Consider the following 230,686-nt stretch of genomic DNA (forward strand, 5'->3'; position numbering starts at 1 on the left):
TAACCTGTAAGATCCATACCGATCTGATCTGCGACCTCTCTGATCTTTGCCTCGTCACCCACAAGTATAGCATCTGCGATTCCCTTCTCCTTTGCTGCCTTTACAGCCTCAAGAATAGGCGCATCCTGTGCTACTGCAACTGAAACTGTCTTTCTGCTGCACTGTGAAACCTTTGCCAATAAATCATCAAAACTTTTACTCATCTTTCGCACCTCACGTGATATTTATTATTTATACAAGTCCATTTTGTATGTTATCACTTATAAATCTAAAGGTCAACCACATTGTCCCATGTTATTATTACTGTCATTTTGATTCTCCGGTAAATTTTTTCCTGTAAAATACGATTCCCGCAACCGAAACTACGGCAAAGCACATAAGCAGTATGACCTTCGAAACAGGATCCCGATCTCCGGTGTCCGGCGTATCAGGAGTGTTTGGCGTGTCGGGTGATGGATGTTCTTTTATTTTCTGATTTGTTATGATCACCGGATCATCCATGGTATATTCATTTTTTGATGTGTCTATCTGAATTTTTTTATCTGCTTTTTCGTAACCCTCCGGGGCAGCTAACTCCTCTATGCTATACGTGCCTCTGGCAAGTCCGTAAAATACAGCCTGTCCATTTTCTTCCGATTCAGCTTTTGCGATCAGAGCACCCCGGTCATCATATATGCCAAACACAGCCCCGGCAAGCGGACTGCCATCCTCCTGATCCGTCTTGAGTATATGCACCATGCCATAGTGATTTTGGACATTTATCACCGGTGGCTCATCTGCACTCTCCGGCACGCTCACCGGTATGGAATTTACCCCCGGGTCAGCAATATAACCCTTGGGAGTTCTGGTCTCCTTTATATAATACTCTCCCGGCTCGAGTCCGGTGAATTCTACACTGCCGGCTTTGTCAGTCTTTTTTGTCATGAGCTTTTCATGATCAGATGCCCTGTACAATGTGAACTCCGCATCCGCAAGAGGTGTCTCCAGAATATCATCCGTCTTGTGGACACTTATGCTCCCTCTGATCTTCTCTTTTTCTTTTGTATAAACTGTCTGTGAAGCAAGGTTCACATCCTCATGTGAAGCTACGACCTCTCCCTCATAATCCTCATCCGTAAGCACCTCATAGCAGACAAGAGCCGAACCACTTATGCTGTCAGTCGAAAACCTGAAATTCACATCCACAGTCATCTCCTCTGCATATGCGGTAAAACATTTCTCTGACGTTGATCCATCTGCCCCAAGCGGTCTGCCCGACTCCTGTGAGACAACGCTTCCGCTCAGTTTGTATCTGTGCCCGATATCCAGCCCTTTCATACTCACCGTGTCCGTGATATCTGCAGTTTCCGCATCCGGATCAATGAACTTCGATCCGTCTTCACTGTTCTTCGCCACAGATTCTATCTCCGGCATCCTCTCATCAACTATGTCCCCAAGATCAAACACGCACTCATCTGAATCTATTTTGAATTTTATCGGAGCAATGCTCTTATACTTTCCCTTATTTGCATCACAACGAAGCTCTGTCAATGTGTACTCTCCGTACGGCAGTGACCCTTTGGTCTTGTCCGGCTTTCCATCCCCAAACCAGATATCATCCGCAGAACTGGAGTATTCGCCATTGGCATCAGTTGTTATCTCCGCAGACTGGGTGCCATCGGAGTTCTCGACGAGGAATCTCACATTTGCGATCGCTGTCCCATCCTCGGCATCCACTTTTTTGAATTTGAAGTCACCTCTTACGACATGGTTCCCGACCACAAGCTCGTAGCCATTTACCAGACGAACAGTGTCGCCATCCTGTTCTATTCTGTCCAGATATATTCCATCTGAACTATCCTTTATAATATTGCCATCCTTTGCGCTTTTAAATATTGAATTCACAAGCGTGTACCCTTCTGGGGCTTTTGTCTCCTGAACCGTGATTGTTCCCGTCTGCAAAACCACATCCTCAAGGCCACACTTACCGCTGTCATCCGTCTTAAGCGTCCAGCTCTGATCCGGCTTCTCTGGGAGCTCGTCCACGGAATTATAAAAATTCCTGTAATAATTGACTGTAAACTCAGCCCCTGACAAGACAGCATCTCCCTGAGATTTATCTCCCGTCTCCGCATCCTGTTTGTATATGCTCAGATCAATCTTGCCTGAGATCACCTTGTCCCAAGTCTCCCAGCTTATTTCAAGCTCTGTGGATGTACTGACCTCCTTGCCATCCACGGACAGAAATTCTCCTTCTTCGTTTATAACGAGCTGTGCCACAGCACTGTTTCTCTCATAGTTGTACGGAGCCCTTTCCTCATATATCCTGTATGTTCCGAACGGCATATCTGTGATCTCATAGGTTCCAAGTCCGCCATATTCTGACATCACAACTATACCATGTCCATTCTCATCAGTCTCTATCTGAGCCACCAGAGTGCGCAGACTCTGTGTGCCATTTTTCACTTCCATCTCAATATTGTACAGAGCTTCTCCCACACCGGCGCCGGAATCTCTGTCGGTCTTGTGCAGACTGAACTTTCCAAGAACAGGCTTCTCTCCCGTCCATTCAATATCCATAGAAATACTGCTTGAAGCTACCGTTCCAAATAACAACTGCTGGTCATCATCTACCTGAGTGGAATCTACAGTATACACTGTAACTCCGGGGATCCCTTTACCAGACTTTACTGTGCCCGTTCCCTTATGAGCCTTCTCAGCACTGAAAAAGAATCTGTCGCCTCCCATTATAGTTACCTTACCTGTCTTGTGGATGGTGAACTCCTTTTCTCCGCTTTTCCTGATATGGAGCCATGTATCCGCCGGTACCGAGATCCTCACTCCATTCTCAGCATCTGCCTTACACCTCATTATCCTGGTTCTTCTTCTCTTCTCACCAGTCTTCTTGTCCACATAACCGGTATAATCCTTAAGACTTACATAATTACCGTAATTCTCTTTGCTTCCATCATCTATTATCTCTATATCTGCCTGATCTCCCTGAAGGATGATCTCATCTCGCTTTGTCTCCGATATGTATTTATAGAATTCGTCTATAACGTCAAAATACTGTCCATGTCTTATATAATTCAAAGTCAGTGTCATGATGAGCTGTCTGTGATCTGCGGACACCCCCTTAAAACCAGACCACGCATATTCACTTCCCGGTCCATACAGAAACGCTTTCTGAAGCAGTCTGTCATTTGTCACGGAAAATGCCACCTTGTCCGTGCTCTTAACTTCATTTTTCTTATGATCGCCGCAGTATGCCCTGTACTCTACACCGTCCTTATGCACCGTGTAATGCCTCGTGTATGGCATCCCATTGTAAAACACCACATCGCCGCTTAGGATGCAGTCCACATCTTCATAACTTATCTCATATCCGGCCATAGCCGCAATTCCATCCGTTGAGGTGGCCATAACATCAGTATGCCTGCTTTTCTCCCCGGCATACAGTTCGTCAGCACTTGACCTTGTACTGAACCTATGATAAAAAAACACACCGGCCACACATACGGCCAGAAGAACAGCCAGCAGAATCTTATATACATACAATCTTTTCATAATCTCTTCCTTTCTGTTTGAGTTTCAGCCCATTCATAACCGTATCCGGTAAGAGCCGTCTTCATGAATCTGTTTAGCTGTTTTATGTGCACAAAAAAAAGCTTACGTGCATTAAAAAGCACGCAAGCTTCATTGTCAATAGAATGGCAAACATTCCTCAACAAAGCGAATTTCCACTGAAAATCACCCGTTTTTTACATGGTCTGTATATTTTGATCCCATTTGTAAATTGGAATTTAACCCTCTGGATAATTAAGTCTGCTGTCATCTATATCATACAGAACCTGTGACAGGAATTTCTCTGCAAGATAGTTCGCCATACCGAGATTCATATCCAGGTAATTGCCGCACTCTCTTGGATTTGCTCCAGGGATCGGATCGTGATAATGTCTTATGAATTCGAACATTGATATCATAAGCTCCACTATATCCTTCGACTCATAATCACCTGCGAGTATGAGATAAAATCCCGTCCTGCAGCCCATAGGTCCAAAGTATATGACCCTATCCTTATACTCTTCATTATTTCTCAAGAATGTCGCACCGAGATGCTCTATAGTATGAACCTCCGCAGTGTTCATAACCGGCTCATAATTCGGCTTTGTCATCCTTATGTCAAATGTTGTGAGGATCTGATCCCCAGCCTTATCCTTTCTCGACACATAAATGCCCGGATTCAGGAGAAGATGATTTATCTGAAAACTTGCTATCTTATCCATGTCTACTTCACCTCATATCTCTTTATTATCTCTGTCATCATGTTTACACTGTTCTCTATAGCCTTTGCCGCAAATGTAGGATAATCCATCTCTGCACTGTCATCAGCCTTGTCCGATATGGCCCGGACAACAAGGTACGGAACCTTATTCAGCACTGCAACATGTCCTATGGCCGCGCCCTCCATCTCTGCACATCTTCCACCAAATGTCTCCACAAGCCATTTCTTCTTGTCCTTGCTCCAGATAAACTGATCGCCGCTCACCACTCTTCCAGTGAACACCTTGACTCCTATATTTGCTGCATCCACTGAGTCCTGTGCTATCTTAAGCAGCTCATCGCTGGTCTTGAACACGCTCAGCTCTGTATCAGGGATCACACCCGGCTCATATCCAAGGGCGGATACATCCATATCATGCTCCACGGTATCCGTAGCCAGAACGATGTCTCCTATATCTATGTCAGCATCCAGTGATCCGGCTATTCCGGTGTTGATGATAGCTGACACTCCATACATGTCGATCAGCGACTGGGTACACATGGCCGCATTGACCTTGCCGACACCGCACTTTACGACCACGACATCCGTTCCTTCTATCTGTCCTTTGTAGAAGCTCATGCCACACTTGTCTGTGACCTGGAGCCCATCTATCATCTCTTTCAGTCTTGCGACTTCCCCGTCCATCGCACCTATGATTCCAAGCATCTCTTATACCTCCATTATCCATTGCTACCTGTCAACTATACTACAACATTCGGAATATGTATATCCTCTTCATAAAAGGAACCTGTCTCCTAAAGCTCCTGAACAGCACCCGAAGTTCTCCCATACGCTGTACATATTCGTCCCCGGACACCTCGCCGCCATAGCTTATGCCTTCCATATATGCCGCAAGGTCCTCAGTCTCCGCCGGATCTGCGCCCTTACAGAAATATTCAAGCTGCTGCCTGTGATTTCCCGCCTTCGAAAAATCATCCGACGCAAGTCTTGCATAATCACACATATACCTATAGTAAGCTATCACATTTCCAGTCTTATCTCTCCTGTGATAACCCACAAAACGAACTATCTTCCTGACTGCTATACGCCCCACAAACAAGAGCACTGCAAATGCTATACATCCCGCCAGAACATATATTATCCACACGGCATTTCCAAGTGAAAATGCTGTGCCGGTCGTATCTGTTCCGGTATCTCCGCGGTCATCACCTACTAGCCATCTTCCAAATCTGGACCAGAAATCATCCTGGGTCTCATCCTCATCTTCACTCGACGGAGGTGTCAGCTCCACGACCTGCCATCTGCCACGTATGAACGCCTCTATCCACGCATGAGCTCCGCCATCGTCCACATCCACCTGAACAACAGCCGTTCTTCCAAGCTCTGATGAGCCTGAATAATAATCATCGTAACTGAACTGTTCTTCATCGAGCATTGTTCCGTCAAGGATCTCGGTGTAATCCACGGCATACCCCTCCACATATCTTGTGGGTATCCCCATGTATCTCAGGATCAGCGCCCCCGCAGTGGCATAATTGGCACACAGGCCCTTCTTCGTAGTATCAAGGAAATAATTGACATAATCCTCATCCCTCGGCGTGGCTCCCGGATGCAGTGTGTACGGATAATTCTCCAGGAAGTATATATACACCTTCTGCAGCACATTATCCACACTGTCTTTTTCCGTGATTCCTGCGCTCTCACAGAATCTTCGTATTGAATCCATATTCTCCTCTGGAATCTCAAGATACTTGTCATCCACCGACGACATAACCGGCTCAGCCAGAGCGGATGGACTGTACTCCACACTGTACAATGAATCGCCCTCTTTGTAAGTATTCATGGCTTCTATATCAGTGTAGTAAGGGTAATATTTTAGATCTCCGGCGCCATCTATGATCTGTATATCCATTCGTCCTCTGGCATGTCCTTCAGAATTGACCGGTGACGGATAGTCGCCATCCTTATCTCTGTCCCAATGATCCCAGCTATACTCATCACCAACGAACGCTTTCAGATAGATCCTGTTTGTGCTATATGGTGCAAATGTGATTATCAGATCCGTCTGTCCATCAAGTGTGACATCCGACACGCCTCCAAGCTTTCCATTTGCCAGTCCTCCGGTATTCGCCGAATTCCTTAGGGATTCAAATCCATACATGATGAGATTTCCAAGTGGGCCTTCGATCTTGTTCTTCGCCGAACTATCACGATACCTGTACAGATAAGTCTGCTGCGGCTTGACAAGAATAACCGCACTTCCCACCAATATACATACAGCCGCCACACCGGCCGCAAGCTGCAGAGACGCCCTGTCACTATGCCTGTAACTGAATCTTCGCTTCTTCTCATCATATTCAAACGCACTGTCCTTGTCAGTTATACGGAAGTGACCATTTCCCTTAAGGCAGATAACTCCCAAAAGTCCTGTGGATACCATGAACATGTAAATAACATCCGGCTCAAGCCTGAAAAACAATGGTAATATAAACACAGGAAGTGAAAACCACACTGCCCAGAACACACTCATATTCGTGTTAAGGAAAATGTTGAGGATTATTATCTCTACACAGCCTATAGCGATGGCTGCCACAGGAACAGTGAGCGCCCTGTTGGACAAAGTCTCGGAGAATACCTTAACCTCCTGGGCTCCATAATAATCAGTCACATGATCCAGAAACTCATTTACGATAGCATAAAATCCACTGTTTATATAACGTCTGAGGAGCATGATGAACAGGACAAAAGCGACAAGAAATATGACATATCCAACATCTCTCACCCACACCTTGCCTGATTTGAACAGACCACAGAAGTACATGGCCAGCAGCGCATACGCCAGAAATATAACGGGAACACCGTACGCCATATCTATACACGACAAAAAGCCGCACATTGAACCGCCTATGATAAATATCTCCAGCAGGCATTTTGCAGCAATACCTCTGCTGTCCGATTTTCTTCTGCGCAGCTTTCTTTTTCTGTAATCCGCGCCTTCTCTGCCTCCATCTGTGATCTCCGGATCGTTGAGCAGCCTTACACCTTCACAGAATTCTACCGTTTTCCTGTCTTCAGTTTTCTTTTTTCTACCAAAGATTCTACCCAATTATGTATCCTTTCACACGATCTCCATATGTAAACACTACATTGCCATCCGCTCTCATATCGCCGGAAACAACTATGATCCTTCTGTCAGAATCCAGATTCTTCTCAAGCATCGATAACCCATAGCCAAAATCTGCATACGCCTGCTCATAAAAGATCTTCTCCATCCATTCAGCGAGATCATCCCTGCTGTCTATCGAAGTCCTGACTATATCGCCCTGCGCGCCGCTCCAGTAATAGAATGTAAACGGCAGTTGTTCATCCAACAGACTTACAGCCATGCCGTAGGCGGATTTCAGTACATCATTCAATATATGTGTCTCATCATCGGCAAGCTCTACCAATATCATGAGCTGGCTTGACGACATGCTCTCTCTGTCCTTTACCATCAGCACGTCTTTTTTTGCTGACAGCTTCCAATGTATATTCTGAAGCTTATCCCCCAGCTGGTATTCTCTCACATCCACAACCTCGGAGAAATCATGACCTTTTTTCCGGCTCTCCTCAGCCTCGTTCATCCCCTGTGAAACCGCGGTCATATCCGCCTCCACATCAACCTTTCCGGAAGGGAAAACCTTGTACTCTTTTACCGAGTTGCATTTGCTCTTTATCCTCACAAATCCAAGCCAGTCAGTAACGCATATTCTGTCCGCTTTCACCTCCAGTGCACCTACATACGACTGGGCGATCTGGTAGTCCACCACATTCGCACTGCGCGAATATGCAGGTATGCACAGCGTATGCCTGCCATTTGTATGGAAAAGATCATTCTCCATGCTTATCTCTATCTCTGTGTTCATATTCGGAATAATGCTGCTGTTGTCGAGCACAACCGATACGAGAAATGGCGAGTCCACCGTAAGGTTCTGTTCCCCGCCGCCAAATTTTACAGTCAAATGCCTTGAAATCACAAAGGCGCATACTATTGACACGACCGGCAGAACTATCATCAGTATCATAACTATGAAATTAAAATATGAATGTACAAAAAGAAGGATCAACAGATTTATAACAAACACGAGAATGTATTTGAATACATGCCATGCGTACTTCATCCGCTGATCCTCCTTTACTTATATCTCTTATGTTCTCCGTTCTAAGTCCTTGGAACCTTAACCTGACTTCTCACTTCATCCAGAGCCTCTGCGACAGTCATTCCATTAGCTCTGGCACGGGCTGCAAGCTTTACCCTGTGCCCAAGCACGTCGTTGAACACCTCTGCTATATCTCCCGGCACAACATATTCTCTTCCATAGAGCACCGCCATTGCTCTGCCCATCCGCAGAAGTGCATTTGCGCCTCGCGGACTTGCTCCCATCGAGAAGAGCTCACTCTCCCTGGTAGCCTCAACCAGAGTCACTATGTAATCAAATATTGAATCATGCACACTCAAAGTTCTCGCCTTATCCTGAAGACCTATCAGTTCATCTCTCGTCACTATTCTCTCTACACTGTCCATAGGTACAAATTCCTGACCTTTAAGTATCTGCACCGCAGCCTCGTGGGATGGGTATCCCATGGAAAGTCTCACCATGAATCTGTCAAGCTGGGACTCCGGAAGCATCTGCGTTCCCGACGAACCAACCGGATTCTGGGTTGCAATGACCGTGAAAGGCTGTGGAAGTTTCCTTGTAACAGCATCGACTGTCACATGTTTTTCCTCCATGCTCTCAAGGAGTGCCGACTGAGTCTTAGGCGATGTTCGGTTTATCTCATCCGCAAGGAACAGATTACAGAACGCTGAACCCTCTCTGTACTCAAACTCACCGCTTTTTGCATTGTACATGGAAAATCCCATTATGTCACTCGGCAGAACATCCGGTGTAAACTGGACTCTGTTATATTTCATATCCAGAGTTCTGGCAAATGCCGTTGCAAGAGTGGTCTTGCCCACACCCGGGATATCCTCAAGCAGTATATGTCCACCCGCAAGTATGGCAGCATAGACCTTGATTATTATATCTCTTTTTCCCTTTACGGCCTTCTCTACCTCATCAACGACCCGGTTCTCTATATCTGTCATACGCCGTCCTTTCTCTTAGCCCTGGTTAACTCTCTTCACCTCTGATATGAACTTATCCTGTGGCAATGGTCTTGAGAAATAATAGCCCTGAATGTAATCCACTCCAAGATTGCTGAACTCCCTGAGGGATTCCTCCGTCTCCACGCCTTCCACTACGATCTTCATATTCATATCCTTAACCATGCTTATGGTGTTCTTGACAACCTTCATCATCTTGTCATCTGTGTCTATATCCGCAAATGTCTTGTCCAGCTTAACTATCGCAAACGGCATGGATGCTATCCTCTTCATATTGGAATAACCTGTTCCAAAATCGTCAAGTGAGAATGCAATACCATAATCTTTGAGACTGTTGATATTGTCCATCATTGTCGTCTGAGCATAGGCAGCCGCAGTCTCAGTAATCTCAAGATTTATCTGCTCATTGCTGACTCCGTAACGCTCCATCACTGCCCGTACGTCTTCTGATAACTCACTGCTCATGCACTGGATGACCGACAGATTCACCTCAACATATTCCAGTCCGAGATTCTTGAATTTCTCTCCAGCTATGAAACGGCACACCTCTTCAAGAACGAACTTACCTATCTTATGGATCATTCCATTCTCCTCCGCAGCAGGGATAAATATCTCCGGCGAAATGTATCCATACACATCATCATTTAATCTCAGAAGTGCCTCAGCACTGTTATATTTTCCAGAATCTATGCTGTATATCGGCTGATAGTAAACCTCAAACCTGTTCTCGGCAAATGCCTTATCAAGTATCATGTCCATGTCCCGCATCAGATCATATCTTTCCTTGTTATAGATATCTCTGGCATAGAGAACACGGCCTGTATACTCGTGCTCAGCAAGCTCACCGCCAAACCGCATCACACTGTCAACATCCTCTATATCCTGAGGACATCTAGTGATACATATTATCGGCAATAGATTTATAAACATATCATTATACTTATATCCCTTCTTCAGCTTCTCGTTTATCCGCTCCGCAAAATTCTCAGCCTGATCCTTGATACGCTGGTTCATGACACATCTGAACATTCCGGTTCCCAGATAATACCACTCAACATCATATCCGTATGGTCTGCTCCACTCTAAAAAGTCTTCAGAGATCTCCCTGAGCAGCTTATGATATTCCTCAACTCCCAGAATCCCGCGAAGAGTCTTGTCATTCTCCATAGTTATCATAACTACCGTTATATCAAGGCCATTATCCAGAGAATTTCTCACGTCGTCCATGTATCTTGTGATCTTGTTCAGGCCCGTGGCACTGCTTATAACCTGCTCCGGACTCTGTATCAGCAACGCAACGAACAGTAATCCAATCGCATTTGCAAACATCTCAATCGGAATATCCGGGTTAAACATCTGAAATACGGCCGCAACAACAACCAATGGGAATATCGCTATGGTTGATACAAATCTTCCTCTTGTAAGTCTCCTGTGGTATCTCGTAACAACCATGAAGCCCAGAATCATATAAAATATTCCGGCAACATACAGAAATGTCATGAAAAACTCTCTTCTGTACTCTCCCTGTCCGCCTATACTGAATACACACGGAGTGAAAAAATTAACTCCGAGCATGATTATGCACAGCAACGTTGGAAGTACCAGTATGAAACTCTTCACTTTACCTCTGAATATGTGTATGGCATCCACTATGTTCATCACATAAGTGGCATACATAGCCGATGAAACGACATGGAAAAAGAGATATCCCGTATGGAATATGTATTGGGTGACTACATGCCTTTCACCCATATTGTCAAATGCGATGGCGCCTATATCAAACGCTGTGGCAACCATTGCAATGGTCAGAACAAATTGAAACTGCCTGTTTAATTTGCCTCTGGTCATCTTCTTCATGATGACTGAGACCATGATAAGAGTAAACACGCAGAATGCCGCGTAATCAAAGTATAGTACTTTGCTCATATTATCCTCCTATGTACAACTCCTCCACCTATAGAATAATATAACAAATATTTCTAGGTCTTTCAACGCATTATATCCGGGCGGTCTGTTATCACTGCATCTACGCCCAGTCTGCACATACGTCTCATCCAGTGTGGATCATTCACAGTCCACACATATACCGGTATGTGCTTGCGCTTCATTCTCTTCACAAATTCCTTCGTGCATAGAAGATAATTCGGCGATATAAAATCCGCTTTACACCGTCTCATTCTTCTCTCAGGAAAATACTCATTCAATCTGACACCGAGCTTAGCCTTTTTCTTACCGACAAGCAGTCCGGTCTTTATCCTCGGGTCTATGGCCTTCACATTGTACGACACTTTGTCCTTGAAGGATTTTATCGAGAACTCACCGTATCCAAATCTCCCCTTGACAAGATCTATGACACGCCTCTCGTATCCGCTCTCCTTTAATTCTATATCAAGACATATCTTTCCGCTGCAGAGTTTCAGGACTTCGTCAAGCGTAGGCACTCTGTAGCCTTCTTTTGATGCAATATCGTTGATCCTGTTGTATGTCATATCTCCTATCTTTCTGCCGTCTATAGTTCCATCATGAAATACTATGAGTATATTATCACTGGTTTTCCTCACATCGAACTCCGCCATATCCGCCTTCAGATCTATAGCTATCTGAAACGCTTCAAGTGTATTCTCATGAGGCGCAAGGGCACTCGCTCCTCTGTGTGCTATCACCATAGTCTCTCTATTCATGCAAATATACATCTCCATTCTGATCAATATCTAAATCATATATATCATCTATCGGTATCTCGGTTCTGTCTTCCATAACTATCTTTTTCCCATATACGTCAACATTGCGTATATATCCCGACACATGTTCGTATCTTCCACCGGCTTTTCTGTCATCCTTTACAAAATACTCTATACTCACACATTTTTTGTCTGCATTATGCATTATATTCAACAGTTTCTGATCAAGAACCATTTTCTGACTCTCATCCAGCTCCAACTTCTCATCGGTGAGCCTTGCAGTCTCCGCTATGGCTGCTCCATGTCCTGTGAGTGCGGCAAATGGGGCAAACTGTGCTGCTCTGTCATGGATAGACATATGCGGATGAACAGAGGACACGTGATGTGGAAGCTGTATTATGTCATCGTAATTATCTTCCATAAGCCCCTCCTAAGCCTTGTGACCGCCTATCTGTCCGTTCCTCTCTATCGTCGTACCGCCCTCCTCAAGATTCATTCCCTTAAGGACTGCATTTTTGCCAAATTTCTTCTTGAGCTCTATCATCGCTTTCTGCATGCTCTGCTCCCGCTTCATATCCTGCTGCTTTTTCTCCGTCTCTGCTGCCCCGTCTCCAAAATCATCAAACAGACTGAGCTGCCTTGATGACTGTTTCTCATGTGCCGCAGTATTCGATATGATATTGTTCGCCGTGACATATATCCTTCTGACATACAATAAAGGATCTACGATCTCTTCAAACAATCCGGTCACCGCATCCATGATGACCTGTGTAGATGATGTATACTCTCCAAGATTCACCGTTCCATGGGCACTTTTCGGTATCTTCCTCCCATACATATCTGTCTGTATCTCTCCGGAAAATTTCGCTCCCGCGGCGTTCTTTTTGAGATTATCTATATCATACCCCACTGTTATGACCATCTGATCTGTCTTGACATTTTTATCCACAAGATCCAGCACGAGCAGATCCGTCATCTCACGGATAATAAGTCTGGCTTTTTCATATTCGTATGGGCATGACAACACCTGTCCTGAACCTATGCTGTTCCTCTCCGGCTTATAAGCCTTGATATCTGCAATGGTACAAGGCTCCCAGCCCCATGCATGATCTATGAGCAGCTCTGCATTTATACCAAATAATCTGTACAGCAGATCTTCGTTGTAATACTCATCGTCATGTCCCAGTGAGCATCTGGCGATATCACCCATTGTATAAAGTCCATGACTCTCAAGTTTTCTCGCATATCCTTTTCCCACTCTCCAAAAATCTGTGAGCGGTCTGTGATTCCACAGCTTCTGTCTGTACGACATTTCATCAAGACTTGCTATCCTGACTCCATCCTTATCCGGGGCTATATGCTTTGCCTCAACATCCATCGCTATCTTACACAGGTAGAGGTTCGTTCCTATCCCTGCTGTTGCTGTTATACCGGTCTGTGCAAGCACATCCTGTATGATCGTCATGGCAAGATCGTGCGGACTCATCTTATATATCCCAAGATAATCCGTCACATCCATGAACACCTCATCTATGGAATACACATGCATATCCTCTGGTGCTACATACTTCAGATAGATGTTATATATATCCGTACTATACTTCATGTAATATGCCATACGTGGCGGAGCGGCTATATACGAAACCGCAAATTCATTATGCTCCGCAAGCTCATTGGAATCGCAGCTCTCCCCGGAAAAGTTTCCACCGGGTGAAAGTGTTCTCCTGCTGGCATTGACCTCCTTAAGCCTCTGCACCACCTCGAACAGTCTGGCTCTTCCAGGTATACCATAGCTCTTCAGCGACGGGGAAACAGCAAGGCATATAGTCTTCTCTGTTCTCGACGCATCTGCCACAACCAGATTGGTGGTCAGCGGATCAAGTCCGCGCTCAACACATTCAACCGATGCAAAGAAGGATTTCAGATCTATCGCAATATACGTTCTATCTTTCTTATCCCTATCCACAGCCAATCCCCCTGTCACTTCATGCTCAGTCTTAATCTTCTCTTTCTGATGCTTATGTGCCTTGGGTCACATACTATACAGCAGCCGTCTCAGCACCCTTCCCGCCGGCCCGTGTATGCCCCAGCACTTTCCTCGATACGAGTATGTATGCGATTATCATCGCCGTACCTGTTATTATCCATGAAACTATATACACGTTCAAAAGCATGCCAAAAGAATGATATCGCGCAAACACCGTATATATCCATATGATCCTGAACACTACTGAACCCACAACTGTTATAATAGCCGGCAGCATGGATCTGCCAAGGCCTCTGAGTGCCGCAGCTGTCATCTCATATGTTCCTGTCATCGCCTCAAGGAGCATGACATGCTTCATTCTTATAAGTGCATACTTTATAACCTCTGTATCTGTTGTATAAAATCTCACAAGAAAATCCCCTGAAAGCATCATGACACTGCTGAACACAGCCGTCATAAGCATGCCCTCTAACATGGCAATCCTGAGAGCTTTTCTGCATCTCTCCTTCTCACCTGCACCATAATTCTGGCTCACAAATGTCACTGCTGCCTGTGCGTATGCGGATATGACAAAATATGCAAAATATTCAAAATTAAGACCCGTGGATGAGCCTGCCACAGCATCAGGACCAAAGCTGTTGATTCCGCCCTGTATCAGCACATTTGACAATGAGAAAACTGCCGTCTGTATCGCTGATGGAGCTCCTATCCTGAGTATCTTTCCCAGGCACACTTTATCTATTCGTATATTCTTTATATCGAGTCTGAGTGGACCTTCCTCATGCATCAATATATACATGACTATTCCCGTACTGACAACATTTGATATGACCGTTGCCATGCCGACGCCTGCCACTCCAAGTTTACACACACACACGAAGAACAGGTTGAGTACAACATTGAGTACGCCTGAAACTATCAGGCAGTAAAGCGGACGCCTTGTATCACCTATAGCTCTGAGCACAGCCGCTCCAAAATTATACAGTATGATAAAAGGCATACCTACGAAATAAATTCTAAGGTACAGCGCAGCCTGGTCAAGCACCTTGGCAGGAGTATCAATAGCCTCAAGTATAGGTCTTGCCACAAACATTCCAGCCACAAGCATAGCTATTCCGCATATAAGGGCGAACTTCACGCTGGTATGGACACATTTGCTTATTGAATCCTTCTTATTCTGGCCTATATAATGCGCCACAAGAACATTCACACCGACAGAAAGTCCCACAAATACATTCACAAATAGAGCAACGACTGCAGCATTACTTCCAACTGCTGCCAGTGCATCACTTCCCGCAAATCTTCCTGCCACAGCTACATCTGCCGAATTGAAAAGCTGCTGCAGTATACTGCTGGCCGCCAGCGGCATGGCAAATATAAGCATCTTAAGCGCCAGCGAACCGTTTAACATATCCATCTCATGTGATTTTTTTCTATGATCGGTGTTCTTTTCTGTATTCATTTCTATGTTTTTTTCTGTACTCTTTTCTGCTCTCATTCTGATGTCCGTCTCTTTTCCGTCATTGTGTTTCATTCTGATATGATCTCCGTTTTCTTATCTAGTGGGCACCCTCATACTTCTGAAGATAGTTGAAAAGTGCTCCTATGAGATTGGAATCGTTGCCAAATTTGCACAGTCCAACCTGCATCTCATTATAGATCACTGAAAATTTTGCAAGCTTATCCACGTACTTCTTCACGCCCTGTATGAACCTCGGTTCCGCACTGATTCCACCTCCAAGGAGTATGATGTCCGGTGCAAGAATGACATGTATATTCATGCAGTGCTTCGCGATGTTCAGATACCAGTCCTCAAGTACACCTATGACAGCCTCATCGCCTTCAGCTTCCCACTCATATATCATCTCGCCAGTCACATCATCCTCCTTCATGCCCCTGGCTGCCGCAACATCTCTTCTGAGAGCTCCAACCGACGCCTGCATCGTCCACATAATGTTGTCCGGAAGCTTTACATGATTCTTTGTATTCTTGAGATTCGCCTCAAGCGGTACAAGTTTGTCTATATTGTCCCTGTTCACATCCTCGAACAGGTACGACATCTCGCCGGCAACCATACCTCTGCCGTGAAGTATCTTTCTGTCTATGACTATTCCTCCACCGACACCTGTGCCAAATACCAATACAACTGCGCTGCTATAGTCCTTTGCATTTCCCTGCCATATCTCCGACAATGCGGCACATTTGCCATCGTTCTCAAGAGCCACCTTAAGTCCATCGCATCTCTCGCTTACAAGCTCGCCTACATGTGCTTTGTCAAGGTAAGGCAAGGCTCCGCCGGCATAACATATTCCGTTGTCCACGTCCACCTGTCCAGGAAGTGATATTGCTATTCCTTGTATATCATATCTTTCCTTATATCCATCATATATCGACTGAATTGCATCAAGGAATGCATCCAGCCCCTGTTGTATGTTCTCCAGTCCATTTCCAAATCTTCCAGGTGTAGGGAATTTATTCTTCTCCATTATCTCAGCTTCTCTGTCCATCACACAGTGTTTTATAAATGTTCCGCCTACGTCTATCACAATGTACATATCTTCTCCTCCATACCGAATAGGTTTTATTACTATATATTTTTCTTCAAGCTAAAAAATAGCAGTCTCAAATGTATATACAGTATATATTATACTATATCGAACATACATTCGAAAACCACTATTTTTATGTTAGCATATTTTTTTGTTATCAACAACTACTTTTGTAGCATAACAACAAGTTGTGTACGCCACAGGGACGTTCCTTCTGTAACGAGGAGTGTCCCTGATTACTACTTTTCTTTAGGCAGGATAATATTAAGCAGAATTGCAACCATTGCCGCAGGAACAATTCCTGAGCCTCCAAAAACAAGCTGGAGCAGCTGAGGGGCATTTGCTAGAATACCAGGATTGGCTCCCATTCCATAGCCTACGCCCAGTGCTACTGAAACTATAGACAGGTTGCGTGCGCTTAATGGTTCCTTTGTTATGAGCTGAATACCACTGATAACTATCGAAGAGAACATCATAACCGCAGCTCCGCCAAGCACTGACTGAGGCATGATCGATACCAGTGCTGCAAGTTTAGGGCAAAGGCCACATAATATCAGAAATATCGCTCCTGTTGCAAGCGCAAATCTGTTGACGACCTTAGTCATAGCTACAAGTCCCACATTCTGGCTGAATGATGTATTTGGAAGTACTCCAAACACCGCTGCAAGAGATGAACCCAGACCGTCACACATCACACCACCTGAAAGCTCCTTGTCTGTGGCTTCCCTTCCAAGACCACCTTCCATAACACCTGATATATCGCCTACAGTCTCCACCGCTGTAACAATAAACATTATGAGCACCGGAAGGATTGCGCGCACATCAAACACCGGTTTTACAGGCATGAGCTGTGGAATCGCAAACCAGGAAGCATCTTTCACCTTGTCCCAGTTCAGCACCCAGGCTTTGGTATATTCCACACCGTCAGCAGTTATACCTGTTCTCGGAAGAACAAGTCCCATTATGATCGCCGCGATATAACCTGCGATTATTCCAAAAAGAATAGATGACGAGCTTAAAAATCCTTTTGTCCAGTGCTTAAAGAAAAGGATGACCACAAGGACAAATAATGCAAGCAGAAGGTTCTCCATGGAGCCAAAGTCTGCGGCATTATTTCCACCTCCAAATGAATTTATTCCCACCGATATAAGGCTGAGTCCAATGGATAAAACCACTGTACCTGTTACAACAGCCGGGAAAAACCTGCGCAGAGGCTTCAGGAAAAAGCCAAGCACAGTCTCAAACAAGCCACCGATAATAGATGCACCCATAATCGCACCATACGCAAGCACTCCACCGCCCATGGTTGCCGCCACACTGTTGAATACACCTATAAAACCTGAAGATGTACCCATAATGATCGGTACCTTTCCTCCAACAGGCCCTATTGAGAAAAGCTGTATCAGGGTGACAACTCCCGCGATAAGCATTGCATTCTGAAGCAGTGAAAGCTGAAGATCAGCAAATTCACCGCCGACCAGTCCGCATGCTCCTGTGATAATTAATAATGGTGTCAAATTTCCGACAAACATTGCAAGGACATGCTGAAGTCCAAGAGGTATCGCCTGGGAAAGAGGCATCCTTCCATCAAGCTGGAATGCTGTTTCTGAAAGTTTAAACTTATTTTTCATCTGTTGTTTTCTCCTGTATATTTTATTTTCATATTACAGATTCTGTTATTCTGCTTATGTTATCTCCAATTACTCTTCCGTCATGGACATAAGAATCTTCTCCGGTGTGATCGGCAGTTCTCTGTGCCATACACCTGTCGCCCTGTATATGGCATGTGCAATAGCCGGTGCCGGAGTGTTGATAACTATTTCTCCTATCGATTTGGCTCCAAAAGGACCTGTAGGCTCATAGCTGTTTTCAAATTCCACTCTCAAATGTCCCATATCCAGACGGGTTGGTATCTTGTATTGCATGAAACTCGACTCTATCGGGCATCCCTTCGCATTGTAGGTGATGTTCTCAAACAGAGTATGTCCTATTCCCTGGACTATGCCTCCCTCTGCCTGAACACGTGCCAGTGCCGGGTTTATGGCTATGCCACAATCCACGACTGCAGCATAATCCAGTATCTTCACTTCACCCGTATATCTGTCAAGTTCTATCTCAACCATTCCGACCATGTATGGAGGAGGTGAAACCGGAGATGAATGAGAGGCTGTAGCTACAGCGGCAATATCATTTGCGACCTGATCCTTCACACTTATATCAGCCAAAGAAACACTTTGATCCGTTCCTGTCCGATATGCCCTGCCATTATCGAAATACATTTCATCCTGTTCACATCCAAGCATTCCTGCTGCAATTGCGCACAGCTTCTTCTTCAGTTCATCACAGGCAAGCTCCACAGCCTTTCCTGTTACATACGTAGTGGATGAAGCATATGAGCCGGAATCATATGGTGAAGCATCTGTGTCTGCTCCAAATACCGCCACATCATCAACCGAGCAGTCCATACACTCCGCAACCATCTGTGCAAGGATAGTATCACATCCGGTTCCCATATCTGCAGCACCGATTATCAGGTTAAATGTACCATCATCCGCAAGCTTGACCGTTGCAGATCCCACATCCACATTCGATATGCAAGAACCCTGCATGGCCATTGCCACTCCTGCAGCCCTGACTTTTCCGTTTCCCATGTCCCTGACTGGGTATTTATCATCCCAGTTAAATATCTCCTTGCATCTGGCCATACATCTGTCAAGAGCACACGCATTTGCCGTTTCACCATAATACGCAGGCATCTTCATTCCCTCGCGCAGCATATTCTGCTCACGGATCACAGTCGGATCTATCCCCAGTTTCTCCGCAAGTTCATTCACCGCAGACTCAAGTGCGAAGATTCCCTGCGTAGCTCCATATCCTCTGTATGCACCAGCCGCCATGGTGTTCGTATATACAACATCATATCCAAACCTATATGCCTCAAGACCTCCCGTATATAACGGGATGGACTTATGCCCGCTAAGTCCGACTGTTGTAGGTCCATGCTCCCCATACGCTCCTGTGTTGGACAGCGTATACAGATCAAGTCCCCTTATATGTCCATCGCGGTCTGCTCCCAGACGAACACTCACCTCCATCTCATGGCGCGGCGAGCCTGCGATCTGACTTTCCTGTCTCGTAAATATGATCTTGGCCGCACGTCCTGTCTTCATGGTCACAAATGCAGGATACACCTCACTTACAGCTGTCTGCTTTGCTCCAAATCCGCCTCCTATACGTGGTTTTTCCACTCTGATCCTGCTCTTTGGAATGCCAAGCGCTCTTGACAGAATACGACGTACATGAAACACGATCTGTGTAGAAGAAATTACATGAAGCCTTCCATAACGGTCAAGGTGTGTATACGTTCGAAAAGTCTCCATCATAGCCTGGTTAAAGGCTCTCATATGATATCTGTTCTCCAGTACCTCATCACAGTCAGCTATAACAGCATCAACATCGCCATCACCGCCTATATCGCTTGCTATCAGGTTGCGTTTCGGATCTCCTCCTACCTGAACCGGTGGGAACCAGTCGTCCTCAGGATGAACCAATATATCATTATCCTTTGCCTTGCGGAAATCCAGAACAGGTTCTAAGATTTTATATTTTACCTTTATGAGTTTCATAGCCTTGATTGCTGACTTTTCATCCTCAGCTGCTATGATTGCAACCACATCGCCCACACACCTCACATGGCGGTCCATAATAAGTCTGTCATACGGTGACGGCTCAGGATATGTCTGTCCTGCTATTGCAAACCGGCTATTTGGCACATCCTGCCATGTGTAAATATCTACTATTCCAGGTATTTTTTTTGCTATGGAGACATTTATATCCTCCACAATAGCATTCGCATGTGGACTGCGAAGCAGTTTCACAACAAGTGCATCACCGGGAGTGATATCATCCACATATACCGGTTTGCCAAGAAGTAACTGCATAGAATCTTTTTTTCTAACGGATTTATTAACTACATTATATTTTTTATGTTCCATGATTTCACCCCTTTACCGTCTGTCATCTGCAGAAATTCTACTGTCTAAGTAATTTCGGATTCCTCTCAGTTGTCCCTCATATCCGGAACATCTGCACAAATTTCCGGCAAGATATGCCCTGATCTCATCATCCGATGGATCAGGATTTTCTCTGAGAAGAGCTATTGTATTCATCACAAAACCCGGGTTGCAGAAACCACATTGATCAGCACCCTGATCAGCAATGAACCCGGCAAATTCTGCTGCCTCATCCTGAAGGCCCTCAAGGGTCTGCACCTCGTGTCCATCTGCCCTGGCAGCAAGCATCGAACAGGAAAGGACAGGAGTCTGATCCATAAGCACTGTACACAGACCACAATTTGACGTCTCACAGCCGCGTTTCACACTATAACAGCCATGATCACGCAAAAAATCTATAAGGAGCATATCAGGAGCTATATTTCCCGAGACGAATTTCCCATTTAATTTAACTTTTATTTCCACTGCTGCTCCTCCTCAATCTTTTTCAATAATCTCTGTCCAAGCACACGTATCAGACGGCTTCTGTATTCTGCGCCAGCACGATGATTGCTTCCAACCGGGATCTTGTCAGAAACCCAACTGGCAAATGCTTTCTCTGTATCATCAGAAAGTCCCCCTGTGAGCAAGCCTTCTTCATCCAGAACAAGCATCGCCCTTCCAGGCCTTGCTCCCACAGCCAAACGGTATTCTCCATCCACGCATGATGCCGAACATGCAATGACAGGAAAATCTGTTCTCTGATTGCGGACTGATGCATAAGCAAAAACTCCGGGAGTTTTCCTGATGATCAGATGTACAATCACGTCCCTGTCCTGTTTCATGCCAACAAATTCCCTGAGAGGAATCATACCACCATGATAAAGCTCTACAAATGCATCCATAGCTAAAAAAACTGTCAGAATGTCTGAAAACCCGAAACGTCCCCATATGCTTCCGCCAATCGTTGCGAGATTCCGAAACTGAACTCCCACAATATCCTTCACCGCTTCGCATACTGCACCATGTGTATATTTGTTTAATCCGTCATGCAGCTCTATCTGACGGAGTGATGTCATTGCACCAATAATGAATTCGTCTTCTTTTTCTTCAATCTTATCAAGTCCCAGATCACACATATCTATGGCTGTCTGTATCAGGCGATCCTGCATTTTTGTCCAGAGCATTCCTCCGATAATACAGCTTCCCTTTTTCTGATTCAGTTCATATGCCTCATCAATACTTTGTGCGCGTACATAATTCTGTATTGTTACCATAAAAGCTCCTTTTAACATATAAACACAATTTTTCAAAATATATTATATTAAAACAGCTTGTCTTTGAAAAGATGCTTTGTTACAATACCGTTGTATTATTTCAAGAATAACGAAAGGAACATTGAATTCATGAAAACAACTTTTAAAAAGCAACTATCTATCATCCTTATCTGTACTATGCTGGCAGTACTTACAGCCTGTGGTACAGACAGTGCTACGACAACACAGAGTACTACGGAAAGCACCACAGTTGCTTCAGTATCCGAATCAGCTTCCAGTGAAGAAGTATCATCTGAAGAATTATCTTCTGAAGAGTCTTCCACTGAAGCAGATGCTGAACAGACTGTATACCCTGTAACAGTTACTGACCAGGCCGGCCGTGAAGTTACAATTGAAAAAGAGCCATCTTCTATCGTGAGCGGCTACTATATTTCTTCAAGCCTTCTGATCGCTCTTGGTCTCAAGGATAAGGTTGTCGGTATTGAGGCAAAAGCAGACAAGCGCCCTATTTATAAGCTTGCTGCACCAGAACTGACAGAGCTGCCAAATGTTGGAACTGCCAAAGAGTTCAACCTTGAGACATGCGCTGCTCTTTCCCCTGATCTGGTTATTCTGCCAATGAAGCTGAAGGATGCAGCTCAGAGCCTGACAGACCTCGGTATCGCAGTACTGCTCGTCAATCCTGAAAGTCAGGATCTTCTGACAGAAATGATCAACACCATAGCTACGGCAACTAACACCAACTCAGAGGCTGCAAAGCTGCTCGCATATATAGATTCTCAGAAGGATATGCTTACTTCAGCTCTGTCTGGCGTAGAACCTGAAAGTGTATACCTTGCCGGCAACTCATCATTCCTGTCTACTGCCGGTCCTTCTATGTATCAGTCAAGCATCATAGAGCTTGCCGGTGGAAAAAATGCAGCTGATTCTATCACAGACACCTACTGGGCCGAGATAAGCTATGAGCAGCTTCTTGCATGGGATCCTTCTTATATAATAATCGCATCGGATGCCGAATATACAGTAGATGACATAATGAACGATCCAAACCTTGCAGAATGCACTGCTGTAAAAAACAGCCACGTATATGCTATTCCTGGAGACATGGAAGCATTGGATAGCCCGGTACCTGCAGGAATCCTGGCATCTGTATGGCTTGCAGGGATCCTTCATCCTGATCAGGTATCAGCTGACACATATACAACTGAAATGACAAATTATTATGAAACATTCTATGGAATCAACAACTAATAACAAGCGTAAAAATAAAAACAAAGCAACAATAACTATTATACTGGGAGCTGTCATTCTGGCAGCTCTCAGTATATTTTCTTTTTTTGTCGGAAGATATCCTCTTACACTGAATGGATTGCTGCAAGGCGATGACATGCAGTGGCGTGTATTTCTCACGCTTCGCGCAAGCCGCGGAATCATCGGCTGTATAGGGGGATTTGTTCTCGGCATAGCAGGATTTGTATATCAGACTGTCTTTAAGAACCCATTGGCTTCTCCAGACATCATAGGTGTATCCTCAGGTGCAAGCGCAGGTGCCGCATTTGGCATTCTGTTTTTGTCCGGAACAATGTCTGTAACCATATCTGCTTTTGCCGGAGCCATATGCTGTGTGATACTGGTTCTGATTCTGTCATCGCTGACATATGAACGTGATGGAAAAAGCATAGTACTGGCAGGCATAGCAGTACACAGTCTTGCCCAGACCGCTCTTGTGTGTCTGAAACTGACTGCCGACCCTGAAAAACAATTAGCATCAATTGAATACTGGATCATGGGAAGTCTTAATGGCATAAGCATATATTCCATTGGCTCAAACGTAATACTATGTGCGGTCTGCCTGCTGATAATGTTCCTGTTGTACAGACAGATCATAATGCTCTCCCTTGATGACGCAGAGGGCAAAATGCTTGGTGTGAATGTTAACCAGATACGAATGCTGGTTCTTTTGATCGCAACCCTGGCAACTTCAAGTGTGATCAGCATGACAGGACTTATCAGCTTTATCTCTCTGCTTGCTCCGCACGGAGCCAGAATGCTGCTCAAAAATAACCGCTTATCAACTATGCTTCTGAGTGGTCTTATAGGTGGATGCCTTCTCACTTTCGGTGATATACTTGCCCGCAGTGTATGTTCCACAGAACTACCGGTCAGTATATTCACAAGTATCATAGGAGCACCATTTCTTATCTATCTATGCATAAGGAGGAAACCTGTAAAATGAGTACATTAAACATATGCGATCTGTCAGCCGGCTACCACCACATCAGCCGCACAAGCACCACAGATGTGCAAAATGTGATAAATAATATCAGCTTTTCTGCAGAAGAAGGTTCAATTGTTGGTATACTTGGCGAGAATGGCTGTGGCAAAACAACCCTTATCAAAGCAATCGCCAATTTGATTCCGCATAGTGGCTGCTGCGAGTTAGATAATCTCCAGCTGGAACATATGCCTCACAAAAAACTAGCACAGCTATGTGGATATATTCCTCAAAAAAGCGGCATATCCATAGACATATCTCTCTTAGATGTTGTCATGATGGGATTTAACCCAGAGCTTAAGCTGCTTCAGCCCCCTACTGAGGCCATGAAGGAAAAAGCTTATAAAGTTCTTGCAATGGTCGGACTTGATTCACGGATAAACGATAATTTTCAGACATTGAGCGAGGGTCAAAAACAGCTTGCCCTGCTGGCACGTACATTTGTGGCAAAACGGAAGCTTTTACTCCTGGACGAACCGGAAAGTGCACTGGACTTCAGGCTGCGTTACCAGATTATGAACCTTCTGTGCAGCTATGTTGAACGAAACCACGCGGTGTCCCTGGTAACGCTTCACGATTCATCACTTGCATTAAATTACTGCAACACTCTTCTGGTTTTATCGGAATCCAAACTGATTGGTGAAGTATATCCCGATAAAACACCCATTGAGGAAATGGAAATGCTTCTGTCCAAAGTTTATGGTACAATCAGTATCAGAGAACTTCGCAACCGTCAGGGAAAGCGCCAGCTTGTCATGATGAAGGAGGATGATATGCATTGAGAGCTGCTATTAAAATAACATTTTTTGATGATAATGATGAGAAATTCTTTGGTGAAGGTCCATACCGCCTTCTTTTGGCTATAGAAAAAAACGGTTCTCTCCGCTCAGCATCCCAGTCCATGGGTCTTGCCTACAGCAAAGCATTCCGCATGATAAAAAACGCTGAAGAGGCGCTGGGATTTTCACTTACAAACCGCACAACAGGCGGCAGGTCAGGTGGAGGGAGCACGATAACACCAGAGGGAAAGGAATGGCTGAAAAAATATGAACAATATAGAGAAGCCTGTATTCAGGCCGGAAGCAAATTGTATATGGAGATCTTTTCTGACTAGCAAAAAGAAACATATCGTTATTACCGGTGACAGGAAAAGTGGCAAATCAACACTTCTCTCTTCACTTTTCGACAGACAAATGCCCGGAATTACATCATGGGCCGTCCCAAAAGAAGGCGTGTACATGAAAAATAACTCTAGCGGTGAAGTTGTACGTATCGGCAAATTCTGCTCTGATGCCACAGGTTGCGAGAACCTCATGCAACCCATTAAAGATGCCTTTAACAGCACATGTATTGCATTTTTAGAAAGCCTAGCAGACACAACAGCACCATGGATTACTGTAGACGAAATTGGATATCTTGAAAACACATCATACGATTATCAAAAAGCTTTCGAAAGGCTCATGAATAAAAAGCGGATCATTATGGTTGTTCGAAAACAGGATCTCTCATTTCTGAACCGGCTGTGCAGCCATAAGGATGTGTTCCTTGTTGACCTTGACAGACCATTTGGCAATTCCGGATGTATCATCATGGCTTCAGGGCAGGGAAAACGCTTTGGCAGCAATAAGCTCATGGCTGAATATCACGGACAGCCGCTCATAAAGTGGATACTTGATATAACAAAAGATTTGTTTTCCAGGCGACTCGTTGTCACCATACACCAGGATATTGAAAAGCTTTGCACAGAATATAGTATACCGGTAATCCTTCACTCCTCACCATATCGGAATGATATGATCCGTCTTGGTCTGGATACAATTGGTTCCTATATTGACCGCTGTGCTTTTATTCCTTCCGATCAGCCACTCATAAAGACGGAATCTATAGCATCACTATTATTATGTGCAAAAAATGAGACATCATATATATGGAGAACGTGTTATGACAAAACTCCAGGATCACCTGTGATATTTCCAAAAGAATATTTTGATGAGCTTATGTCTCTCCCACAGGGAAAAGGCGGGAATGTCGTTGTCCACAGTCACGAATCTCAGGTAATGCAGCTACCCGTCACCAACAAAACTGAATTGATGGACATTGACACACCAGCAGATATGGCGCGGCTGTAGGGACGTTCCTTCTGTCACCAAGAGTGTCCCTCTGTCTTATTCGTTACAGGGGGACACTCTTGGTGACAGAAGGAACGTCCCTGATTATTCTTGGATTTGACTCAAATCAAATGCACCGTTCTCAATCAACTTCAAAATTGTGTCTACCAAGTTGTTTTTTACAGTTTCACTTTCATTTTCAACGCCAGAATACTCTACATAAATAGTGTTCTCTCCCATATCAAAGGTTGCATAATATATTACGGTTTTGATACCTTGACTATTTGACTTTGTTACGAAATATCCTGCATTGATATCAACGCCGTCTACACTTGAAGTGATTGTATTTCCATCAATGATAGTATCTAATAGATTTACACCCTGTTTAGATACTACCATTCTTGTATCACCAATTTTTCCCTCAAGACCCAGAATATTATGATTGTCAGCATCAAAGTAAGCATCTGCGGTAACAGGCAAGTCTGCAAAAAGCATTTCAATCTCAGCATCGCTCAAGGGCCTTGTTGTTACATTTAAGTTAATTGAAGATTGTGATAAGTCATTTTTAACAAAAGTAATTGTTTCTCCACCATCCAGCGTGGCAATATCGTTTTTTGTACCAAACAGATTGCTTTGAAAAACTCCCACTCCAATCACAGCAACGAGTACGAAGCAAGCAGCAACAGACACCCATTTTTGCCGATTAGTTATTTTACTTGTTTTTTTCATAGGTTCAGCCTCCTTAATATACTGATTATCGACATTTCCCAATGCCCTTAAAAGTTTCTTTTCTTTCATACAGAGATACCTTCTTTCTCTAACAATTTTTTAAGTTCGTTCCTTGAACGAAATAATGACATCTTGATTTTGCTCTCGCTCATATCATATTCCGTTGCAATTTCTTTAATGGGCGATAAGTACCAATATCTTCTCATAAAGATTTTTCGCTGTTCTAATGACAGGGAAGAAAGAAAGCGGTTGAGAATATCCGTTAGAGCAATTTCTTCAACAATGTTTTCTGTACTATCCAACGATGGTATGCACTCTTGTATTTCATCAAGAATCAATGGCATTTGCCCGCCATTACGTTTCTTTGCATTGAGCAGTTCGTACCTGTCCAAAGATAAGTTGCGAGTAATCTTCCCTAAAAAAGTTTTTAGGACAGATGGACGGTTAGGCGGTATGCTGTTCCAAGCTCTTAAATAAGTATCATTTACACATTCCTCGCTGTCTTCGTCATTGTGAAGAATATTAAAGGCTATGTATCTGCAATACTTTCCGTATTTTTTTGAAGTTTCGGATATAGCAGCTTCGGAGCGCTCCCAATATAAATCTAATATCTGCTTATCATCCATAGGCTTCTCCTCCTCCTTTGTATTAAGGCCTTTCACTCTAATAGACGGGGAAAATGTGTCAAGCGTCACTTAAATTCAAAAGATATTTATTCAAAGATTAGCTTTCATTTTTTGAAAGAATATAATAAAACAGCAAAAGACATACACCAACAAGTCTCTTAATATTCAATGCGGAAAATTACAATTCATACAATCTTTTTGAAATCAATTTTATCCCTCATTTTTTCATGCTTTTCCTTTGGCTTAGATAAGGGAACACAATACTTATGTTCATTACAAATAACAAGCACTCCAAGAAAAGGTCGCTCGTCCTTACCAATCTGAGGAGATACCGATAAAACTCTGTCATCTATATTATGTAAGTTTCTGATGTATTTCATATCAATACGATATACTTCTAATGGTGCTTGAATCATTCATTTCTTCTTTAAAATATTTCAAGGACTATGTTTCCATAGTCCTTGAATGTAGTGTCACCGTAGCAACCCTAACGCTTTTTGAACGTCCACTTATCGGCAGGACCCTCCTTCAATATTATTGAACCAAATGCCATTCTTTTGTCAATGAATTTCTAAAAATTCATAATCTTTTTATATTTAGCACAAATCATTTTTCAGCCTCGTAGAGCGAAATACACCCACCGCACAAATCTTCGATTTGTACTCTGTGTATTTCGACTAATTATTCTTTTGAATGCCTTCTTTTATCTTATAAATACGTATCTTCCAAATCAAATATTGTACTATCCAAACTACAACAAATATTGCAACAAAAATAGCAAAATAGCTTAATACACCTTTAACAGAATGCTCCATCCATTCGCAAATATATGCAACTGTCATCATAAGTACAGATACAATTCCAAAATAAATGCTTGTTTGTTTTAATAAACTCCACTTATCTATTTCCCAGATAACAGATGCTCCTGCAAATCCTGCTCCAAGAACGGCACTTAAAACAGTCTGTATGATAATCGCTGTTACCTCATTGCCAAATCGTTCAATCAAACTCGGAACACATGAATAGTAACTACCATCACCGATTGCAAGTGAAATTCCAATTGTAATCAAATAACTAATTACAATTCCACCCAATAATCCAACAAATATTCTAGAAAATAATTCTTTTTTCATTTTTAGTCACCTCATAATCCTAATACTTTTTTGATCTTTGAAACATATCTTCTGGAAACATAACTTACAGTCCCATTCGATAATTCCATACAAATTGTTCCTACAAAGCTTAAATCAAGGCTTTTAACCTTCTTAAGATTCACAATTTCTGAATTTGATATCCTTACAAACTTACTGTTATCCAATCTTTCTTCCGCTTCATATAGTCTCAATCTAATTTGATACGTACCATTGTCTGTTTGGGTAAAAACTTTACTGTCTTCTGCGTAAATCTTTACTATGTGATCCGGATCTAATAGTTCGACCTTATCCTCTCTGATACCGGAAATAATTGTTGGAGCATCATCTAATCTGCTTACAAAATCAACAACTCTGTTAACTTCTTCCGTCATCTGTGCTGTTGTAATCATAATTTCAGGTTCTTTAGCTTCCGCATCGATATTAATATTCAGTTTCATGATTTTCCTCCTTTCTTGCTTTGTAGTATATCTGGATTAGGATTATTATCTATACTTTATCAATAGGTGGTAATTTTTTCTACCTAACTGGTCAAAAACAATGTTTTCGCAGTTGATTCCTTCCCTTGTTTTTTCCCTTATGAGGGTTCATAAACAAGGGTAAAACGATATAACACAATACAAGATGTGACGGGGAGGACACCCACGAAAATTTTAGTATTTTCAAGGGTTTGCCGAGATTTCTATAACCAAATATAACAGTTATTAAATCCCTTAAAATACCTCAAGTGAGACTTCAAATTTATCGCTCTGATTTTTAATACATGTAGGGACGTTCCTTCTGTCACCAAGAGTGTCCCCCTGTCTTATTCGTTACAGGGGGACACTCTTGGTGACAGAAGGAACGTCCCCGATTTCCCCGATTTCCGGTCAATTTCATCTAAAGTGTCCATTAGCGGATCCGGCATATTGAATCCTTATTTTTCTTGTGATAACTTTTCCCACAGCGTATCAGAACATCAGGAGGAGTAAATTATGCCAAGAAAATATTATCCATTAACACCTTCACAAAAGATACATTTCAAACCAATTATTGAATTTGGCACTCAGCAAGTCGCAAATATAAGCATTTGTATGACTCTGCAGGCGCCGCTAGATTTCGGTTTGCTGAAAAAATGCATACAGCTGGAGTACGAAAGATACGAATGCCTGCGAATCCGTTTTACAAAAGTTGACCAAAATGGAGAGGTACGGCAATATGTTGTTTCTCACGATGACAGAGATATTGATTACGAAAACCTTTCATGGCTTTCCGGTGATGACGCTTATCACCGCATGGAAGAATGGTCCAGAATTCCGTTTGACGTGGACAATGTTCCAATGAATGTGATAAAAATGATCTCGCTTCCGGGTGGCTACAATGGGCTGTACATCAAAATCGATCACAGACTCATGGATTCATGTGGAGCTATCGTCATGGTGAATGACATCATGGAACTGTACTGTCATTACAAATTTGGCACGCCTTATCCCGAGGACATGGCAAGTTTTACTGACATGGTCGAACGTGATCTTAAAAAAAGCACAGACGAGAAACGTGTCTCAAAAGACCGCATGTACTGGCAAAATGTGCTGGAGGAAAATGGAGAACCTATTTACTCCGATATACAGGGACAACGGATACTTCAGGAAAGCAGACGCCTTCACAATGACAAGTCACTCCGCGCTGCAGATCAGGAGATTAACAACCTGTCTGTCGCTACAAAGAACTATCATCTGGATGCTGAGCCAACCCAGAATCTTCTGGATTTTTGTATGAACAATCACATATCCATGACCAACCTCATTCTCATGGGAATACGAACTTATCTCTCCAAGGCAAATGGCGGACAGACTGACATCTCCATAAGGAATTATGTTTCAAGACGTTCCACACATGCCGAGTGGGTATCAGGTGGCTCTCGCGCAATGGCATACCCTTGCAGAACCATCATTGATCCGGACACAGAGTTTCTGGATGCAGTTTTCATGATTCAGGATGTTCAGAATCATGTATACCGACACTGCAATTATGACCCGGAACTTTTGTCTGACCAGATGAAAGAAATGTTCCACACTCCTCCACACACTACTTATGAGAGCGTGGGGCTTACTTACCAGCCTCTTCCTATCAGGCTTAAAAATCCGCATCTCGAAGACATTTCCGTAAGGAGCATGTGGATTCCAAATGGTACATCAAAACAAAAGATCTATCTCACCGTCATGCACAGTGCAAATGATCTGGGCCTGAATTTCTATTTCAGATACCAGACCGCAAGCCTCTCCGAACAGGACATTGAACTGTTCTACTACTACCTTATGAAGATAATCTTCAAAGGCATTGCCGAGCCAGAAATGACTGTGGGCGAAATCATCGAATGCATCTAACTATTTTTTGGGGACGGAGGTTCCTGCCCCTCCTTCGTGGGGACGGAGGTTCCTGCCCCTCCTTCGTGGGGACGGAGGTGCCTGACCCCATTTGATTAATTCAAGAAGGAGATTTTTAATATGAATAACAATATAACATTTTTAAACATTGTTGCCGAATACTGCAATACACCAGCTGATGAGATCACTAATGATATGCGATTCATAGAAGATTTGGGCTTTAGCTCCCTTGATTTCATGACTTTTCTCGGCGACCTTGAAGATACATTTGACGTGGAAATCGATGAAGATGAGATCATCAATATTCACACTATAGAAGACGCCATCAAGTACCTTGACAACCTGACAAGCTCCTCTGCATCGGTTTAACATTAAAAATCTGGGACGACGGAGTATGTCCCATTTTGCCTCACATAAAAGAAATGGAGATATGATATATGGAAGAAAATATTCTGGAAATTGTTGAAAAAAGCTGTCGGATACATAGAGATGTAATAGCTGTTAAATATCTGTCTCACAGAGAGATTGTTGAAAAGAGCTACGGAGATATGTGGGATGACATTCGCAAAACTGCTGTCATTTTACGGAATAATGGACTCTGCGGAACACATATTGCACTGGTGGGAAGCAGCTCTTATGAATGGATCTGCGCCTACATGGCTATACTTTTCATGGGAAATACGGCTGTACCGCTGGATGCAAACCTGTCTGCTCCGGAATTACATGAACTTCTGAATCGATCAGAATCAACTGCATTATTCTGCGGAGCATCCAGAAAGGATGTGATAACAGAACTGACAGACGATTGTCCCGAAATGAATATTGTATTCACCATGGAAAAGAAAGTCGATATAGAGCATCTGGAGGGTGCAGATTCAAATCCACAATTAACAATTTTGTCATTTGAACAGCTCCTCAGCGAAATTACCATACCGGATGACTTTGCATTTGCCGATCAGGATAAGGATAAAATGTGTACGCTTATGTATACCTCTGGAACAACAGGCAAAAGCAAAGGCGTCATGCTGTCTCAATTCAATCTCGCACAAAATGTTGAAAATGTATATATAAATCTGGAACCTGGTGTAACTATTCTGAGCGTTCTTCCTATACATCACGCCTTCTGCCTGACAATGGAATGGATGAAGGGCATTTCACTGGGCGCCACTATCTGCATCAATGACTCGTTGCTCCACATGCTGAAAAACATGAAACGGTTCCAGCCCGTTGGCATGCTGATGGTTCCTCTCATGGTAGAAACCATTTACAAAAAACTCAAAGATGTCAACCCTCTCCTTCCTAAAAAGCTGGTTGCAAAGGAAGCATTTGGCGGTAAACTGGAATATATATTCTGCGGAGGGGCATATCTGGATCCTATGTATGTTACCGAATTCAAAAAATACGGAATAGACATACTCCAGGGATACGGCATGACTGAATGCTCCCCTGTAATTTGCTCCAACAATCACAGATACAACAGACCCGGATCCGTTGGCAAACTCCTGGACAACTGTGCTGTTCGTTTTGTCGATGAGGAAATTCAGGTAAAAGGCACAAGCGTCATGTCCGGATACTACGACATGCCAGACGAGACCGCAGAAGCTTTTCAAGACGGCTGGCTCTGCACCGGAGATCTTGGTTATCTCGACTCCGATGGTTTCATGTATATAACTGGAAGAAAAAAGAACCTCATCATTCTGGCAAATGGCGAAAACATTTCCCCTGAGGAACTGGAAGGAAAGCTTTCTGTGGAACCTCTTATTTCAGAAATAGTCATTACCGGCGACGGCAACCATCTCACTGCTCACATATATCCAGATCAGGATTTTGTAGATAAGAAACATATGGATGCAGCCAGGACTTCTGAAAAATTGCAAAAAATCATTGATACCTTCAACAAAAACCAGCCAACATACAAAAGAATCTCTGCACTGGATATAAGAAAAGAGCCATTTGAAAAGAGTTCGACTAAAAAGATCAAAAGAAATCTCGTATAACAATAGACTCACACGCATTATTGTTGTAACATTGCTGTATTAGATAGTGACAAAACTGCAGCACCAAGCCAGGCAGCAGATAAAGGAGACAGCCATGATCAACTCAACCGATCCCCGATATGATAGAACTGAAAGTGACCTTCTAGATGCATTCAAGATACTTGCAGGTCAAAAGGCTCTGAACAAAATAAGCGTGTCCGAGATAACCAAACTCACAGGTGTGACCAGAAGCACATTTTACAACCACTATGAAGACATGCCTGCTTTCATCAATGCCATGGAAGACCGCATCGTCGATGAAATATTTCAGATCATGAATAGCTTCAAACCAGAAGGCAATCTTGAGATCTGCCACCAGTTCTTCAGGTCTCTATGCGAATACATGAAAGCAAATAAATTTCTCATGATCATCATTGCCACACCTGAGGCTTATGATTTCGTGGAAAAGGCACTGACAATGTTCCATAGATACGTGCGATTAATTCTGGAAAAATCCAGCAAGACCGGCCTGGCCCAGGAGAAATACTCATACGCCGTAGCATACGCAATAGGCGGCGTGGTTGGTATCCTGCACAAGTTTGCGGTGGATAACTGTCAGGAAAGCAGCGACAAGGTGTCTGCTTTCCTGACAGAAGCGTTTCTGGATGGTATGAGACCGTATTTGGGGGTGTAGGCACATCTCTTCATCTAGTGGTGTTAGGGACGTTTCTTTTGTCACAAAGAGTGTCACCTGTATCGAAGAGTGTCCCCCTGTCATAAGGAACTCACCTGTCTTAATCGTGACACGGGGACACTCCTCGTTACAAAAGGAACGTCCCCTCTATTACAATAAAACAAAGAGCTGCGCTTCTTTAATGAAACGCAGCTCTTATGCTTATATTTTTATTATAAAGACGAAATGCACTGTGAATATGCCCCAATATTTAGTCAACAACACATTCCACAACAGCACAAGGCGGAATATTCAGCTTTAAAACATTATCCTTGATGACTGCCGTAAGCTCGGTAATGCTCACCCTGTCGGGACAGTCGAAGTCGTTATAGCTGTGCGCCTCGTTTGTAAGTATCCTGCACGAAACCGATGATGCTTTAAATCCGAAAATGCTGCATTCAACAGCAGCCTCTTCCGTAAGCGAACAGTTTGCGGCGGTAACGGTCATACTCTTTTCGTTCACCGATGCGGAAACCGAGATCATCGGAGTATTTTTGCCTTCCGACATATTTTCGTTCTGCGTATAGCAGTAAACTGCCTCGTTGTTTTGGTGTGTTTTAAAAAGGTCGAAAACGTGATATGTAGGCGTTTTTATCATCTTATCGTCCTCTGTAAGAATGACCGATTGGAGAACATTCACCGCCTGTGCAAGGTTTGCCATTACAACACGGTCGCTGTGTCTGTTAAAAACATTCAGCTCTATTGCAGCAACGATAGCATCACGCATAGTATTCTGCTGATATAAAAATCCCGGGTTCGTACCCTCTTCTACCTTATGCCAACAGCCCCACTCGCCTATTACAAGTCCTATTTTCTTTTCGGGATCATAGCGATTCATTATCTCCGAATGTCTTGTGATAAGCTCATCGGAAAAGTTCGCTGCAGCGATAGTTTTATAATAAAGCTCATCGTCAAAATCGGTGGCTGATTCCATTTCGGGCCATACGGGCATCGTATAATAATGCAGGTCGATAGCATCAACATTATTGCTGTCAAGATTTTTCATCATGACTTCTGTCCAGTTATAGTCGGCAGAGCTTGGACCGCAGGCTATTCTGTAAAGTCTGTTTCCCGAATAATTGCGGCAAAACGTCTGATACCTTTTATAAACGTCGGCGTAATATTCGGGACGCATATTTCCTCCGCAGCCCCAGTTTTCATTGCCAACACCGAGGTATTCGAGTTTCCACGGCTCGGCTCTGCCATTCTTCTTTCTCTGCTCTGTGAGAGGCGATTCCACATCTGAGGTCATATATTCTATCCATTCGGACATTTCACGAACACTGCCACTGCCAACATTGCCGTTTATATAAGGCTTGCAGCCAACAAGCTCACAGAAGCGCATAAATTCGTGTGTACCGAAAGAATTATCCTCCGTAACTCCGCCCCAGTTCGTGTTCACGATCTTTCGGCGCAAGGCTTTTTCACCGATACCGTCCTGCCAGTGATATTCTTCCGCAAAGCAGCCGCCGGGCCAGCGGAAAACGGGAGCTTTTATATTTCTGAACGCCTCGATGATATCATTCCTTATTCCGTCAGTATTCGGAATAGGTGAATTTTCACCCACATATATACCGTTGTAGATACATCTTCCGAGATGCTCGGAAAAATGTCCGTATATCTCGGGAGAGATATGTCCGAGCCTGTCGTCTGCATTTATTACTATTGATATTTTTTTCATATTATACCTCCGCCGCATACTGAATTATTATATTATCATATATACGTCATTGACTTTGGTATTGCAATGACTTATAACATTATTATACTAACCGTTCGTACTTTGAGGTGATGATATGATAAGTATAAACACAGTCTGTCAGAACGTAAGACACAAAGGGAATTTTGAAATATGCAGACCGGATGGTTCGGGAGATGATCTTCTTGTTATCTTCAAGACCTCCGCTGTTCTGATACAAAACGGTGAAGAAATAACCGTTTCTCCCGACAGTCTCATTTTATACAGCAAGGGAACAATGCAACATTACAAAACTCTATGCGGAAGTTATGTTAATCACTTTGTCCATTTTGATATGGACGATACCGAGCTTATGAATGGGATAAAAACTGACACGCTTATCACCTCGGCGGATATTCCTGCAATTGAAGAGCTGCTTACGATATTATGCCGTGAAAATGTAGCCGGTTCGACCAACAGGAAACAGTACGAAAATATGCTTATGCAGATGATACTTATGAAAATATCCGAAAGCAGCATAAATCCTGACAGCGATAAAAGCCGCATTTCCGCTCTTGAAATGCTCCGCACCGATATTTACAGCAATGCAGGGAGCTACAGCAATATATATCAGCTTGCTGAAAAAATGAATCTAAGTCCGTCATATCTTCAGGCAATATACAAACGGAAATTCGGGATAAGCTGCTATGAAGATATTTTATCCGCAAAGATCAAGACAGGACAATATTATCTTTCGACCACCGATATGACCGTTAAGGAAATATCCGACCTCTGTGGATACGGAAATGAGATATGCTTTATGAAGATATTCAAAAAAAGAACAGGGATCACACCGAGTGAGTACAGGAAAATTTCCAAGAATGATAATTTGAAAAACAACTTTATATGGTAACTACCATTTACATCACCTCTATTTTTATTTGAGTAAACTGTGCACTTGTTTTCCCATGAAAACAGCTTCGAATTCATACATCTACAAATATGCTTCAGCAGGGCGTACTACATATTTCATTTTTATCTGTTGCTATCAGCATGACTCACCCTCGGCTCCTAATCTTGGGCTCCCGCAATTGCTTCGAGAATTATCCTGGCTCGTATGGGGATGTTGCCACCTATATGGCGAAATATGTTAGTCTGATATGCCTGTCCTATTTACTTGTCAAAGGTACATATCAAAGAGGTTTTCTCACCCCTTCATCTACGTAGCCGATGGCAAGTGGCATCTCGCACCCCGAAAGCCAAAAAATAAGCTGGTGTATTGCAACATACATCAGCTTATTTTAATGAATTCAATCCCTATCTGTTTCACATAGTAATATTTTTTTAGATTTTAAAATTTTAAGAACGATTTTTTGACCCCAATTTATGTCTTATTTTGACCCCAAGCTGCTCCAAAATCAGCCTAAATTATCAGCTATATAGTGCTGTACCCCAATTTTATATCTTATGTATTCCCCAACTAATTCCGTTTTAAAAAACACCATCTGAATTTTGAAAAAGCTCCAATTAATAGCCACAAAGTATTAAAATATAGAAAATCACATCATTTTTGCATACATTTATCATTGATATGTAGCACCTTTTGCTTAAAATACATTTTCTGTATAGGAGATTCCCCCGTGTCTTAATCGTGACACGGGGACACTCCTCGTTACAAAAGGAACGTCCCCTATGCTACTCCCACTTATACGGTGTGAGCTGATAAACGTAATAAGAAATACTATTTGTATTTTACTATGCCCCACAAATGGCTATTTTACAGGATTTTCTATATTCTTATCGTCATTTTTCGAAATAAAACCACCATAAAATCTCCATTTTTCTTTTGAAAATATTTCCTTATACTACTAATACATTTTCAAGAATTCTCCAGGTTCTATTGCCTTCACTTCCGAGGCCGAATAATCAGACACATTTCTTGTGACGATGTACTCCGCACCAAAGCTCTTTGCACATTCCATCTGCAGGCAGTCCTCAAAATCGGAAAAATCTTCATTTTCAAGACCTGACAATAGTTTCGTTTTATCTATCCCTTCTACATCAAACAACGTACATATGCTTGATAATATGTCCCGCCTCTCCTTTACTGTGTAATTCTTTCTTAAAATGAAAAACATATTTGGAATTGAATGTGCCGCAATGCATGCCCTGGCATTCCCATTTGTGCATAATTCAACAATTGTCCTTGCATCATCTGCAAATGGTTCACGTTCAAGGAGATAATCAAGCAATATATTTGTATCAATCAAAATTCTACTTACCATATTTCTCATCCCTATAAGAAGCTAATTCTGCTGCATCATCAACAACCGTCCCCTTTTTTCGTAACTGCTCAAGTCTTGCAAACGCTTCTTTCCTTTCATCATTAGAATTATCGTATAATCCATTAACTCCCTGCATAATCTGGATTACAAAAATCAACTTGTCTTCTGGTATTTTCTCCAACTCCATCATTGCGCTCTGTCTTAATGCTGTCATAGGTCATACCTCCTTCAATTTTATATTAATACGCTCACAGCATTACATATAAATCAACCATCATAAGTTATATTATGTAATAACTGCTAAGCCATCATAGTCTGTATATATTCCGCTTATATTTCTATTATATTTTATGATCTTATCCATTTCAAGTAACCACATATTTTTTACAAACATTATCACACCTTTTATACTTTCTATCAATATCCGACCTATTACCGACACAAACCACACAAAAAAAATAAGCTGACATATATTATAATATATCAACTTATTTTTAAATTATTATACAACCTTAGGATCACCCTTAAACTCTATTATATCAGCAGTCTCCATCATCTTTTCTAAGTATATCTTCTCGGCTATATTATCCCCATCTTCTTCTATTGAATCATATAGACTCGATATCTTATCCATCTCGCTAACCAAATATTTAGGCATAACTGCTGTATATAGATCCATGGTCATCTGGAGAGTAGCATGTCCAAGATAAGCTTGAACTGTCTTTGGCTGTATACCGGCCTCAAAACACCGAGTAGCAAATGTATGTCTAAAACAATGCGCAGAAAACAGCTCCATTTCAGTCAATGTATCACGCATAAGATTAATCTCGTTTACTATTTTCTTAATAGCGTCACATACAATCTGAGAATTTAAAGGAGTATTGAATTTAGTAGTAAACAAAAAATCCTTGAATTCTTTCTTCACCTTTTTGCTCTTAGGGGCCTTATCAGAGACCACTATCTTTTGCACGTATTGTCTTTTCAACGCCAGTTCACATTGCCTATTGATCGGTATTATTCTTTTACTGGCAGCCGTCTTAGGGTCCTCTATATGGAATTCTTTCTTTGAATCAGAATCATATTGCTGATACACTAAAGTCCGGTTTATAGATATTACTTTTTTATTCATGTCAATATCAGACCACTTCAGTCCAGCAACTCTTCCCAATAAATTTATATGAGGCTTCTGGCATAATGGTGGAAGCCTAACACCATAAATTAACAACACCATATTGAAAAAACACTTGTGTCCTTTAATGTATTAACTGCGAAGAAAAACACAAAAGGAGTATTCACAAGTGGCTTCAGTTAATACATTATGCAAAAGTGTCCTTAATGTCAAGAACACAGTTATAAAAAATTGTAATCTTTACTCTGATAAGAATGGAGTTAAACATATTCGTATCCAAGCAAGACCTAATAAATGGCACGAGAACGACTGCCCATTCTGCCATAAATCATGCCCTGTTTATGATAAACATTCCAGTAGTATAATGCCGAGATATTACGAAGATAACTCGTAGAAAATGCAAAGTCCAGTCGCAAGTTTAGACACGATATTGCTCTTAACAGTCGTATAAAATCAACATTTGCAGGGATTTATCAAATTCCGACATACCGTCTTAGAAAATGAATAATCCCTCGCAATTCATTATGAACTACGAGGGACTGCTTACTGACTGTTAAAGCGGTAGCCGATCTCACGAACACTATCTATGGAAAAGTGAGAGTTTGTATCACAAAGTTTTTTACGAAGATTCCGAATGTGAAAGCCTACGGTATCCTTTTCATTGCCTGCTGATATTTCGCCCCACACCTTATCATAAATCTGCTCGTATGTAAGAACACGACCTTTATTGGCTGCGAGCAAGCAGAGTATATCGTACTCTTTGACGGTCAGTTCAATTTCCTGACCGTTATTGATAACTCTGCGCCGGCTCAAATTGATTTCTAAGCCGGAAAGGGATAATGTCGGCTCATATGAAATCTCTAATTTTTCAAAATCAGGGTGCTGTTTTACAAAAGCCAGCATATCGTCAAAGGCTGTTGAGTCTTGTGCTTTGAACTCCATTATTACGATTCGTCCGATATTATCACCCCCCTTGGTTAGTTTTTTTGTCTTGGACAACATAAGATTTATTGCGTGAGATAATACGATTCATCAATCGTTTTCAGAATAAAATTCACATCGTCATAACGAGAGGAATCGGACTGAGAGCCTAAACTGCATATCAAAAACTCTTTTCCGTGCTGCTGATAAAGCACAATCAAGTTATAGTCGTCAGACAGAGAGCCAGTCTTAATTCCGCATACATTTTCGTTGTAATATTCGGATGTCGGATCAAGGAAGGCGTTTGTATTCTGCCATATTTGTGTACTGCCATCAGGCAGTGTTGCCGTATAAGTGTTTTGAGATACAATTTCTCTAAACCACGAGTATTCCAACAACCGATATACTACTTCTTTCAAATCTAAAGTGGTGGTAAGTGCCTCCATATCAAAACCACTCGGATCATATAAAACTGTGTCTAAGTACCCCTGCTGTTGCAAATGCAGGTTTAAGTTCTCCATGAAAATCCTCACACGCTCTTGACAGCTTTCTGCTTGCGGCGAAAGTAATCCTCCACAATAATCAGCAACCACATAAGCTGCGTCATTCCCTGACGGTACTAACATTGCCGCAAATAGATTGTGTAAAAAGTATTCTTTTTCCTTGATTTGAGCAACAGACGAGCCAGGTTTCGTGAGTGAAATAGCACCATAGTCTGCAACAACGATACTATCAAGGTCTGCTAAAGTTGACGCATACTCAATAACAAACAGCTTGGCTAAACTTGCAGGAATTTGTGGCTCGTTCTCGTTTTTTGAAACAAATATTTCATCATCAGAACAATCCACCAAAATCAGCGATTTTGCATTATAAGAGTCAGGAAAATCTTCTTTGTAGAGAAAACCATTTATTTTATTCTTTACCTCTCTGAAATTTTCCGGCTGCATTGCCCACGGCACAAACATTATACCTATGCCGATACAAACTACAAGCAAAAACAAAAATACTCCAAATCGTTTTTTCTTACGGCGTTTTCTCTGCATATATGTGCTCACCTCCCAACACCAAAACTCCTATGTGCCATTTTTAATCGGCATAATTTGCCTGAATACACTCTGTAAATCCAGACGGATCTCCCAACTTAGCTTTATCAATATTATCACGAAGATATTTGCGTGTGGCGTCATCACAGCGATCTGTTCCCATATAAGGCATATCAAAGGCTTTTTCGAGTTCAGCTAAGGCTTTTGCCGCCCTTTCCGAATCCGTATTGTAAGTATCAAGCCATTCCTGCATCCAAGAATATTCCCAAAGGTTAGATGCTCTTGTATCGCCATATCCTATCTGAAAAGACGCTCCCGTATCTTCGCCTTCCAAAGCATCAGGCGGCGTAAAGCCCTCCGGCCAATTCAAACTCTCAATGGTCGTTAGGTATTCTTCTTCAATGGTAGCAAAGTCCGTGAAACCTCTTGTGTTTGTGTCGGAGTCCGAAGAAGTGGAGCAGCCTGCCAGCATAATCACCAGCAAAGAAATCATAACACACAATAACAGTCTGTACGGTCTTTCGGATTTTGAGATTGTTCGTTTCATTTTGTTTCCTCCTTGAATTGAGTTTTATTATCTAAGAGCCAATGCAGGCTCTAATTTTGCTGCTTTCAATGCTGGTAATAATCCGCCCAATAATGCTGTAAGCACAGACACAGCAACTGCAACAACAGCAACGCTGATTGGATAACTCGGTGTTCCCACCGGGGAATCCACAGGGAGCAACGCTCCAATACAATGCACCAAAATCAGCGAAATCAAAATAGCTGCAAAGCAAACGAATATTGATAAAATCAACTGTGAGCCTAAAACCAATGCCACAATATTTGTTCGTGAAGCACCTATCGCTCTGCGGATCAGCAACTCATGTGTGCGCTGTTCCAATGAAGATAGTCCGATATTGATCTGCCCTAATACGGAAACAAACAGCAACAAAAGCGAAGTAACCAAAAGCCCTAATTGCAGTATGGACAATACCGAATCATAGGTATCTCCAATATCACTCCGCCCAGCACTTTCCCAGTAACCGCCAATGGTATCAGTCAAAATGTCGCCAAGGGCAGAATGTATCTGTTCGATTGTCAGTCCTGTTGTGGGATGCCAATACACATTTGCATTTTGTACTTGCCACATTGCTGGTGCGAAATTGAGGATCGCCGCAGAATCCGCATAGATAGTCGGAAAATCCCTGCCATCGTTTACTACTCCGACAATATTGAATGGGGTTAACGAAAGTGTGCTTTTTACATTTCCTGCAGCATAGGGCGAATCATTAAAATAGTTTTTAGCTTCTTTGTTTATGACCACTTCAAGCGATCCGCCCTCACTCGAAGGCTCTAACCATCTACCGGATGTCATTGGAAGATTATAGACTTGACTATATGCCTCCGTGGTGCAAACTAAATCAAAAGCCATCAGGTTTTGGTAAACATCATTCGGCGGTATTGGCGTTAAATCTTTCATTGGTGCAAATCGAATATCTTCTCCCATAGAAAAAGTAACAGCGGCTACATCATCAATGGCTTCAAATCTCTGGAATAATTGTTCCATTTTATTTCTATCGTGAAAATCGGATTCCGTTATCACGAATGAGTAAGTAGGTGACCAGCCATATACCTGTGCGTTTACGGAAATCAAATACTCCCGTCCAAGCGTACCAACTAATACCGATCCAAGCATTGCGATAATGCCTACAAGCATTGAAACACTTGTCAGAATACTTCTAAGTGGAGACAGACGAAGGTCTTTAAGTATCATTTTTAGCACAAGTTATCCTCCCTCCATCCATTTCAAAAATCGTATCACAGGTATCTGCAATATCAGGATCGTGCGTAACCAACAGCAGCATAATTCCATTTTCTTTTACGACGCTGTGCAACAGTTCCATAATCTGCGTTCCCGTCTTTTTATCCAACGCTCCCGTAGGCTCATCACATAAAATGGCTTCCGGAGATACTGCAAGCGCCCTTGCGATTGCAACTCTTTGTTGTTCACCGCCGGACAAATTGATTGGGTAATCATTTTCCTTGCTTTCTAAGCCGACACTTTTTAGCAAGCCTGTAATTATCTCGTGACGCTGTTTGGCGGTAAACGACTTTTTGGCATAGAGTAGGGGTAATTCGATATTTTCCCATACCCGCAAGTGCTTAATCAGAGAGTAGTTCTGAAATACAAATCCGATATTATTGGCTCGCAGTATAGACAGATCACGGTCTTTCAAAGCAGAAATAGATATACCATCATAAAGGTACTCGCCCTCATATTCCCGATTTAACAAGCCAATAATGGATATAAGGCTTGTTTTGCCTGAGCCGGACTTTCCGACAATGGCATAACTGCGCCCTCGTTGCAATTCCATATTAGCGTTGGTTACTGTTGTCAGCATATCGCCATTATTCAATTTGACGCTTGCTTTCAAATCCTTTATTTTGATTAAAGTCTTTTCGGAAATTCCTTTCATTTTATCAAATCCCCCTCGGATCAAGGTTTGGCGGAGTAGCAGAAACTACATCGCCCTCCTCTAAGCCGGACAGTATTTCTATATTGGCTCCGTCTGTCACACCCAATGTCACTTTTGTTTCCACTCTTTCTCCATTCGGAGTAATTACAGTAACCAATCCCGTCCCTTGTCTACCCGCTATTACCGACAGCGGCAATATAAGGACATCATTTCTCGTTGTCGCCGTTATGACTACCGTTGCACTTTGCCCCGATTTCACATCGACTGTTTGACTGATCAAGCATTGCAGAATGCCCTCTTGCGGCACGATTCCCGTAAACGCATTTTCATCTGCGGCAGGCGACACCACGGCAATCATATCGGTTGGTCCTACACCATCATATACTTGAAATTTTGCTTTCAACTCTGCATACTCCGGTAAGGTACTCAAAAAATTATCTGCCTCTACATTGAGGGCAAATCCTGTATAATGCACTATCGCTACGGGATAATTACTCGGTACGCTTTCATTGGATGGGGCAATAGAGGTAATTGTACCATCCACCGGAGATTTCAATTCTTTGCCGTTCACAGTTCCAATAATTTGCCCGGCAGTGATTTTTTCTTCTAATTCTACCGCTGTATTAAATATGCCATTTTCGGGTGAGAAAATAATAAACGGTACTGCCGGAACAATAGTCGTTTGCGTTGAAACGGTTGGAGTAATTGTCCCTCGTACAACTGATACCGTTTTTTCTGCGGATGTTGCGCTATCTGTAAGATTGTTTTCGTCTGTCTGCCCAATTGCAGAGCAGGCAGATAGCGTAAATACAAGAAACAAAATAGAACATAGCAGCATTTGTTTTCTTAGCAACTTCATCATTCCTCCTTATGCTGTATCACAAAAAATACGAGCCTCTATCTTGATACTTTTATTGTACCAAAACAGAAGCCCGTATTTTCTTGATTGCTCGTAAGATATTCCTCTTTTTTTCTATGCAAATTCTTACAATTTTCCTACGCCAACGGCAAAGTAATTGAAAACTTGTTTTGATCCTCTTGGCTCTCTGCAACGATTGTACCATTGTGTAGTTCAACAATCTGCTTTGCAATCGCCAAACCTAATCCAGCTCCTCCACTGCTTGTACTTCTCGCTGCGTCAAGCCGATAAAACTGCTCGAAAATCCTGTTTAACTTTTCTTCCGGCAGAGTATCGCCGTGGTTACAAAAAATAATGCTGACCGTATCTTCCTGACATTGTGCGCTGATCGTGATATCCGTATTTTCAAAACTGTAGATAACCGCATTTCTCAAAAGGTTATCAAAAACACGCTGAATTTTGTCTGCGTCACATCGAAGCATTATATCATCATCAACACAAAGATTACATTGCAAATTCTTTGATTTGAGCATAGGCTTAAATTCATATACAAGTTGCTCCAGCAGGCGAGTTAAATTGATTTTCGTGTATTGTAATGTAATATCGTATATATTGAATCGTGTTATCTCGAAAAACTCGTTAATCAGATCCTCTAACCGTTCTGCCTTACCAAGAGTGATTGAAAGGTACTTTTCTCGAAGTTCCTTTGAGATTTGCGACTCATCACGCAGTAAAGTAAGATACCCGATTACAGAAGAAAGCGGTGTTTTCAAATCGTGTGCAAGATACATAATCAGGTCATTTTTTCGCTGCTCATTTTCTTTTGCAAGCCTTGCATTACTTTCAGCCTCTTGTTTTAACTGATTGATGTTAGCGGCGATTTCACTCAACTCCGGGGACATTTCAATGTAACTGACATTCTGATCGAACATTTTTCCTGTCGCAGCCTGTACCTCGTACACATAGGCGACTACTTTTTTCAAAAGTAGGTATGTCATGTATATAATACAGCCACCCCACACGATTACAGCCACTATATAAAGATATACTGTTCTGTAATACAAGTAATAATACAAAACATACTTGCGGAGAATTTCCTCTGCCATAATTCCTAAAAGAAAAGTACCGCCAAAAATAAGCACAGAGCAAATCGCACATTGAATTACATACCCTTTGAACAAGGTAGAGAGCAGATAGTTTTTTTCTTTTTTATTCAATTTCATACCCTACCCCCCAAACAGTTTTAATGAACTTCGGATTTTTTGAAGGTTCATTCAATTTTTCCCGAAGCCGCCCAATGTGCGCCATTACCGTATTGTTACTGTTGCGAAGATACTTTTCTTTCCACACGGCTTCAAATAATTCCTCCGAGGCGACAACTTTACCCTGATGTTCGCACAGATACCACAGAATAGAAAACTCCAACGGAGTCAAGGCTATTTCTTTGCCATACAAGTAGCACTTGTGGCTGACTCTGTTTATCAGTAGACCTCTGATGTCATACTCGTCTTTTTCTTCGGATTGGCTCAAATTAGGACTGTTATAGCTCTGATAACGCCTTAATTGCGTCTTTACTCTTGCCACAACCTCTAAAGGATTAAACGGTTTCGTTATATAATCATCCGCACCAATCGTAAGCCCCATAATCTTGTCGCTATCCTCAATTTTGGCGGTAAGCATAATAATAGGGAAGTAAAACTTTTCCCGAATTTTTTGGCAAAGTCGAAAACCATCAATATCCGGCAGCATAATATCAAGTATCGCTAAATCAATCTGCGACTGTTTGATACATTTCATCGCCTCTAACCCATTATAACATTTATATACTGAATAACCATCGTTACTCAAATACACTTCAAGCAGATCAACGATTTCTTTTTCGTCATCCACAATTAAAATCTTCTTGTTCATTGATCCTACACCTCATTTTCGGGTACGGCTTCCATTATGTCGCCAAAATCACACTCTAAGTATTCGCATATATTCAACAGCACGGGAAGGGTAACATTTTCATTTTTTCCGAGTTTCGCAAATGTACTTTTGCTTGCCCCGACCGCTTCTCGTAATTGACTCTTTTTCATTCCCTTGTCAATCAGAAGTTTCCAAAGTTTGTTGTACCGTACTTTCATTTCCGCACCTCCACCCAAATATAGTTTGTATTATAGCACTTTGAGAGTGAAATCGCAATTATTAAGTCTGTATTTTGAGACTTTTAGTTTTCAAACCGGCACAATATCTTTCTGATATGTAATCCAACCGCCTGCAAAATGCAGGCGGCTTGTGTATTTTAATAGGCAGGTGCGCCGTAGCCAAGAATCTCGTAATAACCGATAGAATACTCATTGACTCGGCAACTGTCGCCGGAGTTGCCCTCGACCGTATAAACCTTGCCGTTTTCGACCTTTTGAACAATACCCGTATGGTCGGATAATCCATCCTGACCACTTTCGTCTGCCCAATCGAAGAAAATAATCATTCCGGGGGCAGGCTCGGCGCTGCCATCCAGCCATTGTCCACGATCCTTAAACCATTGTACTCCGTTGACACAGCCTGCATATTTTGGGATAACTCCAGCGTCGATATAGCCGCACTCGTTGGCACACCAAGATACAAAGCAAGCACACCATTCTACACGGGAGTTAAAACCGTACCACGACCAATACGGCTGACCGCCCACATTGCCAACCAGAGAGAGTGCAACGGTCACGATCTGTCCGTCGCCGCCTGTAATGCCGTAAAGCACCTGTGACCAAAGGTAATTGTTTTCATCTGCAAGCAGTTCAGCGAGGTAGCCTTTCTGTTCTTCGTTAAAACCATATTGCGCCGCCATTTCCTCGGCAGTCTTGTGGCTGACGGTAATATACAGATAGGTTTGTGTGACCGTGCTTTCAGTTTCCACGATATTACCGTGTCCGTCATCGGTTTCGGTAATAACTGTTTCGGTCTTGCTCTCTGTTCGGGAAGATATTTGATTCATATCTGCCGACTTCTGTGCTTCGTTCTGTGCAATCCCGGCTACATTCCTCATTTTTGTATAGAGAAACGCATTTTTATAGAGAGCCAGTCTTACTATCGTTTTTTTTCAAGTGGTTTATTGAATGGGCTATAGAACACTATGATGATATTGAATCATTTATAAGAGATGAAAACGATAAATATTTGCAGTTAAGAGAAAGAAGGGAACTGATTTATCAGGAGAGATTGAACAGCAATGGAAATATTCTTTCAATTGCATATCGCATATTTTGGCAGTTTTGTCTGGACAATGGGTGGAAGGATATGCCATTTGATGAAGATTCTTTCGACAGGCTTATGGAGAACCTTATCTATGAACAAATTGAGAGCTTGGAGCTAGATGGGAAGGAAAGCAGAGACTACGTTGCAGAGCTATATTTTAGAGTATATAGTGCACTTACCATCAATGAAAGGAGCTCATTATGAACGACCAACTTTTAACTATCAATGATTTATGCACAGAACTCGGTATTGGCAAAAATACCGCATATAAACTCACTACACAGACACACCAAATTAAATCAGCCAAGATAGGGCAACGAATACTTATCACTCGAAATGCGTTAGATGAATACATATCAAACAAGATTGACGGAAAGAAAAATTCTTCATAAAAATCAGTCCATAGCCTTCTTCGGTTATGGACTGCGAATGCCCCTTATCTTTCTGTGACTACTATGCCCCCCTAAACATAATTTGCATATACAAAAAAAGAATGCCTATGTGATAATGTACTCACATAAGCATTCTTCAATATGTTACCCCATACATAAATTGGATTTTATACTCTTGTTGCCCCTGACACCGAATAATAAATAGTTTTTTCAATTATGAAATAAAACAATGAGATTGAAATAATATAAATCATCTGTCTTAAACCAAATCTATATTACTGCTATTTATTTTACCAGTTGATGAATGGCCTTTACAATCGTAAGGCCATAATCCACAAGAAAATTTTTCTGTGCTTCTGAATATGCCTTTCTCTCCTCTATTGCCTCATCTGTGCAATGTCTAAAACACTGCATTTTATTTCTATAACTCTTTACTATTGAATCATCAATGAATCCACAGCATACATTTTCGTATTCTGGTGTGCTATATTTTCCATCTTGTTTCAACAAGTTTTCGATAAGATTTGCAATCTCCGCAATTTTCTCATCTATATGCATGCTGCTAAAAGATGCCTGCCTAGTAGAAATTTCAATAAATTTTTGATTTATAGAATCGTTTACCTCAATGCTGCAATTGTTTTTCTTGAACGTCATTTCTTCTACAAATGCTCTTCTAGCAGCATAACGAATGTCTCCTTTATCATCTCTACCCAACGCTATAATTTTTCCTCCAATATCGTCACGTGTGAATTTCTCTGGTTCAACAGGAGGTCTTGCCAATATCCTAGGGAACTCTTTTATTTCATAACCTAGCATATTCAAATAATATGTTATTAAATAAAACCAACATTTATCTTCAACTGAAAAATAAAGATCTAGCTGACATAATTCTCTAAATTTAGTTATTGCATCTTCAACATCATAAATTTCAAATTGATAATTCTGGGTTTCTCTTACTCCGTAAAAAACATTATATGAATAGTTTACCTTTTTCACAAAATCCAGAAAACGATAATGATAATCTGATGCCTTCACATTACTTAAATAATACTCTCTTAAATCCATAAAAATACTCCATAAAAAAAGTTTTAGTATCTACAATTTGCATCCCTTCTCATTTTTATAAATTCTTCTGCAAATGATTTCGCTGTTTGTCTATTATGATCAACATCCCAATGCTCCTTATTATAGTTTGCAGCAGTCGTCCAATTGAAAGTTCCGTGCATTGCAACCTCCAAATCAATCACACAAAATTTCCTATGCATTATATTTTTATATTTTTCTGACATCACATCTACTCGATATACCTCAAAGTAGTCTTCCAAAACGAATGAAGGTTTATCTTTGTTGATCATGTTATTATCAATAATTATTTTTACATCCAACCCATCGTTCCTTTTTTTTAATAATTCATCGAATATTTTTTTATTGGTAAACCATGCCATTGCAATCCATATTAAAAATTTAGCCTGACGAATCTCATCAATTATTCGATTTTGTATATCATCAAAAAGTATCTCTTGGCTTATTTCTTCTGAGGCACTATTCAGTACTCCAGGCTTTAATATCAATCCCCAGTACTCGTTATCATCGTTCGGTTCATAAACCTGTCTACACAAACCATCAACAAAATTCTCATATTTTCTCAGGACTGTTAATTTATCAGGAACTACACTAATAATAATGTATTCCTTGCGATGATTAGGCAAATGATATGTAAAACCCCATTCTTTTTGAAATGAAACAGAAGCAACTTTAAGAGCCTCTATTACCTCGTCCTTATACTCATACTCACTCATCTTAGCTGTCGCTATTAATAAATCTTTATACTGCTGTTCTGTCATAACTCCCCCTCTATATCGTATATATTGCAACGTAAATGTATATAATATTATAACATCAATGTATTAACATATACAAATTCTTTGTATATGTTAATACATTTGTACAGCAGATCCCTCATATCTATTTCTCAAGATCTAAGTATAAATTCTTCTACATCTTCTCTAAATACCAGCCATCGTCCACTAACGAAGTGCCCTTCCAGAACTCCATCATGAATCATCTGCAGTATCTTTGTTCTCCCACAATGCAACACCCTCATTACATCTTTTATAGTTAATACATCAGGTTCGTTCTGTAACATATTTTCACTCCTTCCTTTGTTAATGGAATGTTCGTGTAAAAAAACAAATTACTGTCTATATGTGCTCATATTAGAATATATCTGTTCACCTATGATTTCCTATCTTCCATCTCCTTTGCCCATTTATAAAAAAGAGTTTTAGTCACCCCTAATCTCTTCATTGCCTCAACAGCTGTAATGTTCTTTGTCTTCCACAACTTCATAACATCATCATAATTTTCAGGTTTTGCAACACTATGCCTACCAAGATGCTTGCCTTTCTTTTTTGCAGCCTCTATTCCAGCTCTTTGCCTTTTCCTTATCGTAATCCTCTCCTGCTCTGCAATACTGCCAAGAACCTCTATGAGAATGTTGTTTATCATATCCCTGATCCACTCCTGTCCCTCAGGGAAATCTATCATCGTTGTTGGCAGATCAAGGATTCTCAGATCTATGCCACTATCTTTAAACCACTTTACCTCCGACAAAATATCCTGTTTGCTCCTGCTGAGTCTGTCCAAGGAAACCACATACAATGAGTCTCCCCTGCGAAGTCCCATTGGACCTTTAAGAGCCTGATACCCTTCACGTTCAAGATTCTTTCCAGACTTCTTATCTACTATAATATTCGTATCTTCTACATATTCCTTCAGTGCTATTATCTGTCTGTCAAGATTCTGCGAATTTGAACTCACACGGGCATATCCATACTTTCTGCCTGTCATAATAACCTACCTCCATATACCATGTCCTCAAAGGTGTACCTTTCAGAACACATAATAATCATCACATATATGTGTTCTGAAAGGTCAAATACCAATAAACGGACATATCCTGTAAATACAACCACCTTTTCGGACACTAGCTTGCCTTCTTCAGCTGTCTATCTATCAATTGCTCAATGAGACTCGATACTTCATCCCATGTATCCACATGTATATATTCGTCATCCAGATATATCGAATACAAGCACTTAAAAATTCCACATTTGCACTGTACCAATGCTGTTATCTGATCATCCGGCAATTCATCTACATAAATCAGATACTCATATACGCACTCTGTAAAATATATCTCATCACATACCTCATAAATATCTTTTCTCTGCTTTGAAATCATCCTGTATTTAAAGAAATCATGTTCATGTTCTATTTGCAACATGAGACGATTTTCTCTTTCAGTAAATAGCTGTCTTTTCAACGAATCACCTCTATGCTGCTATAAATATTTCTTCTGTGTTTCTGTCATATTTATATACGTGATTGGATAGAACGTCCTGAGGGAGAAGAGTTTTATTCACATCGACCACATCAGCACAAAGCTCCTGGGGACTTTTTGTTCCATCACAAATCGGCAATAACAAGCATTCATTCACACTGCTCGGAATTATATAAATATCCTTTTCCATGTAAGCTGCAAAGTCTTTTATTTTATTTTTCATCAGCAACTGGTTAGCTCCATAAATCAGATGTTTATTTGTCATAATATAATATGTTTCATCTTTCTCTGTATCTTCTTTGTAATCTGCATCATACCTATCTCTAAACAGATCCCATATGCTGATAATACACCCCTCATCACAAATCTCCATATTGATCATCGCCTGCTGATAAAGCTCCTGCTCTGTAATTTTCCATTTTGCCATTTGTGAATTGCATACTCTTGTACAGAGAATGCTGACATCCTTATTCTTATCAGAAGTCATGTCGATATAATAAATCAGAGAAAGGTCTAAAAATTCCCTATGTGGAACATTTAACAACAGTTCCCCATTTCGCTCTGTATTTATCAATCTAACACGTATTCTGGTACATGCACGGTCATAATCAGAAAGAACAGAAATATCAAAATCATCATCACCCATCTTCTCCTCATTTTTCTGTACCACCTTTCTTACAACATCTCCTATCTCCATGATCCCAATCTTATATTTCTCATAATACTTGTCTATATAAACACATGGAGACAATTGTCTATTTTCTCTGTGTATGGTAATGGCATCGAACTTAACACCGTTGTTTTTAATCTGAATAGAAGTCTGAACATTTTCATGACCATATATCCTTTCAAGTTTCCCTACTATCTCATCTATAAACTGCTCTTTATTTAATTTGACCATAGTTACATATCCTTTCCTCAAAAATAAAAAAGCCCTGCCCGGTTTACTCAACCAGACAAGGCCATGATTTGTATTTTATTGCTTACGCTACATCTAACAGCTCATTCTTGACCGTAGACATATCCAAAGATATTTCCTTCTTGATTGTTTCATCAAACGATAAAGCCCTCTGAAAATCTGTCTTTATCGGAGCATACTTTAACGCCTGCTTTATCACAGTTTTCTTAGCCATATCCTCATAATTTGATTTCCAAGGGGAATAACTGCTGTCGTACGCTTTACTATATGTCTTTGCATATAAATCCATTTCAGCCCTAGACATGACCGCCATACCATATCCGCCATTCACAGTTTTAAATATTCCATAGAAATATTTAACTTCGCCTCTGTCCGAATATGCCGGACGATGAACAAGAACCGGTTCCAACCCATACTGATATGCAAACTCATCATTTTCATACACAGTCTGAGCCTGTATCGTCTGCATCTGACCGCTTCTATATGCCAATTCAATCAATCCTTTGTATCCAATCTGGAACTGACACTCCAAGGTTCCATGATTCTTATACGGAATAAGATACGCCTGCCCAAGCGGAGTGTTTGGCTCAAGTCCTAACTGCGCCGCATTCATAAGCGCTGCCAGAAACGACATGGGAGTACACTGATTCAATGCAGGTGTGGTATTAAGTGCAGACAATGCTATACGCGTAAATCTCTCTGGGGTCATTACAGCTGGCAGTGCTTTCTTTATCTCCGGCATCATTGCCTTGACCATATCCGGTATTGTCATGCTCTTTGTAAGTTTAACTTCTTCATCCTTTTTCGCTGGGACTTTTGACGCCTGTTCAGCAAGTTCCTGCTTAAGATCTATATTATTTGCCATATACTCATCCTCCTTCATGCTGCACGTTTTATCATAAATCTTCTGCTTGCAGTGTTATTGCAATATTTGTTATACATAACCGGGTCATCTTCTTTGAACTTCTTAGCATCAAATCTGCTCTGCTCAATGTTCGACAATGAAATCTTATAATCTGCTTCAACCGCAATAGTAGCATCCTGCATTTCAATCTTGATTCTCTGATCTATCGCTGCTTTTTCCTGCTCCAGTTTCTTTATCAGTGAATCAAGTTCCATTCTTCTATCAAGAACAGCCTTATAGCCATGAAGTTCGACCTGCTTATTCCTATCACCTTTGAAGTACATCTTTGATATAGTCTCAGAACAGCTATCTGTTCCATCTGGATCAGGCATTACTCTTGCAAGCACATTATTATTCCAAAAATTCTCTTCAATCGTGATCAGATATTTAATAAGCTCTTCATCCCGATCTATTTTTCTTACAAGAAATTTCTGTCCAAATATCAAAACCGCAACATACCAGCAATCATATCCACTTACAGCGAGATAATGCTGAACCTGCATCTGATAATGTAATGGTATATTCCCATCATCCCATTTGTCAGATGAATACGGAGACACTGTCTTACACTCAAGGCCTGCTCTACTACCAACAATCAGCCTGTCAAAATCTGCAAGCATAAATGGATATCCCTCATTCTGATAAATAGCATTTGCTTTTCTAATTTTTAAGCCTGTCTCCTCAGTAAATCTCTGTGCAACATATTCTTCAAGGTCTCTTCCCTGTCTCATTGATTCATTATCTGTCTGCTCAATATCTTCAGATATCTTGTTCTGATATATCTGGAATGCTGATGAATAGGGATTCAATCCACATATAGCACCAGCATCCGTTCCCGTAATTCCTTTCTTTCTGTATCTTAGCCATTCTTCTTTTGGCAGATCCAGTGTTGAAATTAATCGTCGCATCCTATACCTCCATCATCGTAGTTCACGCTGCTCCACCATGTACATTCTTCATCCTCTTCCTGCGCTATATCATATTCTGTATTCTTCATATGCTCTCTTACCACCATGTAATAATCCTCATTCTGAGCACAGTCCTTATATATAGATTCCAAAATATTTGTGCTCTGATTTACAAGATTCATAAGCAGCATGTCCGAAAATTCATCTGCCGAAGAGATAAGTATTTCATATATACATGAACATATTTCCAACTTTGAGTTTTCCCTGGACTCTTTATCACCGTACAACTTCTTGTACTGCTGCAGCTCAGCGTAGATCTTTTTTATAAATTTATCCTTTATTCCCATACGTCATCACAATCCCAAATACCATTTCTTCCATCTATTGTATATACGCACTCCGTTTTACCTGACTTATGCCATATAAGCAGTCCTGAAACAAGTGCCATAACTGTTCCTGCAGTTATCGCTCCAATTATCTTAATATTCATAATCTACCTCCATATTTTTATGCTGCTAAAAGCTGATAAGCCTTATCTATCATAGGATTTCCTTCATATGTTTTCATGAAAAGATTTTCATTATAGTTCTTTGACCTTCTTATCGGATTAGCATGAGTAGCAAAATCTGATACCGCATTGATAAATCTATATGCGTTATTTCCAAGATGTGTAAGGTCTGGGGCATCATAATACCTCATTCTCATATCATCACGAAGCTTTTTTATATTTCTTGTAGTAACAGAACTTGAATTCTGATCTATCGGCAACAGCATTTCTATGTATTCTTTTACCTGTTGATCTGTTATCCTCTGTCTACGCATTCTCTCAAATTCATTACCAAGAGCCTCCATATATTCATCTGCCATAAACAAAGTCTGTTTTGCCTCATCAATCTTACCCTTTATATCACCTGTATGGACCATACTGAAACATCTGTTTGCGGTGCTTAATGCCAGATTCAATGTATTATTACAAACAACTCTCACTGGTGTTATTGCAACCTTCACAGCTCCCGAACCATCATGAGTATTACTAAACACAAGATATGGTGTTATTCGCTCTCCAGACATGATGTACTCCCTCGGAAGCCTTGCCAGAATCCATACTTTCTTCCCTCCCTGAAGAGATCCGGCCGTCTCGTACTTTACACCCTCTCCCAGCAGATTATCAGTAAACGCAAAAGCTTCTGTATTCTGAACAACCTTATACCTGTCTGTAACAACCCCAAGCACAGTATTATCGGACTCTCTTACATTTGCCTTATACCCATCAACCAGTCCTGAATTTGTATACAATGATTTCTGCACTACTCTCCAATCAAGTCCGGCAAGTCTTAATGCATCCTCTGATGATGGAGCCTCCTCTACTACAACACCAAGGCCATGCCATGGTTTTTCCCTTACACTAAACATCGTTTCTACATTTGCTGCCATATTATTTTTTTCTCCTTTCACCTTTGTTTTCTTCTCTATTCTTTCCATTTCTGTCTCGTAGTTCATTCCAAATAACAATCACTGTAGACAGTATCGAAATAATAATCTTCTGCATGTAACTCTTTTCTCCTTATGATTATTCCTCGTCATCATCGCTATCCAATTTCATTGCTTCATCAATGAGCCGGAGCACTTCATCATCAACACATTCAAATACCGCAAGGACATCCTCTGTGATCGGTGGGACTCCCGGACATTCCAAAAGCTGACACAGACTTCTCATTCCATTAATCAACTGACCTGCCTGTTCTAATAAATCTCTACGCTGCATTTTCACACTCTCACCCCCTTCCCGAAAATGAGCATAGAAAAAGAGAGATGAAAAACACAACTTCATCTCTCTTAAAATTAAATATGTAGTTATCTAAGACTTTCCACTGAGTACCGTTTCCTGCAGAAACACAACCACTCCGTGAAGTACAGCAAGCCCTATAGCTGCTATCGTATGCCTGTTTATATCACATCATCCTCCTTCCTGTTTTCTATGATTTATAGTTATCATATAGATGATATATAAACAGGAGGCGAAATGTTACGGATGAATTATTCACATAAAACATCTAAGCTTTGTAAAACAAAAGCCACATCCTCTGTATTTTGATTTATTTCTTCTTTATTTACCGTATTAATGCTATTTTCGCTGTCTGATTTCAAAACTAGTTTTATCTGACACATTTTATATAATAATCCTACCAACATGACAAGATTTTCGGTCAATAGCCTCTCAGATTCTGTAAACTCACTCCACTCTATCTTGCCATCTATACTTACTATCTCATTAAGAATTTTAATTCTCTTTTCGTATTCATCATTAACCTTTTTCAGGTTATTTTCAAATACCCTAGCTGATGCACACAAAGAATCAAGATAGGAAATTATTTTGTTGGACTCTTTTTCCGTCTTTTTTGCCTGTCTATATGCTTCATCCGCTTTGCCAGATAATTTTGAACCTGTAACATTGAATATGACTCCCCCTACAAGTAAACCCACACCCAATGTTGCACTTCCAAGAACTGCTGTACCAAGTGCCATGCCGCCACCTCCGGCAGCAACAGCCCCACCTCCAAGTGCTGCAAGAGTCGCATTAGTGGCAGCAACTCCACTTAACGATGCAATAGCTGTTCCAGTCGAAGCTGTTCCAAGTGCCATCACCGCTGTTGTTGTTGCTCCTGCAGCTGCAAATCCACCAGCAGTTCCGATGGCAGCTCCACCAAGTCCCCCCATCAGTATTCCTGCACCAGTAGATACTTTTTTCAATTCCTCACCCTGATATTCTGGAAGTTTTATCCCCTCTTTTTGATATGTTTTAAATACAGGACGTCCTTGAATCTTTTCGATCAAATCAGTAAATTCTCCGAAACCATGAAGTATTGCTAACTCCTTTTTACCGATTCTATCCATCATTGTAGTAGTTTCTCTATCGCTTCTCTTCAAATTTGAAATAGCATGCTTTTGTTTTTTTTCCGCCATCTTCATGGTATCATTTGCTTTCTTCATCTTGACTCCGCCACGAACACCAGAGCCAATACCTCCAATTGCTGCTGCAGCCGCTAAACCGCCAATAATTAATGGTAATGGCATAACTCTTGATCCTCCTTTACTATTTCATATACTCTGAAATTCAAATAATAACATTTCTCTCCAGTAGATACATTCTTAAAAAACAACTCTAAATAATCCAAATTTCTGCACAGGCAACCAAGTACAGAATATAAAAATGTCATTCAAACACCAAATGATTTGAACGGTGATTCATGAACTCATCAAAATCACCATCCCATGCTTTTTCTATTTCTAACTGCTTAAAAGATAAAATCAATGCCATATTAAGAGTCTCCTCATTTGATGTCTTCTCTATCAAACTACAATATTCTGTATAACTTTCAACCTCTCGCTTATATGCCTCAACATCTGTTTTTTCCAATTCTGCAAGATAAAGAAGAATTGCATCATTTACACGCTTGAATGCCTCCAATTCCTTCTGCAATACCTCTTTTATCCCCAGTCTGATACATATTTCCTTTAAAACAAGTGACACAAACCTAAACCACGCTATCAAGTTCAGTCTCGTGAACATAGCCAGGAAATTACCACCTGATCTAATTGCCGCATCGGCACCATCTATTACACACAAAGTTCCATTTCCAAGAAGAAGCATCACTCTAAGATCTGCATGTTGACTCGTAGGAATACATTCCTTAAATGGTTTTTCATATTGAAAATGTCTTCGCAGTGCCCATATGAGCCTAATGCTTAGATCCATGATAATCATAGGAACTGCCGTTGCCAAACCAAATCTAAAATCATATCCTTCCTGAAACGCTCTTGTTGCAATAACAGCTAAATCCTGTTTATCTTTTTCAACAGAAAATTTTCCAAATTTTCCAAACTGGAAGAGTTCATAAAACGGTAACGCAACACCTGCGCCTCTTCCTGTATTTCCTCTGCTACCCGAACTACCAGCTATATCAGACATAATATGTCCAAACCAGTTGGCAATTCCACTAAAAATTTTAGCAACAAAATTTTTACCTTGTAATTCAAACGTGTCAGTAGAAATAGTTATCAGCTGTCCACCAGCAGCAAATGATGAAGTTGATGTAAACTGATTCAAAATAGAAAAAAATAACCCAACTATATCTGGCGAATGTGAAAGTGACATCAAATGATGATTTCTAGTATTCATATTGAAAAGATTTCCAACATCTGCCGTATGTCTCTGATCATAATTCACTTTGAATTTCTTTTCCAAAAAACCTATTGCACTGGCAACGTTACTCTTTTGCGCATCCTTAGGGCTCCATCCAACAGCCTTCGCAAATCCTTTCACAGTTTTATCAACCTGTTCGTCTGACCATTTCTCTAGCGTACTAGTCCCTGGAGAACCCACAAGAAATATATCAATAATACCTCCGATTGCTCCACAACCTACAGCCACAAGATAATCATACTTATCACATCTATCTGAGTTCCTTAACAGTTCGATTTTATCCTGGCTATTCTTTACTAATACCTTACTTGCTTTATCCTCCATAATGCCTGCCTCATGATAAATTTTCTATACTTAAAATATCTAATTTAAATGACATACTTTATCTATTTTCAGATGTATTATCCTCAGATTCATTACCGCTATCAAATAATTTGATTATGGCATTCGCCAAATCCATCCCTTTATTAATTGTGTCCGAAATCTGCTGAACTCCATTATTCAAACTGTCAATTGAAGAATTGATGTCATTCATTTTGCTTTCAAAATTTTCACCTTCAATCCGGGAAAGACCACCTAACAATTCCAGTAATGCCTGCTTATTATATGCTTTTCCCAAAACATCCCCTGGAATAGTTCCATTATCTGCAATCTGCTTATATGTCACATTTCCTCTGTTTTCAAGCATGCCATTATCATAATACACTCTTTGAGAAGTAAATAACATTCCCTTTTTTCCGCTACCAGTTATTGTAATATCAATCAATCCCAGGACATCATCATACTGCACTGCCCCCGCATAACTTGTACATGCATTTCTAACCAGCTGTTTAGGTATATTCCCATAAGAGTATGCACTCCATCCTCCCGCTGCATTTTTGATATATTTTTTTATCAACTCTTTTTTTCTTTCTCTTTTGCTCATAATCTTTCTCCAATCTTACATATGTATATAATGCAAATTCATTTTCAAAATCATCTAAAAAAATATCATTTTTATTAGCCCAAGCAATATCAGCAATAATACAATACCAACAATTATTCCAACCACTCGTGGAACACCGATCACTATAACACCAGTTGCCACTAAGACACTTATGACAACAGCAGCAATAACGGCTAAAATAACTGATACAATAAAAAGCACTTTAAAAAATTTGAAAACAAAAGCCAATCCTTCAAGGAATCTAAACATATATGGTCTCCTCTATATTTTATTCTGTAAATAATCTACATATTGTTTTAATCATGAAATCGTTAAAATTCTAATCCAAGCAAAATGTTTAAAACATATTCAGCCTCTTCCATTCTATGTAATAGCTGCTCACACTCTACTTTCGAACGCTGTGCTATAACATCCATATCTGTACCATTCCTGCTCATTTTCAGAAGATTTATATATCTGAAATGAAAGCTCTTACAAGCCGCTACCAAAGACATTTTTTTATCCCATTTATAGTAATACTGTTCCCCTATGCGGTCTATGTCTTCTATATAATCATAAAAAGAATAAAAATCATCTGGAAGTGTAGCCTCTTCATCCCCCATGAATACTGCAACCTTCCAAAACAAATCTACATCTTTCATACATTCGCTTGCTAAAACTCCGATTCCAGAAACAAAGGTTAACTCAAAAACAAATTTGAATTCATCTGTAGAATCATTACTATCCACAAAGGAAATATATGTATTCAGGTTTTCTATTTCCTTCTCAATAAATTCTTTATATTTTTCGACTAAATCAATTTCCTCTTCTGGCAGATTATATTTTTGTAGCAATTCATTCACTTTATCTTCTAAACAAGTAATCGCATCCCATGCGTCACTACATATTGTGGACAAAACATCCGCACATTCCTGAAGTTCCTTACTAATAAGAATGATCACTCGTTCGTCATTTTCATTTTTTATATTCAGACATCTCCTATAGGCTGTCTCAGCAAAAAAATCAAATGCATCCAGTAAATTAATTTCTTCATCCCAATTCTCCGGCTGCGTTTCATCTAGAAAATCACTAATTATACTTAATGTTTCATGCACACTCTCAAAATCTTCCATTGGCATTTCCTTAAACATGTTTTCATATAATTCCCTATTTCCATTGTAAATACAAGCAATCTTTACAAGATTAAAAAATGCCTCTAAAGACATATCTACATTCTCATTATCATCATCTGTCAAAATATTATCATCCAATGAATCCCACGCAAATTTAATAAAGTCAGAATATAATTCTAGCTGCTCCTTAATCTGCAAATCAGCCTCTTTATCACTCATGTCTCTCTCCTCCGAATTTTTCATATTTAGTTAGAATTTTTTCTCGTTGTCATAATTTCTTTATTAAAAATTATAATATTTATAACAATAACAGTCAATCTCTAAAGATGTAATTTTATCTCAAAAACTTTGATAGTCTATCTCTATAAAGAATAAATAGGAGGCTTCCATATATGGCAAATACACATGAATCTTATGAGTACCCTGTTGGAGATAGATTGCGCTTTTTCCGTGAACAGAAGCAGATATCCACCAACAAACTTGCCAATCTTGCAGGGATCAGCCAAAGTTATGTTCGTGATATTGAAATGGGTAATAAAAATCCCACAATAGAAGTTCTTTTCCAATTGTGCAAAGCACTTGACATTTCATTAAGGGATTTTTTTGATGATGATAATAAGGTTCTAATCAATGATCCACTGTCAACCAGAATATATAGACTCAACTCTGTACAAAGAGAGGCATTACTCGCCTTTCTAAATACTATAGATTAAGAAATTACAACGAAAAACACAGCACTACATAGATAACTACCACTCATCTACATAGTGCTGTGTTTTAATTTTATATTTAATATCTTTCCCGACTAACGCCGTTTAAAAAACACCATCTGCATTTTGAAAAAACACCAATTAATCGCCACAAAGTCATAAAATTACAGAAAATCACATCATTTTACATACATTTATGATTTTATTGATATGTAACGCATTTGGCTTAAATCCATAGGTTTTATGCGGTCTCACCAGCTCCTACTCCCACTTATAAGGCGTGAGCTGATAAACGTAATAATTCAGCCAATTCGCATACAAAGTATTCGCGTGGCATCTCCACTTCTTCACTGGTTTCTTTTCCGGGTCGTTGTCCGGATAATAGTTCACCGGGATCTGTGGATTAAGTCCCTTGCCGAGGTCTCTGTGGTACTCCTGGTCAAGGGTCAGCACGTCGTACTCAGGGTGTCCTGTGACAAATATGTTCTTGCCGCCGTCACCGATTATGAGGTACGGGCCAGCCACATCTGACTCGGCTACGATCTCAAGGTGATCATTGTTTACAATGTCCTCCTTGGACACACCGGTATATCTTGAGTGTGGCACGTAAAATACATCGTCGAAACCGCGGACTAGCGGTGTTCTCTTGTGGAAGGTGTGATGTTCGTATATACCGGACAGCTTCTGCGGAAGGTCGAACTTCTGCACACCGTATCTGTAGTAGAGTCCCGCCTGGGCGCCCCAGCAAATGTGCATGGTCGATGTGACATTTGTCTCGGACCAGTCCATGATCTCGCGGAGTTCATCCCAGTAGTCAACATTCTCAAATTCCATCTTTTCAACAGGTGCTCCGGTTATGATGAAACCGTCCCATTTGCGGTTCTTTACGCTGTCAAAATCCTCGTAGAATCTGTCAAGGTGTCCCTTTGTCACGTTCTTGGACTCGTAGGACATGGTTCTAAGAAGCGTGATGTTCACCTGAAGTGGGGTGTTTGACAGGCTTCGCATGAGCTGCAGCTCTGTGTCCTCCTTCAGCGGCATGAGGTTGAGTATCAGAATGTCAAGGGGTCTTATGTCCTGGCTGTGCGCCCTTCCTGTTCCCATGACAAATATGTTCTCGTCCTCTAATGTTTTCTTAACCGGCAGATCATCATCTATTCTTATCGGCATCTCTATTCATTCCTTTCCATTTACTACAGTTACTCCTACTGTCCAATCAATTCTAAGAAATCCTCCTCAGATATGATAGGCACATCAAGGCTTTTCGCCTTCTTGTTCTTGGATGATGTGGAATTCACATCGTTATTTATAAGATATGAGGTCTTGGCAGATACAGAACCTGTAACCTGACCTCCTCTGCTCTCTATCAGTTCCTTGAGCTGGTTTCTGTTGTCAAAATGGGTGAGCGAACCGGTTATGACGAACACCTTGCCCGCCAGATCCTGCTCCGTATCAGATGTCTCATCCACAAACGTAAGCTCAGCCATCAACCTATCTATGATAGCACAATTCTTCCCATTTTCAAAGTATCTGACTATATCCTCTGCTATAACCTGACCGATTCCGTCTATCTCAACGTATGCTGACACATCTGCCTTCTCCATGGCATCCATATCATTTGCAAAATGCTTGGCCATGAGCTTGGCTGTCGCCTCTCCGACATTTGCAATGCCGAGACCATTGACAAGACGCCACATGTTCGTCTGTCTGGATGCGTCCACCGCAGCCACAAGCTTGTTGTACGACTTCTCGCCAAATCCCTCAAGTTCAACTATATGTTCTCTGTGAGCCGCAAGCTTATACAGATCAGGAAGCTCCTCGAGGATCTTCTCATCTATGAACTTCTCTATGGTCGCCTCTGAGAGTCCGTCTATATTCAACGCATTTCTGGACACATAGTGTGAAAATGACTTGAGTTTCTTCGCAGGGCAGAACTGGTTTGTGCAGTACAGAGTCTCAACTCCTGACGCTGCACCGCCTTCCTCCCTCACTATCTCAGTCTCTCCTCCGCATGCAGGACACGCAGCCGGTATGACCACGTTACCGCTCATGGTTAGATTCCTTGCAATCTGCGGAATGATCATATTCGCCTTGTACACTGCAATCTCATCACCTTCGCCAAGCGCCAATGACTTAAGTATGCTGACGTTGTGTATGCTGGCACGGCTGACTGTTGTTCCCTCAAGCTCCACCGGATCAAATACAGCGACCGGGTTGATGAGGCCAGTTCTTGATGGACTCCACTCCACATAGCGTAGATGGGTGATTGCCTCCTCATCCGCCCATTTGAACGCCATGGCATTTCGCGGGAACTTGGCTGTGGTTCCCAGGCTCCTTCCGTATGCCAGATCATCCAGCATGAGTACCAGACCATCCGATGGGAAGTCATTCTCCGTTATCTTCTCTGAAAATTCCCTCACCTTATCAGGGAGTGCCGCCGAGTCTGTCAGGTAGTGTTCTACCACGGTAAATCCCTGCTGTTCCAACCAGTCAAGCTGATATTTGAATGAATTGTGGAAGTCCACATCCTCACCGTCCACTAAATTAAAAGCGAAGAAATGTACATTTCTCTCTTTTGTTATCTTGTTATCGAGCTGTCTCACTGAGCCGCTGCACAGATTTCGCGGGTTCTTGTACTTAGATTCCGCATCCGTTATCTTCTCATTTATCGCATTGAAATCCGAGTATTTGATGACCGCCTCGCCTCTGATCGTCAGCTTGCCCTTGTACGGGATGTGATGAGGTACATTTGCAAATACCTTCGCATTGTTCGTGATGACCTCGCCTATCTCACCATTTCCACGGGTAACCGCTTTTATCATCTCTCCGTTCTCATATGTGAGAACAACTGTGAGTCCGTCCATCTTCCAGGATATTACGCCCTTCTGACCGCCAAGCCATGACGCAAGAGCACCTACATCCTTTGTCTTGTCAAGAGAAAGCATTGGATGCTCGTGAGCCTCCTTCGGGAGCTCACTGACGACCTCATATCCTACCTTGACCGTCGGGCTGTTGCTCATGACCATCCCGGTCTCTTTCTCCAGGGCACTCAGCTCATCGTACAGAGCATCATATTCCAGATTGCTCATGATCTCTGTATCTTCCATATAATATTTCTTTGCAGCATCGTTGAGCTGCTTTACAAGTTCTTTAATTCTGGCTATCTTGCCATTATCGTTATTGCCACTAATGTCATTATTTTCTTTAATATTTTCACTGGTATTTCTACTAATATCTTCCATACACACCCCACAAAAAATCCTATATACACTCTCTACTACATCCCCACTATCCGTCTCAGCTCTGCCTCTTCCTCGCGGCTGAGCTCCCTTAACTCTCCAGGTCTCATATTGCCAAGCTTCACGTTGCAGACCCTGACTCTCTTCAGGTTCACTACCCTGTAGCCCAATGCATCACACATTCGTCTGATCTGCCTGTTGAGACCCTGTGTCAGCACTATCATGAATGACCTGTCATCTATCTTTCGCACCTTACATTTCTTTGTCACTGTATCAAGTATAGGCACTCCTTCCGACATCTTCCTGATGAAGTCCTCTGTTATCTCACGGTTCACCCGCACTCTGTATTCCTTCTCATGGTTGTTCACCGACTTCTGGATGGCATTTGACAGGTCACCATCATTTGTCAGAAGAAGTAGACCCTGGGAGTCCTTGTCCAGCCTTCCCACGTACTGAAGTCTGATCGGATAATCTATGTGATCAAATATATTGTCTGGATCAGCCTTACTCGCTGTACAGGTAAGTCCTATCGGCTTATTATATGCCAGGATCACTGTCCTATCCTTCTGCTGAACCTTCCTGCCCATGAATGTCACCACATCCCCGGGCATGACCTTCTGACCCATGACTGCAGTCTCTCCGTTGATCGTAACCTTTCCATTCTCTATATGTGTATCCGCAGCGCGCCTTGAGCACACGCCCGCCTCGCTGAGATATTTGTTAAGTCTTATTCCATCCGCCATAATCTTTCCTCTGTTATTATTTTCCTATATTGTTAATACATATCTCACATTCTAATTTCTGGTCAGCATACACCATGTATCAGCCAGACCAAGGCCAGTAAATTCTAACCAATATGCAGAACCATCATACCATTTATTTTTCATTTTGTGAACCATTCATCACACCATGTATAACCCACAGCAAAGATTCAGTTAAATTAATTTTGTAAAAGTCCTTGATTTTTTTTATCAATTAATGTATATTTAAGCAAACGCAAAGGTGTGTTTCTTCGGAAACGCACCTTTTTTTATTTTAGGAAAAGGAAGTGCATATTATGGATAACATCGACAGAAAAATCATTCATCTTTTACAGGGCAACGCCAGAACCCCACTCAAGTATCTGGCCAGCAAAGTCTTCCTTTCTTCGCCGGCAGTTTCAGCAAGAATAGAGAGACTTGAGAAAGCAGGAATACTGACCGGATATCACGCAAGCATCAACCATGAGGCTCTCGGATATCACATCACAGCATTTATACACATGGCTCTTGATCCAAAACAGAAGCCAACCTTCTATCCATTTGTTGAAGCATGTCCAAATGTACTGGAATGCAACTGTGTGACCGGTGCGCACTCCATGCTCATGAAGGTCTGCTTTCCTAATACCATGGATCTCGACTCATTTATCGGACAGCTCCAGAGATTTGGCAGCACAGAGACACAGATAGTATTCTCCACACCGGTTCCTACCAGAGGGGTTTTGATCGACACAGATACTGTAGACTCTTCAGAGGCTATGTAACAAAATAGCTGTTCAGCAGAAAACGCAGGCATAAAGCCTGCGTTTTCTTTAATTATACATATTCTGGAACTTTCTAAATGTCTCATCCGTTCTAAGCAGATAATCATTGTTTTCTTTTACATGTTCATATATCGCCTGTATATCACCAGATGAGTTGATGGTGTTGATATACGAGCTCTCCTTGTCAGACAAAGCCGAATTGTTGATCTTGTAGCTTCCATCTGACTGTTTCGTCACATATAACGACCTTATATCGAGCGGTTCCGAGTTGACATCCTTTATCATCAGATTGGATAATTCGTACACGATATACGAATCTGCAGTATATCCGTTGGCTATATAACAGGTGGTCTTGTTGTACGCCGTTATATACTCCGCTGCTATCTCAATGCTCTTCATGTCGTCAAATTCCGACGGATCTGTGACCAGTCTCTGAAGTGTCGTCTGATCTGCCTTTGTTCTCGCCAAAAGGTAATTGTTCACTAGCTGATTTATCTCATCGATCGTACACAGCCTGTAATTTGCTCCGTCAGGTATCTCCAGTCTCACCGTATTATCTCTTCCGGTTATGTCCTCTGTGAACAGCTTATCGTTTATAAAAAATACATACACATAGACTCCGACAAGTATCAGAAATACCGCCCACAGCAAGACAAGAACGCCACCAGAGATCCCGCCATGTCTGGATCTTCTTCGGCCTTTCCGCGTCTTTGCCTTCTCTTCGGCAAAATAATCGTCATCGCCATACAGCTCTTCATCATCGAACATATCTCCGGTATCCGGTGCATCATCCATATCCTCAGGATCTTCTATGACATAATCCTCATACGGCCTTTTCTGTCTCGCCGGGGTCTCCTCAACCTCTGAAGCTCCGCCGGGCTCTGAGTTATCAGCCAGCTCCGAATCTTCACTGTCATCTAAGTCATCATCTAATCCCGAGTCTCCACTGTCATCCGATTCATCGTCTGACTCCGGATCTTCACCGTCATCTAAGTCATCATCTGTCTCTGAATCTCCACCGATCTCTGATTTCCCATCCAACTCCGGCTCTTCATTTTCTATATTCTGTTCTTCCGCTTCCAAATTCTTTTTCTTCTTCATCACTGCATATCATCCTTTTACGAAATAAATATCAGAGTATAAAAAAGCGTACCAGGGCGGAGTCGAACCGCCCGTCATGGCTCCGGAGGCCATTGCCGTATCCGATTGGCTACTGGTACACAGTTGGTATGATACTACAAAAAACTCACTTTGGCAAATAAAAAAACGTCCCCGCACTTATATGCGGGAACGCTTTGAATTCTCTTGTGTCACTAAATAATTACATAGTTACCGAAACGAATTTTACTATGAATAAGAGTGCAATAATTGTCACTACGATATCCTGCTTCTTATACTTGCCTGTGAACAGTGTGATAAGAACATATGTGATAGCGCCAAGACCGATACCATTTGAAATAGAGTATGTCAGTGGCATCATAAGGAATGTCACGAATGCAGGAACTGCTGAACGCATATCCTCCATATCAACCTTTGCAAAGTTCTTAGCCATAAGTACACCTACGAAGATAAGTGCTGGTGCTGTTGCACATGATGGAATGATGTTGGCAACAGGGCTGAGGAACAGACATACTGCAAAGCAGAGTGCTGTAACCAAACTTGTAAGACCTGTTCTACCACCTGCAGCGATACCTGAAGCTGACTCTACAAATGTTGTACATGTTGATGTACCGAGAAGAGCTCCTGATACAGTACCTATAGAGTCACACATCATACACTCGTCAAGTTTCATTGGGTCACCCTTCTCGTCAAGCATATTAGCCTGGGAAGCTGCACCATAGAGAGTTCCGATGGTATCAAACATATCTACCAGACAGAAGCTGACAACAAGCATGATTGCTGAGAACACACCGCCGATATACTCAGCAGAGAATGCATCCTTCCATGCCTGTCCCTGGAACACTCCGAGGAATCCGACTGAACCGAAATCCTTGAATGACTGTCCGATCGATGAGAAATCAAAGTTAGGTGCCTGAAGCATCATAACATAATATAATACTGTAGATACAAGGATACCTATGATAATGTTACCCTTTACATTAAGCTTTGCAAGGATCGCAATTATTATAAATCCTACAAATGCTACTATAGGAGGTGCGATCTGTGCAATAGCCTCCTTTGTGCTGCCAGCGCTTGTGATCACACCGTGGAAATCAAAGAACTGAACAAATGTATATGGGTTGTCCTGGATAAGTGTTGCATTCTTCAGTCCGATAAGAGCTATGAACAGACCAATACCTGCCGGAATTGACTTCTTAAGGCACTCAGGCATTGCAACTGCAATGTACTTTCTGAGTCCTGTCACTGAAAGGATCAGGAATACAAGACCTGATATCAATACTATTACCAGACCTGCCTGATAACCTCTGATAACACTCACACCTGCAAATGCTGCACCAGCTACAAAGATAGTACAGAAGAATGAGTTAAGTCCCATTCCGCAGGCCTGTGCAAATGGCATGTCCGCGAGGAACGCCATGAGAAGTGTTCCCACTATTGCAACAAGAATAGATGCGATGAATACAGCATTCCATACTGTACCAAGCTCACCAGCCATGTCTGGAACTGCCCCTGCCAGCCAGCCATTGCTGCCTTCTCCTGCAACCTGATTTGGATTGACCAGAACGATGTATGCCATGGCGAAGAATGTTGTAAGTCCTGCCATGATCTCGGTCTTGATTGTAGACCCACGCTCTGAGATTTTGAAGAATTTGTCCATGATTACTCTCCTTTTCTCGTTTTAGTATAATATAAACAAATACTTATCCATTCTATATCACTTAATGATACTTTTTCAACTACTTTTAAATAATTTCTTAATGTTTCTTACAAAAATTAAATAACATATAAACAAATAATAAAATAGTCCGGCCGGGTATTCCCCAATCGGACTATCGTATATATGTATTACTCTGTACTATTTTACTTTTTTGACAACAAGACCTCTCACTACTTTATATCTTGAACCTGATATCTTAACTATACCGGTAACTTCTGTGGCGATCTTGCCCTTCTTCACATAGTAGTTCTTGTGATTCTTAGGACTCTTTACTATTCCCGTCTTGCCTGACTGGAATACACCCTTGTAGATATAGCATTTAGCACCTGTTGTGGTACTCTTGAAGAAGCCTGTATAACCTGACTGGATTATACCTTTCTTTACATAGTAATACTTCTTATTCTTAGTGCTTCTGACAAGGGCTGTCTTGCTCTCTGCAAATTTGCCCTTTATTATGAGACACTGCTGTCCCTTTGAATTTCTGTAGAAACCTGTGTAAGCTGTATAAATCTTGCCATTCTTTACAAGATATGTTTTTCCCGTCTTAGGGCTCTTTACAAGTCCCTTGTATCCTGTCTTTACCACGCCATTTACAACATAGTAGTTGACTCCGGCACTCTTGACAAATCCTGTGTAATTCTCCTGAACCACGCCCTTCTTATAGAAGTAGGTCTTTCCATTCTCCTTCACAAGACCATTCTTGCTTGTATCAATAGAAGGAGTTGGGTCTGGTGTTGGATCTGGATCTGGTGTTGGTATTGGATCTGGTGTTGGATCCGGGTCCGGTGTCGGATCTGGGTCTGGTGTTGGATCTGGGTCCGGTGTTGGATCTGGATTTGGATCTGGTGTCGGTGTGATATCCGCATCCTTGTAGAGATATGCGTCATCCCATGTTCCCCATGCCTTACCTGATGCGGTTGCTCTCATTCCGACAACAACCTCTGTTGTCTCTTCCACTGTAAATCTAATCTCAGGATGCTGCCAGATTTTCCAGCCCTGTGGGACTGCAGGTGCGGATGCAAGTTCTGTATCTCCAGCTTTTGCATACACCTCATACACATCGTTATCTCCATTTGCACCGCCCTGAAGATATGCGCTGAACACATACTCTCCCGGCTCAAGTGTGATGGTCTGATATACATCATATGCAAAATCTGATGAATTGTAGTAGTGACCACAATATGCACCGTTTCTAAAATCTTCCTTTGTCTTGATTGCAAATCCCTTGCTTGTATCAGCGATGGTCCATCCCTCGTTTCCTGACTCAAATCCAGGATTTACAAGGATGTTCTCCTTTAATATTGTTACATTGCACTGAACCTCGACAGTCTCATCATTTACTGTCACAGTTCCCTTTACAGTACATGTTCCTGCACCGTAGTTCTTTACCTTCTCAAGTGCTCCATCCTCCCAAATGATGTCTGCGCTCTCTGAATTGCCATCATTGTAAGCTACTGTTGCTGCAGTCGGCAGAGCTACATTTGCAATATCTGTTATCTCGATTTCAACATCATCAACTGTTATTGAGACTACCTCTCTCTTTGTCTTTGTTCCTGTATGAACATAGGCAAATGTCTTGAGCGACTCAAGTGGGTGTCCTGTGAAGTCAAACAGTGCCTGGTTGTCAACTGCTGAACCGCCGTACCACTTGCCGGCGTCTGCTGCGTCGTACTCTCCTGCGTATGATGAAGCCCAGCCTGAACCGTACTTCTCCCATGCCTCCTTGTTGGCTGCAAGGACGTCTGCTGCATTCTCTGCAGATGAATCATACACATTTACAGGAAGCCATGCAGGCTCCCAGTAGAATACACCGATTCCTGATGAACCTGTATTCTTTACAGCCTTGATAACTGAGCTGATCTCATTTGCCTGTCCCTGAACTGATATGTCGTAGGTTGTTGAGTCATTTACGCCCTTTCTCACGGTGTTGTCATGTCCATCTCCGTCATCCAGTGTGTATGCCCATGATGTCTCTGCTACCATTACCAGCTTGCAGTATGTGTCAGCCACATTCTTGAGAACTGATGTGAGGTTGTCAAGTGTGCCATGCCATACAGGATAGTATGATGATGCAAATACATCGTAGTCTACATTGTATGTATTAAGTCTCTTTGCAAAATTTGCGTAATTGCCACTTCTCTCAGGATTGGTGAAATGGATGGCAACAAGGATATTCTTGTCGATGGCTCTCACCGCCTCGCTTCCGGCACTGAAGATCTTTGCCATGTTTTCCCAGTTCTTTGATGTTTCACCGCATATTCCGTTGGTCGTCTCATTTCCGATCTGAACCATACCCACATCAACGCCAGCATCGAGCAGAGTCTTAAGGCTCTCCGATGTGTATGACTTAACTGCAGCTACCTTCTCGTCAAGAGTAAAGTCAGCCCAAGCCTTTGGCACCTGCTGCTTACCTGGATCAGCCCAGAAATCTGAATAATGGAAATCCACAAGAAGCTTTATTCCGGCTGCTGTTGCATACTGTCCGATCTTCTTGGCTGTCTCCAAATCATTGTTACCGCCGCCGTAACCGTTTTTGTCTGCATCATATGGATCATTCCATACACGGACACGAACATAATTTATTCCACATGAAGCAAGGAACTTGAAGTATCCGATATCGTCAAGGTCATTGCCATCGAAGTCATAATACTTAACTCCACTGTTCTTCAGTGACACATAGGATGATACGTCTACACCCTCGATAAATGACTGCTTCTCTCCGTTCAGATCTGTGTATGTGAGATCACTCACGCGGTCCACATATATTCCAGCCTCTACAGGCTCAACTACATCTTCCTCGTCTGTAAGCTTGCAGAGCTTTACATTGTCTATCTTGCCCCAATATCCCTTGGCAAGACTGCCCTTGAATGAAATGCTGACATCAGTTGTATCCTCAAGAACGAACTCTTCTGTCTCATTTGTCGCCCATGCATCCCATCCGGTCGTGGCTCCAACAGCCTGTGACTTATCAGCGACAGATACTGTGAGTCCTGTATCCTGTGCATCGCCCTCGACATCATACTCCAGCTTGTATGTTCCCGCAGGAACAGCCACTACAGTCTGTGTGATGCTGACATCAGCCGCATCTGAAGCCCAGATATTAAGATAATATGTGGAGTTTACATTACTTCCACCGTTTTTTACAACAAGCTCAGCTCCCGATTCACTCTCTATAGTCCAGTTACTGCTGTCACCTGTTTCAAAATCGCCATTTGCAACCTTGAGTGTGTCCACCCAGCTCTCCGCAGCCTTCGCTGTTATCAGTGAAGCTCCAGATCCAAAGATCTGCCCTACCATAAGCGCTCCTGCAAGAACTGCACAGCCAATCTGCTTTACAATTCTCTTTCTTCTCATATATGCCCTCCTAATAAGTATTATTACGCAGACGCATCCCAATGCGCTCCGCGCGGCGTCTGCATTATCACAAGGATTCCTCCTTGCAATAATAATGTTGATCAACAGTTGCGCAACCGTTTGTCCTCATACTGATATATTAACATATTTGAGTTCTGGTTACCATGTCGCTTGTAGACAATGTTTTTAGGAATTATTTGTGTATTTTGTATATGTCAAAGCGCAACTTAAGCGCAATTTGTGTGCAATTTTGTGCGCAACAGAATAATATTATGTTATGTATTTTCAAATATGCACAATAAATTCCAACGCTTACACAAAGAAAACGCCCTGTTCATGATATGTTATGTAAACTTCATATCATGAACAGAGCGTTTTAACGTATACACACTGTATTATTCTATAATGTAACCTGGAATGTGATGTATCCATCCCCGTCACATCTTGCTGTTATCCTGCCCTTGTGAGACTCAACTATCGATTTGGCGAGAGAAAGTCCTATTCCCGAACCTCCGGTCTCCGAATTTCTTGAGCTGTCAGGTCTATAGAATCTCTCAAACAATATATCCTGAGAGCCCTCTTCCATGCCATCTGTGAGGTTTTTGAGAACAAACTTCACCTTTCTGCCATCACGCTTCAAGGATATACTTATATCCGCTGATTCAACAGCATACTTCATGGCGTTATCCACCAGTATGCTTATGAGCTGCCTGATGGAATTCTCATCTCCGACATACTTTATTCCATCTTCGATATCCGCGCTGATCTTCTTGCCTCGAACCTCCGACAGAGACGAGAAATGATCTATCACCTCATACGCCACATCAGACAGATCAAACTTTGCCTTCTCCTTCGGTTCAGGATTCTCATCCAGTCTGGAGAGAGCCACCATCTGATTTGTGAGCGCTGTCAGTCTCTTGACCTGATCCCTGGTGTTCTTCGTCCATTCACTCTCACCGTTCACCATCTCTATGACCTCGGTATTTGCATCTATGATAGTTAGGGGTGTCTTGATCTCATGGCTTGCATCGGTGATAAACCGCTTCTGCTTGGCATAACTCTCAGCCACCGGCTTGAATATCTTCTTTGACCAGAACAGCACCAGCATGAACACTGCAAGAAATCCCAGCAGGGACACTCCTACACTGTATACCAGCGTATTTCTGAACGACTCCAGCTCCTGGCGGCAGTCGACAAATATGATCCTGGTTCCATCCTCACAGTCAGCAACCTTGTATCTGTATATATCCGTAAATCCACTGTCTGAACCGCAATTACATAGATTATATTTTATACAGTGCTGGATATCAACAGAAACAGACAATAAAAAAGCCCCACGGCCAGCTCAAAAGCCAACCGCAAGGCAATTATTCATATATTCAGATACGGGATATGATTAAACGTTCATCTGCTTAGCAACCTCGGCTGCGAAGTCCTCGTTCTTCTTCTCCATTCCCTCTCCAACCTCGAAACGAACGAAGCTGGCGATCTTGAGATCCTTGTTAACTGACTCAAGGTACTTGGCAACTGTCTGCTTGCCATCCTCAGCCTTAACGTATACCTGATCAAGAAGGCTGATCTCCTTAACCTGCTTTGAGATACGTCCCTCAACAAGACCATTGAAGATCTTATCTGCAACGATAACATCCTTATCAGCGATAGCAAGCTCTGCAAGCTGTGCCTTTGCCTCCTTTGAAAGGAAGTTGAATAAGAAGTTCATGTTGCTCTTCTTCTCTTCGTAGATAGCTACATCCTCTGCGCTCCATACGCCGTCAACAGCCTTTGCGATAAGCTTGTTAAGGATTGGCTTTGGAAGTGTATCAGGTGCATTAAGTGCACTGTCAACTGTGATCTCCTTAAGCTTAGCCATAGCGTCTGCTGAGATATCAGCTCTGCTGATGTACTGTGGATTCATAGCTGCGATCTGCATAGCTACGTTCTTGAGTGCTTCCTTAGCAGCGTCATCGCTTGCGCCGTTACCAGCTACGATAACACCGATTCTTCCATTGCCGTGTAAGTAGTCAACTACTACATCGCCTGAAAGCTTCTGGAATCTACGGAATGATAACTTCTCTCCGATTGTTGCTGTCTTGTCAACAAGGGCTTCCTTAAGACCATTCTCTCCGAGAAGTGCCTCAACATCCTCGCCATCCTTGCCACCAACAAGTGATGAAGCAAGTGCCTGATCAGCGATCTGCTGAACAAATGTCTGGAATATCTCGTTCTTAGCAACGAAGTCTGTCTCTGAGTTAACCTCTACAACAACACCTGTTGTACCATTAACTGCTGCACGGCAGATACCCTCTGCTGCGATTCTGCTTGCCTTCTTCTCAGCCTTAACTGCACCGCTCTTACGAAGTACATCTACTGCTGCTTCCATATTACCATCAGTCTCTGCAAGTGCCTTCTTGCAATCCATCATACCGGCACCTGTGAGCTCTCTTAACTCTTTAACCTGAGCTGCTGTGATTGCCATTTTATTTCTACCTCCGAATATTTGTTATAATTACTCCTCTGTAGTCTCCTCAGCCTCTGCCTCATCTACTGAATCAGCGTCAACACCCTGCTGAGCCTCGATAACAGCGTCTGCCATCTTTGAAACGATAAGCTTTACAGCTCTGATAGCGTCGTCGTTACCAGGGATTACATAATCAAGCTCCTCTGGATCACAGTTTGTATCAGCGATACCAACAAGCTTAATTCCAAGTGACTGAGCCTCCTGGATACATATTCTCTCCTTCTTAGGATCAACAACGAAGATCATGTCTGGGATTCTCTTCATGTTCTTGATACCGCCAAGATTCTTCTCGAGCTTCTCCATCTCCTTCTTGATCTGGATAACTTCCTTCTTAGGAAGAACGTCAAATGTACCGTCCTGCTCCATCTCCTCGTACTTCTTAAGAGTAGCGATTCTTGTCTGGATTGTCTTGAAGTTTGTAAGCATACCTCCAAGCCATCTCTCATTTACATAGTACATACCGCAACGCTCTGCCTCGCTCTTGATTGAGTCCTGAGCCTGCTTCTTTGTACCAACGAAAAGGATTGTTCCACCGTTTGCAACACAATCACCGATTGCATTGTAAGCATCGTCAACCATTCCTACTGACTTCTGAAGATCGATGATGTAGATACCATTACGCTCTGTGTAGATGTATGGCTTCATCTTAGGGTTCCATCTTCTTGTCTGGTGTCCGAAATGTACACCTGCCTCTAATAACTGCTTCATTGAAATAACGCTCATTTTTTCTACCTCCATGGTTAAAATCTTCTGCCGGCATCAACTCTTTGGACCACCCGAGCACAGGCACCACGCCAACTATCAACCAGCATGTATATTTGTTATGCGCACTCACGCAATCGACATTGTAACACAAAAAAAAAGTGCATTCAAGCACTTTTTTCTTGTGTTTTATATATTTTTATTTACTGATGACCTAAAAGGATCCACACTATTCCGCCATTTGTCTCATTGCCGGTGAATGTATATGTTCCAGGCACAAGACTGCCTGAATATCCTGACCTGAGCAGCCAGTCATAATACTCATCCGCATCCCTTATCCCTATCTGTGCCAGGAGCTGACATATCTCGTATGCAGATGTTCCAGATCCAAATGTGATCTCTCCGCCGCCATTGTCATACTTGATGGCACTCGCTTTCACAGCCTCTGTCGCCGCCTCGGTAGTCTTATTTGTGCTGCTTCCTGAACCGGTCTGCGAATTCTTATCCTCTGTATAGCCGTTGTCCTTGGCAGATGGAACTCTCTCTGTCTTATCAGAAAGGCCTCCGTTGTTATCTGTTGTGCCGGTTCCATTTGACTTGTCGGAGCTTCCGGTCGTACCGCTATTGCTTCCACTGCCGCTCTCTGCATCGCTCTTGCCATTTTCTGACTTGCCTGTCTCTGTTGTAGTCTTATCGGCATTGGCATTCTTTTCCGTGGTTACTTTCTCTGTCGTTGTCTTTTCTGTCGTCTTATCCTCGGTCTTCTTCTCTGTTGTCGTCTCTGTGGAAGAATCCTCTGTGCTCTTATCCTGCTGCTGACTTACGACCGCCGTCTTGCCCTGACCTGAATCAGTTTTTCCGGCATTTCCAAAATTAAACGCAACAGTCATGGTAAGTGCTCCTATCACCAGCCCTGTACCAAGGCCTCTGAAATAACTTTTTTTATACATAGCTTACCTCCCGGACTGATTACTGTTTGTCAGCCTCATTGATCTTGTCTATCATAACCTTAGCCTCTCCAACTCCTATTCCAAGTTTGTTTGCGATCTCCATGATGCTGAGTCCCTTCTTGTGCAGATCTGCAACCTGCGACTCTACATCTGTGCCTTCATCCCATATATCAACAACCTTGTTCTGAGCGGCTTTCTTCTTTTTTCTCTTCTTTGAACGATTGTTTCTAGATCTGGCAGCATTGTTATTCTCAGCGATCGCTGCGGCTGCCTTCTCAGGATTTTCAGCCTCTACCACTGTAAATGCACTGTCTGTTACCGGTGCATCCTCCACACTGACTGCTTTCTCGGCAGCCTCTGCATCTGCAGCAGCCTCAGTGCTGCTCTCTGACTCGGTATTCTCTTTCTGCGCTTCACCCTCGGATGTCTCCGACTTATCATTGTCAGCGATACCGTCTGTCTTTACGTCATCTTCTGCTTCAGCATCAGCTTTAGTCTCAGCTCCATCTGCTGTCTCTGTCTTATCTGCTGCCTGAGAATCATTTTCTGACTGAGCTTTCTCTGCATCCGGCTCAGTCTTCTCTGATCCGTTATCTGCCTCCGCAGGCTCTGACTCGGAAGTCTCTACAGTCTCAGGCTCATCGTATGTCACAGGCTCTTTCTCGCTGGTGTCATCCGGATCATATGCCTCGTATGCGTCCTTAAGGCTCTGGTTGATGTAATCTATCATCTGCTTCTTGGCCTTCTCTGACAACTGTTTCTCACAAGCCTCAAGCTCTGTCTGCATCTTCTTCTTTGCAGCCTCTATACCCTCCTCGTATGCCTTGACTGCATCATCTATCTTCTTCTGGGTATCAGCCTGGGCTGTCTCATTTGCCTTGACTGTGCCGGCTCTGAATTCATCCAGCTCCTTCCTTGTGCTGTCCATGAGCTCACTCATTTCCTTCTTTGAACTCTCTCTCATCTCAGCAAGCTCTTTTTTCGATGACTCCCTGACCTCATCAAGGCCCTTTTTCATGTCTGATTTCACAGCTTCGCCCTGTTTCTTCAGCTCATTCTTCTTCTTCTCTACAAGGCTGTCACAATACTCATCAAGCTTCTTCTCCAGATTCTCCCTGCTTTCATCCATCACAGAATTCTCTGTATTCTCTTTTGGACCGTCAGTGAGGAAAAAGCTTACTATCACTATCGCTACACCTACTATCAATGTCACTATTGCCGGTATCATATACGTCTCTCCTTTTCGATATATTTATAATTCTGTTCTCAGGCATTCTTCAGTTCATCAAACACCACATCATTCAGCACTTTTATGTACGTGCCCTTCATTCCCGATGATCTCGCCTCGATAACACCTGCGCTCTCAAACTTTCTGAGTGCGTTCACTATAACCGATCTTGTTATGCCTACCCTGTCTGCGACCTTGCTTGCCACCAGTATTCCCTCTTCTCCGTCAAGCTCGGAAAAAATGTGTTTGATCGCCTGCAGCTCTGAAAACGACAGAGTGTTGATCGCTGATCTCACTATGGCCAGCTTGCGGTTCTCCTCAGCATTCTCCTCATTGAGCGCCCGCATCATCTCAAGTCCCACAACGGTGGTTCCATATTCGCCAAGAATGATGTCATCTATATCGTACTCAGTCTGAAGTCTGTACAGAAACAGAGTTCCAAGTCTCTCTCCTGCTATATCAATAGGAAGGAGCAGACCATGATACTTGTCTATATCCTTTCCATCAAATCCAAGTGTCGTCAGATTAACATTCTCCTTAGTGGACAGGACGAGAAGAAGACGTTCGTTGAGCATGTTGTCTATGAGACTTCCTACCTTACCCTCAATGAGCTCATGGATCTCCGGAATATCCTCTCTGTTCTTGAGTCCGAGTATCTTGCCCTTCTTGCTTATTACCATCACGTTTGAAGCAAGAATGTCGCTGAGCACATCACAAATGTCATTAAAAACAACCTTATGTGAATTGTTATTGTGCAATAACTTGTTGATTTTTCGTGTTTTATCTAACAATTGTACACTCATAAGTTATCCTCCATTTTTTTATGTAACAAAAAGTATCTTTTGCTCGAAATATTATGACTATTTGTGATTCTACCACAACAAGATTGACATAACAACCATATTTTATGTAAAGTTGTCCTAAAAACAAAGATTTAAGAAAGTGTTGATTTTACTGGATTTTTCAGCCACAACATATAGTGGTCAGTCTTTTTTTCGACACAATTTTAATAATTATGACAACCATACACTTCTTTTAATTTTTCTACAATTCAACAAAAAAACAGACAAATTCACTAATTGTCTCCAATTAGGAATCTGTCTGTCACATATCTTATATCTTAATTATTTATCAGCAGTCTCCGCCGCCTTGTTGTTGCAGGTATAACCACACTCCTGATCTGAGCATACCAGCTTATTGCCCTTTACTATCATGTACTTTCCACATTCAGGACATTTCTCATTGCTTGGCATTGCCCATGACATGAAATCACACTCAGGTGCATTGATACATCCATAGTATCTTCTGCCCTTTCTCGTCGTCTTGATGACCACGTCTCCGCCACACTTAGGACAGGTAACACCTATCTTCTCGTAGAACGGCTTTGTAAATCTGCACTCAGGGAATCCAGGACACGCCAGGAATTTGCCGTGAGGACCATACTTGATGACCATGTTTCGTCCGCACACGTCACACACTTCCTCGGACACCTCATCCTCTATCTTGATGGACTCAAGTTCTGCCTCCGCCTTCTTCACCGCCTCGTCGAGATCCGGATAGAAATTGCGGACAACCACTTTCCAGTCCACGGTTCCCTCTCCTATCTTATCGAGAAGGGACTCCATGTTAGCCGTGAAATTCACATCTATGATAACCGGGAACGCCTGCTCCATGCTCTGGTTAACCGCATCACCTATGGCTGTCACATATAACTTCTTCTGTTCCTTCGTTATATATCTTCTCGCAAGTATGGTCGATATGGTTGGAGCATAGGTACTTGGTCTTCCAATTCCAAGCTCCTCCAATGTCTTGACAAGCAATGCCTCTGTATATCTTGCAGGCGGCTGTGTAAAATGCTGTTTCTCCTCAAGGCCGTCAAGCTCCAGCACATCGCCCTCAGCAAGATTGTTGATTCCCGCAACTGTCTCTCCTCTGTCATTGTCCAGATTGTATACAGCAAGGAATCCGTCAAATGCTATCTTTGATGCGGATGTCTGGAATGTCGCATCGCCGCAGCTTACCTTTACACTCTTGACAGAATATACCGCCCCCGCCATCTGGCTTGCAAGGAAACGATTATATATGAGCTGATACAGTCTGAACTGATCCCTTGAGAGCTGTTCCTTTACCATGACCGGTGACAGAGTCACATCTGTAGGTCTGATAGCCTCATGAGCATCCTGTATCTTCTTGTCTGTCTTGGCGCGTCCATTTGAATCGCCAATATATATCTCACCGAAATTGTCCGTTATATATTTGTCAGCAGCAGCAACTGCTTCCTCTGATATTCTAGTGGAATCTGTTCTCAGGTATGTTATGAGACCTATCGTTCCACGGCCCTTGATATCAACTCCCTCATAGAGCTGCTGTGCGATCCTCATCGTCTTGGATGTCGCAAAATTGAGCTTCGATGAAGCCTCCTGCTGCAACGTACTTGTTGTAAATGGCAGCGGTGCCTTCTTGTTTCTCTCACTCTCTTTTATGGACTTTACAACGTACTCTCCATCTTGAAGACCGCTGAGTATCTCATCGAGGGCCGCTCTGCCTGATATCTCTTCCTTATTCTTACCATCTCCGGTAAACTTGAACGTGATAGGCTTCTTGAGCTTGCCGCCGGTCAGATTCGCGTCCAGTGTCCAGTATTCCTGCGGGATAAAATCATTTATCTCCTTCTCCCTGTCACACACGAGCTTGAGTGCAACAGACTGTACACGTCCGGCAGAAAGACCTCTCTTGATCTTTGCCCAGAGAACCGGGCTGATCTTGTAACCAACAAGTCTGTCGAGCACTCGTCTCGCCTGCTGGGCATCCACAAGGTTCATATCTATGTCCCTTGCCTGCTTTATAGAATTCTTTACCGCATTCTTTGTAATCTCATTGAACGTAATTCTCTTGTAATCCTTATTCTCCAGCTTAAGTGCTTTCATCAAATGATAGGATATAGCCTCTCCCTCACGGTCCGGGTCAGTTGCGAGATAGATCTTGTCGGCCTTCTTAACCGCTTTTCTCAGAGCGGCAAGAATATCACCTTTACCCCTTATAGTGATATATTTGGGCTCGAAATCATTATCAACGTCTATTCCCATCTGACTCTTTGGCAGATCTCTCACATGGCCATTCGAAGCAATCACCTCATAGTTTGATCCAAGAAACTTTTTTATTGTCTTAGCTTTAGCTGGAGACTCAACAATAACAAGATTTTTTGCCATAGCTATCTGTCCTTTCTGTAGGTTTCCTGTAATTCTTATCATCCCAGAGCATCTTCCGACAGTGTTCATTTTCATGGTCAGGCTCTGACATAATAATTTCTTACCAACTGTTTTATCAATCTTTTCTGTTCTAATTCATACAATATCTGAGTCACCTCAGACACTGAAATCCCAGTCTCGAAGCATATATCATCTATATGCCTTGATTCCAAACGTACACAACTATACACTTTTTTCTCTGCAGGCGCAAGTAAATTTTTGTTAAACGCCTTTGATTCAGCTCGGTTTATGCCCATTTCATCAAGTATATCCTCCACCTGTGTGACACACACCGCCCCCATTCTGATAAGTCCGTTACAGCCTCTGCTGCCCGAATCCGTGATCCTCCCGGGAACAGCATACACTTCCCGCCCCTGCTCCAGCGCCTGGTCCGCAGTGATCAGAGAACCGCTTTTTTCCCTCGCCTCAACGATGAGCACACCGGACGAAAGTCCACTGATTATCCTGTTCCTGTACGGGAATCTGAAAGCATCCGGTCTTATGTCAAGCCCACATTCCGACAGCACTACTCCGCCGCCATTTCTTATGTCGTGATATATATCATAGTTCTCCCTCGGATACGGAACATTTATACCACTTCCGAGCACAGCCACAGTCTTTCCTCCGGCCTTCATGGCAGCTCTGTGCGCAGCGCCATCTATTCCCAGTGCCATTCCACTGACTATAGTAACCCCTGATGCTGCAAGCTCCCCCGACAGCCTGTCGGCAGCTTCCCTTCCGTACACAGAGGCCTTTCTTGCCCCTACCACCGCAACCGCAGGGTCCAGATCCGCCAGCACATCCACATCCCCTGCTGCAAACAGAAGCATTGGGGGATCCGGTATATCATACAGCTTCCCGGGATACAGCTTATGTCCCGGATAAATATATGAAATATCATTTCTTCGAAGCTCCTCTGCATATGCCACAACTTTCCCGGCATCCCTGTATTCAAGGAATCCGTCAGCCTGAGCCTGTGTGAGTTCATCCCGAAGCTGTTCCTCAGAAGTGTTCCACAGTCCTCTTATACCTCCGTATTTCATGGCAACGTTCATCTTCACAGTGTGAGTCATCCTGCTTATCATCCCAAACCAGAGATAAAGTAATTCCTCCGTCATGTCACACACCTCCCTGAATGTCCGCATTTCTGAAGAACACCGCTTCTCTCATGTGTTTTATCCCGACCTCAGGATCTCCATCGAGATCCGCAATAGTCCTGGCTATCTTGAGTACCCTGTATGCTCCTCTCGCAGTCATATCCATATCGGCAAAACAGTTCTCCATGAAATTCTTTGCCTCGCCGTCAAGTACTACATATTTACTGCATAATGCCGAATCCATCTGGGAATTGAACCGTATATTTTCACCGCTGAACCTTTCACTCTGTATCCTCTGGGTCCTCAGCACACTCTCCCTCATTTCTGCTGAATTCTTCCCTGTCCGGCCACCAAATAACTGTCTGCAGTCCACCTTCCTAACATCCACATTTATATCTATCCTGTCAAGCAGAGGCTTGCTTATCCTGGCATTATAATTCCTGATCTGCCTGACCGTGCATGTACACCTGTTCATATCCGGGTACTGTCCGCAGGGGCATGGATTTCTCGCCGCAACCAGCATGAAGTCCGCAGGAAATCTGTATATTCCACCAAGCCTTGATATACTGACCTCACCGTCCTCAAGGGGCTGTCTCATGACCTCGAGCACGTTCCGGTTAAACTCCGGCAGCTCATCGAGAAACAGCACACCACCGTGTGCAAGACTTATCTCTCCTGGTCTCGGATTATGCCCGCCGCCGGACAGGGCATGCAGGGATATCGTATGATGAGGTGCCCGGAATGGACGGCGGTTTATTATATGACAGGATTCATCCAGAAGCCCCGCCACACTGTACACCTTCGTTATCTCTATACTCTCCTCAAGGCTGAGTCTCGGAAGTATCGTCGGGATACGTCTGGCTATCATGGATTTGCCTGCCCCGGCGGGGCCTGTCATGAGTATGTTGTGCATTCCCGCCGCGGCTATCTCCACTCCACGTTTAAGGGATTCATGCCCCATTACCTCAGAGAAATCCACTTCAGCTTCATCCCCTGACGTATCCAGCATGGCTTCTACATCAACATATTCAGGCTCTATGGTCTGTATACCACTCAAGTGATCGACCAGCTCTCCTATACTTGTGACCGGTATAACAGTCATCCCACGTATAATGGCGGCCTCCCTGGAATTCCCCGCCGGCACTATACAGCTCCTCACACCTTCGCTGTACGCAGAGTGAACTATGGACAGCACACCGCTCACCGTATTCACATGTCCATCAAGCCCCAGCTCTCCAAGGATAAGTATGTTCTTTATATTGTCTGTTGGAATAACGCCCATGGACGCCAGCATACCCGCTGCGATGGGCAGATCGAAGGCAGTGCCTTCCTTTCTGATATCCGCCGGAAAGAGATTGATCGTTATTCTCTTCGGAGGAATGTTGAAACCAGAATTGCGCAGTGCAGTCCGGACCCGTTCTCCTGCTTCCTTCACGCAGGAGGACAGGTATCCGACCATATTCATAACGGGAAGCCCATCGTGTATATCCGTCTCCACTGATATGAGCGTCCCGTCGATTCCCTGTACAAGTCCACTTAATACTTTACTATACATAAGCAAGTGCTCCTTCCCGCTCTGCCGAGCAGCCTCTCCATCGGAGCACATATTACACTAAAAAGGATATCCCATAATCAAACACAAGTCAAACTCCATTTTGTATACCTGTTTGGAATATCATATCCTTGACTTTTTCCTTTTTCTGCTGCCCTTAACCAGCTTCACCGAAGCCACCTTAAGCAGCACAAATGATGCTGCGAGATTCACACACACTGAGATCACGGCCATATGATCCACCACGAAATTCGTGTATTTACCGTATCCCGTCATGGTTTCCACCACAGATTCATTCTCGAGCAATCTGACGAAATTTTCTGCTATCCATATGGCAGGATTGACTGCATAGCAAACTGCCTTTCCCATCATATAAGCAGCATAACTGCTTCTTGAACCGTCCGACATATACATCATGGATTCAAAAACTTTTCCTATCGCACATGATAAAAACACAACAGTGGCTATAGTCACTATGGTTGATATGGCTGCCGACACAGAAGTTCTCTTCACGCAGGAGTAAAATATTCCGATACTACCAACGTATATATCTATAAAGAGAACCATTCCAAGGTATTTGAACAGTTCGTCCCAGCCCATTCCTCCAACTATGAATGCAACCGCCATAAACGGAAGAGTTGCTATGACATACATTGCCGTGGTGGCAACTGCCGACAGGAGCTTTCCGGCAACTATCGATATAGGTCTTACCGGAGTCGTCAGCATGATCTCAAGCGTCTGTCTCTCCCTCTCACCGGATATCGAGGTGGATGTGATTATCGGAACTATGAGTCCTATTATGCACAGCTCACACACCGCAAGCACAGGAAACATCTGTGCAATATTTGAATAATATACCTGATATGCTGAGCCTCTGCTCGTCATGAAGAGCATTCCGACAACCAGCGCAAACAGGCAGTTGATGAGTGTTATCGTCACGACCATTCTGGCACTTCTCGCATTTACCAGAATATCCTTCTTCAATATGGGATTAATAATTGTTCTTCGCGCCACGATTCTCACCTCCCGTAATCTTAAGGAACAGGGATTCCAGATCTTCCTTCTCCCTGAAAAACTGATGAACGTGCACACCGTTGTCCACAAGACTTCTGAGAAGCTCGGCGTCAGACTCCCTCGTGCCTGAATAATAGACAAGAATTTCTCCATCTTGTATACTTATGCGATCCACATTGAATCTTTCCTTCACAATGACAGATATCCTGTTGGCTGAGGCCTCCGCATCAAGTCCCAACATATATCCCTTTATCCTTACAGGAGGCATGTTCTTATCACCATTTACAATCTCATCCACGCTTCCGCTGGCCACTATCTTTCCGTGGTCTATGACACCTATACTCGTACACATCTCTGAAAGCTCCGGCAGAATATGCGAGCTTATCACAATGGTCTTGCCCATCTCCTTCAGATCACGCAGTATATTCTTCATATCATGTCTTGACCTTGGATCCAGACCCGAACTCGGCTCATCGAGCACCAGAAGCTCGGGATCATGTATGAGCGCTCTTGCTACACAGAGTCTCTGCTTCATACCTCTTGAAAGGCTGTCGACGAACTCGTCCTTTTTATCCTGAAGGGCGACAAGCTCCAGATATTTATCTGCGACATTCTCCACTTCCCGCTTGCTCATGCCGTACATGGAGCCATAAAAATCCATGTACTCCATGACCTTCAGATTGTCGTACACACCGAAAAAGTCAGGAACATATCCTATCTTCCGTTTCACATCCGCAGGTCTGCCAAGTGCGTCTACACCGTCTATGGTGACCTTTCCCGATGTGGCTTTAAGGAGTCCGCACATGATCCTCATGGTTGTCGTCTTACCGGCACCATTTGGTCCGACAAATCCGAATATCTCGCCCTTATCAATATGAAGGTTCATATGATCGAGCGCAACAAACTTTCCATATCTCTTGGTGAGTTCTTCTATATCAACCATTACCGGACACCTCCCCTCGCACTGATATGTGGAAGATAACTGTCCACATAATAATCTCCCTGCTGAGGAGATATAAATCTCATAGCCAGGCATCCGTCCGACATATATTTGTCAAGTTCCTGCCCCTTTATGATCGTCTGTCCATCGGCAAATACCGTGTCATATTCGCCGGTCTCTCTGTTGAGCATCTGCACTACGACCTTGTTCTTGCCGCTTCCCGTCTGAGTCTTATCGTATATCAGTTCCGTTATATCATCATTCTTGCCAAATCTGATGTTAACGTCCACGGTTTCAGAATACATCAACAGATCGTCATCACCATAATCTGATCCGCCGATTCCATTCTCATCCCTGTCATAAATGCTGTAATAATAAACTCCATCCACATCCTCATATTTTAGGGTATCTATGTCGTATACCATATAACTGCCATAATTTTCCGTATTGGCATCACTCATCATATCCGGATCCCGCTGTATGGTTCCCCACACAGCCACAACGCCGTCATCTGCAGCGAGTCTACTGTACTGGGCAAGCCGGAGCTGCATGTAATAATTTCTGGACCATTCCGCCGACGATTCATCATCTCCGAAATAATCCTCACCATACTTCTTCGTGTAATATGATCTCATTCCGTCAAGTATGGAGCCGCCGTCAAATTTGTGGGTATTCTTCCTGCTTATCCGTATGGTATCTCCCGCTCTCAGGACATCAGCAACGTAATAATATCCCTCGGACATGACCACAAGATTCTCCACATCGTACGAGGTGTCATTTGTCAATGTTCCCTCAAAGCCATCTGTATATAATGTCAAATTCTTCCGAATCCTTCCAATATCGTTGCTTCCAGCAAAGCTTGCATTAGCTGATATAGTGCCAAATGAACGATTGCTGTAATAATTCAGTGTAACGCCATCTTTTCCATCATTTTTTACCACATTGAGATTGTCATAAAAGCTGGATCCCATGGAATCATCCATCTCGATGTTGGAATATTTGCTGTTGATGTCTATCTTGTATTGGCCTGATCTGCCGCCTATTATATATGAATATGCATCCTCCCGCTTGGTATCACCGCTTATATCCGCAGCCACAAATGTAAGTCCGATAGGCTTTGTAACTCTGTACTTGAGGCTTACCATATATATGGCACCTGTACCGATAATTGCACATACCGGGATAACTCCCCATATGAGCTCCTTCTTTTTGAGCCTGCTGAGGACGATGTACGCCACAGGACCACACACAATGATATATATGATCAGCACGAGCATAATGACAACAGGTGACGGGGTGCTTCTCTTGTTGGCTGCATTTGCCACATCATATCCATAATATGTGCCACCATAATACCAGCCTCCATCGATCCATTTCTGTGTCATATCCGTAAAGCCTGCCTCCAGAGCAGCCTGCGCCTGGGCAGTCTTATCCTTCTCATCCGTCTGTGCAAGCGAATACGGGAGCACCACTATCCTGCCATATCCCATATTCAGATAGGACCCATCTGAGCCGTCCAGCTCATGAACCTTCTGTGTGTCATTCACAGCGGAGACAAAATCGCCGTCAAAGCTGCTGAGTTCATTTTCACCTGACGATTTTGCCAGTATCATAGCTCCACCACTGTACACCCATTGTTTTATGGCAGCACTCTGCTTCTCTGACAATCCCGACAGATCATAATCATCCACCAACAGGTACTCTATAGCCTCCAGTCCCTCCTCGGACTCAGGAATGTCTGAGGGTGATAATGCAACAGTCTCTACCTTTGCATTATCATACACATTGTCCATGGAGACATCCTCTATATAAGACATGGCATCCTGTCTGTCACTCATCACGCCCACCGCAACTACCATATCATTGCCCTCTATACTCAGTGAATCCCGCTCTGAGTACACCAGCTCTCCGTCACTGTCCTTGATCTCAACCTTTGCTATACCGGAGCCCATATTATCGACACAGAATTCCAGCTCTGTATTTTCTCCTGCCTTTAATTCCACATCTCTGGCATATGTCATATTCTTCGTGCCAAAGCCTTCGGAATAGCTCGTCTGTACAGACACATTTCCCGCAAAATCTGTGTCGCACACAATATCCAGCCTGATAACACTGCCTCTGTCATTTACCGCATATCCATTGAGTCCATACTTTAGCTGTATATCAAAATCAGGGTTATTTTCAATTATCCTCTGTTCAACCCGTCCATATGCACTATCTGTGTTCGTTTCCGCCATAGCTGGACAGATCATACCTCCAAGCAGCATAAGTGCAACCGCACCGCCACACGCAAGTTTCGCCGATCTGATCATAAGTCTTTCCTTCCAATTTGACTTTATTTTTTACACTAAACTTATAATAAATTCTGCTGGTAAATAACGCAACTTACACTTTCGTAAGGACACGTCAAAGCTCTTCCGGCATTCCCCGGCCGCGCAAAAAAAGCTCCCCGGATACATCAAATATCATGTATTCAGGGAGCTGCTCAACTCTTAACTGAAATATACTACCTCTTCATCAGGCGCACTTGTGAGCGTGACCTTCTCTGCTGTGAGAACAGGTCCTTCACCTTCAAAATCTGGGTAATACTCGTAGCCTATCTTGGCTGTGACATCAACCCACTGTCTGTCCACAAGATTCTTAGCACCCTGATAATAGCACTTGAATCCGACAAACTGGATATCCTCAACACAGCATGTCATGGCGAATCTTCCAGGAACAAATGCATTGCTGCCGTACTGCTTAGGTCTAAATACCATGGCCTTGAAGTGGATCTTCTTGCCGTCGTATCTCTCTTTCATGTCAGATGCATCCACATACCAGATACCGAAATCGTCATCCGGCAGTTCTATCACATCTGCGCTCACATCGTATGGCAGATCCTCAGGTTCATTTGTCTCAGGTGCAATGGAGCCATCTTTCATCTCAAAGATGATCTGTGCTCTTCTGTTCACCGCCTTGATGGATCTTCTCCACTCAGGTATCTTGGAATTCTCATCACACCTGTTGAAGATGACCATGTCCGCACTGTTGAACTGCTCAACCATGGTTGCCTTCATGTTCTGTGAGTACACATCGTATGTCTCCGCATTCACAAATGAGATAACCTGGACAACCGTCCATCCCTTTGGAACCCTTATCTCAAATATCTTATCGAGCTTCCACATACCATTGTACTCGATCATGACCTGTTCCGGATTGTATTTGTCCTGAAGGTCAAGGAGATGGTCTGTGGTGAGCTGATCTTCCTCTATGAACTCTGTATATATATTAGCCTTCTTCAGAGCCTCAAGATCATACTCCTCCTCTCCGTCCTCACAGACGAGAAGAAGTGTCTTGGCTCCACCTGTAAAGCCTCTGTCCATCAGGGTCTCCTTGGCAAATGTTGTCTTACCGCTCTCAAGGAATCCCATGAACACATATACAGGTATCTCTTTATTCTGACGTCCCATCATATTAACTCCTTATCATAGAACAACCTGCTTAAACCTCGAACAATTCTGCAAGGTCGTCCTCCTTAAGCTTGCTTCCTATTACGCAAAGCTTACCAGTGATGTCAGCCTTGCCCTTTCTGATCTCGAACTCGCCTGGTACAAGATCAAAGTACAGCCACTCACCTGCATCGCTAGGAACGATACCCTTTGCTCTGAGGATAACACCGTACTTCTCTGTGTCAGCCAGAGTGTCAAGGATCTCTCTGAGCTTGTCCTCATTGTACTTGTGAGGAGTCTCCTTGCCCCAGCTTGTAAATACCTCATCTGCGTGATGATGGTGGTGATCGTGGTCATGGCAGCCACATGTGCACTCATCGCCATGGTCGTGATCATGATGATGATCGTGGTCATCGTGGTCGTGGTGATGCTCGTGCTCGTCGTGATCGTGGTGATGCTCGTGCTCATCGTGGTCGTGATGATGCTCATGGTCGTGATGATGGTCATGGTCGTGACAGCCACATGTGCACTCATCGCCGTGGTCATGGTCATGATCATGTCCCTTCTTGGCCTCATCCATCATAGTCTCCTCAAGAGACTTGTAGTTCTGCATAGCCTCTCTGATGGCTGCTCCATCGATCTCATCCCATGGAGTTGTGATGATGGTTGCATGATCGTTCTTCTCTCTGATCATGGCTACAGCCTTCTCGATCTTATCCTGTGTGGTTGTCTGTGTTCTGCTCAGGATGATAGTGTTGGCACTCTCGATCTGGTTATTGAAGAACTCACCGAAGTTCTTCATATATATCTTAACCTTTGACACATCGGCAACTGTTGTGTAGCTGTCGAGCTCAACATCAAGATTGCCTGATACATCCTTTACTGCCTTGATAACATCAGACAGCTTACCAACTCCTGATGGCTCAATGATGATCCTGTCAGGTGTGTAATCTGTGATAACCTGCTTAAGTGCAGTACCGAAATCTCCGACCAGTGAACAACAGATACAACCTGAGTTCATCTCTGTGATCTGAACGCCGGCATCCTTCAGGAAACCGCCATCGATTCCTATCTCACCAAACTCGTTCTCTATGAGAACCAGCTTCTCGCCCTTAAATGCCTGCTCAATAAGTTTCTTGATCAACGTTGTCTTACCGGCCCCAAGGAAGCCTGAGATAATATCAATCTTTGTCATATCAATCACTCCTTAAACAAATTTATATTAAGACTGTGCAGTAAATACACAGTCTTTGATACCTACATCCACATGATTATACTCGATTGCCTTTATTTTTGCAAGAAATCAAGCATTTTATGTGTGTTAATGAACTATTGTCTCATGTGCACATCCACCTGATTGAACGGAATCTCTATGCCGTTCTCATCAAATGCCTTCTTGAGCTTCCACATGGCATCCCACTTGGCATCGAAAAACTTCTCTATCGTCGCATAGAACTTCACATACATATTGATACCGCTGTCAGCAAATTCATCTATATAGAAGAGAACCTGCTCATCCTTAAGGAAACCGTCAACATCTTTTATGGTCTCAAGTGTGACTCTCTTGACCTTCTCCATATCGGAGTCATACGCAACGGAAAATGGTATCTCCACTCTCCTCATATCGTGCTCAGTCACATTCACAAGGGATGTATTGGATATGTTACCATTCGGTATGACGACTGATTTGTTGTCGAGGGTTATAAGTCTTGTATAGAATATATCTATGGACACTACTGTTCCCTCACAGTGGGTATTGTTCTCCACTATATAATCTCCGACCCTGAATGGCTTCAGTATGAGTATCAGCAGCCCGCCCGCAAGATTTGACAGACTTCCCTGGAGTGCAAGTCCAAGGGTAACGCCTGCTGTACCGAGTATGGTTATGAATGATGTGATCTGAAATCCCACGATACTCGCCGCAGTGAGCACGATCAAAACATTCATGACGATCTTGACCGCCGATATGAAAAATCCTGCAACACTCGGATCAAGCTTTGATCTCTCGAAGCTCTTCCTGAGTATCTTGAGCAGAAGTTTCACCAGCTTGAAGCAGACAACCATGAATATGACCGCCACTACAATACTGCCCAGCTTGGACATGCACCAGTCTGTAAGCTTCTGGATATATTGTCCTATGATGCTCACCTGATCCGTTGCCTCCTTCACAGCATCCCCGACCACACTCTCTGTGGTCGCAGTATCAGCCGCCATGTTATACAGATCACCAATCAATAGCATAAATGTCTATTCCTCCTATTTTACATGGGCAAACACTGCAAATGACAGTGCAGGAGCACTCACTTCTATCACGCCATCCGCAGCAGTCTCATATCCTTTGTTATTGTTGCCCTCGCCTCCGTATTTCAGGTTATCACTTGAGAAGATCTCTCTGTACTTTCCATCCGTCTCAACCGGAAGCTTATATCCTGTCACATTTTTAAGTCCGAAGTTGCAGACAATATACACATCATCTGCGACATCCAAACCATGTCTTACAAATGATATTACCTGTCCCTTCTCCTGTATATCAAGTGCACTGCCGGCAAGGTCCCTGCCATCACCGCACAGAGCATTCTTTGTATCGTATAATTTGTTGAGTTCCTTTATATATTTCTGAAAATAGCTGTTTGCATCGAACTCAAGAACCGACCAGTCGATCTGGGTTCTTCCGTCAAACCCGGCAAATCCGCCTAATTCCTGTCCCATAAACGTCAGCTTTCTTCCCGGTAGTGACATGGTGAGACCAAACAGAAGTCTGAGATCAGCATACTTGTCCTCATAGCCACCCGACATCTTGGATGCGTAACTTCCACGCTCATATGCAACCTCATCATGGCTGAGCGCCCATACGGTATCATCCTTCTCATCAAATGGTATACCACATGTATAATCCGTAAAGCTTCCTCTGTTCACAGGAGGTATCATCATGAAATCTGTCACTCTGGACACAGCCTCATTATTCCACCTGAGATCTGTCATAACATCATCACCTGCAGTACCGAGGTTTGTTCTCAGCGCTCTGATAAGCTCCTCATCCTCCAGCCTTACTCCGTCCAGATGATATGTATCTATCCAATATGCGATACAATCCACATCCCTCACAGATACCATATCCATGATAACGCCTATCCCCTTGCTGTGGAAATGATCGACCATGGCCATGAACTCCGTAGGTGATCCAAATCTCGATGTCGGAGCGAACATTCCCACGGTATCATAACCCCAGCCATTGTCATCTCTATATTCCATAAGTGGCATAAACTGTATGTAGTTGTATCCCATATTCTTCACGTACATGGCAGCCTCTTTGCCAAATTCGAGATAGTTAAGAGGATATCCATCTGAGTTTCTCTTCCATGTCGGCATGTGGACCTCATATATATTTACCGGGGCAGATACACTGCCTCTCTTCTTCATATATGAAGAGTCTGACCAGCTATACTCAAGCTTTGCAAGTACCGACGCATTTCCCGGTGCCACCTCATAAACCTCAGCGTAAGGGTCTGCAAATATATCTGTATTTCCATCTCTGTATAATGCCTCGAATTTGTATCTGGTATTCATGAGATCGCCCGGAATGAACAGCTCAAACATATCAGTGTAGTCAATCCTTCTCATAGGATTCACGCGTCCATCCCATCCGTTGAAATCTCCGACCACACTGACCCTGGTTGCCCCCGGCATATTCATGCAGAACGATACACCCTGTACACCATCGAGCGTGATCTGTCTTGCTCCAAACAGATCCTTTACATGGAAATCCGACAATATTCCATCGTCTCCATTTACCACCTTCATGACATTGACCGGATCCACGCTGTATCCGAATGAATACGGATCATAGAATTCAGCCGCCTGCTCGCCTTCTGTTATGAGCTTATATGCAAATGCCCCGCTATCCTCGATCTTCACTGTAAAAAATCCCTGTGAACCTATCTCGGTCATAGGATATTTAAATATCGGCTCGCCCGTTTCTTCATTTATCCTGAGAACAAACGCAGCCGTAGCCCTCGGAAGGTATGCATTTACATAGCAGTCATTAAGACACTGGTGCATACCAAGAATATGATGAGGGTTGCCATGCGTACCCCTTGTTATCGCTGCAACCTCATCTGATTTCAATACAAATATCTCCATAAAACCCCTTCTCCTAATGTTAGTCTATCTTGTGTATAAATATTCCGCTTCTGAGCTTTGGCTCAAACCACGTTGACTTTGGAGGCATGAGAAGTCCCGCATCTGCAATGTCGAACAGTTCAGTGATGGATGTCGGATACATCGAGAATGCAACCGCCATTCCTCCATCCACCAGACGCTCAAGCTCTGCAAGTCCTCTGATTCCACCTACGAACATGATCCTCTGATCAGTTCTCGGATCCTGTATTCCAAGTATCGGTGCAAGCACATTATCCTGAAGTACCGATACGTCAAGTCTGCCCACGACATCATCCGGAACAATACCTTCTCTGACATCCAGTCTGTACCAGCTTCCATCCATGTACATTCCCACCTGTCCTTTGACCTGTGGTTCCACCGGAACATCACTGGCTGTCACATCAAATATCTTTGAAACCTCATCCATGAATTCCTGCTTGTCATGTCCGTTGAGATCCTTTACCACTCTGTTGTACGGCATGATCATAAGCTGGTCATGAGGGAAAAGTACAGAGAGGAAATAATTGAATTCCTCATCCCCGGTATATCCCGGATTCTTCTCTCTCATATGGATTCCCGCCTTGACGGCCGATGCCGCCCTGTGGTGTCCATCCGCTATATAGATATCGTCCACTCCTTCAAATGCAGCTCTGATGGTGTCTATATCTTCCTGGCCATCTATTATCCATACGTTGTGAGTGATCCTGTCAGGTGATGTGAAGCCGTACAACTTATCACCCTTCTTCACTCTATCGATGATCTCGTCAACCTTATCTATCGCTCTGTACGCAAGGAATATAGGTCCCGTCTGCGCTCCGCATGCCTCGACATGCTTTATTCTGTCTATCTCCTTGTCCTCTCTGGTATTCTCATGCTTCTTGATGACTCCATTCATATAGTCATCTATAGAAGAACATGCCACGAGTCCTGTCTGATGCCGGCCATCCATGATAAGCTCATAAATATAATAGACTGGTCTGCGCTCCATGATATATGTTCCATCATCTATCATGCCCTGAAGCAGCTGACCAGCCTTATCATATACACATGGAGCATATGTATCCACATCTGGTCCAAAGGATGTCTCTGCTCTGTCCACTTTCAAAAATGATAATGGTTCGCGCTTGACCTCTATCTCTGCTTCCTGACGGTTATACACATCGTATGGCAAGGCAGCTACTCTGCCTGCAACATCTGGTCTCGGTCTATAGGCTCTAAAACTTCTGATTGTTGCCATATTCTCTACTCCTGTCATAAATATTTTATTGTATGTGCCAATTAACCTCTTACAGCCTTGACAACCTTCTTGATCGAATCCTCATATTCCTCCTCTGATGAGTTCTCGAAAATGAAGAGATCCTTGATGTTTGTAGGCGGATTGAAGTTCTGGCTGTTGATGTACTCATCCCAGTGCTCAAGCTTCCATGTATCCCTGTCTGAAGCTCTCTTGATCATTCTCTCATGACATACATCTTTTCTTGTATTTACCCAGATAACGAAGAGCTCTGCATCTTTCTCTGCAAGCTTAGCGCGAAGATTGTCAAGATACTCATCATCTCTGATCTCCTCTGTAAACGGAGCATTGATGAGAACTGTATCATTGTAATCCAATGCCTCAAATGCAAGATCCAGCACACAGTAATACTCGTAATCTCTGATCTCCTTCTGGAAGAAATCTGATGAACGGTTGTACTCCTGTCCGGCAACCACAAATATCTGCTTTGAAAGCACGATAAGTGTATCCTTGTCAAGGTATACACAATTGTGAAGTGCCTTTGCAACCTGCTTTGAAATAAATGTCTTTCCACATGCTGGTGGTGATGTAACTAAAATAAGCTTCTTCATATCTATAAATGCCTCCATGTAAATGAAATCAATTTTTCTAATAGTTTATCACAATTGCTATTTGCTTACAACATTTTTTAACGTTAAATAAAAATAAAGAACAGCAAAGAACAATATACGTAAAAAACCGTCAGACCTGTTTTGCAGGCCTGACGATTAAGATCATATATTCCAACTATATGTTGTTATATTTTATTTTACTATGATTGTACACTTTGCGTACTTACCACTGCCATCCTTAGCCTTACATTTAATTACCACACGGCCCTTCTTCTTACCTACTACTGTTCCACTTGTTGTTACGGTAGCTATCTTCTTATTTGAAGAAACCCAGATAACTGCCTTGTTGTTTGCAGTTGCAGGACCTACTGTTGCCCTGAGTGTTATCTTTCCCTTTCTCTTTATGGTTGCTGTCTTCTTGTTTAACTTGATCGAAGAAACCATAATAACTGAATTGATTGTACACTTGGCAGTAATATTGCTTCCGTCCTTTGATTTACATGTGATAACTGCCGAACCCTTTCTAACAGCCTTGACAACTCCTGTTGACGAAACTGTTGCAACCTTGGTGTTCGATGATGACCATGTAACCGCCTTATTGTTTGCCGCTGCAGGACCTACAGTTGCCTTGAGTGTGAATGTAGCACCCTTCTTGATAGTCTTGTTTGTTGCATTGAGCTTGATGGATGTTACAGGCTGTGAAACCGTAACAGTACACTTTGCAAGCTTGCCGCTTCCATCCTTAGCCTTACATGTGATAACTGCTGTTCCCTTTGATACTGCTTTGATCGTACCATTGTTTACTGTTGCTACCTTGCTGTTAGAAGTTGTCCACTCAACATTTCTGTTATTTGCGTTAGCAGGAGCTACAGTCGATGTTATTCTGCCCTGTTTACCCACAAACAGATTCAGTTTTGTCTGATTAAGTTTTATTCCTGTAACCGGCTGGTTAACTGTAAGTCTGAGAGCTGCCTTGGCCTTTCTTCCTTCAATGCCTTCGACAGCCTCGCATGTGATTGTCGCTGTACCACGGGATTTTGCTGTTACCTCTCCATTCTGATCTACAGATGCTACTGCTTCACTCGAGCTTGTCCACTTCAGCTCTGTTTTTGAAGCATTCTCCGGATTGAGAGTCACATTCGGGGTAAACTTATCACCTACATTCACAGTCTTAGTGCTCTCACCCAATACTATTGATGATATCTGCTGGACTACTGTAACTTCACATGTTTTTGATACTCCACTTCCATCTCTTGCAGTACATGTTATTGTTGTTGTTCCGGCTTTAACACCTGTTATTGTTCCGTTTGATACTGTTGCAACACCCGGATCACTTGACTGCCATATAACATTTCTGTCATTTGCATCTTCTGGAAGTACGGTCTGCTTAACAGTTCCTCGTTCACCCACATACAGAGTGAGCTTCTCCTTGTCAAGTGTTATAGCACTTACATACTTCTTTACTGTAAGAGTGAATGATGTTGTTTTCTCACTTCCATCAACTGCTGTAGCTGTGATAACTGTGGTTCCTCTGTCGAGGGCTGTTATCAAACCATCCTTGTCAATGCTTGCAACACTCTCGTCTGATGATGCCCAGATGACTTCCTGATTCGATGCAGTTGCAGGGGATGCAGTGCTTGTTACCTGCAGTGTATCACCAGCATATATTGTTGTCTTGTCTCTGTTTATTCTAAGGCTTGTAACTCTCTGCTTTACTGTAATGTTGCAATCCACATACTCATCATCTGAAATTGAAAATCTGATAACAGCAGTTCCTGCTGATCTGGCAGTAACTGTAGCCTTTGTCTTATCTGTTGAACTATATGACACCGAAGCAACATTTGTATCTGACGATGTCCACTTCAAATTCTTGTAAATACTTGCATCATCCGCATCGATAACAGCCTCAAGTGATACTGTTCTGCTTTCCGTATCTGCTCCGAGCAGCAATTCTGCACTGTTCATATTGAGAGTCAAACCTTTTACAGGCGGCTGTACAGTCACATGACACTTGCCGTACACCTGCTCAGTATCAACAGATGTACATATGATATCAGCTTCTCCCGGATTGACTGCCTTCACATTTCCCTCGGCATCGACCGTAGCAATGCTCTCATTTGATGATGACCATACAACGCTCTGCTCCACTGCAGTATTTGGAGAAACCGTAGCAACGAGATTACTGCTTCCACCTGCAATGATCGTCATTCTAGACTGTGAAAGTGTCACGCTGTTTACTCTCTGTTCAACATTTACCTGAATTACTGTCTCTACATCAGGATTATCAGTTGATGTAAAATGAAGGAATGCGATTCCTGCACCTCTTGTTGTTATAGTCTTACTTGATGTATTAAACGACAAAACCTTATTGTTTTCTTTGCCATACGCATCAGTCACCTTACAAGTGAATCCTGATATCTCTTTGGACGCAAGACCATCCTCGGTAACACACTTTACATCCAGCTTCTTAGAGCCATTTCTTGGATATGTTCCACAGTCCATGTTGATGACTGCGCCATTCTCGTATGTTATCTGGTTGCCTGCATCATCCTTCTCGTTCTGATCTACAAGATAAAGTCCGGTAACAGGCTTGTGACACTCCATATTCACATATCCTATAGCACGATCATTCAGCAGAATGTTAATCTGAGCTGTTCCCGCCGAAACACAGGTCAGTTCTCCTGTCTCCCTGTCTATCTGTGCAACTCTTTCATTTGACGAACTCCATGTTATGTTCTTGTGTGGATTCTTTTCGTCATCCGTAGCTGTAAGTGTAGTCGTATCACCAACTCTGAAGCTGAGTGTAGAACTGTCTGACTTTACAACATTTCCATCAGTTGTATACCATACTGTGACCTTGAGCGGGTTAAGAATGTTGAGTGTGAACTTGACCTTCCCCATTCCTGCTCCTGTATAGTAATTGTATGTAATCTTCTCCGCATCCGGCTCCGCTGTAAATATATATCCATCAAGCTGTCCTCCAGTCACGGATGACGCCTCATTGCTGGCATCTATGCCCTGTATTCCTGCGTATCCTGTAGTATTCCTGTTTCGTTTATGAATTTCAACCCCATTATCATCCGTTAAAGGCTTGCCGTTGTTATCTACAGCAACAGGAAGTTCATAGTCATACCACGCCTTATGCAAACCATAGACTTTTGAAAAATCGCTAAAATCATAATCATAGTTCGTAGTATCAAGTGTTATATCCCTGCTATTCCCACTGCAACTGAACACACCATCATCGCCATAAAGTTTAGGACACACTGATATATCTATGGCCACAAGATTGTTGTTGTCAATCTCAAGTTCTTTAAGGTCAGGATGACCATCAAGCTTTATACCCTGGATATTATTGTCTGAAATATAAAGCTTCTCCAATAAACTGTTTGATGCTATATCAAGCTCTGCAAGAGAATTTGATGATGCGTCAAGATTAACCAGATTGGTGAGAGTAGATACATCAAGCTTATTTATGCCAGTATCCTTGACATAAAGCTCTCTAAGTGCTGTATTCGCAGTAAAATCCACCGCACCCAGAACATTGCTGCTGACATCAAGGTAGCTAAGACTTGTGTTCTTTGACACATCTATTGATGTAAGTCTCGTGTTAGAACAATCAAGTGTTGTAAGCGCCGGGGTATTGTCTATGTTCAGCTCAGCCACATAGCTATTTGAACAATCAAGCGAACCAAGGACTATATCACCGGATACGTCAAGCTTGGTAATTGACGAACGAACAACAACTCCACTGTCGCTCTTTGCTCCAGCACAATAAAGATTCTTAAGCTTCTCATGACCTGACACATCAAGGACAGGCAGTGAACGCATGCTGTCACAATAAAGTGTTGTAAGCTCCATGTTTGAGCCAAGATCAAGTGTTGATATGGTGGTTCCACTTACGCCAAGCACCTTAAGCCCCTTCATATTGCTGACATCTATCGATGAAAGGTTTGTTGAATTGGCATTGAGCAGTACAAGATTATTGTAATCAGCCAGAGATGTAAGGCTTGTGATCTTGTTTCCACTTATATCAAGATATGTAAGTTTCTCTGCACTTACCGGCAATGTCAGACTGTCTATTCTGTTACTTGAGACATCTATATATTCAAGATTCTCAAGATTCTCTATATCAAGATTCCTTATAGACTGCTCATTACAATCCAGCTTTGACAGATTGGTGAACAATTCTACGCCATTCAAACTTGATATAGCAGGAGAACACTTCGAAACATCTATAGATGTTACATTCGAGATCTCCGCATCTGACAGATAACCATTACTGTCTGTATCGAAATTACTCGACACATAGCTTCTAAACGACGAATCCGTAAACGTGTCAGCTATGGATACGCCATCATCCGCTGCATAAACCGGGCCAACACTGGCCAGTGACTGGACAATCATCGCTGCACTCACAGCCGCTGCCAGCCATCTCTTCCCTTTTCTCATAAAATACCTCCCTTAGTAATTCATGGTTTATTTACAATTAATCTAATTTTAGTATACCTGTTTGTGCAATGTCAACATAATGTTATCAATAATACTGCATAATATAACGCCATGCAAAACAAAAAAATTGCCGGAACATGTTCAATTCATAGCAGCAACATTATCCCGGCAAATCTTTATGATATTGTTAGCACAGACACTTCAAATATCCATATAATTTATTACTTCTTTGTGATATATCCCTTAGCCTTCAGAAGCTCTGCACAGAGAACTGCACCACCTGCAGCACCTCTTACAGTGTTGTGTGAAAGGCCAACGAACTTCCAGTCATATACTGAATCCTCACGGAGACGTCCTACGCTGATACCCATACCTTTCTCGAAGTCAACGTCCAGAGCAACCTGTGGTCTGTTGTCCTCCTCAAGGTACTGGATAAACTGCTTTGGTGCACTTGGAAGACCAAGCTCCTGAGGCGCGCCCTTGAAGCTTGTCATAGCCTCGATAAGCTGCTCCTTCGTAGGGTTCTTTCTGAACTTTACGAATACAGTTGCTGTATGTCCGTTGAGAACTGGGACTCTGATACACTGGCTTGTGATAGTGATTCCCTCTGCAGGAACGATCACACCATTCTCCTTGTCTACCTTACCCCAGATTCTGAGTGGCTCCTTCTCTGACTTCTCTTCCTCACCACCGATATATGGGATGATGTTGCCAAGCATCTCAGGCCAATCCTTGAATGTCTTACCTGCTCCTGAGATTGCCTGATATGTGCTTACGATAACCTCGTATGGCTCAAATGGCATCCATGCTGTAAGTACCGGTGCGTAGCTCTGGATTGAGCAGTTAGGCTTAACTGCAACAAATCCTCTCTCTGTTCCAAGTCTCTTCTTCTGGAACTCGATAACCTCTGCATGGTCTGCATTGATCTCTGGAACCATCATAGGAACATCAGGAGTCCATCTGTGAGCTGAGTTGTTTGAAACTACAGGAGTCTCTGTCTTGGCATAAGCCTCCTCTATAGCCTTGATCTCATCCTTTGTCATATCTACTGCTGAGAATACAAAATCAACTGTGGCAGCAACCTTCTCTACCTCATTGACATTGTATACTACAAGCTTCTTAACTGCTTCTGGCATCGGTGTATCCATCTTCCATCTGTCACCAACTGCCTCTTCGTATGTCTTGCCTGCGCTTCTTGGGCTGGCTGCAACTGTAACGACCTCGAACCAAGGATGGTTCTCAAGAAGTGAGATAAATCTCTGACCTACCATACCTGTTGCGCCAAGGATACCTACCTTTAACTTGTCACTCATTTTTCTTCTCTCCTATTTATCTTTTATTACTTTATGACTCTTACCTTAACAACTCCCTCGATTGCTGAGAGTTCTGCGATGTCGTCTGCTGTTGGCTCTACACCGATATCAAGGATAGAATATGCGTAATCGCCCTTTGCCTTGCTGATCATTCCTGATACATTGCCGCCCTTCTTGGAGAATACTCCTGTGAACTGGGTGAGCATGTTAGGGATGTTCTTGTGGCAGATAGTAACTCTGGCTACATCACTGCACTGTCCCATGTTTACGTTTGGATAGTTTACAGAGTTCTTGATGTTTCCATCGTTGATGTATGCCTTGATCTCCTTACAAGCCATAACTGCACAATTGTCCTCTGACTCTGCTGTTGAAGCTCCAAGATGTGGGAATGCTACCACGTTCTTGTAACCTGCTATAGCTGGGTTAGGGAAGTCTGTCATATACTTTGCAACCTTGCCTGAGTCGAGTGCCGCCTTCATATCCTCATCGTTGACCAGTACGTCTCTTGCGAAGTTGAGGATCTTCACGCCGTCCTTCATCAGTGCAAATGCATCTGCATTGATCATTCCCTTTGTGCTGTCAAGAGCTGGAACATGAACTGTTATATAATCACAGTCTCTGTAGATATCCTCTACATTTGTGATGTGCTTTACATCCTTTGAAAGTCCCCATGCTGCATCTACTGACACATATGGATCATATCCGTATACCTGCATGCCGAGCTTAAGCGCAACATTTGCAACCTTTGCTCCAATGGCACCAAGTCCGATTACACCGAGCTTCTTGCCAAGGATCTCATTGCCTGCGTAGTTCTTCTTCTGCTTCTCCACCATCTTGGCGATATCTGCCTCAGCGGCATTGTCCTTGACCCAGTTGTAACCGCCAACGAGATCTCTTGAAGCCATGAGGAGTGCTGCTACTACAAGCTCCTTAACACCATTTGCATTTGCTCCTGGTGTGTTAAATACTACGATACCCTTCTCAGCGCACTTATCAAGTGGAATGTTGTTGACACCTGCACCTGCACGGGCTACTGCCAGAAGGTTGTCTGACAGCTCAAGATCATGCATGGATGCACTTCTGACCAGAACTGCATCTGCATCTGCGAAATTGTCTGTTACTTCATATGTATCAGGTAAAAGCTCCATACCGCACTTGGCGATAGGGTTTAAGCAATTAATCTTTACTGACATGTCTTTTTCTCCCTTTTCTGTTACTATATATTACTTGTTCTCTGCCTCGAACTTCTTCATGAACTCTACAAGCTTCTCAACACCCTCGATAGGCATTGCGTTGTAGATAGATGCTCTCATACCACCTACTGTTCTGTGACCCTTGAGGTTGACAAATCCAGCCTCTGTAGCCTCCTTGACGAACTTTGCATCAAGGTCTGCGTCACCAGTTACAAATGGTACGTTCATGAGTGAACGGTCTTCCTTTACTACAGTTCCCTTGAAGAGCTCTGAGCTGTCGAGGAAATCATAGAGGATCTTGGCCTTCTTCTCGTTGTGAGCCTTCATAGCCTCAAGGCCGCCCATCTCCTTAACCCACTTGAATACCTTGCCACAGATATAGATGCCGTAGCATGGAGGTGTGTTGTAGAGTGAGTCCGCATCTGCCTGAGTCTTGTACTTGAGCATGGTTGGTGTAAATGGCATTACGTCATCTCTGATAAGATCCTCACGAATGATAGCCACTACTACGCCTGCAGGACCAACGTTCTTCTGAACTCCGAAGTAGATCATACCGTAATCCTCAACATTTACAGGCTGTGAGAGAATGTCTGATGACATATCTGCAACGAGTATCTTGCCCTTTGTGTTAGGAAGTGTGTGGTATGTTGTTCCATATATAGTATTGTTATGACAAATGTAAACATAATCAGCATCGTCATCTATTGGAAGATCTGAACAATCTGGGATATATGAGAAAGTCTTGTCTGCTGATGATGCAACTGCAACTGCCTTTCCATATTTCTTTGCTTCTTCGTATGCTTTCTTTGCCCACTGACCTGTGATGATGTAGTCAGCCACGCCATTCTTCATGAGATTCATTGGAATTGCTGCGAACTGCTGAGAAGCTCCTCCCTGAAGGAAAAGCACCTTGTAGTTGTCAGGTATGTTCATGAGATCTCTGAGATCCTTCTCTGCCTCTTTGATGATATTGTCGAAGGCTTTAGATCGATGGCTCATCTCCATTACGCTCATGCCTGTTCCCTTGTAATCAAGCATTTCTTCTGCTGCCTCTTTTAATACCACCTCAGGAAGAACTGAAGGGCCTGCTGAAAAGTTGTACACTCTTGCCATTTTTGTTATCTCTCCTTCTTTTTAGTTGTGACGATGATTTTTCCTTCCTGACGAACAGATTGTCAATACTTGTATTCCTTTCTGGGGACGCTCTCGCTCGTTTCGGTCTGCAGCGGTACTAAGGCTCACTTTGTATCGCCAAGTACCGGCGACCTCAAATGCCCTGCGAAAGGAATACAGCAATTTCCAATCTTGTTCTTCGCTCAAGGCAAAATCATCTGTTGTGACTTAATTAAATGTGTGCGAGATATTTTACTTAACAAAAATGTCCTTCGTTCCCATTTATGTGAAAATTCTGACTTATATTTGTTCTTTTGGTGTATCCCGCTTGCGATTGTCAAGTTTTTTGTCTTAAAATCTTATATTTTCAAGTGAATAAACTTGTTTGTCGCTTATATCCCTGTACTATAGCACTCTTTTCGCCTGTCGGCAAGTGGGGATTATATATAAAGGCACCATATTTATGTATGTATGCACACAAATATGGTGTCTTTTCATCTTGTGCCGGCGTATATATTACATATCGTCCTCTGAGAAACAGGTGTCGATGGCTGCTCCCGGAGCTACCATTGGCCATACCTTGTCGTCTCCCGCTATTGTTACATCTATTACCACAGGTCTGCCTGCTGTCAGGGCTGTCTTCATTGCTGCCTCGAACTCATCAAGGGTGTTGGCTCTGATTCCCATGGCACCAAGTCCCTCTGCTACCTTGACAAAATCTACCGAATCGTCAAGCACGGTGTTGGAATATCTGTGGTCATAGAACAGTGTCTGCCACTGTCTTACCATTCCAAGTACGTGGTTGTTCAGGACTACCTGGATGATAGGCACGTTGTATCTCGCAGCTGTTGCTATCTCGTTCAGATTCATTCTGAAGCATCCGTCACCGGCTATGTTGATGACTGTCTTATCAGGTCTGCCGTACTTTGCTCCGATAGCTGCGCCAACACCGTAACCCATGGTTCCAAGTCCGCCTGATGACAGGAATGTCCTAGGCTCCTTGAATGTATAGTTCTGGGCTGCCCACATCTGATGCTGTCCGACATCTGTTGTGATGATCGCATCACCCTCTGTAAGCTCGTAGATTTTCTTGATAGCTGCAGGTCCGTTCAGTGTGTCAAAGCTGTACACGTCAGGATTCTGCTTCTTGAGGTCTTCGATCTCAGACATCCATGTCTTGTTGGACTGGGCGGCAAGCTTGCTGTTGAGGAGCTTCAGGACCTCCTTTGCGTCGCCGACTATGCTGGCATTTGTAGGGATGTTCTTGTCTATCTCAGCTGCATCTATATCTATATGTATGATCTTTGCATTTGGCGCGAACTTGGATGCATTTCCGATAACTCGGTCTGAGAATCTGGCACCAACAACGATCACAAGATCTGCCCTTGACACACCGAGGTTGGACACCTTTGTTCCGTGCATACCGATCATGCCTGTATATCTCTCGCTTCTTCCGTCAAATGCGCCCTTGCCCATAAGTGTATCGCACACTGGTGCATCCACCTTATCTGCAAATTCTGCAAGCTCTGCTGATGCGTCAGAGATGATGCATCCGCCACCTGCCATGATAAATGGTCTTCTTGAAACCTTGATCATCTCAAGGACTTTGTTCACATCCTCCTCGCGGATGGTGTCTGTCTTTCTCTCGATGACCTCCGGTGTCTCTGGTATATACTCTGTCTCCGCTGCGGTTACATCCTTTGTTATATCCACAAGCACCGGGCCAGGTCTGCCGCTCTTTGCGATCTTGAACGCACGTCTGATGGTCGGTGCAAGATCATCTATGTGCTTCACGATAAAGCTGTGCTTGGTGATAGGCATAACAACACCTGCAATGTCTACCTCCTGGAAGCTGTCCTTACCGAGCATATTTACACCTACATTTGCTGTTATTGCCACAACAGGAATGGAATCCATGTATGCTGTAGCTATACCTGTTACAAGATTGGTGGCACCCGGACCTGATGTGGCCATACATACTCCGACCTTGCCTGTAGCTCTGGCATATCCATCTGCCGCATGGGCAGCCCCCTGCTCATGTGATGTGAGCACATGGTTGATCTCATCCTGGTGCTTGTAGAGGGCATCATATACGTTGAGGATAGTTCCTCCCGGATAACCGAACACGGTGTCAACGCCCTGTTCTTTAAGGCACTCTATAACAATTTCAGAACCTGATATCTTTGACATCTTACTTTCTCCTTTTCCCTTAATTGTGATCAATTAATTCTTTGGCACCTCAAGAACAGCACCTCTGTTGCCTGATGTAACCATAGCTGCGTATCTTGCAAGATAGCCTGTTGTAACCTTTGGCTGTCTTGGCTTCCATGCAGCCTTTCTCTTTGCAAGCTCCTCGTCTGAGACATCGAGCTTGATGCTGAGGTTGTTGATATCGATCTCGATCATATCGCCTTCCTCAACAAGAGCGATAGGTCCGCCCACAGCAGCTTCAGGTGATACATGTCCGATGGACGCTCCACGGCTTGCTCCTGAGAATCTTCCGTCTGTGATAAGGGCAACTGATGAGCCAAGTCCCATACCAGCGATGGCTGATGTAGGGTTGAGCATCTCTCTCATACCAGGGCCTCCCTTTGGTCCCTCGTATCTGATGACTACCACGTCACCCTCTACGATCTTGCCGCCCTTGATAGCTGCGATTGCGTCCTCCTCACAGTCAAATACCCTTGCAGGGCCCTTGTGAGCCAGCATCTCAGGCACAACTGCTGAACGCTTTACTACAGAGCCGTCTGGTGCAAGGTTACCCTTGAGTACAGCCAGACCACCTGTAACTGTATATGGATTGTCCATAGGTCTGATGACCTCAGGATTCTTGTTTACACTATTGGCAACAGCCTCACCTATTGTCTTGCCTGTAACTGTCATGCAGTCCTTGTTGATGAGTCCTGCATCTGCAAGCTGCTTGATAACCGCATACACACCACCGGCCTCATTGAGATCCTCCATGTATGTGTGGCCTGCAGGAGCAAGGTGACACAGGTTAGGTGTCTTTGCGCTGATCTCATTTGCAAATGAGATATCAAAGTCGAAACCGATCTCATGTGCGATGGCTGGAAGGTGGAGCATAGAGTTGGTTGAACATCCAAGTGCCATATCAACTGTAAGAGCGTTGATGATTGACTCCTTTGTGATGATGTCTCTAGGCTTGATGCCCTTTCTGTACATATCCATAACTGCCATTCCTGCATGCTTTGCAAGCTTAAGTCTCTCTGAATATACTGCAGGGATTGTTCCATTTCCAGGAAGTCCCATTCCAAGAGCCTCTGTCAGACAGTTCATAGAGTTTGCTGTGTACATACCTGAACATGATCCGCATGTAGGACATGTCTTGCACTCATACTCGTATACATCCTCCTCAGTCATGGTTCCGGCTGCGTATGAACCTACAGCCTCGAACATGCTTGAAAGACTTGTCTTATTTCCCTTTACGTGTCCGGCAAGCATAGGGCCGCCAGATACAAATACTGTTGGAACATTTACTCTGGCTGCTGCCATGAGAAGTCCTGGAACGTTCTTGTCACAGTTAGGGATCATGACGAGCGCGTCAAACTGATGTGCTATAGCCATAGCCTCTGTTGAGTCTGCGATCAGATCTCTTGTAACCAGTGAATACTTCATTCCGATGTGTCCCATTGCTATACCATCACACACAGCGATCGCCGGGAACATAACAGGTGTACCACCTGCCATGGCAACTCCCATCTTTACTGCCTGTGCTATCTTGTCCAGGTTCATGTGACCTGGAACTATCTCATTGTATGAACATACAATACCTACTAAAGGTCTCTCCATCTCTTCCTTTGTCATGCCCAGTGCGTTGAACAGAGATCTGTGTGGTGCCTGCTGCATTCCAACCCTAACATTATCACTCTTCATCTTATTCTCCTCCAATAATGGTCCTTTCTATATTCTCTCGCAGATAAGATCACCCATCTCGGAACAGCTTACGAGCTGTGTTCCCTCTGAGTGGATATCTATTGTTCTGTATCCGTCCTTGAGAACCGTCTTTACAGCGTTCTCAACTGCATCTGCCTCTTTGTCAAGGTCAAATGTGTATCTGAGCATCATTGCCGCAGACAGGATGGTTGCTATCGGATTCGCCTTGTTCTGGCCTGCTATGTCAGGTGCCGATCCGCCTGATGGCTCATACATACCGAACTTTGTCTCGTTAAGTGATGCAGATGAAAGCATTCCTATAGAACCTGAGATCATGGATGCCTCGTCTGAGAGGATGTCTCCGAACATGTTCTCTGTGAGAACCACATCGAACTGTGCAGGATCCTTCACAAGCTGCATTGCGCAGTTGTCTACGAGCATGTGCTCAAGCTCAACTTCTGGATAATCCTTTGCCACTTCCTCAACGACCTTTCTCCAGAGTCTTGATGAGTCAAGGACATTGGCCTTGTCAACGGATGTGACTTTCTTTCTTCTCTTCATAGCTATGTCAAATGCCTTGATGGCTATTCTTCTGATCTCGTTCTCATTGTATGTGAGGGTATCAACGGCTGTCATAACTCCGTCAACCTCCTCTGTGTGTCTCTCGCCGAAGTAGAGACCACCGGTGAGCTCTCTCATCATCATCATGTCAAATCCGCGCTCTGCGATCTCAGCCTTAAGTGGACATGCCTCCTTCAGCTCATCGTAGAGATTGGCTGGACGAAGGTTTGCGAAGAGGCCAAGCTCTTTTCTGATCTTCAGAAGTCCTGCCTCCGGGCGAAGATTTGGAGGGAGCTTATACCATGGTGATGTGGATGTATTTCCTCCGATAGAACCGAGGAGAACTGCATCCTTTGACTTTGCAACTGCCACAGCCTCGTCTGTGAGCGGTACGCCTGTTGCATCTATTGAACATCCACCCATGAGTATCTGCTCATAGTCAAATGTGTGTCCAAACTTTTTACCTACTGTATCGAGAACCTTCATAGCCTCTGTGACTACCTCAGGGCCGATACCGTCACCTTTTATTACGGCTAAATTACACTGCATTTTTGTCTCCTTCCTGTTTTGCCTTTCATGATATATCTTCACTCTGGCAAAACCTGCTCATACTCTATTTATTTTTATTATTGATATAGTTGATGAGTCCCTCACTCTTGATGATCTCCTGCATGAATGGAGGGAATGCCTGTCCCTTAAATTCTGTTCCCTGGGTTCTGTCATAGATCATACCGCTGTCGAAATCGATCTCCACGTCATCGCCTGCCTGGATAGCCTCTGCTGCCTCAGGGCACTCGATGATCGGAAGTCCGATATTGATGGCATTCCTATAGAAGATTCTGGCAAATGTCTCTGCGATTACGCAGCTTATTCCTGAAGCCTTGATGGCTATAGGTGCATGCTCTCTTGAAGATCCACAGCCGAAGTTCTTTCTTGCCACCATGATATCGCCCGGCTTTACGCGCTTTACGAAATCCTTATCTATATCTTCCATACAGCTCTTTGCGAGCTCTGCAGGGTCTGATGAATTCAGGTATCTTGCAGGGATGATTACATCTGTATCTACGTTGTCACCGTATTTGTGTACTGTTCCATGTGCTTTCATAGTCTATCTCCTTTATCTCTTTTATAATCCAAGTTCGTCAGGACTGCTGATCTTACCTGTGATAGCTGAAGCTGCTGCAACAGCAGGACTGGCAAGATACACCTCTGAGTCTACATGACCCATACGTCCTACGAAGTTACGATTGGTTGTTGATACAGCTCTCTCTCCTGCTGCCATAACGCCCATATGTCCTCCAAGACATGGTCCGCATGTAGGAGTTGAAACCACTGCTCCGGCCTTGACAAATATAGTCATGAGGCCTTCCTCAATACACTGAAGGTAGATATCCTGTGTTCCAGGGATGACGATAACTCTGACACCGTCAGCAACCTTTCTTCCCTTGATGATATCTGCCGCAATTCTCATATCTGATATACGTCCATTTGTACATGAACCGATGACTACCTGATCGATCTTGATATCTCCGACCTCATCGATAGTCTTTGTATTCTCTGGGAGATGAGGGAAAGCAACTGTCGGCTTAAGCTGTGACAGGTCGATGGTGTACTCTGCATCGTATACAGCGTCCTCGTCTGCCTCATACTTTGTATATGACTTTGTGCTGTGCTCCTTCATGTACTCCTCTGTAAGCTCATCGACAGGGAAGATACCATTCTTGGCACCTGCCTCGATGGCCATGTTCGCAATTGTAAATCTATCGTCCATTGTGAGGTTCTTGATTCCCTCTCCAACAAACTCCATAGACTTATAAAGCGCACCGTCAACACCGATCATACCGATGATGTGAAGGATGACGTCCTTACCACTGATCCACTTTGCCTTCTCTCCAACGATGTTGAACTTGATGGCTGATGGAACCTTGAACCAGGCCTTGCCTGTCACCATTCCTGCTGCCATATCTGTACTTCCGACACCTGTTGAGAATGCACCGAGTGCTCCGTATGTACATGTATGTGAGTCTGCTCCGATACATGTCTCACCAGCCACGATAAGTCCTTTCTCCGGAAGGAGCGCATGCTCGATACCCATTGCTCCGACATCGAAATAGTTCTCGATCTCATTTGCCGCTGAGAACTGTCTTACACACTTACAGTGCTCTGCACTCTTGATATCCTTGTTAGGTGTGAAGTGATCCATGACAAGTGCTATCTTCTTCTTGTCAAATACTTCCTTCTTGTTGAACTTCTCCATCTCGTGAATTGCGACCGGAGTTGTTACGTCATTTCCTAATACTAAATCCAAATCTGCCTCGATAAGCTGTCCTGCTTCAACTGATGGCAGTCCTGCATGAGCAGCTAAAATCTTCTGAGTCATGGTCATACCCATATTTATAGTCCTCCTATCATTTGTTTCTAAATACAAATTCTTACTCTTGATAATATCACTCATCTAGGTATAATTACAATATATAAAAAGAATAGTTATTATAACCTGGAGGAATATCATGATAAGTAATCTGAACAATTACGTTATTTTTCATACAGTTGCCAAAGCCGGCAACATCAGCAAAGCTGCAAATCAGCTCTACATCAGTCAGCCCGCGATCAGCAAATCAATATCCAAGCTGGAAGCAGAGCTTGGCACTGCACTCTTTTCCAGAAGCTCAAAAGGTGTCACCCTGACCGAAGAGGGACAGGTTCTCTATGAATATGTTGAGAGGGCATTTGACTCTCTGAATATGGGTGAAGAAAACTTAAAAAATTACAAGGAGCTTGGAATCGGCCATATAAGGATCGGAGTCAGCACATCGCTGTGCAAGCACATCCTTCTGGATTACCTGAAGGACTTCATCAGGGAGAATCCAAACATCAAGTTCAGCATAGACTGCCACTCAACCGTGAACACCATCAAGCTTCTCAGAAACGAAGATATAGATATAGGCCTGATTTGCAACACAGAGCTTCCAAAGGGGATAGTCTACTCTCCTGTCAAGGAGATACATGACGTATTTGTGGCAAGCCCTGAATATCTGGATAATTTCTACGAGCGCGCAAATGGTAGAGATCAATACAGCTTTACCGATGAGCTTTCAGGCAATATCAAGGGTAACATTATACCGCTGCTAAACTCAGGCTTAGCCTCTGCCACACACGGCGATGCAACAGATCAAGGTGCGGATAAAAAAAGCAGAGATAACGGACATTCATCCGGCGTCTCTGCTTCTACCACTATTCATAACTCAAGCAACTCAGGTATGTCCAATATATCAACAGTCAACATCCTTGAAGGCTCCAACCTCATGGTTCTGGAGGAGGCAAATGTAACCCGTACCCACGTGGACGAGTATCTCCGCTCACAGGGCATAAGCTGCAGCCAGGTACTTGAGATCAACAACATGGATCTCCTCATCGACTTCGCCGCCATCGGCATGGGCGTTGCCAGCGTGGTACGTGAATTCGCACATGAACAGCTCTCATCCGGTGTTATAACCGAACTTCCGCTTGACACTCCTATTCCGAGCAGGAGTGTCGGCTTCGCTTACTCAGGAATGAAGAATCAGAGCACGGCTATGAAGAAATTTATGGAGTGGGTAGGGGTGTGATTACATGCTTCTGTTTACTGTCCCACCTCAGCATAAATAGCATGATGCATATTCCAAACAGCGAAACCAGTGCGCCAGCCATAAGCCCAGGTGTTCTGTATGCAATTTCTATATCGTGACTGCCCGCATATATCCGGACACCCATATTGCCTCTACCAAGGCGAATTTTTTCTGCCGGCTCTCCATCCACATATATCTTAAACCCATCATTATATGGATATGCGATATACAGGATACCTGGATTTTTCACATCCACACTTCCATAGAAAGTATTTTTTACAAATCCTGTACACTCAAGCGGACTATCAAGTATCTTCTCTTCTGCTTTCTCAAATTCATCTGCATTGTAATTGTATACCTTTACAAATCGCTCTCCGACACTTCCTGTTTTAGAGCTGGTCGCACCTCCTATAGTTATCCTGACATGTTGTCCTTTCTTTACGAGGCCGACATGTGACAGCTGTTCTGTAACATATGACCCATTCGATACCCTGAGATCTCCGTCCACGATCATCTCCACATAGTGATCGCGGCTATCCTTACTGTAGACATACATATCCATATCAGATTCAGCATCAAACTCATACCGGGTCATCGGCACAAATGCATTTGACGTTCTGTATATGCAATAACCCACTGATTCCTTAAGTGTGTCCTGATTGAGATAAGAAGTACTCCAATCCGATATATCAATCTCTGTAAATACATCTGACGACAGACCACAGCCACTCTTCATAAAATCATTCTGATTTTCAAGAGGTGTCCTGTCTGCTTTCCAGTCTACGATACCATCATCCAACATAAATCCCATCATCTCAGGAGTTTCTGCTTCATACAGATTGTATACGTCATTCTCAGCAACAAGGTTATATCCTGCGTAAGTACCATTCTCCGGACTCAGCACATATCTGACATTGTACATGAGCGCTGTAAGCGGTGTAGTTCCCGAATATATATATTCAACATTGTCAAAGTGGGCAAGTCCCATACTGGAAAACGCTCTGATCGTATTTCCATTTGCCATGGATGAATACCAGTTTGTCTGAGAATATGGCGCATAATTCTCATAAACCATAGCGCTCTTTCTGGTGCCATTTTCTGTATCCAGGGAATTGTATACTGATTCCCACTGATCTAGTCTTACAGCATCTGTCAGAAGACAGTCCTCCGTCTTGCCCGGCATTACATATAATGCATTTCCCATAATCTCAGCTATCCAGCAGCCACAGATAATGCACACAGCCACTCCCGGCTTTATGCTTCCTCTTCTGCAAAGCACGCACAGAATGGCTGCAAATGCCAGCATAAGCATAAATATAACATAGCCAAGCGGGGTACTCATCTCTCTGCTGTCAATAAGACTTGCCACAAATATTACGCCTGCCACCACAGTACTTACAGCAATATACCTCAGTCTCAGCTTACCAAGATTCATGAGAATTCGATATGCTGCAGCAATTAATATAAACGTTAATATAAATGCAAACCTGTTTCCAAGTCCATGTGTGATCGTCATGCCATGGAACACGTAATTGAGCGGAAGATAGTTCAGGGCAAGCACTAACAGGGCCATGGCTATACAGTATTTCACCCTCGTCTTCCAGTCGCACACATCAGACAGAATAAAAATGCAGGCAGCAAATATAACAATACTTCCACAATAACTGTTATTGCTGAACATAGATACACATTCCAGATCCTTCAGCGGATAGAATGAAGATATATACGCTCCAAACTGTCCCCACATCTGTGTTCCTTCAAGCCCCATATCAGTCACCGAAGACGCCGCTCTCATGACCACCAGTCCGGCAGGAACCAGAACCACTCCTGCGAGCAGAGCAGACAGCACCGAGCAGCCGGCAAACGAAAGTCCTCTGCGTAGGAAATCTTTGACATTTTCCCGTTTTTCCAGCAAGAAATATATCACGGCAAACACACATATATAGAATGAGAAATAGAAATTGCATATGATCGACGCTGCCAAAGACAGCGTGTATAACATCCATCCTTTTCCATCTGACAGATGCTCTATGCCAAGTGCCACTATCGGAAGCAGAATAAGCCCATCAAGCCACATAATATTATGTCCATATGCAAGGACATACCCGGACAGTCCATATGCCATACTGCATGCCAGCTCTATGAACGTTGCAACTGTCTGGCTGTACCCATTCTCTGTATTTTTCTTATTGGTATGTCTGAAAAAGTAAAGCGCCGTGACCGGCAGGCAGGCGGATTTTATGATGATAAGCAATACCATGGAAAGTTCCAGCCTGCTCTCTCCCAACATCAGAACGATGATATTGAACGGGCTCAGGCAGTAATACAGTAACTCCTGTACAGCATCGATTCCCATTCCCATCGACCAGATAAAGCTTCCTTTGCTACCTCCCGAAATCCATTCAAATAACATATGAAACATATTCTTATACTGCACATATGCATCATACGTCAGAAAACTTTTATCTCCAAACGGGTATGCTTTCTGCAGGAGCAAAATTACTGTATATACCAGAACTGTAACTAAGAATACAGCAGCATACATAATCCCGCTCTTTTTATGTTTGTTTACTTCTCCTTGCTTTATACCCATATCAATCCCCACTTAATTTATTGCGCTATCTGTTCTATGCAGCCTGTACCTTCTTTTTCCTGCTGCGTCTAAGATTCACCATGTATAAGACAGCTATGAGCCATCCTGCTGCAGATAATATAAGGCCAAGCTTGAATCCATATGTTACATACCTGAATTCTATTGTATGTGTTCCAGCAGTCAGCTCCAGACCCACAAGTGCACCATTTGCCAGTGTTGTTATATCAGTCTTCTTTCCATCAACATACGCTGTAAAGCCTCTGTAATAAGGAATTGATGTATACAATATACCATCCTCATTTGCTGTCACCGTACCCTTTACATATGTAGATGTCACTGTGTCAAGTGAAAGCGTCCTATCCTTAATTGATTCCTTGCATTCCTGCATCCTGTCATCATGATATTCATAGAAATCTATACACGTTACTCCCTTTTTTAGGACTGTGGACAGATTGACTGCCTGTATCTCGACCTTCTGCCCACTCTTCAGCTCACCGAGATCAAGTACATCTTTTGGCGAAGGATAAGCGTCATACTCGTTTATATCTGCTATCACGTTTCCATCTACAGTTACAATATTACACAGCTTATTTGCATCCTCAAGGCTCACATACAGATGCATATCCCTCGGAGCTGTAAACGTATAAATCTGTGAGGCATGGTAATCTTCATCAAGTGACACATTCATGTATGTATAAGCATTTTTATCAGTCTTTCTCTCCAAAGTTACTCCATCCGGCAAGATCTGTCTATCCGGAGCGCTTCCTCTGTATTTCACATCAAAATCAGTCAGTTCATCCGGTGAAACACGGGTGAACACTCCTTCAACTCCCGACACATCTTTCACGAATTCATTCTGCACCTCAAACGGAACTACATCTGACACATTCCAATCTTTTATGCTGCCATCTGTAGAAAAGCCCGCTCCCACAGCATAGTCTGTTGTATACCATGCAATCTCATCGTCTATATCATACACATCGTTCTTCAAATTATATCTTTGCTCCTTTGTATACCCACCATAATATGCATCTGCATCCGATAATACATTTCTTACATTGAACATAAGCGCAGTTACCGGTGTAGTATTTCTGTATGCATATGTAGCGCCGTGATCCTGATATACCATTCCAAGCGCATCAAAAAGCCATGTCACTTTTGTATTTATGATTGAAGAGAATATATTAGTGTCTGAATAGACTGTATTATTTTGTGACAAAATCCAGGATGTCTTTCTATTAAGATCACTGTTGTCCTTTTCATTATATATGGCTCTCCATCCGTCAGTTCCGCCTAGATGCTCCTTGCCCGTAGTATATGCATCCGTATTCACATATACGGCATTGGATATCAGCTCCGCAAAAAGTATCACTATAAAATTCACAATCAGAGAATTTATCTTTATGCTGTTTCTGGCCTGTAATACAAATACCATAAACAAATATATAATAAGCAGGATCGTAACCGTATAGCAGACTACATTCTGCACCTCATTATTTTCCAGAAAAACGCCCCCAAAGAAAGCCAAAAATACAACTCCGGTCAGTATCACCTCCCGAACCCCCGGCTTCGTCCAGTTCACAGCACACTCAAAAGCTGAAACAATAAGAAGTATGACAAGAATAAAAGCATATCTGTAAGAATATAGATGTGGATATGTGAACCCATGAAGAACATACAGTGCCCCTGTCAGATTCAGACAGGCAACAAGCAGCGCTATCTCCACCAGTCTCTTAACTCTTGCCCGAAGCTGTATATTCCTGTTAAACACATATACAACCGCAAGGAAAAGCAGAGACAGTCCCATATACATATTCCTTGCATACAGAGTTCTTCCAGCTATATCTATATCATGTCCCCAGAAAAAGCTCTGGAACAAATTTGCAAAATTACCAAACTTGCTAAATGGTATATCTTCTGTGAGTGAACTTGCACCTTCTCTTCCAACTATCGCAAGGAAACACGGCACAAGTACAACACATGCACTGAGTGCAGCCGTTATAGATGTGAGTGCAAACTTCACTCCACGCTTCCAAAACATTTTCCAGCTATCCTTTTTCACATCGATAAACCATATCACAGCTATCATAGCCACAAACCACGAAAAATAGAAGTTGAATACAAATGACATGAAAAGCATCACAAAATAAAGTCTCACATCACCGCCCTCAATAAGTCTCTCAACGCCAAGCATCATAACAGGCACGAGAAGAAGGCATATAAGCCAAATGAGATTATACTGATATGCAAGCATATAATCGCACATGGAATAAGCCATTCCCATCACAACACAGAGTATGTCATTCAGCCATCCGTGCTGCATTTTATTTCTGCTGGTATGCGATAAGAAATAGGTCATAGTAACTCCGCAAAGTCCAACCTGAATACACATACTGACAATCATTCCCAGCTCCATATGTGAACCGCCGAACAAAACTGCTATTAGATTGACAGGACTTGCCAGATAATAAAAGAAATTAGTATAGAAATCATATCCTAGTCCCATGTCCCAACTGAAAAAAATTGATTTTCCCTGTCTTATCCTGCCTGATAATTCCACAAAAAACGCATAATACTGGGTATTAGAATCTCCAAGCAGTATAGTATTCTTTCCAAATGGATAACAGTCCGTCATCATCATATGTATCACTATACATATGATAGGAATCAGAAATGCCATTCCATACTTAACAATTTTTCTTGACCTGATTTTCTTTTTTTCCATAATTACTCCATCACTCCATATAACTTTGTATTTTTCCTTTTTCGACAGCATGTTGCATTATAAGTATCAATAACATAAGCAAGACCGCTGAAATACTTATTCTCCATGACCAATGCTGAATCTTTGTCCCCTTATATTTTACAACAACTTTACCTGCCTCTGGCGAAACTGATATTTCTACCAATCCATCATTTAGACATTTGCTTACCGTCAGTTTCCGTCCATCAGCCATTATTGCTTCATATCCCTTATAATAATACTTTGGAACTATGCACTCCCCCGCAGTTTTACCCGCATCAAACTCATAGCTTCCGTCTGATCCATAGCGTCCCCGTATGTAAGTATCTTCGCACTTCACCATCCCGCTGTTTTCTGATCCAACAGATGTTGCAAGATCCCCTTCCGCAGGAAGCCACTCCCAGAACCCTATGCTGTCTGTACTTCCTGTATTATCCGCATACCCTTCAGGATAGTTCACATAGCCGCCAAGCTCTATATTCCATACCATATTCAGGCTAAAAATACCGATAAGTATGCTTCCAGCCGCACATAAACACGCATTTCTTCTGTATGATGGCAACAGCTTTATTATATCCACTGACTGAAGTGCAAGACCAAGTGCCACAAAGAATTCTGTGAACATATTCAGTCTCCACGGAAACTGTATACTGACAAATGGAGTTCTGTCGATAAGTTTCCATGGAAAAATCTTTGTCTCGCATACAAGAAGCACCGCCGCTGTCACAAGGCACATCAAAGCCTTTTTATTATATACTTTTTTATATATACTGACAAATACCATAAGTGCCAGTATTCCAATCTCAATGAATGCAACCGAATACTTTCCACTCACTATCGCGAGCAGTGTCTGAGTCTCCTCATATGTGTAAAATGCCGGTTCATTGCTTACATAGAACCTTCCATCTGCAAATTGTTCAAGTACAGGAAGCCAATAATAACATGTAAGTACTGCACACGCAAGAGCTTCCATACACACAGCCCCAATAAGTCTTCTGCAAGCCGCAATTCTTTTCCATCTCGCACACACCCAGATTATTCCCATTACTACACATAATACAAAGCTTATCGTGTGTGAAAGCATAAGACACGAATATGATACACATAAAAGGCCTTTTCTACTGTGTCCCATCTCAGTCAGGTCGTAAAGAGCAAGAAACGCCAGTGGAATAAATACCATGGCAGCAATTTCGCCAAGTGCAAATCTGGTATATACATCCTCAAGATGATAATGTCCCATTGTGTAAAGCACCATAGTGACAACACCCGCGCAACGGCTTCTGCCAATGCTCCGCCCTGTATAATACGCAGTAAGTCCCGTACATATCATCAGTACATATATATATATCTTCATTGCAATCTCCGGTGATGCCCCCAGAAGTCTGAAGAGAACGGCTGGCAGCAAGAACAAATCAGGGTAAAATATTCCCATACCGTAGCCATACCCTTCCAACATAGTCTGATATATATATACAGGGTATCCCTGCCCTGACTTTAGCGCTTTGAGGATACTCTCCACCCTGAGCATATGAACCTGCTGGTCATCACCGTATGGCAGGCCTGTCTTAAAACAAGGGATCATACATACACCACTTATCAGAAGCACCAGCAGTGCAATTCCCAGAATCTCTATTCTGTTTTTCTTTTTTTCTCTCACGCAGAATCTCCTCCCGGTCGTCAAAGCTCTGCCACATCATCCCCGGCAGTCAGTACGCATAAATATAAAGACAAACGGGGACAGGTATGGAATCTACTCTCACCTGTCCCCGTATTCTCAGTCATCTAAAACTGTTTATGACTCCTGCACATCTGTGCTATTTTTATTGGTATATCACCGTATATAATCCGTGTGACATGATTTCATCTTACTTAAAATACTCCACACCACTCTCGAATATCTTCTGGTTCTGGTCGCCGTATACGTTTACAGCTACAGCCTGTCCGATACGCTCTGAGTGACCCATCTTACCAAGAACACGTCCGTCTGGGCTTGTGATACCCTCGATCGCATAGTATGAACCGTTGACGTTGTAGTACTCGTCCATGGTTGGGTTGCCGTTCATGTCGACATACTGTGTTGCAACCTGTCCATTTGCGAAGAGCTTCTCGCACCACTCCTTGCTTGCAACGAAACGTCCCTCACCGTGTGAGATAGGAATTGTGTATACTCCGCCGAGCTCTGCCTTCTTCAGCCATGGACTCTTGTTTGTTACAACCTTGGTGTATACCATCTTGGACTGATGACGTCCGATGCTGTTCATTGTCAGTGTAGGTGAATCATCTGTCTGTGGTCTGATCTCGCCGTAAGGCACAAGACCGAGCTTGATGAGTGCCTGGAATCCGTTACAGATACCAAGTGCAAGTCCGTCCCTCTCGTTCAGGAGCTTCATAACTTCCTCTGAGATCTTCGCATTACGGAATGCAGTTGCTATGAACTTACCTGATCCGTCTGGCTCATCACCGGCTGAGAATCCGCCTGGGAACATGATGATCTGTGAATCGCCGATTGCCCCCACAAATGCGTCAACAGAATCTCTGATTCCCTGTGCTGTCATATTTCTGAATACTATCGTCTGTACGTCTGCACCAGCTCTCTCAAATGCCTTTGCTGAGTCGTACTCACAGTTTGTACCAGGGAATACAGGTATGAATACCTTTGGCTTTGCAACCTTGTTCCTTGATGTGTAAACTGTCTTGGCGTCGAAGAGTCCAGTCTTGATCTCTGTCTGTGGAACATTTGACTCTGTTGGGAATACCTTCTCAAGAGTCTTTGTCCATGCTGCAAGAGCCTCGTCCATAGTGATCGTGACATCCTTGTATGTAAATACAGGCTCCTTTATAACCTTACCTATCTTCTTGACAGGAATTCCGAGCTGATCAAGATCTGCTGCCTTAACCTCAAGAATGATAGCGCCATAGTTCTTGGCAACAAGATCCTTCTTGCTGACTGTATCCTCAAGCTCAACACCGAGCTTATTTCCAAATGCCATCTTGCTGACAGCCTCTATTATACCGCCAAATCCAACTGCATATGCAGACTGGATCTTGCCCTCCTTGATCTTCTTGTTCAGGAGGTCATACATGTACAGAACATTCTCATATACAGGTATGTCGTTCTCGTCCTTCTCTATATCCATCTCCACAAGAACATTGCCTGCCTTCTTGAGCTCAGGTGTAACAACGTCCATGTAGCTTGCCACATCGACTGCAAATGATACAAGTGTTGGAGGTACATCTATATCATTGAATGTACCTGACATACTGTCCTTTCCACCGATAGACGGAAGTCCAAGTCCTATCTGAACATCATATGCTCCGAGGAGTGCTGCCAGTGGCTGTCCCCATCTGTATGGGTCTGTTCCAAGTCTCTTGAAATATTCCTGGAATGTAAGTCTGATCTTGCTTACATCTCCACCTGCTGCAGCTATCTTGGCTGCTGATGTAACAACCGCATATACTGAACCATGATATGGGCTCCAGCTTGACAGATATGGGTCAAATCCGTAGCTCATCATGGTAATAGTGTCTGTCTTACCCTTGAGTACAGGCAGCTTTGCGATCATTGTCTGTGTAGGTGTGAGCTGATACTTACCACCGTAAGGCATTGTGACTGTTCCTGCTCCGATAGAGCTGTCGAACATCTCCACAAGTCCTTTCTGTGAGCACACATTCAGATCTGACAGTGTATCGAGCCATGCCTTCTTGACATCCTCAGGCTCCTTAACTGAATCAAAGTAATTGTCTGCCTTGCTTGGAACTTCAACCTTGACCTGTGTCTCCTGATGAGCACCATTTGTGTTGAGGAATGCACGTGAGATATTCACGATGTCCTTGCCTCTCCACTTAAGGATAAGTCTAGGCTCCTCTGTAACCTTTGCAACTACTACAGCCTCGAGGTTCTCCTCCTCAGCGTATCCGAGCATAGTGTCAACATCCTTAGGATCGACAACTATAGCCATACGCTCCTGGGACTCTGATATTGCAAGCTCTGTACCGTCAAGACCTGCGTACTTCTTTGGCACCTTGTCAAGATCTACCACAAGTCCGTCTGCCAGCTCTCCGATGGCAACTGACACACCGCCGGCACCAAAATCGTTACACTTCTTTATAATAGATGAAACCTCTTCTCTTCTGAAGAGTCTCTGGATCTTTCTCTCTGTAGGTGGGTTACCCTTCTGAACCTCAGCACCACATGTCTCGAGTGAGTGTGATGTGTGAGCCTTGGATGAACCTGTTGCTCCACCACAGCCATCACGGCCTGTACGTCCGCCGAGCAGGATGATTACATCTCCCGGATCAGATGTGAGACGCTTTACAGCACGTCTTGGAGCTGCACCCATAACTGCTCCGATCTCCATTCTCTTTGCAACATAATCTGGATGATATATCTCATTTACAAGGCCTGTTGCAAGACCGATCTGGTTACCATATGAGCTGTAACCATGGGCTGCTGTTGTCACGATCTTACGCTGTGGAAGCTTGCCCTCCATTGTGTCCTTGAGAGACTTTGTAGGATCAGCCGCACCGGTAACTCTCATAGCCTGGTATACGTAACCTCTTCCTGAGAGCGGATCTCTGATAGCACCGCCAAGACATGTAGCAGCACCACCGAATGGCTCGATCTCTGTAGGATGGTTGTGTGTCTCGTTCTTGAAGAATACGAGCCACTCTTCCTCTACTCCGTCCACAACTACAGGAACAACTATAGAACAAGCATTGATCTCGTCTGACACTTCCATATCATCGAGCTTGCCTGCTGCCTTGAGCTGTTTCATACCCATAAGGGCTATATCCATGAGACATACAAACTTGTCATCTCTGTCCTTGTACATCTCCTTCATCTCTGCTCTGTATGCGTCAAATGTCTTCTCAAGAAGATCCTTGTAATCTCCATCGTCGAACTCTACATCTGTGAGCTCTGTTGAGAATGTTGTATGACGGCAGTGGTCTGACCAGTATGTATCGAGAACTCTGATCTCGGTCATGGATGGATCTCTCTTCTCCTCACTCTTGAAATAGTTCTGGATGTGAAGGAAATCCTTGAATGTCATGGCAAGTCCAAGTGAGTCATAGAGCTCCTTAAGATCTGCCTCTGCCATGTCCTTGAATCCGTCAAATATATGAACATCGGCTGGCTCAGGGAACTCTGTAACCAGAGTCTCAGGAATCTCCATACCGCATATTCTTGAATCAACAGGGTTTACACAGTAGTCCATGACAGCCTTCATCTGCTCGTCTGTCACGTCGCCCGAAAGTACATATGTTGTGGCAGTCTTGATAACAGGCTCCTCATCCTCTGCAAGAAGCTTTACACACTGCTCTGCTGAATCGGCTCTCTGATCGAACTGACCTGGAAGTGCCTCTACTGAGAACACCTTATCTGTGGCAGCAAGCTCAGGCTCACCCTCATAGATCACATCTACAGGCGGCTCAGCAAATACTGTCTCAAGAGCCTTTGCATATGTCTCATCTGATATGTTCTCAATATCATATCTGACAAGCACTCTCACATACTCAGCCTTGATACCCAGATAGTTCTTAATCTCTTCGTGAAGTTCCTTCGCCTTGACCGCATAGTCAGGCTTTTTCTCAACATACACTCTCTTGACCTTACTCATGTCATACCTCCATAGTAAAAGCGTTTTTGTTATTTTAATTCTTTAATAATAGCATTTATCTTGTTTTTTTTGTAGTAGTTTTTATCTTTTTGCCGATTTTCAGCTTATTTAAGCATAAAATTGTATCTTAACCCTGCATTTTCACCAAATATGTCATAACTTTCCATGCTAGTTATGCAGTCTTCGTATCATCTTAAATATCACCGAATTCTGGTATATCATAGGTGAATTCTGACAGTAGAATATGATTCCGTCCGTCGGTGCGTATATGTCCGTCGTATTCTCGCCCGTCATCGGATTGATGATATTTGCAATTATGTCGCCTCGTACAACCTCGTCTCCCGGCTGGACAAGCTTCTTGAAGAAGCCGGCGGCATGCTCGGACCTTATGCTGAGCAGATCCTCCTCGTCCATGATGGTGGAAATGTATCCCGCATGGCAGTTGTATCTTATAACGCCCATACGTGTCAGGAATCTGAGCACTGAGGACACCGCCTGATTGGCACTCTCACCATTGATGGTGTCGGTAACTCCCGAATATACCGAGAAAGCCTCCGTGCCGCGCATCTGCCAGTTGTAGTTGAGCGTTGCCTTATCATATGATCTAGGCTCCGCTGTCAATACATACGGCATACCGAACTGGCTGGCAAGGCTGTTGCTCTGCTTGCCTGTCTCTATCATCCTGACGTGCGGGATAAACTCACCATCCATATAGAAGCTCGCAAACTGTATTCCGTATGCGTAGCCGGTGACCTTCTCCATCACCGCCGCTGCAATACGGCTTGTCGCCTGACCTTCAGGATTGCCTGGGAATGATCTGTTTATATCTGAATTGTCTGTTATCCAGTATTTCTTGCCCACATTGAACGAGCTGTAATTGATTGATGGTATCAGAAGTATCTTCTTGCCCGACACTATGGCGCTCCTCGCCTCCAGCTCCCCAAGCTTCTTTGCCAGAAGTGAGCTTATGTAGAGCTGCTGAAATTCATTTCCTCTCATAGCACCAACTATGCATGCAGCCTTGTCTCCGCTGCCATAGGAAAATCCCTGTATCTCGTACTCTCCTCTGTAGGCTGTATTCATGGAATATATGATCTCTTTATTCATGGCCACCTCCGAAAATTCTGGCCACAAGTGACCCCTCTTCTATAACCGGATATTCTCTCAGTGAGAACACAATGCCGCTTCTCGGCGACCTGATGGTCTCCTCCACCGAGCCCGTGAGCACATTTACAATTCTTCCTATGATCTCTCCCTGCTGTATATATTCTGAGTGCTTTGCCACAGGAAGGAAGATTCCGCTGCTCTCAGCATTTACAAATACAACATCCTTGTCTTTTGCAAATTTAGGCTTATGTGCAGTCTCGACTTCGCCTTGCCATATTCCCATCTTCTTCATAAGAGAGAACAGTCCGTCCACTATCTGGTTCGAGTAATCGTAATCTATCTTGAGGGCAACTCCGGACTCCACTACCATACTCTTGACTCCGATCTCGTTGAGGGCATGTGCAAGACTTCCCTCCATGACCGTAGACGACGGATGTATCCATACAACATCCACATTCATGCACGCAACATACGGAGCAAGATCCGATGCCACGTCAGAATTAACCCTGACCTGTGGGATCTCCTTGATGTACACACTGCTGGAATGGACATCAACACAAATGTCCGCCCCCTCTATGTCCTTCATGACCTTTGCCGCTGTATACTCTCCCACAGTTCCGTCCTTTGATCCCGGAAACAGGGTGTTCATGTCTATGTCAAATACAGGCACATCCCTGTACTGAGCCTCAAGTCCCATAGGATTGATAAATGGATATACATCCACGATTCCAGTAAGCTTGTCAAAATCCTTCTTGATCCTTCTGATCAGTTCATAACATATGTACTGTCCGGCAACCTCATCCCCATGTATACCGGACACAATACACAGCCTCTTTTCATTTCCAGTTGGGAAATCCGGAGCCAGATGGTTCTTCTTCACCCTCATGACTTCCCCGATCAGCATGTTAGCTGATACTACAGTTTCTATCATATTTTGTCCACCTTGTATTATTTATTCGTTAGTAATTTTGCAAATTATCCCGGTACATAAAGAAAAGCAGGGTACTTGCCGTATCCTGCTTCTTGTACCTAAGTTATTATACATGATAACTGTCAGTTCTTCAAGGTATGTTGCCTACTCTGTGAGCCTGTTATGCCCTTTTCTTATACTCTATTCTGAGCTTGTCCGCTATGAGTGCGATAAACTCGGAATTTGTCGGTTTGCCTTTTCCCGCATTCACTGTATATCCAAACAAATCGTTGATGGTGTCTATCTGACCTCTGTTCCACGCCACCTCTATGGCATGTCTTATGGCTCTCTCTACGCTGGAGGATGTGGTCTTATATTTCTTCGCTATCGTCGGATAGAGAAGCTTTGTTATGTAGTTCAGCATGTTCACATCGTTGACCGCCATGATGATGCCCTCACGGATGTACTGGTAGCCCTTTATATTTGCAGGAATACCTATATCCCTGATGATATCCGTCACATCGCTCTCTATAGTATTCTCTATCTTGTGTGCCATACTCTTCTCTGTGAGACATGTAAGCTTGTCGTTCAGCCCTGACTCAAGCTCCTTCTTCTTCATATACATCTGTCTGAGTCTTGTCACAAGCTGCACCGGATTGTATGGCTTCAGGATATAATATGTCGCACCCATCTCAAATGCACATCTTATAAGTCTCTGTGATGACACCGATGTGAGTACCACAAATATCGTATTCTGATATTCAGGCAGTTCACTCATATGCTCCATCACTCCCAAGCCATCCATTCCCGAAAGGCAAATGTCCAGTATCACTATATCCGGCTTGTAAAGCTTTATTGATTCCACCGCTTCATCCCCGGTGCTGACCATATCAACTACTCTCATCTCGTCCTTTGATGCATATGTGGCGATCTGTTTTGCTATCTGTGTGCTGTCGCCATCAGCAATTACAATTTCGATCCCTTTGTTTCCCATAGTATCTCCCTTGTTATGTATAAATTTACAGGATTAAGCGCTTATCCCAACTACTTTATAATAATATTAAATATGATATAATTTGTCAAGTGCTTTTAATATCATTTTTAATATCACATATTATGACAACATTTTACTACAAATTACCCTGCATTTCTCATCTTCGCTTCCAGTCTTATCTTGTCGGCAATGAGGGCGACAAATTCTGAGTTCGTAGGCTTTCCTTTGCCCGCACTTATGGTGTAACCAAACAGTTCGTTGATAGTCTCTATCTTTCCTCTGCTCCAGGCCACCTCTATGGCATGTCTTATGGCTCTCTCTACCCTTGATGCAGTTGTGCCGTACATCTGGGCGATCGTCGGATAAAGCTGCTTTGTTATGGAATTCAAAATGTCCATATCCCCAACTGCTATGACTATCGCACTTCGGAGATACTGGTAGCCTTTGATGTGCGCCGGAACGCCTATCTCGTGGATTATCCTGGTCACCACCGCCTCCAGCTCGTCCGTCTTCTGCTCATTTTCATCCATCTTCAGAAGCTGAGTCGTATTGCTTCCGCGACCTTTACATGCATCATCAAGCACACCTCTGACCTTCTTCTCATCGTATGGCTGTTCAAGCAGTCTCACCACTGCCTTGTCACCTATCGTCGAAAATACAAAGTCCAGATAATTTCTGTGCTGCTTCGATGAACAGAGCACAAATTTGACATTTCTCAGGTTCTTATTTCCAGATACGCCCTCGACCATATCCGTGATATCCGTACCGGGTATAACCTCGTCCGCGATCACTATGTCTGGCTTATCTTCTGCAATTTTCTTAACAGCTTCGTCACCCTTCTCACAACATCCAATGTACTCATAATCAGGCATATCCTCAAATACGTGCTTTAGCTGTTCAATTTCTCTTTTGTCATGTTTTACCATCATAACTTTAACATGACTCATGTTATACTCCTTCCCAAGTATAGTGACGGAATAACAATATTTACTTTTTTATTCCTGTTATTCCACTACGAACATTATATATAAATGTAGTTTTCTTGGGAATATATAGAACTTCGCAAGTTACGACAGCATCAGCTTCCGGAAAACATTTTTTCTACTGCGACTGACACCAGCAGACCACATACGCACATTTAATGAAAAAATGCGGCATATCTTCCCTTTTCGGGTCGATATGCCGCGCATGATCACTTCTCTTTTGTATGTTCTTTTTCTCTGAGTCTTATGATCGCATCATAGGCCGCCGGATTGTGCTCCTTCAGGTGCTCATCCATTCGTTTTCTTCTCGCCTTATATCTGTCGACAAATTCAGGATGCTCGCTCTCAAGCCTGTGAAGAAGCTGGCTCCGCCTGCGCTCGATACGCTCTGCAACAGAGTCCTCATCCTCGCCTGTGGCCCTCACGATCTCCTCTATGTGGGCCTCCATATGCTCAAGCCATTCTTCCTCATCCTGTATATCCATCTGCTTCCAGAAACCGGTCATGAGCTGTTCAACCCCGGTTCCATTCTTCATACTGCCTATGGACTCGCGGATGTGCTTCTCTATGACATCTTCCGCATCATCGCCAAATGCCCACACAAGCTCCTGAGCCATGTGCTCCGCTCTCTTTCTCCTGATGTCATGATAGCTGTTATGTACACCAACCAATGGATATGGACTCTCAAGGCCGCAGTCTGACAGTGCTCTCTCCATGGTTTGTCTCACGCATCCTGCCTCTATCATGTCGCCAAGTCCAAGCTTTCTGAGCTGGGCGTTGAGCTGGCCTATATGCTCCGTGATATAGAGCTTCACCCCCTTCTCTTTCAGCGTATCATACATGATCCTGAGGGCCTTGGCAGCCGTCACATCCACGCTTCCCATGGCGGACGCATCCACTATGACCGCCTTTGTGTCATCCTGTACCGCATCCATGATATCCTTCTGGAATATGGCTATATTTGCAAAGAACAGATTACTGCTGAATCTGTAAATAACTATATTCTGTATCGGGTATGCATGCTTGAACCTCTCGAGCGCAAGGAATTCCTCATGTCCAGGTACCATTCCAAGGAAGCTTCTCGGAGGGTCCGCAGCCTTCCTTATGACTGCGGCAAATGAGAGTATGATTCCTATAAGAACTCCATTTATCGTTCCAAGTACCAGCACACCTAGGAAAGCTCCGCAGAATATGTAGAATTCCACCTTACTCACCTTCCACAGCTTTGCCGCCAGATCAAATTCCAGAGCACTGTAGAGTGCGGAGATGACGATTGCCGTGAGCACCGGAACCGGCAGATAACCTATAAATCCCGTTCCACACACGAGGATCACGATCATCACTACTCCTGCAAATATTCCAGTGAGCTGTGTCCTGCCTCCATACTGCTCACTCATTGTGGTTCTGGACACGGAACCGTTTATTGGACAGCAGCCTGTGAATGCCGCTGCAAGATTTGCCATTCCAAATGCCAGAAGCTCCTGATTATCGTCTATCTTATATCTGTTCTTCTGGGCGAAATTGTTCTCAGCCAGAAGCGTCTCCGCCATGATTACTACTGCTATCGACAGACTGACCGTCATGATATTTGGAAGCATCCTCTCATCTATCTGTGGTACAACGATCTGTGGAAGTCCTCTGCTCACCTCCGACAGACATACTATTCCGTATTCATCCATATCTATCACGCAGGACAGCAACGCTCCCGCTGTCATGACGCATATCGCCATCGGAAACTTTGGTATGAATCTTCTTGAAACAAGCAGTACCGCAAGAGCCGTAAGTCCCATGATTATTGACGGCACATTTACATCTCCTATCGTCTCTGCTATGTGTTCCACAAGCTCGAACAGTTCTCCTGTTCCCGCTCCGGCTCCATAGAGCTTCGGCACCTGCATGAGTATGATGGTGGTGCATATTCCTGATATGAATCCGCCCATGACCGGAGTCGATATGTAATTTACAAGCTTGCCCGCCTTGAACAGGAAGAATACCAGCAGCCACAGCGCCGTAAAGAATGTTATCACAGGAACGACCTGCATCGCCTGCTCCGTTCCCGGCGTAACCCCCAGCGTCACCAGTGCCGCTCCGACCAGCGCCGCAGGCGCGGCATCCACACCGAACACGAACTGCCTCGACGTGGACAGCAATCCAAATATTATGATCGGGAACACCGAACCATACAATCCATATACCGCCGGCAGCCCGGCTATCTGTGCATACCCCATCGATATCGGTATGGACACCGCCGCTATGATAATTCCTGTCAAAAGATCAGGAAGCAAATTCTCTTTTTTATAATTCTTTAGTGTATGACATAATGAAATTTTTGAAACCTTGATTTTCTTGCCCTCCTGGGATGTTTGTGTGTGCCGGTCTGCCTTATGCTAAAGTCCGGCACTTCTGTTCTTAATTTTATCACTAAACAGGATTAATTTCACTCCTCCAGCATATTTTCAATAAAAATCCCATACCCCCTGGTTGGATCGTCTACGAATACGTGGGTGACGGCGCCGATTATCTTGCCATCCTGGATGATCGGGGAACCGGACATTCCCTGTACCACTCCGCCCGTCAGGTCTATGAGAGCATCATCGGTCACGTGGAATTCTATATTCTTGTCGGATGAATTCCTGTCCACATACTCTATGTCTATCTCATACTTCTCAAGCTCGCCGCTCATTCTGGAATTTATATAAGCCTGCCCCTTGCGGACTTCATGACCTCTGGCTATATACATACGCTCCGCATCGCCGTATTTTGCCTGGCAATAGCTTGTGTCCAGATGACCATATATTCCACTTGCACTGTTGCCGTCAATAATGCCGACCAAAGATCTTCTATAGGCAATGCTTCCCTGAAGTCTGCCCGGTTCCGAGGAGTACGACTTGCTTATATTTGTAATATCCGTTGTGTACACACCGCCGGTGCTGCACCGCATCATAACTCCCGTATCTATATCCGACACACTGTGTCCAAGGGCCATGAAATTTGTTCCGTCGACAAATGTAACCGTGCCTATTCCCGACACATCATCCTTCACCCACGCACCCAGCAGATAAGCGCCATTCTCGTTTTTTTCCGGCGTGATGCTACAGACCTTCTCCTCCCCATCCCTTATATATCTCACGGACAAGCTATCACCCTGGCTTTCAGCAACAATATCAAGCAGCTCCGACCTCTTAGATATCTCCATACCGTCTACACTCACAATATAATCCCCTGTACAGACCTTTCCATCAGCAGGGCAACAGGACTCGCCATTTTCATTTTTAAAGCTGCACACATCCACCACCAAGACTCCATCCGTCTTCATATAGATTCCCATCGCCTCGCCGGACGGAACTACAGGCCGGTCAAATATATCACTTCCAAACTCCGCATCCTTCGTGGTCGCCCTTGACACTACCCCATCAAGTGTTGAGCTTGTCTTCTCTGACCTTCCAACATCCACTCGTCTGTCCACCAACACACATAAGATAAATAGTGCTGCAAGGAGCAACAGATCCGCCACAGCCACCCATATGATCACTTTCTTATATCGCCTCATAATCTATTCCTCCTACATATACGTAAAAACAACTAATAGCTTATAAAAAAAGAGTAACAGCCTTGGCTGTTACTCTTAGTATGTTGTGTTAGGAATAACTTTATATCAGTATTTTTTTGTCTTTTCTGCCATTTGTTTCATCTCGCGGGCATTGCTCATGACTGCCTCAGTTATGGTCACGCCGCCGAGAAGTCTTGCGATCTCCTCTGTTGATTCCTCGTCGCTTAATCGGACGATCCTTGTCACTGTCTTGCCCTCGTCGGCAGACTTTTCTATGAGATAATGACTGTCTGCCATCGCTGCGATCTGCGGAAGATGGGTTATGCTTATAACCTGATGGCTTCTGGAAATAACTGCCATTTTTTCAGCAACCTTCTGAGCTGCACGGCCGCTTATTCCCACATCGATCTCATCGAATACAAGAGTGCCGATATTGTCCTCGGACGCCATGCAGGATTTGATCGCCAGCATGATCCTTGAGAGCTCACCGCCTGAAGCCACGTCATATAACGGTCTCAGCTTCTCGCCGACATTTGTCGAAATGACAAAATAGCAGTCATCGATTCCATTTGCCGTACACTCCGGAAGCCTGTCAAATACCATGTCGAACCGAACCTCCATGAAACTCAGATCAGCAAGTGCATCTCTGATGTCTCTGCACAGATTCTCAGCCTGCTTCTGTCTCTCAGCAGTAAGCGCATCTGCTGCCTTGAGCATGGCTTTCTCCGCCTTTTTTATTTTGTCTGAAAGTCCTGCTATATATTCGTCATATTCAGACAGCCTTTCATATTCCTTCCTGCTGTCCTCCAGATATTTGAGCACCTCTTCCAAGGTGCTTCCATATTTTCCCTTTATATCATTGATGACGTCAAGCCTGGACTCAACACTTCTAAACTCAGAATCGTCAAAGTCCATGCTCTGCATGTAATCATTTAATTCAACGTTAAAATCATTCAGCAGCGCGTCAATATTTTCCAACTGACTATACAGACCGTCTATCTCTCCGTCGAGATCCTTTATACCCTTCATCGATGCCAGCGCTCTGCCGATCTCATTTCCCGCAGATGAAGAAGATTCATAACCTGTAACGCTGTATACATCCGAAGCTGCCGCAACTATATCGCGTGAATTGACCATCCTGTTGTACTGATGCTCAACATCTTCGTCCTCACCAGTCTTTATATTTGCTGACTCGATCTCCGCAATCTGGTACTTGAGGAATTCTACCTTTCTGCTCCGCTCCGCCTCATCCATCGAGAGCTCGTCCATCTCACGCCTGAGTGTGACGTACTCTCTGTGACACTCTGCAACCTTCTGCTTCAGGGGATCTATGGATGCTCTGCCATATTTATCCAGAAGCTTCATATGCTCCGCTTTCTTAAGGAGCGTCTGCTGCTGGTGCTGCGTGTGCATATCTATGAGAAGCGCAGATACCTCCCTGAGCTTTGCGGCGGTCACCGCCATATCATTTATAGTGTTTATGGTTCTGGAATTATTTATTCTCCGCGTGATGAGTATCTCGCCATCCTCCGATGGCTCCACTCCCAGATCTCTGATCTGCTCAATCACCTGGGGATCATCCACCAGGAAAAGCAGTTGACAGAAGCCCTCCTTGTCAGGCTCCCTGACTATATCCTTCGGAAGCTTATCTCCCATACCAATCTTCAGGGCTCCCATGATTATGGACTTACCCGCACCGGTCTCACCGGTAAGTATGTTGAGATTATCGGTAAAATTAACATTTGCATCGTCTATGAGTGCAATATTCTTGATATGTACATTAAGTAACATTTGTATCCTCCTGTTGACGCACAGACTTTATTACACATAACATATTACAGAGAGCTGTCATCTCTGCATCTTATCTATCGTCTTCATGACCGAATCGGTCATCTCCCGGCTTCTGACCGCCAGGAATATGGTGTCGTCCCCGGCTATACTTCCGAGGAGTCCATTTATCTCCACATTGTCAAGTGCTGCGGCAACTGCCATCGCCATGCCCGACACTGTCTTGATCACTATCAGATTCTCCGCCGGCACCATGGATAATATGCCAGCCCCGAGAACCTTTCTGTACGACTCTATGGACTCATGTGTTGCCGACTTTCCCAGAGTGTACTTCTGCCTGCCACCCGCCACGGCAACCTTGGTGAGGTTGATCTCTCTTATATCTCTCGATATGGTGGCCTGGGTCGTGGAAAAGCCCGCCTCTGCCAGCTTCTCCAGCAGTTCATCCTGAGTCTCTATATCATATTGTTCGATTATCGACAAAATCTTCGCCTGTCGCTTCTGTTTCATATCACTTTCCCCCAAGCTTGTTTCTAAGTATCTCGTAGAAATTCACATCACTCGCCTTTACGAGCTGCGTGGTTCTCTTTGACACGCATATATCAAGGATATCGCCTGCTGCCAGCTCGAAATCATTTCCACCGTCAAATGAAACTATCGCCTCGGTGTCCTGCGTCTTCCTCTTCTTGGCGATCTCTATTGAAACCTTTGCATCACTAGGAAGCACAATACTCTTCGAAGTCAGCGAATGTGGACATACCGGAGTGATGACCATCAGTCTTGCCATAGGATCCACGATCGGACCTCCGGCTGAGAGATTGTAACCCGTGGAGCCAGTGGGGGTCGATATGATGATTCCATCTCCATCATAGGCATTCAGAAAGCTTCCATTTACATAGACATCAAGACCTATAAGTCTTGAAAATCCTGCCCTGCTGATAACTATATCATTGAGTGCCCTCTTCCTGCACTCCTTGCCATCTCCTGTTCTGACTGTTCCCCTGATCATCATTCTGTCCTGCATGGAATAATCATCCGCAAGCAGTCTGTCTATGATGGTCTGCCAGTTGGTGATCTCCCCCTCAGTGAGGAATCCCACCGTTCCAAGATTTATCCCGAACAGAGGAATCTCCACATGGCTGGCACTGGATGCCACATTGAGGAGTGTTCCATCCCCTCCAAGAACAAGTATACAGTCAAAGCTCTCAAGCTCATCCGTAACCTGCTGCTTGTCACATGCACTGAAGCTGTAGCAGTCCATGGCTTTACACGCACCATTTTGCGATTCAATATACGCTGTGAGCTCCGACGTTATACGATTATCCTCATCCTTATCCGGGTTATATACTATATAAAAATTCTTCATATCGTATCCTCTATGACTTGTTCAGTTCGTTGTGGGACTCCTCCACCAGAGCCTTTATGTCGAATTCCTCATCCGTCTTCGACTCGTCCTTTGATATGTGGAGCAGATATTCTATGTTGCCCTCAGGTCCTTTTATAGGTGAATAGCTGAGGTGCAGTGTGCGGAATCCTATGCTTCTGGCATAACCGACTATCATCTCCACAACCTCAATATGGGTTGAAAGCTCTCTGACAACGCCCTTCTTGCCGACCTTCTCTCTTCCCGCCTCGAACTGCGGCTTGATAAGGCACACGATCTCTCCACTATCCGTAAGCAGCTCCTTTACCGCTGGAAGCACCTTTGTAAGAGATATAAATGACACATCTATCGAAGCAAATTCAATCTTATCGTCAATATCCTCAGGTGTGACATATCGTATATTTGTTTTCTCCATACAGACAACTCTCTCGTCATTTCTGAGCTTCCATGCAAGCTGTCCATGACCCACGTCAACGGAATACACCTTCACCGCACCATTCTGCAGCATACAGTCGGTAAAACCGCCGGTGGAAGCACCTACATCCATGCACACCTTACCCGCAAGCTCCACACCGAAATGATCCATAGCCTTCTCAAGCTTCAGGCCTCCACGGCTCACGTATTTGAGGGTGTTGCCCCTGACCTCTATCTTAGCAGTCTCGTCAAATGTCGTGCCGGCCTTATCCTCTTTGTTATTGTCAACATACACTATTCCTGACATGATGATGGCTTTCGCCTTCTCTCGTGAATCTGCCAGTCCCTGTTCTACAAGGAGAACATCAAGTCTCTTCTTCATCTGTCTTCCTCTTATTCTGTACAATCTGTCGATATTATATGTTTTATCCTGTCATACAGCGAATCCGCGTCAAGCTTCAGCATCCTCCTGAGCTCATCCACGCTTCCATGCTGTACAAATGTATCCTCAATGGCACACACTGTCACATCCACATCAAGGTGTCTGTCCATGACATACTCCTCGACCAGAGATCCGTATCCGCCATGCTTTATCTCTTCTTCAATAACCACTATATGTTCATGATCCCTGCTGAGCTCATCTATCATATCAGTATCTATCGGCTTCAGAAATCTTGCATTGACAAATGTGACATTTGTTCCCTCTGCCAGCAGTCTGTCATATACCTTCTCGGCCTCCTGAACCATGTTGCCAACAGCCACTATGGCAAGCTTCTGTCCCCTGTGGATCATCTCGCTCCTGCCATACTCAATATCCGCATTGTATTCCTTAAGTCCATAATAAGCCTCTCCTCTGGAATACTTGAGCGCAACCGGACCATCGTAAGCAACAGCCCACTCCATCGCTCTGGTGAGCTCATATCTGTTCTTCGGCGCAATGATGGTCATGTTCGGAATATGTGACAGAAACGCAGTGTCAAATATGCCCTGATGTGTATCGCCATCTGCACCGACAAGCCCTGACCTGTCAATGGCAAATATGACATGCAGCTTCTGCAGGCACACATCGTGTAAGATCTGATCATATGCCCTCTGCAAAAATGACGAGTATATCGCAACCACTGGCACCAGTCCCGACGCAGCAAGTCCCGCAGCAAACGTCACCGCATGTTCCTCCGCGATGCCAACGTCAAAAGCTCTGTCCGGGAACTCCGCAGCAAATGCCGACACTCCTGTTCCCTTGCCCATGGCAGCCGTTATGGCCGTTATCCTTGGATCAGCCTTGCCAAGCTCCACCAGCTTTCTGGCAAACACTCCTGTGTTTGTCATGGCCTTCCGGTCCTTAATAACCTTTCCAGTCTGTATATCAAACGGATCAACGCCGTGGAAATAGCTAGGGTGTCTCTCGGCATGGGTATACCCCTTGCCCTTCACTGTCTTCACATGCACAAGGATCGGTCTGTTAAGCTTAAGCGCCTTTCGGAAAGTGGCCTCCATCACATCTATATCGTGTCCGTCTATAGGTCCTATATATGTGACTCCCAGCTCCTCGAAGAACATCCCCGGCACAAATATCTGCTTGATGGAATCCTTTGACTTCTTCAGTCCTCTGGCAAGATGTTCTCCAGCCACAGGGATCTTCATGAGGATCTTCTCCACATTGCCCTTAAAATCATTGTACTGCTGCCCAACACGTATCTTGCTGAGATATGTGGACATGCCGCCAACATTCTGATCGATGGACATATTGTTATCGTTCAGCACAACAAGGCAGCCGGTCTTGATATCCGCCATATTATTCATGGCCTCATATACCATGCCACCTGTGAAGGAGCCATCTCCGATCACTGCGGCAATCTTCTCATTTGTACCCTTGATACTTCTGGCACACGCCATTCCAAGCGCAGCGGAAATGGATGTTGAGCTGTGTCCTGTATTGAACGCATCGCACGGGCTCTCACTGGTCTTCGGAAAACCGCTCATTCCTCCAAACTGTCTGAGAGTGCCCATCTCATTCTTCCTGCCCGTCAGTATCTTGTGGACATAGGACTGATGTCCCACATCCCATATAAGCTTATCCTCAGGGAAATCCAAAACCCTGTGAAGTGCCATGGTAAGTTCCACGCATCCAAGATTCGGAGCCAAATGTCCACCGGTCTCGCTCACATGCGACACCAGAAATTCTCTGATCTCATCCGCCAGCTCCGGCAGATCTTCCCTGTCTATATCCTTTATATCGTTTGGTTTATTTATTCTATCCAGTATATTCATATGCACACCACGAGAGGAGTCCTATTTATCCCTGTTTATCAGCCAGATGACCAATTCCTTCAGAAACTCATTGTCCCCGCCTATCTCTTCCAATTCTCTTACTGCTCTCTCCGACAGCTCAGTCACATAACGTCTGGATTCATCAATTCCATGTATTGTGACATATGTAACCTTGCCATTCTCCTCATCACTCAGCGTCGGCTTTCCAAGGAGCGCACTGTCTCCACAGACATCCAGAATATCGTCCTGGATCTGGAATGCCATGCCGACGTCCGATGCTATCTTGTGTACCGCCGCAACCTTAGCCTCGTCTGCCCCCGCAAGTATCGCGCCTATCATCATGGATGCCTCTATGAGGGCTCCGGTCTTGTTCTCATACACATATTCAAGCTGCTCCTTTGAGAGCTCCTTGCCGGTCATCTCCACATCGACGACCTGACCGCCTATCATGCCGTTTATACCCGGCTTCTGCGCAAGCACACACATCGCAGGCGCCACAGCATGTATATCCTCACCCATGCCAAATGCCTTACATGCGGTCTCATATGCATAATTGAGCAGCGCATCCCCCGCAAGAATGGCCATCGCCTCGCCAAATACCACATGGGATGTCTTTCTTCCGCGCCTGTAATCGTCATTGTCCAGAGCCGGAAGATCGTCATGTATGAGTGAATATGTATGTATCATCTCTATCGCAGCCATGAACGGCTTTATAACCTCTGACTTGCCGCCGAACAGCCTGTATGTCTCCTCCATGAGCATGGGACGAAGCCTCTTTCCACCCGCCTCTACCGAGTACGCCATGGCCTCACACACTGTCCTGTTAAATCCGTCTGCAGGTGGCAGATAGCTCTCAACTATATCGTTGATCCTTGCCGCCTTCTCCGCTATAAGTTTATCTATCATGCTTCCTCCTGACCCGAAAGTGTTATCATCTCTTTCTCAACATCGCACAGGTAATTCCTGCATCTGTTTATGAGCTGGACGCCCTCAGAATAAAGCTCCATGGACTTCTTGAGCCCCGTATCAGTATTCTCAAGCGCAGCCGCTATCTCATCAAGTCTGGCAAGAGCCTCCTCTATGGACACATCCTGAAGAGTGTCCGCTGTATCCATATTCTGTGTATCTTCTGCCATATCTATTCCTCCTGCCCGGTCACGTCAGCCACGACCGCCTGTATTCTTCCATCATGAAGAGTTATCTCTATATCATCCCCAGGTGTGATCCCTGACACAGATCTGACAGGCTCACCATCCGATGAAATATATCCAAATCCATTTATGAGCTTAGCTGTAGGCGAAAGGCCATGTATCCTCTCCGTCATGACCGCCAGGGCATTCCTTGTCATGTCGTACTTTCTGCCCATCGCGCTCTTCATCCTGTCATGAAGCCTGTCACAGTGCACCGATCTATCCTCTATCTTATCCGCCATCAGCCCATTTATCTGCTTCTCTATTCTGTCAAGCTGCTGCCTCTGACTGTCCATTCTTCCGGATGGACTCAAAAGTCTGAGCTGCCTGTCATAACCATCCAGACTCCTCGCAAGTCTGTCTATCCTGCCGGATATCAGCATGGTGAGCTGTTCAAGTCTCCTGTCAAATCCGGCAACTGTCTCTGCCACCACCGGAAGCGCATGCATGACAGCCGTGGACGGATTGGATTCTCTCCTGTCCGCAACCATGTCCGCAACTGTGGTGTCTATCTCATGCCCCGTAGCCGATATGATAGGCGTCTCCGCATTGAATATGGCCCATGCCACCTGCTCCTCATTGAACGCCCACAGATCCTCCTTGGAGCCTCCGCCTCTTCCAACGATTATGAGGTCGAGCCCCATGGAATCAAGTATCTCGATTCCTCTGGATATATCCGCCGCCGCATACTGTCCCTGCACGGTCGCAGGATAACAATAGAGCTGGGCATACGGATCCCTCCGTTTTGCCACTGCACGGATATCGCTTATCGCAGCCTTTGCCCCCGCCGTCACTATACCAATACGCCTCGGATAGGCGGGAATAGGCTTCTTGTATTCCTGCGAAAACAGCCCCATGCCGTCCAGTCTGGCTATGAGTCTCTCCAGCTTGGCATTCACCTCGCCGTCACCCACACGCACCAGCCTGTCTACATAGAGCTGATACTTTCCGTCTCTCACGAAGACATCAATATGACCAAATGCATGAACCTTGTCTCCGTTCTTCGGAGCAAACTTGAGTCCATATACCTGTTTTCCCGCAAACATAACAGCCGCCAGAACTCCGCTGGGATCCTTGAGACTGAAATACATATGACCTCTCTTGTCTGTTCCGAGTCCTGTGATCTCTCCCTCAACCCCCAGACTGCCAAGCCACGGCTCGCCGCTGACCAACTCCTGTATCCTCTCATTGAGTTCCTTGACTGTATATATGTTATTCTGCTGTGGCATCTGCGCCACTCTCCTTCTTGTCCTTATCACCGGATACAAGCTTTGCAAGAAGTGCATTCACGAACTTGCTCGCCGATGCATCACAATACTTCTTTGCCAGCTCAACCGCCTCATTGATGGCGACCTTCTCCGGTATGCTCTCATCGTACTTCACTTCATAGACACCAAGCCTTAATATAGCCAGCTCCTCCTTGCCTATACGAGGAAGCTTCCAGCCTTCTGATATCTGTGAAATGATCTCATCTATCTCTGCTTTCTTAGAGATGATATTCTTAACCTTGGTGGTTATATAATCTCTGTCCTCATTGCTGACTATTCCGTACAGAAGCGGATCGTCCTCCTCATCTCCCGGCATCTCAGGGTCAAATGCAAAATCAAGCTGATCCTGCATGCCCTCAGCGTCATTGAACTCCAGTGTAAATACTATCTTGAATATCCTGTCTCTTATCTCTCTTCTAGTCATATCTTCCTCTCCACTATATAAAGCTTTATCTGTATCCTATCTGCCGTCTCCAACACGTACACCGGCTATCCTTATGTTGACTTCCTCAACACTCAGTCCTGTCATAGTCTCTATAGCCTGCTTGACCTTATCCTGAACCTGGCCTGATACTGATGGTATGCTGTACTCGTACAGAACCTCTATCGCAATATCAACCTTTACCTTGCCGGGAAGAAGCTCTACCTTAACGCCCTTTGCAGGGTTCTTCTTTCCGAACTTTGAGGCAAGCTCATTTGGAAGGTTGCCTGTAAGTCTGTATACACCTTCAACCTCTCCGGCTGCAAGCCCTGCTATGATAGCCACTACGTCATCCGCTATCTGGACTTTGCCCAGAGAATTGCTCTCTTCTATATTGTAAGAATTATCCTGAACCGCGCTGCCTTCAATCACGATATCATCATTCAACTTATCACTCATGGTCATACCTCCCGTTTCGTATGGGTTATTTGAATCTTATTATAATCTGAAGGCAGCTATTTTGCAAGTATATGCGATTCACGGCTTATCCTTCCGCTGTCTATTTGCCACCCATGACAGATATTGCAACACTGCTTATATCATACCCTGTTTTTCGGATAACTATGTCCTCTATCTGTGCTCTCTCGGTATCCGACAGCGATTCCACATTCAGCGACACGTCAACAGCCTCATCACTTATCGTCACTATGGCATCGCTATACCCCTTTGCCGCCAGAACTGTCTCGACATCTGTCTCCTTCTCTATGGTATCGTTCAGCTTCACATATGTATCTGTCGCCTCCTTCTTTGCCGAATCGCTGAGTGCCTCATCACCTATCACATCCATCAAAGCTTCCTTGCTCCTTGATCTGCTCTGCTCACGGTTCAGCTTTGCCGCGGCCATATTGCTTGTCACCTGTGCACTGGTGAGTACAGCGTCACCGATCTCATCCTCCTGGCCATTGAGCTCCACATCCTCGGTCTGGCCATTCTCATCCTTCACCGCCTGTGAGTTCTCATTTTCCGCCATGGACGATAGATCCTCATAGTTGATCACCTCCACCTGTTTTTTGTCAGCTTTTTCCTTCTTCTTGTCCTTTCCTGCATCCGCAAAGCTCATGTAACCGGCCACCCCTATCATAACTGCAAGTGCGATGACCGCCAGTCTGTTCTTTCCACTGAATTTCTTCATAGTCCCTCCACATTAATTTGCTTCTAATATCACAATCTTATGCGTCGGCACGTCAAATAATGCCTGCACTGCATTCGTTATCTTCAGCGTTGTATCGCCATTTTCCGCCCCCTTGCAAATGATAACCACACCCTCGGTCTCCGGCTCCCTGTACCTGACCACATACGGCGAGCTCCCACTGCCCTCACTCACCATGACCGTCTCCTCCGACACGCTTCTCTGGCTGCTGTCGCCGTTCTCACTGGAACTGCTTCCGGAGTCCTTGAGTGCTATGTTCTCACCGCTGTCCTTGACCGTTATCATCACTCTCACATCTGATATTCCGTCCACCTGCTCAAGCACTGATGTGAGTCTCTCCTCCATATACTCCACATAATCCGTGGTATCCCCTGACATATTCCGGTCATTTCCGCCGGTCACATCCGCGTCTGTCTCATCGGACTGTCCGGTCCATCCGCTCTTTTGGTCATTTTTATCAGTCTTGCTGTTATTTGCCGGCCACACAACTATCATCAGACATATCCCTGACAGCAAAATGAGCAGCAACTTGTATAATCTGTTGTTGCTGCTCTTCAATATATTCATAATCCCCGATATTCCCTTTTTCTTAGAATCCTCCACTACAGTCCCTCCTGCATATGATCTGTATTGCCCCTCCTGATGGTAATCCTGTTCTCATCAACGCCGTATTCCTCTGACACCGCAGATCTTATCCCGTCTGTGTCTACTTTATCAGACTGTATGGATATCTCCATGCTGTCTATCCCAAGCTCCTCCCCGGTGACTATACGCACCACCGCATCGGCATTACAATTGTCAGATATAAACCGCTCCACTACCTCCTCCATGGCCCTGACATACATCTCATCATCGCCCTCGGCCACGTCCATTCCAAGCGATTCACTGTATGTATTGAACTCTATCCTGTCCGCATACCCAAGCCAGCCTATTACAGGATTTATCACAACCATCATCATGACAAATCCCACAGCCGCCTGGACATATCTGCGCATCTTCGGATCCGGGGCAATATACAGCACGACAGAAAAAAGTATACTGCACACAACTATATTTTTCAGCCACTCAGCAAGCATGCACATCCTCCATCCGTTCTATGATATGTTCACCGACATCAGGGCTATGCTTATGATGAACATCATCACGCTTATTCCGCACGCCCTCAGCATAAGCTCCACTGTCTCCGCCATGATGCCTGCTGCCTCGGCATATCTCTTGTCTCCGACCGGCTGCACCACCGCGGCGATGAACCTTAATATGAACATGATGACGATTATCTTGATCATTGGCACTGCGGCCAGTATCACTATCATGATAGTGCACGCCATCCCCATACAATTCCTGATAAACTCTCCTGTGCTCACCATCACACTTATGACAGCGCTCACCGTGGACATCCCTGCACCTTTTCCCAATGTCCTGAGTATGCCATTTCTTGAAAGCCTGTCCATGGACGGTGCTATCATGCTCTTGACCACATTTATCCCGGTTACCACCGCAAACATTGTCCGCATTCCCCACACCGCCAGGCTCTTCATAAGCCCCGCCATCCGGGAGAAATAATCCTCGCTTCCAAGATTATTTATGAGTGCTATGAGCCCGCCGCATTTGATGAGGGGGAGTATGAACCTTATTATCACATTCTGGCAAATGTATATCACCAGGATTATGACCGACTGTGAATATCCGGCACTCTCCGGGCCGCTCACATATAACACAGACGAGGCGTACATTGGATAGAACGCTTTCATGAACTCCGTGACATCTCCTATGGTGTCCTGCACGATGGACTGCACTAGGACGAAATCCCCCAGCAGCAACGATAACAGCACCATGTATGTAACCATGAAACCATGGGCGGATACATACTCGCCCATATTTCCCGCAAGCTGGGCAAATGTACTTCCGAGCACGATCACCGCTATGATCTGCAGCGCCAGCCCCCTGCTTGTCCTGACCTCGTATATGACACTGTCGGAAAACACTTTTAGTGCCATGTCTATGGTGGAATCCACGTCACCACTCTTTAGGGACTCGTATATGTCGTAGAAGGTCACGTCGGATTTGTCTTTTGTGATCTCATTGAGGCTTCCGATGACGGAGTCGTCCCCCAATATATCTGAGTTAATATCAGAGTCACTTTCCGTGGTATTTTCCTTTTCATTCTCAGCATAAAATTCTGGACAATATTTGATATCTGTATCATATGATTCAACTTTACTCTCATTACACACATTTGCCGCATCAGGCACTGACACCCCCATAAAGAGCATCAGCACCACCACTATCAAATTACCCCTCAACTATGGTCACCACCAGATCTATAACTCCCATGAGTATAGGCATACTGAGCAGAATAAGAGTTATCTTTCCCGCCATCTCCACTTGGGATGCCATGGCATTGCAGCCGGCATCTTTGCAGATATCTGATGAAAATCGGCATATATACGCTATACCTATCATTTTCAGGATCACGTCTATATATGAAATATTCACCGACACGTACGCAGTCAGCCTGTCTATGTACGAAGCTATAAGTCTGAACCTGCTCACAACAAAATACATGAGCATCACACACCCGGCTATGGACAACACGATCCCGTACCCGGAATCCAGTTCTTTTATCTTCACCGCTATCAGAACCACGATCACCGCAGCCAGAGAAACCGCCATGAGATTCATCATTTACCCCCACATCTACTCTCATTTATTGCCCTATATTTACAATATCCATGATCTCGTTGAACAGGTCACTTATGTACGGGATAACCCAGGAAAGCACAATGATGAGTCCCGCCAGATTGAGCAGATAGGCGTGCTCCTCCTTGCCTGAATGTTTTAGTATCTGGTTGAGCAGTGCCACCAGAATTCCCACTGCACCTATTTTTAGAAGTATCTGGATCGTCATCGTCTCTCCCTCTTAACCTACATGAGCAATATAACTATGAATACGCCTCCAAGCAGCCCAAGTGAATTGGCAAGCCTCTTTATCCCGGAACTTCTGGCGCGTTCCCGCTGGTATCTGTCCGTAATTATATCTTCCACAAGATTTATCCTTGAGAGCTGTGCCTCAACGTCCATATCTCCCATTATCTTTCCAAGCCTGTCCACATCCGCCAGCACCTCCAAGCTCAGGGCACTGTCCCGCCTCAGCATCGCCAGTGAGTCTGTCCACAATTCTGCAAATGGCCTATCCCTGTTCTTCTCAGACATCTCCGCCAGACCGTTCACCCATTTACCAACATTTCCCTTAAGACGCTTTGCACTGTCGGCAAGTATCTCCGGGAGCTCCGATCCGGCATACATGATCTGCCCCTTGAACAGTTGTATGAAGAGCAGCATTTCCTCCATCTCCTTCACCATGCGCCCATGCAACTGCCCTATGGCATGTCCCACCATAAATGAGGCATATACGATCAGACATCCCCCTATCGCCTTAACCATGTCCTGCCTCCCATCTAATCGTACCAGCACAGCCGGTTGCCCTGGCCGTCAAATATATCAGAGATCTGTCCTGCCTTATCGCCTCCAAGCACAACATACCTCTCAAAAACCCTGTTCTCCACAAGACGCCTTATCCCTGCCCTGTCTCTCACATCATCCATGGAATAGCCATGTGCAGTTGCAAGCAGACGGCAGCCGCAGTTTATCACGCCGAAAATGGCATCGACATCCTGCTGCCCTCCTATCTCATCGACCGCTATGAGATCAGGCGCCATGGTTCGAACCAGCATCATCATTCCTGAAGCTTTTGGACAGCAGTCAAGAACATCAGTCCTCATTCCGACATCATTCTGCGGAACACCCTTGTAGCACGCCGCTATCTCCGATCTCTCATCAACCACACCAACTGTCATTCCTCCGTCTGACACTACTCTTATGATGTCCCTGAGCAGTGTGGTCTTGCCGTGACACGGAGCGGACACTATGAGCGTGTTCATCAGCTTGCCATCACCGTATATGTATGGCAGGACATCACCGCTGCATCCCTTGATCTCATGTGCCACCCTGATATTTAGAAATGATATGTGTCTGATGCATTTGATCCTTGTTCCATCGAGTATGATCTTGCCCGCAACTCCTACCCTGTGTCCACCGCACACGGTGATAAAGCCCTGACGTATCTCATCCTCATAGGCATACAGGGAATGATTGCAGATACATTCCAGAGTGTCGTTCACATCCCTGGCAGTCACTATGTACGCATCCTTCATATTACAGGTTCTTGATCCGCAGGAATCAACATATATCTCCGAGTCCTCGTATCTAAGTATAAAGGGACTATTCACCCTCAGACGTATCTCCCACAGTCTCCCATAATCAAGCCTCAGCTTCTCAACCATGCACCTGATCCTGACGGGAAGCAGATGCAATATATCTTCTCCACACATATGTATCGTCCTTCTTCTATATAACACTGTCTGTACAGCTACATAAAAAGTATATTCAGAGGGTGGATAGGTTAGAACCTTTGGTTGCTTACAGCGCAAAAAAGTCCCGGCGATTCAAATATCCTGAATCACCGGGACTCTTATTCTTCTTATATGTTATCGTAGGTAGTTATATCCTAATGCTGGTAACAATTATTATACTCTTGAAAGATACTCGCCAGTACGTGTATCGATCTTGATCGTGTCACCCTCGTTAACGAAGAGAGGTACTGATACCTGTGCGCCTGTCTCAACTGTACATGGCTTTGTTGCACCTGTAGCTGTATCACCCTTAACACCTGGCTCGCACTCTGTGATAACAAGCTCAACGAAGAGAGGTGGCTCTACAGCAAATACGTTGCCATTGTGTGAACAGATCTTACACATCTCGTTCTCCTTAACGAACTTAAGTGAATCACCTATAGCTGCTGAGCTGATAGGAATCTGATCATATGTCTCTGGATCCATGAAGTAATAAAGATCTCCGTCATTGTACAGATACTGCATGTCCTTTCTCTCGATGTGAGCCTTCTCACACTTCTCTGTTGGACGGAATGACTTCTCTACAACACCGCCACTCTTGATGTTCTTAAGCTTTGTTCTAACGAAAGCTGCACCCTTTCCTGGCTTAACGTGCTGGAACTCTATAATCTGATAAATATTTCCTTCGAATTCGATTGTAACGCCGTTTCTAAAATCGCCTGCTGAGATCATCTCTGCCATAACTATCTTATCCTCCTTAAAGATATAAACTTCTTGTCACATTTTATAATATATGAAATAAATTTTCAACTATTTTTTACCATACCATCAACCTTTATCAGGTAAGTCTACGTTTCTGCGCTTTCTACTGTCGTATATACACAGCAATACAAACGCACATACTCCTACAGCACTCACGATGGCTCCCGGTATAAGACCTGCGGTATGATACCTGAGTTCTATATCGTGATAGCCGCCACTACTAAATCTCTATCAGCTTCTTCTCTGATCCTGTAAGATTCCTGTAACCATCCTCCGTCACAACAACCAGATCCTCTATCCTGACACCAAACTGTCCAGGAATATAGATTCCCGGTTCAACTGTTATGACCATGCCAGGTTTCAATATGTCATCACACTTAGGTGAAAATCTCGGATTCTCGTGTATAAACAATCCCACCGAATGTCCAAGTCCATGTCCAAAGCAATCTCCATATCCGGCATCGGCTATTATACGTCTAGCAACAGCATCAACATCGTTACATCTGACTCCTGGTTTTATCATGTTCATAGACTCCGTCTGAGCCTTGAGTACCGTATCATACACATATTTCATTGAATCAGATGCCTTTCCTATTGCTACGGTTCTGGTCATATCTGAACAATATCCCTCATATATACAGCCAAAATCCATAGTGAGGAAGTCCCCCTTATTCAGAGTCTTATCCGTAGGAATAGCATGCGGCATGGATGAATTCATTCCAGATGCAGCTATGGTGTCAAAACTCAAGCCTTCCGCACCATTTTTCTTCATATGATACTCCAGTTCAAGCGCAACATCCTTCTCTGTAATGCCAGGTCTGAGATATTCCAGTATATGTGAAAATGCCTTGTCTCCTATTGACTCCGCTGTATGGATATTCTCGATCTCCTCATCTGTCTTTATCTCTCTTAAGGAATCCAGCTTACCATCAAGACTTATCCATTCCACACCGGATATTCCTGTCGAATATTCCGAATACTCTCTATAGCTGATGCTAAGATTCTCAAATCCAACTCTCAGATTCCCAGAATTTTTTCTCTGTCCATCAAGAATAGACGAAATACACGCAACATATCCTTTTCCAGCAATATCCGCACATTCATATCCTTCACACTCGCGCTGAACCTGCTCTGTATATCTTGAATCCGTTATGACTGTCTTACCTGATCCTGCCAGAACTATAACGCCCTCGCCGCGGTACGATGCTATATATCTCATGTTGTACCTGTCCGTGATCAATATCGCATCAAGATTCATCTCATCTATTATCCTTCTGACCTTTTCATAAGCAATTGCTGTGTCCATAACCATCATCTCCCACCTTCTATATAAGAACTTATTTCCTGTACTATCTCATCTATTTCAATTCCTGTAACCGGAACTATGATATCAGCGGCAGCTTCATACACTGGTCCTCGCTGTCCCATAAGTTCCCTCACTCTCTGATCTACATTTTCTCCCTGCAGAAGAGGTCTGGTCGTATCTCCCGCAAGTCGCCTTACTACCTCCTCAGGCTTAACGTCCAGATATATGATCCTGCCCATTCGCCTGAGTTCATCCACATTCGCCTGTCTCATAGGCAGTCCGCCTCCAGTGGATATAACCGTATGTGACAGCCGGCTGTTCAGCTCCTTAAGGGTATCAGTCTCAAGCTGTCTGAAATAAGCTTCCCCCTTCTCGGCAAATATCTGCTTTATACTGCAGCCTGCCTTCTCCTCTATATAAGAATCTACATCAAGCAGATCAAATCCAAGCTTATCCGCGAGCACCCTGCCAATGGTTGTCTTACCACACCCCATAAAGCCTATCAGGATAACATTATCCCTGACCGACTGCAGCAATCTGTCGTACACAATATCAGCAACATCCTCCGATATGGATATATCATTCCAGAGCTCATATGCAATTATTCCCTGATAAAGGAGCATACGCAAACCATTGTACGCCAATGCTCCAGCCTGTCTGCAAAGCTTCATAAACTTTGTCTCAAACGGATTATATATGAGATCGATTCCCACACTGACTCTGTCGTAAAAATGTGGATCATCGATGACTACCGCCTCATTTTTCGGTGCCAGACCTATCGATGTGGACTGGAATACCACGAACTTATCATCTACATTCTCCTGCAGTAACTGTCCATAATCACCAAGTCTCATGGCAGTCATTGTCTCTCTGCCAAAATGACCATTCATGTCCTCTGCTATCGTCTGTGCCTTCTCGATCGTTCTGTTAAGGATATATACCTTATCCGCACCCTTATTCATGCACATATATGCCACAGCTCTCGCTGCACCGCCTGCGCCAAGTATGATAACCTTTTTACCGTCAAGTCCCACTCCGTAGGACTCCAGTTCTCTGGACAGCCCCATCATATCTGTGTTATATCCCTTATATCCATTTACAGTTCTAACAAGAGTGTTGACCGCACCTATTGCCGCTGCCCCCTCATCTATATCCACAAGTGAAGCCATTATCTCATTCTTGTGAGGTACAGTGGCGTTCATTCCCAATATATTCAGTTCAAACGCTCCCTTTACGGCATCCGCCAGCCCCTCCTTATGGGTGTGGAACGGCACATACACTTCATTGATTTCCAATATATCGCTGAGTGTGTTGTGTATAAGCGGTGACATGGTGTGCTGAACCGGATCACCAAGCAAACCTAATAATCTTGTCTTTCCATTTATCTCCATATGTATCTCCATCCTTCAGTCTCTTATTTTGAACAGAGTCAGTATAACACAAAAAGAAACCGGAGTATATAACCACCCCGGTTTCTATATTTATTGCTATTATTTATACTATATACGCATTATGCAAATACATTCTTCTTCTCGGCAATGAAATCTCCAAGTGCCGGAACGTCTATAGTATTGTCTGTCAGGTCGAACAATGGATCTGCGGCCTTAACCTTGATCATTGTATATACAGGAACTGTCTTGCCCTGGTAATATACCTCCACAACGATGTATGTGTAATTTCCACCATATGGTGCATAACACGAATCATCAGGTGTAAGGGCTGTACCATTGCCATTTCTCACAATATCCTTTATATCGCCTGCAATTGATGTTAACTTGGCTGTACCAATCTTATCGTATGACTTAATCATCTTATCAGTATTCTCTGTATAGCTTGGTCTGATTGAGTAATCGGAATCATCGTAATCCAGATCATAGTAAATGTTAACCTTTGTTACCTTTGTCTTCTCCGGAATTCCAATCTTATAATCAAACTCAGGATCATCTGTCTTTGAGTCAACCTCACTTACATATACAGTCTTTCCTGATGAAGCAAGTGCCTCTGCATCCTTTGGAAGCTCATCCTCTGCAGCCCATGTCTGCTTTGGATCGTAACACTTGATAGTTGGCATCTCTGGTACTGCTGATGCACTGTTTACAATAACGTTGATGAACAGCTTTCTCTCATCATTGTTTCTTGTACGTCTACCTGTAACTGATGAATGTCCGGCACCACAATATGTGATCGCACCACTGCCATAAGCTGTAGTGTAGATGAAGTAAGCCTCCATTGCATCTCCAGGATCCGCTGCATACTTTGATGAACGCATCTTACTGTTCGATGAGTTATTTGAACCTGCAAGAGTATACCATACTGTTATGTTGTCACTCTCAAGATCAAGTGCAAATGCCTGCTGATGTGTACCCGATATGTTCAGTGATGAACTTATGTTGTATGGATACAATGTTACAAGACCTGAGTTAAGCTGTGTAGCCTTAACTGTCTCAGCACAAGCTGACTGATCCTGGTTTGAAGCCTGTGACCAGGCTGTTGCTGCCTTATATGACTCCTGTGCATATACATATGGAAGTGTAGTTGTTGCACCAGCCATATTACCATTGTAGTAAAGTGCTGTCATTGCAAGTGCACTTACATATACCTTCTTATCTTTTCCAAGATATGGCTGCCAGTATGCGTTCTTCTCAACAAATACATCCATAATGTTAGAATTCATACTGTTCAGTAATCCTTCGCCTGCAGTAGGATTATTTGCATATGGTGTCAGGTAATACAAGCTGCTATCCGGTGATGTATATGTCACATCATCAACTGTTCCATCTGCTGTGTATGTAACTTCCAGTGTACTTGTATTAACAGAAGCCTTGCTGTAAGAAACACTCTTAACGTTATACTTACCAAGCTTAAGTGGATTGTCATACTTAACAACATTGTCTGTTATATCAACATGGAATCTGTTCATTCCTACTACTGATAAAAGTGACTTTGTAAGGTTAACTGCACCTGCATTTGCATATGGTGACATTGAATCATGGAAGAAGAATAAATCTCCTCCTGCTGATACATAGTCAAGTATGTACTGACATGTTTCCTTCTTGAAGTCAACCTTAAATCCACCAAATGAATCCGATGGTCCAAGAACAAGTATTGAGTACATGTTCTTCATAAAGCTCTTACCATATGAACGTCTGAGGTAAGTATTGTACTTATCCTTTGCCTCAAGTTCTGCGTTCTTTGCTGTCACATAATCTGAATAATACTTAGCAAAATCAGCTCCGAAATCATCTGACATCTTTCCTGCTTTGAAGTCACCCTCACAGTGATTCATTGTGTTGTACTTTGGCCAGAATATCAGATAATAATCGCCTGTATCCTGCATATACTGAAGGACTTTCTTTGTCTCTGCATTGCTTGTCCTGAAATTATTGATAAATGTACTGTAATTTGTAGTTCCTGTATATTTACCATCAATATAGTCTATTGCATTCTTGAGATAGTTATCAAGAATCTTCTTTGGCGTTGCAACCTTTGCTGACGCTGCTGAATATTCTGTAAGTGCAACAGCGGCAAGGCTCTCGTACTCTTCCTGACTATGTCCATCAACCTTCTCACCCTTGGCAAGCTTCTCAGCCTCTTCTACCATAGTATCAAGGCAATCATACTGAGCATCTACTCCATCTCCTGTCTTGAATGAAGCTCTATCACTTGAAGCAACCACAAGATCAAGATTTATGTCATAATCCTCTGAAAGCTCATCTGCAAGATTCGAATAATAATCATCCGCATCTGTGTTTGTATCAAACTCATATACGCCGAATCTGTTTTCATGTCTTCCAAGAACTGCATACTGAGTAGTTGAAGCGTTATCAAGCTCTGCCATGTTTGCAAATACATTGTACTTTGCAATCTTGTGAGCTGTCTGTGACTCAATATCAAAGTAAAGTGTATCAGTTGCTCCCCATGAGGTTGCCGTCTGTCCCTCTGCCATTGTCTGAACCTGAAGAACATTTATCTCACTCTTTGATACGTTATTGTTTACTATCTTGCTGAGACCTGTAGAAGAAGCAACTATATTGCCCTCCTCATCTGTTATCTCAAGATACCATGCTGCTGATCCAAAGAACTCAGAGTCAAGCGCTACTGTCAGTGATTTCTCCTGACCGTTTGTGATCTTATCCCCAAGACAATAATCACCGCCGCCCTTCTCGAACTTTGTATTCTTATCAACATCTACAAACAACTTGTAGTTATATACTGACTTGTCACCATCAACCTGGAATGTAAACTGTAATCTGTTGGACTTGATGTAAGTCTGCTGTATTCCCTGCTGATATGTAACTGGTTTTGTAGTGATAGTAAGTCTTGTTCTATGTGCACTTCCTGTCACCAGTCTGTTAAGAGATGCTGAAGTAGCATCATCCCAGACTACCTTGTAGTTATAATATACAGTATCTGTTCCCGGACGCTTATACCATGACTGATCCTGTACGTCTGAGTCCATATAATCAGTTTCCTTGAACTTACCTCCAGCAAGTGACTGAACACGCTTTGTCCATAAACTGTTACCGTATATTCCATCCTTATCACTTATATACTGTGTTGCATCCTTATCGAATCCCCACAGAATATTTGATCCATTTGATCCTGTATGTCTTGCATAGAGAGTATCTACCAACTGATACATTCTTGAGGATGGATCGAGATAATAATTCTTTCTCTCAAGCTTTCCATCTTTATACCAATATCCCTGAAGGAGCTCAGCCTGTGAAAGCTTATCACCATTTGCATTTGTACCCTGCATATTCTCATATACGCTGGTAAGCTCATCACTTATGATCATCGGTCTGCCTGATGCCATGTATGTGAGAAGCTCCTGATACTTTGTGTTTGTCAGGTCGTTACCATTCTCTGCAAGATATGTTGTTGTGTAATACTTGTCACCAACCTTTGGTGATGCAAGCATATTTGTTGATCCTGATATAGGTGCTGTATCTGGGCTATATGTAGATGCATTCATCAACTGACTGAGTGTACCTGTGTGGTAATACATGATGAATGTTGGGAATATCTGATATGTGTAACCCGGCGTAGCATTACCGATATCATTCTGTCCTTTGTACATCTCCGCTGGATTTCTATCCATAGCACTTATATCGCCACCGATATATACCAGATCGTATGTCGCTGCTATATCTTCCTTCATGCCAATGAGCTGCTCGGTCGAAACCTGAGTGAGCTGAATATCTCCAATGGATATTCCATCGATAGCATACGCTATCTTCGCCTTGGTAAGATCAAAATCATAATACTCTGTTCTGGCCGCAAGCTCCTGTTTAGACTTACCACTTACTACATCAGATGGAACTGTATAATAGTTTCCTGTTATTTTAGTTGTTCCATCACTTCTTGTTGTATAAGCTGTACTTACGGTATCCTGAAGTGCTGCCACCTCAAGATCAATCGGATAATCCGGCTGAATCTCAAGTACCTTGAACTTGTTATCAGAACCATCGCGATACACACTGGCATTGATAACATCAGCCACTGCCTTTGCCGATGGTGAATCAACTACCGGAATGGTTGGATCTGAATCATCGCCACTGCCATCTCCTGAGCCCTTTCCGTCACCGGCCTTAGAAGAAACTATAAAATACTGTCCACTCTCGACTGCACTGCACAGATCCTTGAATACCGCTGTACCTATCTCCTTGTTATATGTACCCTTGTCAATAAATACAAAGTCATACTCTGAGAGATCAAGCTTATCATAAGTACCATTCATGAATACTGCCTGGGTTTCGAGATATTTGTCATGCAGACCAGTAACATACGAAACAACCTTTGCCGCATCTGAGAAATCCAGATTAGTATATACAAGATCACTCTTATACTCATAATTGAGATCTGCATTACCAACATTCTCCTGGAAATCCTGATATGTAACTACAACATTCTCATCTTCTGTTCCTGCTGCGTCTATTCTGTATGTGTATCCTGATACATTGTCCTCGTCAACTGTCTTAATATTGAAATCATACTGATAATCAGTATCACTTCCGTCAACAAGACCGGAATTATCAGCTACTCCAACCACAAGATCATCATAAGAGAACTGGTCATCACTGACATCTCCTCCAACTACAACCTTGTAGCTATATTCAGGGCTGAGTCTGTCAAAGCTGTATGTGTATACAGTCTCCATAACTGTGTTGCCATCAGCATCCTTTATCTCCTGACCATTCTCGTCAAGTTTCGGAACCTCTTTCATCTCAAGAGGAGCCTTCATAAGAATATCTACTGATGTTCCTGCCAGATTAAGCTGTGTTCCATTTTCTACTACAAGATATGCATACATATCTGCTGCTGGATCCACTGCATCACCTGCATCATCAGTACATCTCACTGTACCGGAAACTGACTTTGTCTTGACATCCTTATAGTATGATGTTGCAAAGTTGACATTCTTAAATGCCTTACCGCCATTGGTCATCGCCTCTACAAGATCGGCACTGTCAATGAGATAAACATCAGCACCACTTGGCACATATCTTGAAAGACCTGTACCACTGCTTGAAGTACCATTCGCATACATATGTCCTGTCAGATCGCTGTTTGGAGCCTTCTGTACAGATTCCCATGTATTTGTCTTCGCATTGAATGTGTAATCAGCAGAAGCCATGTCTCCACGTGTAGCACTGCTATTCTTCTCTGTGATTTCACTGAACATTGCACTGCCGGCTCCGTCCTCTGAAATCACAAGTATCTTGGCATTATCAAAGTTCCACGACTTTCTGTCTCCTGTAAGACCTGATCTTGAACCAGCCTTATCATATGTAGAATCCTTGATATTATCCGGTATGTTACCATCAAGGAAATCAAGTATTGATACACCCTCATACCACTTATAGTATGTTCCATAGTTAAGGTAATCGCTACCACCCTCGCTGGCTTTTCTCTCTGCCTGAAGAATAAAGTCAGAGATCGTCTTTGTTGTCTTGTTTATATCAGGAGTCGTCTTGTTATCATCTGCCTCCTGATAAAGTGTCTTAAAGAAATCCGGCTCTGTAACAAGGACATTATCATATCTTGCCACAGCACCCTTAGTGATCAGCTTGTATGCAAGTGCACCCATTCTGTAATCATCATTATTTCCTGTTATAAGCTCTGGCTCTGATGTACACAAAGTTCCTGTACACAATGCTATAGGATGTGAGTTTGCTGTAGCATACGCATCCAGCCAGTTATACAGATCCTCGCTTATATCATTTGCTTTGCTGGCATAATCGCTGGCACCATTCGCCCAAATATATATGAAATCCGCCTGATTGAGGATTCCCTGGGCTGTTGTATCCATGCTGTTCAGCTCGCTGACTGTACAAGTTGTAAGAGTCACCGCACCGGCAGCCATGTTATCGCTTATCGTCTTATATCCATTGAACACTGCAAGTCTAAAATACTCACCTGCATACACATATCTCCAGAGATATGTTGTTGAATCGTATCCTGTCAGCTTCTTCGCATCACCTGAAAACTTGCTATCAGTGACGGTTTCCTTCAGCTTCTCATCCATATCTGCATTACCACTATATGAATCAGGTACTATCTGGACGATTCTGAATTTGTCCTCTCCTGTCTGTTTCTTGCCAGCATCGTTGGAGTTCTTGACTGCCAGATCGATATTGGACAATCCTGTCAGACTTGTAGATTTGCTTCCGCTGCCGTTCGCATCACTCAGGGAAGCCTGAGAATCGGAGTTAGCCAGTGTATAATTCACAAATATAGAGCTGACTACAAGTGCGAATATAATAGCTATAGATGATAAGACTATTTTTTTATTCTTAAACACTGTATTTTCCTCCTCTATTAATCCCACTCATGCTTCTTGAGCACGAATGAATTTCTGAGTCCAACTACACTTGTTACTTTATATGTCTCTTTTGTTTTTGTGTCTTCAAATCCAATAATCACTGCAACACTATTGTCTGCAGGATTGACCTGAAGCTGAAAGCTTTTCACGTTGTTAGCAAGCACTGTACCTTTCTTGGAGCTTGCATCCACATACTTTGTACACGATGAAAGCACCGCCTGTGCCTGATTTACCTTTGCTGAATCGCTGCTCTTGAGATCCTGCTTTGCCTGATTAAGCGTTTCATCACTCATCTCCTGTCTGAAAACATACAATTTCTTGTCTGTCTTGCTGTAGGTAATCGTACAGAATGCAGTCTTATCTAGCTCAGATGAATACTGAACCCACAGATAATCAGCATCTATAAATGTGTGCACATCCTCTGAAGCACCAGCGCCGCCAAAAGGCTTAACATCCGCTATATCATAGCTATTGCTTTTTTTCTTTATCACACCGCTATCTGACACTATATCCTGGATTACATCAGCAACGCCTCCCTGCTTACGGAGTGTGCTTCCCGATCCTGCGGATTTCACATACGTATCCTCAGGAACAATAAAGCTTCCTGTAACCTGAGTGAATGATGTTCCAGTCTGTACGTAAGCAGTTCCTTCAATCTTGATATCACTTGCCCCCATCAGTATGTCTGCTATCGCATCATATGTCTCAGTCGCCTGAGACTGAAGCTTCTGTCTGGACGACTGCTTCTTATGTGACGCAACAGTTGTAGATATAAGGGACATGACAGCAACCATGAATATTCCCAAGATTGCCATATACAGTATAAGCTCTATGAATGTGAAGCCCTTGTCTTTATTTCTACATATCATTCTTCACACCCCCTAATTCTTTCCATATGTATGACCGCCTGTATACTGGTTCAGGTTGACCCTTCCAACAGTATTGTTGCTGTTATACTTGCAGAAACGATACTCTCCATATCCAGTCAGCACCTGACTGTCAGATTTCCTGATAATAATAACCTGCTCTGAAAGAGGAGTAGTCACTGAATCTGCATCGTAATCGTCAGCATAATATATCGTAACTCTCTCCAGCACCTTGTCAGGTGCAGATGAATTAGCAGTAAATGACTCCGCCCTTCCATCAGCGCATATACCATAGAAAATATCGTAATTAGCACCATTCTGGACTATCCTTACCGCCTCTCCACTTTTTTGCGTCCTAGTTCTCATCTCAAGCGCCGACAATTCACTGTCAAACTTCTGCAGTGAAGCAGTTGCCTGAGACGCTCTTATTGATGATATAGTGAGAAAGCCCACGCCTGACATTACTGCAATTATAGCAATAACAATTATCATCTCTATAAGCGTGTATCCATTATTTGATTTTATACAATTCTTCATCAGCTACACCCCCTATTCAACATTCTTCTTCCAGTTCTGGAATACAAGAATATCTTCATATGAGATGTCTGATATTGATGCTCCTGTTACCTCTGTGTTACCTTCGCTCTTGGATGATGTATAGTTCTTCAGCACCTTTGTTGTAAGCGTATTGAGCTTTTCGTCTGTGCTCTCTGAACACTGTTCAAGAAGATTTGCAACAAATGCAGCGTCTGCTGATATTGACATATTATGGTCAATTATAAGCTTTGATCCAGTGATTATCATACCTCTGAAGCTCTTAACATTCTCATCAAATCTTACATTACCACCGGCAATTATAATTCCCTGGAATGATCCATCACCATTGTTTGGCTGGAGCTTAACATCACCAGAATTGATAACTATGGTTTTAGCCTCATTATCTGTTGCATTTCCAATTGTATTCTCAATTGAAAGGTTCCTGCTAAATACATAAGCAAAATCAACATAGTGATTTAAAGGAGTGATACTGTAATCATATGAATATTCATCTTTATCCTTATTATATGTACTTGTATATCCACTTGCTGACTTGCTATAGCCTGCAATCTCCCACGCATTTACATCAGGCTTAGTTGCCTCATCCTTCTTGTTGAGAACTGACAGATGATCCTTCATATTTATATACATATATGAGAGGAAATTACTTGTAGTCTCTTCATCATTTGCAACTGAACTTCCTGAAAGCTCTGCAGCATCCGCCTTGAGGTCATTAAATACCTTTTTATTGTTGTCTGAACCCTTGTTACCAAGGATGTTAGTAAACACCTTGCCTGTTGAAACATTATCAAGCGCTGTAGCCACATCCATTGTGGTAGTTGTGGATGCTCTCAGGAACAGCGAATCATCGTTATTCTGATCTGTGACAGCACCGCTTGCATTTATCTTGCCCTCTGCCGGAAGAACCAGCTTAACCTGGAACTGCTCATATTTCTGTACATTATAGAGTTTACTGCTTATCTCATCACCGTAATCCTGAAGAAGCTTGTAATATTTCTCAGCAAACTTCTCAGCATTGCTTACATTGGATGAATCCTTTCCATCCTCAATATACAGATAATAATAATCATGTCCTGAAACAGTCTGCTTAATTGCTGTTACACCCTTATCTCCCTCTGTAGCAAGATCATTGAGGAAATCATCATACAGATCAAGTATGTTCGCATCTGCCTCAAATGTCTTTGGGAACTGAAGTGTAACTGTAGTGATTCCTGTGTCAGGGTCAACCTTCTCAGTGTTGTTCACTACAGACCACTGGGTAAGGAACATAAGCTGGTTTGTCTTCACATCAAGAGACTGTCCTGTGGAATAATCCTCCAGTGTGGTGAATGCATAATCTGCATTCTCATCAACTGTTATATTCTCGTCATCCTCAGGAACACTGGACGCTGCAATCTTAGAGAACTCAATGTATGACTTACCTGCTATATACAGTGAATTAAGTTCCTGAAGATCAAGTGTTGAATTCTTACCATTTACTATGATCGCACTGTCACTGAAGTGTGATCTCAGCTTATATCCGGTTGCCAGGTATCCCTTCTGTCTAAGATAATTCAGGCTTCTTGTATCCTGAGCATTGTAGCTATATCCAAAATAACTTCCCTGAGTAAACTTCAGGCTCGCCTTCTCTGCGTTAAGCTCTGTATCATCAAAGATATATGCATCAGCAGAAGCCTTAAGAGAACCGCCATCCTTTCCACCTATGACAATATTGTCTGCCCAAAGCTCTGAAAGAGTCTGTGTACGACCTGAAAGGTTTATCTCTGCTCCATTGTATGCTGCAAGAGAACCTGAACACACAACAACATCAGAGTTGAGTGTAAGTGATGTATTTTTTCCATTTACAAATATTCCGGAATAAGCACTGCTGTCCTTTGTTCCCCACATTGTACTAGGCTTACTCTCATATTTGTTCGTAACCTTTGTCTCGGCTACATCGTTATAATCCTTATTGTAATAATCGCTTGCTGCGTAGATATTACCCTTTACCTGCGCATCTGTTGTCTTATTATCATTGTCCTCGCCAACTTCAACACCCATATCTGCAAGTATCGCATACTCATACAATGTATTGCTAGCTACACTGCTTGTATCAAACGATACATTATATTCAGGCTCCGTGAGAACAATATCCGTAGTGATAGACTGCTCATAGGTTCCTGCTGTTGATCCCTGCAGATCCACACTTCTCTTAACACACACATTCTTGAATGTGACAGACTGAACCTTGTCATTTTCGTAACCCGACTGCTTCTCCGTCTTAATTCCTCCATTATTCTTATAATACTGAGTTGTTGTCTTGTTATTAACATCAGTATATATAAGCTTCATGTTCGATGTATCAAGTCTGACACCATCCGGATTGTCCACTGCATCATACTCATTAGATATGAAAGACTGAAGTGTATCTGTCACGTTCTTAAGACTCTTATAGTTTGTATCTGCAACAAAGCCTGTCATGAAAAGCTTTTTGAAAAGCTCATTTGCCGATTTATTGTCAAGGGTAGTATACGCCTGAGCCTTAGTATCATACACAACAACCAATTCAGCCGTAGTTGTATACGCTGAATAAAGGTGCTCATTGGTCGCTGCGCCTACCCCCGCATACATCTCATCAAGTGCAGTTTCTACCTCATAAAAGTTATTCAGGGAATTCAGCTTATAAAATTTGAGCTTGTATGTCATCATAGCTCCCATAAGTATCGCTGAAGCAAGAATGCACATAAATGTGGTTGCGACTATTACAAGGACGAAACTTGAACCGTGATCATCGTTATGCCTAAGCTTTCGCTTTAATCTCTCAATCATCTGTTACTTCCCCCTTGTTCCAGTAACCGTCGTCTTGTTTCCTTTACTATCTGTCAAAGTAACTGTTATATCGTACATATATACACTGTCACTCTGATCCTCTGTCAAACGAGCTACAGGATAGTCAGAATTAACATTGTCAAAGTCAAAGTTGGCATATACATTAAGATCTGACGACTTTGCTCCCGCTGCCAGCTTAAGTCTCACCTTGACATCTGACATCTTGGTGTTCTTTCCTGCATTCGTATATGTAAGATCATCAACGTTCGCCACATTGAACTGCTCACGTATGATCTTCTTGTATGTATCGCTGAGCTCTGCTGTCGTCTCGAATACATACACATCCGCCTTCTCAGATATTCCTGAATTATCCACCGTTATGGTATCTGTCGTACAGTATGAACCATTGTATATCGCCGGAACATAGAGAAGATACACAGGTGGCAAACCATTCGTAAACTCCTGCTTGTATACTATTCCATCACCATATAAGGTGGTAGGCTTGTATACATTTTTGCCTGAGCTCTCATACTGTGATCTGATAACTGAGACCGTTGTATAATCTGTGTATTCCACATAACACTCAACTGTATATGTGGATCCCAGCTTTGATATCTTGATCTTGGTATTCTTCTGGAAATGATCCTCATCGAATGTTCCACCACCGGAAAGATAATGGTTGTACTGCACATCATACTTTCTCAGCACGTCAAGCTTCGCATCCAGGAAATACTGATATGCGAGATTATCAAGATTGCTGCCTGTTGCGGCTACATTATAGGTGGCACCTATAATGATAGCCGACTGTTTGCTGTCCAGATTTCTGATAGTTCCCGATTCCGTAGCATTAGTCTGTATGGCGCCACTTTCATCGCTTTTGAATGTCGCACCACCATCAAGACCTGCAAGCACATATCCATTCTTAAGGACCTGATATGCCGCATCATTCACATCCACCTGACAGGTGTAGGTCTCATAAGATTTTCCTATGGATACATCGTTGCAGGTATAGGTTGTGTCCGAATATTCCGCCGTTTTAGAATTCGGCAATGTAATAGACTTTCCCGATGGTGTTCCCTTTGTAAAGGAATATGTCTTTGTTCCATTGCCATCAGGAATATTCACATTTCCTGACAGATCAGCGGTCTTAAAGATCTCCATGATCTCCTCAGCCTTCTCGACTGCATACTGCTTCTTCGTCGATGTAGTACCCGTCTTCGTGGCTGTGATCAATGCATTGGTTATCGGATAGATCAGAATGGCAAATATGGCAGCAGCGATTATAATCTCTACTAAACTAAATCCTTTATTGTTTGATTTAACCATTTATTTGTTCACTCCATTTAAGTGTATGCATCTACTGGGCTGTTGTTGTGGTCGTAGTCGTAGTAGACTTTACTGTTGGGTTTCCAAAGATGTTGTTTGTACCTGTCTGTACATTCACATCTGCGTGATCTGTAGTTCTGTCATCACCGTTTACTGCATATGAGGTTATCGTCATATCTCCCTCATACTTTCCTGTCTGTTCGTTGAATGCTATAGTGACATCGTCAAGAGTCATTCTGTAATCACCATTCTTGATGTAGTCGATGACATCCTTGATATCCTTGTAGTCTCCCTCGTATGTGACAGGGAATGATGCTGAATAGCAGTTGTAACCTGATGCTGTAGCTGCTGACTCATCTATAGTCACGTCAGATGCTGCTGCATCTGTTGAAGCACTTGAATTATCAGCAACGGTAACGTCGCCCACAGCGCCTGCGCCAAGTGTATAGAAAAGTGTCTCCTCACCCATTGTTACACTAGGAAAGTTGAACTTATACTTATCCTTTACACCCTGTAAATACATGATCGTGTTATCCTGATACAGCTCTGATGGAAATTCTGCAAGAACAGCCTCATAGTCTGCCTTGTACTTCTCAGTGTCAGCTATGTACTGCTGTCTGTTCGCATCCTTCTCAAGCAGGCTGTTGTAATATGTCTGTCTCTCGTTGTACTGACTCTCAATACTCTTCTTGTCATCGAAATTGCCCATGGCAAGAAATCTTATAGGAAGCACTAAGATAGCAATTCCCAATAAGAATAATAATAGATTTCTCTGTCCCTTTGTGATTGAATCCATGATAGTCCCTCCTTAATTAACTGATACTTCATCTGTTGAAGTCTCGGTATCATCTGCATTTACATCCTTGTAGATACATGTAACTGTAAAGTCGTATGTTGTATCCCCGCTCTGCTGATCCACATTCTCAGTGACAGACTGAACGAATGAATTGTCTATGCACTCTATATCCTTGAGGTTTATTGCAAATGCAGCTATATCCTCGTACGACTTCGTGTTACCTGTGAAACTAACCTCTGTTGAAGATGAATCAAACGCTGTAAGACTGATTCCCTTTGGCATCTTGTCCTCAAGCTCCGCAATAAGTGTTCCAACATTCTCATTGAGGTTCTCTGTGTAACTGTACATATTCTGAGCATCCATGTATACACTTTCTGCATCTTCATAGTCCTGAACAATCTGCTCTATATCCTTGATTGAATCAATATCTCTATTCACCTGATCAAGTTTTGACTGAGCCTTATTCTTAGCTATAAATGAGTACGCTGTAACACCACCTGCAACTATGACTGCTATGATGATAAATGCTATAACCAGTGGTGTTGTGTCAACACTGCTTGCACCACCCTTGCTGCCAGTCTCACCAAGCTCGAAGCCCATAGGGTCAAAGGCAGCTCCGATAGGAACCATGAGATATACAGGATTATAAATCTTGAGATCAATCTTTGGGTCAAATTTGATGTTATACAATGTATCCATTACTCTGGTTGATACATTGAGCTGAACCTTGAACAAGCCGTCGATTCCCTTGATAAGGGCTCCATCACCTGTGAGAAATACATCATCAATAGGCTTATCAGGATTCTTTGATGTGAAGAAGTCCATCACACGGCCGATATTGTTGATGAGATATCTGAATGCTCCTGTTATAGCATTGTCATCGAAATCAACTGTGAGAAGTCTTTCGTTCTGGAGAAGAGTCATAGCTGTAGTTGCATCCACGCCCTTCGCATCCATAACTTCGTTGACTACCACATTGGTACCGTACGGAACTGTTCTCTGAAGGAGAAGTGTATCTCCTTTTACGATGTTGAGCACTGTTGATTCACTGCCCAACTGGATTACCATAGTTGTCATTGCCTCTGTTGTCTGAGTCTTGATCAACTGAAGCATTGCATTACCAATATAATCAAGTGCTACTACTTTCAGTCCAGCCATAGCTGCGAGATCATAGTATGATCTTACCATGTTCTCTGGTGCAGCGACTGCAAGAACTCTGAGCTGCTTGTTATTCTCTTCATCAGTAACTGTCTCAAGCACTGTATGAGACACTACGTAATCCTCTATATTAACAGGGAAATACTCTGATGAGTTCGCATTAATAATTCCTTTGATTTTGTTCTCCTTAACGAAAGGTACAAGAACCTCTCTGTTAACGATCTTTGTAGAGGTAAGAACGAATATCGCGTTCTTGTTTGTTATTCCATTTGCTGAGAGCTGAGACTTGATTGCCTCTGCTATTCTCTCTTTGTCTCTGATCACGCCATCCTCATAGGCATCTTCCGGTGTCTCGAAGATGATAGCGTTGTGTATCGTTGACTGCTTCTTGTTTGAAGGTGTAACTTCAACGATAGTAATACTTTCATTTGTAATGTCGATTGTTAAGACTTTATTATTACTCGCCATTTTTATAGCCTCCCTCGCTAATCAGTAGTTTTGTATGGAAAATTCCACATTGCTTTGAGTACCAGCTTACCGCTGTTCACCCCATTCATATAATTGTTCCGGATAAGTGCTTTCCGGATAAAGGTCAACATTCTGTCACCCTTTTAATAGCTCATCTCATCCACATAATGACCCTTTTATATAGAAGAAACTCACTGAAAAATAAGTACCAGCTCTACCTAGGTAAGCCAGTTGCCGCCATAAGTCATGCTATGTGACTTGTCACATATACAAAAAACCGCTGACTGCAAAGAAAGAGTGAGTACAAAGGATCAGACTGTATAACAATTATTCCTTCATATTCAGCTCCGTGTAAAGATATAGCAACCGGGGAAAATCCCCAGCTACTATAAATATAAATAGTAGAAAATGTGTCAGCACCTGACGATGATCACACTCACTGCCTGTACGAGGTTGCAATAGGTATAATCACCGTCTTGTGCTACACTTATGTAACACCTATCTTGTTCTCATGAACAATCCGTAAGTTTACACAAGTTTGTCAGGATCTTACTTGTACTCAGCACATACATCTGGGTAAAGCTCTGAACCATTAACTGTTACAGTGAAAGTAGACTTGTCTGAGCTAAGTGTAAACATAAATGACTGATTCTTATCATACTTTGGCTTGTATGCAGCTGAACCAAGCTGTGATACAACCTCGCTTGTAAATGCAGCACCAGTTCCTGTTACTGCAACAGGCTTTGTTGTTGATAATGTATAATCACCAGCATCTGCTGCATCGTAAGCTGCCTCTACTGAAAGTGCGTTTGTAACTGCTGTTGCGATTGTCTGTGCGTTTGATACATCTGTTGATCTTCTTGACTTAGCGATGTACTTGATAAGTGCTGGTGCAAGAGCTCCAGCAAGGATTGCCATAATAGCAATAACGATAATTAACTCTACTAATGAGAAACCTTTGTTGTTTTTCTTCATAATATTACTCTCCTTTTTAGTTGTTTATTGTGTGTTGTTATGTGCTTTGCACTATATCAAACCGGCATCCTCGTTCTACCGGGTTTAACCTTTTTAGTTATCATGCAGGTCATACATGATATATCAAATAGCTACCAGACGTATGTTACTTGTAAGCATCACACACATCCGGATACAGCTCTGAGCTGTCCACCTTTACGGTGAATGTAGCCTTATCACTATTGACTGTGATAGTGAACTGCTTGTCCTTGTCATACTTTGGCTTGAATGTACTTGTCCCAAGCTGACTTGTGACTTCTGATGTGAACGCATTCGATGTGCCAAGCTGTGTGCCATCGGTATTCACCGGGTAATCACCAGGTGTGGCATCATCATATGCCTTCTCTACCGATAAGGCATTGGCGACTGCCGTCGCTATAGTCTGGGCGTTCGACACATCGGTCGATCTTCTTGACTTTGCTATGTACTTTATGAGCGCCGGTGCAAGTGCTCCGGCAAGAATAGCCATGATTGCTATGACTATGATAAGCTCCACCAGTGAAAAGCCTTTGTTTCTGTTCATCTAACTTTCCTCTTTTGATTATACATTGTCCATAGCGTTGTACATACTCATGATAGGTCCATATACCGCTGCAACTATCATGCCAACAACACCTGCAAGAAGAACCATAATCATAGGTTCCATAGCTGCTGTAAGCGCATTTGTTGCCGCCTCAACTTCTTCGTCATAGTAGTCAGCAACCTTGCTGAGCATCTCCTCTATATCTCCTGTCTCCTCTCCAATCTTTGTCATGGCTGAGAGCATAGGTGGAAGCATCGTCATATCCTTAAGAGGCTTTGAGAGTGGCACACCCTTGGATACCTGAATCTTAGCATCCATAAGACCATCTCTGATAATCTTGTTGTCCATCATCTTCGCAACCTGCTCAACCGCATCTATCATGGATATACCTGACGCCATCAGTGTGCTCATGGTCCTGGCAAATCTTGCACACGCCGTCTTCACATTCAGGTTGCCAAATATAGGTGCCTTAAGTCCTATGTTCGCAAAGAGCTGTTCACCAAACGGCGTCTTCTTGAAGAACTTAACACCGAATACTATCGCCGCAACTATGATTATGAGCAGCCACCACTTATACATGACAAAATCTGCCGCAGCCATCATCATACGAGTTGCGAGTGGAAGCTGAGTTCCCATCTCTTCAAACATACTTGAGAAGTTTGGTATAACCGCTACCAACACTACTATGATAACTATAACCATAACACAGAGAACTACGATAGGATATGTCATGGCACCCTTGATCTTGGATGACAATGCATTGTCCTTCTCGAAATGCTCTACCAGTCTGTCCAAGCAAATCTCAAGATTACCAGACATCTCACCGGCTGCCACCATGTTGATCATGATAGGCGGGAATACATCCGGGTTAACTCTGAGCGCATCCGCCAGAGTTCCACCTTTCTCTACATATGTACGCGCATCTGCTATGGCCTTTCTCAGTGTCTTGTTCTCGATCTGATCTCCCATCAGCTCCAGTGCGGATATGATGGTAACACCAGCCTTGATGACCGCTGAGAACTGTTTACAGAATACACCCAGGTCTCTTGACTTGACCTTCTTCTTAAATCCTATACCCCCAAGCGGGCTGCTCTGCTCTGTCAGGCTCATAATCGAGTAGCCTTCTGACTTCAGCTTCTTCTCAGCACCGTCTCTGTTAGGGGCCTCGATGGTACCTTTTTTATTCTTACCATCTCTGTCAACAACCTTGTAATTAAATACTGCCATTGTCTCTCCTCCGACCCAATCTTAATATTCTTACGTTTTCATGTATCTACACTTTAAAAGCGCAATAATGCAACATAAATTATATGTAAAATATCTTACTATACCACACAGATTTAATCAACATTTAATTATTTGCACGTTATTTTTTAGACAATATGCACAATGCAACTTGGTTATTATACCACATTTTTCCATATGGTAATCGATTATTCCATATATCTTACTGTCCGTTGATCTTCTTTCTCAGGTACTGCTGATCCTGTGCGTATGTCATGGCAACCTCTCTTGTGACGGTTCCTGAAGCATACAGATCATACAATGCATCGTCCATAGTGATCATACCTAAGGCTCTGCTTGTCTGGATAGTTGACTGGATCTGATGAGTCTTGGCTTCTCGTATCAGACTTCGTATAGCAGGTGATGCAAGCATTACCTCGAAGGCTGCAACTCGTCCGTTGCCGCTCGCTATAGGAAGAAGTGACTGTGAGATAACTCCCTCAAGAACCATCGCGAGCTGAACTCTTACCTGCTGCTGCTGGTTTGTAGGGAAGATATCTATGATACGATCGATGGTACTTGCCGCACCGATTGTATGCAGTGTGGAGAATACCAAATGTCCTGTCTCGGCAGCGGTTATGGCTGTGGAGATAGTCTCAAGATCTCGCATCTCTCCTACGAGGATGATATCAGGATCCTCACGGAGTGCTGCACGGAGTGCATTCGCATAGCTGAGTGTATCCATACCAACCTCTCGCTGGTTAACTATTGCCTTGTTGTGATGGTGAATGTACTCTATAGGATCCTCCAGTGTGATGATATGATCCGTAAGGTTCTCATTCGCCTTATTTATAATAGAAGCAAGTGTGGTCGACTTACCAGAACCTGTAGGTCCTGTTACGAGAACCAGTCCTCTCTTTCTCTTGTAGAGCTCCACAACCTCCCTTGGAATACCAAGCTGGTCAGGTCTTGGGATCTGTGTCTCAACTCGTCTGTACGCTGCTGCCATGTTTCCTTTGTCCATGAATACATTGACACGGAAACGTCCGGTCTCAGGTGAGTCGAATGAGAAATCGACCTCTCCTCTGTCCTGAAGTATGGCCTTATGCCTATCCTTCATAGTAGATCCAATTGCCTCTGCCGCATCAGCAGGTGACAGTGCCGGAACCTCAACCTCGGTGAGCTTACCGTTGATTCTGAGCTTAGGTGGTATACCTACAGCTATATGAACATCTGACGCCTTTGCTTCTACAGAGAAGGCAAGTAATTCCTTCATGTCTAACATAACTTGTCCCTTCCTTTCCCTTTTGCATTAATAATTACAATTTATATATAATCTCATTATATATCTCTTATATCTTACAGCTCTCCCATATCCACTCCCTCGGCCACGGTCACTGTACTGTGAACAATCTTGTTCATCTCTGCTATGGATGTGATGCCATCAAGAACGTGCTTGGCAGCTCCCATCTTCAGTGTGAGCATTCCTTCCTTGAGGGCCTGCTTCTCAATGACATCCGCTGTGGCTCCGGAAGCGATAACAGCCTGAAGCTCTCTTGATACAGGCATCATCTCGTATACACCGATTCGTCCTGAATAGCCTGTGTCGTTACACAGTGGGCATCCCTGTGGCTCGTAGATGATGACATCCTCCTCGTCAGCCGGAACACCGAGCTGAACTCTCTCATCATCCTCCACAAGTCTCGGCTGCTTACATGTGGTACAAAGTCTTCGCACAAGTCTCTGTGCAATAACTCCAACAACAGCATCACCGGCGATGTATGACTCAATACCCATATCGATAAGACGGGTGATGGTCGAAGCCGCTGAGTTAGTATGCAGTGTCGATACAACCAAATGTCCTGTGATAGCGGCCTGTACGGCGATTCCTGCTGTCTCACCGTCTCGGATCTCTCCTATCATGATGATATCCGGATCCTGACGAAGGATAGATCTGAGGGCTGCCGCGAAAGTCATGTCCGCTTTGTTATTAACCTGCACCTGATTGATACCGTTGATGTTCGCCTCGACAGGGTCCTCAACGGTGATGATGTTAACATCCTCTGTGTTAAGCTCACTGAGTGATGTGTACAGTGTAGTTGATTTTCCTGATCCTGTAGGTCCCGTTACAAGGATGATACCATGTGGGTTGCTGAGGATATTATCGAAAACCTTCTCCTGCTCTGCATCGAAACCAAGGGCACTCTTCGGTTTTGTCAGACCGTCCTTGGATGTAAGTCTCATAACCGTCTTCTCTCCGAAAACTGTTGGAAGGATAGAAACACGGACATCAAACTCTCTTCTGTCAACCATGATGGTGATACGACCATCCTGTGGTTTTCTCTTCTCTGCTATATCCATACCGCCTATGATCTTGATACGGGCTGTGATACCTGCCAGTATGCTGAGGTCGTATGACATAACCTGCTTAAGTGCACCATCTATTCTGTATCTGACTCTGACGCTGTTCTCCAGAGCCTCTATATGTATATCTGACGCTCTCTGTCTTACTCCGCCTTCGATGATCTGCTTAACCAGAAGTACGATAGGGGAATTATCGATTTCTTCGTTGCCCTCTTCCTCGTCGCCTCCGCCGAGCACATTCTGCTGCTCCTGTCTGTAGGCCTCAGCAGCCTCCATAGCCTGAGCGCTTCCGTAGTACTTATCTATAGCGTTCTTTATACCCTCCTCCGAGGCGAGCATCGGCTCAACCTGAAGGTTGGTGACAAGTCCTATATCGTCCATGGCCATGATATCCATAGGATCCGCCATGGCTACCTTGAGGATGTTCGGGTTATCAGGATCTATCTCTATAGGTATGGCCTGATACTTGGTGACCATGTTCTCAGGCACCATGTGTATAACCTTCTCCTCGATCTTAGCTCCCTTGAGCTCTATGTAGTCAATTCCCAACTGGGTTGTAAGTACCGTAATCAGCATGTCGTTACTTATAAATCCCAGATCAACCAGGGCGTTACCGAGCTTTCTGCCGGTCTCCTTCTGCTTTGCAAGTCCTTCCTGAAGCTGCTCCTCCGTGATAGCCCCCGCTGCTACAAGGACATCTCCAATTCTGATCTTCTTACGTCCCACGCTTAATCGCATTCTCTAAATACCCTCCTCACGTCTCTCGCAATCCTGCGCACAGGCAGAATTATCCAAATACCTAAAGCGTATTATATCACAGTATTTTCACATTTTAAACATTTTGTACATATTTTGATATATTTTTTTGCACATTTATCAGATTTCGGCAATTTTACAGGGTGGATAAGCACTATTTCTGCACAATAAACATATTATATAAGCAAGCTGACTGTACTAATTGTAAAATAGCCCGTCCAACAAATGTGCAGCCGGTACAATCAATTTACGGGAGCAGTTAATATATGGAAGCGTTTAAAAACCCACTAACTCCCGAAGAAGAAAAAAAATATATTGCGCTGTGCCTGTCCGGTGACAAGGCTGCCCGCAGCATTCTGATAGAGTACAATCTCCGTCTGGTCGCCCACATATCCAGAAAGTACAATTCCGCCGTGAGGGATCCCGAGGATCTTCTGTCCATAGGCACGATAGGTCTCATCAAAGCCATAGACAGCTACAGACCCGACAAAGGCTGCAAACTGTCAGGATACGCCGCCAAATGTATCGAAAACGAGCTTCTCATGACTCTCCGCCACGAGAAGAAGAAGGCGCGTGAGGTCTCGATCTACGATCCCATCGGCACTGATAAAGAGGGTAACGAGATCGTCATCCTTGACATCATAGGTTCGGAGAACGTCAACGTTCTGGACAAAATGATACAGGATGACCACCTGTGCCTGCTCCCCTCCTGCATATCATCGCTCCTCTCCTCCAGAGAAAGAGAGATCATATATATGCGCTACGGTCTTGACGGGCAGTCACCTCTCACCCAAAAGGAGGTCGCCTGTACGCTCGGAATCTCCAGATCTTATGTATCGCGCATAGAGAAAAAGGCTCTCGGGAAATTAAGAGGATGCCTGGATTGACATCCAGACATCCTTATGATCACTCTTTTCTTCTCAGTATAATACCGGTCTCAAGCTCCTTATCAAGCTTCACCCTCAATTTCTGCTTTGGATGTGGCGCAGAGTCCATACTGTTTCCTTCCTCGTCGTATATCGCCTGAACCTCGCACTCTATATTTGTTCCATCAAAGCCCATGGCTTCAAGCTTCTCTCCCACCAGAAACTTATTCTTCTGCTCAAAGCATACACAGCCATCCGGGGTAACCTCTCTCACAGTTCCAATATACGTATAGTTTTTTACATATGTGTTGCTATCATATATCTGTGATTCTGAGTCTGTCTTCCCGAAATAAAATCCCGTTGTGAACTGCCTGTATGTGCATTTGGCTATCTCTCTCTTGTAGTATTCCATGTTTGCTCTGTACTTCTCTTCTGACTCCATATAATCATCTATGGCTTTTCTGTAGGTTCTGGCAACGGTAGCCACATACAGAGCCGTCTTCATACGTCCCTCTATCTTGAAGCTGTCTATTCCGGCTTTCATCATCTCCGGGATGTACTCTATCATGCACAGATCTTTGGAGTTAAATATATATGTTCCCCTGTCGTCCTCGTTGATGGTCATATACTCTCCCGGCCTGGTCTCCTCGACGATGGAATACTTCCATCTGCATGGATGTGTGCACGCACCATGATTCGCATCCCTGCCTGTGAAGTAGTTGCTGAGAAGGCATCTTCCTGAATATGATATACACATAGCGCCATGGATAAATGACTCTATCTCCATATCGTCCGGTATGTTTGCTCTTATCTGTGATATCTCCGCAAGGGACAGTTCTCTGGCAGACACAACCCGCTTTATGCCGTGGTCATACCAGAACTTGTATGTCATGTAGTTCGTGTTGTTGGCCTGTGTGCTTATGTGTAATTCCATATCCGGCATAGTCTCACGAGCTATGGTAAACACGCCCGGATCGGATACAAGAACAGCGTCCACACCTGTATCTTTCAGCTCGCCAAAATAAGCTCTTATTCCATCCAGATCATAGTTGTGTGCAAATATATTGGCTGTCACATACACCTTGGCATTATGTGCATGGGCATATTCCACGCCCTGTTTCATCTCTTCTATGGAAAAGTTGTCTGCTTTCGCTCTGAGGCCAAATGCCTGTCCGCCTATATACACTGCGTCAGCTCCATAGTCCACGGCCACCTTGAGCGTGTCCAGTCCGCCCGCCGGGACAAGAAGCTCTGGTTTCTTATCTCTCATATCGTTTCCTCCAACCATTTTTCGTTTATTTCCTGATACTGAGGCTCATTCCATCCCCTATATTGAGTATGGCCGTCTCCAAATGTTCATTGTGGGTGAGCTCGTACAGGTATTCTCTCATCCTTGAATGTATCGTTCTGTTTCTTCTGGTAACTGCAAATCTGCTCTCAAGGACATCTCCGTCCTGAAGCACGTTGTCGCAGAGCAATACCCCCTTTGGAGCAAGCAGCCGTATAGCCTCCGTGAAAAAATTGCCATACTGACCCTTAGCTGCATCCATGAACACCATGTCATAGCTTTCTGTCATCTCTGGTAATATCTCCAGTGCATCGCCCTCAAGCAGAGTAATCTTGTCTGAAGCCCCGGCTCTGACTATATTCTTCTTCGCCTCTTCTATTCTCGGCTGATAATTCTCTATAGTTGTTATATGTGCGTCATCATCCAGAAATCTACTCATAAAAATGGCAGAAAAGCCAACGGCTGAACCTATCTCAAGAATCTTCTTCGGCCTGTTCATAAGAATCAACATCTTGATGAACTCTCCGGCCTCTCGTCTTATGATAGGTACCCTGTTCTCTTCTGCCTCTCTTCTGATCGAGGTCACAACCTCATCGTAGTCTGTATTGAAGGAATTGATAAATGACGCAAGTCTTTCATCACATACCATAATTATCCTCTCTGTCTATTCCTCGGCACTGTCCTCGCTGGAGGAGTCATCACCGCTGTCTCCGCTGCTATCCCCCGAGGAACTCTTGCCATTTCCCGTTATGATCTCTATTATCTCCTGATTTGTATCGCTCGGTGCTATCTGATATGTACCAGGCTGGATATCATCTGCATATCCGCCTATTCTGACCTTCAGTATAAAAGCGTATTTGTCCTTGATGACCTCCGCCGTCTTAAGGGAATCCGCCACATCCAGAAGCGGCTCGTCCTGAGTTATCTGTATAGTTGCCTTCCGGTTGCTGCCCGGATCCGCAGCCCTTGTGGCAAACACCTGATACGCAAAATCATACGAGTATGAGAAAGCCTTTACCAATATAAATAAAATACATACATTGATGAATAGTCCAAAAAGGAACCTCAGAATCTTCTTCATACTTCTAGCACTATCTAAAGCCATAATCGTTATTCTCCTTGTTCACAAATACATCCCAGCCAGCGCGAATCACCGGGCGTCCTCATCTATGATATCGAAATCAAGATCGTCCGCTATCTGTTCATATACAAGCTTCATCATTCTCACCAGCTTCTGCTCCGCCCTGATAAAGTCATTGACTATAGTATCATGGACTATGGAGTCATATTCCATGAATAGATTATTAACTTCATCATATGGATTGTCAAGCATTTCGTTATTCTGTATTTCATAATTTTTCTTACGAAATTCCATGAGCTGCTGAAGTTTTTCTGGTTTCTGTCTAAGCTTATCCTTGCAATACTGATAATTCTTGTAGACATCAGAATCCTTGATGCACGCATTCAATTGTCTGCTAAGTTCCAATGTATCTGTCATTTTCTCACCCTTCTACACCTCTGTGATTATAGGAAGGATCATAGGGCTTCTCTTTGTCCTCTTCCAGAGGAACTCTCCCATGTCATCCTTTATCACGGATTTGATCTTACCCCAGTCTGTCACGCCGCGGCTCAGGCATCTGTCGAGAGCCTCCTGACATGTGATCCTGCAGTCTTCCATAAGTGTCTCAGACTCCCTGACGTACACGAAGCCTCTTGACACTATATCCGGCCCTGCAACAAGCTGGTTGCTGTATCTGTCCAGGGTCACAACTATGATTATGAGGCCATTCTGTGACAGAAGCTGTCTGTCTCTGAGGACGATATTTCCAACATCTCCAACTCCAAGTCCATCCACAAATACTCCCTGTGCAGGAACCTTGCCGACAACGTCGAACTTCTCCTCACCGATCTCAAGAACATCGCCTGTGGTCATGATCTTGACATTCTCCTTAGGGATTCCCATCTCAACTGCAAGCTCTGCATGTCTCTTGAGGTGTCTATACTCACCGTGGACAGGTATTGCATATTTCGGTCTTGTGAGCGCATATATAAGCTTGAGCTCCTCACGGCAGGCATGCCCGGATACGTGTGTATCCTCAAATATAACGTGTGCACCCTTCGCCTCGAGCTCATTTATAACCTTGAATACCGCCTTTTCATTTCCCGGTATAGGATGTGAGCTGAAAATGACCACATCACCAGGCTTTATGGCTACTTTATTGTGTATGGATGCAGCTATACGTGACAGCGCAGCCATGTTCTCTCCCTGACTTCCCGTGGTGATGAGAACAACCTTCTCATCCGGGTAGTTCTTCATCTCGCTTATATCTATGAGTGTGTTATCCGGTATGTTGATATATCCAAGCTCGGACGCCGTGGTGATGATGTTCACCATGCTTCGTCCCTCTATGACAGCCTTTCTGCCATACTTGTAAGCTGAATTGATGATCTGCTGTACTCTGTCAACGTTGGATGCAAATGTCGCTATGATGATCCTGTGATCCTTGTTGTCGTTGAACAAGTTGTCAAATGTTCTTCCCACTGTCTTCTCTGACTGTGTGAAGCCCTCCTTCTCAGCATTTGTCGAGTCAGCCATGAGTGCAAGTACACCCTTCTTGCCGAGCTCAGCAAATCTCTGAAGATCTATGGTTCCGCCAAATACCGGTGTGTAGTCTATCTTGAAATCTCCGGTGTGGACAATAAGTCCGGCCGGTGTGTATATAGCAAGGGCCGCCGAATCTGCTATGGAGTGGTTTGTTCTGATGAATTCCACTCTGAATGCCCCAAGATTTATATTCTGACCATACTTTACAACCTTTCTTCTGGTGTTGTTCATAAGGTTGTGTTCCTTCAGTTTGTTCTCTATAAGACCCATGGTCAGCTTGGTCGCATAGATCGGCATGTTTAATTCTTTCTCAATGTACGGTATGGCTCCTATGTGATCCTCATGTCCATGGGTAACCACGAGTCCCCTGACCTTGTCCGCGTTTTCCTTGAGATAGGTGACATCAGGAATTACCAGATCGATTCCTAACATGTCGTCCTCAGGGAATGCCAGTCCGCAGTCAATGACTATGATAGAGTCCTCATACTCTATCGCAGTGATATTCATTCCAATCTGTTCCAGACCGCCCAAAGGAATGATCTTCACTGTCTCTTTATTATTCTTATTCAATTTTCTTATACCTCCAAATTTACGTCCTCAAGCAGCTCGTCAAATATCTTGATGACCGCCTCTAATTCATTTTCATCTTCCACAATATCGTATGCTGCCATCTCTTCCGTATCAGCTCCGTTGTTCTCGCGAAGGATAAGGAATGATTCATCATCCGCCTTGTCTATAACGAACAGATAATTCACGCCGCCAAGTGTGGTCTGCTCCACAACCGAGAATTCCACTTCTGTTCCATCTTCTGCTTCAAATATGATACTGTTGTCCGTCTTCCTGTTCTCTGCCATATAAACCTCTTAATACTTCTTCACTTCAGGCGTACACAAAACAAAGGCAGAAGGTCTGTGTCTATCACAGACTGCTGCACTTCGCATCAAGATAGTTCTGCAGTATGACCGCAGCCGCCATCTTGTCTATGTACGTCTTCCTGTTCTCTCTTCTCACTCCGCTGTCCATAAGGATCCGCTCTGCCTCCACAGTGGTAAGGCGCTCATCCCACAGAACAACCTCAAGTCCTGTTCTGCGCTCAAGATCCTCCTTGAATGCCTGTGTGGCCTCACATCTGTCTCCCTCTGAATTGTTCATGTTCTTCGGGTAGCCAAGCACTATCAGCTCTATGCGGTCGCGCTCTCCTGCCGCTCCATACTCTTCAAGTATGGCCTCTATGCGGGCAAGTGTCTGTCTCAGCTTGTTCGCCGACTTTCTCTCTATCGTCTCCAGCGGCTGGGCAGTCATCTTGAGCGGATCGCTCACGGCAACTCCCACCGTCTTGGTTCCATAGTCAAGTCCCAATATTCTCATACTATTCTTTTCCTTTACACGAGGTTATTCTTGATGTAGTCCTCAAGTAAAACCTCAATGATCTCGTCTCTCTCCACCTTCATGATCAGGCTTCGCGCATTCTTGTAGCTTGTGATATATGTCGGGTCACCGCTCATTATGTACCCAACAACCTGGCTTACCGGATTATATCCTTTCTCGGTAAGTGCATCGTATACTTCTCCAATTATCTCGCGTACGTCCACTGTCGCGTCCTTGATTGGAACAATATTCTGTGTACTTTCGTTATTCATCAAATCACGTCCTCATCTTGTTATTATCTCATGAGCCAATTAACATTCCTATTCTAATATAAAAAACTACAAAAGTAAAGGAAGGTTTCCCCCATTTTGGGTATATGTCACATACACAAAGCTGTTCACAAAACTCTCCGGCATGGATATGTCGCCCACATCTATGAGTATATCCATGTATCTCTCCGTATGTCCCCTGAGATATGTCTTATTGTTCTTTTTTACAACCTCTTCCACCAGGACTTCAAGCTCACAGCCCTCAAACTGGGCTTCATATGCGGTCTTGTTGTCATGGGCAAGCTTAAGCAGCACATCGCTTCGCTCATTCTTTATCTCAGGGGCAACCTGCTCTTTCATGGCGGCAGCGACTGTTCCCTTTCTCGGAGAATACTTGAATATATGCATCTCATACAGATTGAGCTCCGTCAGATATCTGACAGTCTCTGCAAATTCTTCCTCAGTCTCTCCCGGGAAGCCCACTATCACATCCGTGGTGAGCGCAGGGGACTTATACGCCTTTCTCAGCATGTCACATTTTTCAAAGTATTGCTTGCAAGTGTACTTTCTGTTCATTCTCTTTAGCACTGAATCACAGCCGCTCTGCAGGCTCAGATGGAAGTGTGGACATACTTTCGAATTGGATGAAATTCTCTCCACAAACTCCTCTGTTATTATCCCCGGCTCAAGTGAACCAAGCCTTATTCTCTTGATTCCTTTGATTTTTGAGATAGCCTCTATAAGCTCTATAAGTGCTCCCTCATTATTCTTATCTTTGCCATATGACGATATGTGTATACCGGTAAGCACAACTTCTTTTATTCCTGCCTCCGCAAGCTCTGATACTTCTGCAAGGATCGCCTCCTGGCTTCTGCTTCTTATCCTTCCTCTTACATACGGGATTATGCAGTATGAGCAGAACTGATTGCAGCCGTCCTGGATCTTGACATATGCCCTTGTGTGTCCCACAGGGACATGGCCGCCCATCTCCTCGTACTCAGTCTCTCTGGATATATCCACGAAGTATTCCATGGCTTCATGATCTTTACCTGGGGCATTTTTTCCATTGTTTCTCACATTAATATAATCATTAACTATTTCTGTGATACTTTTCTTCTTATTGTTGCTTATTACTATATCTATAGCTTCATCCTGCTCGAGAATCTCTCTGGCTGACTGCACATAGCATCCTGCGGCTATCACTATTCCATCAGGATTCATCTTTCTGGCTCTGTGAAGCATCTGCCTTGATTTTTTGTCCGCAATATTGGTCACAGAACAGGTATTTACTATATATATATCTGCTTTTTCGTCAAATTCCACTATATTTGCACCGGCAGCCTTCAGCATGTCGAGCATGCTGTCAGTCTCCGCCTGATTGACTTTGCAGCCAAGTGTTGTGGCAGCCACAGACATTCCTTTTAGCATGTATTTTACACTCCTTATATTGACTTTTGTATTCTATAAAAATATAATAATGACAGTACATAAAAAACTTACAAGGGTTAGGAGGACTATTTATGACAGCAGTTAAGATTTCTTTAAACTCAATCGATAAGGTCAAGAGCTTTTGCAATGACATTGCGAAATTTGACGCAGAATTCGACCTCGTATCAGGACGTTACGTAATTGATGCAAAGTCAATCATGGGTATTTTCAGTCTTGATATCTCAAAGCCTATCGAACTTAACATTCATGCAGAGAGCGGTATCGATGAGATTATGGCTACTCTGAAGCCATACCTTGCAGAATAATCATTATTCTGCCCCGTATGTTATATGGATCTGATAATCAAAGAGATGCTTATTATGAAGCATCTCTTTTTTGTTGTCTTTTATCACTGTTTTATATTGTTTTACTGCTTTGCGCGACACATAACGACCTCTGCCGTATCTACAGCCTTGCGGTACAATGGCTCGATGATTCCTGTGAGCTTTGCCTCCGACTTCTCTATCGCAGAGAGAACCGGATGTGTAACCGGATGCTTTGCAACAAATGTCGTACAGCAATCCTCGTATGGCAGTATAGATGTCTCGTATGTTCCGATCTTCTCTGATATGTCTACTATCTCCTGCTTATCCATACCTATACATGGTCTGAACACCGGCATGGTGCTGACCTGGTTGATAACGTTCAAGCTGAACACAGTCTGGCTTGAAACCTGGCCTATGCTCTCTCCTGTTATCGTACACTGACAGTCATTCTTCTCAGCCAGCTCCTCCGCTATCTTGATCATGTATCTCTTCATGATGATCGTGAGCTCCTCATGAGGACAGTTGTCGTATATTGCCATCTGTACATCGGCAAAGTTGACAACATGGAGTCTGATGGCTCCTGAGTAGTCGGCCACAAGACATGCCAGATCTATAACCTTCTGCTTTGCTCTCTCGCTTGTGAACGGAGGTGCATGGAAGTATACCGCCTCCACAACAACTCCTCTCTTGGCTATCATATATGCCGCAACAGGGCTGTCTATACCGCCTGACAGAAGTGCCATTCCTCTGCCGTTCGTTCCAACCGGCAGTCCTCCCGGGCCAGGTATGGTGATCGAATAGATATATGCTACCTTTCTGATCTCCACATTGATTATCTCCTGAGGTGAGTGCACATCCACTGCAAGATCAGGGAACGCCTCAAGGAGGAAATGTCCAAGCTCGGCGCTTACCTCCATGGAAGTCATAGGATATGTCTTGTCATTTCTTCTGGTGAACACCTTGAATGTGAAGTTCTTTCTGTCGTATGCCTTTTCAACATAATCTATTACCTTCTGCTTGAGGTTTTCAAACTCTGTGTTCTCCTCAACCACAACAGGGCATATTCCAACGATACCAAATACCTTTCCAAGGGCATTTACCACATCCTCATAGTCGTAATCCGACTTGCACTCAACGAATATTCTTCCCTGCTCCTTGCGGATATAGAAATCTCCGTAAGGCTTCAGCTTTCTGTTGATGTTCTTGCAGAGTATGTCTTCAAATATATACCTGTTCTTTCCCTTTGTGCCTATCTCGGCATACTTTATCATAAATGCCTTGTACTGCATATTTCCTCCTATTTCTTCCTCACATATCTTCTGAGTATCGGTAAAAGTTCCTTGCAGCACTCGACTGCATAATCTATCTGTTCCATTGTATTCTCCGGTGAAAAACTGAATCTCAGTGTGGACTCAAGCTTCTCAGGTGGCAGACCTATGGCCTTCAGCGTGCTGCTTGTGGAATGTTTATTCGACGAACATGCTGAACCGGATGAGACATATATGCCCTTCTCTTCCAGAGCATGAAGCATGACCTCACTTCGCACTCCCTTGAAGGTTATGCTGGCTATATGGGGTGCATCCCCGGAATTACTGTACACATCGTCTATCTGTGTGAGTTCATCTATAAGATGTTCCTTGAGTTCTCTCATGTGCGCTACATTTGCATCGAGATCTCTGTAGGTCATCTCGGCAGCCAGTGCCATTCCGGCTATTCCCGGTACATTCTCTGTTCCTGACCGCATTCCGCCCTGCTGGCCTCCACCGTATATCACAGGCTTGACCTTGACTCTGTCCTTTATGAACAGTGCTCCAACGCCCTTTGGTCCGTGGAATTTATGGCTGCTTATGGACATCATGTCTATTCCCATACGCTTCGGGTATATCACATATTTGCCAAATGCCTGTATGGCATCCACATGGAAGAGTACACTCGGATTCTTCTCCTTTATACGTCTGGCAATGTCTTCCACCGGCATGACAGCTCCTATCTCATTGTTGACGTACATGACTGACACTATGATCGTGTCGTCGTCGACCTCATCTACCAACCGGTCAACATCTACCACGCCATCACTTCCGGTCGGGATCCTGACAACATCAAATCCCATATCCTCAAGGAATGTCAGCGGACTGCCGACTGACGCATGCTCGACTACAGTTGTGATGATCTTGTTGCCCGCTCTCCTGTTGGCAAGTGCGCCTCCTATCAGAGCCATGTTGTTGGATTCTGTTCCTCCCGATGTGAACACGATCTCCTTCGCCTGAACCTTGAGCAGCCTGGCTATCTTATCCCTGGCATCGCTCACGTATCTGGCCGCATCCACACCCTTCTGGTGCAGTGATGACGGATTGCCATAGTCCTGTTCCATTAACTTTACCACAAGATCTCTCACCTCTGGATAAACCGGGGTGGTCGCTGAATTGTCAAAATATGCTTCCATGTTGTCTTCCACCATTCCGAAACCGATATACGTCCGGCTTCAAGCTTCTTTCTTTCACTAATCTCTACAATATTGTTCTAATTGTCCCTGTCGGCACTGAACATGATGATCGACATAACCGCCAGTCCGGCCGTCTCAGTGCGCAGTATCCTGTGTCCAAGAGTTATACATTCCGCCCCGGCCGCCATTGCCTGTTCCACTTCTTCCCTGGCAAAGCCACCCTCCGGGCCTATGAATACCCCCAGACTTCTGCGGGCAGAGGACGGTGCTGTCACATCAGCGATGATCTGTCTGGACTTTGCAAGTCCCTCCGCCTCCTCATATGGAATTATATTCATATCAAGAGTCTTCGCCATCTCTATCGCCTGTGCAAATGTTACCGGCTCCGTGATCTCAGGGACGATTCCCCTTCCGGACTGTTTTGCAGCAGCTTCCGCTATGATCCGGCATCTCTCGGTCTTCTTTGCAGCCTTCTTCGCATCAAGCTTCACTATGGTGCGCGCAGTGAATACCGGAACTATCCGGCAGACACCGAGCTCCACCATCTTCTGTACTATAAGATCCATCTTATCCGACTTTGGATATCCCTGAAACAGGGTAACCTCCACCGGAAGCTCTGCAAAGTTATCATTCACATCCTCGACGCGGCACAGAACCTCGTCTCTGCCAAGCTCCGATATACTGCACGTATAATCTCTTCCTCTGCCGTTACTTACAGTTATCTCCTGACCCACTTTAAGGCGGAGAACGTTCTTTATATGGTTAACGTCTCCGCCTGTTATGCTTATATCTGTTCCTATATCTCTGCCATCTACGTCTACAAAGAATCTGTTCATATTTGATTATTTCCTCTCACACGCTGGTTCATACATGCTTTTTTGCGACAAAGCTTACCCAGTCATTCATGTAGACAGTATCTACGATATCGAAGTTATTGTCAAGAAGAGCCTGTCTGACCTCATCCTCTTTTATGTTTATAATACCCGATGATATAAAAATACCATCATCCTTCATAAACTTCTGAACTACAGCCGACATTGGAATTATAACGTCTGCAAGGATATTTGCAACTACTATATCATAATTTGCGCCTATTGACTCTACCAGTTTCTGGTCCTCAAGGACATTTCCGCACTTGAATTCCACAGCCTCGGCAGGAATATGGTTCACATCTCTGTTCTCTCCCGCCACATCAACAGCGATCGGATCTATGTCTATACCGAGAACATGCTTTGCACCCAGCTTATTGCAAACAAATGACAGGATACCGCTTCCGCTTCCGGCATCGAGTATCTCATCTCCATCCTTCATGTACTTCTTGAGCTGGCCTATGCACAGTCTCGTCGTCTCATGGGAACCTGTTCCAAATGCTGTTCCGGGATCTATCTCAATAACTATATCCTCGTCCGTTGCATCCTCCGGCACTTCCTCCCAGGTTGGCTTGATGATGATATTGTCATACAGTCTGAATGGCTTGAAGTAGGCCTTCCAGTTGTCTCTCCAGTCCTCTTCCTTCGTCTCACTCTCGGTTATCTTGCCTGTTCCGACAGGAAGAAACTCTGACAGTCTCCTGATCTCTGCAGCCACCTTATCCTTTATCTCCTGCACGTCAAATGTATCGTCAAGGAAACAGGACACCTTTGCAGTTCCATCATTTTCCGGCATATCATCCGGCAGGAGATCGACAAACATCGTCTCCATCTCCTCCTCAGTGAGGGGAATATTATCTTCTATCTGAACACCCAAAACGCCTTCCTCTTCGAGGAAGGCGCTTATGAGGTCTTCAGCTTCACATGTTGTATCTATTGTGAGCTTCGTCCATTTCATATATTTTATACCTACTTTTTCTTTCTTCTCTTGTGATCGCCAAATGTAAATGGTCCTGCTGAATCTGTTGCAGGTCTTGTCTCTACAAGTGTTGCCTGCTCATACTGGTTTAGGATCTTCTTCTGCTCCTCTGTGAGCTTCTCCGGCACCTGTACAACAAGTGTTACATAGTGATCGCCTCGCTGAGTTGGGTTCTTGAGGTTAGGTACTCCTTTGCCCTTCAGCTTTATGCGTGTATCTGTCTGTGTTCCTGGTGGTATGGTGTAATCAACCTCTCCTTCGATGGTGTTGATCTTGATAACTCCACCAAGTGCTGCCTGTGTAAATGTGATAGGCTCTGATGAATACAGATTGTACTCCTGTCTCTGGAAGTTTGGATGACGATCAACAAGTATGGTAACTGTAAGATCTCCTCTCTCACCACCGTTGATACCAGGCTCACCCTTTCCTTTGATTCGGATGTTAGTACCATTGTCTACTCCTGGTGGAATAGCTATCTGTATCTTCTTTCTGCTCTTTACATATCCTGTTCCTGCACAGTTGCTACACTTGTATCTGATGATCTTACCAGATCCACTACAATCAGGACATGTCTGAACATTACGTACAACTCCAAAAAGTGACTGCTGTGTTGTCACTATCTGGCCCTTGCCGCCGCACTTGCCGCAGACCTCCGGCTGGTGTCCCGGCTGTGAACCGGTTCCCTTACATACATCACACTCATCCTTCAGTGGGAGCTCAAGCTCCTTCTGGGTTCCGAATATAGCCTCCTCAAAGGCTACTCTGATGGTGGTCTTGATGTTTGCGCCCTTCATAGGGCCATTTGTATTTCTCTGACGGCTTGCGCCACCGAACATATCTCCGAATATATCTCCAAAGATATCTCCCATGTCTGCGAAGTCAAATCCACCAAATCCGTCGGCACCGCCGCCGTTCTGGTCGAATGCTGCATGGCCAAACTGATCATACTTTGCACGTTTCTCAGGGTCACTGAGGACTGAATAAGCTTCAGCTGCTTCTTTGAATTTCTCTGCAGCCTCTTCATCACCAGGGTTCATATCCGGGTGGTATTTTTTTGCTACCACTCGGTATGCCCTTTTGATCTCGGCTTCAGAGGCTCCCTTGGTTACACCAAGGACTTCATAATAATCGGTCTTTGTCTCTGCCATAGCCTTTACCTTTCATCCTCTATATATTAAACCTCTGTGAAATCTCCATCTACAACATCGCCATCTGAGTAATCAGGTGTGCCTGCACCTGTTCCTGCGTTTGCTCCAGGACCGTTCTGCTCATAGAGCTTTGAGAACAGGTTCTGTGCGCTCTCCATCAGCTTATCCTTTGCAGCCTTGATCTTATCTACATCTGCATCGCTCATATTCTCTGCATCTGTGCTGTCTATTGCTGCTCTTAAGGAGTCAAGATCTGCCTTTACGCCAGCCTTGTCAGAATCTGAAAGCTTATCTCCTACCTCGCCGAGTGCCTTCTCTGTCTGGAATGCAAGTGCATCTGCCTCATTTCTTGCCTCGATGCCTTCCTTACGCTTCTTATCCTGAGCCTCGTACTCTGCTGCTTCCTTAACTGCTCTATCGATATCATCATCTGAAAGTGATGTTCCTGATGTGATAGTAATGTGCTGCTCTCTTCCTGTTCCGAGATCCTTTGCTGATACATTTACGATACCATTTGCATCGATATCGAATGTAACCTCGATCTGTGGAACTCCACGTCTTGCTGGAGCGATACCATCAAGTCTGAATCTGCCAAGACTCTTGTTGTCCTTTGCGAACTGTCTCTCACCCTGTACTACGTTGATATCAACGGCATCCTGATTATCCTGTGCTGTTGAGAAGATCTGGCTCTTCTTTGTAGGGATTGTTGTATTTCTCTCGATAAGGTGAGTAGCTATACCACCCATTGTCTCGATTGAAAGTGTAAGTGGTGTAACATCCAGAAGAAGGATCTCGCCTGCACCGGCATCTCCGGCAAGCTTACCACCCTGGATACAAGCACCGATAGCAACACACTCATCAGGGTTGATTCCCTTGAATGGCTCCTTACCTGTAAGTCTCTTAACCTCTTCCTGTACTGCTATGATACGGGTTGAACCACCGACAAGAAGTACCTTGTCAAGGTCTGCTGCTGTAAGTCCTGCATCAGCAAGTGCTGTGTTAACAGGGCCCTTTGTTCTGTCTACAAGATCTGCTGTAAGCTCATCGAACTTAGCTCTTGTAAGGTTCATATCGAAATGCTTTGGTCCATCCTGGTTTGCTGTGATGAAAGGAAGGTTGATGTTGGTTGTTGTAGCTGATGACAGCTCCTTCTTTGCCTTCTCTGCTGCTTCCTTTAATCTCTGCATAGCCATCTTATCGCCTGAAAGGTCGATGCCCTCTGCCTTCTTGAATTCATCAAGCATATACTGTGTAATTGCGTTATCGAAGTCATCACCACCGAGCTTGTTATCGCCGGCTGTTGCAAGAACCTCGATGACACCCTCACCGATCTCAATGATAGATACATCGAATGTACCACCACCTAAATCGTAAACCATGATTCTCTGCTCCTGCTCGTTGTCAAGACCATATGAAAGAGCTGCTGCTGTAGGCTCGTTGATGATACGCTTTACATCAAGACCTGCGATCTTACCGGCATCCTTTGTTGCCTGTCTCTGTCCATCTGAGAAGTAAGCAGGAACTGTGATAACTGCCTCTGTAACCTTCTCTCCTAAGTATCCCTCTGCATCTGACTTCAGCTTCTGAAGGATCATTGCTGAAATCTCCTGTGGTGAATACTTCTTGCCATCTATCTCTACTCTGTAATCTGATCCCATGTGACGCTTGATAGATGAAATTGTCTTATCTGCGTTTGTAACTGCCTGACGCTTTGCAGGCTCACCTACTACTCTCTCTCCTGTCTTCAGGAAACCTACTACTGAAGGTGTTGTTCTCATACCCTCTGAGTTAGCTATAACTACAGGCTTACCACCTTCCATAACTGCTACACATGAATTTGTTGTACCTAAGTCAATACCTATAATCTTACCCATTGTCTTTTCCTCCTAGAAAAAAAATTTACAATATTAAGAAATCTCCCACTCCGTGGGTCCTTCTTATGAAGTTTAATTTGCTACCTTTACCATGCTAAATCTGAGCACCTGATCCTTGTACATGTAACCCTTCTGCATCTCTTCAACGATTACATTCTCTTCGTAGTTGTCATCCTCTACATGCATCACTGCATTGTGGAATGTAGGATCAAACTGTTCCCCGGCGCAATCCATAGGCTTTACACCTATGCTTTCCAATGACGTCATAAGCTGCTTATATATATTTGCAACTCCCGACTCGAATGGTCTGTCCTTATCCTCATCAGGAATGGCTGCCATTGCTCTCTCAAAATTGTCTACCACAGGAAGGAGCTTCTCAAGAACTCCCTTTGCACCTATGTCGTACAATTTGCCTGACTCTTTTTCATTTCTCTGGCGGATGTTCTCACACTCCGCAAGAAGTCTTGTGTACTTTGTCTCTGCATCCTTGCAGCGTTCCTTGAGCTTCTCGTTCTCCTCACGGAGAGCCTTGCCTCCACGTCTGTTCTCCTTTGCAACATGCTGTGGCTTTGCAGCCTCTGCCTGCTCCTCCGGAACGTCAACGGTCTCATCGACCTTGACTTCTGACTCAACGCCATCCTTTATCTCTGCTGAAGCATCTCCAACTATGGTCTCGGCTGCTGTCTGCTCTGTCTTAACCTTCTTGTCGGATGCAGTACTGTTATTGCTATCAGCCATTACATATCCTCCTATTCATCGTTATAATCTTATCTGTCTATCCATTGTTGTTAAATATGTCATCAAGCTCTCCGGTGAGTTCCTTGAGCATGCTCACAACTTTCTTGTAATCCATCCTCTTCGGTCCGATTATTCCTATCGTTCCTTTTGCGCCCTCCGGCATCTTGTATGTTGCTGTTACAAGGGAGCAGTCCTTCAGGTTTTCATCGCTGTTCTCCTGTCCTATCAGGATCTGTATGTCGCTGTCCTGCTGGATCACATCCTCCACATGTTTTGCAAATTCTTCTTTGTCCTCTATGTCTTCCAGTGTTCCGAGCAGCTTCTCTGCGGATGACGTGTTCGCCAACTCAGGGTACTTGAGTACATTCGTTGCTCCACTGGTATAAACCTTGAGATCATCGGCCTCATGGATCGCCTCCATGATTCCCTGGAATATCGTCTCAAGGATCTCTGCATATTCACCTGCCTGAACCTTCATGGTCTGTATAAGTTCAAGATTGATATCCTGAAGTGCCGCGCCCTGAAGGAAGGTATTTAGCAGAATATTAAATTTTAAAATATCTTCATTCTTCAGGCTGTACGTCGTCTTGATCAGCTTATTCTTGACTATATTGCCATCAACCATGATGACCGCCAGCAATGTGGTCTCATCAACCTGTGACAACTGGATGAACTTTACTGTGTTGTTGTACTGTGGCATCGTAACCAGTGTTGCGTACTGAGTGTTAGTCGCAAGCACCTTTGCCACCTGCTTGAGAAGCTTCTCAAGCTTATCAACTCTCTGCAGCAGATTCTCTCTCTCTGTCTGATTCTCTGCTTTCTCTTCATTCCTGTCTGCCATGATGCTGTCAACATAAAACCTGTAACCTGCATCCGTCGGAACTCTTCCTGCCGATGCATGTGGCTGGCATATAAAACCCATGTCCTCAAGATCTGACATCTCATTTCTTATGGTAGCCGGGCTGACATTCATGTCGGCCAGCTTGGAAATGGTTCTCGATCCAACGGGCTCTCCAGTCTCCAGGTAATTCGAAACGATCGCTTTTAGAATTCTGACTTTTCTCTCGTCAAGTTCCATACTCTCATTCCTTTTTGCTTTTAGTCTTATTAGCACTCAACATATCCGAGTGCTAACCACTAAACATAATCTAACACTGCCGCCCCCTTTTGTCAACAAAATAACGAATGTTTTTGTGTTTTTTTTATGTTTTGAAGGACGGTCGTGCCAGTATTATTCTATTAAGAAGTCCGCCAGGATCGTGTTGCTTACGTCGATGCCTTTTTTTGTGAGGCGGATCAGGCCGTGGTCATCTTCGAGGTGGCCGGTGGACTTGTATTTATCTATGACGGGGCCGTATATGTCGTAGATGGAGTGTCCAAAGTAGTCGTTGAATTTTTCTGCACTCACACCGGATATCATACGCAGGCCGAGGAACATATATTCCTCCATCAGCCTGTCTGCGTCAAGTTCTTCTTCCACATTGCGCATGTGTTCTATTATATCTCTTGCCTTACCCGAATTTGCGACGGGATCTCCGAATGTCATGAGCTCCCTGTGTCTTGCCATGCCGTCTATGTAGTCTTCCAGACTGGATGTGTTGGTGTAGCGTCTGCCGTACAGGAAGGACGCTGCTCCGATTCCGATTCCTATGTATTCCCCGAGTGTCCAGTAGACTATGTTGTGTCTGCACTCGCAGCCAGCTTTGGCGTAGTTGGATATCTCGTATCTGTGGTAGCCGCCGGTGCCTAAGAGCTTATTTGTTATGTCGTACATCTGCCTGTCCACGTCCTCATCCGGGATCTGTGACAGCAGGTTCTCATCTGCTGCCAGAGGAGTTTCGTCCTCCACTATGAGGCTGTAGGACGATATGTGCTCCGGCTTACACCTTAATACCTTGTCAAGGGTGTCCAGATATGACCTCATGGTCTGTCCCGGTATGTCTGACATCAGGTCTATATTTATATTGCGAAATCCGGCCTCCCTAGCCATGTCAAATGCGGCGAGGAACTGGTCATAATTGTGTATCCTGCCCAGAGCTTCCAGCTCATTTTTCTGTGCGGACTGAAGGCCTATGCTCATCCTGTTTATGCCATTTGCTATATATTCTGCTGCCTTACGGCTGGTCAGGGTGCCCGGATTTACCTCTATGCTTATCTCCGCATCCTCTGCGACATCGAACAGCTTCCTCACCGTCGTCATTACAAGTGTGATCTCGTCCGGCTCCAGTATGGATGGGGTTCCGCCTCCTATGTATATTGTCCTGACCTTGTGGGTCTCCGCCAGATACGAGTAGCTTTTCAGCTCCTCGCACAGGGCTTCGATGTATTTCTCACGGTACACTCCATATCCCGACATGCAGGCTGCCCCCACCGGAAATGACAGGAAGTCGCAGTATGCACATTTCTTCACACAGAATGGGATATGTATGTATATGCTGAGTGGCTTCTTCTCATATGACTCTAAAACTTCGTCATTATTTGCATCGCCGAAATCCCGATCTGAATTTTCGGTATTTATTATATCTATCATTAGTATCCTTCCTTTTTATTTCAAATATCGTCACCGCATGAAAAAAGCCGCTACTAAGAATGCTCCTGTCAGAATGCTCTCATTAACGGCTTTTCTACGATTCTATTATTTCTTATTTGATATAACCGTGTCACTGTGTTCCCGGTCTTTTCTATTCCTCATCAAGCTTCAGGACAGACATAAATGCCTTCTGTGGTATCTCCACATTGCCCACCTGTCTCATTCGCTTCTTTCCTTCCTTCTGCTTTTCAAGGAGCTTTCTCTTTCTGGATATATCTCCGCCGTAGCACTTGGCAAGGACATCCTTTCTCATGGCCTTGACTGTCTCGCGGGCTATTACCTTGCCGCCTATGGCCGCCTGGATCGGGATCTCGAACAGATGTCTCGGGATCTCGTCCTTGAGCTTCTCGCACATCTTTCTGCCCCTTTCATACGCTGTATCCTTGTGTATGATAAATGAGAGTGCATCGACCTCTTCCTTATTGATAAGGATGTCCAGCTTCACAAGCTCTGAGCGGACATAGCCCTTCATCTCATAGTCAAATGAGGCATAGCCCCTTGAACGCGACTTAAGTGCATCAAAGAAATCGTATATGATCTCGTTCAGTGGGAGGTCGTACTTGAGAAGCGCTCTTGTCTCCTCCATGTACTCCATGCTCTTGTACACGCCTCGTCTCTCCTGGCAGAGCTGCATGATGGCACCCACATACTCTGTTGTGACCATGATCTCCGCATCGACAAATGGCTCCTCCATGTACTCTATGGTGGATGGATCCGGCAGATTCGACGGATTGGTGAGCTCTATCACATTTCCATCTGTGGTATGTACCTTATATACAACGCCTGGCGCTGTGGTTACCAGATCAAGATTGAACTCCCTCTCCAGTCGCTCCTGAACTATCTCAAGGTGAAGCAGTCCAAGGAAACCACATCGGAAACCAAAGCCCAGTGCTATGGATGTCTCCGGCTCAAAGCTGAGCGCCGCATCATTTAACTGAAGTTTCTCAAGGGCATCCCTGAGATCCGGATACTTTGCTCCATCCGCAGGATAGAGTCCGCAGTATACCATAGGCTGTGCCTTCTTGTATCCAGGAAGTGCCTCGTCACATGGCCTGTCCGCCTGTGTGACTGTATCTCCAACTGTGGTATCCTGTACATTCTTAAGGCTGGCTGTTATGTAACCAACCATACCGGCTGACAGCTCATCACATGGTACAAATCTTCCCGCTCCGAATATTCCGACCTCAACCACCTCAGCCTCAGCTCCGGTGGCCATCATCCTTATGGTGGTTCCCTTCTTCACGCAGCCGTCAAATAATCGGCAGAATATGATAACTCCCTTGTAGGAGTCATACAGACTGTCGAATATAAGTGCCTTGAGTGGAGCCTCAGGGTCACCGTGCGGTGCCGGCACCTTCTTCACGATCTGTTCAAGCACTTCTTCTATATTAATTCCATTCTTTGCCGATATCCTTGGGGCATCCTGTGCCTCTATTCCAATGACATCCTCGATCTCGTTCACGACCCTCTCCGGATCTGCTGACGGAAGGTCTATCTTGTTGATGACCGGCATGACATCAAGGTCATGATCCAGCGCCAAGTATACATTCGCCAGGGTCTGCGCCTCTATGCCCTGTGCGGCATCAACCACAAGTATGGCTCCCTCACAGGCTGCCAGACTTCGAGATACCTCATAATTGAAATCCACATGTCCCGGAGTGTCTATGAGATTGAATATGTACTCCTGTCCATCATTGGCATTGTACACGATCCTGACACACTGTGCCTTGATGGTGATTCCACGCTCCCTCTCAAGATCCATATTGTCAAGAACCTGATTCTGCATCTCCCTGCTGGTCAGAGTTCCGGTCTTCTCTATGATCCTGTCGGCAAGTGTTGATTTACCGTGATCTATATGCGCTATTATACAGAAATTTCTTATCTTTGACTGGTCTAAATGCTCCATGTTTTCACATCCTTATCTATGTCCCGCGCCTTGTATGTGCAGGCTCTTTTATTCTTATACTTGTCTTACTCGCATTTGACGTTAATATAACATGTATGAGCATATAACTGCAAGTGCCAATATGCCACTTAATCCTCACTTCAGGAGCACCTTTGCAAGCATTGCGGCAAATGGTTCGATGGCGTTGTATTCCTCCTCCACCGTGTTAGTCTGTGCGCCTATCTCTGCCAGCATGGCGTGCGGCATGAGATCCATGTTGTACCGGCTCGTACTTATGTATATCTTGCGCATCATGTCGCCGTAATTTGCCCTGCCCGCCAGATAGGTCTGAAGTGCAAATGCCATGTTGTCGACCTTGTTGTCATTGCTCCAATAGTCCACATCGTTGCCATCCTCGTCACGGCACATGCCATTTAACAGCATGATCTGTGCTGTGGGCTTTCCATCCACATCTGTAACCAGATGTGTGTCATCCGGCACACCATCCCTGTGGAGATCTATGATGACCTCTATCTCAGGATTGTCCTTAAGTATCTGTGACACACCTTCCCTCGAATAATCATAGGAAGCGTTCCTGTCAAGAACCCCTGTCATCATGTCATATGCCGTGGTGTCGTGGTACACCGGTATGCCATATGTATCCGTGAGTATCTCCGCCAGGCGGTTGCCAAGTCCTATCACCGTGTCGTCCACCTCGCCCGGTCTTGAGTCCGCAAATGCCTCGGAGCTGTGGGTATGATATATCAGAACTTTGTATCCGCCCGTATCCATATCCAGCGACAGATCTTTGCCGAGCAGATTTTCCGCATCCAGCTCGTCTTTTTTTACGCACTTAGGGTATGTGGCGTTATAACAATATGAAAGGAGTGTATCTGCGTCCATACCTATATAAGAGCTCATTATATCCGCCATGGCCGACACAGTCCTGGCATCAGCGGATCTCTGCGCAGCTTCTGTGGTCTCAGTGCTGGCAGGCGCAGAAGTCTCTGAAGTCTCCGCCTGCGATGATGCCTCACCTTCGGAATCCGCATCCTCCGTCTGGTATGTCCTGCCCTCCTCGCACACCTCCCTGACCTGGGATTCCCAGTAATCCATGTAACAGTACACATCCGGCTCAGCCGCACCGGGGCTGTATATACTCTCGCCTGTTTCACCCGAAGAACTGCCATATATCCCGCTATACACCAGCTTCCACACATCATCAGTTATCCCGGTCTTTATCAATATCCCCGCGCACACCAGAATCACCCACGCAAGTATATACACAGTCTTCGTATGAAGCTTTCTGTCCGACATACATTTCCACCCCTTTTGAATATGCTATGGCCTCTGTTATCCATTATTCAAATATATGAGTGTACGTGCCAAATGATTCCCTGTATTTTTCTCTACATCGCTATGGCATTTATCGCCTCAGATATCGTAAAGCTGATGCGGCGCACTAGCTCGTCTATATTTTTCGGGGTCACGAACATATCCGCCATATCCTCGTCCAGAAGATTGCACGCTATCTGGTATCTCTGCTTCTCCGTGAACTCCCTCATGATCCTGCGCCCGTAGGTCTCGTTAAATGCATCAGCCACCTCATCCAGCGAATCGTCTATGATGGATGGAACGGAGATGACTGTCGGAACACCGACTGCGATCACGCGTCTGCCAAGGTTGTCTGAGCTCAGTGTCTTTCTGTTGTTGCCGACACCGGAGCCGGGGCTTATACCTGTATCCGTGAGCTGGATGGTGCATCCGAGTCTCTTGCTGCTTCTGGCCGCCAGGGCGTCTATTGCAACCACGATCTCCACGTCTATCTCATCGCATATTCCCCTGACTATATCCACAGTCTCTATTCCGGTCTGTGCCATGACTCCCGGACATATGGCACTCATGACCAGATCTGGCTTTCCCGGAGTGTCCAGGTGCCTTGTCACATACAGATTGTCTATGACCAGCGGGCCTATGGAATCCGGGGTGACCTGCCTGTTGCCAAGTCCGACCACCAGTATATTTCCCGCATGCCCCATGAGCTCCCTGAGTCTGCCCTCAAGCTCCGCCCTCAGAGGTTCATGTATGGACTCCTCATATTCCTTAAGCTTGGAACACTCTATCGTTATATATTGTCCCTTTGCCTTTCCCAGATTTTTCTCCCCTATCTCATCCAGCACCGTTATGGTGGTGGTCTTGATGCTCCTGTCCTCATTCACCACCGTCTTCACCTTGACCCCAGGCATATTTCTCCTGTCGGCTACATTTTCTCTGAGCTCTATCGCAAGATCCGTACGTATCTCCCTGTTCATATGCGTCCTCCTTACATAACCCATTACATGTATAATAAAATACCCCGGCGGATGCATTTTTATGTATCCGCCGGGGCATTCCACGGTAAATCTTACATTACCTTGCCAAGTATTCTGTTGATCACTTCAGGATATCCGCACACCCTGAGGACAGGTGGCTCCCACTCCAGGGATGCCGTCTGATAAAAGCATGTCGACACACCGACTTCTATTCCGCCCTCCATCTCTGATGATCTTACGATCCTTCCAAATTTCTTCTTGTCCTTAACAAGTCCCCAGGCGGCTTTGTTGATGGTAAATTCCACCACCGGGTAGCCTCCCACATATCCTGTCACCTTTGCGTCGTCCACATATGACAGCTCGTCCTTCCAGTATTCAACCGCTTCGTCTATTGATGCAAACATATATCTTCTCCTGTTTATTCTGCACTTTTTTATATTTATTATGCTTTTGAATCATACCGTTGTCAATTTACTCTTTCTGATTTTTTCGTTCACGTTTATTAATTTTTGTTTTGTTGCAATATTTTTTTCTTTATTATTATACTGTTATTTGATATACTAATTTGAAGTGTATATTAACGGCAGTAGTCTGCCCTTATTTAGAATTTACTTTTACAATTAAATAGCGGGGATCTATCCCCCAGGTTTTAAGGAGGTCTTTTTATGGATTTTACTAAGAAGGGAGCGGTGAAGGCTCAGAAGGAGCTGGTATCCAAGCTTCCAAGAAACCGGCGTAAGCTTAACATTTCTGTGTTTAAGATTATACTGGTGCTGGTGCTCGCCATTGTGATAGTCGGTGTCGGAGCCGGATTTGGAGCCCTCAAGGGTATTCTGGATGACACGCCGAACATCAACGCTGACGCTCTCATACCTAAGGGATACAAGACAACTCTTGTATACCAGAATGGAAAGGAGATCACGACACTTGCCAATTCCAACTCCAACCGAGAGTATGTGTATTACGACTCTATTCCTGAGGATCTTGTGAATGCATTTGTCGCTATAGAGGACAGACGTTTCTGGGAGCACAACGGAATCGATGTACAGGGTATCGCCAGAGCATTTATAAAGGGTCTCAAAAGCGGAGACTTCGATGAGGGTGCTTCCACTCTTACACAGCAGCTTATCAAGAACAACGTGTTCAACGTCGGACTGAATGAGTCAACCTTCCTTGATAAGCTCGAACGTAAGGTTCAGGAGCAGTATCTGGCTGTGGATATGGAGAAGAAGATCGACAAGAAGTCGATAGTCGAGTATTATCTGAACACCATATATCTCGGAGAGGGCTGCTACGGTGTTGAGACTGCTGCCAAGACTTACTTCGGCAAGGAGCTCAGCCAGTTATCGGTATCTGAGTGTGCCGTGCTCGCAGCAATTCCGCAGAACCCTACCAAATACGATCCTCTTCTGTCGCCTGATGACAACAAATCCAGAAGAACCCAGGTTTTGAAATATATGCTGGATCTGGAGTATATAACACAGGCACAGTATGACGAGGCAATAAACGATAATGTTTACAAGCGTATCGCTTCCGTATCTAAGAAGGAAGAAAAGGAGCAGAAGACAGAGGTCAACTCATACTACACTGATGAGGTCATCAAGCAGCTTCAGAATGATCTGGTTGCCAAGGGCTACTCAGAGGATGAGGCTGAGACATTGATCTGGTCAGGCGGACTCAAGGTAATCGTGTGTCAGGATCCTGATATTCAGGAGATCGCTGATTCAGTTGTAAATGATGCATCCTATTGGCCTGAGCCTGTATATCAGCTCAACTACGCTCTCACCCTTGCGGATAAGGAGACAAAGGTTCAGACGAACTACAGCGTGGAGAATCTTGAGAGCTGGTTCACAGAGCAGGAGGGCTACGACTACAGCGCAAGATATTACAGCGAGGATGATGCCCGTGCTGCGGCTGACCAGTTCAAGGATGCAATGGTTGCCAAAACCGGCGACGAGGTCTTCATGGAGACATTCAAGCTGGTCATCCAGCCACAGGTATCATTCACTCTCATGGATCAGAACACCGGTCAGGTCAAGGCACTTGTCGGAGGACGAGGAGAGAAAACTGAGAACAGATCATTCAACCGTGCAACTGAGGCGACCAGACAGCCTGGTTCCTGCTTCAAGATCGTTGCTGCATATCTCCCGGCACTGGAGGCATGTAATATGTCTCTGGCAACCGTATATGACGATGCACCATACAACTATGAGAATGGTAATCCTGTATACAACTGGTACGGCGGTTACTGGGGACTTAAGACTATCAGATACGCTATCATGGAATCTATGAATATCATAGCCGTAAAGTGTATCACAGATGTAACTCCACAGCTCGCATACGACTATCTGCTGAAGCTTGGATTTACAACTCTTGTTGAGAGAAAGACAGACAGCGACGGTCTCATCCTGTCAGATATAAACCAGTCTCTTGCACTCGGTGGTCTGACAAACGGTATAACAAACCTTGAGATCACAGCCGCTTACGCCACCATCGCAAATGGCGGTAATTATATAAAGCCTGTATTCTATACAGAGGTATATGACCATGACGGCAATCTTCTTATAGACAACAGGGAGCCTGAGAAAACCCGTGTAATATCAGAACAGACTGCATGGCTTCTCACAAATGCAATGCACGATGTTGTAACAGGAGGTACCGGTTCAGGTGCCAACTCTTACACAGGTATGTATACAGCAGGTAAGACAGGTACCACATCAGGAGACTTTGATAACTGGTTCTGTGGTTATAACCCATACTACACAGCTTCTATATGGCTTGGAAATGATGAGAACATCACATACAGCCCTGGTTCTATCAAGTGCTATATGTGGAGAGATATCATGGATCAGGTCATTGAGAAGAAGGGACTTGATACATCAGCTACATTTGAGATGCCGGACGGAATCGTACAGGCCACTGTATGTTCGGATACAGGACTTCTTCCATCGAATGGATGTCCTACCGTAACAGATTACTTTGACGCATCCAAGATTCCTACAAAGTACTGTCCAGGTGTCAAGAAGGTTGTCGTATGTAACGAATCACACATGCTTGCCAACAAGGAATGTCCTGAGACTACAACCTTCATCTACAAGCTGAATGATGATGGTGAATATGTTCTTGAGGGTTACACATGGGATGAATCACTCCTCAAGGAGCACTGTAACATCCACGGCAAGAAGAAGGATACAAAGAAAACTACCAAGGCAACCACGACCACCGAGGATACATCGGAGGATACAACGGAGGATACAACAACGGAGGAGCCTACAACGACTGAGGAACCTACAACTGAGGAACCAACGTCAGAGGAACCTACCTCTTCAACGGAGATAACCACAACCGAGGAACCAAGCTCGGATGATTCAACCGATACAACTCAATGACGGAAAGCCCCATCATACAATTCAATGTATGATGGGGCTTTTTATATCCTGCCTGTCTTCTATTCTATTTTGTCATCTTCGGCTTGAATATCAACGATGCAAGATATCCAAATATCAGTGCGGCCGAGCTTCCAACCGCCGCCATCTGGAAGCCTCCGCGGAACAGTCCGATAAATCCATCCTTATCAACCGCCTCAGTTATGCCCTTCCACAGATTATATCCAAATCCCGTGAGCGGCACCGATGCCCCGCACTGTGCAAATTCCAGAAGCGGCTTGTATATTCCAAGCGCTCCAAGCACAACTCCCGTACAGACGAGTATGACCATTATCCTTCCCGGAAGAAGCTTGGTCTTGTCCATCAATATCTGGGCAAGAACACATATTATTCCGCCAACCACAAACGCTTTTACATAATCCATTTACATCTACTCACCTTTCTTTTCGTGATGCTCTATCATGACCGCATGGGCGATCCCCGGTATGGTCTGCCCCTCGTTATAGCTCACCGTGGAAAGCAGGGCTCCCGTCGGAACAAACAAAACTCTCTTCCACTCCCCGGAGCTCAACTTCTTCAATATATATCCGGCGAGGACGGTCGCCGAGCAGCCACAGCCCGATCCGCCAGAGTGGGTATCCTGTTCCTCGTTTTCAAATATCTCTATACCGCAGTCCATATGATTTGCCGATATATCCACATTGTTCATGCTCAGAAGATCCTCAAGTATCGTCTTGCCGACCTTACCGAGATCACCGGTTATTATCCTGTCGTAGTATGTGGGCTTTATTCCAAAGTCCTGAAGATTCTGATATATAACGGCAGCCGCCGCTGGTGCCATGCACGCTCCCATGTTGAGGGAATCCTTCACACCATAGTCCACTATCTGCCCTGTGGTTACGCCCTGGATACACACATCTGACTCTCTGTCTGACACCACAAAGGCACCACTTCCCGTGACCGTCCAGGTAGCTGACAGGGGACGCTGATTTCCATATTCCAAGGGAAAACGGAACTGCTTCTCCGCACTTCCATAGTGGCTTGACGCCTCCGCAATGACGTTGTCCGCATACCCCGCCGCCACAGTCATGGACGCAAGCGACAATGCCTCCCCGCACGTCGAGCACGCACCATACAGACCGAACACCGGTATCTCCATATCCTTGATTCCAAATGTCGACGCTATGAGCTGTCCCAGCAGATCCCCGGCAAATATATACCTTATATCCTGCTTGACTATTCCCGCCTTCTGTATGGCAAGGGTCACCGCCTGACGCACCATCTCGCTCTCGCCTTCCTCCCAGGAATCTTTGCCAAATGTTGCATCCTCGCTCACTCTGTCAAAATATCTCGCCATGGGGCCGTCTATCTCCTTCGGCCCCGCCACCGCTGCTGCCCCCAGTATATATGGGGGATTGCCAAATTTTATGCTCTGTTTTCCTTTTTTCTCATTCATATCATGCAACTCCCTTATATGGATAAATGTAACTGTTACTATAATTCCCTTATGCACTGCAGATTATAATGGTAGTTTTTGTTAATCTCAGCACTGGACAAATTCATTTATTTGCTTTAACATTACTAAAGTTGCTTTACAAAGAAAAAGGAATGGAGAATCGCCGTGGAATTTACAAAGGAATACTGGGTAAACTGTTTTAGCAGATGTGTCAGATATGCTACGACTTTTTTCAAATGGATAGTTTTTTCACTGATAATGGGAACAATATGCGGGCTTGTCGGAACAGCTTTTCATATATGCGTAGAGTACGCCACCGGCTTCCGTGAGAACAATCATATGATAATATATTTTCTGCCGCTTGCGGGAATCGTGATCGTATTTATATACAGGATCTGTGGAATAAGACATTCCAAGGGAACCAATCTTGTCATCGGTTCCATAAGAAGTGTGGAGGACGAGATTCCTTCCCGTATGGCACCACTGATCTTTATATCGACGGTCATCACACATCTCTTCGGAGGTTCCTCAGGAAGGGAGGGTGCAGCCCTTCAGATAGGTGGAAGCATCGGTGTGTCCATAGGCAAACTGTTCAAGCTTGACGACAGCGACAAGCATATACTCACACTTTGCGGCATGAGCGCTGTCTTCTCAGCACTGTTTGGAACCCCAATTACTGCCGCGCTGTTCAGTATGGAGGTCATAAGCATCGGTATCCTCTACTACTGCGCATTTGTGCCTTGTCTGTTCTCGTCAGTCATAGCATACGCCATAACACGAAAGCTTCACGTTGTACACGACCACTACAATATAGCCGGCATGCCGACATCCGTGGATGTTCCTTTGGTGATCAAGGTCATCGGTCTGGCTATCCTGTGCGCAGTGCTCAGCAGTCTGTTCTGTATATTCATGAACGTTGTGCACAAGCTTTTCCGCAAATATTTCAAGAACCAGTATGTGCGCGTATTCGCAGGAGGCGTGATGCTCGTCCTGCTCAACATAATACTCAACACCACCGACTACAACGGAACCGGTATGAACATCATCGCCCAGGCGCTCAACGGAGAGGCAAAACCAACGGCTTTCCTTCTCAAGGCGCTGTTCACCGCCATAACAATAGGCTGTGGATTCCGAGGCGGTGAGATCGTTCCATCGTTCTTCGTCGGTGCCACATTTGGATGCGCCATGGGTGGACTCATGGGACTCGACCCGGGCTTTGCCGCTGCCCTCGGAATGGTGTGCTTCTTCTGTGGCGTGGTAAACTGTCCTCTTACATCTCTGTTCCTGAGCATAGAGCTGTTCGGAGCGCACGGAATACTTCTGTTCACCATAGGATGTGCCGTCAGCTACATGCTGTCCGGCTATTACAGCCTGTACAACGAGCAGAAGATCATCTACTCCAAGCTCCGCCCTCACTATGTCAATCTCTACACCAACCAGGAGATAAAGACCAAGGAACCGGGATTCCTGGAAGGCCTTATAAGGATCAGGGAGGACGACTCAGACGACATTGAGGAGTAGCCGGCAGCTACTCTTCCTGAGTATCTTACTCAGACTCAGTCGTCTTCTTATCTGTGTCTGAGCTGTCACTCTTATCTTTGTTCTGATCCTTATCTTTGTCTTTATCTTTGTCTTTATCCTTGTCCTTTGGAAGCTTTCCTACCTTGTACACCTCGTCACGCTTAGAGTACACGCTTATCGCCTCAGGATTGTCCGATATGACATTTCCATCGCCGTCATACACTCTTCTGTAGGACTGCACTGTAAGGCCCTCTATTCCCACTGTGTCAAGCACCTGCTCATCCTTGCCAAGACTCTTGTCCAGCTCATACTTGGTCTCATATGGCTCTGTCTCAACGGTCTCCGTGTAGAGCTCCACGCTGAACGGCTCCGTGATGGTGCCCCATATCGTACATGATGTGGAATATCCATCGTAGCTTGTGCTTATCTTTATCGGGTAATCCGTGTCATTTGTAAATACAAAGTCACATCCGCCCCACGCCACAGTGGCGTCAAGTCCCGCAGGAACATACGATGAAGGGTATGGATGACAATGTCTCTCATCTATCTCGAGATTCGCATACAGGCACGCCATGTACATGGTGGATGACACCTGACATATTCCACCGCCCATGTCCATGACTGACTGTCCGTCAGCATATGATGGGCCCGGAAGGAAGCCTCTCTCCTCGGTGAGCTCTCCGACTCCGAGGTTATATGAAAATGACTCTCCCGGCATGAGTATGGTTCCATCGCAATACTGCGCCGCCAGCTTGACATTTGTCTTTCTGTTCTCTGAACCCTCAACCTCTGTGCTGTATGAACTCATCTCGTCTCTGAACAGCATCTTCCTGTATTCTTCCGTACTCATATCCGCCGGGGTGTATGTGAGCGGGATGCTCACATCCGTTCCCTTCTTGGCAGATTCAAGGCTCTTCTTTGCCGCCTCCAGATCAAAGTCCACACCGTCCTTGGCCTCAACTACCTCGTAGTTCTTGTCAGGGTCAAGCGTTGGATTCTGCGGCTCACAATGTACCTTTTTGTATACCTCGTCCAGATCCACGTCAGCAGACACGACAGGACATTCCACCACAGTGCCATAGTCTCCTTTTGCTATCTGCTTCTTTATGCGGGTTACCAGCTTGTCTGTGTCTATCCTGTAGCTGCCCTTTCCCTTTGTCACAATGAGGTTCTTGTCCTCTATCCTGTATCCATCCTCTATATCCAGATCAACCTTCATCATATCACTGCTCTCGATGGCGGTCGTTATGATGCCGCTGTCGCCTATATATGGATAAATATCATAGCTGCTTCCAAGTGTCCATGATTCCAGAAGCCCATAGCCTCTTCTCCAGAAGCTGTGTGAGTCATCCTGTATCTTCTGCACAGACTTCTCAGAATCCATATCCAGCGCCGCCGACACATCCAGGGTGTAAGTCTTGTCATCCAGCTTCACCTGTATGCCCACACTGCTGTAATCGCGTCTGAACTGGTCATTTATGCTCTTTGCCGCCTCCGCAGATTTCATTCCGCCAACGTCTAATCCGTTTATGGTGGTCTTTTTGTACAGCTTTCTGTTACCCACACACGCACATATTAGCGCATAAAATATCACCATGAACACCGCCGTGAGTATCCAGCTTATCACTCTGTATCGCTGCTGTCTCTTCCTCCACTGCTCAGATGCACGCCGTCCTGAACGTCCTGAAGCTCTCTGCCTGTTCTGCGCAAGTCTATTTTCAGTTGTATGTCCGTTTCTTCTTTCGTCTGCCATCTACATTCCCCTCATCCTGTAGAATAGGTATTCCTTTGCAAGCTCCGAGTAGAGCTGCTGTACAGTCCACTCCCTGTTGCTCCGTGTCACTACCGACTTCAGCCTTACTGCCGGAAGCCCGGTCTTCTTATACCTTTCAAGAAATATATCAAGTTCTTTGCTGCTCACTCCGTCAAATATGAGCATATCCATACTGAGATCTTCCGTCTGTCCGGTCTCATCTCCACAGCCAGATATGTCAGCCGTGTCGCACAGACTTCCGACCTTCATACCATAATGCTTTCTCTGAATGTCAACGCACTCCGCACCTATGTCACTGCATATATCCTGTACTGCACTCTTCTGCTCAGGTGCCAGATTGACTGTCATTAGCCTCTTCATGTCAGCATTTCTCCTGTCTTTCTTCTTTTGTCCAAATCTATACCCATTATGTTATTTTTTCAAATATTGTCAACCGATGTGGGGAAAATATGTTGATTTTTAATTTAATAAACCCCATTTCACCATATTGAGACTATCCAATATATAACACCGAGCAGCCAGCTTGTAAATATACCGTACAGTATAACAGGCCCCGCTATGGTGAACGCCTTCACGCCCTTTCCGAACACTTCACCCTCAGTCTGGAATTCCACTATGGGCGCACACACACCATTTGCAAATCCTGTGATCGGCACAAGTGCTCCGGCACCGCCGTACTTTGCTATCTTCTTGTAGAGATTCAGACTTGTGAGGATAACACTTGCGAGAACGAGTATCAGCGATACATACGCATACGCCTCGTCTTCCTTCACATCGAAGTGTACCAGCAGGTCAAATATTCCCTGCCCTATCGTACAGATCACGCCTCCCACAAGAAACGCCCACAGGCAGTTTCTCGGAACGCTTGATGTGGGTGTCACAAGCTCCACATATTCATTGTAATCGCTCTCTGTAGGTTCAAACTTCATAACAAATACCTCCATTCAACACAAAATATTTTTGATCTTATCACATGCCAAGAACGACGCTCAGCACCGAGCCCACCAGTTTTCCCGCGGCCAGACCGTATATAACGTATGGAAGATTTCTTCTCACACTGAATCTTCTGGCTGCGATTGGTATGACATTCAGCACCTCCGTAAGTGCCCCCGCCAGACATCCCACAAATATCCCTCCGAACAGACATATGATGGTATATCCCACCCATGTCACCGGAACCGATATTTTGAATACATATATCAGATTTGCCAGTGCCGCACCATATGCCAGCAGACACTCTATGAGCAGATAATGCCTTGCCCCCTTTACCTTCTCAAGAAGTTTTGGGAATATTCCTATCATGGATATAAATGCAAAATACCCGCCCGATATGGCCACACCGCTGGCAAAGCAGGCTATGGCAAGCATAGCGTATCTAATCAGCATCTCTCTCCGCCTTCTTTCTGGAGGCATCCGTTATGACTGTCTGGTTGACCTCCTGTTCATACTGTCTCATCTGAACCTGAAGCGGTGTAGGATCATCTGAGAATTTTTTCTTTGCACCGTGATTGAAAAATACGATTATACCGATGAAGAGCCCCAGGGAATATGCTATTCCCGCCACAGGATAGGCATCCCTGCCCTGCCCCACAAATATGTTGTGCATGACGTCAAGCTGTCCAACCATATTGACATCCGAGTTGTACGACATGATGGAAAAGCCTGCTCCGAAAAATGCGATGAAGCATATCATCAGAAATTTGAAGAACTGCTTTACTTTGTCGCTGGTGTCATATGTCCTGTAATACACGACAACGTCCGTCGCCCCTATGGTCTGTGTCTGGCAGTCCGGGTAGTGCTCCTGTATCACCTGCAGAATGTACATCACCGATATGACCTGCTGCTCCCTGCTGCCGGAAAAGCTCATGAGCTCCAGCTTCTCAACGCCGTATTTTATATCGGGATTCGGACTCAGCACCGTCGCCACATCCTTTATTTTGACCTTTCTCTTCTCCGCCAGGCAGCTCTCCGACAGTTTCAAATACAAAAGTTCAGCCATATACATGTCCCCTGTTCTTATATTCTAAGAATAGTCTGTCCATGTATATGGCTGATATTACTCCAATATTTTCCATCTGAGTCTTCCGAGTATCTTTTTCTCAAGCCGGCTCACCTGCACCTGGCTCATGCCAAGGATCTGACCTGTCTGTCCCTGCGTCTTGTCCTGAAAATACCTCAACACCACAAGTTTTCTCTCATCCGGCGTGAGCGTGTCCAGAAGCTGCGATACACACAGCCTGTCCACGATGCGGTCTCCATCTTCCGTGCCGCACATCTCCGCGTGAAGATCATCTATGCATGTCACATCCGATGCCGCGTCCATCGCCATCACAAGCTCTTCAAGAGTCGCTCCTATAGCCTCACATATCTCCTCCATTCCCGGCTCAGTCCCTCTGTTTTTTTCGACCTCGTGTCTGTATCTGTCTGCCCTGTAGTATATCGTTTTAAGATTTCTGCTGACCTTCACCATTCCGTCATCCCTGAGAAAGCGTCTAATCTCCCCCTGAATGAGTGGAACCGCATACGTGGACAGTTTTACCTCATAGTCCATATCAAACCTGTCTATGGCCTTTACAAGGCCTATAAGCCCTATCTGTATAAGATCCTCAAGTTCCTGTCCTCTCCCCACATATCTTCTGGCAACGCTGACCACCAGTCCCATATTGTCCGTCACAAGTTTATCTCTGGCATCTCTGTCTCCATCTTTTGCAAGTTCAAGCAAACGATGATTATCCGCCATCAATATATCTCCTGACTTTTTCCTATTATCTTCTTCATATTTACCACGGTTCCCTCACCCACGCGGGATTCTACCTTTAGCTCATCCATGAAAGCCTCCATAAATGAAAATCCCATGCCCGATCTGCTTCCGTCCGTGACAGTGGTGTAAAGCGGCTCCATTGCCCTGTCGACATTCTCTATGCCGCAGCCGTGATCTGTGATCGTTATGTACAGGGTGCGCTCCTCTATGTATGCCTCCAGGATTATGCTTCCCTCCCCGGATCCATATCCGTGTATTATCGAATTCGTGACAGCCTCCGACACCGCCGTCTTGACATCCTCCACCTCACTGAGTGTCGGATTTGTCCTCGTCAGCATAGCCGCCACCACGACTCTCGCCACAGCCTCATTCCGGGCATCACAGCCAAATTCCATGATCAATCTGTTCTTATCCATACCATTCTCCTCGTTATCTATATTTTATCTGTCCAATCCTCAGCCTCATCCCGGACACCGCTGTCCAGCCTTGTCGCGATCCTGTATATACCGGACATGAGCAGTATCCTGTCCATTCTCGCATTTACATTTATCACCCCAACGCTTCCCCCTCTGTCGTGGAGCTGTCTGTACCTTCTCGTTATAAGTCCTATCCCCGAGCTGTCCATGAACGTTGTCCTGCCAAAATCAAATATGGCATGTCTCACCACCTCCTCGGCAAATACTCCGTCTATCCCTGCGGTCATCTTCACCGCCGCATAATCATCCACCTCTCTGGGCATATACACGATTATAGTATCCCCCATTTTCTCGTAGATATTCATCTTCAATCCCCCTGTCACAAAATAAAAGGCACAAAAGAAACGGTTAATCCTTATCCGTCTCTTTTGTGCCTTCTATAAATTATAATCTTTTTATATGTCTTTCTGTCTTTCGTTACTGTCCGTCAGTTGTATCTGTTCCATCGCCTGTATACGAACTGTCGGTCGTGTCTGTTCCGTCACCTGTATACGTATTGTCGATGGTGCCTGTTCCATCATCCGTATACGTGTTGTCGGTCGTATCCGTTCCATCACCTGTATACGAGCTGTCGGTTGTATCTGTTCCGTCACCTGTGTCCGTGCTGTCGGTCGTACCTGTTTCGTCACCTGTGCTTGATCTGTCGGTTGTATCTGTTCCGTCGCCCGTGTTCGTGCTGGCTGTACTTGCAGAATTCTTCTTTTCAAGTCCCGCCTGTATGGCATCTTCATCCGCATAATCACACGCAACCGTGTAGTATACGGAGTTCGGACAGTTCTCAACAAGCTGGTTAAATACCAGTGTGGCATTGTTATCATCAGAAAGCTTCAGATAACACATCGCCTTGTAGAACAGTGCCACATCGCTGTTAGGTGTATCCTGAAGGACTCTGTTCAGATCATCTATGGCAGCCTCATATGTCATGGTCTCGTACTTATAGATCGCTGACTGTACCCTTGCCTTATTGTCATCCGACAGAACCTGTGAAGCGTAATCGCCATACTTATCTATCTGTGTCTGAAGGTTTTTCGCCTCAGTCTCAGCATTTGTGAGCTTGGTGGTCATGCTGTCCACCTGTGACTGGAGCTCCGATATGGCCACGTTCTTATCCGCTATCTCCTGACTGAATGTAACCTTCAGGTCTCTCTCTGAATTGTCAGCCGCCTTATCCCTGTGCGGGATGATGAGCGTCCACATGGCCGCAAGTCCCAGAACAACTCCCGCTATGATATAAGCGATGGAATATTTGTAGAAATTGATGTCCTTGTATCTTCCAACCGGAATCGGATCCCCATCAAAATCCACCTCGCTGTTGCCGGCTATGAGCTTCTTCTGGTCATCCACGAACAGAGAATCCACATCGTAGTCCTCCTGCGGATAATCCCTGAAGTTCATGATCTCCTCATCAGTGTGGCCCATCTCATTGAAATATCTGACCGCCACTGGATTTGTCCTGTCTATCTTGATGACACGCTTGAGTGCCTTGCGAGCCTTGTCATATCTTCCCTCGTCGATGAACAGAAGTGCAAGGAGCAGGTACCCCTGTATAAATCTGCTGTTGTCGGAAAGTACCTTTCTGAGCTGTATAAAGGCAAGATCCTTGCTGCCCTGCTTCGCATATACCAGCGCCTGATTATACTTTCTGGTTACATTGTTCACCGCCTCCAGCCTGTGTGGGTTGGATTTTATCTCCTTGATGTATCTCTTGGCGACATTCTTGCCGTCAAAATAATTCACACTCACTACCCAGTGGCTGAGCGCCTGAACTATCTCTCCGGTCTCATAGTACACCAGTCCAAGAAGGTTCCGGGCATCTATATTCATCTTGTCATACTTCAGAGACAGCTTGAGCGCCTCCTCCGCACCTGACATATCCCTGACCCTCGCCTTATCAAGCCCTATGTTGTAATAGTACTTTGACGAGTTGAGAGCCTTGTTCACGTAATCTATCTTCAGTCCGCACCTGGTACAGTAACCTGTGACGGCTATCGCTCCACCGCAGTGCTTACAATTCAGTACATCTGCCATATCTTAATCTCCCGACCAATCTGTGTTCTTTACTTCTCTGCTTCCTTTGCAACCCTCATCATCTCCTGCATGACATCCATGATGTCCTTGAGATCATTGTTGTATATTGCATCCTCTGCCTGGTCAAGTTCAAGTGCCGGCTTAAACCTCTTTATCTCTTCATCAAAATTGATCATGTCTGTTCCTCCATCTCTTGACACCGCCCACCAGATACAGGGAACCAACGCAGTATATGTTGGTATTCTCTCTGTCTCCTCTGAGCTCCACTGCCATATCCATGGCATCGTCAATCTCATCGCTGACCATGACCGGAGTATCCGTACACGCCGAGAATATCTCCGCCAGCTTTGCGGAATCCGCCTTTCTGCTGCTGTCAACGCTTGTGACTATTATCCTGCCAAACGTAATATTTCCGGCAAGCAAATGTATCATGGAGTCATACTCCTTATCCTTCACCGCCGCAAATACCAGTATCTTGTCATATTCCCCATGAAGCCTGTTCATGGTCTCTATATATGCATTTACAGCCTCCACATTGTGGGCACCATCCACATATATATGGGGAGCTATCTCCTCCATCCTGCCCTCCCAGTAGAACTGCAGGAGTGCATTCCTCACGGTCTTCTCTATATCCTGTTCCGGTACATTCCGCCTCTTCATGAGCATCCTGAATGCTGTCACGGCAAGGCTGACATTCTCCACCTGGTACAGTGATGTCTTCTGTATCTGTAAATTGCAATAACTATAATACCGATTATGCAATGAAAAATCAATGGTTTTGTTCCCCAAATGATTTATTATATAATCTGATTTTTCGACCGGAATTATGTCCGCTCCACGCTCTTTGGCAGTATCTTCTATGACCCGCGCAGCCGCCTCATCCCGCCTGAAATATATCACCGGAACACCCGGCTTGATGATGCCTGCCTTCTCATAAGCTATCTTCTCTATCGTGTCGCCAAGATACTCCATGTGATCCATTCCCACCGACGTGATGATCGTAAGCTCCGGCGTCAGGACATTTGTCGCATCCAGTCTTCCGCCCATTCCTGTCTCGTATACGGCAAAGTCACACTTCTGCTGTCTGAAATACACCGCCGCCATGGCAAACATGACCTCGAAGAACGAAGGGTGCTCCATGAACTGCCCCTTTACGGTCTCAAATGCCGACACAAAATCGTCATCGGATATATTTGTACCATTTATCTGTATTCTCTCGTTTATGGACACGAGATGGGGTGATATGAACAATCCCACTCTGTATCCCCGGGCTGCAAGCATCTGCGCCAGAGCGCGGCATGTGCTACCCTTGCCGTTGGTTCCCGCCACATGTATCGCAGGAACAGCCTTCTCAGGGTTCCCCAAACGGCACAAAAGACTGGAAAGGTTCTCCTTGCCAATCTTCTGTGCAAAAAGCGGAATACCCAATATATAATCCACAGTCTCTCTGTAATCCGCCATTATGATTCTCCTATCCGTCCGTGCGTGCTGCTCAGACCCAATTATCTATTGTCAACTTTCTCAGGGTAGAGGTCGTGGTTTGCCAGACGGTTCCAGGCAACCTCCTCCCACTTTGTTCCCGGTCTGCCGTAATTGCAGTACGGGTCTATGGAGATTCCTCCCCTCGGTGTGAACTTACCCCACACCTCGATGTACTTTGGATCCATCAGTTTTATGAGATCCTTCATGATGATGTTCATACAGTCCTCATGGAAGTCTCCGTGATTTCTGAAGCTGAACAGATACAGTTTCAGCGACTTGCTCTCCACCATCTTCTCGCCCGGCACATATGATATGTACACCGTTGCGAAGTCAGGCTGTCCGGTGATCGGACAGAGGCTTGTGAACTCAGGACAGTTGAACTTTACAAAGTAGTCGTTGTCCGGATGCTTGTTGTCAAATGTCTGGAGCATCTCAGGTGCATAGTCCATGCTGTACTTTACGTCTTTATTTCCAAGGAGGGTCACACCCTCCATCTCTTCTTTACTTCTTCCCATTATGGTCTCCTATATTACTTTTATGATTCATGCTTATTCTGCTATATGATCACGCTGTATTACTGCTCCTGCAGTGCTTCTGTCACAGACTTGATGAGTAGCTTAACAGCCTCGTCACAGTGCTCCTTCTTAACGATAAGTGGAGGTGCGATCCTTATGATGCTGTCTCTTACCGCTGTTATGAGGAGCTTGTTCTCAAACGCTCTGTGCTTTACTTCAAATGCGATAGGCTTGTTGAACTCAACGCCTATAAGAAGACCACGTCCTCTGATCTCCTTGACACAAGGAAGTGCCTTGAGTTCCTCCATGAAGTATGCTCCTACTTCCTTTGCATTCTCGTAGAGCTTGTTATCCAGTATCTCATCTATCTCTGCAAGCGCCGCTGCACAGCACACAGGGTTGGCTGCGTATGTTGAACCGTGGGCACCAGGTGTAAATGCTGCTGCTATCTTGGTGCTTGTACACATCGCGCCTATAGGCATACCGCCCCCGATGGCCTTTGCCATGGATACCATGTCAGGCTTTACGCCATATGTCATATATGCCATGATGTCTCCGGTTCTTCCCCATCCGGTCTGAACCTCGTCGAACATGAGGAGCATGTTCTTCTCATCACAGAACTCACGAAGTCCTTTAAGGAACTCAGGGTCTGCAGGGTATACACCACCCTCGCCCTGTACAGGCTCTACCATGATTCCTATGGTGTTCTCATCGCATTTGCTCTTGAAGTCCTCAAGGTTGTTATACTCTGCATATGTGAATCCCGGAAGGAGTGGTGCAAATCCCTTGTGGCAGGCCGAATCAGGCTGGCCTGTTGCCGACAGTGCACCGTATGTTCTTCCGTGGAAGCTGTTCTTCGCTGTCACGATCTTATATCTGTCCGGTCCGTAATTGTCCACGCCGTACTTTCTAGCCATCTTGATCATGGCTTCATTTGCCTCTGTTCCTGAGTTCTGGAACACGATCTTCTCCATGCCTATGGTGTCGCACACCTTCTTTGCAAGGAGGATCATTGGAAGTGTATATGCATAGTTTGATGCATGTATTACATTTGCCGCCTGGTCAGCTATGGCCTTTGCAACCTTCTTGTTGGCATTTCCCGCGCTGCTTACCGCTATTCCTGCGAAGAAGTCGAGGTATCTGTCGCCGTTCTCAGCGTACACATACATGCCATCGCCCTTCTCCTCTATGAATTCCCATCTTCTGGACTGCTCTGCCAGATATGTATCTACTATCTCTAAAAGTTCTTCTCTTGTATAACCTGATTCACTAACCTTCATCTTTCTCTCCTTTTGCCTTTATCTACTTTATAGGCAATTGCGAAACATGATTACATATGCAGAGGTGCTTTAGCATACCAATCAGGGGTCGTTTCCACTTAACTCAGTCTGCAGCGGTACTAAAGATGCCGCTGACGCGCCATCTAAGTACCGGCGACTTCGTATTCCCCTGATCTGGTACGGCTAAACACCTCTTGCATGTTCAATTCTTGAATTTCGCAATTGCCTATAATCTACTTCACTGAGTATCGCATCTCGCACGCATACATTATATACACAAAGCCCGCCACTGGCAAGCGTTCGTGAAATATAACAGATAAATGCTTTAACCACCGTTAAAAAGGACTGTACCGTGAGGTATACCTCAAAGCACAGCCCTTTTATATTTATGCATTTCTCTGTATTATCTTGCAAACTGGGAATTGTACAGATTTGTGTAGAAGCCGCCCTTTGCAAGCAGTGACTCGTGATTTCCCTGTTCGATGATGTGTCCGTCCTTCATGACGAGGATGACATCTGACTCCTTGATAGTTGACAGTCTGTGTGCAACCACGAAGCTTGTTCTGCCCTTCATCATCTTGGCAAATGCCCTCTGTATCCTTATCTCAGTTCTTGTATCTATGGATGATGTTGCCTCATCCAGTATGAGCATAGGTGGAAGATCAAGCATAACCCTTGTGATACATAGGAGCTGCTTCTGTCCCTGTGACAGATTGCCTCCATCCTCTGTTATATATGTGTTATAGCCATCAGGAAGTCTCTTGATAAAGCTGTGTGCATGTGACTGCTTTGCAGCCTCGACGATCTCCTCATCCGTTGCGTCCGGTCTTCCGTATGCTATATTGTCCCTTATCGTGCCACTCTTAAGCCAGGTCTCCTGGAGCACCATTCCGTAGTTGCCGCGGAGGCTCTTTCTTGTGACCTCTCGTATGTCATATCCATCCACGGATATGCTTCCCGCATCCACATCATAGAATCTCATGAGCAGGTTGATGACTGTACTCTTACCACAGCCTGTAGGTCCTACTATGGCTATCCTCTGTCCATCCTTCACATTCAGGTTGAGGTTCTTGATGAGCTCCACATCTTTGTTGTATGAGAAGTCAACATTCTTAAGGTCCACCTCACCGTGAACGTCTGTGAGCTCGTGTGCGCCAGCAGGCTCTGCAGCCTCTGGGTCCTCGTCTATAAGCTCAAACACTCTGGCAGCGGATGCCAGCGCGTTCTGAAGCTCTGTGACAACGCCTGATATCTCATTGAACGGCTTTGTATACTGATTTGCATAGCTCAGGAAACTTGTGAGCTGTCCAACTGATATAAAGCCCTTTATAGCTGTTATGGCACCTATGATTCCAACGCCTGTGTACACGAGGCTGTTGACAAATCTTGTACTAGGATTTGTTATCGATGAGAAGAATGTAGCCTGAAGTCCTGCCACATTAAGTCTTCCATTGACCTCCTGGAATCTGTCGCAGGTCTCATCCTCCATGGAGAATGCTGTGACTACCTTCTGGTTCTCAACCATCTCATTTACAAGGGATGTGAGCTCACCCTTGATCTCAGCCTGCTTCCTGAACATACTGTATGTTCTCTTTGCTATGAATGACGCAACAAAGAGTGATACCGGAGTGATACATACGACCACAATGGCTATGATCCAGTTGATCGACAGCATGAAGCACAGTGTTCCTACTATAGTCATAACTCCTGTAAATAGCTGTGTAAATCCCATCAGAAGTCCGTCTGAGAACTGGTCTACGTCAGCTATGATCCTGCTTACTATGTCTCCGTGTGTATGTGAATCCACATATGAGAGCGGCAGGCTGCCAAGCTTCTCATATGCCTTTGTTCTTACATCATTAACCACCCTGTATGTGATCATGTTGTTGAGCACGTTCATGACCCACTGTGCAACAGCCGTTATAACGACCACAATCACAAGCTTTGCAAGCATTCCTTTAAGTCCTGTAAAATCTACTTTTCCCGGTCCAACGACCCTGTCAACTGCATGTCCCATGATGATAGGTGCATACAGTGTGAGCACGACCGATATGGCTGCACATATGAGAGACAGAACCACGAGGAACCTGTATCTCTTGATATACTTCAGTATTCTGAGTATCGTCTTTTTATTTACTGATTTATTCCCTTTATCTTTACTCATGAGACAGTTCCTCCTCCGAAAGCTGTGACTGACATATCTCCCTGTATATCTCACAGTTAGAAAGCAGCTGCCGATGGGTTCCTATCCCGGCTATCTGACCATCATCCATGACGATGATCTTATCCGAATTCATGATGGTCGACGCTCTCTGTGACACAAGGAATACAGTCATGCCCTTTGTCTTCTCCCTGATCGCTTTTCTGAGAGCCGCATCAGTTGCAAAATCCAGCGCCGATGCGCTGTCATCCAGTATCAGTATCTCAGGCTTTCTGACGACCGCTCTGGCTATGGTAAGCCTCTGCTTCTGTCCACCCGACAGGTTCTTGCCCCCCTGGGTGATCTTGAAGTATATTCCATTCTCCTTGCCGTCTACAAACTCCTTGGCCTGGGCTATCTCAAGCGCCTCGTCTATCTCTGCTTCAGTCGCATCCTGCTTGCCCCACCTGATATTGTCTGCTATTGTTCCGGCAAACAATACAGCCTTCTGCGGTACCACTCCGACCTTATGCCTGAGCTCGTCCAGGGTGTAGTCCTTTACGTCAACTCCGTCTATGCACACGCTTCCCTGGCTGGCATCGTAAAATCTTGGGATCATGTTTACAAGAGAACTCTTTCCTGAACCCGTACCGCCTATGATTCCCACAGTCTCGCCCGGTGACACGTCAAATGTTATATCTGACAGGGAATCTGCTCCGGCCCCAGCATATCTGAGATTTGCATCCCTGAAGCTTACCTTTACAGTATTTGCCGGTGATCCTGCTGCCTTGCCTGTTCCGTCTGTTATCGATGGTTGCTGATCCATGACCGCATTTATTCTCTTTGCGCAGGCAACAGCCTTGGTGATCGTCACGATAAGGTTTGCGAGCTTGATGAGCTCGACGAGTATCTGTGACATATAGTTGACAAGTGCGACGACCTTTCCCTGTGTGATGATTCCCGCATCTGTCTGTCCCGCTGCGATCCAGATTATAGCTGCGGTTGAGAGATTGATTATCACATAAGTGACAGGATTCATGAACGCTGATATACGTCCTGCAAGGAGCTGGAACTTCATCAGGTCATCCGTGGACTTGTCAAACTCCTCAAATTCCTTGTCCTGTCTGTTGAAGGCTCTGATAACTCTCACGCCCTCAAGTCCCTCACGGGTGAGCAGTGTGACTCTGTCCAGTCTGTTCTGCACCTTCTTGAACAGAGGTATGCTGAGTGCCATAACACCGAACACAACAATTGAAAGTGCCGGTATGGTCACCACAAATGTCATGGCCGACTTCACGTCGATGGTGAATGACATGATCATGGCACCGAACACTATGAACGGTGAACGGAGGAACAGTCTGAGCACCATGTTGACTCCTGTCTGTACCTGGTTCGTGTCACTGGTCATTCTCGTGAGCAGTGTGGATGTTCCTATGCTGTCGATCTCTGTGTATGAAAGTGATGTAATATGCCTGAACAGATCATTTCGAAGTGCTGTTCCAAATCCTGTAGCAGCCTTTGCCGAAAAATACTGGGCGGTGATAGAACACACCAGACCGATAATTCCCAAAAGTATCATGACGAGACACATCTTCACAACGTAGCTTATGTCACGCCCTGCTATACCGACATCGATTACATTTGCCATGACGATCGGGATAAGCAATTCAAATGTTGCCTCCAACATCTTAAAAAGCGGGGCAAGTATGGACTCTTTCTTATAGTCCTTAAGATATCTAAGTATTCCCTTCATCTCTTCTCCTAACAATACTCATTCCGTATATAACAGACACAGATACCATCCATGTCGTCATTACTCAAATAGAACTTCCACACCATATATAAGGTGCGGAAGTTCTATTTCAAGCTATGCTGCAATGGCGCTGATTATCTGAGTAATTGTCTGTTACCAATGTTATCATATCCCTTGCAATTATATATCAGTCCTCATCGTCCTCTTCCGGAAGATTTGCATTGTGATATACTGCCTGAACGTCATCGTCCTCCTCAAGCATATCTATAATCCTTGTGAACTTCTTGACAACCTCAGGATCGTCTATATCAACATAGTTCTGAGGTATCATTGTGAGCTCAGCCTCAGCCATCTTTATGCCTTCCTTCTCAAGGCTCTCTCTTACCTGCGAGAAATCCTCAGGTGCTGTGATGATCTCGTAGCTGTCATCCTCGTCTGAGAAATCCTCAGCTCCTGCATCCAGTGCCATCATCATGAGGTCATCTGCATCTATATCACAGTCTTCCTTTGCAATGATGATCTGTCCCTTGTGATCAAACATATATGATACACAGCCTGTTGTACCTACGTTACCGCCACCCTTTGTGAAGCAGTTACGCACATTGGCTGCTGTTCTGTTCTTATTGTCCGTAAGAGTGTCTACTATGATGGCGGTACCGTTAGGACCGTAGCCTTCATATGTATTCACTACATAGTTTACTGAGTTTGCATCTCCTGCCGCTCTCTCGATACCACGCTTGATAGTATCGTTAGGCATGTTGTTTGCCTTTGCCTTGGCGATTACATCACGAAGCTTACTGTTGTTCTCAGGATTTGCTCCGCCTTCCTTTACTGCTACCACGATCTCCTTACCAATGATTGTGAAGATCTTACCCTTTGCTGCATCGTTCTTTTCCTTCTTGTGCTTGATGTTCGCAAATTTTGAATGTCCTGACATCGTTAATTCTCCTCTTTCTCTTGATTACTAGTTACGTATATTATCACTATTGCGGTGTTTTTTCAACCTTTGTGATCTTTACCTCACCGATCATGTTGTTATTTACCGACAGGGAAGTGAATCTGTAGTTCTGATACACTATCTCTATCTCCTCATCCGCATATGGAAGTCTCCCCAGCTCATACAGCAGAAATCCGTTCAGCGTCTGGAAGTCCTCGTCCGGGAATTCTATCCCCAGAACGTCACTCAGCTCATCCAGTTCAGCCTTACCACTGACTATGTACATATCGCCACGCTTCTTGATATCCTCGCTGGCGTCATCGTACTCGTCAAGTATGTTACCGACTATCTCTTCCAGAATATCCTCCATGGTCACAATTCCCTCTGTCTGACCATACTCATCCACAACTATGACCATATGTATCTTTGCTGTCTGCATCCTGCGGAACAATTTTGCTATGTTGTACGTAGGATGTACAAATGTAGCCTCAACCATGATCTCAGCCAGTGATTTCGTCTTATCTCGCAGATATTCCTTCACAAAATCCTTGAAATAGATTATTCCAACTACGTTGTCAAGATCACCGTCATACACCGGATATCTTGAATAGTTATTCTCTATCATTATCTCCATGACTTCGTCCAGATCAGAGTTCTTGTCTATAGCCATGACGTTCAATCTGGCCGTCATCACATCTCTGCTCTCCTTGTCAGTGAACTCAAATATGTTTGTAATAAACTGGGCCTCAGAGTCCTCTATAAGTCCCTGCTCATTTCCCTCGTTCACCATGGATATGATCTCTTCTTCTACCTTTTCCTCTTCTGATTTTTTGTTAAAAATCTTCATATAATTGTCTGTATCACCTCATATATTATTTTATGCCAGTTCAAGACTTATCTTCAGAGCTTCATCAACACGCCTCAGCACATCAGCGTCAACGTGACACACCTTTTCTTTCAGGCGCTGTTTGTCTATAGTCCTGAGCTGTTCCAACAATATGACGGAATCCTTCGCTATATCACAGCTTGAAGAATCAAGCATGATATGTGTTGGAAGTTTTGGCCTCTTCATCTTGCTGGTTATCGCAGCTATTATGACCGTGGAACTGTGTCTGTTCCCAGCCTCATTCTGAACTACTATAACAGGTCGTATGCCTCCCTGCTCCGATCCAACCACCGGTCTTAGATCCGCGTAATAAATATCCCCACGTCTGATCACCAATTCTGTTCACCCCACAAATACTTTCATTGAATGTGGCTATATACTTATATAGTATGTATTCCACTCTAAAAAAAGTATTGCCCATGACAGTACCGGTTATTCGTTAATCCAGAAGATAGTTTACCTGTCCAAGCTCTCTGCCGTCCCTTATGTATGTTCTCGGAACTCGTCTTGATATGTTACATACCAGCTCGTAATTAAAGCTGTTGGCAGGCGCTGCCACCTCCTCGACAGTTACCTCTCTGTCTCCATCCTGTCCGATGAGAGTTACGTCATCTCTTACTTTTACACCATCAATGTGGCTCACGTCAACCATGAACTGATCCATGCACACCCTTCCGATGATCGGAGCATACTCTCCATGGATGATAACTCGGCCTATATTGGACTGTGCTCTTGGGTATCCATCGGCATATCCTGCCGACACCGTCGCAACCTTTATATCATGATCCGCTATATAGGACCATCCATATCCTATACCTGTTCCGGCTTTTACGTCCTTCACAAATATAACCTTGGACATAAGTCTCATAGCAGGTTTCAAAGCCGCTATATTCTTATCTACTTCATCTGATGGATAAAGTCCGTATGTGACTATTCCCGATCTGACCATATCAAAATCCGAATTGTCCATCTCCATGATACCCGCACTGTTAGATATATGCCTTACAGGTATGTGTATTCCAAGTGCCTCAAGCTGGCTGTTTATCCACCTGAACTTCTCAAGCTGACCATTTGCAGCGGTCTTGTCGAGTTCATCAGCCTTTGCGTAATGGGTAAATATCCCCTCTATCTCTATGCCCGGCATCTGACTGATCTTTTCTATGTTCTTCACGCCATCTTCATCACATGTGAATCCGATTCTTCCCATGCCTGTATCGACCTTGATATGGATCTTTGCCTTTGTATTCATGCTCACCGCCAAATCCGAGAGCTTCTGTGCATCGTCCACCTCATACATGGCAGGTCTAACATCATATCTGATAATCAGTTCGTAATCCGAGGGATCTGTGTAGCCCAGTATCAATATGGGCTTATCTATATTTGCTCTTCTGAGCTCCAAAGCCTCATCGATGAATGCCACTGCAAAGAAATCCACCAGATCATCAAGTGCCTCTGCCACCTCGACAGCGCCGTGTCCATAGGCGTCTGCCTTTATGACCGCCAGCATCTTCTTATCACCGTCTATAAGCCTCTTCATAGCCGTGATATTATCCCTTATATTGTCAAGATTTATCACAGCCTGCACTCTGTTAAAGTTACTGTTGTCCATCATGTTCTGCTCCTTTTATAACCTCCGATATAGCGCTCACTATATCCCTGGCTATCATTGCATTTCTTCCTCTGTGCTCTGCCGCCATATCTCCTGCCAACCCATGTATATATACTCCCAGCTTCGCAGCCTCATACGCACCAAGTCCGGTGCAGACAAGCCCAGCTATTATCCCGGCAAGCACATCCCCTGCCCCCGCAGTTGACATACCGTTATTACCGGATGTGTTTATGTACACATCCCTGCCGTCACTTACGCATGTTCTGGCATCTTTCAGCGCACTTACAACATTATACTCCATCGAAAAGTCTTTGCACACCTCTAATATATTCTTTTTTATATCCGGTATGGCGACGCCTGTAAGTCTTGACATCTCTCCTATATGTGGCGTTACGATCACCGGTCCTCTGTGTCTTCCAAGAATATCGGGCTTTTCGGATATTATGTTCAAGGCATCCGCATCCGCGATCACGGTCTGCACGGCCTCGCACATAATATATTCCACCATGCTCCTTGCCGCATCGCCTTTTCCTATACCAGGACCGATCAGTATGGCATCCGACCACTCCACGGCATCCCTTGCACACTGCTCCGCTTCATCTTTGTTGCTATAACACATAAGCACTGCCTCAGGAATTCTCACTCCTGCTATCTCCTTGTTGTCGATATGTGTGTAAATCTTCACAAGCCCTGTTCCCATCCTGTATGCAGCCTCCGCCGCAAATGTCATGGCACCGGACATGTCTCTGCTTCCAGCTATCACCGCAAGCTTTCCATATGTTCCCTTATTTGATGAATCACTCCGTCCCGGAAGCATGCACAGATCGTCTCTGTTGTAGGAATATGCCACCGGGTGTACTCTGTCCACTTCAGCCTGTGCAAATCCTATGTCTCTCACAACGACCTCTCCGCTTATCTCGCAGCCGGGATAAAATATCAGCCCTCTTTTATTCAGTCCAAATGTGACCGTCATGCCTGCCCTGAATGCACATCCCATGATCTGCCCCGTGCTGGCATCCACACCTGACGGGGTATCTATGGCAACCTTAAAGCCGACAAGTCCGTTCATCGTCTCTATGGTCTCTCTCCATATTCCCGCCACATCACGCTTGAGTCCGACGCCAAATATTCCGTCCACAACCACATCGTAATCACTGTCAATGATGTGATCCGTCACCTGTATGCCGATTTTTTTCGCTATTTCAAGCTGATATGAAAAGCTGTCGCTTACTCTCGATATTCCATTTATATAACAGACATGGACAATATCTCCCTGCTGGTACAGAAGTCTCGCAAGAGCCAGTCCGTCCCCGCCGTTATTGCCGCCTTCAACAACCACAAGGCACTTTAATTTTCTGTCCGCGTTTATAGACTTCAGTCTGGAATTTATCTCCTCCAGCACGGTGATCGCAGCTCTCTCCATAAGCAGGATCCCTGGCACACCCTTTTCCTCTATGGTCAGCCTGTCTATCTCCTGCATCTCTGTTCGGTCTGCAACATAAAACATATTTCTGCCTCCTTATTGAAGAAAACGGATAATTTCTCTCGAAATTACCCGTTTTATACTTACCTATAAAAATCTTCCGATCTCTTCCTTATCTCTTCTTGAGGAAATCAGGAATCTTTATACTCTCTGTCTTTGGTCTTGACACATGTGCCGGCTCAACTGGTGTTGATGTTACAGGTGTCTGCTGTGCTGGTGTCACAGGTGCTGTGTATGCTGGCTTTGCTGCCGGAGCAGTCTCAGTTGTCTGACCGCCGAGGAACGATGGTCTTGTGCTTGTCTGAGTGCTGTGTGTTCCAAGGCTCTGGCCTGCATATGTAGCAGTCTTTGGCTCTGCAGCAGGTGTTGTTGTAACTGCTGGCTTAGGTGTGGTCATTGTTCCCATAGGAGATGCAGTACCTGCATATCTTGCGGTGACATCGCTCTCGCCTGATCTCTCAAGACCTGTAGCAATGATCGTGATGCTTATATCCTCACCCATGTTGTCATTGTCAACTGTACCGAAGATGATGTTGACTCCATCTCCAGCCTGCTCTGTAAGATATGTAACAGCATCATAAGCCTCAACGATACCAATGTTACCTGAGAAGTTTACGATGATATCTGTTGCACCTGAAACGGTTGTCTCAAGAAGTGGTGAATCCATAGCCTCCTTGATGGCGTCAACAGCCTTGTTCTCTCCGCTTGCTGAACCTATACCGATATGAGCGATACCCTTATCTCTCATAACTGTCTGTATATCTGCAAAGTCAAGGTTGATAAGACCCGGCTTATTGATAAGGTCTGTAACACCCTGAACACCCTGCTGAAGTACCTGATCTGCCTTCTTCAGCGCATCAGGAATACTTGTTCTCTTATCACAGATCTGAAGGAGCTTGTCGTTAGGGATAACAATAAGTGTATCCACATTCTCCTTAAGTCTCTCTATACCTTCGATTGCGTTTCTCATACGAGGCTTGCCCTCAAAACCAAATGGCTTTGTGACAACTCCGACTGTGAGGATACCAAGGTTACGTGCCATCTCTGCAACGACAGGGGCAGCGCCTGTTCCTGTTCCACCACCCATACCACATGTTACGAATACCATGTTGGCGTCCTTGATGATGTCTACGATCTCTTCTCTATTCTCCTCTACAGCGCTGGCACCGATCTCAGGCTTTGCACCAGCACCAAGACCCTTGGTAAGTTTCTCACCTATCTGGATCTTTGTTGTAGCTCTGCTGAGTGAAAGAGCCTGCTTATCTGTATTGATAGCGATAAGTTCCACTCCCTCAACATTCTCATCGATCATTCTGTTAACAGCATTGTTACCTGCACCGCCGACACCAATTACAAGAATCCTTGCCGGTGTTCTCTCGTCATTTGATTTTATCTCAAGCACGGTTGCATCCTCCTTATATACTTATTCTTTATCCATCAATCATTGTCATCTGCTCAAAAGCTGACCGTTTTATCGCATTAGTACCTATATAATACGATTTTTTATATCATTACGCAAGAAATTTTTTATTTATTTTCTTTAAAGATAACGTTCCTCTGCGATTCACTGTAATTCGACATATCAAGAGTTCCCTTTTTACCCTTCACGCTCTCAAGTATGCTCTCAAGATTCATGAATTTCGTCTCCAGGTTTTCACCGTCGCCGATCCTGATCTTTATTCCATCCTTGTGAAGTATGAGATTCTGATCTGTGTCATAAGTAATCTTGTCTATCTGTATTCCGCTCTTGTAAATGAGCTGTGTCATAGTCAGTATCTCCTGGAAGAATCCCGAATCACCGACATCAAGCTTCTTTCCCTGCTCCACGCTGTCACTTGTAAGTCCCTCTATACAAGGAACATCATCAAGCTTTGCATCGGATATCTCGAGCACGATACCATCGCCATCAAAATATGCATACTGATCGTTGTACTTTATGCAGCCCGCCATGGCCTTCTCGTACACCGTGATCTCTACTGAATTCCTGTTCACATATGTGACGTCTATCTTATCTATAAAGGTTACATCCTGGGCAGGATTCAGTCTGCTCTCAAGTATAAACAGCAGCGTATTGCCATAATCCTTACCACCGGTCACGATATCGACCATCTGTTGGTCAGTGTAGTGATCAGTTCCGGTCACTTTTATGGACTTCAATTTATAACATGTACGTATGTATACGAACGCTATAGCACACAGCACCACCAGAATGAGAAGTATCTTGAGAACTATCTTGAATATCCTTGCCGCCTTCTCACGTCTCGCCTTTCTTCTGGCAAGTTTCTCCGCCTGCAGCTTCTTCTTTCTCTCTATCTCCTCCGGGGTAAGCTTTCTGCGCTCTTTTTTGCGTTTTTTCTTGTTCTTCTTTTTTGCAGCAACCGCCTGATCTTGCTTACGCCTGCGTCTCTCCTCGGATCTGCGGTTTTCTGCATCCTCTCTGCGCATCCGGTCATCCGGTCTGCGACGCTCTCCATCCTGTCTCCTGCGCACCTGCTCATCAGATCTACGACGCTCTCCATCTGGTCTCCTGCGCACCTGCTCATCAGATCTGCGGTGCTCTCCATCTGGTCTCCTGCGCACCTGTTTGTCAGATCTGCGGCGCTCTCCGTCTGGTCTCCTGCGCACCTGTTCGTCAGATCTGCGGCGCTCTCCGTCTGGTCTTCTGCGCACCTGCTCGTCAGATCTGCGACGCTCTCCGTCTGGTCTTCTGCGCGCCTGTTCGCCTGTTCTGCGGTGCTCCCCATCAGGCCTTCTTCGTGTCTGCTCATCCGTCCTGCGGCGCATATCTCCGTCTGCTCTCCGCTGTCCATTGCGGCTGTCTGTCTGCTGTCTTCTCTTATCAACCGGAACCTTCACCCTTCCGTCGAGGCGTTTTCCGGTCATGACATCAACATAGCCGCTTTCACGTCTGGTCTGCGCAACATCAACATTTCTGCTCATTCTATTTTTATTAACATTTCGTCTATTGTTGTTTTCCATTCAAATCTTCCTTTAAAGGATCTGTCATATGTCTGTTTCGTCATACGAAATTCCTCTGGATACGGACATCACTATCCCCATCTCCATCAGAATGAAAATTATCGAACTTCCGCCATAACTGACAAATGGCATCGGCACACCTGTCGGCGGAATGGTATTCGTGACAACACTCACATTTATCAGCAGTTGGACCGCCACATGTGCCATCACTCCCGCTGTGAGCATGCTTCCAAATCTGTCTCTGGCATTCATGGCCGTCACAGCCATCCGCCTAAGTAATATAAGAAAAACGATAAGTATAAATGCCGCTCCGACAATTCCGAGCTCCTCACACACGACTGAGAATATCATATCATTATGTGACTCCGGAATAAACCCCATCTTTTGGACACTTCTCCCAAAGCCCACTCCAAACAGTCCACCGGAACCAACGGCATATAACGACTGAACCGTCTGATAGCCATCTGCGTAATTCTCAGGATCAAGCCATATCTTGACTCTGTTCGCCCTGTAGCCTGCGAACATTATGAAAAGCACACTCCCGACAACACCAAATATACCGATCAGAACAAAATGTCTGACCCTGGGGCTTCCCACAAACAATATTACAAAAAGGATTGCAAAACAGATTATAGCCGTGCTGAGATTCTCCACACCGATCAGGGCTATGGTGATCACGGGCAGGATCATTACCTTTATAAGGCAGCCCGGTCTGCACAGATTTTTGCTCTCCACGGCAGTCCTCGCCGAGGTGTAGATTATGATCGCCGTCTTGGCATATTCTGATGGCTGAAATCCTATAGGTCCAATATATATCCATCTTGCTGACCCATGGCTGGCCGTTCCTATTATCAGCACCACCACCTGAAGAACAAGTGATGACAGCAAAATGACCGCAGACAGCCTGAGCAGTCGCCTGTAGTCATATCTTGACACTATGTACATGGCGAGGATCGCCAGCAACATATAAAGTGCCTGTCTTTTAAAAAAGTACATCTGATCTCCGTACAGGTCGTACGCCCTATAACTGCTCGTACTGTATATCATGGCAAGCCCAAATATCAGAATCATCCCCAGCGCCAGGAGCATGGTCACATCCACATATCCTCCCGGACACCGTTTTCGTGCATCTCTCACTCTATCTTCTGAAACCTCAGGACCTCCATGCAATCAGATCACTCCTTATAGCTTCTTACATACTCCTTGAACATATCGCCTCTCTGCTCGTAGTTGTCAAACTGTCCCCAGCTTGCACATGCAGGTGAGAGAAGCACCGCATCTCCGTCAACCGCATTCTCATGGCAATATGCTACCGCATCCTGAAGATTCTCCTCAAATATAATTGAGTTAAATCCATGTCTCTTGGCACAGTCAGCTATCTTCTGCGCAGTCTGGCCTATGAGAACGAGCCACTTTACCTTGCCGTCAAACGCCTCTATCCACTCGTCGTACTCAGAACCCTTGTCGTAGCCTCCACCTATGAGGAATGTAGGAGCCACCATGGCCTGTATTCCCTTTATGGCTGCATCAGGGTTTGTTCCCTTTGAATCATTGTAGTATGCGACACCATCGACGGTGTCAACATATTCTATTCTATGAGCAACAGCCTTGAATGATGTTGCAACATCTCTGATAACATCAACAGGGACTCCCATATAATATGATATTCCAACTGCTGCCAGAACATTCTCAACATTGTGAGCTCCCATGAGCTTAAGATCCTTAATGGCAAGTACATTGATCTTCTTATCGCCATCCTCGAGGATGATATCCCCATCCTCTACATATACTCCACCGGCCGGCTTCTCCAGTCTGCTGAAATATACTACATGGCAATGATCCTTTGCCTTCTCTCCCATGGCGCGTGTATGCTCATCATCATAGTTGAGGACTGTCACATCATCCATGGTCTGATTCTTTGTTATTGAAAACTTTACATTTCCATAATTCTCAAATGTATAGTGCCTGTTCAGATGATCCGGAGTCAGGTTGAGTATTGCACTGACATTCGGATGAAAATCTATAACCGTCTCAAGCTGGAAACTGCTTATCTCTGCAACTGTATCTGAATCATCGTCTGTTGTGTCGCACAGCTCTGTGTAAGGTATTCCAATATTTCCCACAACGATGGTCTTGGCATTGTGTGCCTTGACTATCTCTCCCACAAGGGCTGTAGTTGTAGTCTTGCCGTTTGTTCCTGTTATGGCTGCTATCTTACCCTTACCATAATGGTATGCCAGCTCTATCTCACTCCAGATAGGTATTCCCGCATTTCTCACCACATCTGTAAATGGCGCATCAACAGGGATTCCCGGACTGATGACCATGAGCTGTGATGATGAGAGGGCATCCTCTCCAAGCTCACCGAGTTCTATCTGAACAAGCTCTGAATCGCCTGTCTTCTCCTTTATCGCCTCTATATCTCTGTCCTTGTTCTCATCGAACAGATAAACCTTTACTCCATGATTTACCAGAAGCTTGGTTGCACTGATTCCACTCTTTCCTGTTCCTGCTACTATCGCTGTATTGATCTCCATATCATTTCACCATGGTGCACCACTGCACCATTTTCTCCTTTCTACATTACAGAGCCAGTAAACCTACCACACAGAGGACTGCAGTCACTATAGAAAATATAGCAACGACCTTTGACTCAGGCCATCCCCCGAGCTCAAAATGATGATGTATAGGTGCCATTCTGAACACTCTCTTGCCTGTAAGCTTGAATGAAACAACCTGTATTATAACTGATAATACTTCAATGAAGTATATGAAAGCTATTATAACTATGAATATAGGCATCTTGAGCATATACGCTGTTGATGCAACAAATCCACCGAGCGCCAGAGAACCTGTGTCTCCCATGAATACCTTTGCAGGGTACACATTGTACACAAGGAAGCCAAGAAGACATCCAACCGCTGCGCAGGCAACCGGAGCAACACCTGAGCCTGTTCCCACTGCTACAACCGCAAAGAATGTGGCTATGAGAACCGTGACTGATGACGCAAGTCCGTCAAGTCCATCTGTGAAGTTCGCGCCATTAACTGTTCCAAGCACGATGAAGAACAACAGTATCACATAGAGTGTGCTGTTGAGCTGAACCGTCTTGCCAAGGAATGGTATTATAAGCTCATTGTTGATATCTGAATACTTCTCTACATAATATGCAAATACTCCCGTAACGACAATCTGTCCGAGCATCTTCTGCCATGCGTGAAGTCCCATTGATCTCTTCATAACAACTTTGATGTAATCATCGATAAATCCGATAAGTCCAAATCCAAGTGTCACAAAAAGCACCGGAAGGACATCCGGATATTTCTTCATATAGATAAGCGTCGTGATCGTAAGTGACAGAAGGATTATAAGTCCACCCATGGTTGGTGTTCCGGCCTTCTTCAAATGTGCCTGTGGGCCGTCATCCCTGACAAACTGACCGAACTTGAGCTTCTTCAGGAACGGTATAACTATAGGGCACAGCACCACGCTGATACAGAATGCTATCACTACCGGTAAAACAATCTTTAAATCTAAATTCATTTTGTACTCCTTACCTGCCCGCACACCGCGGACTATGTATTTCTTAAACTGTTTTCAGACTGAGATAAATTTAATACTCATTTGTGGCTTTGTCAATTCCCAAATAGGGAAGAATATTCAAAAAAATATCTCTCACAACAGGGGCCGCTATGGTTCCTCCATAATATGTGCCCTCGGGCTCATCTATTAGCACGACCGTCAGGACTTGAGGATCATCCGCCGGCGCAAATCCTATAAAAGAAGATATGTATCTGCCTGTTCCTCTGGGAAGTTTCTCACTCGTGGCGGTCTTTCCGCCTATCCTGCAGCCCTCTATGGCACACTTTGATCCGCCGCCCTCGGCAACGACTGCCTCAAGCATCTCCCGCATCTTCTGTGATGTCCCCTCATCTATAACCTGTCTCTGCTCGTCAAATTCAATGGCTGTAATAGTTTCTTTACTGCTGTCTATTATCCTTTTTCCCAAATGTGGAGTTACCGTATGCCCTCCATTCACAACCGTGCACACTGCAGATATGAACTGTATCGGAGTCACCTGGAATGACTGTCCAAACGACATGGTGGCAAGCTCTACCGGCCCGACAGTTTCCTTCTTATGCATGATGGAGTTTGCCTCTCCGGGAAGGTCTATTCCGCTCTGACTGAACAATCCCAGCTTGTGATAATACTCGTACATGCCATCCACACCTGTTCTCTCTCCTATCTCCATAAACGCCGGATTGCAGGAATTCATGAGCGCCTCCTTAAGGCTCTGGCTTCCATGGCCCGTGGTCTTGCTGCACCTTATCCTTCTGTCCTCAACTATCTTATATCCCGGGCAGAAAAAGTTTGAGTTGCTGTCGACCGCTCCTTTCTCGAGTGCTGCCGTCAGTGTTATTATCTTGGCGGTTGATCCCGGCTCATATGTGTCGCTTATCAGATAATTTCTCCACATATTGTTCAGCTCATCCATATTGCCGGCTGTAGGCAGCAACATGGATGTCCCGGATGCGCTGTTATTCCTCTCTGCATCTTCCCTTGTGTCTGTCTCTCCATCGTTCTCTGGCTTAACCAGTTTGAACGGTTCGTTCAGATTGTATTCCGGCACATCCACCATGGCATATATCTCGCCATTTTGGGGATTGATCGTTATTGCACACACCCTGTTTGCTTTTTTCTCGATCAGGACTTTCTCTGCAGCCTGTGTCACATATCTCTGTATATTGAGATCCAGTGTTGTCACGAGATCATTTCCGGAAATGGGCTCTGTCCTGGTTTCTGAATATTCCGCAAGCTCTATTCCCCTTGCATCCGTGACCGCATTTATGCTTCCATTTGTCCCTGTGAGCACACTGTCATATGTCACCTCAAGGCCCAGTATTCCCTGATTGTCAGCACCGGTGAAGCCTATAACCTTCGATGCAAGGGTATCATATGGATAGCTGCGCTTGTAATCCTCGTCCACCTTGATCCCCGGAACAGCAGCCGCCTTGATCTTTTTTCCGGTCTCCTTGTCTACATTTGACGCTATGAGCTCCCTTGAGGATACCTTCTCCACCTTCTTCCTGATGTCTGCCGGATCCTTATCCAGATATCTTGTAAGAAGCTCTGTGACCTCCGCCTCATCCTCTATCTGGCTGTGTATCACGGATATTGAACACACCGCCTTGTTGTCCGCTATGATATTGCCATTTCTGTCGTATATCCTTCCCCTGGGAGCTTTTATGCTTCTCTCCCTCTCATGCAGGGAATCTGCTTTCTCACTATAGTATTCTCCCCTGTAGAGCATTATGTATGCAAGACGGCCAACTATAACTCCCAGCGCTAGGGCCGCCATAACGAACACAAACTTTATCCTCCGCCTGTTATAACTGTATACCTTCAACTCTTGATCCCGGACTTTTTTATTATCATATTAGCCGGATGCCTCATGTATTCGCCTATTCGTGTACAAATCTATCTCTGCATTAAAAAAGCACCGGAGGTGTATCTGCACCTTCGATGCTTTGGTTTACTGTGTAAATTATCATTCGCCGGAATAGTCCTCGTCACCGCTCCACGTATCCGTGTCATCGCCTGTTCCGCTGTCATCCTCCCATGTATCGTCCGCCGTATAACTGTCGTCTGCCGTATCGTCATACGACGTGTCATCCGCCGATGTGTCGTCGGTCGATGTATCATCCGCTGATGTATCTTCCGCTGATGTGTCCTCAGCAGCCGCATCCTCTGTTGCCGCCTCTGTATCTGCAGTCTCTGTATCCGTGTCAAATGCTGATGATAGCGGTTCCTCCGTTCCGTCATAAGCCACATCATCTCCGTTTGTTGAGTATACATTCAGGTATGGAAGGAGATCCTGCATAACCTGATTGAACAGCTTTGCTCCTGCTCCTGATCCTGACTGATCCTCAACATGAGGCTCATCAACTACAACGTAAAGCATGATCTGAGGATTCTCAACAGGGGTGAATCCTATGAATGACAGTACGTATTTTCCATTTCCTCGAGGAAGCTTCTCGGCTGTACCTGTCTTACCACCGATGGTGTAGCCCTCTATTCCAGCCGCATATCCTGTACCTTCCTCAACAACCGCCTGGAGGTATGTCTTCATGTAATCCGACACTTCCTTGGATATGGTCTTTCTGACAAGCACCGGATCCATATTCTCAACCACATTTCCGTCTGAATCCAGAAGTCTCTTGACAACATGTGGCACATAATAATTTCCGCCGTTTATTACAGAACAGAATCCCGCTGCCATCTGGATCATGGATGTTGTAACACCCTGTCCAAATGAAGATGTCGCAAGCTCTGTAGGATTAAGATTCTCCACATCGTACTTAATACCTGTCGTCTCACCTTCGAGATCTATTCCTGTCTTGGAACCAATGTTAAATATCATCTGATATTTGTCAAATGTCTCTGGTCCCTCCTTGTCCGCTATCTGCATCAATGCATCATTACATGAAACAGCCAGAGCTCTCTTGACGTCAACCATTCCGTGTCCTGCTCTGTAACTACAGTAAATAGGGCTCTCTCCCTCGACTACGACCTGTGAACCATCACAGAGGAATTCATCTCCGTCTGAGATCACTCCATCCTCCATGGCTCCCGCTATGGTAAATGCCTTGTATGTTGAACCCGGCTCAAACACATCACTTATACAGTAATTCTGCCATACATAGTTGAGTGCCTCATATAACTGGTCTGATGTAAATCCATCTATCGTGCTATGGAACTCTTCATCCGACATCTTTGAGAAATCGTATTCCACTTCCTCAGTCTTTACATTCTTCTTCTGTTCGGTGGTCGCTTCTGTGGATGATTCTGTGGTAGTGCCATCCTCACTGCTCTCCGTTGTTGCTGTTGTATTTTTCTTTGCACTCTCAACGCTTATCAGGCTGTCCGCATTCTCATCTGCACCCTCGATCTCAACCTCCTGGGTGACGGTGACTGTCATGTTCCTGAGCGCCTGTGTGTTCATCGGGTCATTTGGATCGTAGGTACGTGAGCTTGCCATTCCAAGTATCTCGCCATTGTTTGGATCCATTGCTATGATACCTATCTGCTTAGCACCTGTATTCTGCATATACTCAGTGATGTTGTCCTCTATAATCTTCTGTATATTCATATCTATGGTGGATACTACTGTCTCACCATTCTGGGCTGCCACAGTCTCCGAGTCAACGCCGCCTAATCCCGACATATATCTGTAAGTCTTGCCATCCACACCGTTTAAGTAGTCATTATAATAGCCCTCAATACCACCCTGTCCAACATTTCCGCTGGCGGTGTATCCGAGCAGGTGACACGCCAGAGATCCATTTGGGTAATTTCTCTTATACACCGTCTCGAATCTCACTCCTATGACATCTGCGCCCTCATCGGTCTTACAGTAATCCTCAAATGCCTTAACCTTTGTATATGGAAGATCCTTGAGGACTACCTCATAATAAGAATCCTCATTTGCAATGTGCTTGTCAAAATCGTCTCCTGACACATCGAAATACTCCAACACCGCAGCTCTTGTTGCCGCCTTTCCCTTCTCCGTGATCAGAATATTCACAGGCTCAAGTATCAGGCTGTAGGTCTTCTCACTGTTTGCAAGGACATTTCCATTTCTGTCCAGTATCTCGCCTCTCTCATACGGAATATCCGTGGAATTGTAGTCCATCTGCAGAACCACAGCCTCCGAATACTCCTTTCCATTTGCCACGTTGATGTACACAACTCTTATGGTGAGTGCCACCAGAACTCCCACCACCAGCAAATATGCGATCTTGGTCTTTCTTCTCATTCCTTTTAAAAATAGCTTTGATCTCTTTGACATTTTATCTTTCCACCTTAAAAATTAAATATCCCTAAGACTACTTGGCCTTAGGGACATCCTTGTACTGTACTACGTAATCATCATTATTCTGTGAATAGTATAATGTTTGTCCCGGCTGTGAGTATACCATGCCGAGCTTAGTAGTTGCAATATTATATATCTCATCCAGATCTGTCATGGAATCAAGTCCTGCGCTGTAGCTTGCATTCTCGTCAAGCTGTGTTGCCACCTGGCTCTTCAGCGTTGCCACTGACTCCTTCTGTGACTTGACATCTGATGTAAGTTTCAGAAGATAACAGCACAGCGCCACCGCAACGATTATCGCAGCAACCATGCCCGCCGTATATCTTATTTGTGCATTTGTAACTGCCTTTCTCTGTGCCTTTCTGGCTGCAAGCTCTCGTCTCTCTCTGTCAGTCAGATGAGATGATCCCTGTTTCTTTCTTCGCGCCGGCTGTGGAGCTCTCTCAGGTCTCACTGAAGGCTGTGGTCTTCTCGCCGGAGCGGCTGAGCCTCTGACTACAGCTTCGCGGGATCTGTTACGTCCAGCCCGGTCATCATAATTCAGTTGTCTTGCAGAACTACCCTCTGTGTAGTATCTTCTATCTGCCATCTATATCGCCTCTTTCATTTATATCTGTCAAATTGCCTCAAACACTCTGAGCTTTGAGCTCTTTGATCTGGAATTCTCCTCAAGCTCCCTTTCTCCCGGTATGATCGGTTTCCTCGTTATCACCTTGCCGAGAGGCTTTCTTCCGCATGTGCACACCGGAAAGTTCGGTGGACAAATGCATGGATTTTCATTTTTCCTGAATGCTAGCTTCACTATCCGGTCCTCAAGGGAATGAAATGTGATGATACACAATCTTCCTCCCGGATTCAGGCTTGCTATCATGCCGTCTATTGAATCCCTGAGCACATCAAGCTCTCTGTTAAGCTCTATCCTGATCGCCTGAAATGTCTGCTTGGACGGATGTCCCTGTCCATTCCTTGCCTTTGCCGGTATGGAGCCACGGATTATATCGTTGAGCTCTTCGGTGGTCTCTATCACCTTGTTCTCACGATACTTGCATATATGATATGCAATACTCTTTGCATATCTCTCCTCTCCGTAATCCTTAAGTATACGGAACAGCTCAGCCTCGGAATAATCATTGACTATATCCTTTGCAGTCTTTGTCTGCCTGTTGTCCATCCTCATATCCAGTGGAGCATCAACCCGATATGTGAATCCTCTATCCGCATTATCGAGTTGATATGAAGACACTCCCAGATCAAGGAGTATCCCGTCCACCTTCTGTATGTTCAGTTCATCCAATATTCTTCTGAAATTCTGGTAATTATCCCTGACTATGGTCACCTTATCCCCATACGGCTCAAGTCTCTTCGACGCTGCAGCTATGGCATCCTCATCCTGGTCGATACCTATAAGCCTGCCGCCCTCACCAAGCCTCTTCACAATCTGCTCTGAGTGTCCGGCTCCCCCTAATGTGCCATCCACATAGATGCCATCCGGCTTGATATTCAGGTTGTCGATGGTCTCCTCAAGCAAGACCGACTTGTGCGCAAATTCCATAATCAATTACCATTCTCTTCTAAAAACTAAAATCAAGTGCATCAAGCTCATCTGCAAGCTCGTCCATGCTGGCCTGATTATCACTCATGTTCTCAGGGCCATCCCACTCTTCCTTGCTCCAGATCTCCGCTTTCTCACCGTTACCGATGACATACACATCCTTGTCTATATGAGCATATTCTCTCTGCTTCGGAGATAGAAGTATTCTTCCCTGTGCATCCGGCTCACACTTGACCGCTCCGGCAAGGAAACCTCTCTTGAAGGCTCTGGCCGTTCTGTTGGTCATAGGAAGCTTGTTCAGCTTCTCAACGAACTCCTCCCACTCTGTCATTCCATATACATAGAGACAGCAGTCGATTCCTTTGGTTACCATGAATGACTCCCCGAGTTCCGAACGAAGTTTTAATGGCATGATCAGTCTTCCTTTTGCATCAAGCTTATGTTCATATTCACCTGATAAGCATCTGGACATCCCGATCTCCTCCTTTCGTATAACTCCGGTTCAATCACCACTTTCCACCACTTAGTTGCACAGTAATGCCACTTGTAACCACTATTCTATACTATAGCCCCCCAAATTGCAACCCTGTTATATGAAAAAAGTGTGTGCAAATACGCAAAAAAGCCTGTAGATCTAACAGTTTTCACTGTCAAACCTACAGGCTTTTTGTGGTGGGGACAAATCCCAGTTTTTTCCCATTTCGTGGGGGATATCTCCACCTTGTGGGTATTTATCTGTATTGTCTCCCTGTTATATTATTTTTATTGCCACTTTTTCTGCGATGAAATGCTATTTTGTGGCATCTTTGTCATCTTTCTTTTTTTCTCCAGCGTCATCTGATCCACCACTGGTCTCCACTTCTGTACCGGCAGCGTCTGCTTCACCACTGGTCTCCACTTCTGTATCCGCAGGATCACATTCGCCACTAATCTTCACTTCTGTGCCAGCGGCGTCTCCCATAACTGCAACAGGCCAGCCACGCTTGGCACATCTTACATAATTTATGACAAGCAGTACCACGGCAGTTACAAAGCATACAAGTGCAAGCGCCTGGGATACCTTGATCCCTGTATTGCCGATCATCAGGGAATCACTTCTGAGACCTTCGACGATAAATCTTCCGAGTCCGTATCCTCCCACATATATAAGAGCGAACTCTCCTTTGAATTTCTTGTGCTTTCTATATATAAATAAGAACACAAGCAGCATAAGATTCCATAAGGACTCATACAGGAATGTCGGATGGACCGTTATGCAATCCATGCCGTCTATATTCACCACATTATCCAGCATCTTCTGTGTGATGACACCGGTTCTCTCCAGATAGTCAAGATTGCCATCAGATCTGTAGTAATCAAGCGGAATCGCCATGGCCATCTTACTGTTCGTATATGCGCCAAATGCTTCTCTGTTGAAGAAGTTTCCAAATCTTCCAAGTATCTGTCCGATCAGTATTCCAAAAGTGGCTGTATCCGCCATGAGTACAAAGCTGACTTTTCTCACCTTGCAGAAGATTACCGCTGTGATGACTCCTGCAATGATTCCGCCGTATATGGCAAGTCCGCCACCTCTGATATTCAGCATGGCTTTGAGTGTAGCTCCCACATCGCCCTGCACTATATACTGGTCAAGTCTGAACAGGATATAGTAGAGTCTTGCTCCAAGTATGGCCGGGATGATAAGTATAAGTATGAAATCCAGATACATTTCCGGATTCTGTTTTGTTCTCTTTGCCTCGTTTGTGACGAGTACATATGCCAGCAGGAATCCTATCATGATGATGATCCCGTAGAACCTTATCTCAAAATTTCCTATACTTATGTGGTCTCCCACATTTCTGAGTGTTATTCCCAGATTCGGGAAAAATATACTTCTAAAATATTCAGCTATCTGAGCCATATTATTCCACCTTATAAAATATACTTGTAGCAGCCAACTCTCCATATTGCAGAAAGGCAGCTGCCACTTTTCTAATACATCATTCAACGAAATTTACCACGTAAATTTCTATACATTAAACTTAAAGAGAATCACATCTCCGTCCTCAACAACGTACTCCTTGCCTTCCTGTCTTACAAGGCCCTTCTCCTTGGCAGCAAGCATGCTTCCGCAGTCCATGAGATCCTTGTAGCTGACAACCTCCGCCTTGATAAATCCTCTCTCAAAGTCTGAGTGAATCTTACCAGCTGCTCCAGGTGCCTTCGTTCCCTTCTTGATGGTCCATGCCCTTGACTCTGTCTCTCCGGCTGTCAGATAACTGATAAGACCAAGAAGTGAGTAGCTTGCCTTGATAAGCTTGTCAAGACCAGACTCTTTTACTCCAAGATCCTCGAGAAACATCTTCTTCTCCTCATCATCAAGCTCTGCCAGCTCCTGTTCTATCTGTGCACATACTACAAATACCTCTGCATCGAAGTCCTTTGCGTATTCCTTTACCTTCTGCACGTTCTCATTTGAAGCGCCATCGTCCGCAATGTCTTCCTCGCCTACATTTGCGGCAAATATTACAGGCT

Annotated in this window: 203 protein-coding genes, 1 tRNA gene and 1 pseudogene (2 of these 205 only partly in view); 19 read left to right on the forward strand and 186 right to left on the reverse strand. The window is 44.4% G+C overall.

The genetic code is table 11. The features are described from left to right. The 17 genes from ptb to DWW70_RS02945 all read right to left on the reverse strand — a co-directional run. Nucleotides 1-203, reverse strand: partial view of a phosphate butyryltransferase gene (ptb, locus tag DWW70_RS02865; protein ID WP_022216032.1) — the beginning only. Its footprint begins 718 nt before the window's first position; 203 of the gene's 921 nt are visible here — the first part of the coding sequence; its start codon is at nt 201-203; its stop codon lies off the left edge, out of view. Between the two features lie 103 nt (nt 204-306). Continuing rightward, nucleotides 307-3,546 carry a SpaA isopeptide-forming pilin-related protein gene (locus tag DWW70_RS02870; protein WP_118649201.1) on the reverse strand — a complete coding sequence of 1,080 codons (3,240 nt, stop codon included), beginning with the start codon at nt 3,544-3,546 and terminating at the stop codon, nt 307-309. Between the two features lie 236 nt (nt 3,547-3,782). Continuing rightward, the gene (locus DWW70_RS02875; RefSeq protein ID WP_015534167.1) at nt 3,783-4,265 is read right to left on the reverse strand and encodes an S-ribosylhomocysteine lyase; all 483 of its coding nucleotides are present in this window, start codon (nt 4,263-4,265) and stop codon (nt 3,783-3,785) included. A gap of 2 nt (nt 4,266-4,267) precedes the next feature. Next, a complete protein-coding gene (locus tag DWW70_RS02880) occupies nt 4,268-4,969 on the reverse strand; it encodes a 5'-methylthioadenosine/adenosylhomocysteine nucleosidase (RefSeq protein ID WP_118649202.1) in 702 nt (233 codons plus the stop codon). Between the two features lie 40 nt (nt 4,970-5,009). Beyond that, nucleotides 5,010-7,370: a transglutaminase-like domain-containing protein gene (locus DWW70_RS02885; protein ID WP_118649203.1), complete on the reverse strand. Its 2,361-nt coding sequence runs from the start codon at nt 7,368-7,370 to the stop codon at nt 5,010-5,012. Continuing rightward, a complete protein-coding gene (locus DWW70_RS02890; RefSeq protein WP_118649204.1) occupies nt 7,363-8,424 on the reverse strand; it encodes a DUF58 domain-containing protein in 1,062 nt (353 codons plus the stop codon). Before DWW70_RS02890 ends, DWW70_RS02885 begins: the two co-directional genes overlap by 8 nt. 41 nt (nt 8,425-8,465) lie before the next feature. Further along, on the reverse strand, nt 8,466-9,392 hold the full coding sequence (locus DWW70_RS02895; RefSeq protein ID WP_118649205.1) for an AAA family ATPase: 927 nt from the start codon (nt 9,390-9,392) through the stop codon (nt 8,466-8,468). Nucleotides 9,393-9,407: 15 nt separating this feature from the next. Then, complete coding sequence (locus DWW70_RS02900; protein ID WP_118649206.1) at nt 9,408-11,336, reverse strand: EAL domain-containing protein; 1,929 nt, start codon at nt 11,334-11,336, stop codon at nt 9,408-9,410. Between the two features lie 62 nt (nt 11,337-11,398). Then, nucleotides 11,399-12,091 carry a glycerophosphodiester phosphodiesterase gene (locus DWW70_RS02905; protein WP_118016632.1) on the reverse strand — a complete coding sequence of 231 codons (693 nt, stop codon included), beginning with the start codon at nt 12,089-12,091 and terminating at the stop codon, nt 11,399-11,401. After that, a complete protein-coding gene (locus tag DWW70_RS02910) occupies nt 12,084-12,512 on the reverse strand; it encodes a hypothetical protein (RefSeq protein WP_117548809.1) in 429 nt (142 codons plus the stop codon). Before DWW70_RS02910 ends, DWW70_RS02905 begins: the two co-directional genes overlap by 8 nt. A gap of 9 nt (nt 12,513-12,521) precedes the next feature. After that, nucleotides 12,522-14,057, reverse strand: coding sequence for a Y-family DNA polymerase (locus tag DWW70_RS02915; protein WP_117548808.1), 1,536 nt, complete (start codon nt 14,055-14,057; stop codon nt 12,522-12,524). A 73-nt stretch (nt 14,058-14,130) separates the two neighbouring features. After that, the gene (locus DWW70_RS02920; RefSeq protein ID WP_118649207.1) at nt 14,131-15,612 is read right to left on the reverse strand and encodes an MATE family efflux transporter; all 1,482 of its coding nucleotides are present in this window, start codon (nt 15,610-15,612) and stop codon (nt 14,131-14,133) included. 25 nt (nt 15,613-15,637) lie between these two features. After that, nucleotides 15,638-16,633 (reverse strand): ROK family protein, encoded by a 996-nt coding sequence (locus tag DWW70_RS02925; protein ID WP_118649208.1) that lies wholly within the window; start codon nt 16,631-16,633, stop codon nt 15,638-15,640. A gap of 233 nt (nt 16,634-16,866) precedes the next feature. After that, nucleotides 16,867-18,258, reverse strand: coding sequence for a uracil-xanthine permease family protein (locus DWW70_RS02930; RefSeq protein ID WP_022216044.1), 1,392 nt, complete (start codon nt 18,256-18,258; stop codon nt 16,867-16,869). 69 nt (nt 18,259-18,327) lie between these two features. Beyond that, entirely contained in the window at nt 18,328-20,622 is a 2,295-nt protein-coding gene (locus DWW70_RS02935; protein ID WP_118649209.1) for a xanthine dehydrogenase family protein molybdopterin-binding subunit, read from the reverse strand. A 12-nt stretch (nt 20,623-20,634) separates the two neighbouring features. Continuing rightward, a complete protein-coding gene (locus DWW70_RS02940) occupies nt 20,635-21,105 on the reverse strand; it encodes a (2Fe-2S)-binding protein (protein WP_117548803.1) in 471 nt (156 codons plus the stop codon). After that, complete coding sequence (locus DWW70_RS02945; protein WP_165852745.1) at nt 21,096-21,896, reverse strand: FAD binding domain-containing protein; 801 nt, start codon at nt 21,894-21,896, stop codon at nt 21,096-21,098. Before DWW70_RS02945 ends, DWW70_RS02940 begins: the two co-directional genes overlap by 10 nt. Nucleotides 21,897-22,025: 129 nt before the next feature. Between DWW70_RS02945 and DWW70_RS02950 the strand changes: the two genes are divergently transcribed. Genes DWW70_RS02950 through DWW70_RS02970 form a run of 5 tightly spaced genes read left to right on the forward strand, consistent with a single transcriptional unit; the run spans nt 22,026 to nt 26,300 of the window. Then, the gene (locus DWW70_RS02950; protein WP_118649210.1) at nt 22,026-23,147 is read left to right on the forward strand and encodes an ABC transporter substrate-binding protein; all 1,122 of its coding nucleotides are present in this window, start codon (nt 22,026-22,028) and stop codon (nt 23,145-23,147) included. Next, nucleotides 23,131-24,132: a FecCD family ABC transporter permease gene (locus DWW70_RS02955; RefSeq protein WP_118649211.1), complete on the forward strand. Its 1,002-nt coding sequence runs from the start codon at nt 23,131-23,133 to the stop codon at nt 24,130-24,132. The genes DWW70_RS02950 and DWW70_RS02955 overlap by 17 nt, the downstream gene beginning before the upstream one ends. Beyond that, nucleotides 24,129-24,953 (forward strand): ABC transporter ATP-binding protein, encoded by an 825-nt coding sequence (locus DWW70_RS02960; RefSeq protein WP_118649212.1) that lies wholly within the window; start codon nt 24,129-24,131, stop codon nt 24,951-24,953. Before DWW70_RS02955 ends, DWW70_RS02960 begins: the two co-directional genes overlap by 4 nt. Further along, nucleotides 24,950-25,285 (forward strand): winged helix-turn-helix domain-containing protein, encoded by a 336-nt coding sequence (locus DWW70_RS02965; protein WP_118649213.1) that lies wholly within the window; start codon nt 24,950-24,952, stop codon nt 25,283-25,285. Before DWW70_RS02960 ends, DWW70_RS02965 begins: the two co-directional genes overlap by 4 nt. After that, nucleotides 25,218-26,300, forward strand: a complete 1,083-nt coding sequence (locus DWW70_RS02970) for an NTP transferase domain-containing protein (RefSeq protein WP_242992594.1) — start codon at nt 25,218-25,220, stop codon at nt 26,298-26,300. Before DWW70_RS02965 ends, DWW70_RS02970 begins: the two co-directional genes overlap by 68 nt. 84 nt (nt 26,301-26,384) lie before the next feature. On the opposite strand, the gene DWW70_RS02975 is transcribed toward DWW70_RS02970, so the two are convergent. The 5 genes from DWW70_RS02975 to DWW70_RS02995 all read right to left on the reverse strand — a co-directional run bounded on the left by DWW70_RS02975 (nt 26,385) and on the right by DWW70_RS02995 (nt 29,225). Continuing rightward, on the reverse strand, nt 26,385-27,077 hold the full coding sequence (locus tag DWW70_RS02975; protein ID WP_004853247.1) for a hypothetical protein: 693 nt from the start codon (nt 27,075-27,077) through the stop codon (nt 26,385-26,387). Beyond that, nucleotides 27,074-27,634 (reverse strand): RNA polymerase sigma factor, encoded by a 561-nt coding sequence (locus DWW70_RS02980; protein ID WP_044998344.1) that lies wholly within the window; start codon nt 27,632-27,634, stop codon nt 27,074-27,076. Before DWW70_RS02980 ends, DWW70_RS02975 begins: the two co-directional genes overlap by 4 nt. A 185-nt stretch (nt 27,635-27,819) precedes the next feature. Beyond that, nucleotides 27,820-28,050, reverse strand: a complete 231-nt coding sequence (locus tag DWW70_RS15470) for a type III toxin-antitoxin system ToxN/AbiQ family toxin (RefSeq protein ID WP_015534180.1) — start codon at nt 28,048-28,050, stop codon at nt 27,820-27,822. Between the two features lie 261 nt (nt 28,051-28,311). Beyond that, nucleotides 28,312-28,767 (reverse strand): DUF3021 domain-containing protein, encoded by a 456-nt coding sequence (locus DWW70_RS02990; RefSeq protein ID WP_004853253.1) that lies wholly within the window; start codon nt 28,765-28,767, stop codon nt 28,312-28,314. Between the two features lie 11 nt (nt 28,768-28,778). Beyond that, a complete protein-coding gene (locus DWW70_RS02995; protein WP_004853256.1) occupies nt 28,779-29,225 on the reverse strand; it encodes a LytTR family DNA-binding domain-containing protein in 447 nt (148 codons plus the stop codon). 534 nt (nt 29,226-29,759) lie between these two features. Here DWW70_RS02995 and DWW70_RS03000 point away from each other — a divergent pair. From DWW70_RS03000 to DWW70_RS03015, 4 genes are all read left to right on the forward strand, one after another. Next, a complete protein-coding gene (locus DWW70_RS03000; protein ID WP_118649214.1) occupies nt 29,760-31,151 on the forward strand; it encodes a condensation domain-containing protein in 1,392 nt (463 codons plus the stop codon). 120 nt (nt 31,152-31,271) lie between these two features. After that, a complete protein-coding gene (locus DWW70_RS03005; RefSeq protein WP_055222831.1) occupies nt 31,272-31,520 on the forward strand; it encodes an acyl carrier protein in 249 nt (82 codons plus the stop codon). A 68-nt stretch (nt 31,521-31,588) separates the two neighbouring features. Continuing rightward, on the forward strand, nt 31,589-33,148 hold the full coding sequence (locus tag DWW70_RS03010; RefSeq protein WP_118649215.1) for an AMP-binding protein: 1,560 nt from the start codon (nt 31,589-31,591) through the stop codon (nt 33,146-33,148). 94 nt (nt 33,149-33,242) lie between these two features. Next, on the forward strand, nt 33,243-33,821 hold the full coding sequence (locus tag DWW70_RS03015) for a TetR/AcrR family transcriptional regulator (RefSeq protein ID WP_044998345.1): 579 nt from the start codon (nt 33,243-33,245) through the stop codon (nt 33,819-33,821). Nucleotides 33,822-34,071: 250 nt separating this feature from the next. Here the strand turns inward: DWW70_RS03015 and DWW70_RS03020 are convergent, their stop codons facing one another. Then, entirely contained in the window at nt 34,072-35,541 is a 1,470-nt protein-coding gene (locus DWW70_RS03020) for an alpha-N-arabinofuranosidase (protein ID WP_118649216.1), read from the reverse strand. Nucleotides 35,542-35,656: 115 nt separating this feature from the next. On the opposite strand from DWW70_RS03020, the gene DWW70_RS03025 reads away from it, so the two are divergent. After that, the gene (locus tag DWW70_RS03025; RefSeq protein WP_118649217.1) at nt 35,657-36,451 is read left to right on the forward strand and encodes an AraC family transcriptional regulator; all 795 of its coding nucleotides are present in this window, start codon (nt 35,657-35,659) and stop codon (nt 36,449-36,451) included. 955 nt (nt 36,452-37,406) lie between these two features. Here DWW70_RS03025 and DWW70_RS03030 read toward each other — a convergent pair. The 13 genes and pseudogenes from DWW70_RS03030 to DWW70_RS15555 form a co-directional block, all read right to left on the reverse strand. Further along, on the reverse strand, nt 37,407-37,823 hold the full coding sequence (locus DWW70_RS03030; RefSeq protein ID WP_118649218.1) for a type II toxin-antitoxin system VapC family toxin: 417 nt from the start codon (nt 37,821-37,823) through the stop codon (nt 37,407-37,409). Beyond that, a complete protein-coding gene (locus DWW70_RS03035) occupies nt 37,813-38,037 on the reverse strand; it encodes a UDP-N-acetylenolpyruvoylglucosamine reductase (protein WP_118016638.1) in 225 nt (74 codons plus the stop codon). The genes DWW70_RS03030 and DWW70_RS03035 overlap by 11 nt, the downstream gene beginning before the upstream one ends. Nucleotides 38,038-38,325: 288 nt before the next feature. Next, nucleotides 38,326-39,054, reverse strand: a complete 729-nt coding sequence (locus tag DWW70_RS03040; RefSeq protein ID WP_118016639.1) for a site-specific integrase — start codon at nt 39,052-39,054, stop codon at nt 38,326-38,328. A gap of 441 nt (nt 39,055-39,495) precedes the next feature. Then, nucleotides 39,496-39,894: a winged helix-turn-helix domain-containing protein gene (locus DWW70_RS03045; RefSeq protein ID WP_015514508.1), complete on the reverse strand. Its 399-nt coding sequence runs from the start codon at nt 39,892-39,894 to the stop codon at nt 39,496-39,498. Nucleotides 39,895-39,959: 65 nt separating this feature from the next. After that, nucleotides 39,960-40,916 (reverse strand): D-alanyl-D-alanine carboxypeptidase family protein, encoded by a 957-nt coding sequence (locus tag DWW70_RS03050; RefSeq protein ID WP_012744280.1) that lies wholly within the window; start codon nt 40,914-40,916, stop codon nt 39,960-39,962. A 43-nt stretch (nt 40,917-40,959) separates the two neighbouring features. Continuing rightward, nucleotides 40,960-41,463: a hypothetical protein gene (locus DWW70_RS03055; protein WP_015514509.1), complete on the reverse strand. Its 504-nt coding sequence runs from the start codon at nt 41,461-41,463 to the stop codon at nt 40,960-40,962. Nucleotides 41,464-41,490: 27 nt separating this feature from the next. Beyond that, the gene (locus DWW70_RS03060) at nt 41,491-42,675 is read right to left on the reverse strand and encodes an ABC transporter permease (RefSeq protein WP_117456454.1); all 1,185 of its coding nucleotides are present in this window, start codon (nt 42,673-42,675) and stop codon (nt 41,491-41,493) included. Further along, nucleotides 42,665-43,378 (reverse strand): ABC transporter ATP-binding protein, encoded by a 714-nt coding sequence (locus DWW70_RS03065; RefSeq protein ID WP_004853372.1) that lies wholly within the window; start codon nt 43,376-43,378, stop codon nt 42,665-42,667. Before DWW70_RS03065 ends, DWW70_RS03060 begins: the two co-directional genes overlap by 11 nt. 4 nt (nt 43,379-43,382) lie before the next feature. After that, nucleotides 43,383-44,240: a hypothetical protein gene (locus tag DWW70_RS03070; RefSeq protein ID WP_117449615.1), complete on the reverse strand. Its 858-nt coding sequence runs from the start codon at nt 44,238-44,240 to the stop codon at nt 43,383-43,385. A gap of 134 nt (nt 44,241-44,374) precedes the next feature. Continuing rightward, complete coding sequence (locus DWW70_RS03075; protein ID WP_008703821.1) at nt 44,375-45,460, reverse strand: sensor histidine kinase; 1,086 nt, start codon at nt 45,458-45,460, stop codon at nt 44,375-44,377. After that, nucleotides 45,447-46,148, reverse strand: a complete 702-nt coding sequence (gene vanR, locus DWW70_RS03080; protein ID WP_004853366.1) for a VanR-ABDEGLN family response regulator transcription factor — start codon at nt 46,146-46,148, stop codon at nt 45,447-45,449. The genes DWW70_RS03075 and vanR overlap by 14 nt, the downstream gene beginning before the upstream one ends. Nucleotides 46,149-46,153: 5 nt before the next feature. Beyond that, the gene (locus DWW70_RS03085) at nt 46,154-46,366 is read right to left on the reverse strand and encodes a helix-turn-helix domain-containing protein (protein ID WP_008703822.1); all 213 of its coding nucleotides are present in this window, start codon (nt 46,364-46,366) and stop codon (nt 46,154-46,156) included. A gap of 158 nt (nt 46,367-46,524) precedes the next feature. Continuing rightward, nucleotides 46,525-46,962, reverse strand: a pseudogene (locus DWW70_RS15555) (CHAP domain-containing protein); the annotation flags it as partial. Nucleotides 46,963-47,516: 554 nt separating this feature from the next. Between DWW70_RS15555 and DWW70_RS14800 the strand changes: the two are divergent. Then, entirely contained in the window at nt 47,517-47,678 is a 162-nt protein-coding gene (locus DWW70_RS14800) for a hypothetical protein (protein ID WP_158564565.1), read from the forward strand. Further along, nucleotides 47,675-47,866 carry a helix-turn-helix domain-containing protein gene (locus DWW70_RS15560; RefSeq protein WP_118016641.1) on the forward strand — a complete coding sequence of 64 codons (192 nt, stop codon included), beginning with the start codon at nt 47,675-47,677 and terminating at the stop codon, nt 47,864-47,866. Before DWW70_RS14800 ends, DWW70_RS15560 begins: the two co-directional genes overlap by 4 nt. Before the next feature lie 285 nt (nt 47,867-48,151). Here the strand turns inward: DWW70_RS15560 and DWW70_RS03105 are convergent, their stop codons facing one another. The 17 genes from DWW70_RS03105 to DWW70_RS03180 form a co-directional block, all read right to left on the reverse strand. Further along, the gene (locus DWW70_RS03105) at nt 48,152-48,931 is read right to left on the reverse strand and encodes a hypothetical protein (protein ID WP_118016642.1); all 780 of its coding nucleotides are present in this window, start codon (nt 48,929-48,931) and stop codon (nt 48,152-48,154) included. Nucleotides 48,932-48,954: 23 nt separating this feature from the next. Then, nucleotides 48,955-49,710, reverse strand: coding sequence for a phospholipase D-like domain-containing protein (locus DWW70_RS03110; RefSeq protein ID WP_118016643.1), 756 nt, complete (start codon nt 49,708-49,710; stop codon nt 48,955-48,957). Between the two features lie 128 nt (nt 49,711-49,838). Then, complete coding sequence (locus DWW70_RS03115; protein WP_118016644.1) at nt 49,839-50,012, reverse strand: helix-turn-helix domain-containing protein; 174 nt, start codon at nt 50,010-50,012, stop codon at nt 49,839-49,841. Nucleotides 50,013-50,101: 89 nt separating this feature from the next. Beyond that, complete coding sequence (locus DWW70_RS03120; RefSeq protein WP_118016645.1) at nt 50,102-50,716, reverse strand: recombinase family protein; 615 nt, start codon at nt 50,714-50,716, stop codon at nt 50,102-50,104. Between the two features lie 136 nt (nt 50,717-50,852). Further along, a complete protein-coding gene (locus tag DWW70_RS03125; protein WP_118016646.1) occupies nt 50,853-51,152 on the reverse strand; it encodes a hypothetical protein in 300 nt (99 codons plus the stop codon). Nucleotides 51,153-51,201: 49 nt separating this feature from the next. Continuing rightward, nucleotides 51,202-52,110, reverse strand: coding sequence for a DUF5688 family protein (locus DWW70_RS03130; RefSeq protein ID WP_118016647.1), 909 nt, complete (start codon nt 52,108-52,110; stop codon nt 51,202-51,204). An 82-nt stretch (nt 52,111-52,192) separates the two neighbouring features. Then, nucleotides 52,193-52,993 carry a recombinase RecT gene (locus DWW70_RS03135; protein WP_118016648.1) on the reverse strand — a complete coding sequence of 267 codons (801 nt, stop codon included), beginning with the start codon at nt 52,991-52,993 and terminating at the stop codon, nt 52,193-52,195. A gap of 14 nt (nt 52,994-53,007) precedes the next feature. Continuing rightward, the gene (locus tag DWW70_RS03140; protein ID WP_118016649.1) at nt 53,008-53,940 is read right to left on the reverse strand and encodes a YqaJ viral recombinase family nuclease; all 933 of its coding nucleotides are present in this window, start codon (nt 53,938-53,940) and stop codon (nt 53,008-53,010) included. Beyond that, complete coding sequence (locus tag DWW70_RS03145) at nt 53,928-54,287, reverse strand: hypothetical protein (protein ID WP_118016650.1); 360 nt, start codon at nt 54,285-54,287, stop codon at nt 53,928-53,930. Before DWW70_RS03145 ends, DWW70_RS03140 begins: the two co-directional genes overlap by 13 nt. Then, complete coding sequence (locus tag DWW70_RS14805; protein ID WP_158564566.1) at nt 54,278-54,430, reverse strand: hypothetical protein; 153 nt, start codon at nt 54,428-54,430, stop codon at nt 54,278-54,280. The genes DWW70_RS03145 and DWW70_RS14805 overlap by 10 nt, the downstream gene beginning before the upstream one ends. A 17-nt stretch (nt 54,431-54,447) precedes the next feature. Further along, nucleotides 54,448-55,374 (reverse strand): DUF932 domain-containing protein, encoded by a 927-nt coding sequence (locus tag DWW70_RS03150; RefSeq protein WP_118016651.1) that lies wholly within the window; start codon nt 55,372-55,374, stop codon nt 54,448-54,450. Between the two features lie 136 nt (nt 55,375-55,510). Then, nucleotides 55,511-55,711 carry a hypothetical protein gene (locus DWW70_RS03155; protein WP_118016652.1) on the reverse strand — a complete coding sequence of 67 codons (201 nt, stop codon included), beginning with the start codon at nt 55,709-55,711 and terminating at the stop codon, nt 55,511-55,513. A gap of 266 nt (nt 55,712-55,977) precedes the next feature. After that, the gene (locus DWW70_RS03160) at nt 55,978-57,015 is read right to left on the reverse strand and encodes a hypothetical protein (RefSeq protein WP_118649219.1); all 1,038 of its coding nucleotides are present in this window, start codon (nt 57,013-57,015) and stop codon (nt 55,978-55,980) included. Nucleotides 57,016-57,154: 139 nt separating this feature from the next. Continuing rightward, a complete protein-coding gene (locus DWW70_RS03165; RefSeq protein WP_118649220.1) occupies nt 57,155-58,468 on the reverse strand; it encodes a hypothetical protein in 1,314 nt (437 codons plus the stop codon). A gap of 58 nt (nt 58,469-58,526) precedes the next feature. After that, entirely contained in the window at nt 58,527-59,069 is a 543-nt protein-coding gene (locus DWW70_RS03170; RefSeq protein WP_118649221.1) for a hypothetical protein, read from the reverse strand. Between the two features lie 54 nt (nt 59,070-59,123). Further along, nucleotides 59,124-59,339, reverse strand: coding sequence for a hypothetical protein (locus DWW70_RS03175; RefSeq protein WP_118649222.1), 216 nt, complete (start codon nt 59,337-59,339; stop codon nt 59,124-59,126). Nucleotides 59,340-59,401: 62 nt separating this feature from the next. Next, nucleotides 59,402-60,421, reverse strand: coding sequence for a hypothetical protein (locus tag DWW70_RS03180; RefSeq protein WP_118649223.1), 1,020 nt, complete (start codon nt 60,419-60,421; stop codon nt 59,402-59,404). 173 nt (nt 60,422-60,594) lie between these two features. Here DWW70_RS03180 and DWW70_RS03185 point away from each other — a divergent pair, with 173 nt between their 5' ends. After that, nucleotides 60,595-60,915, forward strand: a complete 321-nt coding sequence (locus DWW70_RS03185; protein ID WP_118649224.1) for a helix-turn-helix domain-containing protein — start codon at nt 60,595-60,597, stop codon at nt 60,913-60,915. 258 nt (nt 60,916-61,173) lie between these two features. Here the strand turns inward: DWW70_RS03185 and metA are convergent, their stop codons facing one another. The 3 genes from metA to DWW70_RS03200 are packed head-to-tail and all read right to left on the reverse strand — an operon-like array spanning nt 61,174 to nt 64,894. Further along, nucleotides 61,174-62,082: a homoserine O-acetyltransferase MetA gene (gene metA / locus DWW70_RS03190; RefSeq protein ID WP_055272755.1), complete on the reverse strand. Its 909-nt coding sequence runs from the start codon at nt 62,080-62,082 to the stop codon at nt 61,174-61,176. A gap of 35 nt (nt 62,083-62,117) precedes the next feature. Further along, the gene (gene ligA, locus DWW70_RS03195) at nt 62,118-64,154 is read right to left on the reverse strand and encodes an NAD-dependent DNA ligase LigA (protein ID WP_118649225.1); all 2,037 of its coding nucleotides are present in this window, start codon (nt 64,152-64,154) and stop codon (nt 62,118-62,120) included. A 35-nt stretch (nt 64,155-64,189) separates the two neighbouring features. After that, entirely contained in the window at nt 64,190-64,894 is a 705-nt protein-coding gene (locus DWW70_RS03200; protein ID WP_022216102.1) for a pseudouridine synthase, read from the reverse strand. 314 nt (nt 64,895-65,208) lie between these two features. Here DWW70_RS03200 and DWW70_RS03205 point away from each other — a divergent pair, with 314 nt between their 5' ends. Continuing rightward, a complete protein-coding gene (locus DWW70_RS03205; RefSeq protein WP_117548788.1) occupies nt 65,209-65,673 on the forward strand; it encodes an Lrp/AsnC family transcriptional regulator in 465 nt (154 codons plus the stop codon). Nucleotides 65,674-65,721: 48 nt separating this feature from the next. On the opposite strand, the gene DWW70_RS03210 is transcribed toward DWW70_RS03205, so the two are convergent. From DWW70_RS03210 to leuC, 31 genes are all read right to left on the reverse strand, one after another. Next, a complete protein-coding gene (locus DWW70_RS03210) occupies nt 65,722-66,774 on the reverse strand; it encodes a hypothetical protein (protein WP_118649226.1) in 1,053 nt (350 codons plus the stop codon). Nucleotides 66,775-66,821: 47 nt separating this feature from the next. Next, nucleotides 66,822-66,893: transfer RNA gene (locus DWW70_RS03215), tRNA-Arg, on the reverse strand. Nucleotides 66,894-66,994: 101 nt separating this feature from the next. Continuing rightward, nucleotides 66,995-68,452, reverse strand: a complete 1,458-nt coding sequence (locus DWW70_RS03220; RefSeq protein ID WP_117548786.1) for an NCS2 family permease — start codon at nt 68,450-68,452, stop codon at nt 66,995-66,997. A gap of 198 nt (nt 68,453-68,650) precedes the next feature. Beyond that, nucleotides 68,651-71,866: a glycosyl hydrolase 53 family protein gene (locus DWW70_RS15310; RefSeq protein ID WP_158576505.1), complete on the reverse strand. Its 3,216-nt coding sequence runs from the start codon at nt 71,864-71,866 to the stop codon at nt 68,651-68,653. A 400-nt stretch (nt 71,867-72,266) separates the two neighbouring features. Next, on the reverse strand, nt 72,267-73,190 hold the full coding sequence (locus tag DWW70_RS03240) for a sensor histidine kinase (RefSeq protein ID WP_118649227.1): 924 nt from the start codon (nt 73,188-73,190) through the stop codon (nt 72,267-72,269). Between the two features lie 72 nt (nt 73,191-73,262). Further along, complete coding sequence (gene tsf / locus DWW70_RS03245) at nt 73,263-74,342, reverse strand: translation elongation factor Ts (RefSeq protein ID WP_022216097.1); 1,080 nt, start codon at nt 74,340-74,342, stop codon at nt 73,263-73,265. Nucleotides 74,343-74,372: 30 nt separating this feature from the next. Continuing rightward, the gene (gene rpsB, locus DWW70_RS03250; protein WP_055144098.1) at nt 74,373-75,107 is read right to left on the reverse strand and encodes a 30S ribosomal protein S2; all 735 of its coding nucleotides are present in this window, start codon (nt 75,105-75,107) and stop codon (nt 74,373-74,375) included. A gap of 182 nt (nt 75,108-75,289) precedes the next feature. Further along, complete coding sequence (locus DWW70_RS03255; RefSeq protein ID WP_118649228.1) at nt 75,290-76,036, reverse strand: hypothetical protein; 747 nt, start codon at nt 76,034-76,036, stop codon at nt 75,290-75,292. Nucleotides 76,037-76,055: 19 nt separating this feature from the next. Next, the gene (locus DWW70_RS03260; RefSeq protein ID WP_118649229.1) at nt 76,056-77,264 is read right to left on the reverse strand and encodes a DUF6115 domain-containing protein; all 1,209 of its coding nucleotides are present in this window, start codon (nt 77,262-77,264) and stop codon (nt 76,056-76,058) included. Between the two features lie 38 nt (nt 77,265-77,302). Then, nucleotides 77,303-78,067, reverse strand: coding sequence for a GTP-sensing pleiotropic transcriptional regulator CodY (gene codY / locus DWW70_RS03265; protein WP_022216094.1), 765 nt, complete (start codon nt 78,065-78,067; stop codon nt 77,303-77,305). Between the two features lie 321 nt (nt 78,068-78,388). Beyond that, on the reverse strand, nt 78,389-80,473 hold the full coding sequence (gene topA / locus DWW70_RS03270; protein ID WP_117874793.1) for a type I DNA topoisomerase: 2,085 nt from the start codon (nt 80,471-80,473) through the stop codon (nt 78,389-78,391). Nucleotides 80,474-80,550: 77 nt separating this feature from the next. After that, nucleotides 80,551-81,630: a DNA-processing protein DprA gene (gene dprA / locus DWW70_RS03275; RefSeq protein WP_055144090.1), complete on the reverse strand. Its 1,080-nt coding sequence runs from the start codon at nt 81,628-81,630 to the stop codon at nt 80,551-80,553. 1 nt (nt 81,631) lies between these two features. Next, complete coding sequence (locus DWW70_RS03280; RefSeq protein WP_055144088.1) at nt 81,632-83,164, reverse strand: YifB family Mg chelatase-like AAA ATPase; 1,533 nt, start codon at nt 83,162-83,164, stop codon at nt 81,632-81,634. Between the two features lie 120 nt (nt 83,165-83,284). After that, a complete protein-coding gene (locus DWW70_RS03285) occupies nt 83,285-84,175 on the reverse strand; it encodes an ABC transporter permease (protein ID WP_055144086.1) in 891 nt (296 codons plus the stop codon). Further along, the gene (locus tag DWW70_RS03290; RefSeq protein WP_015533529.1) at nt 84,153-85,118 is read right to left on the reverse strand and encodes an ABC transporter ATP-binding protein; all 966 of its coding nucleotides are present in this window, start codon (nt 85,116-85,118) and stop codon (nt 84,153-84,155) included. Before DWW70_RS03290 ends, DWW70_RS03285 begins: the two co-directional genes overlap by 23 nt. Beyond that, a complete protein-coding gene (locus tag DWW70_RS03295) occupies nt 85,118-87,427 on the reverse strand; it encodes a hypothetical protein (RefSeq protein ID WP_118649230.1) in 2,310 nt (769 codons plus the stop codon). Before DWW70_RS03295 ends, DWW70_RS03290 begins: the two co-directional genes overlap by 1 nt. A gap of 180 nt (nt 87,428-87,607) precedes the next feature. Next, nucleotides 87,608-88,567 carry a TIGR03943 family putative permease subunit gene (locus DWW70_RS03300; RefSeq protein ID WP_015533531.1) on the reverse strand — a complete coding sequence of 320 codons (960 nt, stop codon included), beginning with the start codon at nt 88,565-88,567 and terminating at the stop codon, nt 87,608-87,610. Between the two features lie 31 nt (nt 88,568-88,598). Next, a complete protein-coding gene (locus DWW70_RS03305) occupies nt 88,599-89,741 on the reverse strand; it encodes a CobW family GTP-binding protein (RefSeq protein ID WP_117874757.1) in 1,143 nt (380 codons plus the stop codon). A 134-nt stretch (nt 89,742-89,875) separates the two neighbouring features. Then, on the reverse strand, nt 89,876-90,787 hold the full coding sequence (locus tag DWW70_RS03310) for a mechanosensitive ion channel family protein (RefSeq protein ID WP_117548774.1): 912 nt from the start codon (nt 90,785-90,787) through the stop codon (nt 89,876-89,878). A gap of 15 nt (nt 90,788-90,802) precedes the next feature. Continuing rightward, a complete protein-coding gene (locus tag DWW70_RS03315) occupies nt 90,803-92,686 on the reverse strand; it encodes a GlgB N-terminal domain-containing protein (protein WP_118016665.1) in 1,884 nt (627 codons plus the stop codon). A gap of 19 nt (nt 92,687-92,705) precedes the next feature. After that, the gene (locus DWW70_RS03320) at nt 92,706-93,941 is read right to left on the reverse strand and encodes a DUF1015 domain-containing protein (RefSeq protein ID WP_118649337.1); all 1,236 of its coding nucleotides are present in this window, start codon (nt 93,939-93,941) and stop codon (nt 92,706-92,708) included. Nucleotides 93,942-93,982: 41 nt separating this feature from the next. After that, the gene (locus DWW70_RS03325; RefSeq protein ID WP_015533536.1) at nt 93,983-94,549 is read right to left on the reverse strand and encodes an AAA family ATPase; all 567 of its coding nucleotides are present in this window, start codon (nt 94,547-94,549) and stop codon (nt 93,983-93,985) included. Between the two features lie 192 nt (nt 94,550-94,741). Continuing rightward, nucleotides 94,742-99,001 (reverse strand): Ig-like domain-containing protein, encoded by a 4,260-nt coding sequence (locus DWW70_RS03330; protein WP_118649231.1) that lies wholly within the window; start codon nt 98,999-99,001, stop codon nt 94,742-94,744. A 221-nt stretch (nt 99,002-99,222) separates the two neighbouring features. Next, complete coding sequence (gene asd / locus DWW70_RS03335; RefSeq protein ID WP_015533537.1) at nt 99,223-100,314, reverse strand: aspartate-semialdehyde dehydrogenase; 1,092 nt, start codon at nt 100,312-100,314, stop codon at nt 99,223-99,225. Between the two features lie 26 nt (nt 100,315-100,340). Beyond that, a complete protein-coding gene (locus DWW70_RS03340; RefSeq protein WP_015533538.1) occupies nt 100,341-101,507 on the reverse strand; it encodes a phosphoglycerate dehydrogenase in 1,167 nt (388 codons plus the stop codon). A gap of 30 nt (nt 101,508-101,537) precedes the next feature. After that, nucleotides 101,538-102,620, reverse strand: a complete 1,083-nt coding sequence (serC, locus tag DWW70_RS03345; RefSeq protein WP_015533539.1) for a 3-phosphoserine/phosphohydroxythreonine transaminase — start codon at nt 102,618-102,620, stop codon at nt 101,538-101,540. Nucleotides 102,621-103,136: 516 nt separating this feature from the next. Next, nucleotides 103,137-104,810 carry a biosynthetic-type acetolactate synthase large subunit gene (ilvB, locus tag DWW70_RS03350; protein ID WP_022216081.1) on the reverse strand — a complete coding sequence of 558 codons (1,674 nt, stop codon included), beginning with the start codon at nt 104,808-104,810 and terminating at the stop codon, nt 103,137-103,139. A gap of 33 nt (nt 104,811-104,843) precedes the next feature. Beyond that, nucleotides 104,844-106,514: a dihydroxy-acid dehydratase gene (gene ilvD, locus DWW70_RS03355; protein WP_015533540.1), complete on the reverse strand. Its 1,671-nt coding sequence runs from the start codon at nt 106,512-106,514 to the stop codon at nt 104,844-104,846. Between the two features lie 27 nt (nt 106,515-106,541). Further along, nucleotides 106,542-107,624, reverse strand: coding sequence for a 3-isopropylmalate dehydrogenase (gene leuB, locus DWW70_RS03360; protein ID WP_117874751.1), 1,083 nt, complete (start codon nt 107,622-107,624; stop codon nt 106,542-106,544). 64 nt (nt 107,625-107,688) lie between these two features. Then, entirely contained in the window at nt 107,689-108,180 is a 492-nt protein-coding gene (gene leuD, locus DWW70_RS03365) for a 3-isopropylmalate dehydratase small subunit (protein WP_022216080.1), read from the reverse strand. Between the two features lie 21 nt (nt 108,181-108,201). Beyond that, a complete protein-coding gene (leuC, locus tag DWW70_RS03370) occupies nt 108,202-109,467 on the reverse strand; it encodes a 3-isopropylmalate dehydratase large subunit (RefSeq protein ID WP_022216079.1) in 1,266 nt (421 codons plus the stop codon). A 118-nt stretch (nt 109,468-109,585) separates the two neighbouring features. On the opposite strand from leuC, the gene DWW70_RS03375 reads away from it, so the two are divergent. Continuing rightward, nucleotides 109,586-110,683 carry a LysR family transcriptional regulator gene (locus DWW70_RS03375; RefSeq protein ID WP_118649232.1) on the forward strand — a complete coding sequence of 366 codons (1,098 nt, stop codon included), beginning with the start codon at nt 109,586-109,588 and terminating at the stop codon, nt 110,681-110,683. Here the strand turns inward: DWW70_RS03375 and DWW70_RS03380 are convergent. The 43 genes from DWW70_RS03380 to DWW70_RS03590 all read right to left on the reverse strand — a co-directional run bounded on the left by DWW70_RS03380 (nt 110,661) and on the right by DWW70_RS03590 (nt 167,275). Beyond that, entirely contained in the window at nt 110,661-113,276 is a 2,616-nt protein-coding gene (locus DWW70_RS03380) for a YfhO family protein (RefSeq protein ID WP_117548767.1), read from the reverse strand. The genes DWW70_RS03375 and DWW70_RS03380 overlap by 23 nt on opposite strands. A gap of 34 nt (nt 113,277-113,310) precedes the next feature. Continuing rightward, a complete protein-coding gene (locus DWW70_RS03385; protein ID WP_158576506.1) occupies nt 113,311-116,001 on the reverse strand; it encodes a YfhO family protein in 2,691 nt (896 codons plus the stop codon). A 10-nt stretch (nt 116,002-116,011) separates the two neighbouring features. Continuing rightward, the gene (locus DWW70_RS03390; RefSeq protein ID WP_118649234.1) at nt 116,012-117,676 is read right to left on the reverse strand and encodes a DUF6541 family protein; all 1,665 of its coding nucleotides are present in this window, start codon (nt 117,674-117,676) and stop codon (nt 116,012-116,014) included. 208 nt (nt 117,677-117,884) lie between these two features. Further along, nucleotides 117,885-121,637 (reverse strand): phosphoribosylformylglycinamidine synthase, encoded by a 3,753-nt coding sequence (locus tag DWW70_RS03395; protein WP_118649235.1) that lies wholly within the window; start codon nt 121,635-121,637, stop codon nt 117,885-117,887. A gap of 168 nt (nt 121,638-121,805) precedes the next feature. Next, on the reverse strand, nt 121,806-122,744 hold the full coding sequence (locus DWW70_RS03400) for a M14 family metallopeptidase (RefSeq protein ID WP_118649236.1): 939 nt from the start codon (nt 122,742-122,744) through the stop codon (nt 121,806-121,808). Beyond that, a complete protein-coding gene (locus DWW70_RS03405; protein ID WP_022216686.1) occupies nt 122,737-123,675 on the reverse strand; it encodes a M14 family metallopeptidase in 939 nt (312 codons plus the stop codon). The genes DWW70_RS03400 and DWW70_RS03405 overlap by 8 nt, the downstream gene beginning before the upstream one ends. 160 nt (nt 123,676-123,835) lie before the next feature. Continuing rightward, entirely contained in the window at nt 123,836-124,648 is an 813-nt protein-coding gene (spo0A, locus tag DWW70_RS03410; protein WP_015533550.1) for a sporulation transcription factor Spo0A, read from the reverse strand. A 143-nt stretch (nt 124,649-124,791) separates the two neighbouring features. Further along, nucleotides 124,792-125,595 (reverse strand): sporulation transcription factor Spo0A, encoded by an 804-nt coding sequence (gene spo0A / locus DWW70_RS03415; RefSeq protein WP_015533551.1) that lies wholly within the window; start codon nt 125,593-125,595, stop codon nt 124,792-124,794. 245 nt (nt 125,596-125,840) lie between these two features. Further along, nucleotides 125,841-127,916, reverse strand: coding sequence for a SulP family inorganic anion transporter (locus DWW70_RS03420; RefSeq protein ID WP_279220205.1), 2,076 nt, complete (start codon nt 127,914-127,916; stop codon nt 125,841-125,843). 152 nt (nt 127,917-128,068) lie between these two features. After that, a complete protein-coding gene (locus tag DWW70_RS03425) occupies nt 128,069-129,181 on the reverse strand; it encodes a SpoIVB peptidase S55 domain-containing protein (protein ID WP_117874739.1) in 1,113 nt (370 codons plus the stop codon). Between the two features lie 105 nt (nt 129,182-129,286). Continuing rightward, nucleotides 129,287-130,972 carry a DNA repair protein RecN gene (gene recN / locus DWW70_RS03430; protein ID WP_117874737.1) on the reverse strand — a complete coding sequence of 562 codons (1,686 nt, stop codon included), beginning with the start codon at nt 130,970-130,972 and terminating at the stop codon, nt 129,287-129,289. A 57-nt stretch (nt 130,973-131,029) separates the two neighbouring features. Further along, entirely contained in the window at nt 131,030-131,479 is a 450-nt protein-coding gene (locus tag DWW70_RS03435; protein WP_117548758.1) for an arginine repressor, read from the reverse strand. A gap of 1 nt (nt 131,480) precedes the next feature. After that, on the reverse strand, nt 131,481-132,335 hold the full coding sequence (locus DWW70_RS03440) for an NAD(+)/NADH kinase (RefSeq protein WP_117874735.1): 855 nt from the start codon (nt 132,333-132,335) through the stop codon (nt 131,481-131,483). Between the two features lie 10 nt (nt 132,336-132,345). Then, nucleotides 132,346-133,149 (reverse strand): TlyA family RNA methyltransferase, encoded by an 804-nt coding sequence (locus DWW70_RS03445; RefSeq protein WP_022216691.1) that lies wholly within the window; start codon nt 133,147-133,149, stop codon nt 132,346-132,348. Nucleotides 133,150-133,160: 11 nt separating this feature from the next. Further along, nucleotides 133,161-135,038 carry a 1-deoxy-D-xylulose-5-phosphate synthase gene (dxs, locus tag DWW70_RS03450; protein ID WP_117548756.1) on the reverse strand — a complete coding sequence of 626 codons (1,878 nt, stop codon included), beginning with the start codon at nt 135,036-135,038 and terminating at the stop codon, nt 133,161-133,163. A gap of 21 nt (nt 135,039-135,059) precedes the next feature. Then, nucleotides 135,060-135,944, reverse strand: coding sequence for a polyprenyl synthetase family protein (locus DWW70_RS03455; RefSeq protein ID WP_117874733.1), 885 nt, complete (start codon nt 135,942-135,944; stop codon nt 135,060-135,062). Next, nucleotides 135,941-136,174, reverse strand: a complete 234-nt coding sequence (gene xseB, locus DWW70_RS03460) for an exodeoxyribonuclease VII small subunit (RefSeq protein WP_117548755.1) — start codon at nt 136,172-136,174, stop codon at nt 135,941-135,943. Before xseB ends, DWW70_RS03455 begins: the two co-directional genes overlap by 4 nt. A 2-nt stretch (nt 136,175-136,176) precedes the next feature. Next, entirely contained in the window at nt 136,177-137,457 is a 1,281-nt protein-coding gene (gene xseA, locus DWW70_RS03465) for an exodeoxyribonuclease VII large subunit (RefSeq protein WP_158564570.1), read from the reverse strand. After that, nucleotides 137,441-137,920, reverse strand: a complete 480-nt coding sequence (gene nusB / locus DWW70_RS03470; RefSeq protein WP_118649237.1) for a transcription antitermination factor NusB — start codon at nt 137,918-137,920, stop codon at nt 137,441-137,443. The genes xseA and nusB overlap by 17 nt, the downstream gene beginning before the upstream one ends. Nucleotides 137,921-137,956: 36 nt before the next feature. After that, complete coding sequence (locus tag DWW70_RS03475) at nt 137,957-138,376, reverse strand: Asp23/Gls24 family envelope stress response protein (RefSeq protein ID WP_015533560.1); 420 nt, start codon at nt 138,374-138,376, stop codon at nt 137,957-137,959. A 100-nt stretch (nt 138,377-138,476) separates the two neighbouring features. Next, the gene (locus DWW70_RS03480) at nt 138,477-139,109 is read right to left on the reverse strand and encodes a SpoIIIAH-like family protein (protein WP_117548752.1); all 633 of its coding nucleotides are present in this window, start codon (nt 139,107-139,109) and stop codon (nt 138,477-138,479) included. A gap of 12 nt (nt 139,110-139,121) precedes the next feature. Then, nucleotides 139,122-139,730, reverse strand: a complete 609-nt coding sequence (locus DWW70_RS03485; protein ID WP_117548751.1) for a hypothetical protein — start codon at nt 139,728-139,730, stop codon at nt 139,122-139,124. Further along, nucleotides 139,730-140,203: a stage III sporulation protein AF gene (locus DWW70_RS03490; RefSeq protein ID WP_158547566.1), complete on the reverse strand. Its 474-nt coding sequence runs from the start codon at nt 140,201-140,203 to the stop codon at nt 139,730-139,732. The genes DWW70_RS03485 and DWW70_RS03490 overlap by 1 nt, the downstream gene beginning before the upstream one ends. Nucleotides 140,204-140,221: 18 nt before the next feature. After that, a complete protein-coding gene (locus DWW70_RS03495) occupies nt 140,222-141,430 on the reverse strand; it encodes a stage III sporulation protein AE (protein ID WP_147341850.1) in 1,209 nt (402 codons plus the stop codon). Then, nucleotides 141,420-141,809, reverse strand: a complete 390-nt coding sequence (gene spoIIIAD, locus DWW70_RS03500; RefSeq protein WP_022216698.1) for a stage III sporulation protein AD — start codon at nt 141,807-141,809, stop codon at nt 141,420-141,422. Before spoIIIAD ends, DWW70_RS03495 begins: the two co-directional genes overlap by 11 nt. Before the next feature lie 25 nt (nt 141,810-141,834). Beyond that, nucleotides 141,835-142,035 (reverse strand): stage III sporulation protein AC, encoded by a 201-nt coding sequence (gene spoIIIAC / locus DWW70_RS03505; RefSeq protein WP_015533564.1) that lies wholly within the window; start codon nt 142,033-142,035, stop codon nt 141,835-141,837. Between the two features lie 17 nt (nt 142,036-142,052). Next, entirely contained in the window at nt 142,053-142,571 is a 519-nt protein-coding gene (locus DWW70_RS03510) for a stage III sporulation protein AB (protein ID WP_055272703.1), read from the reverse strand. A gap of 14 nt (nt 142,572-142,585) precedes the next feature. Continuing rightward, nucleotides 142,586-143,518, reverse strand: a complete 933-nt coding sequence (gene spoIIIAA, locus DWW70_RS03515) for a stage III sporulation protein AA (protein ID WP_117548748.1) — start codon at nt 143,516-143,518, stop codon at nt 142,586-142,588. Between the two features lie 195 nt (nt 143,519-143,713). Continuing rightward, a complete protein-coding gene (gene efp / locus DWW70_RS03520) occupies nt 143,714-144,271 on the reverse strand; it encodes an elongation factor P (protein WP_055144922.1) in 558 nt (185 codons plus the stop codon). A 250-nt stretch (nt 144,272-144,521) separates the two neighbouring features. Further along, on the reverse strand, nt 144,522-145,613 hold the full coding sequence (locus DWW70_RS03525; RefSeq protein WP_117874727.1) for a M24 family metallopeptidase: 1,092 nt from the start codon (nt 145,611-145,613) through the stop codon (nt 144,522-144,524). Further along, complete coding sequence (locus DWW70_RS03530) at nt 145,613-146,998, reverse strand: shikimate kinase (protein ID WP_117874791.1); 1,386 nt, start codon at nt 146,996-146,998, stop codon at nt 145,613-145,615. The genes DWW70_RS03525 and DWW70_RS03530 overlap by 1 nt, the downstream gene beginning before the upstream one ends. 119 nt (nt 146,999-147,117) lie before the next feature. Then, entirely contained in the window at nt 147,118-153,411 is a 6,294-nt protein-coding gene (locus DWW70_RS03535) for a DUF5057 domain-containing protein (protein WP_118649238.1), read from the reverse strand. Between the two features lie 17 nt (nt 153,412-153,428). Then, nucleotides 153,429-154,301 carry a prepilin-type N-terminal cleavage/methylation domain-containing protein gene (locus tag DWW70_RS03540; protein WP_118649239.1) on the reverse strand — a complete coding sequence of 291 codons (873 nt, stop codon included), beginning with the start codon at nt 154,299-154,301 and terminating at the stop codon, nt 153,429-153,431. Between the two features lie 12 nt (nt 154,302-154,313). After that, nucleotides 154,314-154,835, reverse strand: coding sequence for a prepilin-type N-terminal cleavage/methylation domain-containing protein (locus tag DWW70_RS03545; protein WP_117548745.1), 522 nt, complete (start codon nt 154,833-154,835; stop codon nt 154,314-154,316). 12 nt (nt 154,836-154,847) lie between these two features. Continuing rightward, complete coding sequence (locus DWW70_RS03550) at nt 154,848-157,664, reverse strand: hypothetical protein (protein ID WP_117874721.1); 2,817 nt, start codon at nt 157,662-157,664, stop codon at nt 154,848-154,850. Between the two features lie 3 nt (nt 157,665-157,667). Next, nucleotides 157,668-158,990, reverse strand: coding sequence for a prepilin-type N-terminal cleavage/methylation domain-containing protein (locus DWW70_RS03555; protein ID WP_055223930.1), 1,323 nt, complete (start codon nt 158,988-158,990; stop codon nt 157,668-157,670). Nucleotides 158,991-159,021: 31 nt separating this feature from the next. Further along, entirely contained in the window at nt 159,022-159,786 is a 765-nt protein-coding gene (locus DWW70_RS03560) for a hypothetical protein (RefSeq protein ID WP_117874719.1), read from the reverse strand. A 12-nt stretch (nt 159,787-159,798) separates the two neighbouring features. Beyond that, entirely contained in the window at nt 159,799-161,412 is a 1,614-nt protein-coding gene (gene pilM, locus DWW70_RS03565) for a type IV pilus assembly protein PilM (protein WP_022216709.1), read from the reverse strand. Between the two features lie 549 nt (nt 161,413-161,961). Continuing rightward, on the reverse strand, nt 161,962-162,387 hold the full coding sequence (locus DWW70_RS03570; RefSeq protein WP_118649240.1) for a type II secretion system protein: 426 nt from the start codon (nt 162,385-162,387) through the stop codon (nt 161,962-161,964). 145 nt (nt 162,388-162,532) lie between these two features. Next, the gene (locus DWW70_RS03575; RefSeq protein ID WP_055144040.1) at nt 162,533-162,949 is read right to left on the reverse strand and encodes a type II secretion system protein; all 417 of its coding nucleotides are present in this window, start codon (nt 162,947-162,949) and stop codon (nt 162,533-162,535) included. 18 nt (nt 162,950-162,967) lie between these two features. Then, complete coding sequence (locus DWW70_RS03580; protein WP_117874716.1) at nt 162,968-164,176, reverse strand: type II secretion system F family protein; 1,209 nt, start codon at nt 164,174-164,176, stop codon at nt 162,968-162,970. A gap of 220 nt (nt 164,177-164,396) precedes the next feature. After that, on the reverse strand, nt 164,397-165,458 hold the full coding sequence (locus DWW70_RS03585) for a type IV pilus twitching motility protein PilT (protein ID WP_117548741.1): 1,062 nt from the start codon (nt 165,456-165,458) through the stop codon (nt 164,397-164,399). A gap of 74 nt (nt 165,459-165,532) precedes the next feature. Continuing rightward, nucleotides 165,533-167,275, reverse strand: a complete 1,743-nt coding sequence (locus DWW70_RS03590; protein WP_117874714.1) for a GspE/PulE family protein — start codon at nt 167,273-167,275, stop codon at nt 165,533-165,535. A gap of 284 nt (nt 167,276-167,559) precedes the next feature. On the opposite strand from DWW70_RS03590, the gene sigK reads away from it, so the two are divergent. Then, nucleotides 167,560-168,180, forward strand: a complete 621-nt coding sequence (gene sigK / locus DWW70_RS03595; protein WP_118649241.1) for an RNA polymerase sporulation sigma factor SigK — start codon at nt 167,560-167,562, stop codon at nt 168,178-168,180. Between the two features lie 19 nt (nt 168,181-168,199). Here the strand turns inward: sigK and DWW70_RS03600 are convergent, their stop codons facing one another. The 9 genes from DWW70_RS03600 to mtaB form a co-directional block, all read right to left on the reverse strand. Further along, nucleotides 168,200-169,429, reverse strand: a complete 1,230-nt coding sequence (locus DWW70_RS03600) for a peptidase U32 family protein (RefSeq protein WP_118649338.1) — start codon at nt 169,427-169,429, stop codon at nt 168,200-168,202. A 25-nt stretch (nt 169,430-169,454) separates the two neighbouring features. Next, on the reverse strand, nt 169,455-170,096 hold the full coding sequence (locus tag DWW70_RS03605; RefSeq protein WP_117874710.1) for an O-methyltransferase: 642 nt from the start codon (nt 170,094-170,096) through the stop codon (nt 169,455-169,457). A 15-nt stretch (nt 170,097-170,111) separates the two neighbouring features. Further along, the gene (locus DWW70_RS03610) at nt 170,112-170,552 is read right to left on the reverse strand and encodes an endolytic transglycosylase MltG (RefSeq protein WP_118649242.1); all 441 of its coding nucleotides are present in this window, start codon (nt 170,550-170,552) and stop codon (nt 170,112-170,114) included. Between the two features lie 45 nt (nt 170,553-170,597). After that, nucleotides 170,598-170,945: a YlbF family regulator gene (locus DWW70_RS03615; protein ID WP_015533125.1), complete on the reverse strand. Its 348-nt coding sequence runs from the start codon at nt 170,943-170,945 to the stop codon at nt 170,598-170,600. A 12-nt stretch (nt 170,946-170,957) separates the two neighbouring features. Then, nucleotides 170,958-172,622, reverse strand: coding sequence for a ribonuclease J (locus DWW70_RS03620; protein WP_022217240.1), 1,665 nt, complete (start codon nt 172,620-172,622; stop codon nt 170,958-170,960). Nucleotides 172,623-172,627: 5 nt separating this feature from the next. Continuing rightward, nucleotides 172,628-172,906: a DUF1292 domain-containing protein gene (locus DWW70_RS03625; protein WP_015533126.1), complete on the reverse strand. Its 279-nt coding sequence runs from the start codon at nt 172,904-172,906 to the stop codon at nt 172,628-172,630. A 64-nt stretch (nt 172,907-172,970) separates the two neighbouring features. After that, nucleotides 172,971-173,420 (reverse strand): Holliday junction resolvase RuvX, encoded by a 450-nt coding sequence (gene ruvX, locus DWW70_RS03630; RefSeq protein ID WP_015533127.1) that lies wholly within the window; start codon nt 173,418-173,420, stop codon nt 172,971-172,973. A gap of 14 nt (nt 173,421-173,434) precedes the next feature. Beyond that, on the reverse strand, nt 173,435-173,692 hold the full coding sequence (locus DWW70_RS03635) for an IreB family regulatory phosphoprotein (RefSeq protein ID WP_022217238.1): 258 nt from the start codon (nt 173,690-173,692) through the stop codon (nt 173,435-173,437). Nucleotides 173,693-173,758: 66 nt separating this feature from the next. Continuing rightward, nucleotides 173,759-175,117 (reverse strand): tRNA (N(6)-L-threonylcarbamoyladenosine(37)-C(2))-methylthiotransferase MtaB, encoded by a 1,359-nt coding sequence (gene mtaB / locus DWW70_RS03640; RefSeq protein ID WP_118649243.1) that lies wholly within the window; start codon nt 175,115-175,117, stop codon nt 173,759-173,761. Nucleotides 175,118-175,209: 92 nt separating this feature from the next. Between mtaB and DWW70_RS03645 the strand changes: the two genes are divergently transcribed. After that, nucleotides 175,210-175,443 carry an HPr family phosphocarrier protein gene (locus DWW70_RS03645; RefSeq protein WP_015533130.1) on the forward strand — a complete coding sequence of 78 codons (234 nt, stop codon included), beginning with the start codon at nt 175,210-175,212 and terminating at the stop codon, nt 175,441-175,443. 101 nt (nt 175,444-175,544) lie between these two features. Here DWW70_RS03645 and thiI read toward each other — a convergent pair whose 3' ends face one another. The 13 genes from thiI to DWW70_RS03710 form a co-directional block, all read right to left on the reverse strand. After that, nucleotides 175,545-176,732, reverse strand: coding sequence for a tRNA uracil 4-sulfurtransferase ThiI (gene thiI / locus DWW70_RS03650; RefSeq protein WP_022217236.1), 1,188 nt, complete (start codon nt 176,730-176,732; stop codon nt 175,545-175,547). A gap of 8 nt (nt 176,733-176,740) precedes the next feature. Continuing rightward, complete coding sequence (locus tag DWW70_RS03655; protein WP_118649244.1) at nt 176,741-177,886, reverse strand: cysteine desulfurase family protein; 1,146 nt, start codon at nt 177,884-177,886, stop codon at nt 176,741-176,743. Nucleotides 177,887-177,963: 77 nt separating this feature from the next. Next, nucleotides 177,964-178,722, reverse strand: coding sequence for a 16S rRNA (uracil(1498)-N(3))-methyltransferase (locus DWW70_RS03660; protein WP_118649245.1), 759 nt, complete (start codon nt 178,720-178,722; stop codon nt 177,964-177,966). A gap of 28 nt (nt 178,723-178,750) precedes the next feature. Continuing rightward, the gene (gene prmA / locus DWW70_RS03665; RefSeq protein WP_022217233.1) at nt 178,751-179,713 is read right to left on the reverse strand and encodes a 50S ribosomal protein L11 methyltransferase; all 963 of its coding nucleotides are present in this window, start codon (nt 179,711-179,713) and stop codon (nt 178,751-178,753) included. A gap of 11 nt (nt 179,714-179,724) precedes the next feature. Beyond that, the gene (gene dnaJ, locus DWW70_RS03670) at nt 179,725-180,882 is read right to left on the reverse strand and encodes a molecular chaperone DnaJ (RefSeq protein WP_022217232.1); all 1,158 of its coding nucleotides are present in this window, start codon (nt 180,880-180,882) and stop codon (nt 179,725-179,727) included. 26 nt (nt 180,883-180,908) lie between these two features. Beyond that, nucleotides 180,909-182,756, reverse strand: coding sequence for a molecular chaperone DnaK (gene dnaK / locus DWW70_RS03675; RefSeq protein WP_015533135.1), 1,848 nt, complete (start codon nt 182,754-182,756; stop codon nt 180,909-180,911). A 72-nt stretch (nt 182,757-182,828) separates the two neighbouring features. Further along, on the reverse strand, nt 182,829-183,494 hold the full coding sequence (gene grpE / locus DWW70_RS03680; RefSeq protein WP_015533136.1) for a nucleotide exchange factor GrpE: 666 nt from the start codon (nt 183,492-183,494) through the stop codon (nt 182,829-182,831). 37 nt (nt 183,495-183,531) lie between these two features. Further along, on the reverse strand, nt 183,532-184,572 hold the full coding sequence (gene hrcA, locus DWW70_RS03685) for a heat-inducible transcriptional repressor HrcA (protein WP_015533137.1): 1,041 nt from the start codon (nt 184,570-184,572) through the stop codon (nt 183,532-183,534). 153 nt (nt 184,573-184,725) lie between these two features. Beyond that, nucleotides 184,726-186,024, reverse strand: a complete 1,299-nt coding sequence (gene hemW / locus DWW70_RS03690; protein WP_118649246.1) for a radical SAM family heme chaperone HemW — start codon at nt 186,022-186,024, stop codon at nt 184,726-184,728. 151 nt (nt 186,025-186,175) lie between these two features. Continuing rightward, nucleotides 186,176-187,990 carry a translation elongation factor 4 gene (gene lepA, locus DWW70_RS03695; RefSeq protein WP_022217229.1) on the reverse strand — a complete coding sequence of 605 codons (1,815 nt, stop codon included), beginning with the start codon at nt 187,988-187,990 and terminating at the stop codon, nt 186,176-186,178. Between the two features lie 135 nt (nt 187,991-188,125). Next, nucleotides 188,126-189,286 carry a stage II sporulation protein P gene (locus tag DWW70_RS03700; protein ID WP_015533140.1) on the reverse strand — a complete coding sequence of 387 codons (1,161 nt, stop codon included), beginning with the start codon at nt 189,284-189,286 and terminating at the stop codon, nt 188,126-188,128. 92 nt (nt 189,287-189,378) lie between these two features. Further along, a complete protein-coding gene (gene gpr / locus DWW70_RS03705; protein WP_015533141.1) occupies nt 189,379-190,281 on the reverse strand; it encodes a GPR endopeptidase in 903 nt (300 codons plus the stop codon). 92 nt (nt 190,282-190,373) lie between these two features. Next, nucleotides 190,374-190,685 carry a hypothetical protein gene (locus DWW70_RS03710; protein ID WP_015533142.1) on the reverse strand — a complete coding sequence of 104 codons (312 nt, stop codon included), beginning with the start codon at nt 190,683-190,685 and terminating at the stop codon, nt 190,374-190,376. Between the two features lie 261 nt (nt 190,686-190,946). Between DWW70_RS03710 and DWW70_RS03715 the strand changes: the two genes are divergently transcribed. After that, complete coding sequence (locus DWW70_RS03715; protein ID WP_118649247.1) at nt 190,947-193,670, forward strand: transglycosylase domain-containing protein; 2,724 nt, start codon at nt 190,947-190,949, stop codon at nt 193,668-193,670. 64 nt (nt 193,671-193,734) lie between these two features. Here the strand turns inward: DWW70_RS03715 and spoVAE are convergent, their stop codons facing one another. Together spoVAE and spoVAD are read right to left on the reverse strand one after the other, a co-directional pair. Next, nucleotides 193,735-194,091, reverse strand: a complete 357-nt coding sequence (spoVAE, locus tag DWW70_RS03720; RefSeq protein WP_015533143.1) for a stage V sporulation protein AE — start codon at nt 194,089-194,091, stop codon at nt 193,735-193,737. A 6-nt stretch (nt 194,092-194,097) separates the two neighbouring features. Next, a complete protein-coding gene (gene spoVAD, locus DWW70_RS03725; RefSeq protein WP_055144017.1) occupies nt 194,098-195,123 on the reverse strand; it encodes a stage V sporulation protein AD in 1,026 nt (341 codons plus the stop codon). 165 nt (nt 195,124-195,288) lie between these two features. On the opposite strand from spoVAD, the gene DWW70_RS03730 reads away from it, so the two are divergent. Beyond that, nucleotides 195,289-196,644, forward strand: a complete 1,356-nt coding sequence (locus tag DWW70_RS03730) for a chloride channel protein (RefSeq protein ID WP_330376131.1) — start codon at nt 195,289-195,291, stop codon at nt 196,642-196,644. 25 nt (nt 196,645-196,669) lie between these two features. On the opposite strand, the gene DWW70_RS03735 is transcribed toward DWW70_RS03730, so the two are convergent. The 32 genes from DWW70_RS03735 to ychF all read right to left on the reverse strand — a co-directional run. Continuing rightward, nucleotides 196,670-198,397, reverse strand: a complete 1,728-nt coding sequence (locus DWW70_RS03735; protein ID WP_118649248.1) for a VanW family protein — start codon at nt 198,395-198,397, stop codon at nt 196,670-196,672. After that, complete coding sequence (locus DWW70_RS03740) at nt 198,398-198,778, reverse strand: DUF3783 domain-containing protein (RefSeq protein ID WP_015533147.1); 381 nt, start codon at nt 198,776-198,778, stop codon at nt 198,398-198,400. Between the two features lie 119 nt (nt 198,779-198,897). Further along, entirely contained in the window at nt 198,898-199,347 is a 450-nt protein-coding gene (locus DWW70_RS03745) for a SpoVA/SpoVAEb family sporulation membrane protein (protein WP_117548724.1), read from the reverse strand. Nucleotides 199,348-199,387: 40 nt separating this feature from the next. Next, nucleotides 199,388-199,804 carry a stage V sporulation protein AB gene (locus tag DWW70_RS03750; RefSeq protein WP_055144013.1) on the reverse strand — a complete coding sequence of 139 codons (417 nt, stop codon included), beginning with the start codon at nt 199,802-199,804 and terminating at the stop codon, nt 199,388-199,390. Beyond that, nucleotides 199,794-200,417: a stage V sporulation protein AA gene (locus DWW70_RS03755; RefSeq protein ID WP_118649249.1), complete on the reverse strand. Its 624-nt coding sequence runs from the start codon at nt 200,415-200,417 to the stop codon at nt 199,794-199,796. Before DWW70_RS03755 ends, DWW70_RS03750 begins: the two co-directional genes overlap by 11 nt. A 57-nt stretch (nt 200,418-200,474) precedes the next feature. Next, nucleotides 200,475-201,158 carry a sigma-70 family RNA polymerase sigma factor gene (locus DWW70_RS03760; protein ID WP_022217223.1) on the reverse strand — a complete coding sequence of 228 codons (684 nt, stop codon included), beginning with the start codon at nt 201,156-201,158 and terminating at the stop codon, nt 200,475-200,477. Further along, nucleotides 201,158-201,595 carry an anti-sigma F factor gene (gene spoIIAB, locus DWW70_RS03765; protein ID WP_015533153.1) on the reverse strand — a complete coding sequence of 146 codons (438 nt, stop codon included), beginning with the start codon at nt 201,593-201,595 and terminating at the stop codon, nt 201,158-201,160. The genes DWW70_RS03760 and spoIIAB overlap by 1 nt, the downstream gene beginning before the upstream one ends. Nucleotides 201,596-201,612: 17 nt before the next feature. Next, nucleotides 201,613-201,960, reverse strand: coding sequence for an anti-sigma factor antagonist (locus DWW70_RS03770; RefSeq protein ID WP_015533154.1), 348 nt, complete (start codon nt 201,958-201,960; stop codon nt 201,613-201,615). Between the two features lie 112 nt (nt 201,961-202,072). Then, nucleotides 202,073-203,683, reverse strand: a complete 1,611-nt coding sequence (locus DWW70_RS03775) for a tetratricopeptide repeat protein (protein WP_015533155.1) — start codon at nt 203,681-203,683, stop codon at nt 202,073-202,075. Between the two features lie 29 nt (nt 203,684-203,712). Further along, complete coding sequence (locus DWW70_RS14965; RefSeq protein ID WP_015533156.1) at nt 203,713-203,859, reverse strand: hypothetical protein; 147 nt, start codon at nt 203,857-203,859, stop codon at nt 203,713-203,715. Beyond that, nucleotides 203,846-205,144 carry a bifunctional folylpolyglutamate synthase/dihydrofolate synthase gene (locus tag DWW70_RS03780; protein ID WP_055272691.1) on the reverse strand — a complete coding sequence of 433 codons (1,299 nt, stop codon included), beginning with the start codon at nt 205,142-205,144 and terminating at the stop codon, nt 203,846-203,848. Before DWW70_RS03780 ends, DWW70_RS14965 begins: the two co-directional genes overlap by 14 nt. A gap of 41 nt (nt 205,145-205,185) precedes the next feature. Further along, nucleotides 205,186-205,680 carry a preQ(1) synthase gene (queF, locus tag DWW70_RS03785; RefSeq protein WP_015533158.1) on the reverse strand — a complete coding sequence of 165 codons (495 nt, stop codon included), beginning with the start codon at nt 205,678-205,680 and terminating at the stop codon, nt 205,186-205,188. Between the two features lie 59 nt (nt 205,681-205,739). Further along, nucleotides 205,740-206,960 carry an aspartate aminotransferase family protein gene (locus DWW70_RS03790; protein ID WP_015533159.1) on the reverse strand — a complete coding sequence of 407 codons (1,221 nt, stop codon included), beginning with the start codon at nt 206,958-206,960 and terminating at the stop codon, nt 205,740-205,742. Between the two features lie 403 nt (nt 206,961-207,363). Beyond that, the gene (locus DWW70_RS03795) at nt 207,364-209,124 is read right to left on the reverse strand and encodes an ABC transporter ATP-binding protein (RefSeq protein ID WP_118649250.1); all 1,761 of its coding nucleotides are present in this window, start codon (nt 209,122-209,124) and stop codon (nt 207,364-207,366) included. After that, nucleotides 209,117-210,853: an ABC transporter ATP-binding protein gene (locus DWW70_RS03800; RefSeq protein WP_118649251.1), complete on the reverse strand. Its 1,737-nt coding sequence runs from the start codon at nt 210,851-210,853 to the stop codon at nt 209,117-209,119. The genes DWW70_RS03795 and DWW70_RS03800 overlap by 8 nt, the downstream gene beginning before the upstream one ends. 187 nt (nt 210,854-211,040) lie before the next feature. Further along, entirely contained in the window at nt 211,041-211,790 is a 750-nt protein-coding gene (locus DWW70_RS03805; protein WP_015533161.1) for a YebC/PmpR family DNA-binding transcriptional regulator, read from the reverse strand. A 46-nt stretch (nt 211,791-211,836) separates the two neighbouring features. Then, entirely contained in the window at nt 211,837-212,637 is an 801-nt protein-coding gene (locus DWW70_RS03810) for a hemolysin family protein (protein ID WP_117548715.1), read from the reverse strand. Nucleotides 212,638-212,667: 30 nt separating this feature from the next. After that, nucleotides 212,668-213,012 (reverse strand): type II toxin-antitoxin system PemK/MazF family toxin, encoded by a 345-nt coding sequence (locus tag DWW70_RS03815; protein WP_055144003.1) that lies wholly within the window; start codon nt 213,010-213,012, stop codon nt 212,668-212,670. Between the two features lie 103 nt (nt 213,013-213,115). Then, nucleotides 213,116-214,288 (reverse strand): alanine racemase, encoded by a 1,173-nt coding sequence (gene alr, locus DWW70_RS03820; RefSeq protein ID WP_330416291.1) that lies wholly within the window; start codon nt 214,286-214,288, stop codon nt 213,116-213,118. Next, nucleotides 214,272-215,792 (reverse strand): NAD(P)H-hydrate dehydratase, encoded by a 1,521-nt coding sequence (locus DWW70_RS03825; RefSeq protein ID WP_117548713.1) that lies wholly within the window; start codon nt 215,790-215,792, stop codon nt 214,272-214,274. Before DWW70_RS03825 ends, alr begins: the two co-directional genes overlap by 17 nt. Before the next feature lie 88 nt (nt 215,793-215,880). After that, on the reverse strand, nt 215,881-217,170 hold the full coding sequence (gene ftsZ, locus DWW70_RS03830; protein ID WP_022217215.1) for a cell division protein FtsZ: 1,290 nt from the start codon (nt 217,168-217,170) through the stop codon (nt 215,881-215,883). A gap of 125 nt (nt 217,171-217,295) precedes the next feature. Then, complete coding sequence (locus DWW70_RS03835) at nt 217,296-218,747, reverse strand: cell division protein FtsQ/DivIB (protein WP_118016700.1); 1,452 nt, start codon at nt 218,745-218,747, stop codon at nt 217,296-217,298. Between the two features lie 24 nt (nt 218,748-218,771). Continuing rightward, nucleotides 218,772-219,917 (reverse strand): FtsW/RodA/SpoVE family cell cycle protein, encoded by a 1,146-nt coding sequence (locus DWW70_RS03840; RefSeq protein WP_118016701.1) that lies wholly within the window; start codon nt 219,915-219,917, stop codon nt 218,772-218,774. A gap of 5 nt (nt 219,918-219,922) precedes the next feature. Next, nucleotides 219,923-221,284 carry a UDP-N-acetylmuramoyl-L-alanine--D-glutamate ligase gene (gene murD / locus DWW70_RS03845; protein ID WP_015533166.1) on the reverse strand — a complete coding sequence of 454 codons (1,362 nt, stop codon included), beginning with the start codon at nt 221,282-221,284 and terminating at the stop codon, nt 219,923-219,925. Between the two features lie 46 nt (nt 221,285-221,330). Next, nucleotides 221,331-222,290 (reverse strand): phospho-N-acetylmuramoyl-pentapeptide-transferase, encoded by a 960-nt coding sequence (gene mraY / locus DWW70_RS03850; protein WP_118016703.1) that lies wholly within the window; start codon nt 222,288-222,290, stop codon nt 221,331-221,333. Nucleotides 222,291-222,360: 70 nt separating this feature from the next. Continuing rightward, nucleotides 222,361-224,106 (reverse strand): peptidoglycan D,D-transpeptidase FtsI family protein, encoded by a 1,746-nt coding sequence (locus DWW70_RS03855; protein WP_118649339.1) that lies wholly within the window; start codon nt 224,104-224,106, stop codon nt 222,361-222,363. A gap of 189 nt (nt 224,107-224,295) precedes the next feature. Then, complete coding sequence (locus tag DWW70_RS03860) at nt 224,296-226,596, reverse strand: peptidoglycan D,D-transpeptidase FtsI family protein (RefSeq protein WP_118649252.1); 2,301 nt, start codon at nt 226,594-226,596, stop codon at nt 224,296-224,298. 37 nt (nt 226,597-226,633) lie between these two features. After that, a complete protein-coding gene (locus DWW70_RS03865) occupies nt 226,634-227,209 on the reverse strand; it encodes a hypothetical protein (protein WP_015533169.1) in 576 nt (191 codons plus the stop codon). A 27-nt stretch (nt 227,210-227,236) separates the two neighbouring features. After that, on the reverse strand, nt 227,237-228,172 hold the full coding sequence (rsmH, locus tag DWW70_RS03870; protein ID WP_015533170.1) for a 16S rRNA (cytosine(1402)-N(4))-methyltransferase RsmH: 936 nt from the start codon (nt 228,170-228,172) through the stop codon (nt 227,237-227,239). 19 nt (nt 228,173-228,191) lie between these two features. Further along, the gene (gene mraZ / locus DWW70_RS03875) at nt 228,192-228,644 is read right to left on the reverse strand and encodes a division/cell wall cluster transcriptional repressor MraZ (protein WP_015533171.1); all 453 of its coding nucleotides are present in this window, start codon (nt 228,642-228,644) and stop codon (nt 228,192-228,194) included. A 318-nt stretch (nt 228,645-228,962) separates the two neighbouring features. Next, complete coding sequence (lgt, locus tag DWW70_RS03880) at nt 228,963-230,072, reverse strand: prolipoprotein diacylglyceryl transferase (protein ID WP_118649253.1); 1,110 nt, start codon at nt 230,070-230,072, stop codon at nt 228,963-228,965. A gap of 108 nt (nt 230,073-230,180) precedes the next feature. Then, nucleotides 230,181-230,686, reverse strand: partial view of a redox-regulated ATPase YchF gene (gene ychF, locus DWW70_RS03885; RefSeq protein WP_055223899.1) — the 3' end only. The gene runs 592 nt beyond the window's last position; only the last 506 of its 1,098 coding nucleotides appear in the window; the start codon falls outside the window, past its right edge; its stop codon occupies nt 230,181-230,183.

It is taken from the genome of Coprococcus sp. AF16-5 (genome assembly GCF_003479365.1).
Taxonomy (GTDB): domain Bacteria; phylum Bacillota; class Clostridia; order Lachnospirales; family Lachnospiraceae; genus Coprococcus; species Coprococcus aceti.

What these genes read in the sequence shown, in the direction of transcription:
- DWW70_RS02870 (WP_118649201.1), bottom strand. Translation starts at nt 3,546, where the DNA reads ATGAAAAGATTGTATGTATATAAGATTCTGCTGGCTGTTCTTCTGGCC.
- DWW70_RS02875 (WP_015534167.1), bottom strand. Translation starts at nt 4,265, where the DNA reads ATGGATAAGATAGCAAGTTTTCAGATAAATCATCTTCTCCTGAATCCG.
- DWW70_RS02880 (WP_118649202.1), bottom strand. Translation starts at nt 4,969, where the DNA reads ATGCTTGGAATCATAGGTGCGATGGACGGGGAAGTCGCAAGACTGAAA.
- DWW70_RS02890 (WP_118649204.1), bottom strand. Translation starts at nt 8,424, where the DNA reads ATGAAGTACGCATGGCATGTATTCAAATACATTCTCGTGTTTGTTATA.
- DWW70_RS02895 (WP_118649205.1), bottom strand. Translation starts at nt 9,392, where the DNA reads ATGACAGATATAGAGAACCGGGTCGTTGATGAGGTAGAGAAGGCCGTA.
- DWW70_RS02900 (WP_118649206.1), bottom strand. Translation starts at nt 11,336, where the DNA reads ATGAGCAAAGTACTATACTTTGATTACGCGGCATTCTGCGTGTTTACT.
- DWW70_RS02905 (WP_118016632.1), bottom strand. Translation starts at nt 12,091, where the DNA reads ATGAATAGAGAGACTATGGTGATAGCACACAGAGGAGCGAGTGCCCTT.
- DWW70_RS02910 (WP_117548809.1), bottom strand. Translation starts at nt 12,512, where the DNA reads ATGGAAGATAATTACGATGACATAATACAGCTTCCACATCACGTGTCC.
- DWW70_RS02920 (WP_118649207.1), bottom strand. Translation starts at nt 15,612, where the DNA reads ATGAAACACAATGACGGAAAAGAGACGGACATCAGAATGAGAGCAGAA.
- DWW70_RS02925 (WP_118649208.1), bottom strand. Translation starts at nt 16,633, where the DNA reads ATGTACATTGTGATAGACGTAGGCGGAACATTTATAAAACACTGTGTG.
- DWW70_RS02930 (WP_022216044.1), bottom strand. Translation starts at nt 18,258, where the DNA reads ATGAAAAATAAGTTTAAACTTTCAGAAACAGCATTCCAGCTTGATGGA.
- DWW70_RS02935 (WP_118649209.1), bottom strand. Translation starts at nt 20,622, where the DNA reads ATGGAACATAAAAAATATAATGTAGTTAATAAATCCGTTAGAAAAAAA.
- DWW70_RS02945 (WP_165852745.1), bottom strand. Translation starts at nt 21,896, where the DNA reads ATGGTAACAATACAGAATTATGTACGCGCACAAAGTATTGATGAGGCA.
- DWW70_RS02950 (WP_118649210.1), top strand. Translation starts at nt 22,026, where the DNA reads ATGAAAACAACTTTTAAAAAGCAACTATCTATCATCCTTATCTGTACT.
- DWW70_RS02955 (WP_118649211.1), top strand. Translation starts at nt 23,131, where the DNA reads ATGGAATCAACAACTAATAACAAGCGTAAAAATAAAAACAAAGCAACA.
- DWW70_RS02960 (WP_118649212.1), top strand. Translation starts at nt 24,129, where the DNA reads ATGAGTACATTAAACATATGCGATCTGTCAGCCGGCTACCACCACATC.
- DWW70_RS02970 (WP_242992594.1), top strand. Translation starts at nt 25,218, where the DNA reads ATGAACAATATAGAGAAGCCTGTATTCAGGCCGGAAGCAAATTGTATA.
- DWW70_RS02975 (WP_004853247.1), bottom strand. Translation starts at nt 27,077, where the DNA reads ATGAAAGAAAAGAAACTTTTAAGGGCATTGGGAAATGTCGATAATCAG.
- DWW70_RS02980 (WP_044998344.1), bottom strand. Translation starts at nt 27,634, where the DNA reads ATGGATGATAAGCAGATATTAGATTTATATTGGGAGCGCTCCGAAGCT.
- DWW70_RS15470 (WP_015534180.1), bottom strand. Translation starts at nt 28,050, where the DNA reads ATGATTCAAGCACCATTAGAAGTATATCGTATTGATATGAAATACATC.
- DWW70_RS02990 (WP_004853253.1), bottom strand. Translation starts at nt 28,767, where the DNA reads ATGAAAAAAGAATTATTTTCTAGAATATTTGTTGGATTATTGGGTGGA.
- DWW70_RS02995 (WP_004853256.1), bottom strand. Translation starts at nt 29,225, where the DNA reads ATGAAACTGAATATTAATATCGATGCGGAAGCTAAAGAACCTGAAATT.
- DWW70_RS03000 (WP_118649214.1), top strand. Translation starts at nt 29,760, where the DNA reads ATGCCAAGAAAATATTATCCATTAACACCTTCACAAAAGATACATTTC.
- DWW70_RS03005 (WP_055222831.1), top strand. Translation starts at nt 31,272, where the DNA reads ATGAATAACAATATAACATTTTTAAACATTGTTGCCGAATACTGCAAT.
- DWW70_RS03010 (WP_118649215.1), top strand. Translation starts at nt 31,589, where the DNA reads ATGGAAGAAAATATTCTGGAAATTGTTGAAAAAAGCTGTCGGATACAT.
- DWW70_RS03015 (WP_044998345.1), top strand. Translation starts at nt 33,243, where the DNA reads ATGATCAACTCAACCGATCCCCGATATGATAGAACTGAAAGTGACCTT.
- DWW70_RS03020 (WP_118649216.1), bottom strand. Translation starts at nt 35,541, where the DNA reads ATGAAAAAAATATCAATAGTAATAAATGCAGACGACAGGCTCGGACAT.
- DWW70_RS03025 (WP_118649217.1), top strand. Translation starts at nt 35,657, where the DNA reads ATGATAAGTATAAACACAGTCTGTCAGAACGTAAGACACAAAGGGAAT.
- DWW70_RS03030 (WP_118649218.1), bottom strand. Translation starts at nt 37,823, where the DNA reads ATGGTAAGTAGAATTTTGATTGATACAAATATATTGCTTGATTATCTC.
- DWW70_RS03035 (WP_118016638.1), bottom strand. Translation starts at nt 38,037, where the DNA reads ATGACAGCATTAAGACAGAGCGCAATGATGGAGTTGGAGAAAATACCA.
- DWW70_RS03040 (WP_118016639.1), bottom strand. Translation starts at nt 39,054, where the DNA reads ATGGTGTTGTTAATTTATGGTGTTAGGCTTCCACCATTATGCCAGAAG.
- DWW70_RS03045 (WP_015514508.1), bottom strand. Translation starts at nt 39,894, where the DNA reads ATGGAGTTCAAAGCACAAGACTCAACAGCCTTTGACGATATGCTGGCT.
- DWW70_RS03050 (WP_012744280.1), bottom strand. Translation starts at nt 40,916, where the DNA reads ATGCAGAGAAAACGCCGTAAGAAAAAACGATTTGGAGTATTTTTGTTT.
- DWW70_RS03055 (WP_015514509.1), bottom strand. Translation starts at nt 41,463, where the DNA reads ATGAAACGAACAATCTCAAAATCCGAAAGACCGTACAGACTGTTATTG.
- DWW70_RS03060 (WP_117456454.1), bottom strand. Translation starts at nt 42,675, where the DNA reads ATGATACTTAAAGACCTTCGTCTGTCTCCACTTAGAAGTATTCTGACA.
- DWW70_RS03065 (WP_004853372.1), bottom strand. Translation starts at nt 43,378, where the DNA reads ATGAAAGGAATTTCCGAAAAGACTTTAATCAAAATAAAGGATTTGAAA.
- DWW70_RS03070 (WP_117449615.1), bottom strand. Translation starts at nt 44,240, where the DNA reads ATGATGAAGTTGCTAAGAAAACAAATGCTGCTATGTTCTATTTTGTTT.
- DWW70_RS03075 (WP_008703821.1), bottom strand. Translation starts at nt 45,460, where the DNA reads ATGAAATTGAATAAAAAAGAAAAAAACTATCTGCTCTCTACCTTGTTC.
- vanR (WP_004853366.1), bottom strand. Translation starts at nt 46,148, where the DNA reads ATGAACAAGAAGATTTTAATTGTGGATGACGAAAAAGAAATCGTTGAT.
- DWW70_RS03085 (WP_008703822.1), bottom strand. Translation starts at nt 46,366, where the DNA reads ATGAAAGTACGGTACAACAAACTTTGGAAACTTCTGATTGACAAGGGA.
- DWW70_RS14800 (WP_158564565.1), top strand. Translation starts at nt 47,517, where the DNA reads ATGCCATTTGATGAAGATTCTTTCGACAGGCTTATGGAGAACCTTATC.
- DWW70_RS15560 (WP_118016641.1), top strand. Translation starts at nt 47,675, where the DNA reads ATGAACGACCAACTTTTAACTATCAATGATTTATGCACAGAACTCGGT.
- DWW70_RS03105 (WP_118016642.1), bottom strand. Translation starts at nt 48,931, where the DNA reads ATGGATTTAAGAGAGTATTATTTAAGTAATGTGAAGGCATCAGATTAT.
- DWW70_RS03110 (WP_118016643.1), bottom strand. Translation starts at nt 49,710, where the DNA reads ATGACAGAACAGCAGTATAAAGATTTATTAATAGCGACAGCTAAGATG.
- DWW70_RS03115 (WP_118016644.1), bottom strand. Translation starts at nt 50,012, where the DNA reads ATGTTACAGAACGAACCTGATGTATTAACTATAAAAGATGTAATGAGG.
- DWW70_RS03120 (WP_118016645.1), bottom strand. Translation starts at nt 50,716, where the DNA reads ATGACAGGCAGAAAGTATGGATATGCCCGTGTGAGTTCAAATTCGCAG.
- DWW70_RS03125 (WP_118016646.1), bottom strand. Translation starts at nt 51,152, where the DNA reads ATGTTGCAAATAGAACATGAACATGATTTCTTTAAATACAGGATGATT.
- DWW70_RS03130 (WP_118016647.1), bottom strand. Translation starts at nt 52,110, where the DNA reads ATGGTCAAATTAAATAAAGAGCAGTTTATAGATGAGATAGTAGGGAAA.
- DWW70_RS03135 (WP_118016648.1), bottom strand. Translation starts at nt 52,993, where the DNA reads ATGGCAAATAATATAGATCTTAAGCAGGAACTTGCTGAACAGGCGTCA.
- DWW70_RS03140 (WP_118016649.1), bottom strand. Translation starts at nt 53,940, where the DNA reads ATGCGACGATTAATTTCAACACTGGATCTGCCAAAAGAAGAATGGCTA.
- DWW70_RS03145 (WP_118016650.1), bottom strand. Translation starts at nt 54,287, where the DNA reads ATGGGAATAAAGGATAAATTTATAAAAAAGATCTACGCTGAGCTGCAG.
- DWW70_RS14805 (WP_158564566.1), bottom strand. Translation starts at nt 54,430, where the DNA reads ATGAATATTAAGATAATTGGAGCGATAACTGCAGGAACAGTTATGGCA.
- DWW70_RS03150 (WP_118016651.1), bottom strand. Translation starts at nt 55,374, where the DNA reads ATGGCAGCAAATGTAGAAACGATGTTTAGTGTAAGGGAAAAACCATGG.
- DWW70_RS03160 (WP_118649219.1), bottom strand. Translation starts at nt 57,015, where the DNA reads ATGCCATTACCATTAATTATTGGCGGTTTAGCGGCTGCAGCAGCAATT.
- DWW70_RS03165 (WP_118649220.1), bottom strand. Translation starts at nt 58,468, where the DNA reads ATGGAGGATAAAGCAAGTAAGGTATTAGTAAAGAATAGCCAGGATAAA.
- DWW70_RS03170 (WP_118649221.1), bottom strand. Translation starts at nt 59,069, where the DNA reads ATGAGCAAAAGAGAAAGAAAAAAAGAGTTGATAAAAAAATATATCAAA.
- DWW70_RS03175 (WP_118649222.1), bottom strand. Translation starts at nt 59,339, where the DNA reads ATGTTTAGATTCCTTGAAGGATTGGCTTTTGTTTTCAAATTTTTTAAA.
- DWW70_RS03180 (WP_118649223.1), bottom strand. Translation starts at nt 60,421, where the DNA reads ATGAGTGATAAAGAGGCTGATTTGCAGATTAAGGAGCAGCTAGAATTA.
- DWW70_RS03185 (WP_118649224.1), top strand. Translation starts at nt 60,595, where the DNA reads ATGGCAAATACACATGAATCTTATGAGTACCCTGTTGGAGATAGATTG.
- metA (WP_055272755.1), bottom strand. Translation starts at nt 62,082, where the DNA reads ATGCCGATAAGAATAGATGATGATCTGCCGGTTAAGAAAACATTAGAG.
- ligA (WP_118649225.1), bottom strand. Translation starts at nt 64,154, where the DNA reads ATGGAAGATATTAGTAGAAATACCAGTGAAAATATTAAAGAAAATAAT.
- DWW70_RS03200 (WP_022216102.1), bottom strand. Translation starts at nt 64,894, where the DNA reads ATGGCGGATGGAATAAGACTTAACAAATATCTCAGCGAGGCGGGCGTG.
- DWW70_RS03205 (WP_117548788.1), top strand. Translation starts at nt 65,209, where the DNA reads ATGGATAACATCGACAGAAAAATCATTCATCTTTTACAGGGCAACGCC.
- DWW70_RS03210 (WP_118649226.1), bottom strand. Translation starts at nt 66,774, where the DNA reads ATGAAGAAGAAAAAGAATTTGGAAGCGGAAGAACAGAATATAGAAAAT.
- DWW70_RS03220 (WP_117548786.1), bottom strand. Translation starts at nt 68,452, where the DNA reads ATGGACAAATTCTTCAAAATCTCAGAGCGTGGGTCTACAATCAAGACC.
- DWW70_RS15310 (WP_158576505.1), bottom strand. Translation starts at nt 71,866, where the DNA reads ATGAGAAGAAAGAGAATTGTAAAGCAGATTGGCTGTGCAGTTCTTGCA.
- tsf (WP_022216097.1), bottom strand. Translation starts at nt 74,342, where the DNA reads ATGGCAATCACAGCAGCTCAGGTTAAAGAGTTAAGAGAGCTCACAGGT.
- rpsB (WP_055144098.1), bottom strand. Translation starts at nt 75,107, where the DNA reads ATGAGCGTTATTTCAATGAAGCAGTTATTAGAGGCAGGTGTACATTTC.
- DWW70_RS03255 (WP_118649228.1), bottom strand. Translation starts at nt 76,036, where the DNA reads ATGTATAAAAAAAGTTATTTCAGAGGCCTTGGTACAGGGCTGGTGATA.
- DWW70_RS03260 (WP_118649229.1), bottom strand. Translation starts at nt 77,264, where the DNA reads ATGATACCGGCAATAGTGACATTGATAGTAGGTGTAGCGATAGTGATA.
- codY (WP_022216094.1), bottom strand. Translation starts at nt 78,067, where the DNA reads ATGAGTGTACAATTGTTAGATAAAACACGAAAAATCAACAAGTTATTG.
- topA (WP_117874793.1), bottom strand. Translation starts at nt 80,473, where the DNA reads ATGGCAAAAAATCTTGTTATTGTTGAGTCTCCAGCTAAAGCTAAGACA.
- dprA (WP_055144090.1), bottom strand. Translation starts at nt 81,630, where the DNA reads ATGACGGAGGAATTACTTTATCTCTGGTTTGGGATGATAAGCAGGATG.
- DWW70_RS03280 (WP_055144088.1), bottom strand. Translation starts at nt 83,164, where the DNA reads ATGTATAGTAAAGTATTAAGTGGACTTGTACAGGGAATCGACGGGACG.
- DWW70_RS03290 (WP_015533529.1), bottom strand. Translation starts at nt 85,118, where the DNA reads ATGGTTGATATAGAAGAACTCACCAAGAGATATGGAAAGTTTGTTGCG.
- DWW70_RS03295 (WP_118649230.1), bottom strand. Translation starts at nt 87,427, where the DNA reads ATGATCAGATCGGCGAAACTTGCGTGTGGCGGTGCGGTTGCACTTATG.
- DWW70_RS03300 (WP_015533531.1), bottom strand. Translation starts at nt 88,567, where the DNA reads ATGGGACGTCAGAATAAAGAGATACCTGTATATGTGTTCATGGGATTC.
- DWW70_RS03305 (WP_117874757.1), bottom strand. Translation starts at nt 89,741, where the DNA reads ATGACAAAGATTGATATTATCTCAGGCTTCCTTGGGGCCGGTAAGACA.
- DWW70_RS03310 (WP_117548774.1), bottom strand. Translation starts at nt 90,787, where the DNA reads ATGCTATTGATTGGTGATCTGTATAACATGGCGGCTGATACTGCGACC.
- DWW70_RS03315 (WP_118016665.1), bottom strand. Translation starts at nt 92,686, where the DNA reads ATGGAGATATTTGTATTGAAATCAGATGAGGTTGCAGCGATAACAAGG.
- DWW70_RS03320 (WP_118649337.1), bottom strand. Translation starts at nt 93,941, where the DNA reads ATGGCAACAATCAGAAGTTTTAGAGCCTATAGACCGAGACCAGATGTT.
- DWW70_RS03325 (WP_015533536.1), bottom strand. Translation starts at nt 94,549, where the DNA reads ATGAAGAAGCTTATTTTAGTTACATCACCACCAGCATGTGGAAAGACA.
- DWW70_RS03330 (WP_118649231.1), bottom strand. Translation starts at nt 99,001, where the DNA reads ATGAGAAAAGGGAAGAGATGGCTGGCAGCGGCTGTGAGTGCAGCGATG.
- asd (WP_015533537.1), bottom strand. Translation starts at nt 100,314, where the DNA reads ATGAGTGACAAGTTAAAGGTAGGTATCCTTGGCGCAACAGGTATGGTA.
- DWW70_RS03340 (WP_015533538.1), bottom strand. Translation starts at nt 101,507, where the DNA reads ATGTCAGTAAAGATTAATTGCTTAAACCCTATCGCCAAGTGCGGTATG.
- serC (WP_015533539.1), bottom strand. Translation starts at nt 102,620, where the DNA reads ATGGCAAGAGTGTACAACTTTTCAGCAGGCCCTTCAGTTCTTCCTGAG.
- ilvB (WP_022216081.1), bottom strand. Translation starts at nt 104,810, where the DNA reads ATGTCAAAGATATCAGGTTCTGAAATTGTTATAGAGTGCCTTAAAGAA.
- ilvD (WP_015533540.1), bottom strand. Translation starts at nt 106,514, where the DNA reads ATGAAGAGTGATAATGTTAGGGTTGGAATGCAGCAGGCACCACACAGA.
- leuB (WP_117874751.1), bottom strand. Translation starts at nt 107,624, where the DNA reads ATGCAGTGTAATTTAGCCGTAATAAAAGGTGACGGTATCGGCCCTGAG.
- leuD (WP_022216080.1), bottom strand. Translation starts at nt 108,180, where the DNA reads ATGAAAGCACATGGAACAGTACACAAATACGGTGACAACGTAGATACA.
- leuC (WP_022216079.1), bottom strand. Translation starts at nt 109,467, where the DNA reads ATGGGTATGACCATGACTCAGAAGATTTTAGCTGCTCATGCAGGACTG.
- DWW70_RS03375 (WP_118649232.1), top strand. Translation starts at nt 109,586, where the DNA reads ATGATAAGTAATCTGAACAATTACGTTATTTTTCATACAGTTGCCAAA.
- DWW70_RS03380 (WP_117548767.1), bottom strand. Translation starts at nt 113,276, where the DNA reads ATGGGTATAAAGCAAGGAGAAGTAAACAAACATAAAAAGAGCGGGATT.
- DWW70_RS03385 (WP_158576506.1), bottom strand. Translation starts at nt 116,001, where the DNA reads ATGGAAAAAAAGAAAATCAGGTCAAGAAAAATTGTTAAGTATGGAATG.
- DWW70_RS03395 (WP_118649235.1), bottom strand. Translation starts at nt 121,637, where the DNA reads ATGAGTAAGGTCAAGAGAGTGTATGTTGAGAAAAAGCCTGACTATGCG.
- DWW70_RS03400 (WP_118649236.1), bottom strand. Translation starts at nt 122,744, where the DNA reads ATGAATAAAGAGATCATATATTCCATGAATACAGCCTACAGAGGAGAG.
- DWW70_RS03405 (WP_022216686.1), bottom strand. Translation starts at nt 123,675, where the DNA reads ATGATAGAAACTGTAGTATCAGCTAACATGCTGATCGGGGAAGTCATG.
- spo0A (WP_015533550.1), bottom strand. Translation starts at nt 124,648, where the DNA reads ATGGGAAACAAAGGGATCGAAATTGTAATTGCTGATGGCGACAGCACA.
- spo0A (WP_015533551.1), bottom strand. Translation starts at nt 125,595, where the DNA reads ATGAGTCATGTTAAAGTTATGATGGTAAAACATGACAAAAGAGAAATT.
- DWW70_RS03425 (WP_117874739.1), bottom strand. Translation starts at nt 129,181, where the DNA reads ATGAGGCGATATAAGAAAGTGATCATATGGGTGGCTGTGGCGGATCTG.
- recN (WP_117874737.1), bottom strand. Translation starts at nt 130,972, where the DNA reads ATGTTACTTAATGTACATATCAAGAATATTGCACTCATAGACGATGCA.
- DWW70_RS03435 (WP_117548758.1), bottom strand. Translation starts at nt 131,479, where the DNA reads ATGAAACAGAAGCGACAGGCGAAGATTTTGTCGATAATCGAACAATAT.
- DWW70_RS03440 (WP_117874735.1), bottom strand. Translation starts at nt 132,335, where the DNA reads ATGAAGAATTTTTATATAGTATATAACCCGGATAAGGATGAGGATAAT.
- DWW70_RS03445 (WP_022216691.1), bottom strand. Translation starts at nt 133,149, where the DNA reads ATGAAGAAGAGACTTGATGTTCTCCTTGTAGAACAGGGACTGGCAGAT.
- dxs (WP_117548756.1), bottom strand. Translation starts at nt 135,038, where the DNA reads ATGAATATACTGGATAGAATAAATAAACCAAACGATATAAAGGATATA.
- DWW70_RS03455 (WP_117874733.1), bottom strand. Translation starts at nt 135,944, where the DNA reads ATGATAGATAAACTTATAGCGGAGAAGGCGGCAAGGATCAACGATATA.
- xseB (WP_117548755.1), bottom strand. Translation starts at nt 136,174, where the DNA reads ATGGCAGAAGATACACAGAATATGGATACAGCGGACACTCTTCAGGAT.
- xseA (WP_158564570.1), bottom strand. Translation starts at nt 137,457, where the DNA reads ATGCCACAGCAGAATAACATATATACAGTCAAGGAACTCAATGAGAGG.
- nusB (WP_118649237.1), bottom strand. Translation starts at nt 137,920, where the DNA reads ATGACTAGAAGAGAGATAAGAGACAGGATATTCAAGATAGTATTTACA.
- DWW70_RS03475 (WP_015533560.1), bottom strand. Translation starts at nt 138,376, where the DNA reads ATGAGTGATAAGTTGAATGATGATATCGTGATTGAAGGCAGCGCGGTT.
- DWW70_RS03480 (WP_117548752.1), bottom strand. Translation starts at nt 139,109, where the DNA reads ATGAAGAAATTCAGTGGAAAGAACAGACTGGCGGTCATCGCACTTGCA.
- DWW70_RS03490 (WP_158547566.1), bottom strand. Translation starts at nt 140,203, where the DNA reads ATGCTTGCTGAGTGGCTGAAAAATATAGTTGTGTGCAGTATACTTTTT.
- spoIIIAD (WP_022216698.1), bottom strand. Translation starts at nt 141,809, where the DNA reads ATGAATCTCATGGCGGTTTCTCTGGCTGCGGTGATCGTGGTTCTGATA.
- spoIIIAC (WP_015533564.1), bottom strand. Translation starts at nt 142,035, where the DNA reads ATGACGATCCAGATACTTCTAAAAATAGGTGCAGTGGGAATTCTGGTG.
- DWW70_RS03510 (WP_055272703.1), bottom strand. Translation starts at nt 142,571, where the DNA reads ATGGTTAAGGCGATAGGGGGATGTCTGATCGTATATGCCTCATTTATG.
- spoIIIAA (WP_117548748.1), bottom strand. Translation starts at nt 143,518, where the DNA reads ATGTGTGGAGAAGATATATTGCATCTGCTTCCCGTCAGGATCAGGTGC.
- efp (WP_055144922.1), bottom strand. Translation starts at nt 144,271, where the DNA reads ATGATCTCAGCAGGCGATTTTAGAAACGGCGTTACAATCGAATTCGAA.
- DWW70_RS03525 (WP_117874727.1), bottom strand. Translation starts at nt 145,613, where the DNA reads ATGGTTATGGACACAGCAATTGCTTATGAAAAGGTCAGAAGGATAATA.
- DWW70_RS03530 (WP_117874791.1), bottom strand. Translation starts at nt 146,998, where the DNA reads ATGGAGATAAATGGAAAGACAAGATTATTAGGTTTGCTTGGTGATCCG.
- DWW70_RS03540 (WP_118649239.1), bottom strand. Translation starts at nt 154,301, where the DNA reads ATGATATGTAGAAATAAAGACAAGGGCTTCACATTCATAGAGCTTATA.
- DWW70_RS03545 (WP_117548745.1), bottom strand. Translation starts at nt 154,835, where the DNA reads ATGAAGAATTGTATAAAATCAAATAATGGATACACGCTTATAGAGATG.
- DWW70_RS03550 (WP_117874721.1), bottom strand. Translation starts at nt 157,664, where the DNA reads ATGATTGAGAGATTAAAGCGAAAGCTTAGGCATAACGATGATCACGGT.
- DWW70_RS03555 (WP_055223930.1), bottom strand. Translation starts at nt 158,990, where the DNA reads ATGGTTAAATCAAACAATAAAGGATTTAGTTTAGTAGAGATTATAATC.
- DWW70_RS03560 (WP_117874719.1), bottom strand. Translation starts at nt 159,786, where the DNA reads ATGGATTCAATCACAAAGGGACAGAGAAATCTATTATTATTCTTATTG.
- pilM (WP_022216709.1), bottom strand. Translation starts at nt 161,412, where the DNA reads ATGGCGAGTAATAATAAAGTCTTAACAATCGACATTACAAATGAAAGT.
- DWW70_RS03570 (WP_118649240.1), bottom strand. Translation starts at nt 162,387, where the DNA reads ATGAAGAAAAACAACAAAGGTTTCTCATTAGTAGAGTTAATTATCGTT.
- DWW70_RS03575 (WP_055144040.1), bottom strand. Translation starts at nt 162,949, where the DNA reads ATGAACAGAAACAAAGGCTTTTCACTGGTGGAGCTTATCATAGTCATA.
- DWW70_RS03580 (WP_117874716.1), bottom strand. Translation starts at nt 164,176, where the DNA reads ATGGCAGTATTTAATTACAAGGTTGTTGACAGAGATGGTAAGAATAAA.
- DWW70_RS03585 (WP_117548741.1), bottom strand. Translation starts at nt 165,458, where the DNA reads ATGTTAGACATGAAGGAATTACTTGCCTTCTCTGTAGAAGCAAAGGCG.
- DWW70_RS03590 (WP_117874714.1), bottom strand. Translation starts at nt 167,275, where the DNA reads ATGCGATTAAGCGTGGGACGTAAGAAGATCAGAATTGGAGATGTCCTT.
- sigK (WP_118649241.1), top strand. Translation starts at nt 167,560, where the DNA reads ATGGAAGCGTTTAAAAACCCACTAACTCCCGAAGAAGAAAAAAAATAT.
- DWW70_RS03600 (WP_118649338.1), bottom strand. Translation starts at nt 169,429, where the DNA reads ATGAGAGATAAGAAACCAGAGCTTCTTGTCCCGGCGGGCGGACTGGAC.
- DWW70_RS03605 (WP_117874710.1), bottom strand. Translation starts at nt 170,096, where the DNA reads ATGGTATGTGATGAAAGACTTGCGTCATTTATCAATTCCTTCAATACA.
- DWW70_RS03610 (WP_118649242.1), bottom strand. Translation starts at nt 170,552, where the DNA reads ATGGCTTTAGATAGTGCTAGAAGTATGAAGAAGATTCTGAGGTTCCTT.
- DWW70_RS03615 (WP_015533125.1), bottom strand. Translation starts at nt 170,945, where the DNA reads ATGACAGATACATTGGAACTTAGCAGACAATTGAATGCGTGCATCAAG.
- DWW70_RS03625 (WP_015533126.1), bottom strand. Translation starts at nt 172,906, where the DNA reads ATGGCAGAGAACAGGAAGACGGACAACAGTATCATATTTGAAGCAGAA.
- ruvX (WP_015533127.1), bottom strand. Translation starts at nt 173,420, where the DNA reads ATGAGAATATTGGGACTTGACTATGGAACCAAGACGGTGGGAGTTGCC.
- DWW70_RS03635 (WP_022217238.1), bottom strand. Translation starts at nt 173,692, where the DNA reads ATGAATAACGAAAGTACACAGAATATTGTTCCAATCAAGGACGCGACA.
- mtaB (WP_118649243.1), bottom strand. Translation starts at nt 175,117, where the DNA reads ATGCTAAAAGGAATGTCTGTGGCTGCCACAACACTTGGCTGCAAAGTC.
- DWW70_RS03645 (WP_015533130.1), top strand. Translation starts at nt 175,210, where the DNA reads ATGACAGCAGTTAAGATTTCTTTAAACTCAATCGATAAGGTCAAGAGC.
- thiI (WP_022217236.1), bottom strand. Translation starts at nt 176,732, where the DNA reads ATGCAGTACAAGGCATTTATGATAAAGTATGCCGAGATAGGCACAAAG.
- DWW70_RS03655 (WP_118649244.1), bottom strand. Translation starts at nt 177,886, where the DNA reads ATGGAAGCATATTTTGACAATTCAGCGACCACCCCGGTTTATCCAGAG.
- DWW70_RS03660 (WP_118649245.1), bottom strand. Translation starts at nt 178,722, where the DNA reads ATGAACAGATTCTTTGTAGACGTAGATGGCAGAGATATAGGAACAGAT.
- prmA (WP_022217233.1), bottom strand. Translation starts at nt 179,713, where the DNA reads ATGAAATGGACGAAGCTCACAATAGATACAACATGTGAAGCTGAAGAC.
- dnaJ (WP_022217232.1), bottom strand. Translation starts at nt 180,882, where the DNA reads ATGGCAGAGACAAAGACCGATTATTATGAAGTCCTTGGTGTAACCAAG.
- dnaK (WP_015533135.1), bottom strand. Translation starts at nt 182,756, where the DNA reads ATGGGTAAGATTATAGGTATTGACTTAGGTACAACAAATTCATGTGTA.
- grpE (WP_015533136.1), bottom strand. Translation starts at nt 183,494, where the DNA reads ATGGCTGATAGCAATAACAGTACTGCATCCGACAAGAAGGTTAAGACA.
- hrcA (WP_015533137.1), bottom strand. Translation starts at nt 184,572, where the DNA reads ATGGAACTTGACGAGAGAAAAGTCAGAATTCTAAAAGCGATCGTTTCG.
- hemW (WP_118649246.1), bottom strand. Translation starts at nt 186,024, where the DNA reads ATGATAGATATAATAAATACCGAAAATTCAGATCGGGATTTCGGCGAT.
- lepA (WP_022217229.1), bottom strand. Translation starts at nt 187,990, where the DNA reads ATGGAGCATTTAGACCAGTCAAAGATAAGAAATTTCTGTATAATAGCG.
- DWW70_RS03700 (WP_015533140.1), bottom strand. Translation starts at nt 189,286, where the DNA reads ATGTCGGACAGAAAGCTTCATACGAAGACTGTGTATATACTTGCGTGG.
- gpr (WP_015533141.1), bottom strand. Translation starts at nt 190,281, where the DNA reads ATGAACAGGGAGATACGTACGGATCTTGCGATAGAGCTCAGAGAAAAT.
- DWW70_RS03710 (WP_015533142.1), bottom strand. Translation starts at nt 190,685, where the DNA reads ATGTTTGCATCAATAGACGAAGCGGTTGAATACTGGAAGGACGAGCTG.
- DWW70_RS03715 (WP_118649247.1), top strand. Translation starts at nt 190,947, where the DNA reads ATGGATTTTACTAAGAAGGGAGCGGTGAAGGCTCAGAAGGAGCTGGTA.
- spoVAE (WP_015533143.1), bottom strand. Translation starts at nt 194,091, where the DNA reads ATGGATTATGTAAAAGCGTTTGTGGTTGGCGGAATAATATGTGTTCTT.
- spoVAD (WP_055144017.1), bottom strand. Translation starts at nt 195,123, where the DNA reads ATGAATGAGAAAAAAGGAAAACAGAGCATAAAATTTGGCAATCCCCCA.
- DWW70_RS03735 (WP_118649248.1), bottom strand. Translation starts at nt 198,397, where the DNA reads ATGGCAGACGAAAGAAGAAACGGACATACAACTGAAAATAGACTTGCG.
- DWW70_RS03740 (WP_015533147.1), bottom strand. Translation starts at nt 198,778, where the DNA reads ATGAAGAGGCTAATGACAGTCAATCTGGCACCTGAGCAGAAGAGTGCA.
- DWW70_RS03745 (WP_117548724.1), bottom strand. Translation starts at nt 199,347, where the DNA reads ATGAAGTTTGAACCTACAGAGAGCGATTACAATGAATATGTGGAGCTT.
- DWW70_RS03750 (WP_055144013.1), bottom strand. Translation starts at nt 199,804, where the DNA reads ATGCTGATTAGATACGCTATGCTTGCCATAGCCTGCTTTGCCAGCGGT.
- DWW70_RS03755 (WP_118649249.1), bottom strand. Translation starts at nt 200,417, where the DNA reads ATGGCTGAACTTTTGTATTTGAAACTGTCGGAGAGCTGCCTGGCGGAG.
- DWW70_RS03760 (WP_022217223.1), bottom strand. Translation starts at nt 201,158, where the DNA reads ATGGCGGATAATCATCGTTTGCTTGAACTTGCAAAAGATGGAGACAGA.
- spoIIAB (WP_015533153.1), bottom strand. Translation starts at nt 201,595, where the DNA reads ATGGATAAGAACAGATTGATCATGGAATTTGGCTGTGATGCCCGGAAT.
- DWW70_RS03770 (WP_015533154.1), bottom strand. Translation starts at nt 201,960, where the DNA reads ATGAATATCTACGAGAAAATGGGGGATACTATAATCGTGTATATGCCC.
- DWW70_RS03775 (WP_015533155.1), bottom strand. Translation starts at nt 203,683, where the DNA reads ATGGCAGATGTACTGAATTGTAAGCACTGCGGTGGAGCGATAGCCGTC.
- DWW70_RS14965 (WP_015533156.1), bottom strand. Translation starts at nt 203,859, where the DNA reads ATGATCAATTTTGATGAAGAGATAAAGAGGTTTAAGCCGGCACTTGAA.
- DWW70_RS03780 (WP_055272691.1), bottom strand. Translation starts at nt 205,144, where the DNA reads ATGGCGGATTACAGAGAGACTGTGGATTATATATTGGGTATTCCGCTT.
- queF (WP_015533158.1), bottom strand. Translation starts at nt 205,680, where the DNA reads ATGGGAAGAAGTAAAGAAGAGATGGAGGGTGTGACCCTCCTTGGAAAT.
- DWW70_RS03790 (WP_015533159.1), bottom strand. Translation starts at nt 206,960, where the DNA reads ATGAAGGTTAGTGAATCAGGTTATACAAGAGAAGAACTTTTAGAGATA.
- DWW70_RS03795 (WP_118649250.1), bottom strand. Translation starts at nt 209,124, where the DNA reads ATGAGTAAAGATAAAGGGAATAAATCAGTAAATAAAAAGACGATACTC.
- DWW70_RS03800 (WP_118649251.1), bottom strand. Translation starts at nt 210,853, where the DNA reads ATGAAGGGAATACTTAGATATCTTAAGGACTATAAGAAAGAGTCCATA.
- DWW70_RS03805 (WP_015533161.1), bottom strand. Translation starts at nt 211,790, where the DNA reads ATGTCAGGACATTCAAAATTTGCGAACATCAAGCACAAGAAGGAAAAG.
- DWW70_RS03810 (WP_117548715.1), bottom strand. Translation starts at nt 212,637, where the DNA reads ATGAAGATTTTTAACAAAAAATCAGAAGAGGAAAAGGTAGAAGAAGAG.
- alr (WP_330416291.1), bottom strand. Translation starts at nt 214,288, where the DNA reads ATGATGGACAACAGTAACTTTAACAGAGTGCAGGCTGTGATAAATCTT.
- DWW70_RS03825 (WP_117548713.1), bottom strand. Translation starts at nt 215,792, where the DNA reads ATGTTTTATGTTGCAGACCGAACAGAGATGCAGGAGATAGACAGGCTG.
- DWW70_RS03835 (WP_118016700.1), bottom strand. Translation starts at nt 218,747, where the DNA reads ATGGAAAACAACAATAGACGAAATGTTAATAAAAATAGAATGAGCAGA.
- murD (WP_015533166.1), bottom strand. Translation starts at nt 221,284, where the DNA reads ATGGAGATCAATACAGCGATAGTAGCAGGAACAGGAAAGAGTGGAATC.
- mraY (WP_118016703.1), bottom strand. Translation starts at nt 222,290, where the DNA reads ATGAATTTAGATTTAAAGATTGTTTTACCGGTAGTGATAGCATTCTGT.
- DWW70_RS03855 (WP_118649339.1), bottom strand. Translation starts at nt 224,106, where the DNA reads ATGGCGGCCCTAGCGCTGGGAGTTATAGTTGGCCGTCTTGCATACATA.
- DWW70_RS03860 (WP_118649252.1), bottom strand. Translation starts at nt 226,596, where the DNA reads ATGTCAAAGAGATCAAAGCTATTTTTAAAAGGAATGAGAAGAAAGACC.
- DWW70_RS03865 (WP_015533169.1), bottom strand. Translation starts at nt 227,209, where the DNA reads ATGGCAGATAGAAGATACTACACAGAGGGTAGTTCTGCAAGACAACTG.
- rsmH (WP_015533170.1), bottom strand. Translation starts at nt 228,172, where the DNA reads ATGGAATTTGCGCACAAGTCGGTCTTGCTTGAGGAGACCATCGACAAC.
- mraZ (WP_015533171.1), bottom strand. Translation starts at nt 228,644, where the DNA reads ATGTCCAGATGCTTATCAGGTGAATATGAACATAAGCTTGATGCAAAA.
- lgt (WP_118649253.1), bottom strand. Translation starts at nt 230,072, where the DNA reads ATGGCTCAGATAGCTGAATATTTTAGAAGTATATTTTTCCCGAATCTG.